The sequence below is a fragment of the Aequorivita sublithincola DSM 14238 genome (assembly GCF_000265385.1).
Lineage (GTDB): Bacteria > Bacteroidota > Bacteroidia > Flavobacteriales > Flavobacteriaceae > Aequorivita > Aequorivita sublithincola.
Genome location: NC_018013.1, coordinates 2,120,490 through 2,351,175 on the forward strand (window position 1 = coordinate 2,120,490; position 230,686 = coordinate 2,351,175).

Here is a 230,686-nt window from a genome sequence, read left to right on the forward strand (position 1 = left end):
GATAAGGCGAATATGATTTTTAATATCGTGTTTTTCATTTCCCTAACCTCTATTTTGATTCAAGGAACTACCCTTTCAGTAGTTGCTAAATGGTTAAAAGTGAGCATTCCCAGCGAAGAAAAAATATTGACTCCTTCAGAAAAATTTCTTGAGGAACATCCCAAAACTGAAATGCGGGAGATAGGTATTGCAAACGGAAATAAAGTTGTAGGTAAAAAAATTGTGGATATTGAATTTCCTAAAACTGCGATTATAGCAATGATTAAAAGAGATGAAAAATACATAACACCAAATGGCAGTACTGCAATTAAGGAGGATGATGTGTTAATCGTGCTTTCAGAATCTAAAAAAGGAATCAAGAAAGTGTATAAGGCTTTAAAAATCAGAGAGTTTTCGTCTGCATAAATTTAAAGTTAAATTATATTCGTGGTAATCATATAATTAGATAGTTATGAAAAATCAAAAATTACTATTGCTTCTGCTATTGTTTTACTCGGCAACTTTTTTTGCCCAAGATATTTCCATCGGAAAACGTGATAAAGTATATTCTGAAATCTTGCAGCAAGACAGGGAATTTTCTGTGTATCTGCCACCGTCCTATAATACTTCGGTAAGCCAAAAGTATCCCATGCTCTATATTTTGGATGGCGATTACAACTTTCAATATGTTGCTGGCTTTTTAGAGTTACAGGGTGCAATTAGTGAAATTATTCCCGAAATGATTCTAGTCGCAATTTCAGGAAAAGGAACAAATGAATACCGTAAAAACTGTAAACCCAATATAGATGGCGTGGAAGATAGCGGCAATGCTAAAGAAGTAGTAAATTTCATTGAAAAGGAATTGATTCCCTATGTAAACAAAAACTACAAAGCCTCTGATTACAAAATCTTGGGCGGCCATTCTGTGGGTGGAATATTTGTTGTAAATACAGCAATTAATCATCCTGACCTCTTCAATAATTATATAGCAATCAGTCCGGCGCTTTGGTGGGGAAAAAATGCAATGGAAGATGTGCTTAAAAACACTTGGGGTAAAACCGAAAGCACCACAGCAAGCTTGTATATTTCGCTGGCCAATGAAAAGGGAATGGGCGTTTCAGAATTTGTGAAGAAAATTCCCAAGAGCATTATGGAGAAAAATGTAAAGTATCAAGAATTTCCCAATGAAACCCATAACTCCGTGGGACTCGTTACTTATAAATGGGCATTGACTGATATTTTTAAAAATTGGTTTGTAGAAAAACTATATTTTTCTTCTGCCCCAGAATTAAAAAACCATTATGCCGAAGTGCAAAAGCAGTACGGGAATATTTTTAATATTACTCCTTCCGTAGTGGGTTACACAAATTATATTCTGAAAAAAAACGATAAAGAGCGAAAGAAGGTTGCTGAAGCTTTTAAGGTTTTGAGTACAGATGCGTATGTTTTGTTCAATAACGCCCAAGCTGGAGACCTTATGGAAGCTGAAAAGTATGAAGAAGCCGAACTGCTTTTAAAAGAAGCACTAACTACAAACCCGAATAGCTTTGATAGTTATAACGTATTAGCGAAAGTTAAAATGGCAAACGGCAACGCAACCGAAGCAAGCAAAACTATTGAAAAAGCAATATATCTTTCAAACCAACAAAATGCTAGACAATGGCAAAAAAACGAATTGCTGGAAACGAAGGATAACATCGATAAAAAGCTGTAGTTTTATAGGAATATAAAATCATGAGAAGTCACTTAAAAATATACAAACTCACAGCATTTCTATTCCTCTTTGGAATGCTTTTGGGATGTGAAGAACCCAAAGAAATAAGTTCATATAGCCCAAATCACTGGGAGAACCATTATGCTGATATCCCACAAATGGATTCGCTGCAATCAGGAATTACCTATTTAAGTATTTACTCGCATATTTACAGTCTCACTTTGGCAACCTCACACAATCTTACCGCCATGGTTAGTCTTCGGAATGTGAGTAAAACAGATACAATCTATATTTCAACAGCAGATTATTATAGTACTGAGGGAGAGTTGATTCGGCATTATTTCAAAAAACCAATCTACCTAAAACCTTTGGAAACTGTAGAAATTGTAATAGACGAAACCGATGAACACGGTGGCAGCGGTGCCAATTTTATTTTTGAATGGACCACAAAACCCACAATCCCAGAACCACTTTTTGAAGCAATTATGACTTCGCTTCGAGGCTCGCAGGGATTGAGTTTTACTACGATTGGGAGAAGGATTGAATAATATTTAAAATTCAATATTCTGCACATTGAAATAGATTTATTTTCAAATCCGATTAACTCTGTGTCCTCTGTGTCTCTGTGTTAAAAATCACCACAAAGGCACAGAGGGCACAAAGTTTTAATAAGTATTTAATACCTAAAACCCAGCTTTGAATATTGAATTTTAAACCTTGAATCTATTTTCTTTTCATTAATTTTGAAGAAAAAGCTTAATAGATGAAAATAGTAGTTTCCCCAGCAAAAACACTCGATTTTGAATCCAAACTTCCTACAACACGAGGCACCCAACCCAAATTTTTAGAGGAAGCCGAAATGATAAACAACAAACTGGAACGCAAAAGCAAAAAAGCCATCGGCGAGTTGATGCACATAAGCGATAAATTGGCAGAGCTCAATTACCAGCGTTACAAAGAATTCAATACACCATTTACCACAGAAAATGCCCGCCCAGCGGTTTACGCCTTTGCTGGCGATGTTTACACTGGCTTGGATGCTTACACAATTCCTTCAGGAAAAATTGATTTGTTGCAAGACTCATTGCGCATACTTTCGGGAATGTATGGAATACTTCGTCCGTTAGATTTAATGCAGCCTTATCGTCTTGAAATGGGAACTAAAATCGCTATAAATCGAAAAAAGGATTTGTATGCTTTTTGGAAAAAAACACTCACCGAAACTTTAAATGATGAATTGAAAAATAATGAGTTATTCTTAAATCTCGCAAGTGTAGAGTACTTCAACGCCATTGATGAAAAGAAGTTGAAAGTACCTGTAATTTCCCCAGTTTTTAAAGATTTCAAAAATGGAAAACTGAAAATAATTTCCTTTTACGCCAAAAAAGCACGCGGTAGTATGACGCGGTTTGCCATTGATAATAATGTAAAAACTTTGGATGACTTGAAGGCGTTTAATTATGATGGCTATGGTTTTAGTGAAGAATATACGGAGAAGGAGCATGAGCCTGTTTTTATAAGATAATTAAAAATGAAATTTAAAAGCAGAAAGGATTTTCTTTTCATTGTAATCATTTTTGGACTTAATACATTTTTGATTGGTATTACGGTTTATGGGCACATAACTGGTGAAATTGAACCAAAAGAATATTGGACATCTGCTGTTATTTTTGCGCTTGTTGGGTTTGTGTTTTGGATATTTTTTACAACCAATTATGAACTGAATCAAACTCATTTCATATATAGAAGTGGTCCTTTTAGAGGAAAAATAAAAATTGAAAGCATTCGGAAAATTGAAGCTGGAAAAACAATGTGGGTTGGTTTTAAGCCTGCTACTGCAAGGAAAGGATTGATTGTACATTATGATAAATTCAATGAAATATACATCAGCCCAAAAACCAATGAAGCTTTTATTCAAAAAATTTTAGAACTGAATAATACAATTGAAATCGAAACTTAAATCGAAAAAGAAATCGAAATCGATCCCGATAACTAAAGGGACGAAACCGAAACTGACCTCGAGGCTTCGCGAAAAATCAAAAATCGTTAATCAGCAATCGTTAATCAAAAACCGTAAATCATTTTGTTCCACCACATTCACCCATATCCACCGTATATTCCCGAAACCGCTACTAAGTTAATTGTAGGTACGCTTCCGCCGCCGCGTTTCACAACTGGCGAATTGAAGGAGGGCGATGTAGATTTCTGCTACGGCAGTCGTGACGGACAATTATGGACCATTCTAGATAAGATTTTCGGTTTAAACTTAAAGTTTGAAACCACAGCCGAAGCAATAGAACAACGCGAATATTTTCTTAAAAAAAGAGGAATTGGTATTTGTGATATAGTAGCTTCTGCGAGACGCGAAAAAGTGGATGCTTCAGATATTGGAATGCAAGAAGCAGAATTACGTGACTTGGTTGTTATTCTTCAGCAAAACCCAAAAATAGACACGCTTCTTTTCACAGGAGGAAACAGTAAAAATGGTCCAGAATATTTCTTCCGAAGAAAATTAAAAGAATACAATATTTCATTAGAATTGGTTTCCAACAAAGTGCCTAGAATTCACAAATTCCAACTTCCTGAAAATGGTAGAATTGTAAAAACAGTTTCCTTAATTGCACCTTCAGGAGCTGCGAATAGGGCAGTGGGAAGTCTTGCTTCCTATAAAAAAATGAAAGCTGAATTTCCTGAAAAAACTACCATCGATTTTCGGGTAGAGCAGTACCGACCTTTCTTTTAAATACTATTAAAACTCTCCGCTAAAGGGGTTGGGTCAAGCCAAATACTTAAATGTAAAGACCTAACAGATTTAAGAGACCTGTTAGGTTTGCCAAATTTAAAACGTAAAATTAAAAATCGGTGGCACTTACGATAAACCACTAGCCTTCGGTATTTTCGAGCCCAATTTTGGTTTCGTTTTTAGTAAACTTTCCATTATTATTTGTGAAAAAGGTGGGAGCCATCCCCTCATCGGTTCTAAAAGATCTAGGTCTTTATCCTTGTTATTATCTGAAAAAACAGCTTCGGAAAACATTCCGATTTCTTTACGCGAAGGATTTTCTTTTGTTCCATTATCTGAATATTCTAATTTATTCCTCTTTTTTGAAGTTTCTGAACAAGAAATTAATAGCATTGAAAATTAGGCTTTATGAATATTTTTTTCCGAAGGAAATGTGTTAGTTGCTTTTAAATAAGACGATTATGACTTACATATTTTATATTTTTTTTGTTCAGTTGAAATATTTCTTAATTCTTTAAAATTATAGTTATCAGGATTAATTTGTAATTAGGGATAATTTAACTATTTTTAACGACATATTAACTAGTAACTATAAATTTAAATTTATGAAATTATGAAGAAAATTACGTTAACACTCTTATTGCTCTTATTTGCAATTGGGAGTTCTTTTAGTCAATGTATTGCTACTTCGGCCTTTGGCACTATTGTGTCTAATAATTCTGGAAATGTTCAGAATATTACGACCTGTAACTTTGGTGGCGAGTACGGTACAGTAAGTGGCCTATTGATTGGTGAAGATTACACTTTTACCTCTACGGCTGCTTCTATTACAATTACCGACACCAGCAATAATGTTATTGCTTTTGGACCGTCTCCCGTTACTGTTATTGGGGTTACGGTAACAACACTTAGATCTCACATACACAGTAGTCTATTTCCTACTTGTGGTACTGCAGCATCTTGTTTTGTGTCATCCATTCAACTTATATCACCACCGCCACCGGCACCAGCAAACGATCTTTGCGCTAATGCAATAACCATAACAGGGGACGGTGTAATTTCAGGTACATCAGTTGGAGCAACAATTGATGCGGCTCCGGCTTGTGGAACCTCAGTTTCTTCACCCGGTGTTTGGTACAAATTTACTGATGTTTCGGGAACAGGAGGTACTGTAGATTTAAGTCTTTGCACTGGTACATCTTATGATACTAAGCTTTCTGTTTATACCGGTAGTTGTGGAACCTTTACCTGTGTTACAGGAAATGATGACTCCTGTGGTGTTCAAAGTGCTGTGAATTTTACCACAGATGGTTCTTCTACATATTATGTATTAGTGCATTCCTTTGGAGGAGCTACTGGTGCATTTGAACTTACCGTAAGTGGTTTCCCTGTGGTTGGCACAGGTAATCCGCCAATCATTGCTTGTCCTGCAGATATTGTTATAAACAATGCTCCAGGAACCTGCGGTGCAGTGGCAAACTTTGCTGGTATCGCTATTGATGATGAAGATGGAAATATTTCTGCATCGATAATAGCTACTCCTGCTAGCGGAAGTACTTTCGCAGTAGGCGTTACTACAGTAGTACTTTCAGTAACTGATAGCGATAACAACACCGTTACCTGTTCTTTTACAGTTACAGTAAATGACAACGAGCTACCAGTAGCCGTTTGTCAAGACATAACAGTAGATATAGACCCAGTAACAGGAATGGCAACAATAGCAGCTGCTGATGTGGACAATGGTTCTACAGACAACTGTGGCATTGCTTCTATGAGCTTGGATATTTCATCTTTTGATTGCACAATGACTGGTGCAAACACCGTAGTTCTTACTATTACAGATAACTCTGGAAATATTGCAACCTGTACTTCTACCGTTACCGTACAAGACGTTACCGCTCCTGTTATCACTTGTATTGGTGGAGTAGCAACTGTTTCCGTATCTGAAGATTTTGAAGGTGCTACTATTCCATCTGGTTGGACTACTGATATACAAGCAGGAACTTACGACTGGACATTTGGTTCAGGCGATATGCCATTAGGTGCAGATTTCCCAACCAATGCAGCCATCTTTGATGATGATGCAGCCGGAAGCGGACAAGTAAACTTAGTTAGTTTACTATCTCCTGTATATGATATTTCTGCCGCAACTTCTGCCACTGTATCTTTTGATTATATTTTGAAAGACTTTATAGGCTTTGGAGTACTGACAGTAGATGTTTATGATGGAGCAACTTGGCAACAGATACTTATTGTTGACGATATTGACGTTGGTCCAGTTAATACAGGTGATCTTGATATGATGGCATATGCCAATGCTAATTTCCAAGTACGTTTTACCTATGACGATGAGGGTTCTTGGGCTTATGGCGCAGGAATAGATAACTTCTTGTTGAACTACGAATCTGCAGCCGGTGGTGGTCTTGATGTATTTCTTGATGCAAACGGAATGGCAAGTGTAGATCCAAACGATCTTTTATTGAGCGTTGATGAAGCGTGTGGATATACTGTTACTGCTGGCGGAGCCGGTGGTGGATATTCAGACTCACTTACAACCTTATTTGCTTCAGGCAATGGAGGATCTGCTAACTGGACTGTAATGTATGACGTTTCCGTAGGTCCAAACGATATTGAGATCACCGATCTTGATGTAAATACAGATGCTACAACAGCCTTTACTTTAGATTTATATACTTTAGTAGGTACTTATGTAGGTAATGAAACCAACGCTGGTGCTTGGGGAGCAGCTGTAACTTCTGGATCAGGTACCGGAGCTGGAATTGACAATCCGAGTAATGCAGTTCTTGCAACACCCGTTACACTTTCTGCGAATACTACTTATGGTATTGCCGTAATTATGAATGTACCAGTAAAATACACCAATGGTACAGGTTGTCCTGGAAACCAATGTTATGACAATGCAGATCTTTCTATTAATCTAGGAACTTCTGTTGCAGGAGTCTTTACTGGTTCCGTATTCCCTAACCGAGTTTGGAATGGAACAATCAACTATACAGTTGGCTCATCAGGTGGCGGTCTCGACTTCACTTGTGCAGACCTTGGTCCAAACCAAGTAGAAGTAACAGTTACGGATGCAAGTGGAAACGAGTCTACCTGTATAGCAACAGTTAATGTTATTGACAACATTGCTCCTGTAATTACTTGTGGAACAAATCCAACAGTTTCAGAAACAGAGGATTTTGAAGGAACTACCGTTCCTGCAGGATGGTCTACTGAGATTCTAGCTGGAGTTGCAGATTGGACCTTTGGTTCTGGCGCAATGCCTACTGGTGATGATTTCACATCCAACGCAGCAATCTTTAATGATGACGCAGCTGGTAGTGGACAAACCAATAAAGTTTCCTTATCTTCTCCAGTATACGACCTTACAGACGCAACCAATGTATTGGTTGGCTATGATGTTGCTTTCCAGGAATCTGGAGACCAAACATTCACTGTTGAGGTTTATGATGGAACAGCTTGGCAACAAATAGCACTTTACGATGCAGATTTGGTTCCAAACATCCAAACGGAGTCAATTGATGCTTCTGCTTTTGCAAATGCAGCGTTCCAAGTTCGTTGGACTTTTGACGATCTTGGCGGTTGGGGCTGGGCAGCTGGCGTAGATAATTTTGATCTCAGCTATGAACTTGCTGGAACAGGCAATGTTGTAGAAGTTGAGCTTGGACCTGATGGAACTACAACCATCGATCCTTATAGCCTTCTTTCTGATATAGTTGAAGCTTGTGGAATTAGCACCATCGCAGTAGATGTAACCACAGTTAGCTGTGCAGATATTGGAACTCCAATAATGATTACCGTGTTTGTAAGTGATGCTAGTGGCAACATTGCCTCTTGTACTGCCGAAGTAAATGTGGTAGACAAACTTGCTCCAGTAATTACCTGCCCAGCAGATCAAACTGTTGATCCAGGAGCTGGTGGCTTGTTCTACATCTTGCCAGACTATTTTGCAACTGGCGAAGCTACAGCTGTTGACAACTGTACCGACCCAGTAACCATCACAAGCCAGTCTCCAGCAGTGGGAACTCCGCTTCCTGATGGAACACACACCATTACACTAACTGCCGAGGATGAATACGGAAACGTTTCTACTTGTAGTTTTGTACTTACTGTGGAAACCACAATTGGTGTTGGTGAAAACTCATTGGACAAAGGTTTGGCATTATATCCAAACCCAGCGAGCAATGTGGTTAACCTTGTGAACAAGACCAACATTTCTTTAGAGAAAATGATGATCTATGACATAAACGGAAAACTAGTAAACACAACAGACCTTCGCACAATGCAAGGTGAAAAAGCAGTAGATGTTTCATCACTTGCTTCTGGCGTTTATGTAGTTCAGATAATTGGTAACAACGCAAGCACTGTGAAACGCTTGATTAAAGAGTAATTACCAAATAATTAACCAACCAAAAAAAGGAAATCCCTTCAGCTTTTGCTGAGGGGGTTTTTTGATTTTAAACAAATTGAAGCATTACAAAACCTTCTAAAATTTTTTTAAAAATCTAAATAAAAGCGGTTTTGCAAGAATGTATAATTTAGAAATCCAAAACTGCACTAGCTCATCATATTCAAACATACTCCCCTAGTTTTTTGGGTATGCTAAATAGCTATTGGAAAATGATTAAACACCTTTTTTCTCTAAATCATATCATATAAAAGCCTTTCCCAAAATACGGAAAGGCTTTTTTAATGCTTTACTGTTAGTTTTCATAGTAAATTAATCATAGATATCTTTTTAACATAGATTTTTAAATTAATGGTTTAAATATGTGAAAATGATTTGTACAAATGCTGTTTTGTCGAATTTTCTTACACTTTGGCTAAAGATTGGCTATGCGCGGGCCTTTATTAGTGTACTATTGTTTAACTATTGCAGTACATATTAGACCAATTTTGACCTATTATAATCCACTGCAAATGAAATGATTATGAACAATTATACAAAAAAATCCATAACAACTTTAATAAACTTGAAGTGCTTTTTCGGAATTATTCTGATGATCGCTTTTATTTTGCCTGCTACGGCTCTGTCACAATCGCCATTGCCAGTGAATCTTGGAACTTCTAGTAATTTCGTGGTTTTAGCAAAATCAGGAATTTCAACTACAGGAACCACTTCTATTGTTGGAAATATTGGGGTTAGTCCTATTGACCATACTGCCATAACTGGATTTAGTTTAATATTAGATCCTTCAGGTCAATTTGCAACTTCATCTTTAGTTGATGGAAAAATATTTGCATCAAACTATACGTCTCCAACTCCAACACTATTGACTACGGCTGTGAGCGATATGGAAACTGCATACACCGATGCTGCCGGAAGAATACCAGATTACACTGAACTTTACGCTGGAGATCTTACGGGACAAACCTTAACTACTGGTGTCTATAAATGGGGAACCAACGTTCTGGTTTCTGCTGGTGGTGTTACAATCTCAGGTAGCCCAACAGATGTTTGGATCTTCGAGATAGCGCAGGATTTAATTATAGCTAACGGAGCCATTATTACTCTTAGTGGAGGGGCAAAGGCATCCAACATCTTCTGGCAGGTGGCTGGTCAAGTTACCCTTGGAACAACATCAGATTTTAGTGGAAATATATTATGTCAAACTCAAATAGCTATGCAGACAGGAGCAACATTTGACGGTAGAGCGCTGTCACAGACCGCTGTTACATTAGATGGCAATAGTGTTGTGCTTGGAATCAATGAAAGTTCATTGGATCAAGATTTGGCGTTATACCCTAACCCAACAACTAATGTGGTGAACCTTGTCAACAAAACCAATATTTCTCTTGAAAAAATGATGATTTATGACATAATCGGAAAACTAGTAAGCCAGACAAACCTTCGCGAAATGCAAGGTGAGAAAGCAGTAGATGTTTCATCTCTTGCCGCTGGAGTTTACGTTGTTCAGATCATTGGTAACAACGCAAGCACTGTGAAGCGCTTGATTAAACAATATTCCCCAAATAATTAATCAACCCAAAAAAAGGAAACCTCTTCAGCTTCTGCTGAGGGGTTTTTTGATTTTATGACATTCAGGATAAAAAGAATACATATTCTGTATCTTTACCATACAATCCAAAAAATTTATAGAAATGAAAAAAGCAATTCCTTTTTTAACGCTTGCCATGCTTGTTGTGGCCTGCAATAATTCCATAGAAAAAGAAAACCAAAGTGATGAACAAATGAACACTACCGAAAATCCGTTACTTTCTGAAAGTACGTTGCCTTATGGCGCCCCAGATTTTTCAAAAATAAAAGATGAAAACTTTCAGCCTGCAATGTTGGAAGGAATTGAACAGCAGAAAAAAGCAGTAGAAGCAATAGCCAACTCTGTAGAAGAGCCCACTTTTGATAATACTGTGCTCGCCCTTGAAAAAAGTGGTGAGTTGTTAAGCAGGTCTTCACAAATATTTTACGCTTTGGCTGGTTCAAACACAAACGAAACCCTACAAGCTGTAGAAGAAGAAATGGCGCCGAAATTCGCTGCTCAAAATGACATGATTTACTTGAACGAAAAACTGTTCAAAAGATTTAAAACATTATACGATAAAAAGGAATCGCTCAATTTGGATGCAGAATCATTAAAACTATTGGAGGAATACTATGAAGATTTTAAAATAGCAGGAGCCAATCTTTCTTCTGAAGATAAAGAAACGCTAAAAGAGTACAATGAAAAAATAGCTACGCTTACCACCAAGTTTGGAAAAACCCTTTTGGATGCCAACAATGCCGGTGCAGTAACTTTTACCAATAAAGAAGACTTGGCGGGAGTTGACGAAGATTTCCTAAAATCTAAAGAAACCAAAGATGGAAAAGGTTGGAGAATTCCGTTGCAGAACACTACTCAGCAACCTTTGTTGCAATCTATGGACAATCGAGCGAGCAGAGAAAAATTGTTTATGGCGGCTTGGCATAGGGCAGATCAAGGGGGAAATGATACTAGAGAAATTATTAAGGAATTGGTAGAAGTGCGTGCCCAAAAAGCGAAACTCTTGGGCTTTAACAACTATGCTGAATGGAGCCTTCAGAAAACAATGGCGAAAACGCCAGAAAATGTAAATACATTTTTTGGTAAGCTAATCCCTGCCGCCACTGCCAAAGCACAAGATGAATCTGATGAAATCCAGAAAATGATAAAATCCAAAGGACAAGATTTTACCTTGGAACCTTGGGATTGGAACTATTATGCTGAAATGGTTCGTAAAGAGAAATATGACTTAGACGAAAACCAAATAAAGCCTTATTTCGAGTTGAACAATGTGCTTGAAAAAGGTGTGTTTTATGCCGCCAATAAACTTTACGGAATTACTTACAAAGAAAGAACAGACATTCCAGTTTATCAAGAAGACGTAAAAGTTTATGAGCTTTTCGAAGAAAACGGAGATCCGCTTGGACTTTTCTATACAGATTATTTTGCGCGACCTAGCAAAAGTGGTGGTGCTTGGATGTCTAATTTTGTTACTCAGTCCAAACTTTATAATAAGAAACCGGTAATATATAATGTTTTGAATATTCCAAAACCTGCTGGCAATGAACCTGCCTTGTTGACTTTTGACGAGGTTACAACAATGTTTCACGAGTTTGGTCATGCACTTCACGGTTTCTTTGCAAGCCAACAATATCCTTCACTCTCAGGGACAGCTGTTGCGCGCGATTTTGTAGAGTTTCCTTCACAGTTCAATGAAAACTGGGCCTTGTATCCAGACGTGCTGAAAAACTACGCAAAACACTATAAAACTGGCGAGCAGATTCCACAAGAACTAATTGATAAAATAAAAAATTCTGGAACTTTTAATCAAGGATATAGTTTAACTGAAAACTTGGCTGGAAGCAATCTGGATATGCAATGGCACACCATTTCCGCAGACAAAAAGATTGAAGACGTAAATGCTTTTGAAAAAGAAGCTTTAAACAAAACCAAACTTGATGTGGTCCACGCTGTTCCGCCAAGATATCGCTCTACTTATTTCTCTCACATTTTTGCAGGAGGATATGCGGCAGGGTATTATTCCTATTCTTGGACGGAAATGCTAGACCACGATGCTTACAATTGGTTTGAGACCCACGGAGGCTTAACCCGTGAAAACGGACAACGTTTTAGAGATATGGTTCTTTCAAAAGGAAACACCATGAATCTTGAAAAAATGTATAAAGATTGGCGCGGTAGCGATCCAAAGATTGAGCCTATGCTGAAAGCGCGTGGCTTGAAATAATTTTATTATAAAACCACAAATCCACGAATAATTTTTATAATTATTCGTGGATTTGTAGTTTTTGATAATGACTTTTCGAAACAAAGTTGATTCGATAGCTATCCGATGAACTTAACCAAACATTGTAATTACTTCTTCTTTTTCTTCTTTTTGGATTTCCCTATTTCTTTTTTGGGATGCACCAACTTCAACTCTTTAATTAAGTTAGTCGCTCCGGCGTATTTATCCATTATGAAAAGCACGTAGCGAATATCAACCATAATGTTGCGCGATAGGGCAGGGTCGTAGTAATAATCGCTCATTGTTCCTTCCCATACACGGTCAAAGTTTAGACCTATTAGATTTCCGTAGGCATCAATTGCAGGGCTTCCAGAATTTCCGCCTGTAGTGTGATTGGTTCCTATAAAGTTAATCGGCATTTTACCATTTTCGCCATATTGCCCATAATCCTTGGCTTTGTATAGATCGATCAGCTTTTGAGGGACATCAAATTCATAATCGCCAGGAATGTATTTTTGCATTACGCCTTCCAAATGAGTTACAGGTTCGTAATAAACAGCATCAGCAGGCGAGTAGCCAGCCACTTTTCCGTAGGTTACACGTAGGGTGCTGTTGGCATTTGGAAAAATACGAGCATCTTTTGGACTAAGCTCTAATAATGCTTTCATATAATCACGTTCCAAACCAGAGATACTTAGCTTTAATTCTTCATATTTTGGAGCTACTTTTTCATTATAAGCATCTGCCATGTCGCTTACAACTTGGAATCCCGGGTCGTTGTTTAACTTTGCCATAACTGTTTCGGCATCACCTTCTAAAAGATTTTTTAAGGAAGCAAAGTCCACAAAAGCTGATTTTTTATATACAGAATTGGTAAGTGATTGCGCATTTAAGTTTTTAAAGAAATCTGGTAAAAACTGCGGTTGAACATTCTTTACATAAAGCGCGATTAAAGCTTCAAAAACCTCTTCATCCACCTGTTTGCTGTAATCTTTATAATGACTTTCCGCTCTTTCTATGAGGTTGTTTCTTCTATCTTCAAAAGATTGAGCGCCACGATTTTCATAAGCTTGTTTCAATTGGTAGGTTTGATAAGCTATACGGAGCAGCTCCACGTTTCGCAAAACGGTTTCAACGTAATATTCACGAGCGAGGGAATAAGGTTCTATTTCGGTATAATGTTTTTCAAATTGTGGTAATATCTGGCCGTATTCCTGTTGTTTACCTTTTTTATTTATCTCAGAAGTAAGCGCGGTTTCCTGTTGTTTTTTAATTCCAACTGCATTCGATTTTGTTAAACCAAGGGTTTCGCCTCGCCACTTTTTCCAGTAATTGGCAATACGAGCAAACTTAGAAGCATATTGAATCTTGATCTGCGGATCTGCACGCATATATTTATCCTGAATAGCTAAAGCAGCATCGCGAATAGCGATTCGGGCTGGATTGATGGTGTTTATAACCTGCTCAATTGCTATAGAAGGTAAATATTCATCAGTAGTTCCTGGAAAGCCGAATACCAAAGTGAAATCATTTTCTGCCACCCCGTCTAATGAAATTGGTAGGAAGTGTTTTGGAGTGAAAGGTACATTGTCTTTAGAATATTCTGCGGGACGATTATTTTTGTCGGCATAGATTCTAAAAAGAGAAAAATCGCCTGTGTGTCTTGGCCAAATCCAGTTATCAGTATCGCTTCCAAACTTCCCGATTGAAGAAGGCGGAGCGCCAACTAGACGAATATCTTTATAGGTTTCCACCACAAAAAGCATATATTGATTGCCTTCATAAAAAGTACGTACGCGGTTTTCCTGATAAGCTTCTTTTGGTGAAGTCTGCGTGACATTCGCAATGTTTTGTTCAATCTTTTTTTGTTTTTCAGCTTCACTCATTGCCGCGGTAATACCATCCATAATTTTGGTGGTTACGTCTTCAATTTTCACAATAAAAGTAGCGGTAACTCCTGGATTGGGAAGTTCTTCCTTTAAGTTCATCGCCCAAAAGCCATCTTCTAAATAATCATTTTCCAAAGAAGAATGACTCTGAATTTGTGAATAACCGCAGTGATGATTAGTTAGTAAAAGCCCTTGGTTACTGATTACTTCGGAAGTACAACCGCCATTAAAATGCGGCACAGCGTCTTTTAGACTTGCATTGTTAACATCATAAATATCCTTGGCAGTCATTTTCATACCGAGGTTGGTCATTTCAGATTCATTCATTCCTTCTAAAAGTGAAGGAATCCACATACCGCCTTGTTGGGCAAAAAGAGGAACTGATAAAAAGATAAAGAGTAGTCGTAACGTTTTCATAATAGAGGATTTTCGAATAATAATCTGCAATATAACAATACGTCTTGAAACCACTATTCTTTTAAATAATAGAATATGACGAATAATATGAAAAGGGAAGGAATTTTAAAAAGGAGAGCAGTTTTATACAAATTGGAAGTAGAAATAGGTCAAAAACAAATCTGTCAGATTGCGAAAAGGTATCGCTCCTGTAATTATAATTAATAAAGTTTAGTTAGATTTTTTTAAAGTCGTTCCTTCAATTCAGAAACGATAAAAAGTGCCACAAATAATATGACTGTTCCAACTGCTAGTGTACCTACTCCCATAGCACAAAATTAATAAAATTTACTTTGTATAAAAGTGAATGGAATAAATATAATGGAATGGGAGCGTTTTTTAACAACTAATCATATTCAATTTCTATAACTTGAAGTTTTCTTTGATCTTCGCCCATAGTGAAATCGACAACATCGCCAACTTTACTTCCTGTAAGCGCAACCGCGATTGGTGCGACAAAAGCTATTTTTCTTTTGGCTACATCGGCTTCATCTGCACCAACAATCTGAAAATTCTGAAGCGTGGGTGAGGGACTTATTTTATAAGAAACTTTTGCTCCAAAACGCACTTCTTCCTTTGGTTGGAATTTAGGATCTAGAATTCTTGCAGATGCAATACGTTCGTTTAGTAAATCCAGCTTGCCATTTAATACTGCCAATTCAATTCGCCGTTGCTGTTCATGAGTTGTGTTGAGATTGGCGCGCTCGTTTTCTAACTGTTCACGTTCTTCAAGCAGCAATTCCATCCCTTTTGGCGTAACATAATTTATTGCTCCAGCAGGCAGCGCAGCCCTTGGTGGAATTATTGGGGTTTCTTCTTGGTCTCCTTCTTTTACAAATCCGCGGCTCATATCAATTTTTTATTTTCAAGATACTAATTTTAGATTACATTTTTGAAATTGAATTTCATTCTTAGGTTTTCCGAGTTATAATATTTGAAATCCTGCTTTTGCCTTAATTCGAAAGTAACTTCATGAGAGTTTGAATTCTTTTCTATTCATCAAGAAATTGTACCTTTGCCGCTTCAAAAATAACTATGGAATACGCAGAAAATATATTAGGAACCATCGGTAACACGCCAATGGTGAAGATCAACAAAATAATTGGAGACATTCCTGCTTTGGTACTTGCCAAATATGAAACCTTCAATCCAGGAAACTCCGTGAAAGACCGAATGGCGGTAAAAATGATTGCCGATGCCGAAGCAGATGGACGTTTAAAACCAGGCGGAACCATTATTGAAGGAACTTCAGGAAATACTGGAATGGGCTTGGCGCTGGCTGCAATCGTAAAAGGCTATAAAATGGTCTGCGTAATTAGTGATAAGCAGAGTAAAGAAAAAGTAGATATTCTGAAAGCTGTGGGAAGTAAAGTTATAGTTTGCCCAACAAACGTAGCTCCCGAAGATCCTCGCAGCTATTATTCTACATCAAAAAGACTTGCTGAAGAAACCCCTAATAGTTGGTACGTTAATCAATACGACAATCCAAGCAATGCGGCAGCACATTACGAAAGCACAGGTCCAGAAATCTGGAAACAAACCGATGGAAAAGTGACGCATTTTGTGGTAGGCGTTGGTACTGGAGGAACGATTAGCGGCGTTGGTAAATATCTAAAAGAACAGAATCCAAACGTAAAAATATGGGGAATTGACACTTACGGAAGTGTTTTCAAAAAGTACCACGAAACAGGAATTTTTGACGAAAACGAAATTTATCCATACATAACCGAAGGAATTGGCGAAGATATCCTTCCGAAAAACGTTGATTTTAGTGTAATTGATGGTTTCGTAAAAGTAACTGATAAAGACGCAGCAATCTACACTCAGAAACTTGCGAAAATAGAAGGTTTCTTTTTAGGAAATTCTGCTGGAGCTGCGATTAAAGGATTACTTCAACTAAAAGATAATTTCACAAAAGATGATGTGGTAGTTGTTCTTTTCCACGATCACGGAAGTAGATATGTAGGTAAAATGTACAATGACGAATGGATGCGCGAGCGTGGTTTTGTGGAAGATGTGGCTAAAAACGCTTCAGATTTAATTAAAGAACATCAAGACTTTCCATTAATAACTGTAAAAACAGAAGAGCTTGTAGGCCACGCCATAGAGCGCATGAAAAAATACAACATCAGCCAAATTCCTGTTGAAGACACCACTGGTTTTGTGGGTGCTTTGGATGAAACCGATTTACTTCGAAAGTATTTAGAAAACAAAAATGTTGCGGACCTTCCAATAAAAGAAGTGATGCGCAAACCTTTCCCAATCGTAAATAAAAACACGCCAATTGAAGAAATTTCAAAATTGATTCAAAAGGAAAACAACGCTGTTTTGGTAGACTTAGGTGATGGGAAATTCAATATAATTACGAAGCACGACGTTATAAGTGCTTTGTAGTTTTTTACCACAAATTCACGAATATTATTATATATTTATTTGTGAATTCGTGGCGAAATTTTCAAATATATTATTCGTATTTTTAACCTAATATGAAAAACGAAGCAAAAAAATTATTCCGCTTTTTACGCACCAAGCCTTTGCCTGCGAACACCAATGAAATTTTAGCATTGGAACGCACAAAATTGGCCAATGAGCGCACTTTGCTTTCCTATATTCGTTCTTCGCTTTACTTGCTTTTGGGCGGTATTGCTATTCTTCAACTTCAGGATTTTAGAGACATTCATTACTTGGGCTACTTAGCACTTGTAGTTTGTGTTATCTTTTTGGTAGTGGGGATTTTCCGCTACGTTATACTTTCACGAAGGCTTTATAAATGGAATCGCATTCTTTTTGTGGACACCATTTCAGAAAAAGTAGAGAAGCAAGCAGATATGCAGGAAAAAATGGTGAAAGACAAAGTTGAATCACAATAATTTCTCCTTATATTTACATTACAACTTTACAGGCTCCCCCTTAAAATAAATTACAATGAAAGAGGATTTTCTACACTATGTGTGGAAATTTCAGAAGTTGGAAGTGGTTGATTTTTATACTTCGGACGATGAAAAACTCCACATCAAGGATCAAGGGAGCCACAATCTAAATTCAGGCCCCGACTTCTTCAATGCCCAAATTGAACTAGACAATCAGCTTTGGGCTGGCAATGTTGAAATACACATTAAATCTTCAGATTGGTATGCACACCGACACGAAACTGATCCTGCGTATGACAATGTAATTCTTCACGTAGTCTGGGAACACGATGCCGAAATTTTCAGAAAAGACGGTTCTACAATCCCAACTTTTGTTATAAAGAAACACATTCCCAAAAATACTTTGGAGCGTTACAAAAAACTATTTTCAAAGGAAAAAAAGTGGATCAATTGTGAAAATGATTTTGAAGCTGTTGATACTTTTGTGATTGAAAATTGGTTGGAACGTCTCTATTTCGAAAGACTTCAAAAGAAAGAAGCCATACTTCTTAAAGAACTGGAAGATTCCCAAAATCATTGGGAAAGCCTGCTTTTCAGAATGCTTTGTAAAAATTTTGGGTTAAAGGTGAATGGTGATTCTTTTTTCAGCATTGCAAAATCTGTAGATTTTTCTGTTGTGAACAAATGCAGTCAAGACCTTCAGGATTTGGAAGCATTATTAATGGGTCAAGCTGGTTTGCTGGACGGAGAGAAGGAAGATGGGTATTTCAAAACGCTGAAAACCAAGTATGATTATTTAAAACATAAGTTCCATCTTAATAATAAAAACGTTATTACTCCTAAATTTTTTAGACTTCGACCGCCAAATTTTCCTACGCTGCGGCTTGCGCAGTTTGCAGTGGTTTATTTTCAGCAGAAAAACCTTTTTTCGAAAATAATAAGTCTTCAAAATGCAAAAGATTTTCAAACGCTTTTCAACGTTTGTGCAAGTGATTATTGGAATACGCATTACAATTTCGGCATTTCGTCAAAAGAACGAAAAAAACAAATTACTAAAAGCTTCATTGACCTTTTGATAATAAATACGGTAATTCCTCTAAAGTTTTGTTACGCACGGCAACAAGGACGAGATGTTTCAGAAGAAATATTGGAACTTGCTGCGGAAATTTCTTCCGAAGAAAATATGATTGTAAGTAAATTCAATTCACTTAAAGAAATTTCAAAAAACGCATATCAAAGTCAGGCGTTGCTTCAGCTTAAAAGTGAATATTGCGATAAAAACAGATGTTTGCAATGCGCCGTGGGAAATTCAATAGTTGGTTCGGAAAGAAAAATTCCGGAGAACTAACTTCTATTTTCTATTTATGAACACACAGTTTTTGCTTGAAAAAGTGTAATTTGCGAGTATGTTGCAAGCAGTATATTCATTGCGGTATTATCTTGAAAAACGTGGTTTTTACGTGTCTTCGCGCTTAGCAGATAGATTAGGAATGCGCGCTAAAAGCGTTCGTCTTTTTTTTATCTATGTTTCCTTCGCCACCTTGGGCGTTGGCTTCGCACTTTATCTTACGATGGCTTTTTTGTTAAAACTTAAAGATCTAGTAAACACCAAACGAACCTCTGTTTTTGATTTATGAAGCAACTCTTCAGCTCTAAAATTACGGTAGCAATCCTGCTCTTGCTTTTAGTGTTTATGACGGGCGTTGTTGGGTTTCATTTTTTTTCACAATACTCTTGGATAGACGCTTTTTATATGACGGTAATCACCGTAACTACTGTAGGTTATGGTGAAGTGATGCCATTGAGTGCGCAGGAAAAAATATTTGTTTCGCTTCTCATCATTTCCAGTATCTTTATCGTTGCTTACGCCATTTCGGTAATTACAGAGTATATTTTAAGTAAAAATTTAGGCGATTTAAGACATAAAAAAGTGCAAAAAAAATTAGATTCCATGCAAGATCACGTCATAATTTGCGGTTATGGCAGAAACGGAAAACAGGCGGCCCAAAAGTTATTAGCTTACAACCGTAACTATGTTATTATTGAAAAAAACCAAGAAGTTATTAATCATTATTCAGATGAAAATAATTTATTTGTTTTAGGAAATGCTATTGAAGACGAAATTTTACTGAAATCTGGAATAGAAAGAGCTTCAACCCTAATTTGTGCCACCCCCAATGATGCGGACAATCTATTCATCGTGCTTTCTGCGCGGCAAATGAATAAAAACCTAAAAATAATAAGTCGTGCCAGTGAAGAGACGAGCTACAAAAAAATGAAACTCGCAGGCGCAGACAACGTGATTATGCCAGATAAAATTGGCGGCGACCATATGGCTTCATTGGTTGTTGTTCCAGACTTGGTTGAGTTTTTAGATAATCTGACTGTTGCTGGACAACAAGACAGCATCAATGTTGAACAAATATCCTTTGAAAAAATGTGTCCGCATGGACGGGAGCAAGCCATAAAAGATCTTGATGTGCGGAATAAAACGGGCTGTTCCATTATTGGGTATCGTTCGCCAACAGGCGAATATATTGTTAATCCGGAACCTTCACTTATACTTCAAAAAAATTCAAAACTAATATTGATTGGGCGTCCAGAACAAATTGAAAGCCTTAAGAAAGAGTACGGAGTTTAAGAAAAAGTTAACAAATTTCTGTTCGATTCTTCGAGATTCTTAACTTTTTTGGACATCTTGCTTTTTTTTTCAATATTAAACTTGATAAATCCGCCATGAAGAAATTTCTTCTTTCACTAATTACATTTCTAATTCCAATCTTCACTTTCGCCCAAGAACAAAAAAGTCTTGGAGATAAAATTGATGGTGCGTTTGCTAAATACACAACCCCAATCGTAGATTTAATTTTTTATCCTGTAACAATAGCGGGAAAGGATATGCCGATTGTAATTATTCTTTTGTTATTGGGAGCACTTTTTTTCACACTGTATTTCAATGGTGTTAACTTTAGATATTTAAAAATTTGTATAAAAACAGCTGCTGGAAAATACGATGAACTCGACCATCATGTTCCTGCGGATCAAGAAATTGAGGTAAAGGATGGTAAAATTCACGATACGGTTCATTTAACTGGAGAAGTTCCTGGTGAGGTTACTCACTTTCAAGCATTAACGGCTTCCTTGTCCGCAACGGTAGGACTGGGAAATATTGCTAGTGTTGCTGTTGCCATTGCCATTGGCGGTCCAGGAGCAACTATATGGATGATTGTAGCTGGACTATTGGGAATGGCTTCAAAATTTGTGGAATGTACACTAGGTGTAAAATATAGAGAAGTAGATGCAGACGGGAAAACCTATGGAGGGCCAATGTATTACCTAGCCAGTGGTCTTAAGGAAATGGGAATGGCCGGCTTTGGTAAATTTTTGGCTGTCTTTTTTGCTGTTATGTGCATTGGAGGATCCTTTGGTGGGGGAAATATGTTTCAATCCAATCAAGCAGCTGCTCAGTTAACACAATTAATGGATTGGGATGGACCAAACGCTGGTCTTTATGTAGGATTGGTTATGGCCGTTGTTGTTGGTTTGGTAATTATAGGTGGAATTAAAAGAATAGGTTCCGTAACCGAAAAAGTGGTTCCTTTTATGGCCATTGTTTATGTGGGAGCTGGTTTAATAATTATAGGAATCAATTACGATATGATTCCTTTTGCGGCCAATCAAATATGGGAAGGCGCTACAAACCCAAATGCTGCTTTTGGTGGTGTTATTGGAGTACTAATTGTTGGCTTTCAACGTGCGGCGTTTTCTAATGAAGCAGGAGTTGGTTCTGCAGCAATTGCGCACTCCGCAGTGAAAACACGTTATCCAGCCAGTGAAGGCTTAACCGCATTGTTGGGACCTTTTGTAGATACTGTTATTATATGTACTATGACAGCTATAGTAATTATTATAACCAATGCGAAGCACAATTTATTTACTTATGGAAATCTAGATGCTGCAAGTAATGTTATGCTCAATGCAACCAATCAACCAATCAACGGAGTAGATTTAACCTCTGTGGCTTTTAATTCTGCCATTCCAAACTTTTCTATAGTACTTACTATAGCGGTTATCTTGTTTGCTATATCTACTATGATTTCTTGGTCCTACTATGGGCTTCAATCTTGGAAGTTTCTTTTTGGAAAAGGAAAGGTTTCAGATATTACATATAAAGTATTGTTTTTAATATTTTTGGTTGTAGGAGCTTCTTCAAGCTTGGGTGCTGTAATCGGTTTTTCCGATGCTATGATTTTTGCGATGGTTTTTCCAAACATTATTGGTTTGGTATTGCTTTCTCCTAAAGTGAAAAAAGAATTGAGAAAATATCTGAACGCAATTAAAATAAATAAAATGGATGCTACCATTCATAAAGAAAGTAAAGAAGTGAAAGAAATTTAAGAACAGTTTACATTAATATAAAATCCCACTTCACGTTCCCTGAACAAGAACGAAGTGGGATTTTTATTTTTATTGCACATTTTTTCTTTGTTGTGTAGATTTTTCTCAGGAATCGGAATGCACTGAACGAATTAAAAGTTATAAAAAGGACAAATGGAGTTTAGGAAAGCATTAACAAATTTTTGAACAATTTTTTGATATTTAGTTTTTTTTAAGCATCTTGCTTCGTTTTTATTTTAAAAACCAATTCATCCTTAAAACTCCACTATGAAGAAATATCTTCTTTCGCTATTCACATTTTTAATTCCATTACTAAATTTTGCACAAGAAGCACCTCCAGAGATGGGGATTGATGAACAAATAAATCAAGCTTTTGCACCGGTTTCCAATTTTTTCTCGAGTGTTGTTTTCTTTCAAATAGGTGGGATTCCCTTTGTTTTGATACTTCTTGTAGTTAGTGCTACATTTTTCACATTATATTTTGGCTTTCCTAATTTCAGATATTTTTGGCGAGCAATACAAACTGTTCGTGGTAAATATGAAGACATAGAAAATCATGGTGCAAAAGTTTTGTACGGTGAAGGTGGTATTGCTCAAGGTGTAGATATGAATAAGGTTGACGACTTTCATGCACACGTGGAAGCACTTGATGATGACCTAGCAATAGATGGCGATATTGTAGATACCATTCGTGATGAAAGTTCAGCTGGAGAAGTTAGTCACTTTCAAGCATTGGCCACAGCTGTTTCTGGAACTGTAGGTAATGGTAATATTGCTGGAGTTGCTTTAGCCATTGCACTTGGTGGTCCTGGAGCAACCTTTTGGATGGTTGTTTGTGGTCTTTTAGGTATGTCCACCAAATTTGTAGAATGTACTCTTGGAGTTCAGTATAGAGATGTGGGCCCAGATGGAACCGTTTATGGAGGACCCATGTATTATCTAAGTAAAGGTTTAAAAGAAAAAGGCTTCGCAACTTTGGGTAAAATTACAGCCGTTTTATTTGCAATTTTTTGTATAGGCGGATCATTTGGTGGTGGTAATGCAGCACAATCTAACCAAGCAACTATTGTATTAAAAGATTTATTTGACCTTCAGAGTACTGCTGCTGGATTTTGGATTGGCGTATTGCTAGCAATTTTGGTTGGTATTATTATTATTGGAGGTATAAAAAGGATAGCACAAGTAACAGAAAAGGTAGTTCCCTTTATGGCAATTATGTATGTAGTAGCTTGTTTGTATATAATTCTCAGTAATTTTAGTTTAATTGATGATGCTTTTAGTTTAATTTTTAGAGAGGCATTTAACCCAAGTGCAATAGGAGTAGGAACTTTAATTGGAGTATTATTAGTAGGTTTTAAAAGAGCTGCATTTTCTAACGAAGCAGGTGCAGGTTCAGCATCCATTGCTCACTCTGCCGTGCGCACAAAGTATTCTGCAAGTGAAGGCTTAGTTGCACTTTTAGAACCTTTTATTGATACCGTAGTGATCTGCACAATGACTGCTCTAGTTATTATTATTTTTAATATGGGAGGGTTCTTTGAGTATGGAGATGTAACCGGCCACGGTGTTGCTATTATTGATGGTGTTTCGTATGAAGGTTCTGGAATTACTGCCCAAGCATTTCACGAGTTCATTCCATATTCAAACATTTTCTTAACCATAGCCGTATTCCTTTTTGCGGTATCTACAATGATTTCTTGGTCTTATTATGGACTTCAATCTTGGAAATATCTCTTCGGAAGAGGAAAAACGATGGACTTAGTTTATAAAGTTCTTTTTTGTATCTTTATTATAATTGGTGCCGCTGCAAATATGAAATCAATCTGGGACTTCTCTGATGCGATGATTTTTGCTATGATTTTCCCAAACATGGTTGGATTATTCTTCCTTTTCCCTGTGGTGAAAAAGCAGTTAAAAAGATATCTTGACGCAATAAAACTGAAAAGGGACGCCATATCGGAATAAACTTTTAAAAGATGAATATAAAATCCCACTTCACGTTCAATAAGCAACAACGGAGTGGGATTTTACTTTTGTTGCTACTCATCATCTCATTGCTGTGCGTGTATTGGTTTGTAAATTTTTCTAAAGAAGATACTTTTGACAACTCTTCTGCGGAAATTGTTTCGATGCAAAAGGAATTGGATTCCCTTCGCCTAATTGAAATAGAAAAACGGAAACCGAAGAAATATCTCTTCAACCCAAACTTCATCACAGATTACAAAGGCTACACTTTAGGAATGTCTAATGAAGAAATTGACCGTTTACTTCAATATAGAAAAGAAGACAAATGGATTAATTCTGCTGCGGATTTTAAGAAGGTTACAGGCGTCTCAGATTTATTATTGAATGAACTGAGTCCATATTTCAAATTTCCAGTTTGGATCACGAATCCAAAACCGAAAACCGATTTTAAAGATTTTAAAAGTGAAAAAGGGTTTACTGAAAAGTCTTTCGTCCAAAAAATTGATTTAAACAAAGCTACCAAAGAAGAACTGCAACAAGTTAGCGGCATCGGCGAAGCATTGAGCAAACGTATTATTTCCGATCGCGACAAGTTAGGAGGATTTTCAAGTGATGTTGAATTGAATAGTATTTACGGTCTAAACCCAGAAGTTGTGCAGCGAACCTTAAATCTTTTCACTGTAAAAACGCCGAAACAAATAGCCAAAATCAATGTGAATAAGGCTTCGGCCTCAGATATTTCAACCATTCCAGGGGTGTCTTTTGAAATGGCAAAGAAAATCTGGGAATACAGAAGACTTCACGAAAAAGTGAGCAACATTCAAGAACTGGACAAAATTGAAGGAATGACGGAAAGAAAGTTACAGCTAATTCAGTTATATTTGTCCGTTGAGTAAGGTGTAAAATCGCCTTCTTGGTGTCAAAACCGTTTCAAATAACGATCCAATAAAAAGAAATACAATGAGTTTATATTTTACAGAAGAACACGATTTTTTCAGAAAAAGTTTTCAGGATTTTCTTCAAAAGGAAGTAGTCCCACATATTGATAAGTGGGAAAAAACTGGAACCATAGACCGTTTTATTTGGGAGAAATTTGGCGAGATGGGCTATTTCGGAATCTATCAACCCGAAGCCTACGGCGGACTAGATTTAGATCTTTTTTACACCGTAATTTTTCTGGAAGAACTTCAAAAAGTGAACAGTGGCGGTTTTGCAGCAGCGATGTGGGCTCACGCTTATCTTGCAATGACGCATCTTAAAAAAGAAGCCAACAACGAACAAAAAGAAAAATATTTAGCACCAAGTATTACAGGCGAAAAAATAGGCTGTCTGTGTATTACCGAACCTTTTGGAGGAAGCGATGTATCTGGAATGCGAACCACCGCAGTAAAAAAGGGAGATAGCTACATTTTGAATGGTTCCAAAACTTTTATTACAAACGGAATTTATAGCGACTATTTAATAGTTGCCGCCAAAACTGCGCCAGAACTAGGTAACAAAGGCATCAGTATATTTGTAATGGATCGCGACACCAAAGGAATTACTTCAAACAAGTTAGACAAACTAGGCTGGAGAGCAAGCGACACAGGAGAAATAGCTTTCGATAACGTCGAAATCCCACTTGGAAATTTATTGGGCGAAGAGAACGCTGGTTTTCCATATATAATGCAGCATTTTGCTTTAGAAAGGCTCATTATGGGAATCAATGCACACGCTCGCAGCGAATTTGCTTTGGAGTATACCATTCAGTATATGAAAGATCGTTTTGCCTTCGGAAAAAGTATTTCAAAATTTCAAGCCTTACGTCATCGAGTTGCCCAACTTGCAAGTGAAATTGAGGTTTGTAAAACATTTAATTATGTAACTGCAAAACGTTTAAACGACGGTGAATATGTGGTAAAAGAAGCTACAATGAGCAAGCTAATTTCTACCAAAGTTTCTGATGAAGTAATGACTGAATGTCTTCAATTTTTAGGAGGTTATGGTTATATGGAAGATTATCCATTGGCACGGTTGATGCGTGATAGCAGACTTGGCCCGATTGGTGGTGGTACTTCAGAAATTCTTCGTGAGATTATTGCCAAAATGGTCATTGAAGGAAAAGAGTATAAACCAGCAACCTAAACTTCTTTTGACCATTTTGGCAAAAATTCAATTTAATTATTGCGAAGATGGTTATTGTAGGAGTTGCTTATAAACTAGCCACATAATAATCTTCATTTTTTAAATTCTTAAATCTTATTGCGAGGAATGAAACATTTCACCATAAAACATTTTTTTACCTTACTAATCCTTTTCATTGGCGCAACCACCTTCGCCCAAACAGAGCTAAAAGGAAAAGTTGCAGATTTCCTAACCTATCAACCCATTGAAAGTGCCAGTGTTTATATTGAAAACACAACGATCGGCTCCATATCCAATGCGGATGGTAATTTTGTATTGAAAGTGCCGGCACAGCATTTAAAAGACACTTTAATTATTTCTTCCATAGGTTACAAAAGCTTTAAAGTCATTATAGGTGAATTTGAAAATGGTACCGATATCTTTTTGGAAGAAGATGTTGCTTCTTTAGATGAAGTGGTAATAGTTGCAGATCCACGTCCCAAAACTGGTAACGGGATCGTGCAAAAAGCCATTGAAAAGCTACCGAGCAATTTGCCTGAAACAGCTTATCTTCAAAAAGGGTTTTTACGTCACAAAGAGCGAAACAAAAAAGAATACAAATGGCTCATTGAAAGTGCCATCACGTTATATGATTCTAGCTACGCTTCGGGCGCAAAAAACAACTTGAAAATAAATGTGGACGAAACCCGAAAAAGCTACGATTTAAGAGATGTAGATAGCCTTTTCACTTATTCAGCATATCTTAAAAGTATAGGCTCCAAAGCAGGAAATTTAAGTAGAAAAAACATTAAAACTTCTGCTTTAGTTGACGCCATAAAATGGAACGACAGCCGCGTAAATGGTTTAGAAAATCTTTTCAAAGGAAAGCTTAATCTGGTTAGAAATTCAAATATTACGGGCGCTTTGTTAGGTAAAAATATGCTCGAAAAACACCAATTTACTTTAGATACCATTTTAGTAGATAACGGAAGAAAACTTTACAAAATTAAAATTTCAAAAGGAGCAGATTTTGTTGGGTTGAGCACGCCAAATATTTACAATGAAGGTTTTGAGCCAAAAGGATGGATTTATATTTATTATGACAACTACGCCATCAAGAAAGTAGAGTATGAATTAGTCGCTGCCTCCGATATTCAGAAAAAGCGTAGTAAAAGCCTTTTTGATACGCAGGTAATTCATAAACTTATAATGACTTATAAGGATTACAATGATAAAATGTACTTAAACTACATCTATTATGAAACACCAAAATTAGTAAACACAGGCGACCGATCTTCAGACAGAACAAAAACCGAATCAGAACCAGGTTTTGATAAAGCTGAACAATATTATTACACGGTTCAGGAAATTTTATTTAGCGATATTATAGAAGATCCAGAATTAATAAGTCAAGAATTGCAGCAAAACGACTGGTCCGCTGATGTTTTTTCAAGCAAACCTTACCATGAATCCTTTTGGAAAACCTACAACGTTTTGTTAGAAAGCAAGGAGGAAGAGAAGCTAATTCAAGACCTAAGCAAGCGTGCAACTTTATATGAAGAATAATTTTTTAAAAAAACTGAACACTGAGTACTGAATACTGAATACTTTTTTTACTTTTGCCGACCTAAAGAGAGGAGGTGATGACACTATGTTAATTATACCAGTTAAAGACGGAGAAAATATCGATAGAGCGCTAAAGCGTTTTAAGCGTAAATTTGATCGTACAGGAACTATGCGCCAATTGCGTTCAAGACAAGCTTTTTCGAAACCTTCAGTTAAGAAAAGAGCGCAAATGCAAAAAGCCCAATATATCCAGAATCTTAGAGATCAGGAAGATATTTAATAAATTCCTGCGAAGGTAGGAATCTTAAACATACAAATCCGTTGGAATTTTTTTTCCAACGGATTTTTTTTATGAGTAAAAGTTATTGGGTTGTTGGGTTATTGAGTTATTTTGTGTTAGAAACAAGAAACAAGAAACAAGAAACAAGAAACAAGAAACAAGAAACAAGAAACAAGAAACAAGAAACAAGAAACAAGAAACAAGAAACAAGAAACAAGAAACAAGAAACAAGAAACAAGAAACAAGAAACAAGAAACAAGAAATGTCCTTCCAAGCCTTCACAAACTATCTCCAACTCGAAAAAAAATTTTCGCCACATACGGTGATCGCTTATTTGAGGGATTTGGAAGATTTTCAAGTATTTGCTTCAACAGAATATCAGTACGACGAAATTTTAGGTGTAAACTATTCCATTGTGAGAAGCTGGATAGTTTCGTTGGTAGATTCAGGCATTTCAAACCGAAGTGTAAATCGGAAAATATCTTCGCTTAAAACCTATTATAAATTTCTTTTGAAAACGAGCCAGATAGAAATAAATCCTTTGGCAAAACACAAAGCGCTTAAAACTTCAAAAAAAATACAAGTTCCTTTTTCCGAAAAAGAAATAGTAAATGTTATGGAGCTGCTTCAAGCCGAAAATAATTTTGAAGGATTGCGAAACCGTTTAATTGTTGAGCTTTTTTATTCTACGGGCATACGAAGGGCAGAACTTATTAATCTGAAAGTTAACGACGTGTCTTTTGCCCAAAAAACCATCAAAGTTTTAGGTAAGAGAAACAAGGAGCGTATCATTCCATTGTTGCCGTCAGTACTGAGAACTATAAATGAATATTTGTCCTATCGAGACGAGTTAGAAAAAATAGTAGACACAGATCAAATGTTTCTAACCAAAAAAGGGATTAAAATCTATGAAACCCTTGTCTATCGGATTATTAATTCATACTTTAGTAAAGCTTCAGAAAAAGTAAAGAAAAGCCCGCATATTTTGCGTCATTCTTTTGCAACACATCTATTAAACGAAGGAGCAGATATAAATGCGGTGAAAGAGTTATTGGGCCATTCAAGTCTTGCCTCGACACAGGTGTACACACAAAATAGTATAGCCAAGTTGAAAGAGGTTTACAAAAATTCACATCCGCGCAATTAGTAAATACTAAAAGTAAAGTATGGTAAAAAATTACATAATATATTAATTTAAAAATTATATAATTATGAAAGTAAACGTACAGACACCCAATTTTGCTGCGAAAGATGAATTATTGGTATTTGTTGAAAAGCGATTATCTAAGCTAGAACAGTTTTATGACAAGATTGTTTTTGCAGATGTATTTTTAAAAGTGAACAAGACAAGCGAAAAGGAAAACAAAAGCGTTGAGGTTTTGTTGAGCATCCCTGGAGATGATATAATGGTAAAGAAAGAAGCGAAAACCTTTGAAGAAGCAATAGACGAAGTAGTGAAAACTTTAGAAAGACAGCTAAAAAAAAGAAAACAGAAACAAAAAGCATATTTGTAATAGATTTTTTTTAGAAAAAGTTTTGTAGAAAAAATAATTTCTCTACATTTGCAGTCCGTTAGAAATAGCGGACTTTTTTATGGCTAAAAAATAGCCGTGAAAAGACGTTCAAAAGCCGATGTAGCTCAGCTGGCTAGAGCAGCTGATTTGTAATCAGCAGGTCGTGGGTTCGAGTCCCTCTATCGGCTCTTAAATATTGAAATTATCATTTGAAATTTCGGTTTCAAATGAATCGGGGAGATACTCAAGCGGCCAACGAGGGCAGACTGTAAATCTGCTGACTACGTCTTCGCAGGTTCGAATCCTGCTCTCCCCACAAACAATTTTTGCTTTGGCAAAAATTGAAAATTTCAAATTACAAAAACCAAATTCCAAAAGAATTGGTTTAAAATTTGAAAGAGTTCATTAAAATCTTGAAAATACTTTTAGATTATTTTCTAAAAATGGTTTCAGCTTCTTTTGGAATTTGGAATTTAATTTTTGGAATTTATTTAAAAAATTGCGGGAGTAGCTCAGTTGGTAGAGCGTCAGCCTTCCAAGCTGAATGTCGCCGGTTCGAACCCGGTCTCCCGCTCTAAAGTTCTTTTAAAGATTGAAAATGTAGTTTTATTGCTGTGTTTTCATTTAAGAATAATGAGCAAGGGTGAGAAGTTTATGCTGAGCGTAGTCGAAGCAAACCTGGTCTCCCGCTCTAAAAAGTTAATTGTTGAAAGTTAATTGTTAGTTTAATAACTCAAAACTTTAAACTTTGAACCTGAAACCCATTAACGCCGGTGTAGCTCAGGGGTAGAGCGTTTCCTTGGTAAGGAAGAGGTCATGGGTTCAATTCCCATCATTGGCTCAAAAATATTTTGAAATTACCAATACGATTTAGATGGTTAAGGTTCTTTCAAATTTGATTTCGATTTCAGTTTCGATTTCATAAAATTTAGAATACAAGTAACACTAATATATTTATAACTAAGATTAAAATTAATACAAAATGGCAAAAGAAAAATTTGATCGTTCGAAACCACACTTAAACATTGGTACTATTGGACACGTAGATCACGGAAAAACAACCACTACTGCAGCTATTACTAAAGTTATGGCTGATGCAGGATATTCTTCAGCGGTATCATTTGATCAAATTGATAATGCGCCAGAAGAAAAAGAAAGAGGTATCACAATTAACTCTTCACACGTAGAATACCAAACGGCTTTGCGTCACTACGCACACGTAGATTGTCCGGGTCACGCGGATTACGTTAAGAACATGGTTACTGGTGCTGCTCAAATGGATGGTGCTATTCTTGTAGTTGCTGCTACAGATGGTCCAATGCCACAAACACGTGAGCACATCCTTTTAGGTCGCCAAGTAGGTATTCCTAGAATTGTAGTATTCATGAATAAAGTTGACTTAGTGGATGACGAAGAATTGTTAGAACTAGTTGAAATGGAAATCCGTGACCTTCTTAGCTTTTACGAGTATGATGGTGACAATGGTCCTGTTGTTCAAGGTTCTGCTTTAGGAGCACTTAACGGTGAGCAAAAATGGGTAGATGCGCTTCTTACATTAATGGAAGAAGTTGATAAATGGATTGAAGAGCCAGTTCGTGATATCGAGAAGCCTTTCTTGATGCCTATTGAAGATGTATTCTCTATTACTGGTCGTGGAACTGTTGCTACAGGTCGTATCGAAACTGGTATTGCTAAAACTGGAGATCCAGTTGAGATCATTGGTATGGGTGCAGAGAAATTAACCTCTACTATTACTGGTATTGAAATGTTCCGTCAAATTCTTGATAGAGGTGAAGCTGGTGATAATGCTGGTATCCTTTTAAGAGGTATTGAGAAATCTCAGATTTCTAGAGGTATGGTTATTGTTAAGCCAGGATCTGTAACACCACACGCTAAATTTAAAGCTGAGGTTTATATCCTTAAAAAAGAAGAAGGTGGACGTCATACTCCATTCCACAACAACTACCGTCCACAGTTTTACGTTCGTACAACTGACGTAACTGGAACAATTATGCTTCCTGATGGTGTTGAAATGGTTATGCCTGGTGATAACTTAACAATTAATGTTGAGTTGCTGCAATCAATTGCAATGAACGTAGGTCTTCGTTTCGCTATCCGTGAAGGTGGACGTACTGTAGGTGCAGGTCAGGTAACTGAAATTTTAGATTAATTATCATATAATTAAAAGTTCTGGGTGTCCCGAATTAACTTCGGGATACCTTGGCTTTTATAACGGGTTTAACTAATCTGTTGATTTTTAAATCTGAATAATATTCATAATTCTGAATTCACAATTCATGATTATTATAAACGGGTTTAGCTTTCCCGATAGCTATCGGGATTGTAGAGCACGAAAAAAGATTGAAATAGAAATATTTCATTTACGGGTTTAGCTCAGTTGGTAGAGCACTGGTCTCCAAAACCAGGTGTCGTGAGTTCGAGTCTCCCAACCCGTGCAAAAAGAACTGTTTTTTGAAATTGTTTTAATAAAACAAAAACTTCAAAATAACCCAAATTTAATACTACGACAAAATGGTAAACTATATTACAGAATCGTACAAAGAACTTAGAAACCACGTTAGCTGGCCTACTTGGGCAGAGGCACAAAAGCTTACCGTGATCGTAGCGGTTTTCTCTGTTTTGTTGGCCTTGGCAGTTTGGGGTATAGATACTGTATTCCACTGGTTAGTAGATCAATATTTCATCTGGATCAAGTCGTAAGCAATGACTGAAACAACAAGTACAAAGAAGTGGTATGTAGTCCGTTCAGTTAGTGGACAGGAAAACAAAATCAAATCGTATATCGAAAGTGATATTAAACGATTAGGTCTTGAGGACTATGTTGATCAAGTTCTCGTGCCCACAGAAAAAGTAATACAGATCCGCAACGGAAAAAAAGTAAACAAAGAACGTGTTTACTTTCCTGGTTATATAATGATACAGGCAAACTTAGGAGGTGAAATTCCACACATTATTAAGTCAATTAATGGTGTTATTGGCTTCTTAGGTGAAGTTAAAGGAGGAGATCCTGTGCCGCTTAGACAATCTGAAGTAAACAGAATGTTAGGAAAGGTAGATGAGCTTTCTGTTAAAGACGACAGTGTAAACATCCCTTTTACCATTGGCGAAACCGTAAAAGTTATAGACGGACCTTTCAATGGATTTAATGGTACTGTTGAAAAAATAAATGGAGAAAAACGCAAGCTTGAAGTAATGGTTAAGATTTTCGGAAGAAAAACTCCATTAGAGCTAAGCTATATGCAAGTAGAAAAAGTTTAATTGTTACGCTTAATAGGTTTTTTCAAAGGCTTCCACTTTTGAATAACCAAACTAAAATTTAGAAATGGCAAAAGAAATTAGTAAAGTAGTTAAGTTGCAAGTTCGTGGAGGTGCTGCTAACCCATCACCGCCAGTTGGACCTGCTCTTGGTGCTGCCGGTGTAAACATCATGGAGTTCTGTAAGCAGTTTAATGCTAGAACACAGGATAAGCAAGGTAAAGTATTGCCAGTAGCGATCACGGTTTTTAAAGATAAGTCTTTTGACTTTGTTATTAAAACACCACCCGCTGCAGTGCAAATACTAGAAGCTGCTAAGGTAAAAAAAGGCTCCGGTGAACCACACGCAAAAAAAGTAGCCACAATCTCTTGGGAACAAGTAAAAGTAATCGCGGAAGACAAAATGCCGGATCTTAATGCATTTACCATCGAGTCTGCTATGAAAATGGTAGCTGGTACTGCACGTTCTATGGGAGTAAAACTAAAAGGTAACGCACCTTTTTAATCTGAAAAAAGAATCTATAAAATGGCACGATTAACTAAAAAGCAAAAGGAAGCCGCTGCAAAAATAGAGCCTAATAAGGCCTATTCAGTAGCTGAAGCTTCTGCTTTAATAAAAGAAATCACCAGCGTAAAGTTTGATGCTTCCGTTGACCTTGCAATTCGTCTTAACGTGGATCCACGTAAAGCGAACCAAATGGTTAGAGGCGTTGTTACCCTTCCACACGGAACAGGTAAAGACGTTAAAGTATTGGCATTGGTAACTCCAGATAAGGAAGCCGAAGCTAAAGAAGCAGGAGCAGATTACGTAGGTCTTGATGAGTACCTCGACAAAATTAAAGGAGGATGGACAGATGTTGACGTAATTGTAACTATGCCAAGTGTAATGGGTAAACTAGGTCCCTTAGGACGTATATTAGGGCCACGTGGCCTTATGCCAAACCCAAAGACAGGTACAGTAACAATGGACGTTGCTAAAGCAGTTTCTGATGTGAAAGCTGGTAAAATTGACTTTAAAGTTGACAAAACTGGTATTGTACATGCCGCAATCGGAAAAGCATCTTTTGATGCCGAAAAAATTGCAGGAAACGCAAGAGAATTATTAACAACCCTCGTTAAATTGAAGCCACAGGCAGCAAAAGGTATTTACATAAAAAGTATTTTTATGTCTAGTACTATGAGTCCTGGTGTTCAAGTTGATACAAAAAGGTTTACTGAGCAGTAAAAACAGGAAATTATGACAAGAGAAGAAAAATCACAAGTAATTGAAACGTTAACTGCACAGTTGTCTGATAATACTAATATTTATTTAGCAGATATTTCAGGCCTTAATGCAGGGGCTACTACTAACCTTCGTCGTGCTTGTTTTAAAGCAGGAATTCAGTTGGCAGTTGTTAAGAACACATTGCTTAAAAAAGCAATGGAGAGTTCAGATAAAGACTTTGGAGATTTAACAGGAATACTTAAAGGAAACACTTCTTTAATGTTCTCTGAAACAGGTAATGCACCTGCTAAAGTAATTAAAGAATTCAGAAAAAAATCCGCTAAGCCTGTTTTAAAAGGAGCCTACATCCAAGAGTCAATTTACGTTGGCGACGATCAATTGGATAGTTTAGTAGAGCTTAAATCTAAAGACGAACTTATTGGAGAAATTATCGGGTTGTTACAATCACCTGCTAAAAACGTTATTTCTGCTCTTAAGAGTGGTGGTAATACAATTGCAGGACTTGTTAAAACCTTATCCGAAAGAGAAGGATAAAACAAACATTGCACTAATAAATTTATATAAACACAATTATTTTTAAAAACGATAGAAATGGCAGATTTGAAAGATTTCGCAGAAAAATTGGTTAACCTAACAGTAAAAGAAGTTAATGAGTTAGCTACAATATTAAAAGACGAGTATGGTATTGAGCCTGCTGCTGCAGCTGTTGCTGTTGCTGCTGGTGGAGGTGCTGGTGCTGAAGATGCTGCTGAGGAGCAATCAGAATTCACAGTAATGTTGAAAGCTGCTGGTGCATCTAAACTTGCCGTAGTAAAACTAGTTAAAGAATTAACTGGTGCTGGTCTTAAAGAAGCAAAAGAATTGGTTGATAGTGCTCCTTCTCCAATAAAAGAAGGTGTATCTAAAGATGAAGCTGAAGCTTTAAAAGCACAACTAGAAGAAGCTGGAGCAGAGGTTGAGCTTAAGTAAGCTCCCAGAGTTCCAAACCTTAAGGTTTAGGTCTTCCCGATAAGTCGGGAAAGACCTAAACCATTTTGCGTATAATATGGTTAACACCTTTTTTATACGATTTTCAATATTATTTTAATTAAAATTCCGTCCATAGATGTCAGCAACGCAAACTGAAAGATTGAATTTTTCCTCTGTAAAAAATAAGCCGGACTATCCCGACTTTTTGGACATTCAGATTAAATCCTTTCAGGATTTTTTCCAGTTGGAAACCAAATCAGAAGAAAGAGGCCAAGAAGGTTTATACAAAACCTTTTTGGAAAATTTCCCGATAACCGATACTCGCAACCAATTCGTTTTAGAGTTTTTAGACTATTTCGTAGATCCCCCAAGATATTCCATTCAGGAATGTATTGAACGCGGTCTAACCTATAGCGTACCTCTAAAAGCACGGTTGAAACTGTACTGTACAGACGCAGAACACGAAGATTTTGAAACCATAGTTCAGGATGTTTACTTAGGTACTATTCCATACATGACCCCGAGCGGAACTTTCTGCATCAATGGGGCCGAGCGTGTTGTTGTTTCTCAACTTCACCGTTCGCCAGGTGTATTCTTTGGCCAGTCTTTCCATGCAAATGGAACAAAGCTATATTCTGCCCGTGTAATTCCTTTTAAAGGTTCATGGATTGAATTCGCCACAGATATCAACAGCGTAATGTACGCCTACATTGACCGTAAGAAAAAGTTACCGGTTACCACACTTTTCCGTGCTATCGGTTTCGAAAGAGATAAAGATATTCTTGAAATATTTGACCTTGCGGAAGAAGTGAAAGCTTCAAAAACAGGACTTAAAAAATACATTGGTCGTAAACTTGCCGCTCGTGTGCTAAAAACTTGGCACGAGGATTTCGTAGATGAAGATACAGGCGAGGTTGTTTCCATTGAACGTAATGAGATTATTTTAGACCGTGATACCGTTCTTGAAAAGGAACACATTGATGAAATACTCGATTCTGGAGCTAAAACAATTTTATTGCACAAAGAGGATAACCTTTTGGCAGATTACGCCATTATCCACAATACCTTACAAAAAGATCCTACCAACTCTGAAAAAGAAGCGGTAGAACATATATATAGACAACTTCGTAACGCTGAACCGCCAGATGAGGAAACTGCTCGTGGAATTATCCACAAACTTTTCTTTAGCGACCAAAGATATAATCTTGGGGAAGTAGGGCGTTACAGAATGAACAAAAAACTGGGTCTTGATATCGCTATGGACAAGCAAGTGCTTACCAAAGAAGATATCATTACTATAGTTAAATACTTAATCGAGCTTATCAACTCTAAAGCTGAAATTGATGATATTGACCACTTATCTAACCGTCGTGTACGTACTGTAGGTGAGCAATTATCACAACAATTTGGTGTTGGTCTTGCACGTATGGCGCGTACCATTCGCGAACGTATGAACGTTCGTGACAACGAGGTGTTTACACCTATTGATTTGATTAATGCGAAGACTTTGTCTTCTGTAATTAACTCATTCTTTGGTACTAACCAACTTTCACAATTTATGGATCAAACTAACCCGTTGGCAGAGATTACGCACAAGCGTCGTCTTTCTGCACTAGGGCCAGGAGGTCTATCTCGTGAAAGAGCAGGTTTCGAAGTTCGTGACGTTCATTATACGCACTACGGTCGTCTTTGCCCGATTGAAACTCCTGAAGGGCCAAACATTGGTTTGATTTCTTCTCTTGCAGTTTTTGCGAAGGTGAACAATCTTGGGTTTATTGAAACGCCATATCGAAAAGTGACAGATGGAAAAGTTGACTTCAAAAATGAACCTATCTATCTTTCTGCAGAAGAGGAAGAAGATATGCACATTGCACAAGCTAACATTCCATTGACGGATAAAGGGGTTATAGATACAGATAAGGTTATTGCTCGTATGGAAGGTGACTTCCCACTAGTAGACCCAACTGTTTTGCATTATGCAGATGTTGCGCCAAACCAGATTGCATCAATTTCTGCATCGTTAATTCCTTTCTTGGAACACGATGATGCAAACCGTGCACTGATGGGATCAAACATGATGCGTCAGGCAGTACCGTTAATGATTTCTGATTCTCCAATCGTTGGAACTGGTCTTGAAAGACAAGTTGCTTCAGATTCACGTGTTTTGATAAATGCCGAAGGAGATGGTGTGGTAGAATATGTTGATGCAAACGAAATCACTATTAAATATGACCGTACCGATGAGCAGCGTATGGTTAGTTTTGATGCTGACGAAAAAACATACCAACTTGTAAAATTCAGAAAAACCAACCAAGGTACTTCCATTAACTTGAAGCCTATTGTTAGCAAAGGCGATAGAGTGAAAAAAGGACAAGTACTTTGTCAAGGTTACGCTACTGAAAAAGGAGAACTTGCACTTGGACGAAACATGAAGGTTGCCTTCATGCCTTGGAAAGGTTACAACTTTGAGGATGCAATCGTTATTTCTGAAAGAGTAGTTCGTGAAGATATTTTCACTTCTATACATATTGATGAGTATTCATTGGAAGTTCGAGATACCAAATTGGGTAACGAAGAATTAACAAATGATATTCCAAACGTTTCAGAAGAAGCTACTAAAGATTTAGATGAAGCGGGTATGATTCGTATAGGAGCAGAGGTAAAACCTGGCGATATCCTTATCGGAAAAATTACTCCAAAAGGAGAAAGCGATCCAACACCTGAAGAAAAACTTCTTCGCGCTATTTTTGGAGACAAAGCTGGTGATGTGAAAGATGCTTCCCTTAAAGCTTCACCATCATTACATGGTGTTGTAATTGAGAAAAAGTTGTTTGCTCGCGCCGTAAAAGACAAACGCAAACGTGCTAAAGACAAAGAAGACATCGCAGAACTTGAAGCAAAATACTATGCTAAGTTTGATGAACTTCAAGATGTTTTGGTTGAAAAACTTTTCACAATTGTTGGAGGTAAAACTGCACAAGGAATCAATAATGATCTTGGTGAAATAGTATTTCCAAAAGGTAAAAAGTTCACATTAAAAATGCTTCACGCTGTTGACGATTACACTCACTTAACTGGGGGTGTTTGGACAACGGATGATGAAACCAACGTGTTGGTTGCAGATTTAATGCACAACTATAAAATTAAGGAAAACGACCTTCAAGGTAACTTGCGTCGTGAGAAGTTTACAATCTCTGTTGGAGATGAACTTCCATCCGGAATTTTGAAACTTGCTAAAGTTTACATCGCTAAAAAGCGTAAACTAAAAGTAGGAGACAAGATGGCGGGACGTCACGGAAACAAAGGTATTGTTGCACGTATTGTACGTGAAGAAGATATGCCTTTCCTTGAAGATGGAACTCCTGTAGATATCGTGCTGAACCCACTTGGGGTACCATCGCGTATGAACATTGGGCAAATTTATGAAACCGTTCTTGGATGGGCTGGACAAAAATTAGGTCGCAAATATGCAACCCCAATTTTTGATGGTGCAACGATAGACCAGATAAATGAATTGACTGATGAAGCTGGAATTCCAAGATTTGGACATACCTATCTATTTGACGGTGGAACTGGTAAGCGTTTTGATCAACCTGCAACCGTAGGTATAATCTATATGCTGAAACTAGGCCACATGGTAGATGATAAAATGCACGCACGTTCCATAGGACCTTACTCACTTATTACACAACAGCCTCTTGGTGGTAAAGCACAATTTGGTGGTCAGCGTTTTGGAGAGATGGAAGTTTGGGCCTTGGAAGCTTATGGTGCATCCAGCACGCTTAGAGAAATATTGACTGTTAAATCTGATGATGTTATTGGAAGGGCGAAAACCTACGAAGCAATCGTAAAAGGTGAAACCATGCCAGAACCAGGATTACCAGAATCTTTCAACGTACTTATGCACGAATTGAAAGGATTGGGTCTTGACATTAGATTAGAGGAATAAATGAATCCCCGCGAAGGCGGGGATCTCATTGAATTTCTTCCGAGGAACTTAAAGCCTCATTTAACAACAAAGTTTATTTTAAATCATGATGAACAGAAATAAAGAAAACACAGTACAGAAATTCGACAAGATTTCTATTGGTTTGGCTTCCCCTGAATCCATTTTGGCGGAATCACGTGGTGAAGTTCTAAAACCCGAAACAATAAACTACCGTACGCACAAACCAGAGCGTGACGGACTTTTCTGTGAGCGCATTTTCGGTCCTGTAAAGGATTACGAATGTGCCTGTGGTAAATATAAAAGAATCCGCTACAAAGGTATTGTTTGTGACCGTTGTGGTGTGGAAGTGACTGAAAAGAAAGTACGTCGTGACCGTGTGGGACATATCAACTTGGTAGTTCCTGTGGCGCACATTTGGTACTTCCGTAGCCTTCCAAACAAAATTGGTTACCTTCTTGGTTTACCTTCCAAGAAATTGGATATGATTATTTACTACGAACGTTATGTAGTAATTCAGCCAGGTATTGCAAAATACGAAGGTGGAGAAGCTGTTAAGAAATTAGACTTCCTTACCGAAGAAGAATATCTTGCAATTCTAGATACAATTCCACAGGAAAACCAGTATTTGGATGATACAGATCCAAATAAATTTATCGCGAAAATGGGCGCAGAGTGCTTGATCGATCTTTTACAAAGAATCGACTTGGACACTTTGTCTTACAACCTTCGTCATAAAGCAAACAACGAAACTTCAAAACAACGTAAAACTGAGGCGTTAAAGCGTCTTCAAGTTGTGGAAGCACTTCGTGATGCAAACAAAAACCGCGAGAACAAAGCTGAGTGGATGATTATGAAAGTAGTTCCGGTAATTCCACCAGAACTTCGTCCATTGGTGCCGCTTGATGGTGGTCGTTTCGCAACTTCAGATTTAAATGATCTTTACCGTCGTGTAATTATACGTAACAACCGTTTGAAGCGATTGATGGAGATTAAAGCTCCAGAAGTTATTCTTCGTAACGAGAAACGTATGCTTCAGGAATCGGTAGATTCATTATTTGACAATACACGTAAATCTTCAGCAGTAAAAACTGATAGCAACCGTCCGTTGAAATCTCTTTCAGATTCATTGAAAGGAAAACAAGGTCGTTTCCGTCAAAACTTACTTGGTAAGCGTGTGGATTATTCTGCTCGTTCGGTAATTGTTGTTGGACCAGAATTAAAATTGTTTGAATGTGGTATCCCAAAAGATATGGCTGCCGAACTTTACAAACCTTTCGTAATCCGTAAATTGATTGAAAGAGGAATTGTAAAAACCGTAAAATCTGCAAAGAAAATTATAGATAAAAAAGAGCCTGTAGTTTGGGATATCTTGGAAAACGTTCTTAAAGGACACCCAGTTATGCTAAACCGTGCGCCTACACTTCACCGTTTAGGTATTCAAGCTTTTCAACCAAAATTAATTGAAGGTAAAGCAATCCAGCTTCACCCATTGGTATGTACCGCATTCAACGCGGATTTCGATGGTGACCAGATGGCGGTTCACCTTCCATTAGGGCCAGAGGCTATTTTGGAATGTCAGCTTTTGATGCTTGCATCACACAACATTTTGAACCCAGCAAACGGTCAGCCGGTTGCGGTTCCTTCTCAGGATATGGTTTTGGGTCTGTATTATATGACCAAACTTAGAAAAACTATGGGAGATGTTGTGGTGAAAGGAGAAGGTCTTACTTTTTATTCAGCTGAAGAAGCTATCATCGCCTACAATGAAGGTATGGTGGATCTTAACGCCGAAATAAGAATTAGAACTCAAGATTTTAACGAGGAAGGTAAGTTGACAATGCAAATTATCACTACCACACTTGGAAGAGTAATCTTTAACGAAAAAGTTCCTGTAGAAGCAGGATTTATAAACGAAGTATTGACTAAAAAGTCGCTTCGTGATATTATCGGGAAAATTTTGAAAGTAACTTCAGTTCCTGTTACTTCAGCTTTTCTTGATGAAATTAAAACTTTAGGGTATAAGTTCGCATTTGAAGGCGGATTGTCTTTCAGCTTAGGTGATATTATTATCCCAGCAGAAAAACAAGGAATGATTGATAGTGCCAACGAACAAGTTGATGGTATTATCAACAGCTATAACATGGGACTTATTACCAACAACGAACGTTACAACCAAGTTATTGATATTTGGACTGCAACCAACGCAGAACTTACTGAGCTTTCTATGAAGCGTATTCGTGAAGATCAGCAAGGTTTCAACTCTGTGTATATGATGCTTGATTCTGGTGCGAGGGGTTCTAAGGAACAAATCCGTCAGCTTACTGGTATGCGTGGTTTGATGGCTAAACCTAAAAAATCAAACTCTGGTGGAGGTGAGATTATTGAAAACCCAATTCTTTCTAACTTTAAGGAAGGTCTTTCAATTCTTGAATACTTTATTTCTACGCACGGTGCGCGTAAAGGTCTTGCAGATACCGCTCTTAAAACGGCAGATGCTGGTTACCTAACACGTCGTTTGGTAGATGTTTCACAAGACGTTATTATCAACATTGAAGACTGTGGTACCCTTCGTGGTATTGAGGTTTCAGCTTTGAAAAAGAACGAGGAAGTTGTAGAAACTTTGGGCGCAAGAATTGTTGGGCGTATTGCGCTTAACGATGTTGTTAACCCACTAACCAAAGAACTTTTAGTAGCTTCTGGTGATCATATTGATGAAGACATTGCAGATGCAATTCAAAAATCACCGTTGGATAGTGTTGAAGTTCGTTCCGCACTTACTTGCGAAGCGAAAAAAGGAATTTGTTCACAATGCTACGGTCGTAACCTTGCCAACAATAAAATGGTTCAAAGAGGTGAAGCCGTTGGGGTAGTGGCAGCACAATCTATTGGTGAGCCAGGAACCCAGCTTACACTTCGTACGTTCCACGTGGGAGGTATTGCAGGTAACATTTCAGAAGAAAACAAATTGGTTGTTCGTTTTGACGGAAAAGCTGAAATTGAAGATCTTAAAATCGTTAAAGGTGAAGACAATCAAGGAAAAGCGGTAGACATCGTTATTTCTCGTACTTCGGAATTGAAATTAGTTGACAAGAAAACAGGAATCACACTTAGTACCAACAACATTCCTTACGGTTCTACACTGTATGTGAAAGATGGCGATAGCCTAACTGCTGGTGATGTAGTTTGTTCTTGGGATCCATATAACGGTGTGATTATTTCAGAATTTGCTGGAAAGATTAAATACGAAAACATCGTTCAAGGTTTAACCTATCAAGTTGAAATTGATGAGCAAACTGGTTTCCAAGAAAAAGTAATTTCTGAATCTAGAGATAAAAAACGTATTCCAACCCTTCAAATTTTAGGGAAGAAAGACGAAGTTATCCGTAGCTATAACCTACCGGTTGGAGCACACATAATGGTGGACGATGGCGACAAAATAAAGATTGGTAAAGTACTTGTTAAGATTCCACGTAAATCTGCGAAAGCGGGTGATATTACAGGAGGTCTTCCTCGTGTTACCGAACTTTTTGAAGCGCGTAACCCTTCAAACCCTGCTGTAGTTAGCGAGATTGATGGTGTTGTTTCCTTCGGAAAAATAAAACGTGGTAACCGCGAAATTATCGTAGAGTCTAAATTAGGCGAATTGAAAAAGTATTTGGTGAAATTGAGTAACCAAATTCTAGTTCAAGAAAACGATTATGTTCGTGCAGGTATGCCACTTTCTGATGGTTCTATTACGCCAGAAGACATCCTTCGTATTAAAGGCCCTTCAGCAGTACAACAATATTTGGTGAACGAAGTTCAAGAGGTATACCGTCTGCAAGGGGTGAAGATTAACGACAAGCATTTTGAAGTTGTTGTTCGTCAAATGATGCGTAAGGTTAGAATTCAAGATCCGGGAGATACTACTTTCCTTGAAGATCAACTAGCTCATAAAGACGATTTTATTGAAGAAAACGATAAAATCTTCGGAATGAAGGTTGTTACCAACGCTGGTGAATCTGAAAACTTGAAAGAAGGTCAGATACTTTCGCCAAGGACCCTTCGTGATGAAAACTCTTTATTGAGAAGAAATGACAAAGAACTTGCAGAAGCACGTGATGTGGTTACAGCAACGGCAACTCCAGTACTTCAGGGTATTACAAGAGCTTCGCTTCAAACTAAATCATTCATCTCTGCGGCTTCCTTCCAGGAAACTACTAAAGTATTGAACGAAGCAGCAGTAGCTGGAAAAGTTGATACCTTAGAAGGCTTGAAAGAAAACGTAATTGTAGGACATAAAATACCAGCCGGAACCGGTATGCGTAGATATGATACTATAATTGTGGGATCAAAACAAGAATTGGAAGAAATGAACCGCGCAAAGCAAGAAGTGAATTATAATTAATTTTATGCGGCCCAACTGTAGAGACGCACGGCCGTGCGTCTCTGCCAGGACGCAATAATAATAATAATCAAACAATGGCAGATCAAAAAAATCAACCACCAAAACAAAGCCAGATAAACATTGAACTGGACGAAGCCGTAGCCCAAGGAATCTACAGCAACTTGGCCATCATCAACCATTCTGTTTCAGAATTTGTGATAGATTTTGTGACCATAATGCCAGGAATTCCAAAGAGCAAAGTGAAGTCGAGAATTATCTTAACGCCACAACACGCAAAAAGATTCCTAAAAGCCTTGAATGACAATGTTAAAAGATTTGAAAATGCCCACGGCGAAATAAAGGATTATGAGCAGCCGCCCATTCCCTTAAACTTTGGCCCAACGGGCGAAGCATAAAAAAAGCCCCAATTTTGGGGCTTTTTTTGTGCTTCAAATTTCAAAATACTAATGCCAAATTTCAAAGGGAAATCTATGCGTATAGATCTTCAAGTGTTTTAATTGGTGGAAGACTAATTTTTCATTTTTTCAAACTCGCTAACAAAATGCAATTTCACATTCGGATATTTAGATTGCGTCATTTGTAGCGTAAAGGCCGAGTCGGCGAAGAATACTAATTGTCCGCGTTTATCCTTTGCTAAGAACTTCGCTTTCACTCTTTTAAAATCTGCAAACTCCTCACTTTTTGGGTCTTTGGCCTCTACCCAGCAAGCTTTGTATACATTGAGATTTTCATAAGAGCAACTTGCGCCATATTCGTGTTCAAGCCTATATTGAATTACTTCAAATTGAAGTGCGCCAACTGTGCCAATTGCTTTTCTACCATTTAGTTCCAATGTGAAAAGTTGCGCCACACCTTCATCCATTAATTGATCGATTCCCTTTTCGAGTTGCTTGCTCTTCATAGGATCAGCATTGTTGATATATTTAAAGAATTCAGGAGAAAAACTTGGAATACCTTTGTATTGCATTTCTTCACCTTCAGTAAGCGTGTCGCCAATTTTAAAATTTCCAGTATCGTGAAGGCCAACAATATCTCCGGGATAGGAAACATCAACAATCTGTTTCTTTTCAGCAAAGAATGCGTTTGGACTACTGAATTTCATTTTTTTGCCATTGCGAACGTGAAGATATGGCGAGTTTCTTTCAAAAATTCCAGAAACAATTTTAACAAAAGCCAAGCGGTCACGATGCTTCGGGTCCATGTTTGCATGAATTTTAAAAACGAAGCCAGAAAATTCCTTTTCATCTGGTTTTACCAGTCTGGTTGAACTTTCTTTGGCGCGTGGAGTAGGGGCTATTTCAACAAAACAATCCAGCAGCTCGCGTACTCCAAAATTATTTAATGCCGAGCCAAAAAATACAGGCTGTAGGTTTCCTTCAAGATATTCTTTACCATCAAAATCTGGGTAGACTTCATGAATAAGTTCTATCTCCTCCCGAAGCGTATCGGCTGCTTTTTTACCAATTAACTTGTCAAGTTCAGGACTGCTTAAATCTTCAATTTCTATGGTTTCTTCAATATTCTTTCTGCTATCGCCACTAAAAAGGTTTACATTTTTTTCCCAAACATTATAGATCCCCTTAAAATCATAACCCATACCAATCGGAAAGCTTAAAGGGGTAACACGTAAGTGCAACTTCTGTTCAATTTCATCTAACAAGTCGAATGCATCACGGCCTTCGCGGTCTAATTTATTTATGAAAATGATAATCGGAATATTGCGCATTCTGCAGACTTCAACAAGTTTTTCAGTTTGTTCCTCAACTCCTTTGGCAACGTCTATTACAACTATTACACTATCAACCGCGGTTAAGGTTCTAAAGGTGTCTTCGGCAAAATCTTTATGCCCGGGAGTGTCTAAAATGTTGATTTTAATGCCTTCATATTCAAAAGCCAGAACAGATGTAGCTACGGAAATACCACGTTGTCGTTCAATTTCCATAAAGTCACTGGTGGCACCTTTTTTTATCTTGTTATTCTTTACGGCCCCTGCTTCATTTATTGCACCACCAAAGAGTAAAAGTTTTTCTGTAAGAGTTGTTTTTCCGGCATCAGGATGGGCGATTATCCCAAAAGTTCTTCTACGTTGTATTTCTTTTTTTAATGACATCTTTTTTTCATAAATAATCTTGACAAAGATAAAGCTTGTTATTGTAGATTGAAAAGACTTATCCAAGTAAAACCAAACAAATTAGTTTTTGAAAATTTGAACGTTTAATTAGTGAATTTTTGCTCAATATATTCTCCGTTTAAATGGTGAAATGTTTTATTAATATAACATTTAAAGAAGTTGTAAAGTCCTATTTTTAAAGGAATATACGTATTAACACGTATATGTTTTACATAGATTAAGGTTCCTATTTTTGGACGATTTATGTTGTTTATCGATTATTTTTAACCATTCAGCTAATAGTTGTTTTCATCCTATAATTTTACAATTCAATCAATATATCTTTGTGCAAGTAAATTTTAAATCTCCATAGGCCGATTAGTTTTCTTCCCCACTTATAGCCTTAAATAGTATAAGATATTAATAGTTGTAAATTTTTAAAAGTTTAAATATGTTGAAAATAATTACTAAATTATTTGCTTCTGATAAGAGGTTTTTAATAAGTCTCATTTTTATCGCCTTTTTTGGTACACAAGGTTTTTCCCAAGCTAAAGGTTATACAGATGAGGGAGAAGTAATACTTCCTTATTCGCAAGAGTATTTGGATCAGTATAATGCTGCTCTAGATAAGAAAGCTGCTGAAAATATTGCAACCTTCCGCTCTAGATCAAAAGCAGAAGCTTTTAATAATGCTAGTAAAGGTAATCTGGCAGGTGCTTGTAATCTAATTACTTGCGGATCTTTTGAAAAAGCAGATGTTAGTGGTGGTACATTCCGAAATGCTGTTGGTGGCACAAATGGCCAATACCAAGCCGATGCAGCTTACACCTGTTGGAATGATGTGGGAACTGTTGATTGGTCTGAAGGACAATATATATCCTATTCACAATCAAATGCCAACGTAGTTTATCCTGGGATTATTCAACCATCAAATTTTGATGGTGGCGGATTTGCTATATTTTCATTTCGAAATGAAGCGATAAATCAAACTTTAACTGTAGTTCCAAATACAGTCTATACAGTATGTTTTGAGATTGCTGTAATTCCTCGTTATAATGAAGTTAATGCTAATAACGGTGGCGGTACCATAATTGAGTATGTACCAAACCTACAATTTGGTGTTCAGAATGGAGCTGTACAAATTTCCGATCCACTTACTTATACTCATGCGAACCTAGTTCAACATACTACTGCAGATTTCCCTTCAAGATTGTCGAGGTCCACAACTGGGGCCAATCAAAATCCTGGTGGATGGACAAATATAAATCCTTATTGGGAAAATAGATGTATTACTTTTAGGTCTGGACCTTCAGCAACATCAGTAAATGTTTTCTATAAAACTGGAAACCCAGGTAGGTCTGTGGTTTTGGTAGATGGTTTAAGATTAGCGATCGAAGGTTACGCAAATGCTCCAGTAGTTTCACCAACAGATAAAACATATTGCGCCCCAACACAGGTGCAACTAGACTCTTTTGTTACTTCAACAACTCCGGGAGGGGCGCAACTAAGATGGACAACTAATCCAGATTTAAGTGTAACGGCAGATTACTTGCCTCAGAATCCAACTAGAACAACTCCCGGCGTATGGTATGCTTTTTATTACAATCCTACGGCTGGCTGTACATCACCATCAAGAAAGCTAACTTTAAGAACAACAGATTTAGATTCAAGTTTTACAAAAACTAATGTTACTTGTTTTGGTCAAGCCAATGGTGCTATTGATTTAACCGTTACAGGAGGAAGTGTACCCTATACTTATCTCTGGTCTACCACAAATGGAAGTGGTCTAAACCTTACAGCTCAAGATCAATTTGGATTAACAGCTGGAACATATAATGTTACGGTTACTGATGATAATGGTTGTAAAACTCTGGAAAGTGTTGTGATATCTGAAACATCTGCAGTTAATCCACCAATCAGCGGCGGAAATAAGACGGAATGTAAGACGATTCCAATTCAAACCTTGACTGCATCAGCCATCGTTCCAACTGGGCAGACAGTCGTTTGGTATTTGATTCCAGTTGGTGGAACGCCTGTTTCACCTCCAACGCTAAACACAGTTGGAGTAAAAGATTATTATGCTGAAGCTGTGGTGACTGCGAGTGGATGTAAATCTTCAACGCGAACCAAGGTAACTTTGAAGATAATTAATACACCAACAGTTGATGATCCTGCGGATGTCACCCGTTGTGATAGTTATACTTTGCCTGCCTTGACCAATGGAAACTACTTCACTGGTAGTGGAGGAACAGGTACTCCATTGTTCGCTGGCAACAACATTACCAGTACTCAGACCATCTATGTTTATGCTGAGACAAGTACTACACCAAACTGTACTGCGGAGAATAGCTTTGTTGTTACAATAAACCCAACACCAACAGTTGATGATCCAGCGGATGTCACCCGTTGTGATAGTTATACTTTGCCTGCCTTGACCAATGGAAACTACTTCACTGGTAGTGGAGGAACAGGTACTCCATTGTTCGCTGGCAACAACATTACCAGTACTCAGACCATCTATGTTTATGCTGAGACAAGTACTACACCAAACTGTACTGCGGAGAATAGCTTTGTTGTTACAATAAACCCAACACCAACAGTTGATGATCCAGCGGATGTCACCCGTTGTGATAGTTATACTTTGCCTGCCTTGACCAATGGAAACTACTTCACTGGTAGTGGAGGAACAGGTACTCCATTGTTCGCTGGCAACAACATTACCAGTACTCAGACCATCTATGTTTATGCTGAGACAAGTACTACACCAAACTGTACTGCGGAGAATAGCTTTGTTGTTACAATAAATCCAACACCAACAGTTGATGATCCAGCGGATGTCACCCGTTGTGATAGTTATACTTTGCCTGCCTTGACCAATGGAAACTACTTCACTGGCAGTGGAGGAACAGGTACTCCATTGTTCGCTGGCAACAACATTACCAGTACTCAGACCATCTATGTTTATGCTGAGACAAGTACTACACCAAACTGTACTGCGGAGAATAGCTTTGTTGTTACAATAAACCCAACACCAACAGTTGATGATCCTGCGGATGTCACCCGTTGTGATAGTTATACCTTGCCTGCCTTGACCAATGGAAACTACTTCACTGGTAGTGGAGGAACAGGTACTCCATTGTTCGCTGGCAACAACATTACCAGTACTCAGACCATCTATGTTTATGCTGAGACAAGTACTACACCAAACTGTACTGCGGAGAATAGCTTTGTTGTTACAATAAATCCAACACCAACAGTTGATGATCCAGCGGATGTCACCCGTTGTGATAGTTATACTTTGCCTGCCTTGACCAATGGAAACTACTTCACTGGCAGTGGAGGAACAGGTACTCCATTGTTCGCTGGCAACAACATTACCAGTACTCAGACCATCTATGTTTATGCTGAGACAAGTACTACACCAAACTGTACTGCGGAGAATAGCTTTGTTGTTACAATAAACCCAACACCAACAGTTGATGATCCAGCGGATGTCACCCGTTGTGATAGTTATACCTTGCCTGCTTTGACCAATGGAAACTACTTCACTGGCAGTGGAGGAACAGGTACTCCATTGTTTGCTGGCAACAACATTACCAGTACTCAGACCATCTATGTTTATGCTGAGACAAGTACTACACCAAACTGTACTGCGGAGAATAGCTTTGTTGTTACAATAAACCCAACACCAACAGTTGATGATCCTGCGGATGTCACCCGTTGTGATAGTTATACCTTGCCTGCTTTGACCAATGGAAACTACTTCACTGGCAGTGGAGGAACAGGTACTCCATTGTTCGCTGGCAACAACATTACCAGTACTCAGACCATCTATGTTTATGCTGAGACAAGTACTACACCAAACTGTACTGCGGAGAATAGCTTTGTTGTTACAATAAACCCAACACCAACAGTTGATGATCCTGCGGATGTCACCCGTTGTGATAGTTATACCTTGCCTGCTTTGACCAATGGAAACTACTTCACTGGCAGTGGAGGAACAGGTACTCCATTGTTCGCTGGCAACAACATTACCAGTACTCAGACCATCTATGTTTATGCTGAGACAAGTACTACACCAAACTGTACTGCGGAGAATAGCTTTGTTGTTACAATAAACCCAACACCAACAGTTGATGATCCTGCGGATGTCACCCGTTGTGATAGTTATACCTTGCCTGCTTTGACCAATGGAAACTACTTCACTGGCAGTGGAGGAACAGGTACTCCATTGTTTGCTGGCAACAACATTACCAGTACTCAGACCATCTATGTTTATGCTGAGACAAGTACTACACCAAACTGTACTGCGGAGAATAGCTTTGTTGTTACAATAAACCCAACACCAACAGTTGATGATCCTGCGGATGTCACCCGTTGTGATAGTTATACCTTGCCTGCTTTGACCAATGGAAACTACTTCACTGGCAGTGGAGGAACAGGTACTCCATTGTTCGCTGGCAACAACATTACCAGTACTCAGACCATCTATGTTTATGCTGAGACAAGTACTACACCAAACTGTACTGCGGAGAATAGTTTTGTGGTTACTATAAATGTTACACCGTTGGCAGATAATCCAAGTGATGTTAGTGCTTGTGGTAATTATACATTACCAGCATTAGTTAATGGCGCATATTATACGAGTCAGAATGGACAGAATCCTATTGCTGTTGGGACTGTTATTATTGCTACACAAACGATTTATGTTTATGCAGAAACGGGTACAGTTCCAAACTGCTTTACGGAAAATAGTTTCATAGTTACTATAAACAATTGTGGAATTATTTTAGAAAAAATAGCTACTCCAAATAATCCACAAGGATGTACTCCAATTGCCCCAGGAGAGTCTATTTCATACACATTTAAAGTGTCAATTCCGACAGGAAGCGCACCTGTAAATAATGTTGTAATAACCGATCCATTATTAGAGGCACCAAACCCTATTGTTCCGATTGTATATGTATCTGGTGATGACGGTGACACTATCTTGGAAGACGGTGAGTTGTGGACATACAGTGCATCTTATGTTGTAACTCAACAAGATATTACAAATGGTCTTGTGCAAAATACGGCAACTGTAAATGGTCAGGTTCAAACCTCAGGAAATCCTTACCCAGTTTCAACTTCTGGTTCAGTAACGGTTAATCTTTGTCAAAATGCTGAAATGTCTATTGTAAAATCGAGCAGTAGCGAAACAGGAAATTGTATTTCTTTTGAAGAAGGTAATACGATAGATTATAAGTTTGTAGTAAGTAACGATGGTGATGTAGATATTACAAATGTTGTTATTACTGATCCATTATTTTTGGCGCCAAACCCAGTAGTTTCTATTGTATATGTTTCGGGAGATGATGGTGATGGAATCTTAAATATTGATGAAGATTGGACATATACTGTAACTTATACAATAACACAAAGCGATGTAGATGCAGGTTCTATTGTAAATACTGCAGAAGTAGATGGAAACTCAGTTTTGGGTGCTGTTGATACGGCTACTAGTAATACAGTTACGGTATTGATCTGCCAAGCAGCAGACATCGCAATTGTAAAAGAGAGCGATCAAGTACCGGGCAACGACGGATGTGTTGCACTTGAGGATGGTGATATCATTACCTATACCTTTAGAGTAACCAACGAAGGCAACGTGTCAATAGACAATGTAGTTATAACTGACCCATTAGTAGGTCTATCAGCGATCACAGGTCCAACAGGCGATACTGGTTCAGACGGTATCCTAGGACTTAATGAAGTTTGGGAATACACTGCAACCTATACAGTAACGCAGGATGATGTTAACGATGGCGAGGTAACCAACCAAGCTACAGTTAACGGATTGGCAATGAACCCATCAAATACACCAGTAATCGATGACTCTCACCCAACCTCTACAACAGCAGATGGCGATACAGTGGTTGTTATCTGCCAGAACCCTGATATCGCAATCGTAAAAGAGAGCGATCAAGTACCGGGCAACGACGGATGTGTTGCACTTGAGGGTGGTGATATCATTACCTATACCTTTAGAGTAACCAACGAAGGCAACGTGTCAATAGACAATGTAGTTGTAACTGACCCATTAGTAGGTCTATCAGCGATCACAGGTCCAACAGGCGATACTGGTTCAGACGGTATCCTAGGACTTAATGAAGTTTGGGAGTACACTGCAACCTATACAGTAACGCAGGATGATATTGACAACGGTGAAGTTACCAATCAAGCTACAGTTAACGGATTGGCAATGAACCCATCAAATACACCAGTAACCGATGACTCTCACCCAACCTCTACAACAGCGGATGGCGATACAGTGGTTGTTATCTGCCAAGCAGCAGACATCGCAATTGTAAAAGAGAGCGATCAAGTACCGGGCAACGACGGATGTGTTGCACTTGAGGATGGTGATATCATTACCTATACCTTTAGAGTAACCAACGAAGGCAACGTGTCAATAGACAATGTAGTTGTAACTGACCCATTAGTAGGTCTATCAGCGATCACAGGTCCAATAGGCGATACTGGTTCAGACGGTATCCTAGGACTTAATGAAGTTTGGGAATACACTGCAACCTATACAGTAACGCAGGATGATGTTAACTATGGCGAGGTAACCAACCAAGCTACAGTTAACGGATTGGCAATAAACCCATCAAATACACCAGTAACCGATGACTCTCACCCAACCTCTACAACAGCGGATGGCGATACAGTGGTTGTTATCTGCCAAGCAGCAGACATCGCAATTGTAAAAGAGAGCGATCAAGTACCGGGCAACGACGGATGTGTTGCACTTGAGGATGGTGATATCATTACCTATACCTTTAGAGTAACCAACGAAGGCAACGTGTCAATAGACAATGTAGTTGTAACTGACCCATTAGTAGGTCTATCAGCGATCACAGGTCCAACAGGCGATACTGGTTCAGACGGTATCCTAGGACTTAATGAAGTTTGGGAGTACACTGCAACCTATACAGTAACGCAGGATGATGTTAACGATGGCGAGGTAACCAACCAAGCTACAGTTAACGGATTGGCAATGAACCCATCAAATACACCAGTAACCGATGACTCTCACCCAACCTCTACAACAGCGGATGGCGATACAGTGGTTGTTATCTGCCAAGCAGCAGACATCGCAATTGTAAAAGAGAGCGATCAAGTACCGGGCAACGACGGATGTGTTGCACTTGAGGATGGTGATATCATTACCTATACCTTTAGAGTAACCAACGAAGGCAACGTGTCAATAGACAATGTAGTTGTAACTGACCCATTAGTAGGTCTATCAGCGATCACAGGTCCAACAGGCGATACTGGTTCAGACGGTATCCTAGGACTTAATGAAGTTTGGGAGTACACTGCAACCTATACAGTAACGCAGGATGATGTTAACGATGGCGAGGTAACCAACCAAGCTACAGTTAACGGATTGGCAATGAACCCATCAAATACACCAGTAACCGATGACTCTCACCCAACCTCTACAACAGCGGATGGCGATACAGTGGTTGTTATCTGCCAAGCAGCAGACATCGCAATTGTAAAAGAGAGCGATCAAGTACCGGGCAACGACGGATGTGTTGCACTTGAGGATGGTGATATCATTACCTATACCTTTAGAGTAACCAACGAAGGCAACGTGTCAATAGACAATGTAGTTGTAACTGACCCATTAGTAGGTCTATCAGCGATCACAGGTCCAATAGGCGATACTGGTTCAGACGGTATCCTAGGACTTAATGAAGTTTGGGAATACACTGCAACCTATACAGTAACGCAGGATGATGTTAACGATGGCGAGGTAACCAACCAAGCTACAGTTAACGGATTGGCAATAAACCCATCAAATACACCAGTAATCGATGACTCTCACCCAACCTCTACAACAGCAGATGGCGATACAGTGGTTGTTATCTGCCAGAACCCTGATATCGCAATCGTAAAAGAGAGCGATCAAGTACCGGGCAACGACGGATGTGTTGCACTTGAGGGTGGTGATATCATTACCTATACCTTTAGAGTAACCAACGAAGGCAACGTGTCAATAGACAATGTAGTTGTAACTGACCCATTAGTAGGTCTATCAGCGATCACAGGTCCAACAGGCGATACTGGTTCAGACGGTATCCTAGGACTTAATGAAGTTTGGGAGTACACTGCAACCTATACAGTAACGCAGGATGATATTGACAACGGTGAAGTTACCAATCAAGCTACAGTTAACGGATTGGCAATGAACCCATCAAATACACCAGTAACCGATGACTCTCACCCAACCTCTACAACAGCGGATGGCGATACAGTGGTTGTTATCTGCCAAGCAGCAGACATCGCAATTGTAAAAGAGAGCGATCAAGTACCGGGCAACGACGGATGTGTTGCACTTGAGGATGGTGATATCATTACCTATACCTTTAGAGTAACCAACGAAGGCAACGTGTCAATAGACAATGTAGTTATAACTGACCCATTAGTAGGTCTATCAGCGATCACAGGTCCAACAGGCGATACTGGTTCAGACGGTATCCTAGGACTTAATGAAGTTTGGGAATACACTGCAACCTATACAGTAACGCAGGATGATGTTAACGATGGCGAGGTAACCAACCAAGCTACAGTTAACGGATTGGCAATGAACCCATCAAATACACCAGTAATCGATGACTCTCACCCAACCTCTACAACAGCAGATGGCGATACAGTGGTTGTTATCTGCCAGAACCCTGATATCGCAATCGTAAAAGAGAGCGATCAAGTACCGGGCAACGACGGATGTGTTGCACTTGAGGGTGGTGATATCATTACCTATACCTTTAGAGTAACCAACGAAGGCAACGTGTCAATAGACAATGTAGTTGTAACTGACCCATTAGTAGGTCTATCAGCGATCACAGGTCCAACAGGCGATACTGGTTCAGACGGTATCCTAGGACTTAATGAAGTTTGGGAGTACACTGCAACCTATACAGTAACGCAGGATGATATTGACAACGGTGAAGTTACCAATCAAGCTACAGTTAACGGATTGGCAATGAACCCATCAAATACACCAGTAACCGATGACTCTCACCCAACCTCTACAACAGCGGATGGCGATACAGTGGTTGTTATCTGCCAAGCAGCAGACATCGCAATTGTAAAAGAGAGCGATCAAGTACCGGGCAACGACGGATGTGTTGCACTTGAGGATGGTGATATCATTACCTATACCTTTAGAGTAACCAACGAAGGCAACGTGTCAATAGACAATGTAGTTATAACTGACCCATTAGTAGGTCTATCAGCGATCACAGGTCCAACAGGCGATACTGGTTCAGACGGTATCCTAGGACTTAATGAAGTTTGGGAGTACACTGCAACCTATACAGTAACGCAGGATGATATTGACAACGGTGAAGTTACCAATCAAGCTACAGTTAACGGATTGGCAATGAACCCATCAAATACACCAGTAACCGATGACTCTCACCCAACTTCTACAACAGAGGACGGCGATACCGTTGTTGTTATTTGCCAAAACCCTGATATTGCAATCGTGAAAACAGGGGTCTTCAATGATGTAGATGGCAACGATTGTGCTGATGCAGGAATTGATACGATTACGTATACGTTCACTGTGACCAATGAAGGAAACGTGAGCCTATCAAATATAACAGTTACCGACCCATTGTTGGAAGCACCGAACCCAGTAGTTGCTATTTTATACCAAAGTGGTGATACTGATGCAGATGGAAAACTTGATGTAACCGAAACTTGGATTTATACAGCTACTTCCTATGTTATCACACAGGATGATATAGATGCAGGTAACGTAACCAACCAAGCTACAGCAGTTGGCACATCACCAGCAGGAGACAATGTAGAGGATCAATCAGGAACTGATATTAATAATGACGATGCAACGGTTATCGAGCTTTGTCAAGACCCAGCTATCGCAATTGTTAAAACTGGTATCTTCAACGATGAGAACCAGAATGGATGTACAGATGTTGATGAGACTATCACTTATACCTTCTCAGTAACCAATGAAGGAAACGTGAGCTTGAGTAATATTGTGGTTGATGACCCACTATTGGGTGGACCAATTGCGGGACCAGATAGTGGTGATACTGATGGCGACGGCAAACTTGATGTAACCGAAACTTGGATTTATACAGGATCTTATGTGATTACACAAGACGATATAGATACTGGTGAGGTAATTAACCAAGCTACTGCAACTGGAACTGCACCAGATCAAAGTACAGTAAGTGATCTTTCAGGATCAACTACTACTACTGATGATTCAACAGTTATCGAACTTTGTCAAGACCCAGCAATAGCAATAGTGAAAACAGGAATCTTTAACGATGAAAACCAGAACGATTGTTCTGATGTAGATGAGACTATCAGCTATACTTTCACCGTAACAAATGAAGGCAATGTGAGCTTGAGCAATGTAACAATAACTGATCCCTTGATTACAACAATCACTGGTCCAACGGGCGATACTGATGCTGATGGTGAACTTGATGTAACTGAAATATGGACATATTCAGGAATCTACGCAATCACACAAGACGATATAGATGCAGGTGAAGTAGAAAACCAAGCCACAGCAGAAGGTACTGCGCCAGATGCAAGTGTTGTAAGCGATCTTTCAGATGAAAGTAGCGTTCTGGAAGACGATCCAACAGTAATCGAGTTGTGTCAGGATCCAGCCATCGCAATCGTTAAAACGGGAATCTTCAACGATGAGAATCAAGACAACTGTTCCGATGTTGATGAAACCATCACTTACACTTTCACTGTAACCAATGAAGGAAACGTGAGTTTGAATTTTGTTGAAGTAACAGATCCACTTATTACTATAATTACTGGACCAACAGGAGATACAGACGGTGATAGTGAACTTGATGTAACTGAAGTTTGGACATTTACTGGAACTTATGCTATCACACAGGATGATATAGATGCAGGTGAAGTAATAAACCAAGCGAAAGTAAAAGGACAAGCTCCTAATGGTGATTTGGCAACTGATCTTTCTGATGAAAGCAGCGTATTGGAAGATGACCCAACGGTAATTGAGCTTTGTCAAGATCCAACTATCGCAATCGTTAAAACAGGAATCTTCAACGATGAGAACCAGGACAACTGTTCCGATGTTGATGAAACTATCACTTACACTTTCACCGTTACCAATGAAGGAAACGTGAGTTTAAGTAACGTAACTGTAACAGATCCATTAATAGCCATAATCACTGGTCCAACTGGTGACACTGATAACGACAGAAAACTTGATGTTACTGAAACTTGGGTTTACACCGGAACCTATGCAATCACACAAGATGATATAGATGCAGGCGAAGTAATAAACCAAGCCACAGCAGAAGGTATTGCACCAAATCAAAGTACCGTAACCGACCTTTCTGATGAAAGCAGCGTATTAGAAGATGACCCAACAGTAACAGAGTTGTGCCAAGATCCAGTTATTGCTATAGTGAAAACAGGAATCTTCAACGATGAAAATCAGAACGATTGTTCTGATGTTGATGAGACCATTAGCTATACTTTCACTGTAACAAACCAAGGCAATGTGAGCTTGAGCAATGTATCTGTAACAGATCCATTGATTGCCACAATCACTGGCCCAACAGGCGACACTAATGGTGACGGTGTATTTGATGTAACTGAAACTTGGATATATACTGGAACTTATGCTATAACGCAAGCAGATATAGACGCTGGTCAAGTAACAAACCAAGCAACAGCAGAAGGTACAGCACCAGATGCAAGTGTTGTAAGTGACCTTTCCGATGAAAGTAGCGTACTAGAGAACGACCCTACAGTAATTGAACTATGCCAAAACCCAAAAATTGCTCTTATTAAAACTGGAGTTGTTGATGACACTAATGGCAACGGTTGTGCTGATGTAGGTGAAACTATTGATTATAGCTTCATTGTTTTCAACCTTGGAAATGTTACGTTATCAAACATAATAATTACAGATCCTTTGGTAACTGTAAATGGCGGTCCAATAACATTGGCTCCAGGTGCTACAGATGAAACATCGTTCACTGCAATTTACACTATCACACAAGGTGATATTGATGCAGGACTTGTTATAAATCAAGCCACAGTTACAGGTACAGATAATTCTGGAACCATAGTAAGCGATCTATCTGATGACAATAGTGAACTTGAAGATGATCCAACCATTACTGAACTTTGTCAAAACCCACTTATTGCTTTAATAAAAGTAGGTGTGCCAGCAGATGAAAATGGTAACGGTTGTGCTGATGTTGGAGAAACAATAATATACAGCTTTAGTGTTAAAAACACTGGTAATGTTGCATTGACTAATGTAATGGTAACCGACCCACTAGTTGATGTTGTTGGCGGCCCTATCAGCCTAGTTGCTGGTCAAGAAGATGTAACAACATTTAAAGCAGTATATACAGTAACCCAAACAGATGTTGATGCAGGATTTATTGAGAATCAAGCTACAGCAGATGGAATTGCTCCAAATGGTGATATGGTTTCAGATCAATCTGATAATAACAGTTATCTTGAGAACGATCCTACAATCACTGTTCTTTGTCAAAACCCATCGATTTCATTAGAGAAAACAGGTGTGTTCAACGATGAGAATGGAGATGGTGCATCAGAAGTAGGCGAAACAATATCCTACGCATTCGCTGTAACTAATACAGGAGATGTGACTCTGTATAACATTATGATTACAGATCCATTGCCAGGTATTCAAATTTTTGGGGGCCCAATTGCAAAACTGGAACCAGGTGAAGTAGATAGTACAACATTTACCACAACCTATGCTATAACTCAAGAAGATATTGAAAATGGGGAAGTAGTAAACCAAGCAACTGTAACAGGTGAGGATATTAGTGGTACTATCGTTACCGATGACTCGGATGATCCAACAGACCTGACGAACAACGATACCAATGGAGATGGAGATCCTGATGATCCTACAGTAGTAATATTACCAAATGTGTTGCCTATTACTTTTGTAATATACAATGGTATCACGCCAAACAATGATGGTATAAATGACTTCTTCTTATTGGAAGGTATAAGCAATTGGCCAAACAATAACGTTAAGATTTTCAATAGATGGGGTGTACTTGTCTTTGAAACTGATGGTTATGGTGGCAGTGACGATAAACAGAATGTGTTCAGTGGAATTTCTGAAGGTCGTGTAACGGTAGAGCAGAGCAAGGAATTACCTACTGGAACTTACTTCTATATTCTTACTTTCCCAGGAGAGAACCCTGGTAAAGGAAGCTACAACGGATACTTATATATTAACAGATAGAAAATCAAAAAATTCCTGGGAGGAAATTCCCTCCCAGGATTAAAATACATAACTATGAAACACAGTTATCTAACATTACTAATTTTGATTTTACTTGGTACGTTTTCAAGTAAAGCACAGCAGGATCCACAGTACACACAATATATGTACAATACGGAGGTAGTAAACCCTGCATATGCGGGAAATCGTGAAGCTCTAAGTTTTGGTTTACTTTACCGAACTCAATGGGTTAATTTTGGTGAAGGAGCTCCGAACACAGGTACTTTTACCGTAAACTCACCAGTTGGTAATAACATGGGTTTAGGTCTCTCCGTAGTTAACGACAGGATTGGTCCCGCAATTGAAACTAACTTTAATATTGACTATTCTTATAGTATCAATACTTCTGAAACTGGGAAATTGTCCTTTGGGCTCAAGGCAGGTTTGGATATTTTAGATGTTGATTTTTCTAAATTAAATATATACGATCCGAGCGATCCTTATTTTCAAGATAGCAATATAGACAACAAACTTCAACCTCAAATTGGAGCTGGTATTTATTACAATACCGAAAAGTTTTATGCAGGTCTTTCAGTTCCCAACTTCTTGACGACTAAACATTTCGATAAAAGCAGTATTGCTAACACTACTGTAGAAACAACAGCTGCAGAACGAATGCATTACTTTTTAATTGCAGGATATGTTTTTGATATTAGTGATAATTTAAAGTTCAAGCCAGCAACTTTATTTAAGTTAGTAAGCGGTTCTCCATTGCAAGCTGATGTTTCTGCCAATTTCTTACTTTATGATAAAGTAACTCTTGGAGCTGCATACAGATGGAGCGCAGCAATGAGTGGCTTGGTTGGCTTTCAGGCTACTGACAATATATTCATAGGTTTCGCTTATGACTATCAAACAACAGATATTCAAGCATACAGCGATGGTTCTTATGAACTAATGCTTCGTTTTGATTTGTTTAATAAACCTGAAAGAGTGCTAACTCCGAGATTCTTCTAAAAAAATAAAGACTATGAATACAATAGTACGAAACATATTTCTTTTCGCCTTTGTGGTTTTAACCGCAGGAAGTTCTTTTGCACAGCAAAAGGATATTAAAAAAGCAAACAAAGAATTTGACAAATTTGCCTATATAGACGCCCGTGAAATCTATTTGAAAGTAGTGGAAGACGGCTATGAATCTGCTGAAATTTTCAAAAAACTTGGTGATACCTATTATTTTAACAGTGATTACACGAATGCTGCAAAATGGTATGAAAAATTGGTAACACAATTTCCAGATCAAACAGAACCTGAATATTATTACAGAGCAGCACAATCTTTAAAGAGCCTTGGGAAATATTCAGAATCTGATGCACTTTTGAAGGATTATGTTGCAAAAGGTGGAAAAGGATTGGTAATCAAAAAATTTGAAGATGATCCTAACTATCTTAAAAGCACCGTTTTCAAGACGAGGGATTTCGCTCTTGAAAAAGTAGGTGTCAATACTTCTAATTCAGATTTTGGTGCTTCCTTTTACGGAGAAGATAAGATTGTATATGCATCAGCATCGAATACTGAAGGAGCAAAAGTAGCAGATTGGACCGATCAACCTTTCCTAGATTTATTTATGGCGGATAGAGATTCTATTGGCCAGCTTAGCAATGCTACGCGATTAAGGGGAGATATAAATACTGCGTATCACGAATCATCCGCTGCATTTACCAAAGATGAATTTACAGTTTATTTTACAAGGAATAACTTTCTGGATGGTAAAAAAGGAAAGGATAAAAACAAAACTATACGCCTAAAATTATATAAAGCTACCAAAGGCAGCGATTCTTCTTGGTCTAATGTAGTTGAACTTCCTTTTAACAGTAAGGAATATTCCGTAGCACATCCAGCTTTAAGTCCAGATGGGAAAAAACTATATTTTTCTTCTGATATGCCCGGGACACTTGGTATGTCTGATCTTTGGTATGTTGACATTCTTCCTAACGATACCTATGGAACACCTATCAATTTAGGATCTGGTATAAATACTGAGGCACGGGAATCATTTCCTTTCATAAGTGATAAAAATAATCTCTATTTCTCAAGTGATGGCCGCTCAGGCCTTGGCGGCTATGATATATTTGTAACTCCTCTTGATAAGGATGGAAAATCTGGAATAATTACAAATTTGGGAGCTCCTTCAAATAGTGCTCAGGACGATTTTGGCTTTATAATTAATGAAGATTCGCGGATAGGATATGTTTCCTCAAATAGAGGTGGAGACAGAGGAAGTATTGATGATGATATATATTTGGTAAAGGAAATATGTTCAATCACCATAAAAGGAAAAGTTTTCGACGAAGATACTAAAGACCCGATTCCAGGAGCAAGCGTTTCTTTACTTGACGAGAATAATCAGCTGGTTAACCAAACCACTGCCAAAAATGATGGAACCTATAGTTTTATTGGTAATTGCGGAACTCAATACACTGTGAGAGGGGTAAAAGAAGGATACAATCCTTATGAGAAAGTAATTGAAACTCCGCTGCTTTCAGGAACCGTCGAAGTACCGCTTCCGTTAAAAAGAATTGGGCCTTGTCCACCAAACGATTTGGGCTGTAAGCTAAATCTACAACCAATCTATTTTGATTTCGACAAATCAAACATTCGTCAGGATGCTGAAATAGAACTTGCTAAAATTCTTGCGGCAATGGGAGAATATCCAGAATTGATTATCCATATAGAATCTCACACAGATTCAAGAGGTAATGATAATTACAACGAGGCTCTTTCTGAACGCCGTGCACAATCTACTCTAAAATGGTTAGTTAGTAAAGGTATTGACAGGAATAGACTAACTGCCAAAGGATATGGAGAGACACAACTAGTTAATCAGTGTTCAAATGGAGTACCTTGTACTGCAGAAGAACATCAGCTTAACAGAAGATCTATGTTCATCATAAAAAACTAAATTAAATATATCAATTCTTTTAAAAGCGTTCAATACTTGCTATTGAGCGCTTTTTACTTTTAAAACACTTTCCCTTTTCGTACTTTTGGGGCAAATCGCGTTTTTAAATAATGGAAGAGCAAGTAATTTTAGTGAATGAGAATGATGAAAAAATTGGTTTAATGCCTAAGCAGGAAGCCCACGAAAAAGGGGTGCTTCATAGAGCATTTTCAGTCTTTATCTTTAACAGCAAAAATGAAGTAATGCTGCAACAAAGAGCATTGCATAAATACCATACGCCTGGACTTTGGGCCAACACTTGCTGTAGCCATCAGCGTGATGGTGAAACTACGTTGGAAGCCGGAAAACGCAGGCTTTTTGAAGAAATGGGTTTTGTTTCAGACTTAACAGAAACCACTTCATTTATCTACAAAGCGCCGTTTGAAAATGGATTGACAGAACACGAACTGGATCATATTTTAGTAGGAAAATTTGAAGGTAATCCTGAAATTAACCCAGAAGAAGTAGCTTCCTGGAAATGGATGGAGCTTGAAGAAGTGAAAAAAGACATTCAAACCAATCCTGATATTTACACAGCTTGGTTTAAAATTATTTTTGATAAATTTTATCAACACCTTCTTGTATGAGTTTGACCGTCTATAGAAAAGCACATTTCAATGCTGCACATCGTCTCTTCAAAAAGGAATGGAGCGATGCCAAAAATCTAGAAATTTTCGGCAAATGCAGCAACCCCAATTATCACGGTCATAATTATGAACTGGAAGTTGGTATTACAGGTGACATTGATCCCGAAACAGGTTTTTTAATGGATTTAAAAATCTTAAGACAAATTATTGAAGAAGAAGTGGAAACTCCTTTCGATCATAAAAATCTAAACATTGAAGTTCCAGAATTTAAAAGCCTAAACCCAACAGTAGAAATTATTGCAGTTGTAATTTGGAATAAAATAAGAACTCGCATAGATTCAAAATATAAAATTTCTGTAAAACTATACGAAACTCCTCGCAACTTTGTTGTCTACAACGGTCATTGATGATTACTATTTCAACTTTATATCCGCTAAAATTTGAGCCTATACTAAAAGAAAAAGTATGGGGCGGCAATAAGTTGAATACCCTTTTTCAAAAAGAAGCAATTGGTGAAATTGGGGAGAGTTGGGAGATTTCAGGCGTTAACGAAAATGTTTCCGTAGTTTCAAATGGATCATTAAAAGGAAAGTCTCTAAACTGGTTGTTGGAAGTTTATAAACACAAATTGGTTGGCAGAAAAGTATATCGACATTTTGGAAATACATTTCCGTTACTTTTCAAACTTATTGATGCTTGCGAAGACCTTTCTGTCCAAGTTCATCCAGATGATTTTTTGGCGAAGAAAAGGCACAATTCCTTCGGAAAAACTGAAATGTGGTACATTCTAGATGTTGAAAAAGAAGGAAGACTCATTCTCGGCTTTAATGAAAAGATGAGCCAAAAAAAATATTTGAAAGCGCTATCTGAAAATAGAATCACCGAAATTCTAAAATCTGAACCTGTAAAAAAAGGAGATGCTTTTATTCTGAAACCAGGAACAGTCCACGCCATTGGTGCAGGAGTTTTGTTGGCAGAAATTCAGCAAACTTCAGATATAACCTATCGAATTTACGATTGGGAGCGTCCAGACACCAACGGGCAAATGCGGCAATTGCACACCGATTTGGCTTTGGATGCAATAGATTTCAATTCTTCAAAAACTAAATTGGAGTTTTCAGAAGAAAAAAATATTCCTTTAACCATTGGAACCACAGATTTCTTTTCAGTAAATAAACTAATTCTTTCTCAAAACTACATTCGTAATTTTGAAGTAAAAACTTCGTTTACAGTTTATATGTGCTTGGAAGGCACCGCTATAATTGAAACCGACAACTATTCCGAAGAAATAATAAAGGGACAAACCATCTTGATTCCGGCCCAATTGACTGAAATAAAATTCAATACGAATTCTGCAAGCTTTTTAGAAGTGTACATTCCGTAAATCTTCGTATCTTTGCCCGATTTAAAAAATTACCTAGATTAATTATAGCAATAAAAAAGAACAACTAAAATGGCAAACGTAAGAGATTTAAAAAAAGATATTAACTATGTTTTGGGAGATATTATTGAAGCAGTTTACATGTGGGAACTGACCAATGCAGACAAAGACAACAAAAAAGCTGAGGGTCTTATAGACGAAGCAATTCTTACTTTTGATGAACTAATTACAAAAGTGAACCAAAAGAATGTTGAAAACAAAAAGAAACATTTCACGGCTATAAATGCTCAACTTGAAGCAGATGGCAGAAAGCTTATCGATAAAATAAACGCACTATAATATAGTATCCGCTTTTTTACGATTTACAATAAAAGACTCCAATTCGGTTCCGTATTTGGAGTTTTTTATTTTTGGTGATAAGGCATTATAAACAGTATCTAGATACTTAATATTAGAATCATAAACCTCGCTCAACATCAAATAGGGCGCTACTTCCTGATCTTTATGATTCATTGCAAAATTGATGGTTGCCAAATATTTACTTGTAAGTAATGCCCGCTGTTTCTGATCGATTTTCATTAATGAAGAATCTACATTTTTAGAGTCCACTTTCAATCTTTCCTCAATCAAGCTTAAGTTTTTAATAATGTAACGATCCTTCAGTTTAAGGTATTCTTTCAAAACACTATCGTTTTTAGAACCAGTTACCTTGGCAGCACTTCCAAAGTTTTTCAAGTTGGTTTTAATGTTTAGCTCAGCATTTTCAGCAAAAAAAGCAATGCGATCATCACGCATAGTACCATCTTTCAACCGAACATAGAGATAATAAATCTCTGGACTTTCAATTTTTTTAGAAAAAGAAAAATTTGAGTTTCCATCCACAATAAGGGAATCTATAGTAACCAAAACCGTGTCTTCAAACTTCTGAAGCAACAACGTTCCCTTTTTCAAACCTTTCACATTTCCAGTAAGGTTCATCATTTCTGTATCTGTAGAGCAACCAATAAGGCTTAGAAATACAATTGTAATTTTAAGAAAATAGCGCATTTTATCTTTTTTTAAAGGAATGCAAATATGAATAATTTTTTTCAAAAATAGTTGATAAACTTGAAGCAGGAATCAGGAAAAAGAGATTAAAGAACAAAGAGCATAGACAAAAGAAGCTTTGAACTTTTAATTTTAATTTTTGAAATAGAAAATAGAAAATAGAAAATAGAAATAGAAACTAGAAACTGGAAAGCCTAACTTGTGGAAGCTAATTGCATCAGCACCGTACATAAAATTGCGCCAACCGTTCCAATTGCGTAGCCAAACACAGCTAATAAAACTCCAACTGTCGCAAGTGATGGATGAAAAGCCGAAGCTACAATAGGCGCCGAAGCAGCACCACCAACGTTTGCCTGACTTCCTACGGCCAAGAAAAAATAGGGCGCACGAATCTTTTTTGCAACCAAAATCATCAAGCCGGCGTGAATTGCCATCCAGACTAAGCCAATAACGATTAGCCATAAGTTGTCAAAAATCAAAGTCAAATCCATTTTCATCCCAATGCTCGCTACCAAGATATAGATAAAAACACTTCCAAATTTACTTGCGCCAGCGCCTTCGTAACTTTTCGCTTTTGTGAAGGAAAGCAGGACTCCAATTATTGTTGTAATGGTTATCATCCAAAAGAAGCTGGAATCAAGGAAAGTAAAAATGTTTCGGGTTATACCTTTCGGAATTCCGTCAACCACTGAAGTAAAGAAACTACTAAGAATATCTGCGCCAAAATGAGCAAAACTAACCGTTCCGAAGGCTATTGCAGCAAGAATCATTAAATCTGTAAGCGTTGGATTTCTTTCTGATTTTTTGGCGTAATCAGAAACCTTCTCCTTCAAGCTTTCAATTGCAGAAGTATCTGCTTTTAACCACTTATCAATTTTTTCGGACTTTCCAATTCCGAAAAGAATTACGGCCATCCAAATATTGGCAACCACGATATCTACAAAAACCATCCCTCCGTAAAGCTTTTGGTTGTAACCGTAAATTTCTAGCATTGCAGTTTGGTTGGCTCCACCGCCAATCCAGCTTCCTGCAAGTGTTGACAGTCCACGCCAAACAGCATCAGCGCCAACGCCGCCGACCGCTTCTGGGTGAATGGTCCCAACTATCAAAACAGCAATGGGACCGCCAATAATAATCCCTACCGTTCCTGCAATAAACATAATAAGTGCTTTCGGTCCTAAGTTGAAAACACCCTTTAAGTCAATACTAAGCGTCATCAGTACCAAAGCAGCTGGCAATAAATATCTGCTGGACATATAATAAAGACTTGTACTTCCAACGGAAACATCGCCTGTATCTGAAATGGAGGTCCATTCTGGTGAAATTACTCCTGTAGTTGTAAACAACGCTGGAAGAAAATAAGCCATGAAAAGTGCGGGCACAACACCGTAGAATTTTTTCCAAAAACCATCTTCGCGTGAAGAGGTATAAAAAATGAAGCCTAAGGCTATCATTAAAATACCAAAAACAATGGTATCATTAGTAAATAGAGGAGTAGTGTCCTTTATGATTTCGATGGTTGTATCTTGCATTTTGGATGGTTTTGACGCAAAATACATATTTATTTCAGAACTATGAATTCCGAATTATGAATTGTCGTTAATTTTTGTCAGCCCTTAGTTTCATATAAACAGTAGATTTATAAACCGTTCCACGACGGACAGGGATCTAAACTCATAAACTTATCAACTCATTTCGCAATAAAATCACTTACAGTATGAATCAATTCAGGCATTACGGGAAGGTTGTAAATATTGTATGATTTGGTATTTTCTAAATCATTTCCTTGAATTTCTTTGAAAATATGATTCATATTAGAAATGATTTTATATTCAGCATCTGGCTTTGCGTTTTTTAGCATTTCAGCTTCAGATACTTGTACTTGAATGTCTTTATCACCATTTATTATTAAGACTGGAATCTTCAATTTTGTGATTTCTACTTTAGGATCATATTGCATCCAAGTGTAAATGAAAGGTTGAATATCTTTTCTGAAAATGGAAGCCAGCCCAGGACTGTAGTTATTTGCAACACCGTTTGCCCGAAGATCCTCAAAAGAAGTTCGTGCATTTTCCACAAGACCCGGTGCTTGTTTAGTGAGTTGATCTACAATTACAGCATCAATTCTCTGTCCAGCTCCAGCTAAAGAAACAAAACCATCCGCACCATTTTGTGCCGCAACTATGCCAACTAACGAACCTTGACTATGCCCAATAATATAAATTTTTGAAAACCTTTTATCGTTTTTGAAATATTCAAGAACGGCGATGGCATCAGTAATAAAATCGTTAAAACGAATCTTTTTTTCATCTACAGAGCGTTGTTTCATTTGCTTTACAATTCTTTTATCGTACCTAAATGTTGCGATATTATTTTCGTAAAGTCCTTCAGCTAGAAATTTTGAGGAATTGTTTTCAAGCATTTGCTGGTTTCCGTTTCTATCCGTTGGTCCGCTTCCGCCAATAATTATTGCCAACGGCAATTTCTCTGATGTTTCAGGAACTATTAAAGTGCCATCAATTAAGGGTGTAATGCTTAAATCTTCAGCATTATAGATTTTCTTTTGGGCTGTGGCAATAATTCCGAAGAAAAGTAGAATGATTATTAAGGGCTGTCTCATATATTTTTTTTAAAGCTACTGATTATAACCTTTGGTTTGGAAAAAAAGTATAATGGTTTTGTTAGAAAATTTCAAAAATATAACAATGAAAAAATCTAAATGCATTAATAGGGATGAGTCTTAGGTACAAAATTGAAAAAGCACACTTTTATAGGTTAGTATAATATACGTATTGATACGTATTGTGAAGTCTTTCAGAATTATAGAAATTTGAAGGAATAAGAAATTTAGCAAGTTAGATAACTTCAAATTTGTTTTTAAACCGATCGACAATTGGATTTCTTGTGCTTTTGAAGTTTAATCAATATTCCTTTTAAATTTGAAAACAACCATTAAAACCAACCACATGAAACTATTTATAACTTTTATCGCAGTATGTTCCATATTCCTTGGATGTGAAAATAGGACTGCCGTCACTTCGCAAGAGCAAACTACTGCTTCCGATGAGAAATCAATTCTTGACGGAAAAATTATAGACCTTACCCATACATTTTCAAAAGAAAGTATTTATTGGGTTACCGCTAAAGAGTTTAAGTTAGACACAGTCGCTTTTGGTGAAACCAAAGGTGGCTATTTTTATTCCGCCAATAATTTTGAAACTGCGGAACACGGCGGCACGCATATAGACGCACCAATCCATTTTGTTGCAAATGCAGAATCTGTAGATCAAATTCCCTTAATCCGATTGATGGGAAACGGTATTAAAATAGACGTTTCAGAAAAGGTGGATAACGATCGCGAATATCAAATTTCAATTTATGATTTTACAAATTGGGAAAAAGAAAACGGGACAATTCCAGACAATGCAATTGTTTTATTGGAAACAGGTTTTTCTATTTTCTATCCAAATAAAAAAGCATACTTAGGCACAGACGAACGTGGTCAAGAAGTTGTACAAAAATTACATTTTCCAGGCCTTTCGCCCGAAGCTGCTAAATGGTTGGTTGCGAATAGAAATATTAGCAGCATTGGGCTAGATACAGCAAGTATAGATTATGGACAATCAACTATGTTTCAAAGCCACGTTATTTTGCTTTCTGCCAATATTCCAGCTTTCGAAAATGTTGCCAATCTTGAAGAATTACCAGCTAAGGGTTTTCAAGTAATAGCGCTTCCTATGAAAATAAAAGGTGGTAGCGGCGGTCCATTGCGCATTATTGCTATTGTTCCAGGGAATTAAAAGTTACAGTAGCTTATCGAATAAACAGTGAAAAATTAAATTTTCAATGAATATAACCAAAGAAGCAAAAGGGTCAATTCTGAGCAATTTATTGAGCCGAACACCGCATGCCATCACGATGCTTTTTGGGATTATAGTACTGGTTTCAGTATTAACGTATATTCTACCGGCGGGAACTTATGATAGAGTGCTTCTAAACGGTAGGAATGTAGTGATTCCTAATTCGTATAAAACAATTGCGGCTTCCCCAATAAGCATTCTCGATTTATTCAAAGCCATTCCATTAGGGCAATTTCTCCATAAAACAACAAAACCACGCCTATCGGCGTGGCTTTCTAAGTAATCAGTGGAGCCGGGGAGATTCGAACTCCCGTCCAAACGCGCAATTATAATGCCTTCTACATGCTTAGTTTTCATTTAGATTTTCGTGAGATTGCCGGTCGAAAACTACCAACGCACCCCTTATCTTTACTTGAGCTTCACGGCAACATCAAAGCACTATTGCCGCTAGGTTTACTTTTACGAAGCCACTAAATCAACCGCCGCAAACCAAGGCCGTTGAGTGACTTCCTGCTTACCCACCTTGTGGGCCGAGGCACATCCTACTATGATTCGGATTATGCAGCTAGGGCGTAGTTATTCTCGCCGTTTAAAAAGTGTGAAATATGATATTTACGAGCTATATCCCAGCGCTCGACATGCTTACAATACAATTAGACCCGCTGTCAAAACCAGTCGGCCCCATTATTAGTATTCAGTGTTCAGTTGCAGTATTCAGTGGTTGCGTTAACTTGAAACTTGAAACTAGAAACCTGAAACGCGCACCAAAGATACATGAAAAACCCTATCTTTGCGACCGCTTTAATTTATTCAAAAAACATACCAGAATGCCAATAACCTTCGCTATCATTAAAGAACGCAAAAACCCGCCAGATCGTCGGGTGGTTTTTTCACCAGAAAAGTGCCAAGAAGTCATAAAACAATTTCCAGATGCTAAGATAATCGTGGAAGCGTCTGACGTTCGCATATTTTCTGATGAAGCATATCGCGATGCAGGTTTTGAAGTGAAGGAAGATGTTTCGGAAGCAGATGTAATGTTAGGAGTGAAAGAAGTTCCTGTTGACGCGCTAATTCCAAATAAAAAATACTTTTTCTTTAGCCATACCATTAAGAAACAGCCTTACAATCGCAAACTTCTAAAAGCGATGCTGAACAAAGATATTCAAATGTTCGATCACGAAACCATTGTGAATGCGGACAAACAAAGGCTGATTGGTTTTGGTTATTACGCAGGTTTGGTAGGTGCTTATAATGGTTTTAGAGGATTGGGATTGCGTGATAATTTATTTGAATTACCAAAAGTGGAAAACCTTCCAGATCTAGATGCTGTGAAAGCGGAATTGGACAAAATATCACTTCCGAATATAAAAATCATCCTTTCTGGAACTGGAAAAGTGGCAAGAGGAGCAAAGGAAATATTAGATCATTTAAAAATATGCGAAGTTACCGATGCGGAATACCTTTCCGAAGAATTCAATGAACCAGTTTATTGTTTGATAGACGTTTCAGAATACAACAAACGCAAAGATGGTGGCGAATTCAATAAAGAAGAATTTTACGAAGATCCATCCGATTACGAAAGCGATTTCATGAAATACGCCAAAGTGAGCGATGTTTTTTTTACAGGTCATTTTTACGGTAATGACGCACCTTATTTTTTCACGAAGAAAGACGCCAAAAACCCAGATTTCAAAATAAATCTGGTTGCAGATATTTCTTGTGACGTGGACGGGCCGATAGCCTGCACGCTTCGCGCTTCCACTATTGCAAACCCTTTTTACGGTTACGATAAAAAAACGGGAAGTGAAACTGCCTATGATTCTCCAAGCGCAATTACAGTAATGGCAGTAGATAATTTGCCTTGCGAATTGCCGAAAGATGCCAGCGAAGGTTTTGGCGAAATGTTTTTAGAAAACGTAATTCCCGCTTTCTTTAATAACGATAAAGACGGAATTCTACAACGCGCCAGAATAACAACTGAAGACGGAAAACTTACTCCGAGATTTGTATATCTACAGGATTATGTGCAATTTGCCGACTAACAATTTCACTTTTCGTTAACAGCTAGCAATTGGAAAACACGAAACAGAAAAATCAAATAGCACTCGTTACTGGCGCCGCTTCAGGACTTGGGTTTGAACTGGCCCTGCTTTTGGCCAAAGATAATTACGACCTGATTTTGGCAGACGTAGATGCTGAAAAACTACAAAAAGCGAAGGAAACCATCACTTCAGAATATGCTTCAGAAGTACAACTAATCATTAAAGATTTAAGCAGGAATAATATAGCCGAGCAAATATTTCAGGATTTAGACGGCAAGCCCATTGACGTACTTATAAACAATGCTGGTTTTGGAATTTTTGGAAGTTTTATTGATACCGATTGGCAACGCGAAATGGATATGCTGAATCTGCACGTAATGACCACAACGCATTTAACCAAACTAGTGCTAAAAGGAATGGTTGAGCGCGGTAGCGGAAAAATATTAAATATGTCTTCGTTAGCGGCTTTTCAACCAGGACCTTTAATGTCGCTGTATTACGCTTCCAAAGCATATATTCTTTCCTTTTCTGAAGCAATTGCGAATGAGTTGAAAGGCTCAGGTGTTACCGTTACTTGCTTATGTCCTGGACAAACCAAAACCTGCTTTCAGGATGTAGTCTCTAATGGTTGTAAGGCTTCAGATAATAAAATAAAATTTAATATTGGTTCTGCAAAAGAAGTTGCTGAATATGGTTACGAAGCCATGCTGAAAGGTAAGGTTGTTGCTATTCCTGGAAATATTAATAAATTTCTTTCTAAACTACCACGTTTCGTTTCGAGAAATACTGCAACAGCTATCATCAGAAGGATTCAGGAGAAGAACAGAGAGGGTTAGTTTTCAGTCTCAGTGTTCAGTCTCAGTGTTCAGTCTCAGTCTCAGTAATCAGTATATTAATAGCTATCAGATTTTTTTTAATTCGATGGGTTCATCAGATTGAATTTTAATCAGTTCACCAAAAAATTCCTGTAAAGATTTATAGGCTTCAGGTTCAAATTTTGGGTTGTTAAGTTTAACGCTGAGCCTAATATTTACCTTACTTCCAGAGACATCATAAATAACCGAAAGTTCACCGTCATTCTCTGGCAATTTCAACAATTTGTTTGCGGGAACTTTTACGATTTGATACTGGTCTTTCACATCTATGGAAACCAAATAATTGTTTTGTATTGGAAAACCGAAATCTATTGGATAAAGCCGTTTTTCAGCAGAAAAAGGATTTTCAGAGAAATAAGTTTGCATCACAAAAGGATAAAGAAAGAACGTACTTCCAACAGCTTGGTCGTGCAATGAAATATCATAACTTTCTTTATAAGGCTGTTCTAAATCTTTTTCGTTTTCAATAGTTAGGTTTGTAACATCTAAAAATTCATTTCGGCTTTGTTTCTTTTTTATGATTTCATCTTTTCTGAAATCATTGTATTCTTTTCGTTTATAAACCGAAATATAACCCGTGGAAACCTCGTTTACTTTTCCAGAAAAAAGACCAGATTCATTGGCAGAAAGCTGCAAATTCACATAATGCATGTTTTTTGCAATTGGTGCAATCGGTTCCCAATAACTTCCTTTTTTGAAATCCAAAACACGTCCTTCTACATTCAAATCTCGAAATGGAAGCACGCCAAAAGGAGTTTCTTTTTCCGTAGCGTCAAGCAAGTATTTTTCATTGTTAATGGTTAGTAGTACGATGGCGTAATTAAAATCGGTAAGTACAGGATATTGCTTTGTTGGCAAAGCTCTATCGCGAGTGGCAATGAGCATTATTTTTGCGTCAAGACCTGCAACTTCCAACGCATTGATTAACCCTAAATTGATTTCGGAACTATTGCCCGTTTTCTTTTCAAAGGCTTCTTTTACGCGAATATCTTGAAGAATCCGCGTTTCGTTATTCCAAGCCATGTTTTTCTGAATAAAATAGTAAACAGCTTTGGCGCGTTCCAATTCATTTGAAATTGTAGTTACGGAAGCAGGAATTTGCTCCTGAAAATAGCTGTTGTACTTTAACTGGCGCCCCAAATCTTTATCATAACGAAATTCACGATCTACATCATCCCAAGATTTTGAAAAGGCTGATCTACTTTCATCTAAACTGATAACATCTCTAAGCTCAAACTTCATCGATGGAATGTAATTACTCTTGGAAAGCATATATTTTTCTTCCTTATAAGCGGGAATCGCTTTCATTGCATAGGTGGCAGATTCACAATCGGCAGGAATTTTAAAACCAGGTAGATGAAAACAATCCTTTTTTATTTCGGCGTGGTTTACATCTAATTTTCGATCGCCATAAAGCGTGCGGTTATAGGTGTAGTTTCCAGGAATTTCTGTGTGAAGTTCAGAATAGATTGTAGGCAGTTCATTCATAAAAACCCAGCCATCCAGTCTACTAAGAAAAGGTGTTTCAAGGCGGTAAGTATATTCCAAAATACTGCCATCCTGCACATTTGCAAAAGTGAATTTTTTGATGGTATAATGCTGCCCTTCCTTAATATCAAAGATTGCATTGTCACTTACGAAGACTTGTGATTTGCCATTGTGGGTAACAGCTCTCAAGCCTTTTATATTTTCGTTAACCTCGTTTTCGCGGTAATATGGAATTTCAAAAGTTGCATAATCAAAGTTCTTGGCGTCAAAAACCTTAATCTTTCTATGCACTTCTTTTATAAGCCTTATGTAGCCATCGGCAGCATCTACGGTGTAATTGCCTCTTTCATATAAAACAACGCCAGTTGCCTCGGGATCTAAAGGATAGCTTGTTAATGCAAATTCTTCTGCCAAAGGCTCGCCGAAGGTTTGAACTCTACTAACTTGTGCAGATAGCGAAGAAAGCACAAGAAAGCAGTTAAGAAGAAGTAGTGTTTTTAAAAGCATATTATATTTTTTTTAATGTAATTGGTTCGTTTTTCAACGTGGTTACGATCGTGCCAAAAAACTCTTTTAAGGATGCATACGCATCGTTAGGAAAACGAAAAGCATTAAGTTTCATATTGAAACGGATGTTTATTTTGCTTCCTTCGGCAACATAAGTAACCGAACATTCACCATCATCATTAGGAAGTTTGATGCTTCTACTTTTTGGTAATTGTTCAACTTCATAAACCTCGCCCAAATCGATGGATATTAAATAGGTGTTTGAAAACGGAAAGCCGAAATCCATCGGATAGCTACGTTCCTTCATTTTGAAAGGGTTTTCAGAAATATATGTTTTGTTGAAAAATGGATAAAGAATCACTTTGTCGCCCACAGTTTCGGGTTCTATGGAAATAGTATAATTTTCTTTTAGCGGGTTTTCAATTACGTAGAGGCCTTCCACTTGGTAGTCTTCAATTTCGATTCCTGCTTTGTCCTTTTGTTGAGTTTTTATATATTCTTGAAGCGATTCTTCGTCAATAGTATTTCTTTTTTTCAGGGCAATGTAGCCATAACCAGCTTGGTTCACTTTTCCGGTAAAATTACCATCAGTTTGAGCAGTTATTTGTGAATTTACATAATCTATGTTTTGCTTAAAAGGTTCAATGGGCATCCAGTAGCTTCCTTTACTGAAATCCATTACACGGCCTTGAACATTTAGGGCGCGAAAGGGTATAAGGCCGAAGGGAGCTTGTTTATCTGTACCGTCAAGTAAAATTTTTTCGTCATTTATCATTAGCACCGCTAAGACATAATTAAAATTGGAAAGAACAGGGTATAATTCTGTAGGTAAACCATTGTTTCGGATGGATAGTAGTACGGGCATAGCATTAAGTCTTGCAGCCTCAAGTGCATTCACTAACGAAAGATTGATTGCAGCTACGCTTCCTAATTTATCTTTGAAGGCATCTTTCACTTTAATTTCATAATTAAAAAAACGCTTATTCCAAGTGTATTCTTCTTGTATAAATTTATAAACAGCTTTGGCACGATCAAGATCATTTTCAATTTTCAAAATATCATTTGGTATTTTTCTTCTGAAGTAATTATTTTGATTCAATTGTTCTCCAAAGTCATCATCATTTTCAAAACGTTTGTCAACATCTTTCCAATTTCGGGTAAATACTTGTTCTCGCCAATCAATTTGAAAACTTCTAAAAGACAAGGGTTCGTAAACAAGTTTAGAAACATAATTCTTTTTGGCCAACATATAATTTTCCTCGGTAAATGATGGAATATTTTCCATAGCGTAAAGGTGAACTTCAGAATCAACCTTACTTTTATCTGGTAACAAACACCCCTTCTCCTTTAACGACAAGTTTTTTATTGCTAATTCCTGATCTCCGTATAGAATACGGTTATATTTCAAATTTACGGGCAGTATAGTTTGGAACAAGCTGTAAATTGTGGGGAGCTCGTGTTGAAATTCCCATCCATTCAAATAATAAAAAAAAGGGCTTAAAATGGTATACTTATATTCTAAAATACTTCCATCTTGAACATTTGGAAAGGTAAATTTTAGAGTTTTTATGGAACCTGTTTCCTGTGTTTTAAAAAATCCACTTTCCGATACGACACTTTGTTCCGTCCCATTGTGGGTTATAGCTTCATATTCTAGAATTTCCTCTTTGCTCCAACTATTTCCTTCATAATAAGAGATTTCTACAGTGGAATAATCAAATTTTTTTGCATCAAATACCTTAATTTTTCTATAGATTTCCTTGACAAGATAAATTCCTAGACCAACCGACTTGACATAATAATTGCCAGATTCATATAAAATTATCCCAGGAGAATCAGGCTCAGGTTCGTACTTTTTGAGCGCAAATTCTTCTTGGGTGGGTTTGCCAAACCTTTCAAAACGCGGTTTTTGAGCATTCAAATAAAAAAAATTTACGAGAAAAATTAAAAGTATGCCTCTTTTTATGTGCATTTAAAAATTTATAATTTGTTTCTACCGCAAAATAGAATAAATAATAGAATAATAAAATTGTCAAGCCATCATATATCGAAAAAGGAATTTTTCAAAAAACCAATAACTCAATTTTAGAAACAAACCAAAAAAAATGGTGAACAACCACGCCTGAAGGTTGTCAATTGGGTTGGTAAGTATTGCGAAAATGTCCATTAAAAGTCCAAAAGGGGTATGAAGCAAATCCCAAGAATTCCATCGTAAAACCCTGCCTAGATACATTCCAAAACTCACCATAAAAGGAAGGATTGCCATAAACATTGAAACCAGTTTAATACTGAAATTTTTTAAAAGTACTTCCTCAATATCTCTAATTGAAAAAATATAGTAGGTGATGCCCGTAATTGCAAAAACGGAAATCATTAAACCGTCAAAGCCAATCCATCCAGAAGGACTTAAGCGAAGGTGAATAAAATCTGTCAGTAAATACGGTGCATTTGGAAGAAAAAGTATCCAAACTATTAATAAAAAATATGGTTTATGTTTTGTCAATTGCTGTTTCGTTTTAATATAAGTGGAAATGAAAAAAGGAATCATCGCCAAAAATAAATTCCACGACAGAAATAGGTAGAAGAAGGAATAGGTAATTTTCATTCGAATAGTAAGAAGGAAAATACTCAAAACTGTCAACAAAAAAAGTGGAAATAATATGTTGAAACGATCAAAGAGAAATGTTTTTATTTTTTGCATTCTTTAGTGATAAGATTTTCGATTAATAAAATAAGGAGAAAGCCAATGAAATATGCTACAAGATCCCAAACGTCAAACACGGAACCGATAATGGTTAAAAGTACTTTTGATTGTACTTTTTGTATTTCCGCTAGCTTGAAATATTGTAAAATTTCCACAAAAAAGGCAAAAGTTAAAACTGAAATAGCAATTTTGAAAACGTTTTTTCTGATGAAAATTTTTAAGAAGCAATACAGAAGCACTATTACCAAAACATCACCCAAAAAACCTCTTATAAAATAGCTAAAGTGAAAATAAGCGATTGCGAATTCAATTAAAAGTACGATTACGAATGTGCTGAAATAATTTCTGTTAAAATAAAGCATACTGAACGTTTTGGATGAAAACCTCACAGGTTTTAAAAATCTGTGAGGTTTTTTACTAGCACTGTTATTAGCTTTCATTATTCCAGTCAATTCGTCTTGAAGCGAACATAACAATCGCCAAAATCAAGAACAGGCCAATGCTGCCAACCAAAAGTGCATAATTTTCCAGCTGAATAATCACGTAAATAAATCCATAAAGTGAAGCCAACGAACCGCAGATAAGCAATGGAAACTTAAACCCTTTCAGAATAGCTCGGGAATAAACTGTTATCAACGCAAGTACCGAAAACGCGGCAATAGCATAGGCCTTAAAGAAATTACTATGTTCCGAAATTGAAATGAGCAGTGTATAAAACATTACCAAAGCCAAACCAATCATCACATATTGAAACGGATGTATGTAAATTTTGCTAACCAATTGTATCAACAAAAACACAAGCAGCGTTAGCCCAATAACCATAAATCCGTATTTGGCGGTGCGTTCGCTCTTTTGATATTCATCCACGGGAATGATAAGTTTCGTCCCAAAAGCCGAAGCCGAAAGGTCTGGAAGATACCCGAAAAACGATTGCTCAAATTGCCGGTTAATTTGTAGCACCCGCCAAGTGGCCGTAAAACCGTCTTTGCTTATTTCCTTGTTGGTGTCTTCTGGCAAAAAGTTTCCATCAAAACTAGGGGAGTGCCAGTTGGATTTCATCGTGGCATCAGTTTCTTTTCCAATAGGTAGAAATTTTAAACTTTCACTACCGTTTATTTTTAAGTCGAAGGAAAAAGGAAGTGGTTTTGTAAAAAATTCTTTAGCGTCGGGAATGTTGTTACTCTGAATAGTATTTAAATATTCTGTGGAATATTGCGGCGTCATGGAAAGTGCTTCAGAATCCAGCTTCACGACTGGCGTGGTTTTAATACCCTTCAAATTTGAAGTTTTCAGAATAACGGTGGCTTTTTCCCAAAGTATATTTTCATCGGCAATATCAGTATTTGAGAAATCAATTTCAGGAAAATTACCTTTCACATTAATTTCTGCGGAATAAACTACAGATTCGTAAATACTTCGGTTTAAAGGTTTAGTGTCCACCTTTGAGGCAATGTTCAGTTTATCTGGGAAGAAGTAAGCATTCTCAACGGTTTCCTTCGTTTTTGTGTAATACGAATTGCTTTTTTCGTTAAAGATCTTTTCTTCGGAAATCACTTTATAAGGAATTTTCACTATAGGGCCTGAAAGCAAAACCTCGTTGCCCCACTTTTCGTTTATTTCTCGGATAACTTCTTCTTGCCGGTACGCTCTCTCATTTATGAGCGATTTCACGAATTCCAACGGAATCAATAATACCAATAATAAAAACCCGACCACCAACATTCTTGCGGTGATGGAATTACGCATCCAATTGCTGAATTTACTTTTTTTCTGTTCCATGATTTTTGTGTTTATAGTTTGTATTTAAAAGTTTATGGTTTCTTGTCGAATCATTTTATAAAGTACTTTGTTTTTCAAAGCAAAAGAATAAAAAAAAGGTTTTATTTAATTTCATCATCCCCTTTAGGGGCAAGTGATTAAGACTTAGGAGGTTTCCCAATCAACCGCTCCAAAGCCTCAATATGTTTTTTAAATTCAGCACGGCCTAGTTTCGTTGCAGTGTAATTGGTATTGGGTTTTCTTCCCACAAAACTTTTTTCAACCAGAATATATTCAGATTGTTCTAGTGCTTTTATATGGCTAGCTAAATTACCATCAGTAACATCCAGCAATTCCTTTAAGCGATTGAAATCGGCATCCTCATTTACAACAAGTATACTCATAATTCCCAAGCGAATACGATGATCGAATAGTTTGTTTATGTTGTCAATTATTCCCACGTTTAGTTTTTTCGCTCTTTTATATACATCATGCTTCCGTAAATAATGTGGAAAACGCCGAAACCTAAAAGCCAAAACCACATACCATAACCAGGCAGGACGGCGCAAATGAGGCCGATAATGATTTCAGCATACCCTAAATATTTTACATTGCCAATGGTATATTTTGAAGCATTCACAAGTGCAAGTCCATAAAATATAAGCATCAATGAAGCGGTTAATCCGTAATGCTGGCTGTTCAGTTTTATGATGATGTAAATCCCACCAGTAACTAAAGGTATTAGAAAATTCAGCAACAAGCGCCGAGTTGTTGTATCCCAGATTTTTTCGTTGTTTCTTTTTGCTCTTCGGGTAGTTAAAAGGTAAGCGGTAACAATACTTAGCAATGCTACTGAAGCCAAAAGCACTACTAATAGCTTGAAGTTTAGACTATGGAGTGTAAGATATTCTCCAGGTTTAGGGAAAAGATAAACATACGCAATTGCTGCACCTACTATTGCGTAAAGTCCAGCAAAAATACCGGAAAGGCCGCTGAGCGAAATAAACCGAGAAGAGCGGTCCATTAAATTCTTTATCTCGCTAATGTCTTTTAAATAATCTTTTTCACTCATAATAAAGTACTTTGTAAAACAAAGTAAATATAATTAATTTTATCCTGCAACTATATTGCTAAAATAATTTCGCGCTGTCAAAGCCCGCCAATGCTCAAAACAGGAAAAACCCTTAAAAAATAAGGGGGATTTCACTCTTGACTGGCCTTGTTATATGCCGCATCTTTGTATCACTAGACATTAATTGGGGAGTTAATAATTAGTGATTTTGAAAAGGTTGTCCGTTTTGGACAGCCTTTTTTTTTTACTAATTTAACAGAAATGTTATTATTGGTTTTATTAATCTAAAAAACGCCATAGGACGTTAAGACCTAGGACTAAACTTAAATAGTTAAAAAACACAGTTTTTTCACGAAAATACGTCTTACGTCCTATGTCTTAACGTCCTAAGTCAAATTCAACATGTTTTTTCGATTAATCTTAAGCTAAAAAAGGGGGAAATCCCCCTATGAAAAACAGGGTTTTCCCTCTTGATTAGTATTGAAGTTCTTCGCATCTTTACATCAGCTAATTAATTGGGGAGTTAATAGGGCAATGATTGAAAAAGCTGTTTCGTTTAGAAGCAGCTTTTTTCTTTTGCAACATATTGAAAAACAGGAAAAACCCTGTAAAAATTTGGGGGATTTCCCTCTTGATTGGTATCTGTTTTTAGTGCGATATTTGAATACTTATTTAATTGGGGAGTTTTGTAAGTGTTAAGATTAATCGCTGCTCCCTAAAAAGAGCAGCTTTTTTTTATTGATAATCAACCAAATTAAGTTTTATAAATAATTTGTTTTTAGCCAAAGTGCCCTGCCATCAATTAATGGCAGGGCACTTTATTTTTTTAGTATCTTCACGGCTATGAATCCAGCGGCCTTATATATCTTGGAAAAGCCAGAACCATTTCGGTCAATACTGCTTCATTTGCAGGCTACTGTGGAAACTGTGATTCCAGAAGCAGAATTGTTATACAAATGGAGACTCCCTTGTTTTTATATTGAAAACAATCCGTTTTGTTTTTTGAATTTTTCAAAAAACTATGTCGATTTGGTTTTTTGGCATGGCGCCCATTTAACGCAACATACTGAATTTTTGATTTCTGAAGGTAGAAAACATATGAAATCCCTTCATTATAAAACACTTGAAGAAATAGATCAACAAATTTTAAAAGAGGTTCTTTTGGAAGCTCATTCCTTACGTGATAGGAAATATTATAAATGATTAATTGTCTTCCTAATTGCTACAAGATCTGTCAACAGTTTTTCCAGCAGACTTAGGTCAAGCATATTTGCACCATCACTTTTAGCATTTGCTGGGTCAAAATGGGTTTCTATAAAAATTCCATCTGCGCCAGTTGCAATTCCAGCTCTCGCGATTGTTGAAATCATTTCTGGCCTTCCGCCAGTAACTCCTGCACTTTGGTTGGGTTGTTGCAGGCTATGGGTTACGTCCAGAACAACTGGAGCATATTGTTTCATTGTGGGAATTCCTCTAAAATCCACAATCATATCTTGATAGCCGAACATTGTTCCGCGGTCAGTAATCAATACTTGCTGGTTGTTGCAATCTGTAACTTTGGTAACGGCGTGTTTCATACTTTCTGGACTCATAAATTGTCCTTTTTTCAAATTTACAACTTTTCCAGTTTCTGCGGCGGCAACTACTAAATCGGTTTGGCGTACTAAGAATGCTGGTATTTGCAATACATCTACATATTCCGCAGCCATTGCGGCATCGCTAACTTCGTGGATATCTGTAACTGTTGGAACATCAAAAGTTTCGGAAACTTTCCGAAGTATTTTTAGCGCCTTTTCATCGCCAATTCCCGTAAAGCTATCAATGCGGCTTCGGTTTGCTTTTTTGAAACTTCCTTTAAAGATGAAAGGGATTTCAAGGGTATCAGTAATTTTCAAAATCTTTTCAGCAATCTGCATTGCCATTTCCTCACTTTCAATGGCGCAGGGACCGGCAAGTAGGAAAAAGTTGTTGGAATTTGTATGTTTTATTTTTGGGATTAGGTTTAGTTGCATTTTGTGTAATGTCTATAGGTTTGTGAGTATTGCTTTCAGGGTTTTTGGATCTTTTTGATTGTTCCAGAATAGGAGGAGTTCAATCATATCCTCGTTTATTACTTTATAGTAGATTGTAGTTTGTTTGGAAATAACATAAAAATAGGTTGAAGTTAAAAAGGTGCTTTTACCTTGAATAATTCCGGTTTTCAATATTTCAATAAATTCAAAAACTAATTTTGAAAACTTTTCGACTTCGTCTATGTTCCATTTCCTTAAAATAAATAAAGATTCATCCTCATAGGACTGAAATGCTAAATCGGTCCAATCTACTTTCATTATAATTGAAAACCATACTTATTGTTAATCAATTTCTTAATCTCATCATTAGATCGCGTTTGGCCGTTTTCTCCTTGTTTAATTGCAATTTTCAATAAATCTTTTATTTCTTGAGGTGGATTTGCTAAATCTATTTTTCTTAATCCATACTTAGCTCTCGTTTCTCTCATAACTTCTTCATTGGGAAAAGTTTTACCTTCATCAATGTGTTTCATTGATTCCTTTAAAAGCTCTTGAATGGGTCTTGGTAAATCATAAAACCAATTTCTAGGTTCTTTATCAAAGGAGTTTATTACTGTTACTAAATGTAGTAACTCCGCTTCATTTGCCGTTTCAATCTTTTTTATCAAGCGTTTTTTTAATTCTTGGGTTTCCATAATTCTTGATTTTCTTGATTTCAAAGATAAGGATTAATGAAATAAGTTAGTAGGTTGGCAATACTCCGTTTATCAATCTATACTTACTAAATTTATTGCCTCAAAACTTTAAATGTCTGAAAATTTCCGCTTTCATCTTCAATCTTCAGAATATAAACGCCCGATTCTGCTTTTGAAATATCTATTTGGTTGTTTTTTGAATTTGTTTCGATTAATTGCCCTAAAAGATTAAAGGTAGAAATCTTAGAAATCGATTCTTTGGATTCTATTGAAAGTAGACCATTCGTCGGGTTTGGATAAATTTTATAGTTGGCAATTTCATTTTCTGAAATGCCCAAGGTGTTGTTTTTGTACCAAGACAATTTGTTATTACCTGCAGATGCCGAAGCAATATCGAGCCAACCATCGCCATCAAAATCTGCCGCTTTAGCATCACTTGCAAAATCAGCTGCGGCATTTATAATATTAGGCGTTCCGAATGTCCCATTTCCGTCTACATTTTTTTTCCAAGAAAGCTGATTTAAATTTCTATTCCATAGTAGCATGTCATTGTCATTATCATTGTCAAGATCATAAAAAAGGTATTCATCATAAAAATCTAATGGTATAGATTGAAGGTCTCCAAAATTTCCTTGATTATCTAAGTTTTCAAGCCAATGGGTGCTTACGACGGAATTATCATCTATAGAGGTAATTATTACATCCTTTTTTCCATCTGTGTTTATATCTGCATATTGAAATTCAATAATATTCGTGCCTCCAGATTGAACATAAAGGAATTGATAAATAATCTGCATTGGGTCAAATGTTGCATTTCCTAAATTTTTATACCAAAAAATCTTACCTTGAACATAAACAAATTCTGTTGCCAAAATATCCAATAAGCCATCGTTATCAATATCTACAAGTGCTATTTTAGCAAATTCATTATCATTTTGAATCAATAAATTTTCTTCACCGAAAGTACCTTGACCATCCTCATTTTCATGCCAAACAATCTTCACGCTAGAACTATTGGCCAATGCAACAATCAAATCTTTATCCCCATCATTGTCCATGTCCAAATATCTAACGGAAGAAATAAAATCCTGTTCGTTTATAATTTGTTCTGGTCCAAAATTTCCAGAACCATCAATGTTTTCCAGCCAAGCAATGTAACTCGCATTATTGCTATGATATAAAATATCCATATCGCCATCATTGTCAATATCAACAAAATCAACTGAAAGATAATAAACAGGAGTTTCATTGATAATAATTTCTGGACCGAAATTTCCGAGACCATCAAGATTTCGGTACCAACTCATGTTATAAGTTTCTCCAGAAGCAGTTAAAACATCAATAAAGCCATCATTGTCTATATCAAAAGGAATGGATAAATAAGGTTTCACTGTAGTCGTAGAAATAATCTGCTGGTCCCCAAATTGCGCAAAGCCTGAAACAGCGTAGCATATTGAAAGCGCGAAAAGTAGAATTGTCTTCATATTAAAAGATTTAGAATAAATATATCCTATTTTTTTGACAAAATAAAATCACAACTTTTATTTCTAATTCACTTAGAAACACTACTTTTGCACCCTCTAAAAAAAGGAGCATTGTTATGAAAGTTAAAAACATCGCCATTATTGCCCACGTTGACCACGGTAAAACCACCTTGGTAGATAAAATTATGCACCACTGTAGTATTTTTCGTGAAAACGAAAATACTGGAGACCTTATCTTAGATAATAATGATTTGGAACGTGAACGCGGTATTACTATTACTTCAAAAAACGTTTCAGTAATATATAAGGATACTAAAATTAATATTATCGATACTCCTGGTCACGCCGATTTTGGTGGAGAAGTAGAGCGTGTATTAAATATGGCAGATGGTGTTTGTTTGCTGGTAGATGCCTTTGAGGGGCCAATGCCACAAACACGTTTTGTGCTTCAAAAAGCGATTTCACTTGGGTTGAAACCTTGCGTGGTTATTAATAAAGTAGATAAAGAAAACTGTACACCAGAAGAGGTACACGAAGCAGTTTTTGATTTAATGTTTGAATTAGGTGCCGAAGAATGGCAACTAGATTTCCCAACCGTATACGGTTCTGCAAAGCATAACTGGATGAGTGACGATTGGAAAAAACCAACAGATAACATTGAGCCTTTACTAGATATGGTTTTGGAACATGTTCCAACCCCAGTTTTTGAAGAAGGAACTGTGCAAATGCTAATTACTTCATTAGACTTTTCATCATTTACAGGACGTATCGCTATTGGTCGTTTGCAACGTGGAACTTTGAAAGAAGGTATGCAGATTGCGCTAGTTAAGCGCGACGGGAAAATAGTAAAATCTAAAATAAAGGAACTTCATACTTTTGAAGGCTTGGGTCGTAAAAAAGTTTCTGAAGTACAAGCAGGAGATATTTGCGCTTTGGTTGGTTTGGAAGGTTTTGAAATTGGTGATACTGTTGCCGATGCTGAAAACCCAGAAGCATTGCAAACCATAGCTATTGATGAGCCTACAATGAGTATGCTTTTCACTATAAACGATTCTCCTTTCTTCGGAAAAGATGGAAAATTTGTTACTTCACGCCATATTAGAGAGCGCCTTGAAAAAGAGTTGGAGAAAAACCTTGCCTTACGCATGGAACCGACAGACAGTGCTGATAAATTTATTGTTTTTGGCCGTGGCGTTTTGCATCTTTCAGTTTTAATTGAAACAATGCGTCGTGAAGGTTATGAATTGCAGATTGGTCAACCACAAGTTATCATCAAGGAGATTGATGGCGTTAAATGTGAGCCAGTTGAAGAAATGACTATCGATTTACCTGAAGAAGTGAGTGGGACAGCCATCAATATGGTTACCATCCGTAAAGGCGAAATGCTAAGTATGGAAGGAAAAGGAGATAGAATGATATGCAAATTCATTATTCCATCTCGTGGGATTATAGGGATGCGTAACCAATTGCTTACTGCAACTGCGGGTGAAGCAATCATGACACACCGTTTTCTTGAATACCAACCTATGAGAGGTGGAATTCCAGAAAGACAAAACGGAAGTTTGGTTTCTATGGAACTAGGTTCTGCAATTCCATATTCAATTGATAAATTGCAAGATAGAGGTCGTTTCTTTGTAAATCCTAACGAAGATATTTATGAAGGACAGGTTATTGGTGAAAATACACGTCAAGATGATATGGCTGTAAACATCACTAAAACCAAAAAAATGTCAAACGTACGTTCTTCGGGTGCTGATGATAAAGCTAAAATTATTCCAGCAGTCAAATTTTCTTTGGAAGAAGCGTTGGAATACATTCAAAAAGATGAATATGTTGAGGTTACACCTCACTTTTTAAGACTTCGTAAGATTCATTTGAAAGAAACAGATCGTAAGCGAAACAAAATATAGATAAAAGAAAAACGCCGAGCCACTCAATAAACTCGGCGTTTTTTAGTTAATTTGTAGTGGCTGAGCGAAGTCAAAGCCTTGTTGCCAAATGGCAAACGTATTATAAAAAAATAGGTATGAATTTTCTTTATTTCGATCCGGGCGTTGGAGCAATGATAGTACAGGCAGTAGTGGCAGCAGCAGCTGGTATTTTGCTTTTTTCAAAAGGGGTAATGTATAAGGTGAAATCTTTTTTCGGAATGACAAAAGAGAAAGAAGATACTTACGATTCAATTGACGTTGAAGAGCAAGACACCGATACAGATGACGAAAAAAACTAACCCACACCAAGCCTCATTTCGCGATCCTTCAGGACACATTTTTTATGACGAAAAAATCTTGCGAAGGGCTATCAATCCTATATATTTTCCACAGTACAAGAAACTAAAAGAGAGTGGTTTTTTCAAAAACCTAATTTCAAACGGTTTGCTGATTCCGCACGAAGAGACTTCAGTTTCTTTAGGGGAAATAATCATCACTCCAGAAGAAATTCCTTTCATTACAAATCCGTATGAATGGAGTTTTGAGCAATACAAACACGCCGCACTTCACACTTTAAAAATTCAAAAATACGCGCTTTCAAAAGGTTTTATTTTGAAAGATGCCTCTGCTTACAACGTTACTTTTCACAAAGGGAAACCTGTTTTTATAGACACTCTTTCTTTCGATTTTTATGAAGAAGGAACGCCGTGGAGAGCTTACAAACAATTTATCACACACTTTTTAGGACCATTGGTTTTGGCGAAATATCACGGCACTGAAATTTTCAAAATGATGCAAACGCACATTGACGGAATTCCTGTAAAATTGATCGCGTCTTTGTTGCCTTCACGTACCAAACTAAGTTCGGTACTTTATCCAAACATTCACTTGCTCGCCAAAATGGAAAGCAAGCATAGCGAAGATTATAAAGCTGAAACCAAAATTACAACCCTTTCAAAAAAAGCGCAAGAAAATATAATTGAAAGCCTTTTTGACTACATTAAAGGTTTAACGTTGAAAGAAGCCAGTGAATGGGGCGATTATTACAATAAAACCAATTATGACGAAGCAGCTTTCGAAGCTAAAAAAACGCTCATAAAAGAGTGGATTAAACCATTGGCTCCAAAACGCCTGATTGATGTTGGTGGAAACGACGGAACTTTCGCAAGAACAGTTATTGACAGTGTTCCACATATTATTGTTACCGATATTGACAGTAATTCTGTAGATTATAATTACAAACAACTTCAGCAGAACAAGGAAACTAATATGCTTCCCTTTGTTTGCGATGTTTTGCAACCTGCGCCAGGTATTGGTTTCAACAATACTGAACGCAATTCGTTGATGGAGCGCTTGGCGGAATATGCGCCAGATGTTACAATGGCTTTGGCTTTGATTCATCACATAACGCTTTCTGGAAATGTTCCTTTTGAAAAATCTGCGGAATTCTTCGCTTCATTTTCAAAAAACCTTATCATTGAATTTCCGAAACGTGAAGATTCTTGGGCAGAATCCTTATTAGTTAGAAAGCGTGAATTTATAAACCATTTCGATTTTTACAACGAAACAGAGTTTGAAAATGGTTATTTGAAATACTTCACACTCGAAAAAAAGGAAACGGTAAATGGGACAAAACGTTTGCTGTATCTTTTGAAAAACAAGAATCATGAAGGCTAAAGAAAAACAGGGATTCTTCTCGTTTTTTTTTAAAAAAGAGAACCTGTTTCCAATAATCACAGCGCTTGCTGCTGGTTTGTATCCGCTGCTTTTTTATTACACAAACAACTTTAAATTAATAAATTCTTGGGGACACTTCGGGTATTTTATCTCGTTGTTTCTTTTAACTCCGATTGTTGTTTTTTTCATTGCCCACAAGATTTCGAAATTTCAAGTTTTTGAAAAACTACAACCTTACGTTCTTCCTTTTTTAAACTTTTTCGCCTTCTTTTTCTTTCTAAACGTCGCGCTCTATGCTAGTTTTAGTTGGTTGCGGACTTTTGTTGTTTTTGCGATAGCGTTTCTTCTTATTTTTTTACTTTGGAAGTATTTCAAAAAAATTATTGCTTTTCAATTCATTCTGGCAATAATTGGTGTTTTCACCTTAACGCCAGTACTTATAAAACAGCTCAACTATTCCAAAGAATGGATGAAACAACCCGACGGAATTGAAACTGCAGTTTTCAAAAAGAAACCAAACATCTATTACATTCAGCCAGATGGTTATGTGAATTTTTCAGAACTAAAAAAGGGTAACTACAAAATTGAAAATAGTGTTTTTGAGAATTTTTTGAAAGAAAACAATTTCAAAACCTATCCCAATTTCCGAAGTAATTACGCAGCCACGCTTCCTTCAAACAGCGCGACTTTTATGATGAAGCACCATTATTACAATAACGGTTCTGACTTCACGGAAACCATTGATGCACGGGGAATTGTTATAACAGAAAATAGTGTTCTTAAGTTTTTAAAGCATAATAATTATCATACATTCTTTCTCGCCGAGCAACCCTATTTTCTAGCAAGCAAGCCAAAATTGGGCTATGATTTTTCAAACTTTTCGTTGAAGGAAATTGAGTTTATTACCAAAGGTATTGGCGAACCTAGAGATGTTATTGAACCGTTCAAAAATTATTTGAAAACCTATAATCAAGGACCCAATTTCTTTTTTATTGAAATTTTCAATCCAGGACATATTATTAATAGAGAATCGAAATCCAAAGGAATTGAAGGAGAACGCGCGCATTATATTGAAAGCTTAACCGAGTCCAACAAAAAACTAACGGAGCTCACAAAAACAATCTTAAAAAACGATCCTGAAGCCTTGATAATTATTATGGCAGATCACGGCGGTTTTGTGGGAATGCGGCATACCAACGAATCTATTACAAAAAACACCGATCCAGATTTTGTGAATTCAATGTTTAGCACCATTATGGCAATTCATTGGCCAAACGGCGAAGCACCAGAAATTGATGCTAAGTTGAAATCTTCCGTAAATTTGTTTAGAATTTTGGTTTCCTATTTAAGTGAAAATGATTCGTATCTTTCAAACTTGCAGCCCGATGAAAGTTATATAATCATCAATTTTGACGCGCCAAAAGGAGTTTATGAATATTTGGACACCGACGGAAATGTAGTCTTTAAAAAGCATTAATGGAATCTAAACCACCAAAAGAAAATTCTAACAAGTTCTTCGGAAGTTTCTCCGAAAACCCTCTATTTATAGCACTTGGCGTAGGGCTTTATCCTTTGGTTTTCTATTATTCTCGAAACTTTGGAATGATAAATTCTTGGGAACAATTCGGGTATTTTTCGTTACTTTTTATTGTGCTTCCCATACTATTTTTTTCATTGTTGAAGTGGATTTCAAACTTACCTTTCGCCTCAAAATGGGGTAAATATTTACTTCCGTTTTTTAGTATTTTTCTGTTTTTATTTTACCTCAAAATCGTTTTATATGTAGATATGGAGCGTAAAATTATCGTAGGAATTTTTATGATTTCTGCGTTGATAGCCTATTTCCTCCTTAAACATTTTAAAAAATGGATTGCGTTGCAGCTCATTTTGGCTTCGATTGGTTTTATCGGTTTGGTGCCAACGTTGATGAAATATTTTAATTATTCTTCAGATTGGATGCAGCAACCAGACGATATTGAAGAGGTAGTTTTTCAGAAAAAACCCAACGTTTACTATATCCAGCCAGACGGTTATCCAAGTTTTTCTGAATTAAAAAGTGATTTTTATAAGGTAGATAACGCCGATTTTGATAGTTTTTTAGCCCAAAAGAATTTCAAAAATTATCCAGATTTCCGAAGTAATTATATTTCAACGTTAACTTCTAATAGTGCTACTTTTATGATGAAGCACCATTATTACAACAATGGAAAGGATTATTCTGAAATGTTGAACGCTCGTAAAAATATAATTTCAAAAAACCCAGTGCTTTCCATTTTCAAAAATAATGGATATAAAACTCATTTTATAACGGAACATCCATATTTAATGGTAAACCGCCCGAAAATTGGGTTTGATTATACCAATTTCACATACAACGAAATCCCTTATTTAACAACGGGCTTCAATGTTATAAAAGATACTTATCCAGATCTAGAGAACGCAATCGATTCAAAAAACGACAGTGGAAATTTCTTCTTCATCGAAATATTTGAACCCAGCCACATTGCCACCACGAAGGAAACTTCAAAGGGAAAAGTGGCAGAGCGGGTGGAATGGCTTAAAAAACTTGAAATAGCAAACACGAAGCTTGAAAAAATGGTCAACCTAATTACTGAAAAAGATCCCGGTGCGCTCATTATGATAATGGCGGATCACGGCGGTTTTGTTGGGCTGGACTATACGCTTCAAGTTTACGCGAAAACCTCAAATCCCGAGATTATTTATACTACTTTTGGAGCAATGCTGTCCATTCGCTGGCCAAATAATGAAGTGCCCGAAATAGACTCAAACTTAAAAAGCGGTGTAAATGTTTTCAGGATTTTGTTTTCGTTTTTAGGCGATGACCCGAAATATTTAAAACATTTACAAGACGACGGCAGCTATGTTATTTTGAAGGAAGAAGCAGAGCCAGGCGTTTATCAATACATTGATGATAACGGAAATATCGTTTTTAAAAAGTTGTGATTTCTGAAGTAATTATTTTAAAGTTAGACTTCAAATGTTTCAATGTTCTGAGTTTTGATAGAAAATTCATCATTTTGAAATATTTGAACAGCAATTCGAGTTATAAGTTTGAAAATAACACTTCTTCACAATCAGTTTGAGTATTGAAGAACGAAAACGTAAAAGTGATTTCATATTAAAGGAAAGCAATACATTGGAAGAAAACTACCAAATAAAAATATACAAACCATCACAAAAAACTGCATGGAATAGCTTTGTAAAAGAAGCAAAGAACGCTACCTTTCTCTTTCAGCGCGATTTTATGGACTATCATTCTGATAGGTTTCAAGACCATTCACTGTTGGTTTATAAAGCTGAAAAGTTGGTTGCTGTACTTCCTGCAAACATTTCCAATTCAGAATTACATTCACATCAAGGCCTTACTTATGGCGGATTGGTTTTAGGTAAGAAAACTACATTTGAAGAAACATTGCAGATTTTTAAAAGTCTGCTTTCATTTTTAAAAGAAGAAGGGGTTGAAGTTTTAAATCTAAAATTACTTCCTAAAATCTATCATCAATTGCCAAGTGATGAAATTGATTATTTATTGTTTCTCGTAAAAGCTTCACTTGTTAGACGAGATATTACAAGTTGTGTTTTCAATGAGAATCCTTTAAAAATAGCATCTTCAAATCGTTTACGCGGAATTAAAAAAGGCGAGAAAAACGAATTGCAGGTTAGGGAAGAGGCCAACTTCAAACCTTTTTGGATCGAAGTTTTGGAACCGAATTTAAAGAAAGTTCACAATCAAAAACCTGTTCATTCTTTGGAAGAAATTGAATTGTTGCAATCCCGATTTCCTAATAACATTAAGCAATTCAACGTTTATAAAAACGACGAAATCGTAGCAGGAGCAACCATTTTTGAAACTGCTACTGTTGCGCACGCCCAATATATTTCAGCAAACGAAATAGGCCGCCAAACTGGCGGATTGGATTTTCTGTTTAAGTACTTGCTACAGCATTTTTCGCATAAAAAGTATTTCGACTTTGGAATTATAAATGAAGAACAAGGAAAAAAAATTAACCAAGGACTACTCAATTGGAAGGAAACCTTTGGCGGGAGAAGTATTGTACACGATTTTTACGAAATCAAAACCGAGAATCACGAACTTTTAAACGACATTTTTATATGATTCCATTTTTGGATTTAAAGGCAATAAACCAACGGTTTGAAGCAGAGTTTCAAAACAGTTTTCAACGTTTTTTAGATTCTGGCTATTATATTTTAGGAAGCCAAGTAAAGTTGTTTGAAGCGAACTTTGCCAACTATTGCGGAACAACTCATTGCATTGGCGTTGGCAATGGTTTGGATGCGCTTCGTTTGATTTTGGAAGGCTATAAAATACTTGGAAAACTTAAAGAAAATGATGAGGTTTTGGTAGCTTCAAATACCTACATCGCCACAATTTTGGCAATAAAACAAGCGGGCTTAAAACCCATTTTGGTAGAAGCCGATTTGGAAACTTACAATTTCGATTTAACTTCACTTCAAAATGCAATTTCAGAAAAAACAAAAGCCATAATGCCCGTACATCTTTACGGACAACTTTCCCCAATGGATGAAATTTTGAAGATTGCAAAGGCAAACAATTTGTTGGTTATTGAAGACGCGGCACAAGCTCACGGAGCAAAAACAAAAATCGGAAAAGTTGCCGGAAATATTGGTGATGCGGCAGGTTTCAGCTTTTACCCAACTAAAAATCTTGGCGCTTTGGGAGATGCTGGAGCGGTTACAACCAACGACGATGCTTTAGCTGAAGTAATCCAAAAACTAAGAAATTACGGCGCTTCAACAAAATATGTAAACAAACTTTTAGGTTTCAATTCTAGACTTGATGAACTTCAAGCTGCATTTTTGAACGTTAAGTTACCGACTTTAGATATTGATAATGAACGTCGAAGAACCATAGCCAAAAGATATATTTCTGAAATCGAAAACGACAAGATAGCGCTTCCGCAATATGACGGCAGCGAAAATCACATTTTTCATCTTTTTGTAGTTCGAGTAGAAAATAGAAATGAATTTATAGATTATTTAGATAGAAATGGTGTTGGCCATTTAATTCATTACCCAATTCCACCTCACAAGCAACAGGCACTTTCGGAGTTTTCTAGTTTAAGTTTTCCTGTCACCGAAAAAATCCATAATGAAATTATTAGCATTCCAATTAGCCCAATTCTTTGTAGTGAAAATGTAGATGCCGTTATTTCAGTTTTAAACAAATATTAATTGAAAATTCCACAATTCATACGCGGCAATTTGCTTTTAAAGATGACTTCTTTGAACGCCGTGGTTATTGGTGTTAGGCTACTTATCTCTGCCGTAGTCCAACGTTTATTAACTGAGTATGTTGGGCCGGTTGGGCAGTATAAAATTGGGCAACTTAGAAGTTTGTCGCTGCTTTTAATGTCCGTTACTTCCTTAGGAACTTTTAATGGAGTCGTAAAATATATAGCCGAATATAAAAAAGATCAAATAAAGCTACAAGGTCTATTTTCCTCAGTTTTTTTGTTTCTAATTATTGGTACTTCAATCACGGCAACTACGCTTTTAACCTTTTCTTCGGAAATCAGTTCGTATCTATTTTCGACTGAGGAATATTCATATTTAATAAAATTAACAGCGGTTATAGTTCCATTTATTGCTGTTCAACGTGTTTTTAACGGCGTCATAAACGGTCTTTCTGAATATAAAAAATTCGCCAAAATTGATCTGATTAGTTACCTGTTTAGCGCTTTTCTAACCGTAGTTTTTCTATTTCAATATAACTTGGACGGTGTTTTAGTAGCAATTGCAATTACTCCGATTCTTCAGGTTTCGGTAATGCTTTTCGTTTTTTATAAGGTGCTTCGAGAGTATATTCAGTTTAAAAGTCTCACACTAAAAGCGCCAATGGCTAAAGCGCTTTTGGCCTTTACTGTTATGTCTTTTGTTTCCTCCATCTTATTGCCAATCGTGGAAATTGACATCCGTAGTATGCTGGATGAAAAATTATCTGGAAGAGATGCTGGAATTTGGACGAATATGACCTTCATTTCGCAGAATTATATGGTATTTTCAAGTTCTATTTTTACACTTTATGTAATTCCGAAATTTGCAGGAATCTATGATTTTAAGCTGTTTAAGAAGGAAGTGATTTCAATTTATAAAACTTTATTACCTCTTTTTGCCGCAGGAATGATTCTAGTGTTTTTATTTAGAAATGTTATTATAGACCTTATATATCCTGGACAAGTAGAAATGGCACCACTCTTTAAATGGCAACTTATGGGCGATTTTGTTCGTTTGGCATCCTTAGTATTGGCGCATCAGTTTTTGGCTAAAAAATTGGTTCTAAATTATATTTTCACTGAAATTTTGTCGCTTTCCATTTTTTATGGATTAGCCTACTTTTTGGTTGGAAAATTTGATGTGGAAGGAGTGGTAATAGCACATTTTATTAGGTGTTTAATTACATTCTCCGTAATATTATATTTGGTAATTCGCTATTTTAAGAAACGAGAGAATAATTTAGAAACTAATTAAGTAAGAAAGTGAAGGATTTTTTCATAAATATATATCGTTCGTTAAGAAGGTCTAAATATGCTTTCCTTTCCAACAATAAAAATATTGAAGGAAATTATAACGCGCACCAACCCATTCTTTTCAATGGACTTGGGAAAATTTCCTTTGGTACGAACGTAAATTTTGGGGTGATAAATTCGCCTTCTTTTTATAATTCCTATTCTTACATTGAAGCGAGAAACAAAGCAGCAATCATCTCTTTCGGAAATAATGTAAATATAAATAATAGTTTTTCTGCAATTTCTGAAAAACGAATTACGATAGGCAATAACGTTTTGATTGGCTATAATTGCCAAATATCGGACAGTGATTTTCACAATTTAAATAAAGACAGTAGACAACAAACTGATCCATATCCAATGGACGTTAATGTGGGAGACAATGTGTTTATCGGCAATAATGTTACGATACTAAAAGGAGTTGTGATTGGTGAAAATTCGGTAGTTGCAAACGGAAGTTTAGTAACAAAAAGTTTTCCGAAAGATGTAATTATTGGTGGCATTCCTGCAAAATTCTTAAAGGAACTTTAGAATTTTCAGAGATTCATATTGTCTTTACTTTTCACGGATTTTCACTCTAGTTTAATGTCTTTTTAAAAACTGATTCTACTTTTGACATAGTTGTCTTTACTTAATTTCTTTAGTAATCTCTTCAAAATTTAGGAGAACAGAACCTGAGATAATAGCTATATTTGCGAAAAATATCCAAGACCTAATTTTTATGTCCCAAGCACTTTTTAATCCCTTCCAAGATTTAATTTTCGACGAACATTTTTGTTTCCTTTCGGGAGTTTTGACCACGGAAAAAATGACCGTTTTCCCACAATGGTTGATGGATCATTTTAAGTTTGGCAACGAACGGATTGAGATGATGGATAAAACTAAATCTTACACATATTCCGACCTTACATTACCGTGTTCGCCAGAAGTAAAGCTTGCTTTTGAAGGATTGGGAACAAAAGTTCAAGCAGCCTACATAAACGGTTTTGAAGGAATGGCGGCACTTGATGAAGAACTTCTTTTCCAGTGGACAGGAAGAATGGTTTACGGCTTGCTTTATTACGAAATGCTTTATGAACGAGACAGATTGCTTAGACTAGGCGAAGATTTTGTCCTTTCCACAGCGCTTAGAGAACGTTTTGGGCACTTTCATCTAATGCTGCAATCTTTGATAGAGCCAGTTTCATTCGTGGGTAAAAAGCCTTGGAGCATCGTTGTTTTTCCGCTAAAATATTCCTCAGATATTTTTAGTTATCGTGATGATGCCATCAATTTAATGTTCTCTTTCGGCGTAAATGGTTTTGGTTTTATTGCCTGTTTGCAGGACAATGGTGTAATCGGGGACAAGGAAAAGGAATTGCTCGAGAAAATGAAAGACCACGTTTTGCATCCCGTTCAATTTGAAGAGTTGTACGCGCGGTTTCATTATTCAGATTATATATTGCAGTACAAGCCTCAATTCAAAATTGAGAGCGAAGACGACGGAATTACGATAGAAGCGCTTCCCATTGAGGCGAAAGGGAACAAGCCAATTTTCGGGTTTTGGGATGAAGATATATTTGCCCAGTTACTCTCCAATTATTGGAACGTCTACGGCATTGAAAGAGAAGATATTCTGAAATTTCAAAAGCCGCCACTTAGCTTTCTTGAAAATCCGTACACCAAGGATTTTATCAACCCAGAATCCATTGATTTGCCGTTCTAATTATTTGCTCCAAACTTCAAGATATTTCTTGGCGATGGCAATATAGTTATGCTTCCGTTCAATGAATTCGTAGGCGTTTTTACCAATTTTTTGAATGTTTTCGGGCTTTTCAATTAACCACTTTAATTTTGAAACCAAACTTTCAACATTGGAAACTGCGTTTATACACACTTCATCTTCCTCTAAATTATAGCGTTCCAAAAACTCAATTTCTGCTCCTGTGAACACCACTTTTCCTTTTGCCATCGCTTCCAAAGCATTATAGCCTTGATCGTAAGCAAAAACTTGGTCCAAAAGAATATGAGCGGAATTATACTTTTCAATATATTCTGAATACGGAACATTTTCAACCGTAATCACTTCAACTTTTGAAGGATATTTCCGCTGAATTTTAGCTAGTGCCGCTTCAAAGTAATCATTTCCTTTTTTGAAATAATTCGCCCGATTGATGCCGTGAAAAATGATGATTTTTCCTTCGGAAGAAAACTTTTGAAACTTTAATTTTTCAGTATTCACCGGGTTTGGAATCAAACCTAAGTATTTTTCTTGTCCTTGAAGTGGAATGTCATAGTCCAAATCGGAGGCAATTACACCATTTACTTTTTCAAAAGTGAAATCGTGTAAATCTTTGTATTCAGGTTTTAAATATTTCAACGCTGGAAAAAAGTCTTTTTCTGTAACTTTTCCTTCAAAAAGTGGATCGAAAATTGAGTAACGAAACTTTTTCTCAAAGGCGTATTTCACACTCGTATAATCAGTTCCGCAGGAAAGTAGAAATAGTTTTTTGTTGTTTTGCTTTAAAAATGAAATGATTTCCTTTTCATATTTTGGCAAAATCCCGAAGGGACTTTCGTTTATAAGTTGAACAATATCAAAGCCTTTAAACTTCTGTTGAAGTTGGAAAAACTGCTTTTTTTGATATTGTGAATTAAGATCCATCCCAAAAAGATTGTACAATCCTACTTTTATATTTTTCGGAATACCAGTCTCGTATTTACGTTTTAGAAGAATATCTGAAGGAAAATCCTTAAATTCATCACCTGTTGAAACCAGCGTAACTTCGTGGCCAAGCGCCTGCAATCCTTCCTTTAAAGAATTGTGCAACCTACTATATTCGCCAACCAAAAGTATCTTCATAATTATTCTTTACCCCAGAGGATAAGGGTTTAGAGCAAAGTTTAAAAAAAATTTTCTGCGTCCTCTGTGCCTCTGTGGTTATTTTAATCAAACACCAGCAAAAGTATTCATAGAAACCTATCTTTGTCTAATACGGTCAAAAATACACAATAAAAATAGATGACTTCTGAAAAGAAATTTAAAGTCTGCTTAGTTTCCATTTCGCTTGCAAAAGGTGGATTGGAGCGGTCTTGCGCCATGCTATCACAAATGTTGGATGCACACGGTCACAATGTGCATTTGGTAATTCTGAATGATGAAATAGATTATCCTTACAGCGGAAAAATGCTGAATTTAGGAAAGCTAAAAGCCAAAAAAGACACGCTGGCGAGAAGATTGCTGCGTTTTCGAAAATTTCGGAATTATTTGAAGAAAGAAAATTTCGATGTAATAATCGATCATCGTCCTAAAAATAATTTTGAGCGAGAACTGTTCTATTCAAAATTTATCTATCGCGAACTGAACAAAATTTACGTAGTTCATAGCTCCAATAAAACTGAATATCTCACTGAAAAACCGACGGCATTTTCAAAAACCTGTCAAGAAAATGTTTTGAATGTCGCCGTTTCGGAATATATTGAAAACGAAATTTTAAGAAAAGAAGGAATCACCAATTCCGTTACAATTCACAACCCTTTTGACCCTTCTTGGGCTGAAATATCTGGCGATTTTCCTGAGATTCTTCAAGACAAGAAATTCATACTTTCCTACGGCAGATTAGATGATTCAATTAAGGATTTTTCATTTTTAATAGAAGCTTTTTCACAATCAAAAGTTTGGGAAAATGATTTTCAACTTGTGATTTTGGGTGATGGAAAGGATAAAGAAATGCTTCAAGAATTGGCTACTTCTAAAGAATGTGTAGATCAGATTTTATTTTTGCCCTTCACAAAAAATCCTTTTGAAATCATTAAAAACGCCCATTGTGTAACGCTAACCAGCAAATACGAAGGCTTCCCAATGGTTTTGGTAGAATCACTTTCGTTAGGAACACCAGTAATTTCATTGGATATAGTTTCTGGTCCTTCGGAAATTGTGCAACATCAAACAAACGGCTTGTTGATTGCCGAAAGAAGTTTACCTTTATTTGCGGAAGCTTTGGAGCGTTTATGTTTTGATGAGAACTTTTATATAACCTTAAAAAGCAACACCAAACCTTCTGTAGAAAAATTTTCAATGGAGAAAATTGCAGCAAAGTGGAACCAAATTTTACAACATGCCTTACAATAAAATAGAAAACATCAATTTATTGGACATTCCAAAAATCACCGATCCTCGTGGCAACCTTTCTGTTGTTGAGGAAGGTTTTTTACCCTATGAAGTAAAACGGGTGTACTATTTGTACGATGTGCCAAGTGGCGCATACCGCGGCGGACATTCCCATAAAGAGCAACAGGAATTTTTAATAGCCTTAAGCGGCAGCTTTGAAGTAATTCTGGATGACGGAAAAAATAAAAAGTCTGTCACTTTAAACAAACCTAATTCGGGCTTATTAATACCAACCGGAATCTGGAGAGAACTGGAAAATTTTTCGTCGGGATCGGTCTGTCTAGTACTTTCTTCAGGACGGTTTTTGGAGAGTGATTACATTCGTGAATACGATGAATTTAAATCATTTAAAGGTGCCTAACCTTAAACCTAGTTTTTCTAAACCGTTTTTAGTTCTAAGCATATATTTTAAAACCGTTTTGTTCTGCTGAAGAAGGAATCGTTGTTTCTTACTTATATTCCTTGGGCTTATTTTCTTATAATTTTTCTGAAAAGCGTCTTTATTTCCTTCCACTTTGGCTAAAATGCAAAGTGAATATCGGTTTAAATCTAAGAATTTTTTAAGAGCAGGATTTTCTTCTTCGTAAACTTCGTATGCTTCGAAATTTGCTTTTTCATCCAGGTTTTTTATACTTTTAAACAGACTATTTTCCCGAACCAGATAAGTCGCGCATACCTTTGGGCTAAAAACTACTTTGTATTTTAAACCGATTCTTACGTATAGATCTGTGTCTTCGCCGCTTTTTATTTTTGGATTGTACCAACCCGCGTTTTCAAAAACTTCTTTTTTTAATACTGTGGAAATACTTAACAATACAGAATCGAGTTGACTTGCTTCAAAATAATCTACGACAACAGCATCGTTTTCAATGGTTTTAATAGAATAACTGTTTTTAAATATTTTTCCATTTCGTTTAATTTCTGTGGCCGTTGCAAAAACTGATTCTTCGGGAAACTCAGTCAATAAACGGTTTTGCTCTTCTAAATAAAAATGATACCAATAATCATCAGCATCCATAAGGGCAATATATTCAGATTTTGCTTCTTGGATTGTGAAATTCCTTGCAGCGGAAGCGCCACTATTTTCTTTTGAAAAATAGCGAATCCGCGGATCCTTGAATTTTAGGATTTCAGCTTCACTTTTGTCTGTGGAACCATCGTTTAAAATTACAACTTCAAAATCTGTAAATGTCTGGGCCAAAACACTTTTTAAAGTGTCCGCAATATATTTTTCTTTATTAAAGACCGCTATGACTACTGAAAACTTAGGCATTTTCTGGTTTTAAGGTGCTTAGATATCCCAACCGATATAAATCAAAATAGAAGAGTGATGGTTTTGAGGAATTTAGATTTTTCAGCATTTTGTTTTTTGAAAGATTAAAAAACCATCGCACGCCGAAAAGAAGATTGCTTCTTTTTAGTTTTAGATATGTCTTTAATATTTTCACAGTTTCGTCATCTATTGCGCCTGTTTCATGAAAATTCAACAAATTTTGGAGAGCAAGTTGAGATTTGTTTATAAAATCAGCATTTGTTTCCAAATTTAAATGAATTACAGGATTGTCAATATGAAACAGAGGAGTTTTGTTTTTTTGAAGTTCATAGGCAAAAACAGAATCCTCATAGCCATAGCCAGAAAGATTTTCATTGAATTTTATTTTCCCAAAAACTTCTTTCTTAATAGCGAAGCCCATTGTTATAAAACTTCGGTATGGAATTTTAAGTCGTTCTGAGAGCGGCAGACTTTCTCGTTCGGTTCCATATTTATAACGCAAACTAAAATTTTTTGAAGTGTTTTCTGGATATCCAATTCCGCCAAAAATAACCGTACTTCCCTTTGAAAGAGCCGTAATGTATTTTGAAATGAATTCTGAATTTGAAGGAAAAGTGTCTGCATCAAGAAATAGTAACCAACCATATTTTGCTTTTTCAGCCAACAGATTTCGGATTTTACTTCGCCCAATATTTTCTTCCAAAACTTGAAAACTGCAATGAATCAATGAGTTGATTTTTGAATTTTCTTCAATTATATTTTTGTGATTGGAAGCATCGTCAACCACCAATATTTCATAGGCAATCTCAGCATTTTCGCACTGTTTATGCAAGTTTTCAACTAACGGAAAGACGTTATAATTATATGTTGGGATGAGTATGGAAATCATTTTTTGGCAATTAAAACAGTTTCTTCCATAAAACCATAACGCTCATTTGCAGGAAAAGTTTTGATTTCAACATTTATAAAGCCGTTTTCATTCAATCTTTTTTGCAATCCTTCCACCGAATAGATGCGCACGTGGTCTTCCTGACCAAAAGCCGCCAATCTTTCTTCTGAAGTCTTTTTTGAAAAATCTTCGTAAATATTTCCTTCTTTAAAAGGAGTTTGAATTATGCAGGTTCCACCAGATTTCAAAACGCGGTGCAATTCTTCCATTGCTTTTTTATCGTTTTCAATATGTTCCAAAATATGGTAGCAAATTATTAAGTCGAAAAAATCGTTTTCTTTTATAATTTGGGTGATGTCGTAACGATAATCCGCAAGAAATTCATCTTCAAAATCGGTGCTAAAATAAGTTATGTTTGCGTTTTTCTTTAGCAATCTATAAACGCTTCGTGAAGGCGAAAAATGCAACACTTTTCCGCAGATTAAATCATTCTCGTTTAGAAACCAATAAAGCCTTCGGGTTCGCGAGCGACTTCCGCAAAAAGGACAGAGCAAATCGCCATCGGGAATTTCTAAGAATTCTTTATTTCCGCGACCACAAACGGTGCATTCGTGATTTTTTCCACGCAAGTGAAAAGCAAAAACAGACCGAAAAAACGCCTCGTTTTCAAAGAGGAATTTTCGCGGAATCACAGAAAGTGCAACTTTTTTAAGCGTTTGATACATTCTGCTAAAATACAGCAATCTTTTTTGGATGCTAAAAAAATGTTCAGAATTGATTCGCAGATTCATAGCGGACACATATTTTATTTAGAATACTATTCGCTACTAATTCACGAATAAAACATAAATCGGGGAGCAAAAGTAACTGTGGCTAACAAACTTTTTAAAAATTAGTGAATTCGTGGCGTTTTTTAAAGATTATACTTGTCATATTCGTAGGCTTTAGTTATTTCTTCAATTTTGAAAAAAGAAGTACCTTGTGTAAAAAACAATTCGTGCGTATTTTATTCCTGCTTTCTATAATTTTTCTTTCCTCATTTTCGGCTATCGCCCAAGAAGATGCTTGGTTTTATCTTAGGGCTCGTGATACTGCTTTTGTTCCCACCTTTGAAAAAAAGGGAGATTATTTAATCTATTCTGGAAACGATGCCAGATTGAAAGCCGCATTAAAGAATTATAAAATCATGGCTTTTAAAAAAACATGGAAACACGCCAAAAAAGAAAACCTGAAAAAAACCTTCTTTGTGATTTCGGATAATGCCGCATTGATGCAGGATTTATTACGAAATGTTTCAAATCACTTTGAGTTTGGAGAATTAATTGCTGAAGAAGACAAAAAAATATTTGAGCCTAACGATTATGGTCTCACCAGCACCATTGGAAAAAATTTAGGAGTTCAGCGGAATTTTGATTATCTCGATTTTTTAGAAGTTCCAAAGGCTTGGTATTATACTACTGGCTCTAGAGATATTATTATTGGTATTTCTGACGGAACCTTGGATCCAGATGATATAGAATTTGCTGGAAAAACTAAAATTATACAAAAATCTGTTAGTGCCAAGGGTCACGGAATGTCAACGGCAGAAATTGCCGCAGGCCAAGGGAACAATGGGTTTGGCGCCCCAGGAATTTGTTATGATTGTAGTATATACGGAACAAATTTTTTACATTATAAAAATTTGGTACAGCTTTTAGAACTTTCCAAATTGGGTGTAAAAGTTATTAATTGTAGCTGGGGTGTTACGAGATACTACGAAACTGCGCAGCAAGCTATTTATGAAATGATGGAAAATGGTACTGTAGTAGTTGCTATTGGCCACAACACGCCGTATTCCTCCTCTAAAGGAAAAGAGTTCTATTATCCCGCTTCCTATGACAAAGTGATTGCGGTTTCTTCGGCTTCTCACAGATATGAGCACTATACTGAAAACATTCAATATTTAAAAGAGCAAGATTTATATTATGTAAAAGACATTCGTTATTATGTGGGACAAACAGGAGGTTTTAAAAATAATGATACCACAAAGACCCCAGACCTTTATCCTATTAGTGTAAGTAACTTAAATTCAAAAATTGATATTTTGGGACCGGGAACAGGCCTTTTTCTTTATGGTGATCTTAAAACGAAAAATAATATTGTAACGACTGAATATAACCAAACATCCATTGTTGCACCGGTAGTTTCGGGCACTGTTGGACTTATGTTTTCACTCTATCCTTGTCTTCCAGCGGAAGAGGTGGAGAGCATTATTAAATTTACTTCTACAAATATCGATGATGTAGAACCCAACAAACCATACGCAGGAATGTATGGCGCTGGAATGTTAAACACAGGACGCGCCGTGGAAATGGTTTTTAGAATGTTTGCCGAAAAAGAATCTGTAAAAATTGAAAATCAGCGTTTCAGCCGTTGGGATTTTAAACTTACTTCAATTACTGAAGTGATTCTTAAAAACCAACAATTTACAGAAAACGCTACTTTAGATCTTACTTCAAAGAAACAAATAGTAATTTCTGAAAACACCGTTTTAAAACCGAACGCTTCTGGAAAAATTCATCTAAAAATAGATCCAACACTTAAAAAGGAATGTGAATTACGTTTACGCGACCCAAGTATATTGAAAGATTAATACGGATTTGTCGTTTTGAAACACGACGTTTAGAACCACGACTTTTTGAAACAAGACAGTTTGAAAAAACATTAAATATTCTTACTTACTGAATACTGCTAATGAATACTGCGACTGAACACTGAATACTTTTTTAAACCGTCTTCTGAACAACTTCAAAAATCTGATTTTCGTCGCATTTCAAAGTTTTTGAAGGATATTTAAGAAGCAACGCATAATCGTGAGTGGCCATTAGGATGGTGTTTCCGTTTTTATTTATTTCTCGGAGAACCTCCATTACTTCAACGCTTGTTTGTGGGTCTAGGTTTCCTGTTGGTTCATCTGCAAGAATCAATTCAGGGTCGTTTAAGAGTGCGCGGGCAATTGCCACACGCTGTTGCTCACCACCAGAGAGTTGGTAAGGATATTTGAAGGCTTTTGTTTTCATGTCTACTTTGGATAGCACTTCATTTATTTTGCTTTCCATTCCTGCTTTGTCTTTCCAGCCAGTTGCGGTTAACACAAAACGAAGGTTGTCGTGAACTGTGCGATCATTCAGCAATTTGAAATCTTGGAAAACTACGCCCAGTTTTCTTCTTAAAAAAGGAATATCATTTTCTTTAAGTGTTGCAAGATTATAACCAACAATATGACCTTCACCTTCTTTTAAAGGAAGATCGCCATAAAGCGTTTTCATAAAACTACTTTTTCCCGTTCCGGTTTTCCCGATTAGGTAAACAAACTCGCCCTTATCAACGGTTACGCTTACGTCGGAAAGCACCAAATTATCGGTTTGGTAGATTGCGGCGTTTTTTAATTCCAATACGGCTTGGGACATATTTTTTATTGTTTAGGTAAAATTGAAATACAACTAAAAGAATCAATGGAAAAAAGGGCATTGAAAAGCGGGCATTGGAGCCAAAGGTAACTAAAGCTTGCCCCAATGATGCGCCCAAAATTAGTAAAACACAGAAGAATTCAAAAGTAAATGACCATTTTCTATTGCGTATGCGTGTATAAAAATGAAACGCACAGATTATTAGAAAAAGTATTTTCAGAATTATAATTATTGGAGTCATTATAAATAGCCAAACGCCAGTCAAAGCCCACTTAATTTCCTTTATTGGGAAAGAGTCGTAATTCCACATCATTCCCGTTCCCCAAAAATCCAACCATGAATGAACCACTTGTTTTAAATAGGCGAGCTTATTATTTTCAAGAAGGTCGTCGTTCATTGGTTTTAGTAATTGTGAAAATTCAGCAACGGTTAGAGGTTCTTTTTTGCCCAATTCAGCGTAAACATGCCAAATAGCCATTGCTTCATCTGCGCCAGAGGCAATCAACGAGTCTCTTTTCCGAATATGAATTTCGCGAATATCTGCGTATTTGTCGTCAGCTTTTTCAACAAAAAACACGGTGGTCTGGGCAACATTTATTCCTGAAAAGGAAGTAATAGCCTTGTAACCCGTATGGTTTTCATTAAACGAAACCCAAAAGGAATAAAAGATGAAGGCTGGAATACAAAAGAGAAAAATTCGGCTTAGATTGTGAAAGATTCCACTTCTAAAGTTTAAAACCAAGTAATAAAAGGCTATAAGTGGTGGAAGTATCAAAAACATAGGTCGCACCATAAGAGTTATTGCCGCAGCTAAACCGATTAGCAAAACTTTCCATAGACTAACTTTTTGCGTAAAAAAATCAAACTTGAACAAAAGCCAAACACAAAAAACCAAACAAAACAGTGTTAGGTTTTCCGTAAGAATTGCACGTTCATAAAAAAGAAGATGTAAAAATATTGAAGGAATTAGCCCAATTAATAACGAAAAATGAAGGTTTTTGCTATTCTTATAAAAAATATAGAAAAGCATCAAAGAAGTAAGTATTCCAAGTATGCTTTGCAAGATTGTGGTAATTTGTAGTGAAAGATTCGCCAAAAATATCAGCAACGGATAACCAGGAGTGCGCGTACCGGCATAATTGCTGAAATCCCAATTTTTAATCATCTCGGCCATGGTTAAGTAGCCTTCGGAGTCATTAAAAATACTTACATGACCATAATAGAGCACGTAAATTATAATCCGAACTAGTACGCCAAAAATTAAGAGGAAAGAGTAAGGATACTCTTTAGCCCAAGACCACGGTTTTTTTAAAATCATTCTTTTACTGTTTCTGAAGAGAGAACCAGTTGTTTTAAAACATCAATTTCTTTTTGCTGTTGAAGGATATAAAGCGTCAACTCTTCTATTTTTTTAAGTAAAATCAAATTCATTTCTTTTAAAAAAATCCCCTCATTCTGCATTGTCTCAGCAGAAGGGACATTTGGCAAATGATTATTTTTCTTTACAAAAGCTTCCAGTTCTTCCAAGGAAATCAATTTGTATTCGGGCATTGCTTCTGAAAAACCGTTGAAATAGCTTTCAAAAACATAATCTGGTGCTATGGCTCCATTTAAATCTACTAATACTTCTTGTGTATGAATCTTTCCTTTAACCGTTAAGAGTTCGTCGGGGAAATCAGTTCCAATCCCTATTTTACCGTTTTTTTCTGACAGGTTTTTAAAAGGGTTTCGCTGTGCGGCGGCGGAAAAACAGAATAGTAGTGTAATTGCAAATACTATTGTAGGGAAGATTTTTTTCATGATCATTAAATTTTTATAAAAATAGGGATATTTTTGGATTCAAACATTTTTGATTTTTTTTGATGATTAATTATGAAATTTATCATCCTTCCAATTTTGTGGGTTTTTGATAATATAATTTTCAATACGATTATATTCATCGTGGTTCCGAATGATGTGGTCGTGAAACCTGTTCTGCCAGCCATTTTCAATTTCCAAACGATTGGCGTGTCGCGTGACCGCAGATTTATAGGAACCCACAATGGACGAAATGGTATTTTTTCCCTGATTTTGAAATCGGGTTTTTCCAATCGTTTTTCCTGTTGTTCCATCCATCGTTTTTTCCGTTTTTTCGCCCGTTGATCCGTCTGTTGATCCGTCTGTTGTTCTGTTTGTTGTTCCGTCCGTTGTTCTGTCCATCGTTCCCCGTAGAGACAAGGCATGCCTTGTCTCTACCACGCCGTCAACCACGCCGTCAACCACGCCGTCAACCACGCCGTCAACCACGCCTTCTAACCCATCGTCATCCAAACCACAATCCATATCATCGCCATTCGGTTTGTCAATTAATAAAATACCATGGATATGGTTAGGCATAACCACGAATTCGCCCAACGAAACGTGTTTTGAATGATTTGGAATTTCGTGCCATAATATATCAACAATAATTCCTAAGGATGAAAAAACCATTTTCCCATTCTTAATTTCCCCGAAAAAATGTTTCCTGTTTTTAGTGCAAATGGTTATAAAATAAGCCCCATTCCAACCATAATCCCACCATTGCGCACGAATGGATTCAATTCTATATTTCCCCTTAAATTTTTTCATTAGGTATTAATTTCAAATCTTTAAACGGAATCCTAACTCTTAAAAATAAGGAATATTCCTGTAAAAATTAGCAATATAATTTATTGTAATTTGCGGCGTTATAATAACAATAAATTCACCAAAAAATCATTCGTTAATTAAACCTTAAAAATTTACAGTATCGCCGAAAGCTACATTTAAAGTTAAATATCTTTACGCCACCAAAACTGTAAATAATGATTAAGAATTTCTGTGTCTTTTCGCTTTTTCTATTCCTCTCATTTTCATCATTTTCCCAGCAAACAGCAACATATACTAACGAACTCGTTGATTTTAACCAAGCCTTAGAATTATATAATAATGGCCAATATCTTGCCGCGCAAAGTCTTTTCGATAAAATAAAGAACAGCAGCGATGATGAAACAGTACAAAGTGACTGTGCCTATTATGTTGCAAATGCAGCCGTTCGTTTAAATCAGCAAAACGCCGACCAGCTGATGGAAAGTTTCGTGGAAAAATATCCCACGAGTTTAAAACGAAATTCTGCTTATATAGATGTAGCAAATTACTATTTCGAAAACGGAAAATATCCTTTCGCACAAAAATGGTACGATAAAGTTGATCAAGGAAGTTTGAGCAGAAGTGAGCAAGAACGTTTCAATTTCAACAATGGCTATGTTTATTTTAAGGCGAAACGTTATGACGATGCAAAACCTTTTTTCAACAAAGTTTCCACGTCACAGAAATATGGTTCTCAGGCTAAATATTATTTAGGTTTTATAGCTTATGAAGGCGATGATTACGAAGTAGCCAACAAGAATTTTGAAGAAGTAAAAGGTGAAGAACGCTATTCCGAAGACCTTTCCTATTACCAAGCCGATATGAATTTCAAACTCGGAAACTTCCAAAAAGCCATAGATATGGGGAAGGAGCAGTTTAGTAAATCCAGTCCCGAAGAAAAGAGTCAGCTTTCAAAAATTATTGGGGAAAGTTATTTTAATCTAGGCAACTATTCTGAAGCCATTCCATATTTAAAAGACTACAAAGGCACGCGTGGCAAATGGAACAACACAGATTATTACCAATTGGGTTACGCTTATTACAAAGAAGGTGATTTCGAAAAAGCAATCGGTGAGTTCAATAAAATTGTTGATGGAAAGAATGCCACGGCCCAAAATGCTTACTATCATTTGGCTGAAAGTTATTTGAAACTAGACAAAAAGCAAGAAGCATTAAATGCTTTTAAAAATGCTTCGGAAATGGATTTCAGTGCTGAAATTCAAGAAGATGCTTATTTGAATTATGCAAAATTGAGTTATGAAATTGGGAACAGTTATAAAAGCACGCCACAGGTTTTGCTTTTGTTTATTGAAAAATATCCAAGCAACGCTAATAACGACGAACTTAAAAAATTATTGATTGACAGTTATATCACTTCAAAAAATTACAAGGAAGCCTTTAATCTGCTTGAAAACAACAAAGATTTCGCAGATAAATCGGCTTACCAAAAAGTAGCCTTTTATAGAGGAATTGAACTTTATAACGAATCAAATTACAACGAAGCGATTTCGTTTTTTGATAAAAGCATGAAAGAGTCGCAGGATGCAAGGTTTGCAGCACGCGCAACTTATTGGAAAGCTGAAAGCGATTATCAACTTTCTAATTTTGAGAAATCGTTGGCTGGTTATAAAAAGTTTGCACAAATGTCAGGTTCTCAAACCACTTCAGAAAACAAAAATTTGAATTATAATATAGCTTACAATCAATTTAAACTGAAGAACTACACTGAAGCCATTTCAAATTTTAAAAGTTATGTTGGCTCTTCTTCCGCTGAAACAGTTCGGAAAAAAGATGCTTATTTGCGATTGGGCGACAGTTATTTTGTGACCAGTCAATATTGGCCAGCGATGGAAAACTACAATGCTGCTGCTGAAATGGGAGGTGATAATGATTATGCACAATTTCAAAAAGCAATCAGCTACGGTTTTGTGGATCGCCCCGATAAAAAGGTTGAGGAATTGATTGCATTTGCAAAAAAATATCCAAAATCCGTTTATCGCGACGATGCTTTGTATGAATTAGGAAATACCTACGTGGCACAAAATAAAACAAACGCAGCTATCTCGGCGTATGACCAATTGGTTCGCGACATTCCAAACAGCAGTTTCGTTTCAAAAGCATTGCTGAAAAAGGCACTGATTTATGACAATACTGGAAAAAGTAACGATGCGTTGGCTATTTTCAAAAGAGTGGCAAAGGATTTCCCATCAACTCCTGAAGCTTTGCAAGCCGTTGCTTCCGCAAAAATCATTTACATAGACCAAGGAAATGTTGACGAATACGCCCGTTGGGTAAAAACTTTGGATTATGTGCAAGTGGGCGATACAGAACTTGACGACGCTGCGTATTTGGCTGCAGAGCAACCTTATTTAGAAAACAATCAAAGTCAGGCAAAGGGCCGTTTTGAGGATTATTTGAAGCAATTTCCAAATGGGCAACACGCACAGAATGCACATTTCTATTTAGGCCAAATTTATTTTACTGACGGGAAAAATGATCAGGCAATCCCACATTTTGAATACGTGGTAAATCGTGAAAGAAGCGAATTTACGGAACAAGCTTTAGCAAGAGTTTCAGAATTGTATTTAGGCAAAAAAGATTATAAGAACGCTTTAAAATATTTAACGCGTTTGGAAGCCGAAGCAGATTTTCCACAGAACTTAATTTTTGCACAGACCAATAGTATGAAGGCTTCGTATGAATTGAAGCAATATGTCGAAGCAGTAAATTATGCTGAGAAAGTACTTCAAAATTCAAAAATCGACAATTCAATAAAAAGTGATGCACAAGTGATTATTGCTCGTTCGGCAATGAAAACAAATAATGAAACCAAAGCCAAAACTGCTTATGCCGAAGTGCAGAAAATTGCAACTGGTCAATTAGCTGCTGAAGCGCTTTATTTCGATGCTTACTTCAAAAATAAGGAAGGAAAATTCGAAGCCTCAAACGCTTCTGTACAGAAATTAGCTAAGGATTATTCTGGCTATAAATTATACGGAGCCAAAGGATTGGTGCTGATGGCGAAGAATTTTTACGAATTAAAAGATGCGTACCAAGCAACCTACATTTTGGAAAGTGTAACTAAAAACTTCACCGATTTTCCAGAAGTGGTTGAAGAGGCAAAAGCAGAATTAGCTGTAATCAAAAACGCAGAAGCAAAAACCAATTCATCTGTAGAAACAGGAAACTAAAAACTCCGTGACCTCTGCGACTTTGCGGTGTAGTTTTTACCGCAGAGGCGCAAAGGATGCAAAGGGCGCAAAGAATATTATAAAAAAATTAATAAAAAATTTGAAAATATGTCCATAAAGCAAATCGTTTTATTTTCAATTCCAGCATTATTTCTATTTCAATTTTCAGCTTTTTCCCAAGAAAAAGAATTGGATCCTGAAGTGGTAAATATTGTAAAACCATACACGCCCACTATTTCTGACGCCTTTAAAGTAAAGGAAACTCCAACGTTGAACGATTCAATTTCAACTACAAAAAAGCCTGTTAAGTATAGCATTTTTTCTGTTCCCGTGGCTTCTACTTTTACACCTTCAAAAGGGAAAGCTACAACTGTTGAAAAAGCAAAACCTGTGAAGTTGTATGACAATTATGCAACTTTGGGTTTCGGAAATTACACTTCTATTTTAGGTGAATTGTATAGCAATTTCGAAATTAGTGGAACGGACAATGCTGGATTTTTCTTTCGTCACAACTCTTCGCAGGGTGAAATAAAAGATGTGAAATTGGACAATAAATACTACGATACTAGCCTTGATGCCAATTATACAAGTCGTCAAAAGGATGTAACTTACAGGCTAGATATAGGGGCGGAGCACCAAATTTACAATTGGTACGGTTTGCCGGAGAATTCTTTTTTATATCCTGAAAATGTAATTGCAGAACTTGATCCGTTGCAAATGTATTTTAGCGGTTATGCCGGCGGAAGCATTGCTTTGGATGATTCCTTTTTTGAAAGAGCTGCCGTGAATATTCGCTATTTGGGTGATGCGTTTTCTTCTTCGGAATTTAATGCGACTTTCAAGCCAGAATTTTCGTTTCCCATTGAAAACGTTACTTTAAAAGTAGATGGCGATGTTGATTATTTAAGTGGAAGTTTCGACAGAAATTACGCAAATACTTCAGATGTAAATTACAGTTATTTAAACGTAGGCTTGGCGCCTTCCATATCATTTGTAAATGACGATCTAAGCGTTTCCTTAGGAATTGCGGGATATTTAAGTATGGATTCTGAAAACAGTGAGACTGATTTTTCATTATATCCTAGATTGAACGCTTCCTACCGTTTGCTAGACGAAATGGTCATTATTTATGGTGGGGCAGAAGGTGGGTTAAAGCAAAATTCCTATTATAACTTTAAGGAAGAAAATCCCTTTGTTTCACCAACTTTGAATATTGCACCAACTAAAAAACTGTATGAAGGTTTTGCGGGAATGAAGGGGAAACTTTCAAACTCGTTCGCCTATAACGTGAGGGCTTCCTACGGAAAGGATGAAAACCGCGCGCTTTTTCAGAGGAATCCTTTAAAGATTTATAACACAAATTTTAAAGGGTACGAATATGGAAATTCCTTCAACGTAGTTTATGACGATGTTAATACCCTTGCTTTTTTCGCAGAATTGAAAGTGGAAGTTTCAAATACATTCTCTTTGGGAATAAACGGAACTTATAATAATTATGGAACAGATTTGCAAAATGAAGCGTGGAACTTGCCTGATTTAAAGGCGTCAATATTTTCAAATTTCAATATTACTGAAAAGCTTTATGGTGGCGCTTCCTTGTTTTATGTTGGCGAACGCACCGATTTGCTGAGACGAGAGGTTATTAACAATATTCCCACTATTGACGAAAAAGTTACCTTAGATGGCTATGTGGACGCCAATCTAAATTTTGGCTACAGGTTTACGGATAGACTTTCAATTTTTGTGAAAGGAAGTAATCTTTTCAGCAATAATTACGAAAAATGGCTGAATTATCCTGTGCAGGGAATTCAAGGATTGGCTGGAGTAACTTATAAGTTTGATTGGTAGTTTTCTAAAAAAAATTATAATTTCTTAAAACATTCGTCTTTGGCGGATGTTTTCTATTTTTACACTTCAACAAAACCAATTATGAAAAAACTATTATTTCTTTTATTAGCAATATCAATTGCATCCTGCGCCCCAGAAAAACTTCCCGCAGATTTATTAATAAAAAACGCAACAATCTATACGGTTGACAAAGATTTCAGTACAGCAAATGCGCTGGTGGTAAAAGACGGAAAAATTCTTGAAATAGGTTTAAAACCTGAACTGGAATTAAAATATACGATCAAAGAAACCTATGATGCCAAAGGCAACACTGTAGTTCCGGGATTGATTGATGCACACGCACATTTATATGGTCTTGGTTTGGGTTTACAGAATGTAGATTTGGTTGGAACGACGAGTTTCGATGAGATTTTGGGGCGTGTTGTAGCTTTTCAGGAAGAAAAAAATATGCCCTATATCATTGGACGTGGTTGGGATCAAAATGATTGGGATGATAAAAATTTTCCAACTAAAAAGGAATTGGATTCTCTATTTCCCGATACAGCTGTTTCTTTGCGCAGAATTGACGGCCACGCGATGTTGGTTAATTCGAAAGCTTTGGAGTTGGCTGGAATTACTTCAAAAACCAAAGTTGCCGGCGGCGAAATAGTTTTGGAAAATGGTGAACCATCTGGAATTATTATCGATGCTCCAATGGATTTAATCGCTAAAACTTTTCCCGAAATTACAAGTGAAGTTTCCACCGAAGCACTTTTGGAAGCTGAAAAGATTGCTCTTAGCTATGGCTTAACAACCGTTGATGACGCAGGTTTAAATAGAAATATTATTGAACTTATTGATGCACTTCAAAAAGAAGGAAAATTCAAACTTAGAATTTATGCAATGGTTAGCAACAGTCCTGAAAATCTTGATTATTATTTGAAGCAGGGAATTCAAAAAACTGATAGATTAAGTGTCCGTTCATTTAAAGTATATGCAGACGGTGCCTTGGGTTCCCGCGGTGCTGCAATGCGCGAATCGTACAGCGACATGCAACTCCATTTTGGAGCAATGATTACAACTGCTGATAGTTTGAATTATTTAGCTGAAAAAATTGCAGCTTCCGAGTTTCAAATGAACACTCACGCCATTGGCGATTCTGCCAATATTGCTGTTTTGCGAGCTTACAAAAAAGCTTTGGAAGGAAAAACCGACAGACGTTGGAGAGTGGAACATGCGCAGATTATTTCTGAACCAGATTTCAATTATTTTGATGATAATAACAATATTCTTCCATCCGTACAACCAACTCACGCAACAAGCGATATGTACTGGGCTGAAGATAGAGTAGGAGCAGAACGGATGAAGGGCGCTTATGCCTATAAGAAATTGCTTGATGAAGCTGGAATGGTGGCTTTAGGAACCGATTTTCCAGTGGAACACGTAAACCCAATGTACACTTTTTATGCAGCCGTTGCGCGAAAAGACTTAAAGAACTATCCCGAAGATGGTTTTCAAATGAAGGATGCGCTAACTCGTGAAGAAGCCTTAAAAGGAATGACAATTTGGGCGGCTTTTGCCAATTTTGAAGAAAATGAAAAAGGAAGCATTGAAGTAGGAAAATTTGCAGATTTCACGATTCTTGATAAAGATATTATGAAAGTTGACGAAAAAGAACTTTCAAACACAAAAGTAATCGCAACTTTCATAAATGGCGAAATGGTTTATAACGCCCAATAAAAACCTTCGTGTCCTCTGTGCCTCTGTGGTGTTATTTTACCACAAAGACATAGAGAGTTCAGAGAAAAATTGAAGATGGAAAACATTCTAAAACACTTTCCACAAAAAGCAAAAGAAGTCGAAGTCGAAAACAAAAAGTTTTTTGCGAAGCTGAAGAAAAAACCGCCCAAACATTTGGACAGTTTGATGCAAGAATTGCACGAGGAAGAATTCAAAAGAACAGATTGTTTAACCTGCGCAAACTGCTGCAAAACCACTGGACCGCTTTTTACCGATAAAGACGTAGAGCGAATTTCAAAGCATTTTAGAATGAAGCCGCAACAATTCATCGAAACCTATTTGCGGATTGATGAAGACAAAGATTACGTGCTACAAAGCGTTCCTTGTACTTTTTTGGGAGCTGATAATTATTGTAGTATTTACAATGTGAGACCTAAAGCTTGCCGCGAATTCCCTCATACAGACCGAAAGAAATTTCAACAGATTTCAAACTTAACAATGAAGAATGTTGAAATTTGTCCTGCGGCTTTCAACATTGTTGAAGAAATGAAACGACTTTTGAATAAGTAAAGAGTTTTCAGTCGCAGTCGCAGTCGCAGTCGCAGTCACAGTCGCAGTTTCGGTTATCAGTTTGATTCCGAAATAATCAAACTAAATATTTTCGAAAATTTTGAGTTCAATTAAGAATTGAAATGGACAACTGAATAAAAATCTACTATAAGTTTATAATAGATTTCCATTTTTCACTGTAAACTGCGACTGCGACTGAAAACTGCGACTGCGACTCTTTTCAAGGATACATCAAATATTTCGCCCGAATCTTCTCAAATTCTGCTAACCCTGGCTTCCAAGAATCCCTAATTTCTTCCGCAGAAAGACCTTGTTCAATTTGTTGTTGAAGTCTATCCGTTCCGGCAAGTTTCACGAAAAATGAATTAAAAAAATCTTTCTTTTTTCCGTTGGCGTTGTATGCTTCGATAAGCCATTCTAAATTTATTTTATTCAAACGAGGTTCTTTCTGAAGATTTTTTCCGTGGCAAAGTTGCCCTTTAAATTTTGGACTTTTTGCGCCTTCATTGGGTTGAGGGGTATATTCAAAATTATATTTTGAAACTGGTAAGCTTGGAGCTCCAAAAACTTGAAATTGCATTTCGGTTCCACGGCCCGCGTTTATGAATGTTCCTTCAAAAAAGCAGAGACTTGGATAAAGATTTATGGCTTGGTCGTTCGGTAAGTTTGGTGAAGGCTTTATGGGAAGTGAATATGGAGTTGCGTGTGTGTAATTTTTCATCTCAATTATGGTAAGATCACAATACATTTTTTTCTTTGACCAATCTTGCTCTAAATTATTCAACCAGCCTTCACCATTAATCATTGAAGCGTATTCGCCAATAGTCATTCCGTGAACAATAGGAATGGGGTGCATTCCCACAAAACTTTGATTTTCTTTTTCTAAAATGGGGCCATCAATGTAATGACCATTTGGGTTTGGACGATCCAGAATGATTACTGGAATTCCCAACTCTGCACAAGCTTCCATAACGTAATGAAGCGTGGAAATGTAGGTGTAAAACCGTGCGCCAACATCTTGAATGTCAAAAACCACAACGTCAATTCCTTTCAATTGTTCCTGCGATGGTTTTTTATTACTTCCGTAAAGCGAAATTAAAGGAACGCCTGTTTTTGAATCAACACCATCTTTCACGTGTTCGCCAGCATCTGCAGTTCCTCGAAAACCGTGTTCTGGTGCAAAAACTTTTTGAACTGAAACCTTTTTCGAAAGTAGAAAATCTACTAAATGCGTTTGTTGATATTCAATTTTTTCCGTTCCATCATTTAAGTAATTCCGCATCATATCTATCTTAATAGACGTTTGATTGGCCACCACGCCCACGTTTTTATTTTTCAACAATTCAGAGTAAAGCCGAAACTGATCTATACCAAGTACGATTGCACCCTCTACATCCGTTATCAAATTTTCGTCATCCGTCACCCGAATTCCGCCATCTGCCTTCTCACCTCTTTCCTCTTTCTTCTCAACAGAACTTCCACAGGAAAAAATGGTCAAAACAACCAATAAAACTGTATTTTTGAAAAAAGTTAACCCCATATAATCGTAGTGAATTTCGAATTTTTCATCGCCCAGCGCATTATTGCTTCTAAGGATTATAAAAGTAGTATTTCGGCACCGATAATAAAAATTGCAATCACTGCAATTGTGCTTAGCATTATTATGATGCTTGTTTCGATTGCTACAACTTTCGGACTTCAAAAAAAGATTCGCGAAAAGGTTTCTGCTTTTAATGGTGATATAATAATTTCGAATTTCGACACCAATTTCTCCAACGATTCCCAAAATCCAATTTCAAAAAATCAAGACTTTTATCCAACGTTTAAAAGTATTGACGGTATAAAACACGTGCAGGTTACTGCTTCTAAAGGCGGTGTAATCCGTACAGAAACCGATTTTGAAGGCGTTGTAGTTAAAGGTGTGGGCGAAGATTATGATTGGGAATATTTTAAAGATTATTTAGTTGAAGGGAAACTTCCTGATTTTACAGGCGATTTAAATGAAGATATATTAATTTCGGAATATCTCGCAAATCGTCTTCATCTAAAATTAGGCGATAAAGTAACCACTTTCTTTTTAAACGACGAAGTGTCCAAAACTCCACGTAGTCGCGGTTTCGATATTGTGGGAATCTATAACAGCGGTTTCCAGCAGTTTGATGAACAGTTTGTTTTAACGGATATTCGGCATATTCAACGATTGAACAAATGGGAAAAAGATCAAGTTGGTGCTTTTGAAGTTTTTGTGAATGATTTTGACCAAATTGTCCCCATCGGTAATGCAGTTTATAACGAAACCGGAAGTACACTAGACACCCAAACCATTCGCCAAAAATACGCCTCCATTTTTGAATGGATTGACCTGTTTGACTTCAACATTGCGTTGATTATTGGTATTATGATCTTGGTTGCAGGCATCAATATGATTACCGCATTGTTGGTCTTAATTTTAGAACGCACCCAAATGATAGGAATCTTGAAAGCCCTTGGCAGCAGTGATTGGAGCGTTCGGAAAATATTTCTTTACAACGCAATGTATTTAATTGGAGTTGGTTTATTTTGGGGAAATGTGATTGGTATTGGTTTACTTTTAATTCAGAAATACGGCAAAGTGTTCAAGTTAAATCCGGATACTTATTATGTAAATGAAGCACCCGTTTATCTACATTGGGACTATATTTTAATACTGAATGCAGGCACATTTCTATTGTGTCTTTTAATGCTTTTGATTCCTTCCTTTATTATTTCGAAAATATCTCCTGTTCGGGCTATTCGGTTTGAGTAATTTCGAGCGGAGTGAAGCAATCTCAAACCTTTTAATCCCTACTTTAAAAAGATCTTATTATTTTTAAAATTTAACATGTAAATATTCTTCAATTCGTTTTTTTTTTTTCATTTGCGGCGTATTTCTAAATGTACAGGTGCGCACCAAACTTTCATGATACAAATTATTTATTTATAACCTATAAAATTTATATAATGAAAATTAAATCTCAAATCGGGAGCTATTTTAGTGTTTTACTTTTATCCTTTGCCTTATTCTCTTGTCAAAAAGAAGAAAGTGCGGATCAACCACCACAAGCGCAGCAACTTGAAAATTTTATTGATAAAGCAAAAGCTTCTGAAATTGCTTCTGAGTTTACTTTTGACGTTAAGGCGAAAAACTCAAATGAAACCACATATTTAAAGAAAGAAGTAGCAGAAGTTTCTTCAATTAATGATGAAGAAGAGAATACTGTTTTCTACATTATTAATTATAAAGATGGTGGTTTTGTTATATTAGCAGCAGACAACAGATCAATACCGGTTTTAGCATATTCAGATTCAGAAACTTTTGATTTAAAAGCTGAATCTTACCCATCTGGATTGGTTAATTGGTTAGCTAGTACTAAGGAGAGTATAAAATATGTAAGGGAAAATAATATAGAGCAAAATATTGAAACTAAACTTAGTTGAGCAAATATAAATGCATTTAACCAAAAGGAGCCGCCATACATTGGATGTGATAACGAATTTGAAAAAGTTGACCGATTGTTGAGCACTAAGTGGAATCAAACTTGTGGTTATAATACATATATGCCAGTTCTAAATTGTGACTTTACTTGTGATATTAATAATGCATATGCAGGATGTGTGCCAGTTGCAATTGCCCAAATCATGAAGTATCATCAGTTTCCTGTTAGCTATAATTGGGCAAATATGCCGTTAGATAATGGAAATAATACTATTGCATTATTAATTAAAGATATTCACGATAAAATTAATTATTATGGTTCTGCAGTTCATTATGAATGTGATGGAACGGGTGTGAATACCGACTATAGTACAGCATTCTTATTTAGAAATTTCTTTGGCTATTCTACCGCAACTTCTGCAGATTATAATTCCAATACTATTGTAAATGAATTAAGAGCAAATAGACCTGTAATTTTACAAGGAGGTAGAAATGCAAATTGGTGGATTTTTAATAATTATGAGGATGGACATATGTGGGTATGTGATGGTTTTCAAAGAAGTGTAGTCTGTATGTATGATGACGATGGAAATCCTATTGGGGCAGTACACTATTTATACTACAGAATGAATTGGGGATGGGGCGGAACTTATAATAATGCTTGGTATGCAAATAATAATTTTAATCCTGGATCCAATACGTTTAATTTTCAAAAAAAAATGATTTATAACATCAAACCCTAATACGATGAAAATAACTGTAATAATTATAGTGCTTACTTTTTTTGTAGGTTGTAGTAAAAAAGATGATGCTCAGGAGCAATTTTTATATGATTTAGACGTGAATATTTCTTTAAATACCACTAGTGGAGAGGATTTACTCGATCAAACTAACCCAAATTCTTTTAAAAAAGCAGAGATAAAAACCTACCATCTAATCAATGGTAAAGAACAGGTTGTAGGTGCAGATGATATTATATTTCAATATAATAACGAAGGTATAAACTATTTTAGAACTTTTGTAAATTATGAAGGAAATGATGAATTTCCCATAACCTATATAGATTGGAGCGAAACTGATAGAGATACAATTAAAGCTGAAATTTATAAAAGTAAATCAAGGATAATTAGAACTAAGATTTGGTATAATGGAGAGTTGAAATGGGATGGTAATGATCCGAAGGGTTGTTATTTTGATATTATAAAATAAAAAATAGTAAAGTTGAAATAGCTTCACAATTTCAAAAATCTTTCCTATAAAAACATATCTTTTACCCTAATGGAAATACATCTAATTTTCAAAAAAAAATGATTTATAACTAAAACCTTAATACATATGAAAGCAATTTTTATAATTTTATCTGTATTCTTTTTGATTAGTTGCAGTAAAAATGATGATTCCCAAGAACAATTTGTTATTGACTTAGGTGCAAGTTTCTCTATACAGAATGCTGCTGGAGACGATTTATTAGATCCCAATAATCCAAATGCATTTAAACAAAGCGATATTAAAACATACCATTTAATTAATGGTGAAGTTAAGCTTGCTGGTGCAGATGATATGCTTTTTCTGGGGAACAATGGTCTATATGTTTTTGGAACTTTTGTAAATTATGAAGGCAATGATGAATTTCCAATAACCTACATTGATTGGAGCGAAACGGATAGAGACACGATTAAATCTGAAATTTACAGAACTGAAAATCAAATTAGAGCAATAAAAGTTTGGTACAATGATACTTTAATGTGGGATGTTGAGAATGGTGATGCGCCTTATTTTACTATCGTAAAATAAATTTTTTTTTTAAAAACAGACTAGGCCTCACAGATTTCAAAAAATCGTGAGGTCTTTTGTTTTGGAAATAAATCATTCCTTTACAGGTTAAAAATTGATATTTTGATATTGAATGCTGGAGTGTTTCTTTGCTTTCTTTTTGTACTTGTGATTTCTACATTTATTATCTCTAAAATTTCTCCCGTTCGGGCTATTCGGTTTGAGTAATTAAAATAGTTAACAGGCTTTTCAGAAAAAAACATCTCATAATTTTGTGAGATTTTTTTCAAGAAAGCAAAAAACTCAAAATACAATTCAATTATTGAAATTCAGGATACTATCTTTGTCAATTCTGAAATAAATTAGTTTTGATAAAATTTTTATGAATATGAAAAGGTTTTTGGTTGTAGTATTGGTTGTCCTATTTTCGAATTGTCTTTCCGCGGCAGAAGATTGGGGGAAAACGGGCCACAGAGTAGTTGGTGAAATAGCTGAAAAATATTTAAGCAGAAGAGCTGAAAAGAAAATCTCAAAATTACTGGACGGGCATTCTTTGGCTTTTGTTGCAAACCATGGTGATGACATAAAAAGTGATCGCAAATATGACTCTTATGGTCCGTGGCATTATGTAAATATGCCTTTTGGCGAAAAATATGAAACCTATCCTAAAAGTGAAAAAGGAGATATTATTCAAGGCATTGAGAAGTGTATTTCAGTTTTAAAAAACGAAAACAGTTCAAGAGATGACAAAGCTTTCTATCTAAAAATGCTAGTTCATTTTATTGGCGATTTGCATCAGCCATTGCACGTTGGTTTAGGTGAAGACAAGGGTGGTAATGATTTTCAGGTTCTTTGGTTTAAGGATGGCACGAACTTACATACCGTTTGGGATTCTAAAATGATAGATTCCTATGATATGTCTTATACCGAAATTGCTAAAAACACTGATGTTCTTTCAAAAGAACAAGTGGAAGCTATAATGAGTGGAACCGTTTTAGATTGGATGTACGACAGCCGTGCATTATGCGAAAATATCTATGCCAATACAGAAATTGGACAAAAATTAAGCTATAATTATATGTATGATTATATGAATCCACTTCGTTCGCAACTTCAAAAGGGCGGTATTAGATTAGCGAAGCTTTTAAATGAAATTTTCGGCTAACCAGAGAAAGCCAATACCTTTTTAATTAGTTCGTCTTGCGTCTTTTAGCGAAGCGGTCTTAAGTCTTACGTCTTTTTAAGTATAAAGATATGCCCAATACATCAATCCAAATTGTAAAGGAAGTCTAAGAATCAACACCCATTTTGGAAGCTTCATTGCTGCTTTTTCATTCTGAAGCATGTAAATATGCACTGTGAAGAAAACTATGAGCATTGCTATAATTCCCCAAGCAGCTTCTGTTTGGGTGTTTTTATTCATTATCATAAATCCCAGAATCATTTCTGCGAAGCCACTCAACATTACCATTGCACTATGAGCGGGAATATATGGAGGAATAATGCGTTCGTATAGTTTTGGTTTTCTAAAATGGTTTATTCCGGCAAGCACATATAGTACGCCCATTAGGTATTGGTGCCAAGGTAACATATCTTTTTTTTAATTTTTTAAAAGTAATCTTTTTGAAGACTTTGCCAAGCTTCAAACTGTAAAAATGTAAAAGCCTCCCTATGTTTCCATAGGAAGGCTTTCTTTTTTAAATTAAAACAATTAACTGAAAGTTTACTCTTTAATCAAGCGTTTCACAGTGCTTGCGTTGTTACCAATTATCTGAACTACATAAACGCCAGAAGCAAGTGATGAAACATCTACTGCTTTTTCACCTTGCATTGTGCGAAGGTCTGTTGTGTTTACTAGTTTTCCGTTTATGTCATAGATCATCATTTTCTCTAAAGAAATGTTGGTCTTGTTCACAAGGTTAACCACATTGCTCGCTGGGTTTGGATATAATGCCAAACCTTTGTCCAATGAGTTTTCACCAACACCAATTGTGGTTTCCACAGTAAGTACAAAACTACAAGTAGAAACGTTTCCGTATTCATCCTCGGCAGTTAGTGTAATGGTGTGTGTTCCATCAGGAAGCGGAGTTCCCACTGCTGGAGACTGGCTTGTGATGGTTACTGGGTCGGTACAGTTGTCAACAGCTGTAGCTTCGCCAGTTGCAAAATAGTCTGGCAAGATGTAGAACAAGCCACCAGCTCCTGGATCAACAGTTTGATCTGCTGGGCAGGTAATTACAGGGGCAAGTTTGTCTACCACATTTACTTCGGCAGTACAAGAGGCTATGTTGCCGCTCGCATCGCTCACAAATACGGTAATCATTATTGGGGTTCCAATATCTGCACAGCTAACTGTGGTTACATCTACTGCGATGGTGCTAATTCCACAAGCTTCAACTATATCAGAAAGAAGGCTATAAGGATCGATGGTTGTAGTTCCATCAGGTCCAAGCTCAACTTCTACAACATTGCCTGTTCCAGCAAGTTCATAGCTGAGATCAAAATTATCTACGCCAGCTGCCCAGCCCCAACCGCCAAGATCGTCAAAAGTCCAACGAACTTGGAACGCTGCATTTGCAAAAGCAGAAGCATCAATTGACTCCGTTTGGATGTTTGGAACCAAATCTGCATCGTAAAGTGCTATTTGTTGCCAAGCTGTTCCATCATAAACCTCAACAGTGAATGTTTGGTCTCCAGATTCCTGGAAAGCAACATCATAGCCAACCAATACATTGGTTGCGTCTGTAAGGTCGTATACTGGAGAAGATAAGGAAACTTTATTGGTTTGTCCACTACCAGCTGCGTCATCATTAAAGATTGCTGCGTTGGATGTGAAATCATCACCAGTAGGCATTGCGCCAGAACCAAAGGTCCAATCTGCAACTCCAGCTAGAATCTCAGTAGACCATCCTGCAGGAACGGTAGTTCCTTCAAAATCCTCTGTTTCTGAAACTGTTGGATTTGTTCCACAAGTAATTACAGGAGCAATGTTGTCAATAACATTAACTGTTGCTATACAGGTAGACTCGTTTCCACTTGCATCCGTAACGGTTACTTCTACTTGGTTTGGACCAAGGTCTGCACAAGTGAAGTCGAGACCGCCACCACCGCCTCCGGTTGTGTAATGGATGTTCCCATTGAAGACACGTGGCTCAAAACCGCCAGTGAATGGATAATCCACTCCACGTCCTTCATAAAACTCAAGGTTTGCATCAGAGGCGAAAAGGTTTCCAGTTACAGTACCATTGGTATATGACAAAGTTCCGTTATCCGTAGTCGTAACATAGAATGCAGCTCTATCACCAGCAGGAACAACAATTCCTAAGTTTAGGTTTAGTGCTGTAGGCAAACCTGCACCAGCAGAAGTAATACCAGTAAGTGTTGCTAACAATGTCCAATCACCAGGATTGGTATTGGAACCGACCCAAGTACCAGTTTTATAGTATATTTCAAAATCATTATCTGCACCAGTTGGAAGATTAACATCAAATGAGTCAATTGTAAGATCATTGATCGCCGTAACATCAAACATAGCACCATCAAGTCCATTACCACCCGCAAAAGTTGTAGTAAGCGAACCCGTAGTTCCACCACCGGCTCCGCCAGCAGTAACAGTATATCCACACGCTTCATCAACGCTCAATAAAAGATCGTTTGGATCTACACTTGCCATTCCGTTTGCATCAAGAAATACATCAAGACCACCACCGGCTGCAGATTCGTAGTTCAACAGGACGTTGTCCACACCTGCGCCCCAGTTAAAGCCTGTTTCATCATCCCAAGTGAATTTTACTTGGAAGGCAGCATTTGCAAATGCCAATACATCTAAAACTCCAGTATTTACAGGGTCGATATCGGCGTTGTCCGCCAAGAAGACTTGTTGCCAAGCGGCTCCATCCCAAACTTCAGCACGTAATAATCCTGAACCTGCAAAATCTTGTAATGCATAATCAAAAGAGAGTTCTGCAGTAGTAGTTCCGCTCAAGTCATAAATTGGAGACAATAATTCTGCTACATTGTCGCCATTTCCAGCTGCGTCATCGTCAAAGATGGCCGCATTTGTTGGGAAATCCCCTCCAACTGGCATATCACCAGATCCAAAGGTCCAGTCGTAAGTACCTACAAGGATATTGGTGGACCAACCTGTTGGAATTGTAGCACCTTCAAATTCTTCCAATACGGAAACAGTTGCTACTCCACCAATACAAGTGATAACAGGAGCGGTAACGTCTTGTACGGTAACGGTAGAAGTACAGGTAGCTATATTTCCAGAGTTATCAGTAACAGTAAGAACTACGGTGTTTGCACCCGTCATTGAGCAATCAAATGTAGTAATGTCCAATGCTAAAGTTACGCTACCACAATTATCCATAGAACCATTATCCACATCAGCAGCTGCTATTGTTGCCATTCCTGTTATTGGGTCTATATCCACTGTAATATCTTGACAAACGGCTATTGGTAGCTCATTGTCGTTTACTGTAACTGTAAAAGAACAGGTAACAGTGTTGTTATCACTATCAGTTACTGAAAGCTCTACTGTAGTAACGCCTACTGCGAAAGTACTTCCGCTAGCTGGAGTAGCTATAATAGATGAAGAAATGTTACCGTCTTCATCATCAATCGCGACACCAGCAAAGTTTGCAACTGCGCCGCAAGTTCCTGGAGCATTGTTTATAACAATATCCGCAGGACAAGCGATAGTTGGTGGATTGCCCACAACAATTGCTACTTCACTGAAGTTAATGCAATAGCTTAATAGAGTTCCACTATCTCCTCCGCTATCATCGCAGATACGAAGTGTCCAGTCACCAGTAATTGATTGACCGGCAAGTAAAGTATTTAACAAACCACCTTCTGCAAGATAATCAGCCATTGGTGCTCCTCCCGTCCATCCGGTTACGGCATTTACAGAACTATCTGTAAAAACTAAAGTAGCAGCAGTGTCCAATCCTGTGCTTCCACCATTGTCGGTTGAAAGTTCAACAGTTATAGTACCATCTGGTGATATTAAGAAAATATCAAGATCGGATGCCCAAGTGTGGGTCAATTCAATTTCGATGCTATCAAGATTATAATCACCTGCTCCAGTACCTACGTTTCCAGTTGCGGAAACAGTTGCTAGAGAAAGTGTTGGGTTGGTACAAGCACTACCACCAGTTCCAACTGCTGGAATAGGGGTTGGAACAACTGTAGCGCATTCAGCAACTGGGCCTCCGCCTCCAGTTGAAACAACAGAACCAATAATTTGAAAAGGTAAACCTTGTTGGGTGCTAGTTCCAGCATCTAGCAATGGGTTGTATGGTCCGCCAGCTAAGGACTGTAAACCATTTCCAGTTGTGGTTTGTCCCAAGATAGCAATAGGGGGAGCCCATGGACCAGAAGATAAAGAACCACTGTAGTTCCAATCCAACCAATAGGTTCCAGCAGTTAACGTAAGACCTGTTGGATTAATAGTACAATCCATTATTGGTCTGTTTGTAGCAGGTGTACTTTCTGAATCTCTATAAATTGTACTCCAAGCAGAGGAAGCAAGAACATTGGTTGTAGCATCGCCCCAAACAATATTACTGCCTGCAAGACCCGGAACACCATCCCAAATTCGTAACGTAATTCCTGTGATGGTGGAAGTAGTTGTAGAACCAGTTTGATAGGTGTAAAAGTGAAGTTCGGTAATGTCGTAATCGTCGGTTAAAGTAACATCATCTGCCATTCGGTTGTTAGCAGTGAATTGTGCACCTGCTCCTAAGGAGGTCATGCCTAGGGTTATATTTTGCAATCTACTTCTATCCGGAGCCACATTTAAAATCGGTCCATTGTCGTAGATTAAAGCCGGAGCCGCTGGGCTCGGTGGGTAATAGGTTCCCGTATTCGGGATTATCCTACTAAGATTAAAAAAAGGCTGCGTCGTATTCGCACCATTAACCGTTTCGGCGGATTGTCCGAAAACCCCAATGGTTAAAATACAGCACAACACGAACGTAATGCAATAAGTAATTTTTTTCATGATAAATATATTTATAGTTAGAGCAATAAATATATGTTAAATCATTCACATTTAGACTAGTATTTCAAAAATTTATGTTAAATATTAATGGTATCTAAATTCAATTAGAATTTTAAAGAAGTATCAATAAAATAAGCCATTCCAAGAATATGGAATGGCTTATTTTAAACTTAAAAATTGTTTACAATTATTTTATCATCTCATAACTGCGTTTTATGAACGCTGTAAGCTCTTCTCCTTTCAATAAATTTTTACTCAATCTTGCCAAATCGAGCGCTTGATTTACCAATCTTTCTTTCTTCTTTTCCGTTTTGGTGTTTAATATTTCGCTAACCAATTCGTGATTAGTGTTAACCACCAAATTATACATTTCAGGGAAACCGCCCATTCCGAACATGCCACCACCGCCGCCAGATTTTTGCATATCTTTCATTCTGCGCATAAATTCTGGTTCGGTGATTATGAAAGGATTTGCATTACTATCCAGTGCTTCAAGTTGAACACTAAATTTTTCCTTAGGAATAACGCCTTCCAAGAAGGTTTTTAAACTTTCTTTTTCTTCATCAGAAAGTTTTGAAATCTGCTCGTCGTCTTTTTTGATGAGGTTTTCAACGTGATCGCTATCTACACGCACAAAAGTTACTTTTTCTTCACTACCTTCTACTTTTTGAAGCAAATGGGTTATGATTGGCGAATCTAAAAGCAAAACTTCATATCCTTTTTCTTTCGCAGTTTCAATGTAACTATGTTGCTCTTCTTTGTTTGAAGCATAGAGAACAACAAGGTTTCCGTCTTTATCAGTTTGAACATCTTTTATTTTTTCTTTCAATTCTGAAAGAGTAAAGTAAGCATTGTCAACGGTTGGATACAAAGCGAAATCTTGTGCTTTTTCGAAGAATTTATCTTCAGTAAGCATTCCGTATTCAATTACGATTTTAATGTCGTTCCATTTCTTTTCAAAACCTTCACGGTCGCTATTGAAAAGACTTTTCAATTTATCTGCAACTTTACGAGTAATGTAGCTTGAAATCTTTTTAACTGCGCCATCTGCTTGTAAATAGCTTCGCGAAACGTTTAGTGGAATGTCTGGACTGTCAATAACGCCGCGTAACATCGTTAAGAATTCTGGTACAATTCCCTCAACATTATCAGTTACAAAAACTTGGTTTTGATACAATTGAATTTTGTCTTTCTGAATGCTCATATCGTTAGACATCTTCGGGAAATAAAGAATTCCTGTAAGATTGAATGGATAATCTACATTTAAATGAATGTGGAAAAGCGGCTCTTCAAATTGCATCGGGTACAACTCTCTATAAAAAGAATTGTAGTCTTTATCTTCAAGTTCTGTAGGCAACTTTGTCCACGCTGGGTTTGGGTTGTTGATTATATTGTCAACTTCCTTAGTTGGCGCCTTGTCTTCTTTCTTTGCATCGTCTGACTTCGGAAGGGTTTCGGTGCGAGTTCCAAATTTAATTGGGATTGGCATAAACTTGTTATACTTCACAAGTAACTCACTGATTCGTGAATCTTCCAAGAATTCAGTCGAATCTTCTGCAATATGAAGAATAATCTCTGTTCCTCTTTCTTTTTTATTGGCTTTTACTAAAGTAAATTCAGGCGAACCGTCGCACGTCCAATGCACTGCTGGTTCGTCTTTGAAGCTTTTAGTGATGATTTCAACCTTTTCCGCAACCATAAACGCAGAGTAAAAACCTAGACCAAAATGCCCAATGATTCCTGCATCTTTCCCGTCTTTGTCTTTATATTTTTCTATGAATTCCTCAGCACCAGAAAATGCGATTTGATTGATATATTTTTCAACTTCATCTTTGGTCATCCCAATTCCTTGGTCTGTAATGCGAAGTTGTTTTTTCTCTTTATCAAGTGTAACTTCAATTTTCGGGTTACCGTATTCTACACCTTCAGCTTCACCAATATTGGCAAGATGCTTCATTTTTAAAGTAGCATCCGTCGCGTTCGAAATTAATTCACGAAGAAAAATCTCGTGGTCGCTGTATAAAAACTTTTTAATCAGTGGAAAAATATTATCTACTGATACATTGATAGTTCCTTTGCTCATTTTATTATGTATTACTATTAATTATTATTTATTCCTGGAGCTCCAATTTTTCTTCGGCTTCGTTCAGGGAACAAAATCATAGTCAAATAAAATACCACAGCGCAAGTTTCTGCCACCTTGTCACAGAAAAAAGATAATAAACTTTAACAGAACATTCTGTTTAAACATTGAGTTAAAACATTCAACAGTAGTTATATTTGTATATTGATGTAAATGTCAAAATTTGTTCAATTTTAAATACTTACGAAACCATGGCAACTGTAATAAAAAAATCTCCAGCACCTAAAAAAAAGGCTCTAAAGAATACTATTAATAAGGATAAAATAATTTCGCTTTATATGGAATCGGTTCTTATGAACGAAAAAACGCCGAAAAGTGTTTTTAAATTCTGCAAAGAACACAATTTTGAAGAAGCCGTTTTTTACGAACACTTTGGTTCTTTTGAAGGCTTGCAAATGGAGATTTGGAATTCCTTTTATAGAAAAACTATTCTGCTGGCGAATAACGACGAAGCTTTTCCGAATTATTCCAACCAAGAGAAAATGCTTACGTTTTTCTATACTTTCTTTGAATTACTCACATTAAACCGAAGCTACGTTCTTTTCACTTTAAAAGAACATCAAAATATGATGAAAAATTTGAGTCAGTTAAAAGGACTTCGAAAAGACATAAAACACTTTGCAGCTGAACTGATTCGTGATAATAACGAAGACAAAAAGCTTAAAGTTTTAACACAATCGGTAACCGTTTTTTCTGAAGGCGCTTGGTTGCAAACACTATTCTTACTAAAATATTGGATGGACGATAATTCTGCTGGTTTTGAAAATACAGATGTGGCCATTGAAAAATCGGTGCGTGCAATTTTTGACGTTTTCGATACCAAACCGCTAGAAAGTGTGTTGGATTTCGGTAAATTTTTATGGAAAGAAAAAATGATGTAATGAAGACGATAGACAAAATCCCCACCAATAAAATTCAGCGTGCTTCAAAGTTGATGACCACCGGCGTAAAAGTTGGCGGGAATTATTTGAAGTATTACGGAAAAAAACTTGTAAACTCAGAGCATACAAAAGACGAGTTAAACGAAAGCAATGCCGAAGATATTTACGATAGCTTAAAAAACTTAAAAGGCAGCGCTCTAAAAGTTGCGCAAATGTTGAGCATGGAAAAGAACATTATGCCAAAGGCGTATGTTGAGAAATTTTCGTTGGCTCAGTTTCAAGTGCCGCCACTTTCGGCACCATTGGTACGTAAAACTTTTAAAAAGTATTTTGGAGATACACCAGAAAGTCTTTATGACACTTTTAATGCCGAATCTGTGGCTGCGGCGAGTATTGGCCAAGTGCATAAAGCCAAGAAAGATGGTAAGGATTTAGCAATAAAAATTCAATACCCAGGAATTGCAGAAAGTATTAGCAGTGATTTGGCGATGGTAAAACCCGTTGCAATGAAAATGTTCAATATAAAAGGAAAGGATAGCGATAAATATTTTCAGGAAGTGGAAGGCAAATTGTTGGAAGAAACCAATTATATTTTGGAATTAAAGCAGAGTGAAGAAATTTCTTTAGCTTGTAAAAACATTCCCAATCTAAGATTTCCAAAATATTATCAAGAACTTTCCAACGAGCGAATCATTACAATGGATTGGATGGAAGGTCAACAACTCTCTGTATTTGTGAAGCAGAACAAGAGCATTGAAAATTCGCAAAAAGTAGGGCAGACGCTTTGGGATTTCTATATGTTCCAAATGCACCAGTTAAAACGCGTGCACGCTGATCCGCACCCAGGGAATTTTTTGGTAGATGAAGATGCAAATTTAATTGCTATCGACTTTGGTTGCGTGAAAACCGTTCCCGACGAATTTTATGTGCCTTACTTTGAATTGGCAAAACCTGAAAACATCAATAATCCCGAAGTTTTTTTAGAGAAAATGTATGCTTTGGAAATTCTAAAAGAAGAAGATTCGCCAGAAGAAACAAAATTCTTTTCAGAGTTGTTTTATGAAATGTTGAGTTTGTTTACAAAACCCTTCCACGGCGAAACTTTTGATTTTGGTGATGAGGAATTCTTCGGAAAAATTGCAGAGCTAAGCAATAAATATTCAAAAGATCCAGAAATTCGGAAAATGAACGGAAATCGAGGCTCCAAACATTTCCTTTATATAAACAGGACATTCTTTGGACTTTACAACTTGATGAACGATTTGGGAGCGAAAGTAGAAATCAATAATTATAAACAATACATTTAAACTTTAACAAAACTTTGTTTAGGCCTTTAACAATTTCAATAAACAAAGCGCTGTATCTTTACATCTAAATAATGAATATTACATTGCTATGAAAAAGTAAAAATATTCCATTATTTAATTGGTTAGGTTGTTTAAGAAGGGCGCATCTTTTGCGCCCTTTTTTGTTGTTTTGAAAAATCGTTTTCCGCACTAACTGTTATGCGTGCATATTATATAAGCTTTATTTACTTCCTTTAAAAGCAGTATATACTTATCTTTCCACTCTATTTTAAATTCAAATAAATGTACACTTCAAAAATTACTGGTTTGGGTTATTACGTACCCGAAAATGTGGTTACTAATGATGATCTTTCAAAACTGATGGACACCAACGACGCTTGGATTCAGGAACGAACAGGTATCAAAGAACGCAGACATATTAAAAAAGGTGATGGCAATTCTACATCCGTTATGGCGGTTAAAGCTTCAACAATCGCCTTAGAACGTGCGAAACTTGAGCCCAATGATATAGATATGATCGTTTTTGCAACACTAAGTCCAGATATGTATTTTCCAGGCGGCGGGGTAGAAGTGCAGGAAATGATGGGAATGCAAACCATTCCAGCTTTGGATGTTCGCAACCAGTGTACTGGTTTTGTGTATGCACTTTCCGTGGCAGACCAGTTTATAAAGACAGGAATGTATAAAAACATTTTAGTGATTGGTAGTGAAAACCACAGTGGAGGTTTGGATTTTTCGGATCGTGGGAGAAGTGTTTCCGTTATTTTTGGTGATGGTGCTGGAGCAGCCGTAGTTTCTAGAAATGAAACAGGAAAAGGAGGAATTCTTTCAACACATCTTCACAGTGAAGGACAACATAAAAACGAACTTTCCCTAAAAGGCCCAAGTACCGAACATTGGGTGCCTCAGATTATTGCTGAAAACCCACAAGAAGATATTCCTTATTATCCTTATATGAACGGCCAATTTGTTTTTAAGCACGCTATTGTTCGTTTCTCTGAAGTTATTCAGGAAGGCTTGGAGGCAAATAATCTTGAAGTAAAAGATATTAGTATGTTAATTCCACATCAGGCCAATCTTCGTATTTCGCAGTTTATTCAGCATAAGTTGAAATTGACAGATGACCAGGTTTTTAATAATATTCAAAAATATGGAAACACAACTGCAGCTTCTATACCAATAGCTTTAACCGAAGCTTGGGAAGAAGGAAAAATTAAAGAAGGAGATTTGGTGGTTTTGGCAGCTTTCGGAAGTGGTTTCACTTGGGGAAGCGCTATAATTAGATGGTAGTTTTCTTCAGTAGAAAAAAATGAAAAAGCCTTTCAGCAAATTTTGAAAGGCTTTTCAGTACCTAAAAAGGTATAATTCGTTAAATGCTAATTCAAACAAACCATAAAATGAAGTCTTAGGTATTTACTATATAGACGTAGAAAAACATCTTATGGTTTCACTACAAGTCATTATTTAACAGAATAATAACAAGAAAAGCCTAAAACAAACAAACCCGAAGCGTTTGCCTCGGGTTTGAATCTTTACTGCAATTATTAACACTAACCATCAACGTAAAAAATAGTGCAGTAAAGAATAAATTCTAACTACTATATAGACGTTCAAAAAGTGGAAATGTTTCACAACCCTTCTCTTTTTAACGAACCTTTATGAAATGCCAGTACCAAAGAACAGAATTCAAAGAAAAAATTTATAATTTAGGCATTCCATCTTCAGCTTTATCAAATATTAAATAAAGTTGAATTCTTGAAGATTGGTGTTGTAATTTCCCTAGAAACTATTAAAATTGAAGAAGACATTAGTACTTGGCGCCAGCCTTAATTCCAGCCGATATTCAAACTTAGCCATTAACCGCTTGGTAAATCACGGACATACTGTCAAAGCTGTTGGTTTGAGAGAAGGAACGGTTGCAGGCCTTACTATTTCAACCGAAAAAGAAGCTTTTGAAAATATCGATACTGTGACGCTTTATTTGAATCCGAAACGTCAGGAAGAATTTTATGATTATATAGTTTCCTTAAAGCCGAAGCGCGTCATTTTCAACCCCGGAACCGAAAACCCTGAATTTTATGAAATACTTCAAAAAAATAATATTGAATCTGAAGTTGCTTGCACTTTAGTTCTTCTGGGAACGAATCAATATTAAGCCTAAGAAAGTGAGCGCTCCGTTCAATATTAATATGAAGAAGCCGAATTCAAAATTCAAATATTTCAGACTTAATGTGCTTATTGAGTAGCCCAAAAAAGGAGTTAGTATTGCGACTATGGGCACAAATTTGTCTTTTACGTTCCATTTCGTGAAAAGACCATAGGCATATAACCCTAACAGCGGACCGTAGGTATAGCCCGCAAATACAAACAGTTTTGCAATTACAGATGCATCGGCAATTACATATTTGAAGAAAATAATCACCAAAATTAGTAGCACAGATACCAAAATGTGAATTAGTTTACGAACGCGGATTTGCTTCTCTTCGTCATACTTTTTTTCAATTTCTAGAATATCAATGCTGAATGAAGTCGTTAAAGCTGTTAAAGCACTATCTGCGCTACTATAAGCTGCGGCGATCAATCCTAAGATGAAGAGCACGGCAACGCCAATCCCAAATTCATTCATCATTGCAAGTGTAGGGTACAATTGATCTTTGTGAGCATCTATTCCGTTCTGTTGCGCATAAACTGTCAATAAAAGTCCTAAAACCAAAAACACAAAATTTACAATGGTTAAAACAATTGTAAACCAAAACATGTTTTTCTGCGCATCCTTTAAATTGCGGCAAGTTAGATTTTTCTGCATCATATCTTGGTCTAAACCAGTCATAACAATCGCTATAAACGCACCACTAATAAACTGTTTCACAAAATGATCGCTAGATTTCCAATCGTCAAAAAAGAAAATTTGACTCATATCACTATCCGCAATAAAGTTGAATAGATTACTTCCTGATAATCCTAAATCTGTGGAAACAAAATACACCGAAACCCCAACAGCTACAAGCATAAATAGAGTTTGAAGCGTATCCGTCCATACAATGGTTTTTATTCCACTTTTGAATGTATAGAGCCAAATCAATAATATGGTAATAGTAACCGTGACCCAAAAAGGGATATTCAGATCATCAAAAATCATACTTTGCATAACAACCGCTACCAGATAAAGCCTAAAACTAGCGCCCACAATTCGTGAAAGTATAAAGAATGAAGCTCCAGTTTTATAGGAAGACGTTCCAAACCTACTCTCTAAATAGGTATAAATAGAAGTAAGATTCATTCTGTAATATAGCGGTAGCAATACAGTGCCAATAACCGCATAACCCACGATATATCCCAAAACCACTTGAAAATAACTAAATTTTGAAGCTTCCACCCAACCAGGAACTGAAATAAATGTCACTCCGCTTAACGAAGCCCCAATCATTCCAAAAGCAACCAAATACCAAGGCGATTGTTTGCCAGCCTTAAAAAAATCTGCGTTGCTTCCGCCTCTATTGGTTAAAAAAGAAACAAGAATCAAAACCAAAAAATAACCAACAATTAAGAGCAGTATGTGTAAGGGTTGCATAAAAATTAAGACTTCATTGGTTAGTGATACTTTTTGGTAAAAATACAAAGTTTGATTTCCCCACCATTTTTATTTTTGATACATTTGAAAACTTTGAATTAAAAAAAATATAACTCCTTAAAAATTAAAAAGATGCGTTTTAAATTACTTCTACTCTTAGCCTTGTTTTTTGGTTCTTTCACCAGTCAGGCGCAGGAATATTTACAAATGATTGATGATGGCACTTATAAAGTGCAGGACGTCATAGACAATGCTGAAGCCTACTTCGCAAACAGAGACAAAGGTCGAGGAACTGGTTACAAACCCTTTAAAAGGTGGGAGTACAACGCCCTTAGAATGGTTAAAGAAAACGGATACCTTCCAACAACTGAAGAGCGTTTAACCGAACTTCAACGTTGGAATGCATATTTAAACAACACTGCCCAAAATCGCTTAGTTCTTCCAGATAACTGGGAAGAACTTGGACCAAAAGCTTGGAACAATACATCCGGTTGGAATCCTGGAGTTGGAAGAATTACAGGTCTTGCAATTGAAGAAGGAAACATCAACCATATGATTATTGGTGCTAATACTGGCGGTGTATGGAGAACTACAGACGGTGCCCAAACTTGGACTCCGCTGTGTGATTATTTCTCAAATCTTTCAGTTTATTCAGTAGCAATAGATCCTGATGATGCGAATACCTATTTTTTCGGTTCTACAAACGGAAAAATATTTAAATCTACAGATGCTGGAGCAACCTGGAATTTACAAGGAACTATAGGAAACAGTATTGTAAATAAGATTCTTATCAATCCAACTGATACTAACATTATGTTCGCAACTGCTGAAAATGTGGGCATCTATAGATCTACTGATAGTGGTGCAAACTGGGTAAAAGTTGTGTCGGGAGATAATAGAGCTTATGATATTGAATTTAAACCTGGAGATCTTTCAGTAGTTTACGCATCAGGAAGTGGTTTTCACAAATCTACCGATGGTGGTGCTACATTTACTACAATTGGAGGTTTCACAAGCGGGCCAAAAATGATTGGAGTTTCTGCGGATGATGCAAACGTTGTTTACGTTTTGGAAGCTTCTGGAAGTAAATTTGGAGCTTTTTATAGTTCAAACGATAGTGGAGATAGCTTCACAAAATTAAATCACGGAGGTCTTAACTTTTTTGGATATGATACCAACGGAAATGATAACAGCGGCCAAGCTCCACGAGATATGGGGATTGCTGTAAACCCAACTGATGCAAACGAAGTTCATATTGCTGGACTTCTTACTTGGAAATCATCAAACGCAGGTGTAAGTTTTACTTGTACCTCAGACTGGACAGTACAAAATGCTGCAGCTAAGAATATAGGATATTGTCATTCAGATATTGATGACCTTCAGTTTTACGGAACTACTTTGTTTTCAATTTCTGATGGAGGTATTTATAAAGCTGAAAATACAGCAGTTGTGAATAGTACCTACTTTGAAGACCTTACGGAAGGTTTAGGAATTCGTCAATTTTATAAAATTGGAGTTTCCCAAACAGCTGATGTTATTGTTTCAGGGGGTTCACAAGACAATGGAACTTCTTTCTACACAGCCGCAACAGGATGGAAAGATTGGTTGGGTGCAGACGGTATGGAATCTTTTATAAGTAACTCTAACAGCAGTATCTTTTTTGGAACAAGTCAAGGTGGGCAATTGTATCGCTCTATGAATGGCGGGAATTCTTATATTAATATAAATGAACCTGGAAGCGGTTCTGGAAACTGGGTAACACCTTTTGAACAAGATCCTACACTAGAAAACACTATATATGTTGGCTATGACCACGTTTATAAATCTTCCAACTTTGGTGGTACTTGGACTACGATTTCACAAGATTTCATAAATAATTTGGACAATTTGAAGATTGCTGCGTCAAACAATCAAGTAATGTTTGCTTCAACAGGCCCGTTCCTATATAGAACTGGAGATGGAGGAGCAACAGACTGGATTAGAACAACATTACCAGGCGGAACTATAAATTCTATAGCTATCCACCCTAATAATTCTGATAAAATAGCCGTAGCAACATCAAGTAACAACCGCGTTTTTGTTTCTAATGACGGAGGAGCTACTTGGGAAAACTATAAAAAGAACCTTCCGAATTTCAGTGCATTAGCTCTTGTGTGGGATAATAATGGTGAAGATGGTTTATATCTAGGAATGGATTACGGAATCTATTATATAGACAACACCTTCACAGATTGGCAGCCATACAGTAACTTATTACCAAACGTAATTGTAAATGAATTGGAGATCAATAACACAACAAATACATTGTATGCTGGGACTTACGGAAGAGGTCTTTGGGCTTCACCATTAGTAGCAAGCACTATTGGTATAGAAGATGTAATTTCTGAAAGCACCATGAGTATTTACCCAAACCCAGCAACTTCAGAATTTACAATTGGATTGCCAAAATCTATGAATGCGGAAGTTAGAGTTTTTGATATCACTGGAAAACTTCTTATTTATGAAGCCAAAGCATTAATATCAAACAATCATACCGTTGATGTTTCATCGCTTTCTTCTGGAACGTATTTTGTTCGTTTGAATACTGAAGATGGAACTGCAACTAAAAAATTGCTTATAAAATAAATATCTTCTTTTAAATATTAGGAATGCTTCAGAAATAATCAACTTTTTCTGAAGCATTTTTTTTAACTTGTCCGCTGGTAAAAAACTATGGAATTTTCTTCAAAACTTCTTGAAAACGCAGTAAACGAAATGTCTCAACTTCCTGGAATCGGGAAGCGTACAGCTTTGCGTTTAGTGCTTCATATGTTGAAACAGCCAAAGGAGCAAACACAAAAATTGGCATCCAGTTTGACCAAAATGCGCGAGGAAATAAACTTCTGCGCAAACTGCCATAATATTAGTGATACAAAGCTTTGCGAAATATGCGCCAACCCACGCCGTGACGAACAGTTGGTTTGTGTAGTTGAAGATATTCGCGATGTTATGGCAATAGAAAATACAAGTCAATATCGCGGTCATTATCACGTTTTGGGTGGCAAAATTTCGCCAATGGACGGAATTGGTCCGGGTGATTTAACCATTCCTTCTTTAGTTGAAAAAGTAAAAACAGGAAACATTCGTGAACTTATTTTTGCGCTCAGCTCAACTATGGAAGGTGATACCACCAATTTCTACATCTACAAACAAATAGAATCTTACAGCATAATTACAACCACAATTGCTCGTGGAATTTCAGTAGGTGACGAACTTGAGTATGCCGATGAGGTTACGCTAGGACGAAGTATTTTGCATCGAATTCCTTTTGAATCTTCACTAAAAAGCCTGTAGTTTGAAGCTATCCGTTGTTATCCTAAATTATAATGTTCGCTATTTTTTAGAGCAGTGCATCCTTTCAGTTCAAAATGCAATCGAAAACTTGGAAGCTGAAATTATTGTAATTGACAATGACTCAAAAGATGATAGTTGTGAAATGTTAAGACGAAATTTCCCCGAAATCATACTTATTCAAAACAAAGAAAACGTTGGTTTCAGCAAAGCAAATAACCAAGCTGTTGCCATAGCAAAAGGGGAATATGTTTGTATTCTAAACCCAGATACTGCCGTTGCTGAAGATACTTTTCAACGAGCAATTAAATATTCTGAAAGCGTTGAAAATATTGGCGCACTTGGCGTTTATTTAATGGATGGCACGGGTAATTTTCTTCCAGAAAGCAAACGAAATTTACCAACCCCAAAAGTATCTTTATTTAAATTTTCTGGCTTTTCGAATAAATATTATGCTAACAATATTTCTGAAACCGCAAAAGGAGAAGTTGACATATTAGTGGGCGCTTTTATGCTATTAAAAAGAAGCATTTACAACGAAGTAGGCGGTTTTGATGAAGACTATTTCATGTATGGAGAAGACATCGATTTCTCCTATAAAATTACAAAAGCTGGTTACAAAAACCATTATTTAGGAAGCACGACCGTACTTCACTATAAAGGCGAAAGCACTAAAAAAGACGATATATATTTTGAACGTTTTTACGGTGCGATGCGAATTTTCTACCGAAAACATTTCAATAAAAACCTGCTATTAGAAAGTTCGGTTTCTGCGGCAGTTGCTTTGGCCAAAAAAGCTCGAAAAATTTCGTCCGACAAAAAAAAGACGCCAACAGCAAAGGTTGAAAAAAGTTATTTCTTCACAGAAAATGTGGAATTGCTCGAAAAACTTTCAACGAGTATAGATATTGTTTTTCAATTGGTTTCAAAAAATATGCACCATTCTATTATTCTAAAAAATAGCTTGTTTGTCTTTGACGCAGCATACATTTCTTATGAAGAAATCTTCACGATAATGAAGCAATTAAAGGGTAACGGCAATCTTTTTAGAATACTTCCAGTGGGTTGTGACTTCATAATAGGAAGCGACCAAAGTGACGAAAAGGGCGGCGTGGTTGTTTTTTAAGAAATTTGAAACCCAAAGCGAACAAATTTTAACTAATTTTGCAAACTTAACTTATGGGCTTGGATTGTTAACTGAGCTAAGCCGAAGTGCAGCCGAAGGGTTGGAATCTTGAACTTTAAACCTTGAATTTTTGAATTGCTATGGCAAAATTTGAATTGAAACTTCCCAAAATGGGCGAAAGTGTTGCAGAAGCAACCTTAACTAATTGGCTAAAAGAAGTGGGCGACACTATTGAAGCCGATGAAGCTGTGCTTGAAATTGCGACCGACAAGGTGGACAGTGAAGTTCCCAGCGAGGTAGATGGCGTTTTGATTGAAAAACTTTTCAATGTAGATGATGTAATTCAAGTAGGTCAAACCATTGCCATTATTGAAATCGCTGGTGGAAGCGATGAAAGCCCAAAAGCAAGCACTGAAAGCACTCCCGCGCCAGAAGTTATCAAGGAAGTTGAAAAACACGTTGAAACTGCCAAACAAGCAACTCACGCACCAATTGAAAATAAAGGCGATCGTTTCTATTCGCCATTAGTAAAAAATATTGCTGCTGCAGAAGGTATTTCCCAAACAGAACTAGACGGAATATCAGGAAGCGGAAAAGATGGACGTGTTACCAAAAATGATATTTTGGGTTATGTAGAAAATCGTTCAACTGCAAAACCGCAACCGCAAGCTGTTGCTGAAACTAAAACTCCAGAAACAGCAAAACCTTCAGAACCTACAAAACCAAAAGCTGCAGTATCAGTTGGCGGCGATGATGAAATTATTGAAATGACTAGAATGGGCAAATTAATCGCCCATCATATGGTTGAAAGCACGCAAAGCGCTGCGCACGTGCAATCGTTTATAGAATGCGATGTTACCAATATTTGGAATTGGAGAAATAAAATGAAAACTGCCTTCGCTAAACGTGAAGGAGAAAATTTAACCTTCACCCCAATATTTATGGAAGCCGTGGCTAAAGCCTTAAAAGACTTCCCAATGATGAATATTGCTGTAGATGGTAATAATATCATCAAACGTAAAAACATAAACTTAGGTATGGCCGCGGCACTTCCAGACGGAAACCTAATCGTTCCCGTAATCAAAAACGCAGACCGATTGAATTTGCTTGGAATGAGCAAAGCAGTAAACGATCTTGCAACCCGAGCGCGCGAAAACAAATTGAAGCCAGACGATATTCAAGGCGGTACTTATACGGTTACGAACGTTGGAACCTTTGGTAGTATTATGGGAACTCCAATCATTAATCAACCACAAGTAGGTATTCTTGCCTTAGGAGCAATAAGGAAGGTGCCTGCAGTTATTGAAACCCCAGAAGGAGATTTTATTGGTATTCGTTTCAAAATGTTCCTTTCTCACAGTTATGATCACAGAGTTGTAAACGGTGCGTTGGGAGGACAATTCGTGAAGCGTGTTGCTGATTATTTGGAAGATTGGGATGTAAATAGAGAAATCTAATTCGAAATAAATTGTTATGAATAGGAGGTTTTGAATTCAAAACCTCCTATTTTTTTTATATATTATTTCAAAATTTTAATAAAAAGTATCTTTGCCTAACAAAACAAAACAATGGAGCTCAAATTAAAAAAACCAATCTGCTTTTTCGATCTTGAAACCACAGGTGTTAATGTAGCAAAAGACAGAATTGTTGAAATTGCTATTCAAAAAGTATTTCCAAACGGAAATGAAGAAAGCCACACTTGGCGCGTAAACCCAGAAATGTCCATTCCCGCAGAATCTTCCGCAATTCACGGAATTACTGATGAAATGGTTGCCGATGAACCTACGTTTAAAGAACTAGCCGCAAAAGTATATGCTTTGATTAAAGATAGCGATCTTGGTGGATTCAACTCCAACCGTTTTGATATTCCGCTGCTAGCCGAAGAACTGCTTCGTGCTGAAATTGATTTCGATTTAAAAAAATCACTTTCGGTAGATGTGCAGACTATATTCCACAAAATGGAAAAACGAACTTTAGAAGCAGCATATAAATTTTACTGTGATAAAGATTTAAAAGACGCACATAGTGCAGCAGCAGATACAAATGCTACTTATGAAGTTTTAAAAGCACAACTAGATAGATATAGTGAACTGGAGAACGACATGAGTTTTTTAGCAGATTTCAGCTCTCATAAAGATCATGCCGACTTTGCTGGATTTGTCAGTTATAACGAAGATGGTGTTGAGGTTTTCTCCTTCGGAAAATATAAGGGACAATTAGTTACAGATATTTTAGACAAAGATTCTGGGTATTTAGGCTGGTTGTTAAATGCAGATTTTCCGCTTTATACCAAAAAAGTCCTAACTCGTATTAGGCTTCAAAAGTTGAACACAAAACAATAAAATACAGATGAAAATAATTTGTATAGGTCGAAATTATACAGACCACATTAGCGAGCTTAAAAGCGCAACCCCAACAGAACCAGTTATCTTCTTAAAACCCGATACGGCAATATTATTAAAGAAACAACCTTTCTTTATACCAGAGTTTTCAAACGACGTGCATCACGAAGTGGAACTTTTGGTTCGCATTACTAAAATTGGAAAACACATAGACCAAAAATTTGCACACAAATATTATGATGAAATTGGTCTAGGAATAGATTTCACAGCAAGAGATCTTCAAACAGAATTGAAAGCAAAAGGCTTGCCTTGGGAAAAAGCAAAGGGCTTTGATGGAGCTGCAGTTGTGGGAAATTTCATCAAAAAAGAAGAAATTGTTGACTTAAATAACATTATTTTTAGCTTAAAACGTAACGGAAAAACAGTGCAAGAGAGCAATTCTATGCTGATGATATGGAAAATCGATGCTTTAGTCGAATATATTTCAAAATATTTCACATTGAAAATTGGCGATATTATCTTTACCGGAACTCCAGCAGGTGTAGGCAAAGTTGAAACCAACGATGTGTTGACTGGATATATTGGTGAAACAGAAATGTTTTCCATAAAAGTGAAATAACATGGCTATTTATTATTCTTTGGAAAATCTAAGAGAAATTGCAGAAGGCGATGAAGATTTTCTTAAGGAATTGGCAAACGCTTTTTTGGAGGAAATCCCTATAGATTTGGGCTCCATAACAGAAGCCATTCATAACGACAATCGTGAACTGGCTTATCAATTTGCGCATAAAATGAAACCCAATATAGAAATGTTTGGTATAGACGGGCTAAAGGAAATTACTATTATTGAGGAGTGGTCTAAAACATCTAAAAATAAAGCCACAGTTCTTCCAAATCTTGAAAATGTTCTCGTAACTTTGAACCACGTGTTTGATGAATTAAGAGAAGACTTCCAATTATAGTGCTCGCAGAAATTATAACCATAGGCGATGAGATTCTCATAGGCCAAATTATTGATACCAATTCAGCCTTTATTTCAAAAGAGCTAAACAAAATAGGGGTAAAGATTTATCAAATTACCTCCATTCAAGATGATAGAGATCATATCCTACAAGCTTTTAAAGATGCCAAAAAACATGCCGATTTAGTTATAGTTACAGGTGGTTTGGGTCCAACCAAAGACGATATTACAAAACAAACTTTCTGCGATTTTTTTGAAGATACTTTAATTGAAGACCAAAGCGTAGTTGAAAACGTAACCCAGCTTTTCAAAAAATATCAATTAAATAAACCCTTGCCTGCCAATTTTCTGCAAGCGATGGTTCCTTCAAAAGCAACTATTTTGACGAATCAGTACGGTACCGCTCCTGGTATGTGGATGGAAAAAGACGAAACCGTTTTTGTTTCCTTACCTGGTGTGCCTTATGAAATGAAGCATTTAGTGCTAGAAGAAGTTTTGCCGAGTGTTATAAAGCGTTTCAACAGACCTTATATATACCACAAAACACTTTTAACCTACGGTTTAGGCGAAAGTGCGGTTGCCGAAAGAATTGCTGATTGGGAAAACAGTTTGCCAAAAACCATTAAACTAGCGTATCTACCCTCGTTGGGGAAAGTTCGTTTACGATTATCTTCTAGCGGAGAGGACGAAGTATTTTTAAAAGAAAGCATTGATTCCCGAATGGAAGTTTTAAGTGAAATGCTTTCAGATATTGCTATAGGTTTCGAAGATGAAACCAGTATAGTCGGCAGAATTGCGCATATTTTAAATGAAAAGAAACAAACTTTAAGTCTTGCCGAAAGTTGTACAGGCGGCGCAATTGCAGAGCGGATTACCGCTGAAGCTGGCGCTTCTTCCTTTTTTATGGGAAGCATTGTTCCATACAAAACTGAACTTAAAACTCAGATTTTAGGTGTGCCTTCATCTTTAATAGAAGAATACTCTGTGGTAAGTATTGAAGTAGCCGAAAGTATGGCGGTAAATTCTTGCAAGCTTTTCAATACAGATTATGCTATTGCAACCACAGGAATTGCGGGCCCAACAAAAGGCGATGGAAAAGATGAGGTCGGTACGGTATGCATCGCTATTGCTTCACCAAGAGGAATTGTTTCGGAAAAATTCAACTTTGGTAATGACCGTTACCGTGTTATAGAAAAGACTATAAATAAGGCTTTTGAAATGATCTTAAAAGAAATTTCAAAAAACTGATTTTCTTTTGTTGTACATACCAAAAGAATTACTTAAATTTGCACCCTGTTTTAAAATAACTAATTAAAGTTAAAGGAAATGTCAAGAGTTTGTGAACTTACAGGAAAGAAAGCGATGGTTGGAAACAACGTCTCGCACGCGATGAACAAAACCAAACGTAAGTTTGATGTAAATTTGCTAAAGAAGCGTTTTTATATTCCAGAAGAAGACAAGTGGGTAACCCTTCGTGTTTCAGCTTCTGCGATAAAAGACATCAATAAAAAAGGTATTTCTGCGGTTATGAAAGAAGCTCGCGAAAAAGGCTTTTTAACTAAATAATTGCAATAATCAATAAAGTCTATTATAATGGCTAAAAAAGGAAATAGAGTACAAGTAATTTTGGAGTGCACTGAGCACAAGGAGTCTGGACAAGCTGGAACTTCTCGTTACATCACTACCAAAAATAAAAAAAACACACCGGACAGAATGGAGTTGAAGAAATTCAACCCAATTCTTAAGAAAATGACGGTTCATAAAGAGATTAAATAATATAGGTCATGGCAAAGAAATCAATCGCATCGTTACAATCAGGTTCAAAGCGTTTAACCAAAGCAATAAAAATGGTTAAATCGCCAAAAACAGGAGCATACACATTCTCTGAGTCTATTATGGCTCCAGAAATGGTAAACGACTGGTTAAACAAAAAATAACCAGCTTAAAATATTAGGAAAAAGCCACTTTTTTACGAAGGTGGCTTTTCGTATTTTTACTCTTTCATTTTATAACTTTGACAAAGTTTCAAACTTTGTCAAAGCTGATAAAAGTTAAATAAACGAGTAAGTAATATAAAAGCTGCTAGACCCCTTCCGTCTTTCAAATTGCTTTTAGGGCAATTTGAAATCCACCTTCCCCTGAAATAGGGGAAGGAGCTGTGAAAAGATGATTAATTTTACTGATTACTGATTACTGATTACTGATTACCGAACACTGAATATTGAAAGATGAGTTTTTTTAAAAATATATTTTCCAAAGAAAAAAAGGAAACCCTCGATAAAGGGCTCGAAAAGACAAAAACAACTTTTTTCGACAAACTGAGTAAAGCAGTTGCCGGAAAAAGCAAAGTTGATGACGATGTATTGGATAATTTGGAAGAAATTCTCGTTTCCAGTGATGTTGGCGTAAATACAACACTCAAAATAATTGATAGAATTGAAGCCAGAGTTTCCAAAGATAAATTTTTGGGAACAGATGAATTAAATAAAATACTTCGTGAAGAAATTGCTGGCCTATTGAGCGAAATTGATTCTGGAAACGCCACTGAGTTTGAAATTCCAGAAAACAAAAAGCCCTATGTAATTATGGTTGTTGGCGTGAATGGCGTTGGTAAAACCACAACAATCGGAAAGCTTGCATATCAATTTAAAAAAGCTGGAAAGAAAGTTGTTTTGGGAGCTGCGGATACTTTTCGCGCTGCGGCAATAGATCAGTTACAAATTTGGGCGGACCGAACTGATGTTATTCTTGTAAAACAAAGTATGGGTAGCGATCCAGCAAGCGTTGCTTTTGACACACTGCAAAGCGCCGTTAACCAAAATGCGGATGTAGTTATTATTGACACCGCTGGACGACTTCACAATAAAGTTAATTTAATGAACGAGCTCACAAAAGTGAAGCGAGTAATGCAAAAAGTAATTCCAGATGCACCGCACGATGTGCTTTTGGTTTTGGACGGCTCTACAGGTCAAAATGCTTTTGAACAAGCAAAACAATTCACAGCTGCAACCGAAGTAACTTCCCTAGCCGTTACAAAACTAGACGGAACAGCGAAAGGTGGCGTTGTTATAGGTATCAGTGACCAATTTAAAATTCCTGTAAAGTATATTGGAGTAGGTGAAGGTATGGAAGATCTTCAAGTGTTCAACAAATTTGAGTTTGTAGATTCCTTCTTCAAATAAAGCCTACTATGAAAATAAGCCACGAATTCAAGAATATTTTAATTAATATTCGTGAATTCGTGGCTAAGATTAGACTGTTACGTCTTTATTTTTTCTCTTTTTTCTCTCTTCTAACTAAAGCGTTTCCTTCAACCAACTAAAGAACTCACGTTGCCAAACAAGTGCGTTTTGAGGTTGCAACACCCAATGGTTTTCTTCGGGAAGATAAAGTAGTTTACTTTTTATTCCCTTTAATTGCGCAGCCTGAAACGCACCTAAACCTTGTTCAATTGGTACGCGGTAATCTTTTCCACCTTGAACAATCATTATTGGAGTATCCCATTTGTCAACATAAGTTATTGGGTTAAATTCGTTAAAAGATTTCTGTGCTTTCGCATTGTCTTTTTCCCAATAAGCACCGCCCATATCATGGTTTACGAAGAATAATTCCTCAGTAGTCCCATACATTGCACGCGTGTCAAAAACGCCATCGTGAGCAATAAATGTTTTGAAACGACCGTCATGATTTCCAGCTAACCAAAACACAGAATAACCACCAAAACTTGCGCCAATAGCGCCAAGACGATTTTTATCTACATATGGTTCTTTGGAAACATCGTCAATAGCATCAAGATAATCTTGCATTGCGCCACCGCCCCAATCGCCGCTTATTTCAGCATTCCATTCCACACCGTGGCCTGGCATTCCTCTTCGGTTTGGTGCAACAATAATGTACCCTTCGGAAGCCATTAATTGGAAATTCCAACGCGTAGAATAAAACTGCGACAAAGCAGATTGTGGTCCGCCCTGAGCATAAAGCAAGGTTGGATATTTTTTATTTTTGTCGAAGTTTGGCGGAAGGATTACCCAAACTAACATTTGCTTGCCATCCTTGGTTGTCACCATTCTTTTTTCAACAGTTGGTAAATCAAGTTTCCCGTAGAATTTAGTATTTACTTGTGTAAGTTGCTTAAAAGTTTTGTTTTTTAAATCGAAAGTAAAAATTTCCGAAGCATGGTTCATATCTGTTCTAGTAACAATCAACTGACCATTATTTTCGGCAACAATTCCGGTTACATCAAATTGTCCTTTTGAAATTTGCTCCACAACCGCCATTTTTCGAGTTTTCCCAGGGTAATCAACTTTAAAAAGCTGCACGGTTCCATCAACCGGAGCCGTGAAATAAATATCCTTATTGTTGCTCGCCCAAAGAAATCCGTTTACAGTTCCGTCCCATTGTGAAGTAAGATTTTGTTTCACACCATCCTGAAGCACGATAATATCGTTTTTATCAGCTTCATAACCTGGAGTTTTCATCTGTAAATATGCCAAAGCTCCAGCTTTTGAAAACGCTGGCTGCGTATCATAACCTTTGTTTTCTTCGGTAATATTTTCAGTTTTTTTGTCTGAAAGATTATATTTATAAATATCTGTATTGGTACTTATAACATAATCCGTTCCAGCAGATTTTTTACTTACGTAATAAATATTTTCACCTTTTGGTCCCCAAACATAATCTTCATCACCGCCAAAAGGAGCTTGCGGTGTATAGTATGGTTGGCCAGGAGTTATATCTGTTTCCGCACCCGTTTTTGTGTCTTTGTAAAAAACGTGGTTGTAGCTTCCGTCGTTATAAGTGTCCCAATGTCTGTAATCTAAAGAGGTAAAAACGTAGGCATCGCTCTTTGGTAAATCCTTGTAAATATCTTTACCTGTTATGTCTTTTACGTGAACAGGTTTATTCATCAACAGAAACTGTCCATTTGGTGAAATATTTTTATCGGCAACTTTGACCTCTTCTTTAGTAACTTCTGCAAAATTGCCGCCAGAAACTTTCATTGCGAAATATTTTGAATCGAAGCTATTCTCTTCCATATTTGGAGTGGAGACCTTATAGAATAGAACTTCGCCGTTATCGGAAATACCCATTGGGCTTACTTTTTTAACCTGCCACAAAAGTTCAGGTGTCATTGTTTTTTGTGCGAACAAAAAGCCAGCGCATAGAAACGCTAGCAGGAATGTTATTTTTTTCATCTTTAAGTAATTATTGAATTTTTAAGAAGTGTAAAGTTAGTTAAAAAAAATTGCAGTAATCAATAGCAGCTGGTAGTTATCAGCTTGGAATACATAAATATTTCTTAATGAAAATATTACCAATTGAAACGAAATCTATATTTGCTCAACTTAAAAACTCCTTGTTATGAAAACTGCTTTTAAACTTTTGGTACTTTCCTTTTTTTTGATGGCTTTTCAATGTGATGATGAAGATGAATTAATTTATAATAATTTTAAAATAAGTGTAACTCCGCAAGCTACGTTTTCCTTACAGGATACAATTTGGATAGAAGGTAAAATATCATCAAAGATTTATAATGCAGATACAAATGATTCAATTCCATATATTAATCCACCAATTCAAGAAGTGTTTTATGTAATGAAATTAATTGATTCAAATCTCAATGCAAATAGTGAAGGAGCATTGGAACAATTTGGAATAATAAATAATCTGGGCGAATCATTCCCATGGCGATGTGATAAGTCTGATTTAAGGATTGAAAGCGTTCTTAATTCTCAAGGTGATTCATATAGTTTTAAAATTGGTTTTGTCCCATTGCAGAAAGCGGATTATGTTTTCAGTTTTACAGAGGGAAAATTGACGAATCCCGAAAGAAATGAAAATATAGCTCAAGATTATCTTTTGAGTTCGAGACCAGATGCAATAGGTTTCGAGAGATGTGGTGAATACAGTTACAGAATATTAAATGAAACAGATAGAGAATTCTATTTCTCTGTACGATGATTTAAAACTAGGTATTTCAATAATTAAATAACGCTGCTAACTTACCCCAAAGTTCATCGTCAAACCCCGAGGGACCAGGAAGTGGGTTTCCCGCATTACCGCCCATACGAATCACAATTAAATCCTGACTAGGGACGATGTATAATTTTTGATCGTCTTTTCCCAAAGCAGCAAAGAGATCATCGGGTGCATTTGGGATTAATTTCCCTTGAAGTTCAAGTGTTGTTTGCGGGAGTCTATAACTTTCCTTGCCATTTAGCCACCACAAGTAACCATAAGCTTTGTTTAGATTTTGTGAAGTACTTGTCATTGATTGAAAATAGTTTTCATCCAACAATTGATAACCATCCCAATTTCCGTGATTTAGGTTTAATATTCCAAAACGAGCCATAGAACGAGCATTGCTAAAAAATACACGGTTGTAATTAAATTGCAACCAAGTGCCCGACATTCCGATAGGATTTTTTAGTTTTTCACTAAAATAATTGTCAAATCCTTCAGGAATTGCAACATCCATAACGGGCTGTAACAGAGTGTAAAAAGCGTTGTGATAAAACCAAAAACTTCCTGGTTCATTTAAATACTGCAAACATTCAGGCTTAATGCAAGATGTGTCTGCAACGTTATAATCTCCACCAGAAGTCATAGTAAGTTGATGGCGGATTGTTATTGCCGCCTCCTGCTCAGATGTCATTACTGTCCAACCTAGTCCCAAATACTCAGTGGTTGAATCATCAAGACTCAGGTAGCCATCTTGTAGTGCCATTCCAGTCGTAAAAGCTGTCAGCGTTTTTCCTGCCGAGTTCCACTCGTGTGGGGTTGCTGAAGTAAAATCGTTATAATAATACTCTACAACAATGCGCCCATTCTTAAGAATTATAAAGGCATCTGTATTTTTTTCGTCTAAAAATGCTTTAAGCTCGGGTAGAAATGCAGTATTCCAGTTTAAAGATTCTGGACTAACCGATTCCCAAACTTCAGAATTGGTCGGTGGAAAATAGGGCTTAATTGAAACGGTTTCTGTATTGTCGTCAGTTTGGGAACAACCTGAGAAGAAAGCGAATAACAAAATAATCATCAAAATGGAAGGTTTCATAACTTGTGGTTTTAGCTTTGACCATTCTTTATTGTTATGGTTTAAAATGGTTGTATCTTTGCACCCCGATAATAAAAATTTATATGCGTACCAAAACTTTAAAGAAGAACAAAATTAACGTAGTAACCCTAGGCTGCTCCAAAAACGTTTATGACAGCGAAATATTGATGGGCCAGCTTCGCGCCAGCAATAAAGAAGTTGTACACGAAGAGGAGGGCAATATCGTAGTGATAAACACTTGCGGTTTTATTGCCAATGCGAAGGAAGAAAGCATCAATACAATTCTTGAGTACGTTCAGAAGAAAGAAGAAGGCTTGGTGGATAAAGTTTTTGTTACGGGTTGTCTTTCCGAAAGATACAAGCCAGACTTGCAAAAGGAAATCCCGAATGTGGATGAATATTTTGGAACGACCGAACTTCCTGGACTTTTGAAAGCTTTGGGAGCAGATTATAAGCACGAATTGATAGGTGAACGCGTAACAACTACCCCTAAAAATTACGCGTACTTTAAAATAGCTGAAGGTTGTGACCGTCCGTGTTCATTCTGCGCAATTCCAATTATGCGTGGAAAACACAAAAGCACTCCAATGGAAGATTTGATTATTGAAGCCGAAAAGCTTGCTGCAAAAGGTGTGAAAGAATTGATTTTAATAGCACAAGATTTAACATATTACGGACTTGATTTATACAAGAAACGAAACCTTGCAGAACTACTTCAAAAATTAGTAAAAGTTGAAGGCATTGAATGGATTCGTTTGCATTACGCTTTCCCAACGGGTTTTCCGATGGATGTATTGGACGTTATGCGCAACGAGCCTAAAATTTGTAATTATATAGATATTCCATTGCAACATATTTCTGACCCAATTTTGAAGTCAATGCGCCGCGGAACTACAAAAGCAAAGACTACCAAATTGCTGGAAGAATTTAGAGCAGCTGTTCCTGACATGACCATCAGGACTACATTAATCGTTGGTTATCCCGGCGAAACTGAAGAAGATTTCCAAACCCTAAAACAATGGGTAAAAGATATGCGTTTTGAGCGCTTAGGTTGTTTTACCTATAGTCATGAAGAAAATACGCACGCTTATAATCTTGAAGACGATGTGCCAGAAAAAATAAAAATGAATCGCGCTAACGAGATTATGGAAATCCAATCTCAAATTTCGTGGGAGCTGAACCAACAGAAAATAGGTAAAGAATTCCGTGTAGTAATTGACAGAAAGGAAGGTAGCTATTTTATTGGAAGAACTGAATTTGATAGCCCTGACGTTGATAACGAAGTGCTTATAAATGCTGAAGATAGTTATATGCGTACTGGCGAATTTTTCAATGTGAAAATCACTGCAGCAGAGGATTTTGATTTATATGCTGAAGTGATTTAATCGTCTTACTGAACCCTTCGGCAAGCTCAGGATGAACTAAAGTTGGAGGATTGGTTTTTATGTAGCAGTAGTAATTTAAAGTTTCACGCAAAGCGGCCAAGTCGCAAATATTGCTATCTTCTTAATTAAATACCTTTAAGCCACTCCTGATATTTTTCTCCCAAAATTGGAACCGGCTTTTCTCCTCCGTTTATTGCACCCATCAATCCAATTACCCATAAAACGATTAAGAAAATACTACCTAATATTGATACTATCCAACCTAAAATTGGGATTACATTTATGATGGATAATGCTAAACCTGTAATGCCCAAACCCAGTGATTGGCGTATGTGATACGCGGCAAAGGAATTCTTTTTCTCGTTGTTCATCACAAAAGCAATTATGAGTCCAACGATTGTTATATAGGCGATAATCCCTATTGTTTTTCCATCTTCAACTGTATTTATAGATGTTCTTGACGTTGTGTTTGGTGGTAATTGAGAGTTAGTTTCGTTTTCCATGATTTTTTGGTATTTATTAAAGTGAATTTTAAACTTCTTATTATTACAATAGTTACTAGGATTTACTAAAGACAGTCTACTTTGATTGAAAATATACTTCTTTCGTTTTACCAGTGTCATTATCTAAATATTTCAGCACTAGATTGCCTTTGGCATCAAAATGAGCCGCGCCATTTATAGTTGAAGAAGTATAGCGGTATAAACCTTCTTTTGGTGTAGGAGTTAATTTGGCATAAACACTGGATGAGCCGCTTTCTGAAAGCTCAAGGCCGTTTTTATTAGATTTTATTTGAAGAGCAGCATTATTAAAATACAAGTGTGCTGGAATTCTTTCAATCTTATTTTTGCTATTAGAGTTATGCCAAAAATCTGGAACAGCGATGCTTTTTTCTGCTACTTTAGCGTGCGTGTGATCTGGCGTTGACACTCCTTTTTCTTCTACTTTGGAAGTTTTTTGTGCATAAGACGGCATCGTAATTAGTATGCAGAATAGCATTCCTGTTAGTAAAATTGCTTTTTTCATGATTATTTATTTTTATGATTAATACTTTTTTATAATTTGTGGTTTATATGCTTTCGCCGTTAGCAAGTTTTTTTCGATGGATTTAAATTGGCATTTCTTTAAATATTACCGGATTCAATCAATACGCATAAAATCAAAAACCAAAGGCTCAAAACCGCGCTTTGCTCTATCACGACCACTTCTATCGCCATTAGGGATTTCCTCCAACTCCAATGTTGTATCATTAATTTGCATAATTCTATATTTTGTAATTGGAGGAAATGGGCTATCTTGGAAGCGTGGACTTTTGGCTAAATCAACATATAACAGATTTCCTTCCACATGATAGCGCCCAATAAGATATTCATTTATAATACAACTTTCATCATACCATCGCAATTTCATTTTACCATCTGATGAAAAATGCAAACGATCTGATTCTCTTGTACATATATTTTGATAATCCACCAGTTCTGGGTTTGAATGTTTGTTTAAAAAGCCTGTTTTTTCAAAAGCCCAACTTCCCCAAAGAATTCCTGGAAGTGGCTGTTGTAGGGTTACGCAACCGAAAGTTATATAACAAACCAACACTAATAAAATTACACTTTTTAGTTTTGAGCGTTTCATACTAAACGATTTTTATTTAAATGCTATCCATCCTGCGTTTGGTGATAATTGTATTTTTCCAATATCCATCCAAAAATCTTCCGCCAATTACTTCTTCTTGATATTAAACTTCCCTTCAATTACTGCTTTTTTATGATTTTTTGAATATAAGGTTCCTGAGAAAGTACCTTCAGAATGTGTATCTCCAATGGATGTGATGGTGATCGTAGTTTTGCCTTCCTTCCCGTCTGCGCTTTTATATTGGGTGCGATACACCTCGGTGAGCGGACCGTCTTTTTTTACATTTTGTAAAGTTATATTAGCATATGGCACATCATAAGATTTCTCTTCTACAGGATTCTCCAAAAAGTTTAATCTCAGCAAAAGAAGTAAACTGTAATCGGTTAAACTGGCGGTTGGGAGATTCGGGGAAAATGCTTTTCCCGATATTGTTTTGGCATCTAGTTCGATGTCCCTTCCATCATCTAAGTGAATAATAGCATAAGATCCATTCCCCGTTTCCGTTTTGGATGTTGACGTATCATCAGTACCATTTTCAGTTTTTGAATTGTTTTTGCACCCTGTTATAATAATTGTGAAGATTCCTAAAAGCAGTATCAACCGTTTTGTTTTAAACATAATATTGTGTTTTAAAATTAGTTTAATTAAATCCTGTGAAATTTTAATTCGATAGCTCCAAAATTTAAAACTTTAAAACTTTAAAAATTCCATTGAATTTACATCCGTTCAATCACGCGTTTTGCCAAGATTTTGGTTTTCTCAATCTTCTCTTGTTTATCCATCATATTCTTATTACCGTACATGATTGATAGCGATACATAAAAAATATACCCATCTTCAGCTACGCGCAATTGCCCGCCACCAAGGTCGCTCCAGCTCGCTTTATCGCCCACGTCAGAAACCTCTTCGGGATTCCATTTTTTATAAATTCCGTTGTTTTGGCCTTCCCAAATCGCATCGATTTGCGAATTAGTGTGTTGACCATCTCTAGCAAAATTGAGACTTGCGGAAAAAAGAGTCATTATCCCTTTGTTTATGCTCCAGTCATATGAGCAAATTGTACCATGACTACTCTTTTGTTCTAGCTCATTTTCTTCAGAAAGTCCAAACACTTCCATAATGTCTTCTTTGTTCATTAGCTCACAGATATCATCTCGTTTGCTGGAACCGGCAAAATTTTCGTCATCTTCCAAATTGTCTATTTGGTCTTTTAGATTTTTTTCACTTTTTTTATCATTACACGAAACCCCTATAATGAATAAGGAAAAAAACATTAAAAGCGCTACTGTTTTTTGAAATTTGAATTTGTTTTTCATTGTTGTTGATTTTTAAAAATTGAAAAAATGGTTTTAATGAACTGAGCTATATTCTTCTTTTTAAATGTTTCACAGAAATTTAAAAGTTTCATCTAATAAACATTTTAATAGCTCAAACTGTTTAATCCTTAAATTTCGAGCAAAACTATCTTTATGGTATATCTATATCAGCCAACTCTTTTCCACCATAATCTGAAAATAGTTTTGGAGTTTTGTCTAATGTTAAATTAGCCTGTTCCAAATGAGATCTTTTTACATTTTGAAGACTCATTCCATATTCAAAACAATTACTAAACACCACATCGTGGATGTTTAGGAATTTTGAATCTCCAAGAAAAATTGCGCCGTTTGGCTTTTCAGTGGTTCTGCCAGCATTTTTAAAAATTACATGGCCAATTTCATTTAAAGGACTACTTGAATCTATATTTAACTGTTGCCAAAAGCCAGCAACATCGTGTTCGCCACGAATGATTATTGGCTCTGCTGCTGTGCCTACCATTACTAAAGAAGCCTTATTGGATAGATGCATCCAGTTTTGGGCTGATATAATAATTTCCACTCCAGGTTCTACGGTAAGTACACCGTCTTGATATCTAAAGTTATTTTGAAGAAAATAGGGCACATCCAATTTTGACCAAGTGGCATCGCCTTTTAGATTCTCGCGATCTATGTAGACATAATCGTTTTTGTTTCCAGAAAAACTGTTGCTGCCGTTAAACATATTTAAGCGCGTAATATTTGTTTTCACGGGTATGTTATTTTTAGTGAAGGTGCTATTCTTCATATTTATGTTATTCACATCTTTCGCTACATCGTCCCTAACGAACATTCCAGTAAATTTGCTATTTGAAACCGTACAGTTTTCCATTTTTATACTGCTGGCTTCACCATAGATTGCTAAAGCTGATTTAGAATTACCACCTCCTGCATAATCTATCGTTACATAATTCATTACATTATTTGAGTTCGGGCTCTCGGTATAAATACCGCGCCAAAACCCTGGCGTTTTTTCTTTCCCGGTTAGAAGAATTGGTTTTGCGGCGGTACCTATCATACTAAAGGAAGATTTATCTTTAAATTCCATACCTGCATTTTGTTCAAAAGCAATCACTACGCCTGGCTCGATGGTCAGTTTGCCATCGATTCTAGTAAAACAAGTAATTATATAATCTATTGGAGCTTCGGGATTATCTTTTAAAACCGTATTTGGATTGTCTTTAAAATAGTTACAGTCCAATGTTAATGGCGCTGTATTTCCTTTCGGTGAATTCGGACTTGTGGCGTCGCCATCTTCTTCTGTGATGGAGGCGCTACTATCTTTTTGTAAATCTGAATTTGCGTCTCCAGCATCATCTGTATTTGAAGCATCTACTTGCTCTAAATTTGAGTCATCATTTGATGCTTCACCATCTTTTCCATTGCGACAGCTGGTAAAGGCAATGCCCACCAAAAGTACCAACAATAACATTTTAAATTTAAATTGAATCGCTTTCATATTTATAATTTTGAGTAATTAAGATTATGATGTAACATATTGTTCTTTTTTAGGTGAGGTTGATAATAAATAGATTAATAGTGAAATTTTTAACCAGCATTACGCATTTAATAGAACTATTTTTTTTTATAAACCCCCATAGCTTTCTCAGGACTTATTACAATAGTACCTGAACCGTGGTAAATGTCTTCTTTGTTACCATTCTTTTGGAATTCACCTTCAAAATTGAGTGTAAAGCACGCAGCTCCGCTCATTGGCATGGGCAAGACATACTTTAGGTCTGAAAAAGTCATGGTTCCAGAAATACCATTATATTCATCACCTTGATCTTTAGGGCGTATGGATAAAGTGGAAGCACTTTTATCTCCACGTTTAACGTTGGTAAAAGGCTTTAAGTTTTCATCTACTCTAATTATGCCAAAAATACCAGCTTTGCCACGGTTGTATTTCTTTCCAATAAACATCATAATAGTACGGTTTCGTCCTCCTTGTTCATCGGTTAAAGATTTTTGGTCGTTATATATGGCACCTCCTTCTTTACTGGGTACAGTCTCCGAAAATTCAATAGTTTCAGATCCCTTTACCAACGTTATATCAAAGCTATGGGTTGCATCTGTTGTTTTCTCTTTTTTATCAGCTACTACCTTTTCTTTTTCAGCATCAGTTGATTCGTTCTTTTTATTATTGCAACTTGTAAAGGCAACATTAATAAGTAGCAGAATCAGCAGTATTTTCCCTGTTTGTTTTATCATTTTCAAGGTTTTGAATATGTGTTGAAATATTTCCATTTTTTATTGGTTTTTACAGTTTGTCATATTTTTAAATCTGAAATAATTATCATTACCAATTACAACCTAAGTCATTCTAACTTATCCTAAAATAAAAACCTCTGTGCAATTGAGTGATAATTTTCACGTCATCACACAGAGGTGCTTTTTGCTATTATTTCAATTTAAAATACCCTATTTTTCTTCAAAAATTATTTGGCAATTGCTGTTATTTGTTGAAATCGTTGCCTAAAAATTTATTCTTTTACGAGCTTTTGATAATAGGTTTCCTTTGAAGAACTTAATTTTAAAATGTATAGTCCCGAATTTGAGTTAGAAATATTGAATTCCTTATTTGATTCTTCAAAAACTTCACTAAAAATTAATTTTCCATCAATATTGTAACATTCTATATGCTGCAACCTAAGTCCTCATTTGTTAATCGTGTAACTTCGCTCTCGCTGAGAATTCTGTTATAAATACGAATATCGTCTAATATTCCATTATAATATTCTGTAACTCCTGGTGTATCATATCCAATCATTAAGGATAATTGATTGGATACTACAGGCTCTATTCCAGCAATATCATTAATCAAAACACCATCTACGTATGTTTTTACAGTTCCTGAATCATAGGTTAGCGTTAGATTGTACCATTGATCTAAATCAAATGAAAAATTTCCAACTACATCATTATTAAAATATATATCGCCATCGTCATTGTAGAACAATGAAAATTGTCTTGAGTCCAAAGAAGTCGAATTTCCAGATTTTGCTAATAAACTTGCCCAACCCTTTCCCGTGTAGTAATATTCAGTTGTATTAAACCAAACAGACATACTCATCTGTGAATTTAAGTTTTCAAGGCTTTGCGAATTCTCGACTTCCATATAATCGTTGATACCATCAAACAAATAGGCTTTGTCGGAATTACCATATCTGTCTTCAGTTAGGGTTGCTCCAAATATTGTTGCATTGTTATTGTTGTTACTTTCATCATTTGCATTTCCGCAGAATGAATAGAATGCAACTAAGCCATCATTTATTTGACTGACGGGACTAGGATTTTGCACCCATTTTTGTATATATCCAGCACCTGGTGCCGCATCTACAGATATTCTGAGTGTATCGTCAACCCCAAATGTTAGAGAGGATGGATAATAACTTCCATTACTCCCCAGTTCTTCATATCTGTAATTTGTTTCATCTTGTGCAACGATGTCTTTCCATTTTACATCACCTATTTGAAGCTCAACGCTATTACCAGGTGCTTTATATGTTATTACGCCTGAGTTTCCTGAAACATTAATTTTCATTCCGTTGTTCGCAGGTTGATTTCCACCAACTCTGGTCCATGATCCTTGAATCTGGTCAAGATTGAGATTCGAATTAATACTTTGCTCATCATCTTTACTACAACTGGTAAATGCGATGCCCACTAAAAGTGCGAATAAAAGGGTTTTGAATTTAATTTGAATTGTTTTCATTTTTTTAAAGTTTTTTGAGTTATACGTTTTTAAAATTTATATATAACTGAGGAGTTAAATATGAGTTTTGAATTAGTATGTTAGTGACCTAATCGTATCAAAAATAAACGGTATATAATGCTGTGGCAAGACGCAATTAGTATTTGGTGGGGATGGTTTAGAATTTGGTATTTTTTTTAAATTCGAATAAAGTTTAGCCCGCACTATATTGTTTAAAGTTTAGAATAACGAATATTTACAATTTTCCCAAAATATCGTTGATTTCGTAATCACTTAGATCGAAGTACTTAGGATCTGATGATTTTTTGAAAGTGGTAATATCCGTTATCATACTAGGTTTATCACTTTTCTTATTGAAGTAAATACTGCGAACCATCATTCCTCTTGGAAAGTTTTCATCCATTTTGGAGGGAGTGTTGGAAGCAGTTTCAGTAGCGAAATCTCTAATCTGTCCGCCAAAAAGATGGTTGCCGCTTAGGTCAATACTAATGTCTTGAGTGACCCACGCATACATTTTCGTGTCTTCTTTTGGGTTGAGATATATATATTTTCTGCAGTTGTAACCATTGATTTCTTTTTGTTCGTTGGTTCGTTCCCATTGTCCGTTATCGTCGTCAATATCACCTTGACTTTCTGCTATTTTTTCAGCCATCTTTTGAAAATTAATCATTGGCATTTTCATGGCGGTTTTTTCGTTTTCATTCACCATATATGTGGCGGCACCTTTATAATCGAAGAGCATTCGGGTTTCGTCTTTATCGCCTTCATTCATAATCATACATTCTCCGGTTTCGCCAAAAACCATCTTTGTAGTGTTAGTGTCATCCAATTTGCCATTTTTTTTGAAAGATTGCATTTGCATCACCAGCGTTGCTTTCACCGGATTTTCTGGAACGGGGTAACGAGTGTCGTTTTCATAAGTAATATCTTCAAGTGCCTTCTTGCCCTTTTCTCTTTCGGGTTCGGCATATTTTTCTTCCATGTCTTTCCTAATTTTATTCTTTATTTTTCGATGAATAAAGCCTCGTTGGGCTTCTACCGGAGGAGCGATAAAAAGGAAAATTAGGGTGAATAACGAAATGATATACGTCTTTTTCATGATTATTAAGATTTAAGGTTTTTACGTGTAATAACAAACCTACACTACATAGGCATACGCGTCAACCACCAATTAGTATTTGGCAGCTATGATTTAGAATTGGGTAGTGAAACTGAAAAGAGGCTATAAGAAAGCTATATCAGAAAATAGCTATGCAAGTGTGAAGCAAGAAACGGTTATGAAACAATAAACCGCTTTTTTATATTGGTTACACTTATAAATATTTATTTAAACCGAAGCATGGTTTCCAAAATTTCATTGATTTGTTTAGATTTCTGCCTGGAAACTGGAACTTCAGTATCATCTTGCATAATTAAACTGCCACCGTGGTGTTTTAAAATTCCTTGTACAAATTGTGGATTTATCAAGTGGGATTGGTGTACTCTTAAAAAACCGTGATCTTGTAATAGTTCTTCAATTTCCTTTAATGTTCTACTGATCAAAATCTTGTTTTTATCTTTACAAAAAATATTGGTGTAATTACTATCAGACTGGCAACGAACAATATTCTCTATTTCCACAATTTTATAACCTACTCCTGTTGGTAATGCTATTTGCGAACATTCCTTGCCTGAATCTTTCAAGTAACCCTGAAATAATTGCCACTGTTTACCACTGGTTTTTTTGCGTCTTTTTTCCCAGTTTGAAAGTGCTTTTACAATTTCCTTTTCATTTATAGGTTTCAGTAAATAGTTGATAGCACTATAGCGAAATGCCTTTATAGCATATTGGTCATAAGCTGTAGTGAATATAACATCAAAATCTATTGGAAGTAGGTTATCCAGCAATGTAAACCCATTCATATTTGGCATTTCAATATCTAGGAATAATAAATCTGGCGGGTTTTTTTTAATAAATTCCAATCCGTGCAATGGGTTGGTGAAAATGCCAGTAATGGTATAGTCCGCATGTGTTTTTTCAATTAAACTTTCTAACACGTTTGTGCAGTGCATTTCGTCGTCAATTATTATCACTTTTGTCATAACTTAATATTGATAGGTTAGTGTGATTCTGGTTCCTAAAGCGTTTTCGTCTTCCTCAAGATCCGTTGTTTTTAGATGTATGGAATGATCGTTTAGATGGTTATAAAGTGTCAATCGGTCTTGAACAATGGTGGAACCCATAGAATTATGTAGTTTTTTCTTTTTGGAACTTTCCTTTCTTCCTATTCCGTTATCTTCAATTATGATCTTTAAATCTTCTGAAGTTTCAAAAATAATGGTCAAGTTCTTTTTAAATTTTAAACTAGGATGCAATCCGTGCCAGATGGCGTTTTCTACTATAGGTTGCAATAGCAATGGTGGAATGTTGAATTGAGAAAGTTCCTCCCTAGAAGAAAAGTATATGTTGTATTCAAATTCCTTTCCCATTCTATTTTTTTCTAATGAGAGATATAATTCTAAAATCTCTAACTCTTCTTCAACCGTAATTTTTTTAAGATTGCTGTTTTGCAAAATTCCTCGAAGCAAACTGGAAAAATCATCCAGATAAGCAATTGCATCATCCTTTCTAAAGGTCATCATTAAGTGTTTTATTGCACTCAGACTGTTAAAAATGAAATGAGGGTTCATCTGGGAGCGCAGAGCGATCATCTCAGTTTCTCTAATTTTTTGGTTGAAATCGTTTTTTATTTTCTGCTCTTTCTCCATTTCTATTTCGGAATAGAGTTGAATAAGTTCATCTGTCTTTTCGTTTATCTTCTCATCAAGTTCACGATTCATTGTTTCCTGTAAGGTTTGGTTCTCTCGTAATTGGACAATTAGTCTGTAAGAAGTGTCTTCTTTTTCTTTTTGGAGTAGAAAAACATTATGACCCAATGCAAGCGAAAAACAATATACCTCTATTAATAAACCAATCTGAAAAATAATGTTTGGGGCTTCCGTAAAAGCTACTATGCTTTCAGAATCATAATGAAAAGCAGAAGAACCAACATAGGATGCCAATGCAGCTGCTATAAAAAAGAATGATTGACCTAATATGAAAAAGATTAACAACGGATGTTTCACTTTAAGAAGTATCCAAACAAATAAAGCCAAATTCAAGGGAAGAATAATTATTCTAACTATTGAAAATAGTAGTCCATTTAAATATTTATCGTGAAAATAATAGGTGGAAAAAATATAGGCGATGGCATATAAAAAACAAACATATCCAAAGTATTTGAGCACTCGTGCTAATGACTTATTATACTTTTTTATTGTGAGCAAATGATTAATGAAAAAGATATAAAACCCTATAAAAGCAAATTGAATCGGCTCATTTAAATTATAAGCGAGTTTTGGAAAATACTGAAAAACATTTCCTATTGGTCCTGCGGTTCTTCCAAGAATTATCAAGCCATATAAAAGTTGAAAAAATAAATATCCTAAATAATACAAGTAAAGTTTAGCAGACATTCGCAACCAGAATACTACGGTAAAAAGTATTATGGTTAATAAGGATATGGTATAAAAATAGATAAATGCAATCGTGTTCGTTTGGTTTTTATTGCCACTTCGTGAATACTTTATATAACCTTTTCCGCTGTATAATGTAGGGTAGCTATTTACTCGAGGTTGGTGATACGTTTTTAATTTTACGTAAATCTGTGATTTTTGAAAAGGTGCTAATGTTAGTTCTGTGAAAAAATCTGTTGCTTTATCAGTGTCTTTGGACAATGGCACGAAAATTCCATCTTTCCATTTTTTGAAAGCATTTCCATTTTGCTGAAAGATTGTAGTAACGTGATTTTTACTATACAGATAGTTGTGAAGTGTATCATCGCTACGGTTTTCAATTTGAAACTTTAACCATATAGCGGTTTTTGAAGTAGCGTTATAATTTAAATTATATTGTTTCCATCCAGTCTTTGTTTGAATCTCTTCAAAAGTTGTTTTTGGGTCGGTTCGGAGTACTTCAACTTCCTCATTATTTAATAAAGACAACTTATATGATATAGAATCAGCAACAATCTGACCGTGTAAATGTGTCAAACTGGCTAAAAAACAAAACGTTATTAAGAAGTAGATTCTCATCAGTTTAGCTAAAATACTATACTATCTGCTTTACACCTGACAATTTTAGCATTTGGTCACTTTTACTTAGTATTCGGTAGTTTTATGGGTCCTTACTGAATTCTAATCCATAGTAGCCAAATTCTAAGTACATATTTCAGGTTATAGATCTTCCCTATAAGTTTGTCTTCGATATTCATATTGTAATTTTTTCAAAGATTTTAAAAATGCAATAATGACTTACCGAGGAATTTTTTTCAATTCACTTTTATAACTCCTCAATTAAATAAGTGAACTAAAAATAATTAAAACACAAAATGATGAAAAATGTAATTACCTTTTTAATGTGCACACTTTGTATCCTTACGGGGATGGCACAAGCAGACCTTAACGGGAACGGGATGATAATTCCCGAAAGAACACCAGAGCTCCAAGCCCTGTACCTACAATCCAAACAACTGGAAATTAAAGGCACTGCGGCAGAAATAAACGCAAACCGCCTTGCCATAAAAGCCGCTTGGGAGCAAGTAGATCCCGCAGTGGCCGCGCTGTACAAACCCATTGAAACAACAGGCGTTGGCCCCACAATGGTGGAACGCGAAATAAACCCCGACCAAGCGCAGCCCATTTCTCGGGCGCCAGAAGATTGGAGCACAGACCTTCTGTTGCGCGAGGGTTATATAGACGGATTGGACATGGACGTTGCCGGCAATGGCGATATCTATATTGCCGCCTATGAAAATTATGTGGGAAGTGGATTTGATGATTCAGTCACCTATATATACCGTTCAACCGATGGTGGTAATTCTTTCGTGTTATGGAAAGAGAATCTGGTAATCTCCTCCGAACTCTCGAAGATTCAACTAATTTCAATGGATGGTAATGGTGTTGATTATCTATTGCTTTATGAGTTATTCGATAACGGACAATTCACTGTTGCTAGATGGAAAATGTCTAGCGGTGATTTTGACTTTGATCCTGTTGCAAGTTCCATAACCGATTTCAGCGTGGATCGCAATTATACATTAGATACCAGCGCACAAAGGGTTTTTGCGACCTATCAAAAATCAGATCAGATAACGTATTCCGCACGTAGTACTGCGGGTAGCTATGGTTTTGATTGGGTAGATGAATTTAGGTTTGGAATTGTTGGAGAGCAAATAGACTTTGCTTATGGCTTAAATGGTGGATGTTACACCACATTTATTGGCTTCAATTCCAAAAATCTTAAAGCTATGGAGAATTCTAGCTTTAATGATCCCGCATCCTGGAGCTCAGCAGTGAATCTAACAGACAGTAGCATAACAGAAGTAATAAACCCCACTATACGAGCGGCTAGATTAGAAATGTCTAACGATAAGGTCATTATTTGGGCTTCACAAAGACCAACTGGATCATCCGAAGGTTACGATGGATTGGGAATGAAGCGCGTCAATGGTGCTAACTATATCAATTTTAGCGGTTTTCCTGCAGGAGGTTCACAATGGAGCATTGCACAAACCGATAGTTGGGTGCGCAAAGTTAATGGTTCAGAGGAGATTCGCTTATCCTATGTTCGCGATAATATACCAAATAATGAGAATGATGTAAATCGATCTCTAACCTTTAATGGGACAGACTTCGATCCCTTCGAACCAGTAGCAGATACCTCCGTCAACGTTTTTGAGGGCTTTTCCTCCGCTATTGCGGAAACCAGTGATGGTTTACCTTGTATGGCTTTTGCAGGTACTTCTGGATCTGATGGCTATAACCTTTACTTTGATGCCAAATCCACTTTGGGTATAGAAGAAAATAGTCTGGATGGATTCACTTTTTATCCTAACCCAGCCCAGGATATTATAAATATTTCAGCAAAAAGTACTGTTGAAAAGATTGGAATTTACTCTTTGTTGGGACAAGAAGTGATGCAACTTTCTCCAGAACAGAAAAGTCCATCCCTCAACGTTTCGTCGCTTGCGTCTGGCGTATATGTGATGAAGGTTGAGGTAGATGGCCAAATTGGAACCTATAAAATTATTAAGAAGTAAAAAAGCGATTGTTTGATTAGTAAAGAAATGGAGCTGCTTAACTGCGGCTCTTTTCTTTTTTACTGAATTCTAATCCATAACCTCCAAATGCTAAGTAGGGGTTTCGGATTAGCTTTCTTCCTTATAAGTTTGCCCTAGAATTTGAAATGCTATCACACTAAAAAAAATAAAGTCCATCCTTCAACTTTTCATCACTAGTATTAGGAGAAAATGTGGTGGAAGTTGAAGCGGATGGCCAAATAGATCCTTTGAAATAAATTCATTTAAAAGACTTCTTATTATTTTGAATCTCCAAACGGACTTGTTATTTAATAAAGTTGATTAGTGAAGGAAAGTATCTCCAAAAGCATAAAAAGATTATTAAAACCGAAAAAATGCATCAATCAAAAAAACTGTTCCTATTTAATTTCTTGTTTATATGTGTTACAATCGCGGCAATTACAGGTTGTAATGAGAATAAGAAAGGCTCAAACAATCTGAACTCTACTGAGTCTATTGTATCATCTGACAATACAGCCTGCTTTGAAAAATACAAAACAGATTTAATGAGCATGCTCACAAAAGAAGAGATTCTATCAGGCTATAAAGGCGATATGGCAGGCGCCGAACTAAAGTCAGATTTAAGGGAAAAATATAGCAGTTTTTCTTCTTATACTTATTCTTGGCTAGGCGATCCAGATCGTGCGGAACGGATTATGGCCAGCGGAAGAGATTTCGGGCCTATGAATTATAGAATTGGCGTAGGATATTTGGATTTTTACAAAGAAGGGACCAAATTCATAATTAAGAACTTTACAAGTACCTATAATCTTACAGATGCGAAAAAAGCCGCAGCTAAGGAAGCAATAAATAAAGAGCTTGAAAAGCAAGGTGTTGATACTAAAACAAAAAAAACATCCAAAGCAATCACAAATTCCATAATTCCAGATCTTAAATTTACACCTGTAGAAGGTATTGGTGACGCTGCTGTTTGGAGTTATATAGACAGTAGCTTGATTGTTCTAAAAGGAAGAACGAAATTCAGAGTAATAGTAGATGTTAGCGATAACCATGAAGAAGATGTGGCCTTGGCCAAAAAATTAGCTCAGATAATTTTGGATAAATGTGAATAAACTATTCATATAAAGAAAAACCCGTGATATCTAAATCACAACATTTAACTATGTCGGAAATCGACATTTTATTTTAAGAGCAATGAGAGAAGTAATAATTCGCTCACTGATTAACTAAGTTTAAGAACCTTTCTGAAGAATTTATTTTTCAAGAAGGTTTTTTTATTGCTAAGAGTAGCTTTCCAATTTTATTGAGAGAAATTTCATATCCACTCATCTTATTTCCCGATTGAGTATCTTTGGAATAAAACTGTATCTATGAAAAATTCGCAGAGATTCAGATTTCCAAAAACCGTTCTGTTCGGTATAACTGCGCTGTACATCGTATTAATGCTCGCTACTTATTTTCTATATTATAAAGAACCTGTAATAATCTGCGCCCAAAGAATGTTGGTAGGCCAGTCTATAGCCTTGGTTTTTCAAGTAGTGTTGAATTACGTTAACTATCATTCCAAACAAAAAATCGTTATTCTTGCCACGCTGTTCGTTAGTACCATGCTTCTTATGGGAGCGCTTTCTGCCTTTTTCAATCTGGGATTAATGTGCGAATTCTATGGATTTTAAAAATGAATGAAAACGCTACTTTTAAAGAACATACCTTCCCGAACTTAGTATAAATATTTAGCCGATGACTTTTTTAAAATTAATCTTTACAATTTTTCTTAGTGTAGTAATACTTGTTTCCTGCAAAACTGAAACAAAAAAGAAAGCTATAACTTCTGAAATTGAAACAACGGCAGAAACTGTCACTTTATTAGAAAATCCAACTTCTGGCAATAGTGCTCTACCAAGACTTTTTGGAACGGAGAATCAACTTTTTATGTCTTGGGTTGAAACGAAAGATTCAATTTCGGTATTGTATTTTTCAACATTTGAAGAAGGCAAATGGACAAAGCCTTACGAAGTAAATTCTGGAAGTGATTGGTTTATCAATTGGGCAGATTTCCCCGCCATTGCAGAAAATAATGGAAATATTATAATCACTTACCTACAAAAATCCGCCAACGGGAAATATACCTATGATGCTAAAATCAATCTTTTTTCTGCTGAAACACAGACTTGGAAAAAGAATATTCTTTTGCACAACGATGGAACAGCTAGTGAACACGGCTTTGTTTCAATCGTGCCGCAAGGAAAATCTTCTTTTTATGCAATCTGGCTCGATGGTAGAAACACAAAAGCTGAAGCAGGCGGCCATGGCAATCACGGGGCAGGAGCAATGTCGCTTCGTGGACGTTTGGTGCATGCAGATGGCACAATGCAGCCTGATCTAGAACTGGATAACCGTGTTTGTGATTGCTGCCAAACAGCGATGACTTCCATAGAAAACGCACCATTGCTTGTGTACAGAAACCGAACAGGTTCCGAGGTAAGGGATATTTCTCGCATCGGACTTTTCGATGATTCATTTTCAGAATCGCAACCAATTTTTAATGATAACTGGGAAATTCCAGGTTGTCCAGTTAATGGTCCTTCCATTGCTTCCTATAAAAATAATGCGGTGGTTGCTTGGTTTACCGCTGTAAACGATAACCCTAAAGTGCAGCTTGCGTTTTCAAAAGATAAAGGCAAAACGTTTGCAGCTCCAATTCAAGTAAATACCTACAAAACTCTCGGCAGAGTAGATGTTGTAATGATTTCCGAAAATACCGCTATTGTAAGTTGGATGGAAAATTTAGGGGAAGATACCCTAATACAGGTAATGCGCATTTCCGCAGATGGCACCGAAGGGTTTCCTGTTACTATTTCAAAAACGAGTTTTGAACGTGCCAGTGGTTTTCCGCAGTTGGAGATTGCGGGTAATACACTTTATGCCGCTTGGACAATGGTTGACGGCAAGAAAAAATCTATTGAAACTGCGTCCATTTCAATTCCAAATTTATGAGGGGAATAGCACTTCTAGCAAATCCGTATCTTTGAAAAAACTAAAATTGAAGAAACTTCTCATTATTGGCCACACTTTTCCTGAACCCAGCACCACTGCTGCGGGAAGCAGAATGATGCAGTTGCTAAAACTGTTTAAGGAAGAAAATTACCAAATCACTTTAGCAAGTACTGCTGCAATTTCTGAACGAACAGTCAATCTGAAAAATCAGAACATTTCAGTAAAAAATATTCTGTTGAATGACGCTTCATTTGATGAATTTGTAAAAGAACTAAATCCTGAAATCGTAATTTTTGACCGTTATATTACGGAAGAACAATTCGGGTGGCGCGTTTCTGAACATTGTCCGGATGCTCTCAAAATTCTCGATACGGAGGATTTGCATTTCTTAAGAAAGGCTAGGGAAGAAGCTATTAAAGATAACAAACCAGTTTCCGAAGCAAACCTTTTTTCAGAAATTACAAAGCGAGAACTTGCTAGTATTTTACGTTGCGACCTTTCGCTTATCATTTCAGAATACGAAATGGAACTACTTCAAAACACGTTCAAGATTTCTTCTGAAATACTTTATTATTTACCGTTTTTGATTGAAACTATTTCCGAAGAAAAAACTATCTCTTCTTTTATAGAACGTCAAAATTTTCTCGCTATCGGTAATCTTTTACACGCCCCCAATGTAGATTCTGTTTTGCAGTTGAAACAACTTTGGCCTAAAATAAAAAAACAATTGCAGAATGCAGAACTTCACATTTACGGTGCTTATGCGCCACAACAAATTCTTCAACTTAATAATAAAAAGGAAGGTTTCATCATAAAAGGTTGGGCGGAGAGTATTGAAAGTTTAATGAAAACTTATCGGCTTCAACTTGCGCCACTTCGCTTTGGCGCAGGATTGAAAGGTAAATTTTTAGATGCGATGCGTTTTGGTTTGCCTTCCGTAACTACTGAAATTGGGGCAGAAGGAATGCATGACGAATTTCGATTTGGAGGTGCGATTACTAATTCAAACGCAGCTTTCATTAATATTTCGGTTAAACTATATTTGGATGAAAATCTTTGGGAAGAAGCGCAGAATAGTGGTTTCGAAATTATTCGAAAACGTTTTCAAAAAGAACTGTTTTCTGAAGATTTCAAAAATCGTATCCGTTTTCTTGAAGCAAATCTTGAAAACCACCGTGAAAATAACTTTTTCGGACAAATTCTTCAGCACCATACGTTGCAAAGCACAAAATATATGAGCAAGTGGATTGAAGTAAAGAGCAAGTGATTATTTTGTTTTTCAAAAAAATAATGAAATAATGTTTTTGTTTCATTAAAAATCTATTTTTGAAACCAAACATTTTCAGATTTATTTTAAACAAATAACATTTTAAATTATGAAATTTTCTTACTTAAGTTTTCTCTTCCTTTTTTGTTTTGCAGTGGGCACAGCACAAGTTAATTATGAAGCGGCGTATTACATCAACAATACTGGTGAAAGAGTCAGTGGATTTATAAAAAATAAAGGCTGGAAAAACAATCCTACCAGTATAGAATTCAAAACAACGACCGATGTTGAAGGGGAAGAACTAATGATGAATTCCGTTTCTGAGTTTGGAATTAAAAATAAGTTCAAATATGTTCGCGCCAAAGTAGCGATTGATAGATCTTCAGACGACAGCAATTTTCTTACCATAACCAAAACCCCAAAATTTGAGGAGGAAGATCTATTTTTAAAAGTCCTTATGGAAGGTGATGCCAACCTGTATGAATATACAGATAACAATCTTCAAAGATTTTTTTACAAAACGGAAACCGTTCCTCTTGAACAACTTATTTATAAGCGTTTTAGAGCATCTGCGGCTGTTATAGCAAAGAACGACCAGTACAAACAACAGTTATTAAATAATCTGAGATGTGAAGATATAAACCTTAGTATGGTTAATAATCTTGAATATGACCAATCTAAATTGGTTCGTATTTTTAAAACCTATAACAAATGCAGAAACGCCATTATAGCAGATTATGAATTAACCGAGGCCAAAGGAGATTTCAATTTTAACATACGTCCCGGTATTCGTAGCGCTTCCTTTTCTTTTAAAAATGCAATTGCCAAGAAAAAAAACGCAACATTTGATAATGAAATTGGTTTCACAATTGGTTTGGAATTAGAATATGTTATGCCTTTTGAGCGCAACAAATGGGCTGTTATTTTAGAACCCACCTATCAATATTATAATCCCGCCCCAGAGATTACTGAAGATAAACAGGGAGTGGAATTAAAGTATTCATCAGTCGAATTCCCCTTCGGTTTAAGATATTATATGTTTCTAAATGACAAATCGAAATTTTTCGTAAACGCCTCCTTCGTTTTGGATTTTGTTTTAGACTCAAAACTAGTTTTTGAAATGGGTGATGATCTAGATATAACATCTGGCAGCAGCATAGCACTGGGTTTTGGCTATAAATACAACAATAAGTACAGCGCAGAAATACGTTACCAAACTGAAAGAACACTTTTGCAGGATTATAACGCCTATACGTCTAAATATAGCTCGTTCGGTTTATTGCTTGGCTATACGTTATTTTAAAAAATGAAATAGCGAAAACATCATAGTTTTTGGCGCCCTTATTTCTTACTACAATTAGGTTTAGTGCAGCTTCATCTACAAAACTTACCGAATATGAGTTTTCATATTTCTGGTTTTCTTTCAGTATATAATTAAATATCTCAGCCGCAGAAGTGGTTTTAAACGCTAATAAAAGAAACGCAAGCAAGAGGTTTTTCTTGAGAATTAATTTTAGGGGAAAATAATAAAACTATTTAAGGAACACCAAATTCAATTTGTGTCTTGGAAGAATAACTTAACACAACCTTCACTACTTTTAAATTTAAGCCAATTATCTTTAAAATAGTAATAATCAAAAAAAGTATAAAATGAAAAAGTTAGGATTATTGGCTACTCTAAAAGCCAAAAGTGGAAAAGAAACTGAGGTTGAAGAATTTATTAAGGGTGCTGTAGAATTGGCCCGTAAAGAAGATAAAACGCTCACCTGGTACAGTTTTAAAATAGATAATAACACCTTTGGAATTTTTGATACCTTTGAAAATGAAGAAGGTCGCGCCGCACACCTTAACGGTGATATTGCCAAAGCATTGATGGAAAATGCAGAAAAATTGCTTTCCGAAGATCCAAAAATTCAAATGATTGATATCCTTTCCTCTAAATAGAAGACACTATATTGTGGTTGCAGTAGCTAAGTTTATAACAATCATAAAGTAACCACTGCATGTTCAGAACCCGTTTAATATTTCTAAATATTACCATTGTAAAAAAGACTCCAAATTGGAGTCTTTTTTTCTGGGCTATTCCAACTGTAAAATACCTAAAATGTTTTTATCTTTAAACTTTCTCCTTTAAAATGAAACAATCTCTTTTAACATTTATAAAAAAGTTTCAAGATTTTCTGCAACAAACTTTCAGAAAGAACAATCCAAAACTTCCTTATGTAATTACGATTTTAGTAGCCCTAATAATTGTAGTAGCTGGACTAAACATCTTTATTGAGCTTACTGAGACTTTAAAAGAAGAAATCCTTGCCAACTACGATCAACAAATTTCAAACTATATTATTTCATTTCGCAACCCGTCACTCACGCGGTATTTTATTTTTATGACTAATGTGGGAGATATTTATGGTTATTTAGTTGTACTAGTTTTGGCCCTGTGTATTTCGTGGTTCTTTTTTAAAAACTGGCGTTATGTAGCCCAAACGGTACTGGTTTTGATGCTGGCGTCAATTTCCAACGTTATGCTTAAACGATTTATTGATCGAGCAAGACCTGGAATTGAACATTTGGTTTCCGTGGAAACACTGAGTTATCCCAGCGGCCACGCAATGAGCGCTATGGCTTTTTACGGTTTTTTGATTTATATTTTTTATAGGTTTAAAATGAACAACTGGCTTAAATATGGTATAATCCTACTTCTGGTTTTTATCATTTTGAGCATTGGCATAAGCCGAATTTATCTAGGGGTACACTTTCCTTCAGACATTGCCGGTGGCTATATTGCAGGACTAATTTGGGTCTTTTTCTGTATTTTGATTTTTAACTTGGTTGAGGTTTTTCGGCGAGATCCAAAAACATAATTAGTTCTGTATTCATAAACATCTAAACTCATAAACTTTTAATCCAATCCGCTCAATTCTAAAAAACACAACAGCTATCTTTGCGCAAAATTTTTTATAGTTGGCTCTTTCAGACTACACCCGCGAATTTAAATACAACACCAAACTGGCAACCCCAGTAATTTTGGGAATGCTCGGGCACCAAGTAGTTGCATTGGTGGATAATATTATGGTGGGCCAATTGGGAAGTGCAGAGCTCGCCGCCGTTTCGCTTGGAAACAGTTTTATGTTCGTGGCAATGAGCATTGGTGTTGGCTTTTCTACAGCTATTACACCTTTGGTTGCAGAAGCCGATGGCGAAGGAAATCGCGCAAAAGGAAAATCATCTTTTAAACACGGTTTGTTTTTGTGTATTATTCTCGGCTTGGCGCTTTTTGGGATTGTAATGGCCGCCAAACCCTTAATGTACGTGATGAGCCAACCACCAGAAGTGGTTGATCTGGCAATGCCTTATCTCACTTTGGTTGCTGCCTCATTAGTGCCGCTAATTATTTTTCAGGGATTTAAGCAATTTAGCGATGGTCTATCTATGACGCGTTTCCCAATGTATGCAACTATTATTGCCAATTTGGTAAATGTGTTACTCAACTATATGTTCATCTTTGGAAAATTTGGCGCACCAGAAATGGGCGTTGTTGGTGCTGCGATTGGGACATTAGTTTCACGGGTTGTTATGGTTGGTTATTTATGGTATTTATTAAGCCGAAAAGAGAAGTCGCGTTTTTTTGTAACGAACATTAAAATATTCACTCTCAGCAAAAAAATGCTAAAAAAACTGTTGAACCTCGGTTTTCCTTCGGCTATGCAGATGTTTTTTGAAGTGGGAATTTTCACTTCCGCAGTTTGGCTTTCTGGAATTCTTGGGAAGAATCCGCAGGCGGCAAACCAAATTGCCTTAAACTTAGCGTCGATGACCTTTATGGTAGCAATGGGTTTTAGCGTGGCAGCAATGATTCGCGTTGGTAACCAAAAAGGCTTGAAGAACTTTCGAGAACTGCGTCGTGTCGCCATTTCTATCTTTTTATTGACCTCTCTATTATCGCTGGTTTTTGCCATTGGTTTTATTCTCTTCAATGGACAATTGCCTAAAATATTCCTCGATTATGACAGTACTAAGGATTTTGCAGATAACTTTGAAGTTGTCACAATCGCCGCCCAACTTTTAATTATCGCTGCTATTTTTCAATTTACTGATGCCCTTCAAGTGGTTGCTTTAGGCGCACTACGCGGAATGCAAGACGTTAAAATACCTACGGTACTTACATTTATAGCCTATTGGATTATTGGTTTCCCAATTTCGTATTATTTGAGTATGCATACCTCGCTGGAAAGTATGGGGATTTGGATAGGTCTTTTGGCAGGACTAACGGCAAGCGGCGTCATGTTATTCATCAGATTTAATTATCTTTCCAAGAAATTAATTAGGTTGGGCTCTTGATGAAAGATGCTTGAAGACAGACTTATAACTTTTAACTCATAACTCAAAAAAAATGGATTTCCCAAAATATTTACTAGGAGACAACAGCGATTATCCCACGGCGATTTTCGTGATACATACTGAATTTCCACGATTCATCATCAATCTTGAAAATGATGAAGTGGAATGGTTAGAAGACTTTGATGCCGAAGACCAAAAGGAATTAGAAGCCGAAGCCGAAAACTTAATCCAACAAGCAACTGACTTTTACGATCGCGAGATTGCAATGTATGATAAGGATTAGAGACTTGTATATTTCTTTATCATTCCAAAATTACTTGTTAAGCTCTATTTCGCAATTTTAAATTTCTTCAAAATGAAGCGTTATTTTTCAATTTTATTTCTAGTTTTTCCTGTTCTTGTTTTTGCTCAATTGAAGGCTCCATCGGAGTTTTTGGGATATGAAATTGGAACTCAGTTTTCCCGCCATGCAGATGTTGTTTCATATTTTGAACACGTTTCAGCCAATAGCAAAATGGTGAAATATTTCGATTATGGAAAAACCAACGAACGTAGAAGATTAACCTACGCAGTAATTTCTTCCGAAGAAAATATTGCAAACCTTGAACAAATACGAACTGATAATTTAAAGAATATCGGCGTTTTAGACGGTTCATCATCTCCCGAAAAAGCAATTGTTTGGCTAAGCTACAACGTTCACGGTAACGAAGCAAGCAGCAGTGAAGCCGCAATGAACACGGTTTATAAATTGATTACAGAACATTCAGACTGGTTAGAAAACACAGTAATAATTATGGATCCGGGCGTTAATCCTGACGGTCGAGATCGTTATGTAAACTGGTACAACCAAGTAAAAGCTTCACCATATAATTCATCTCGTAATGCTACAGAACACAATGAACCGTGGCCAGGCGGAAGACCAAACCATTATCTCTTCGATTTAAACCGCGATTGGGTATGGGCGAGCCAAGTTGAAACCCAACAACGACTGAAAATTTATAATCAGTGGATGCCTCAAATTCATGTAGATTTTCACGAGCAATATATAAACAATCCTTATTATTTTGCGCCAGGAGCGGAACCTTACCACGAAATTATTAGCGATTGGCAACGCGAATTCCAAAACAAAATTGGAAAAAACAATGCTAAATATTTCGACAAAAACGGTTGGCTTTTCTTCACTCGTGAAAGTTTTGATTTGTTGTACCCAAGTTATGGTGATACCTATCCGCTCTTTATGGGCGCAATCGGAATGACTTATGAACAAGCTGGCCACGGAATGGCAGGTTTGGGAATTATAAATGATGAAGAAATTGAACTAACCCTTGTGGATCGCGTGGCGCATCACACCACTGCGGGACTTTCCACAATTGAGGTCGCTTCTCAACAAGCCGCATCTCTTAATTCTGAATTCAAAAAATTCTTTAAAAATGATAATTTAAAGTATAAAAGTTTTGTACTAAAAGGCAATCCTGACAACCTAAATTCCTTGACGGCAATGCTGGACCGCCACGAAATAAAGTACGGTTACGCAACTGGCGGCACTGTAACTGGTTTCAATTATGCTGATAATAAAAAAGGTTCTTTCAACGCAAATGGCGCTTTGGTTGTGAGCACAAATCAGCCAAAAGGTAAAATGGTACAGGTGCTTTTTGAACCGAATGCAGCGCTCTCAACGCCACTAACTTATGATATCACGGCATGGAGCCTTCCGTACGCTTTCGGACTGGAAGGAGTGGCGAGTGCAACTTTGGTTCCTGCGAATAACAGTGCACCGAGCAAAACAATTAATAATATTTCTTCTCCAACTTCGGCGGGATATATTGCGAAATGGAACAGTCTTCAAGATGCGGAATTTCTTTCAGCTTTGTTGAAAACAAATATTAAAGTACGCTTTTCAGAAAACGAACTTGGTTTTGGTGGCAACACTTTTGGACGCGGAAGTTTGATTATTACGCGAAGTGATAATAAAACGAATCCAGAATTTGACAAAACCGTGACAGAATTAGCAAACCAAATGAATCGTCAGTTGTACGCATCACCAACCAGTTTTGCAGATAAACTGACCGATTTTGGATCGCAATACGTTCATCTTATTAAAAATAAGAAAGTAGCTATGCTTCAAGGCGAAGGAACTTCTTCTCTAAGCTACGGCGCGCTTTGGCATTTTTTTGAAACGCAGTTAAAATACCCAATTACATCAATAAATACGGATGATATTGGTAAAATTCAGTGGAGCGACTACGATGTTTTGATTCTTCCTGACGGTTATTACAAATCCATTTTAAAAGAAGATGCTTTTAAAACCCTGGAACCTTGGATAAATAAAGGAGGAAGAGTAATTGCAATAGGCAATGCAGTAAGTGCTTTTGAAGGAAAGGAAGGTTTCGATTTAAAAGAGAATGGCGACGAAAAAGCTGAAAAGGAGAACGATACTTTAGGCAATATGATTCCTTACGCCCAACGCGAACTGGAAAGTACCAAAGATTTTATTACGGGCAGTATTTATAAAGTGAAGTTGGATAATACCCATCCGCTGGCATTTGGATATGGCGATACGTATTACAGTTTAAAACTTGGCAATGATTCCTATAAATTTTTAAGTGATGGCTATAACGTTGGCTATATAGAAGAACCCGAAAGTGTATCAGGATTTTCTGGGGAAAAGGCCAAAGCTTCATTAAAAAACTCCATCGTTTTTGCCGAAGCGAAAAAGGGTAGAGGTAGTGTAATTTATATGGTGGATGATGTTTCCTTTCGCTCCTTTTGGCAGAATGGGAAACTGTTTTTGGCGAATGCTATTTTCTTTGGAGGTACTGGGAATTAGTATTTGCTTAGAAGATTATTTTAACCACAGAGAACACGGAGTTTTTTCACAGAGTTCACAAAGAAAACTTAGTGCACTCTGTGCCTCCTTTGTGGTTAAGAAAAAAATTTTTCAACGAAGCCTTCAATTAACAAAAGTAACCGAAACATCCTCCGTTTTAATCTCTGAAAGCAACTCAAGTTTTCCGGCTTCATATAACTCGTCAACAGTTTGTAGATCTACAGATTCCCAAGGTTCAACTTTGTAATTTTGGTAATCTACAAAGCGAATACCATTAATGTTTCTGGGATTATAAGCTTTTCGAAAACGAATTCCGCCTTTGCCGGTATAAAATTTATAGGCGAAGTAATCTACAGTAAAACTTTCCTGTTCTATCCAATACATATAAATATCTTCGTGATCCAATCCGCCGCCTTCTTGGGCGAAGGTTACTTCTATTTCGTAGTATTTTTTACCATTAATCTCCGCTTCGCCAACCAATTCTTTTTTAACCGCAGCTTCATTTAAACCATAAGGCAACTGCACAAAATAATGCACAGAGTTCAATGAATTGGAATATTTACTGGCCATGGAATCTGGTAGAACAAGTCTTGTTTCGTTTGCAAAACGTTCAAAACCAAGATTCGTGAGTATATCTCGCGTTTCACCTAATGAATCGGTAATGGTGCGAGTTAGTTCAAAATTTCCTTTGTGTCTGTGGCTGCTGAATTTAGTATCACGAAAAGTGAATTTTATAGTTGCAGCATCATACCTTCCACCACCAGCGGTTTCGATAGTTTTATCAACAATTTGCTGGGCGGTGAGCTGTTTTTTTTCTTCTTCACAAGAAAGAAGGACGAATAGAAAACCAATTATAGGAAGTAGGCGCATAGGAGGGTATTTCTTCAAAGATACGAATGATGTTTGTAAATAGATTGTGGATTATTTAAATTTCAACTAATATGGCTCTCCAATCAAACTGACTTTTTTATCAAACTCATAGTTGCAGCATTCACTGAACTTTTTGTCCCTTGCGTTTAATAAGTCTGTCATTCCAGTTTTAAGCTAGATTTTAAAAAGTTAACAATGTTTTATTTCTTTTGAAGCATTTTTTTTAAAGAATAGTTACCTTCGAATGTCTAAAATTTAAACAACTCATTATGAAACTTTCCGGAGGATTGTTCCTGCTGTTCTTTTTCATCTTCCTAACAGCAAAATCTCAGTACGATCCCTCAAAAATCTTTGTCACAGATTTGTACCAATACAAAGGCGATAATATTAGGAGCGCAAGTGGAAAACCCAGTTCCGGCTATTGGCAAAACGAAGCAGATTATACGGTAAAGGCCTCTTTCAACGTTGAAAATATGCTTCTAAAGGGCGACGTCACTATAGATTATTCAAACAACAGTCCCGACCAACTCGATGCGCTTTGGCTACAAATGGATCAAAACACTGAAAAGACTGAATCACGGGGAAATAAACTGCAAAACCCAAATAGTAAGCCCGATTCTTCCAAAGGCTTTGATATTAGCAAAATAAGACTTTTAAAAGATGGTAAATGGAATGAAGTTCCTTTCATTGTAGATGGAACAAGAATGCAGATACGTTTGAAGAACAGTGTACAACCTAAGGAGAAAATACAATTGGCGATTGATTATTCGTACACACTTCAACCCGAAAGTGGCGGATGGCGCTCGGGTTATATGGATTCTGAGGACGGCAAGATATTCGAATTCTCCTATTGGTATCCGCGAATGTGTGTTTATGATGATTATTACGGATGGAACACGCTCCCTTTTATAGGTAGCGGCGAAATGTATCTAGATTATGGCACCATTGATTACCAAATAACCGTTCCTGCAGACCAAGTGGTTGTGGGTGCCGGTGACTTAATAAATGAAAAGAACATTTTAAATAGCAAAACTTTACAGCGACTTGAACAAGCAAGAAATTCTGATAAAACGGTTTTTATAAGAACTAAAGACGAATTAAATAAGCCAGTCACAAAATCCGTAAATGGTACGGTTACGTGGCATTTCAGAATGGAAAATACGCGCGATGTTGCTTGGGCAATGTCCAGCGGTTATGTTTGGGACGCTGCCAAAATCAATCTTCCCGATGGTAAAACAGCTTTGGCACAATCTGTTTATCCAGTAACTTCTACTAAAAATAAAAGAGCTTGGGCCAGATCTACCGAAATGCTAAAGTTCTCTGTAGAGAATTTTTCCACGAAATGGTTTAAATACCCTTATCCGGTTGCTACTTGTGTAGCAGGTTCTGTGGGCGGGATGGAGTTCCCAAGTTTGGCTTTCAATTATTGGGATGTGGAGCCTTACGATATGTTTTTATTGGCTTCCCACGAAATTGGGCACACTTGGTACCCAATGATTGTAGGATCTGATGAACGTCGTCATCCCTTTATGGATGAAGGTTTTAATACGTTTATTGATATATATGCACATGATGATTTTAACGGAGGCGAATTTGCTCCAAAGCGCGATGGCGAATACGCACCAGGCGGAGGAAACCCTGCCCATGAAATCGTGAAAGTTATTGAAGACACCAAAAACGGTCCCACTTTGATGACGCCAACGGACGACCAAGATCATAAATATGTACATCCATTGGCCTATTTTAAATCTGCTTTTGGATTAGTGCTTTTACGCGAAGTAATTTTAGGTCATGATAAATTTGATTATTCTTTTAGACAATACACAAAAGAGTGGGCCTACAAACACCCAAAGCCTGAAGACTTTTTCAGAAGTATAGACAATAGCTCGGGAGAAGATCTTACTTGGTTTTGGAACGGTTGGTTTTATCATAATTGGCAGTTAGACCAAGCCGTTACTAAAATGGAATATACAGAAGGCAAGGAAGCTAATGGCGCCACGATTACCGTAACCAATAATCAGCAAATGGTAATGCCTATTTTAGTTTCTGTTGAAGAAAGCAACGGGAAAAAACATACGTTTACCGTTCCTGTGGAAATCTGGAAGTTTGGGAAAGATGCTTCATTTCATGTGAATACCACTTCAAAAATAACGCACATTGTTTTAGACGCTGAAAATCAATTACCGGATATGGATAGGAGTAATAATGAGTGGAAGGGGTAATTTTAATTCTATAGAATAAAGGTGCTTTCTTTCAATTTATTTGAGAGTGAGTTTTGCGATTATAGTTCTTTTCTCTTTACGGATCTTCCTCTAGGTGCGTCACTCTTATGAAGTACAATTTCAGAATGAAGAAACTGCGCAGCGGCGGCGGAATCTTTCACTTTTGAAGCACTTCGCTTTAACATTTCTACTTCAAATTCAGTTAAAATATTTTTTCTTATTCCAGTTTCTCTCCAGTTGGATAAAGGTCTGCACTCTTTTGAAATTTTACGTGCCAATGCCAAAGCATCTAACAGCGCTTGATTTGCTCCTTGTCCTTTAAATGGACTCATTGGGTGAGCCGCGTCTCCAATTAGAGTTATCGAACCAGCTATCTCCAATATTTTCGGTTCAAGTAATTCGCGATCATAAACTGGATAACCAGAAACCTGAGCTTCTTGTGTTGCAGCTAAAATTTGGGGAATAGGAGTGTGCCACTGTGTTCTTTGGCAGGCTTCTTCTTTTAAAGCTTTAGGACCTTTAGCGCTCAAAGCTTTCGCTTCTTCTTCCGGCATTGGAAAACTAAGTTGCCACATAACTGAGTCTGATGAATAAGGCATTACATAAATCCGTTCATTGCCATTCGCGGTTTGAAATACAGTGGCAGAGTCTAACAACGGACTGTCAAGACCTTCGAGAGACTTCAACGAACAGATACCCAAGATTACAATACAATCTAAGTAACGTAAGGGAGTATTTTCTTCATTAATAATCAAGCTTCGCACAGAACTTCGGATGCCATCGGCTCCAACCACAAGGTCTGCTTTGGCAGTCTTAATCTTTCCGTTTACTTGAAAACTCAGCATAACGCAATTATCTTCACATTCCTTCAAAGCTACTAATTGGTGGCCCCATTGCACTGCATTTTGTCCTCCGAGTTGTTCAAGTAGCGCTAAACGCAGAGCCTGTCGGGCAATATGTACATTTGTGCGTTTTGAAAAGGTTTTTGCATCGTTCTCTATCCACTTTCTCATTCCCCATTCGCCAATAACTTTCCCTTCTGTAGTATGAACCACATGCCTTGTTGAGATAACTCCTTCTTCTAATGAAAAAAGACCCAATCCCTCAATCGCTTTACTAGCTTGTTGCAAAGTAAGGCCATAACCTTGAGATCGTTCATCGAAACTGTTGTCGCGTTCATAAAGAATAAAGGGAATTCCACGGTGCAAACAGGCTACAGCCAGAGCAACGCCGCCAATTCCACCTCCAATAATTGCAATATGCGGGTAGTTTTCTGAATCTGCTATAGGAGAACTGGCAGCCAAAACCAAGCCAGATCCAGAACAGTTTGTGCAGGGGTCTAAATGACCTTTGGGACGAACAGGAGCTTTGCTTTCGCAATTTGTTTTTTCAAATTGTTCAACTTCCTTTTGGTAGCGGAGTTTCACTTTTTTGCGAAGTCTTCGGCGCTTTTTGCCGCTGCCTTGGCATTCCTTACAGATAGTCCAGCTATTGGCTTCATTTTCTGTGTTTTTCACTTCTTTATTTATTACTTATTGAACGATGGATAAGGAATATATTTAGTTTCATTTACTTCAATTTCAATGGCGTCGTTAAGAATATGCAAACCGATTCACAATTAAGCTCATTAATATATAACCGATGCTCGCGGCTATTTTTCCATTACCATTTAGTATTATTCAGCATAATCTTTGAAAATTTAGTTTATGAATTTCCAAATTGCCCCATTTTTAGTGGTATGCTTTTCCAAACATCCTTTTGAAACTAATTCATTTAAGGCATTTTCACTTTCTTTTCTTGGAGTTCCTGATAGTTCGGAATACTCTCTTGCAGTGAGTGTAGGGTATATTGAAAAGAGGTTTTCCCAATTTTTACTGTATTCACTTTTAGTGGCATTTGGATTTGAATTTAGTATAGCCATTTCATAAAAAGCGTAAGGTCTGGTGCCATAAACAATTTCCTTATTCCCGGCATTATTTACAACGAAAATAGTTGGAAATCCTCTTACGCCAAGTTCTTTTCCTAATTTTAAATCTTCTTCAAATAAGGCTTTTGCTTTACCTTCAAATTCGGTTTTCAATTGTTCTACATTAAGTCCAACAGTTTTGGCGGCGGTAGCTAAATGTTCCCATTTGGCGATGTTTTTTTTGTGTAAAAGAACCATTTCTTTTATTTCACGAAGAAATAGCAATGCTTTTTTATTATCTTGCATTTGTGCTGCCTTGAATGCTATAGATGGTGGATAAGAAGAGTCTAAAGGATCTTCCAACCATAGATCTCCGTCAATAGGCATATCGTAATGAACACTAACTTCGTCCCAATGTGAGGCTACATCTGCAGGTTTGCTAATGCCACCGCTGTTGTAACTCCAATTTGGTAATAAGCCACCCATTCTATATTCTATCTCTATGGCATTGCCATATTCCAATTTAAGCTTACGCAATTGTGGCTCAATACCCCAACACGACGAGCAAATAGGGTCTGTATAGTAAATTAGCTTTACAGATTTCTTAGTTGATTGTACAATGTTTATAGATGTAGTTTCCTTATTTCCGTCAGTTGTTTCACACATTCCGGTTTCTATGTCGCATAGAAGAGGATTGGTTTTAGGTGTTTCGTTTTTCATATTTTCGTAATAATAACTTTCAATTAGCGACTTGCAGCTTTCATTTCCGCATTCAAAATCTGCGCCACCGCCTGTTTGTATTTTATAGGATTCGAAGCTTTTTTGATGGCTTTATATGCTTTCTGAGGATTTGATGTTGACTGTGAAAAGAACTCCCAAAAACCAAGCATCTTCATTTTTATGGGCGTTGGTCCCGAAAGATATTCGTCGTATTGCTTATAAATAGTATCGTGAAATTCTGAGAAGATCTCCCATCTGTTTTCGGGATATTCAGTAGTATTATTTTTAATCATACTCGGCAGAAAAGGATCCGCAATTAAACCACGACCAATCATAAAATGATCTATCGTTGGAAAGCGTTCTTCAATAGTTTTAAAAGCAGTTACGCTGGTAATATCGCCATTATAGTACAATTTGTGTTTTGTGCCAATGATACATTTTTCAAAAGCATCTAAATCCACAGGACCTTTGTAGAGTTGCTTGCCTATACGGGCGTGAATAGCGATGTTTTTAAGCGGATAGTTGTCTAAAATAGTAAAGGCTTCCAGAATTTCTTCAGCATGCTCGTAGCCCATTCGCATTTTCATTGAAACCAAAATATCAGTTTCTTTGTGGGCTCTGTGTAAAACGTCGTCAATTTTTGAAGGATTACAAATCAAACCAGAACCCATTCCAGATTTAGCAACCATCGGGTAGGGGCAGCCGAGATTCCAATTCAATTCTTTATAGCCTAAACTCTGAACGTACTTGGCAACGAAGACAAATTCGTCGGCATCGTTGGTAATTATCTGCGGAATGACTTCTAAAGTGGTGTTGTTTTCAGGTAAAATATCTAGCTGATAGGATTGCTTAATGTTCAGTTTTCCGTTAAGCCTAATATAGGGCGAATAGAACGTGTCTATCCCTCCAAAATAATGATTAAAGGCGTTGCGAAACCTGAAATCTGTAAAACCCTGCAAAGGGGATGAAAGTAGGGTGGAAGCCATCTTGTAGTTTAGTGGAGCAAAGATAGAACAATTGAGCTTTGGTTTTTTATAAGTGAAATGTAGCTGACCTGATCTTTTGAGGCCGTCGAGATAAAAGGAAATCTCTATTCATCAAATATCATAAAAGGTTTTAGTAACCGAGATAACTTTTCAGAGATGGAATTAGTCCGGTTGGCGTTTAGGTATTTCCTAATATCATCTAGTTGTATGGAGGTAGTAATAGTTAGAAATTGGGAAAGATAGGTTGAAAATATTGGCGTTTCCATATCTCTATTAAACACTTCATAAATATTGCTATGTCTTGTATCTCTCTTTATTTTATCTTCATACAACTGTTCAAGAACTCTTTTTTCACCTTCCAAAACTTGAAAAAAGTTATCGAAGGAATGCAGTAATATGCCACTTATTCCAGTTGCATTATTAGCTTTTTCAGTAACTTTAAAAATATCTTTTATATCGTCATTTGTAGTATTTTCCGATGCTTTGCTTACATAACATATAGTGTATAAACGTTTCATAAGTTATTTTTTAGGTTGGTTGTATAGCAAAATACAACTTTTTTGGGGACTTGTCTTATATGTTTTGAAACGAAAAGAATATTTAGTTTCTAGTTTCAGGTTTCAGTTTTCTTGGTTCTTGGTTCTTTGTTCTTTGTTCTTGGTTCCATTTCCAAAATTGCATAAGCAATAAACATTCAAATACTTTTAATCAACTCTAACCATTTTTACCCTCCTTTAATGTCTATTTTTGCACCTTCTATTATTTAAAAGAAATATGCAGCATTTTAAAGAAACAACTAAAAATAAAGATACATCACAGCCAAAAGTTACGATGCTTCAGGCGTTCAAAACGATAATTTGGCCTAGGCGAAAGTTGGTTTTTATAGGATTGTTCCTGATTGTTATTAAAAGTTTGTCCGCTTTGGTTTTACCTTGGCAGAGCAAAGTATTGTTGGATGATGTTGTTCCCAATAAAGATATGTCGCAATTATATACTTTAATCGCCATAGTAATTGGTGCCATCACAATTCAGGCAGTAACCTCATTTTTACTTACCCGAATACTAAGTGTACAAGCGCAATATTTAATTAGTGAATTGCGGTCTCAAGTTCAGAAAAAAGTGCTTTCATTACCGATCAGTTTTTTTGATAACACCAAATCCGGCGCTTTGGTTTCAAGAATAATGAACGATGTGGAAGGCGTTCGAAACCTCATCGGTACAGGTTTGGTACAACTGGTTGGTGGAACATTTACGGCTGTAGTTTCATTAATTATTTTAATAAAACTAAATGCTTGGATGACGCTTTTTGTATTTGTGCCGCTCTCCATATTTGGGGTTGTAGCCTTAAAAGCTTTTAAATTTATTCGTCCTATTTTTAGAAACCGTGGTAAAATTAGTGCCGAAGTTACCGGAAGGTTAACTGAAACACTTGCGGGAGTTCGTGTTATAAAAGCATTTAATGCCGAAGAACAAGAAAATGTAGTTTTTGAAAAAGGAGTGGATCAATTATACCAAAACGTAAAAAAGAGTTTAACGGCAACCGCTTTAATGACGAGCTCTTCCACGTTTTTAATTGGAGTAGCCACCACGGGAATTTTAGGGATGGGTGGTTATTATATGATGATTGGTGATATGACCACCGGAGATTTTTTATTCTTCACCCTAATCCTTGGGTTTATGATTGCGCCCATTATTCAGATGAGCAATATAGGAAGTCAGTTAACGGAAGCATTGGCGGGTTTGGATAGAACGGAAGAACTGATGAATATGACTGCCGAAGAGGATAACCAAAACAGAACTATTAAACTAAATACCCTAAAAGGTGATATTGAATTTAATGATGTTTCATTTTCTTATGAAGAAGGAAAACAGATCTTGCATAATATTAGTTTTAAAGCGCCCGCGGGTTCTGTAACTGCTTTGGTGGGAAGTTCAGGTTCTGGAAAATCTACCATTGCTGGACTTTCAGCTACATTTTTAACGCCGCAATATGGAAAAGTTACTGTTGATAATCAAGATTTATCGAAAGTTAAATTAAGTAGCTACCGCCAATATTTAGGCGTGGTTTTGCAGGATGAATTTTTATTTGAAGGCACTATTCGTGAAAACATCATGTTCCCAAGACCAAATGCCACGGAAGCCGAATTACAAAACGCGGTAAAGGCAGCCTATGTAAACGAATTTACAGACCGATTTGATAATGGTTTGGATACCTTAATTGGCGAAAGAGGCGTAAAACTTTCTGGCGGACAAAGGCAGCGATTAGCAATGGCTCGTGCTATTTTAGCAAACCCAAAAATCATTATTTTAGACGAAGCCACTTCAAGTTTAGATACCCAAAGTGAGGCATTGATCCAGAAAAGTTTGGCGGAATTGGTTAAAGACAGAACCACTATCGTTATTGCGCACCGTTTAAGTACCATTAGAAAGGCAGACCAAATTTTAGTTATTGAAGCTGGGCATATAGTTGAACGCGGAACCCACGACCAATTGATTGCTAAGGAAGGTAGGTATTTTGAGTTGTATACTTACCAGGCGAAGATTTAGGTACGAGGACACGGGCGGGACGCCCGCGCCAGTGAAGTAATAAAAAATATCAACAAGATCGCTAGCGCGAGCGTCCCGCTCGTGCCGAAACAACCGCAAACCAAATCAATCTAAACAGAAGAAAAGGAACAGCATTGCAATTCCAAATTTTTAGAGAATAGTATTTAAACCGTAACCATCAGTCCATCAAAGAATTAATTTTCGGTATATTTATTCTTTGTCAGAATTTATGAGCAGGAAATATAAATTTCACAATGGGTCAGCGGCTTATTTTATTTCATTTGCGGTAGTTAATTGGATTGATGTATTTACTCGTCCAGCCTATTTTAAAGTAATTACAGATAGCTTAGACTATTGTCGAAATAATAAAGGAATGGCGCTGTTTGCATATTGCATTATGCCAAGCCATATTCATCTTCTGTTTCGAGATGACAACGAAAATCCTTCAGGATTGTTAAGGGACTTTAAAGGTTTTACTTCCAAAAAAATGATTGCTGCTATTATGGAACATCCTCAAGAGAGCAGAAGGGAATGGATGCTTTGGATGTTTAAAAGAGCAGGAACAAAGAACAGCAATGTAAAGGAATATCAATTTTGGCAGCAAAATAATCATCCTATTGAATTGTGGAGCACACCAGTTATAAAGGAAAAATTTAATTATATCCATAATAATCCGGTAGTTGCTGGCTTAGTAATGGAACCGTGGGACTGGAAGCATAGTAGCGCACGTAATTATGCAGAGCTTGATGCTGTAATACCTATTGATGATATCGGATTTCTTGGATGATTATTGTTTTGGCAGATTAATCGCTTTATTTTTTGAACGCTAGCGCGAGCGTCTCGCTCGTGACGTCACAGTTTAGAAATTAATGGTTTGGAGAATTAGCATTGTGGAGGACACGGGCGGGACGCCCGCGCCAGCGGGGGGTTATGATTTTTTTCAGAACGGTAAACCATTAGCCCCATCAGGAATGGGCTCATTTTTACAGAGGTTAACCTTATATTGATCTTTATCTTGTGCAATTACGTAACGCATCACAAATTCATCAGTACTTTTCGAATAAAAGCTAAAAGCATTGGATTCTGGATAACAGAACATACACACTGATCCTCTGGAACAAAGACCTTTAGGATAATCCTTCCTTAACTTTTCAATTTCCAGTTTTAATTCTTCGATGAATTCATTCTTGTTATTATAGGAATACACTCCCTCAGGATTCAACGGTTCTAAATAACTTGTATCGTAATGTATAAAAGCATTAATCACGGCGTTTTCTAAATCCGCAATTTGCATTACCCGTGGTTGGTCTATTTTTATTTTTGATTTTATCATTTTTTTGGTGGATAGATTTTACAAACTATTTTAATAGGTGTGTTATATCTTCATAAGTTTTTAAAGTTTTACAAATTGCAGATAATCGTCCACAATAAACGAATTAGCAGGATTGTTGCAAGAACCTTTAAATTTAAAACTTTTCATTTATAAAATTTCTTTTAGCTAATCAATAACTCCGCTATTGCGTATAATACTTTTTATTGGTATTAGTTATGATGAGCTTTTAGTTGTTATTATTGACTTTACAATTTTTGATAATATTACCACATCAGAATGAGCATTATGATATTGTTTGATTTTATGGTGGAATATATATTCGTAAAGCTCAGTCATTTTAGGAAATTTAGGATTTGGATTAGAATTAGTTTTTAATTGATTAAATCCCCATTTCATTGTGCAAAATTTCTTTATTCCTTCAAAATTGAAATCTATATTATATTTTGCGAATTCATTTTCAAGAATTTTTAAATCAAAATCAATATTATGAGCAACAATTGTAGAACAATATTTTAAATCATATGCAATAATTTGGAATGCTTCTTCTGGACTAATTCCTAATTCCTGAATAACCTTGGGGCTTAATCTATTTACTTCAAAAGCTTTTGAGGTTATATCAAAATTGCTATTAATTAATTCAGTTTTTTTCCTATGTATTATTCCATCGAAGTCCATAATTGCCCAAGAAATTTGCACTATATTGGGAAAAGAAACTCCTTTAATAAGTCCATCTGTTTCAGTATCAAAAATAAAAAGCAATTCCCGATTTAATTCTGCTAAGTCTACACTAATAAGGTTACTTGGCTGCTCTAGTCCTATAAGTTTTGTGTATTCTGGTGGATCAATATAGGTTTCTGGTTTTTTTACAATCATTTTACTCCTATTCAAGAATAAATCAATAATCTTTTCAAACCTTTGAATATCTATATAATTGGGTTTAGTTTTTGGCAAGTTGGTGTTTAAAAATTTGTATTTCTGTCCTGATTTATGAATTGAGTTAGGCAAGACAACATTGGTATTCCATAATAATTCCATTTTTTCAAATAGCCCAAAATTTTCTTCATTGGCTGGATAGGTAGTACACATTCTATCGATTTCAATCTCTTCTAAGATATCTGAATAAAAATGTATATGAAATCCATCCTGACTGCCTGATTTCACTACCCATTCATAATATTTAGGTAGTCCAAGTAATAACAAAATGTCATTTACAAATTCTTCGTTAGAACATCCATCAATATCTAAAACGTGTAAATTATCAAAACCTGCAATTAATCCAAGACCTGTAGCATAAGTCCAGTTATAATTATCCAACTCTTTTTGACTCTGCCTTTCGGTTAAAAGATGTTCCCAGGGATGGTTGGCGGCCTTTAAAAGATTTGGGCTGTAAAAGTTATTTTCTGTTAATTGGTTAGATATACAAGTAATATTTAAACCGAGATTATAAAAATGTTTGGCAAATAATTGTGTTCTATTCATATTTATAATTTTTGGATAATATGTATTCTACACTTTTTAATGCATCATCTAGGTGATCACTAAGATTAAATACTATTCCATATTCATTATAATTAAAATTTAAGTTCGAATTCTTTAAAATAATCGTAAACTCTTCTTTTTCAATTGTTAATATTTCATAATATTCATCAGCTACACCTATGTTACAATTAGTATCATAAAAATATTCTAAAAAAGATAAAAAAGAATTAGAGCTTTCTGATTTTATATTACCTATCCACGCCAAATAATTTGTAATTGTTAAGGGATAATTTTTTTTATATTTTAAATAATTCATTTTGTTTTATTAACCTTTTATTTACTTCCTATGTTTAGTATAAAAAACGCAACTTTTGACAATCTAAGTACTTTAGGTACATCCAAGAAGTAAACCTATTTTATTTGAACTTCACTTAGTGATTTTTTTTAATTTTTATAATTTGGCTTTTATTTTTGTTGGTAAATTATCTAAAATTTCTTTATCGTATTTAGTATTGATTCCATTTTTATAATTCTCAACAAAATATGTGAAATATTCTTCTCTTGATTCATTCATTGCTTTTGCTATTTCAATTCCATTTGGATATTTTTTAATGTTTGGCGAAACAGGTGTTGCTATAAAATAATCAATATCATCAAGTGATTCATAAATGTCAAAATTTAGCAATCCTGTTTTAGTTATAGAATGTTTTTCATTTTCATCAATTCGATACAATTCAATATTCAATTTTGTAAAGTGATTTTTCCAGAATTCTACTATTTTTTCTGCAGCTTCTTTATTCTTTTCGATAAATTTGGTATTCAGTTTTAATCCAACGCTTCCCCATTTTTTAACTAAAGTATTTTCCCCTGTTTTTGAGATGCCTTCTGCTTGAGCTAATTCCAAAGCTTGACAATATAATTGATTAAAATTTTCTTTAATATTAATTTTCTCTTTATATGGGATAACATATCCTTTTCCTCTTTCGCTTACAGAATTTGAGAATGTCATTGTATATGTACAGAAACGCGAGATTGATTTTCTTCCATAGGTGATGGGTAAATTAATCAGTTTAGCAGATTCCATATCTAATTTGGTTTCTCTCCATAGTTTTCTTTTTTCTGCAATTTCTATGGAAGATTTCAACTGGATACAATTATTTCTATTTTCCCAGAATAATGAGCCAATCATAATTGTTGCTCCTTGTATTTGCATAATTTCTTTATTTTTTGAGATTGCCTATAAAATTGTAAGATAAGCGTAATTTTAAATCTTTATTGTTGTCATACGGCAAATTTGTGCAAATGTATACTCAAATGTAAATCAAACTAAAACTTTCACACTATGGAAAACCGTAATGAAGCAAGCGAAAAAGTTGGAAACCAAATATAGAAATTAATTATCAACCCCAATTCCAAGCACCATATTTCAAAGAATCCTACCTTTACAAAATGCAATCCAAAATCCTATTCATAACGCCACCGTTCACCCAGCTAAACACCGCTTATCCGGCACCGGCTTATTTAAAAGGTTTTTTGGAAGAGCACGACATTGCGGTACATACTTGCGATTTAAGTATAGAACTCTTTACCGAAATTTTTACGGGCGATTTTCTTCGCGCTATGTTCAAGGAAGCACAAGCCTTAAAGCATTTTGATTATCCGGAAGTTCGCAGAATGAAGGCTAAGTACATTCAATGCGTAGATGTTGTTATTTCTTTTCTTCAAAAGCAGGATCTTGCAACGGCGCATAAAATTCTGGCACCTAATTTTTTACCGATGGGCCATCGACTGTCTAAAGTAAATACTACTATTAAATGGGACGCTGGCGAAATTGGCATTATCGATAAAGCAAAACATTATGGAACGCTTTTTATCGAAGAGATAGGCGATTTTATTCAGGCCAATGTAGATGAGTTTTTTGCCTTTACGAAGTATGCCGAGCAGATTGCCACTTCAGCCAGTAGCTTTAATGAGATAGATGAATTTTTAAGTTTTCAGCCAACGCTCATTGAAGAGAAAATGCTGGATATTCTAATGGAAAAAGTTAAAACGGAGCAACCGCTTATAGTTTGCTTTACCATTCCTTTTCCCGGAAATTTGTTTGCAGCCTTGCGTTGTGCGCAATTTACGAAACAGTTTTTTCCAACTATTAAAATTGCTTTTGGCGGCGGCTATTGCAATACCGAACTGCGTTCACTTACAGATCCGCGGATTTTTGAGTTTGTGGATTTTATTTCCTTGGACGATGGGGAAGGGCCTTTGCTAAAAATGGTTCAGTATCTGGAAGGGACCATTTCCATAAATGATTTGGAACGGACGTATGTGCTGGAAAACGATGCCGTTGTTTATAAGAATAAATTTCCGAACACCATTTACCATCATAGAAACTTGCCGGCGCCCGATTATTCTGGGTTGCCTTTTGATAAATATGTGTCTTTTTTGGATGTTGTAAACCCGATGCACCGAATGTGGACGGATGCACGATGGAATAAAATGACAATCTCTCACGGCTGTTATTGGAAACAATGTTCGTTTTGCGATGTGAGCTTGGATTATATAGGGAATTACCAAAACACCACCGCTGAAGATTTAGTCAATAAAATTGAAAAGATAGTTAAAGACACGGGCATTACAGGTTTTCATTTTGTGGATGAAGCAGCACCGCCAAAAATGTTGCGGGCTTTAGCAAATGCATTGATAGAACGGAATGTAAAAATTACGTGGTGGACGAATATTCGTTTCGAAAAAACTTTCAGCTTTGAGCTATGCGAATTAATGGCAAAGTCTGGTTGCATCGCCGTAACGGGCGGCTTGGAAGTTGCTTCCGATAGATTACTTGCCAAAATGAAAAAAGGTGTTGACATTGCGCAAGTAACACGCGTTACCCATAATTTTTTTGAAAACAATATTATGGTTCACGCGTATCTTATGTATGGATTTCCCACCCAAACGGAGCAAGAAACCATTGATTCGCTAGATGTGGTAAGGCAATTGTTTGAACGCAATTGTATTCAGAGCGCTTATTGGCACCAGTTTACCACTACGGTTCATAGTCCCATTGGCAAGAATCCTCAGGATTTTGGAATAACTATTACGGGACCTATTTTTGAAGGTTTTGCCCAAAACGATTTATATCACGAAGATCCCCAAGGCGCCGACCACCCCAAATATACCAAGGGATTAAACTTGGCATTGCACAATTATTTAAACAAAACGGGTTTCGATAAAAAAATGCAGCATTGGTTTGAGTTTCCGGTTCCTGGTACTAGTCAGCCTAATGGGATGATTGAGGGATTTTTAGTGGAGGAAATAGGTATTAGGCAGTAGGCATTAAAATTTATGCTGTGAACTTAATATTAGAAGAATGGCTGTGAAGAACACGAGCGAGACGCTCGCGCCAGCAGGGTAGTTTTAAAATTTAAGTTCGGTTTCGATTTAACTTGTTATTCCAATAAATAATATATAAAACTATATATAAATAATAGCGTCCATAAAACAGTCCGTATCCAATTTTTATTTACTAAGGAAGCCAATAGTTTTTCAGTGACAATACCTTTCGCAATCGAAGTATGTATGGGCACAAATTGTAAGAAAGTTACCAGCCAAACAAATATAATAATTATCAGACTTACCACTGTATAAACACTTGGCGTCAGGATGGTTTGATACAGAACAATACCAATTTGCCCGAGCATTAACGGTATCACGATAACACTAAAACGGGCAGTGTATATTTTATGCCAAGCAATTAGATTTTCGGTAGGATAATATCGAAAACTAGGATACACAATGCATTGGATGATCCAAATTAAAACCACTAATCCAAAATCGAGTAAAAGTCGAATTACTTCAATGGACATTATAAGTGCTTCGTAATTTTTGAACTCATTGGTTTGGTGATCGAAAAGTAATAATCAATGAGATTTCCTTTTTCGTCCACCAAATATTTTTGAAAATTCCATTTTACACTGGAACTCTTCTTCCCGTTAAGTTTTTTTGAGGTAAGCCATTCGTATAACGGATGTTGATTGCTGCCTTTTACCGCTATTTTCTCTGTAAGTAAAAATGTTACCCCAAAATTTAATTCGCAAAATTCTTGAATTTGCGAAGCATTTCCAGGTTCTTGTTTTCCAAATTGATTACACGGAGAACCAATAACAACGAGTTTATCAGCGTATGTATCGCTCAGGGATTGTAGCTCTTTATATTGATTTGTGAAGCCACACTCCGAAGCCACATTTACAAAAAGTATTTTCTTGCCTCTAAAAGTTTTAAGGGAAATAGGTTTGCCATCCAACCCATTTATAGCTATATCATAAATAGAATATTTTTTTTTGTTCGCAGCAACTGTAGTTGGTGTTTTTGCTTTATCGAGTGTATTCATATTTAGATTTTTGCTTGTCCGTTATAAATCCTATTTCAAATGTAGAGTTATTTTAATTATAGTTGCGCCTTTGACGTTTTGAACCAAGATCGACCGCCAAAAGCGGACCCCAAGAACCACGACAAAAAAAAGTCTTGGCTCGTGCAATGAACTATGTGAATGATTCCCGAATAAATTTGGGGTAAGCAGTGGATCAAAAAGTCAAAACACTCATTTTGGAATAATTACGGATATGCAATTATTATTGAAATCTTATGTCAAAACTTAGTTTCATAATTATTTTAAATAATTCTGCAATTCAGCAATTTTATTTGGTGTATTAAATACCCCGCCATAAAAAGAAGTTACCGTGGCAGAAGTATCATCTTTTATTCCACGGGAAGAAACACATAAATGTTTTGCATCTATAATTACCGCAACATCTTTTGTGTCTAATATTTCAGTAAGTTCCGCAGCAATCTGGTTTGTTAAACGCTCCTGTACTTGGGGTCTTTTGGCGAAATATTGAACAATTCTATTCAGCTTAGAAAGCCCAATCACTTTGCCGGAAGATATATAGGCAATATGAGCCTTTCCTATAATTGGAACAAAGTGATGCTCACAATTAGAATAAAATGTGATGTTCTTCTCAACCAGCATTTGGTTGTATTGATATTTATTATCAAACAAGGCAGCCTTAGGTTTGTTAGCTGGATTTAAACCTGAAAAAATTTCATCTATATACATTTTGGCAACTCGATTAGGCGTGCCTTTTAAGGAGTCGTCGGTAAGATCTAAGCCCATAACATCCATTATTTCTGCGAAAAGACCTGCTATTTTATATTTCTTTTCTTCATCAGACACTTTAAATGCATCGGCTCTCATAGGCGTTTCAAGTCCGGAATAAAAATGTTCATCGCCAATTTCTTCGTCTGAAAATCCGTTAAGTCTATTTTCTTTAGTGAGGGTATTCAACATAGTTTCTTGGTGTTTCATAAAGTTTAATCTTTAATTCTAATTTGGCTTCGATCGCTGGTCGTAACAAGTTATAAATAGTTATGGCAATATTCTCGGCAGTGGGGTTTAGGTCTTTAAATTCAAGAGTATCCAGATTAAGGTTTTTGTGGTCGAACCTATCTAAAATTTCTTGCTTTATTAAGTCAGACAAAATCTTTGTGTCTATAACATAACCAGTCTCTGGATCACACGGCCCAATAACTTTCACTTCCAATTCATAATTATGACCGTGATAATTGGGGTTGTTGCATTTTCCAAAAATGGCTTTGTTTTTTTCGTCACTCCAATTTTTATTTTGTAATCTATGTGCTGCGTTAAAGTGTTCACACCTTACAATGGCAATCTTATTCATTTATGCTGTGTATAGATTTTTGTTTATCGTATTTTGTAGTGTAAATGTATTCTATTTTTTGTTTAACCTTTATAATATATTGTTAAACAAAAATTAAAACTACTAACTTTGTACACAGCAGATATATTTATCGACTAGAAATGAAAAATTCGAATTACAAAATACATATCATCGGAGCGGGAGTTAGCGGATTGATTGCGGCTACTGTTCTTGAGCAAAATGGATTTTCTCCAATTATTATTGAGGCTACGGATGGAGTAGGTGGAAGAGTGAAAACAGATATAATAGAAGGGTATCAATTAGACCATGGTTTTCAGGTTTTATTAACTGCTTACCCGTATGCCCAAAAGTATCTTGATTTGGAGTCGTTGGATTTACAGAAATTTGTGCCAGGAGCAGCCATTTACAAAAATGGCAAACAAATCTTGATAGGCGACCCCTTAAGAGACGTATCATTGTTATTTTCTACACTTTTCTCAGGCATTGGAACATTTTCAGACAAACTTAAAATACTTCAGCTGAATCATATGTTGAAGAAAAAAACGTTATCCAAAATCTTTTCTGATAAAGAGCAGTCTACGTTATCTTATTTAACGGATTTTGGTTTTTCAATTGAAATGATAAACGACTTTTTCAAACCTTTTTTCAGCGGTATTTTTCTTGAAAACAAATTGGAAACTTCCAGCAGAATGTTCGAATTTGTGTACAAAATGTTTGGAGAAGGTTATGCCGCATTACCAAAAGACGGTATTGAAGCGATTCCGAAGCAACTGGCTCAGAACCTAAAGCATACTACTTTTAAGTTCAACACTAAGGTGACAGCAGTAAAAGATGGCGAAATAACCCTTGCTGATAATACCAAATTAGAAAGTGACTTTACTATTTTGGCTACAGATGCCAATGATCTCATTGAAAATCTAAAAAACCAAGCATTGAAATGGAAGTCTTGTGATACATTATATTTTGAAACTGAAAACAGAACCATTAGAAAACCGTTAATCGGTCTTATTCCAAAAGAGGGAACTTTAATAAATAATATTTTTTATCATACGAGTTTAGCTACAAGCAAAAAACCGAATAAAGAATTGCTATCGGTAACCGTAATAGAGAATCAAAAGGTAAACAATCAAGAACTTATAGATCGGGTGAGCGAAGAATTAAAAGAGCTTTGTGGGATTAGTACGTGTAGGTTTATTAAACATTATAAGATACCGATGGCATTACCAGAATTGGCGGACTTGCGCTACGAAATGTCACCTTCGGAAACTCGATTAACGGGTGGACTTTTTTTAGCGGGAGACACACAATTAAATGGCTCTTTAAATGCCGCTATGCTTTCGGGAGAACGTGCAGCACTTGGAGTAATAGAAACGATATCAAGTAACATTTCTTAGAAAAACAGTTGAAGTGAATATAGGTAAACCAAGACTTTAAAGCTGTTCTCACAACATTAGCTGCAAGCTTGCCTAAATTCCTGAGCTGGGTCTTCCTTTTAGTCGAACATCAATTCTTTTTTTCTTATCCGTCAAGCGCTTCATTACCTCCATTAGGTTGGCATCTTTTGTTTTTTTATAAATCTCGTTAATAGCGAGTATAAGTCGTTTTGCTTCTCGTGTAGCTTCTACTCTATCACTGGTAGTGAGATTGCTCATGCTAGCCTCTTCAAAAGCTGTTGCTTCTTTTAAAATATCCATAGATAATTTCGTTTAAACGCTGGTAAAACTATTAAAACAAAACAAATTTTACAACTACTAGAACCTAGTTATGAATATTTTAACAAAGCAGATAGCAATAAATAAGCCCACTATAAATTTTGAAAATTAAACCGCATTAAAATGGGTTGATATTTGGCGAGCGTCTCGCGCGTGCCGTTATGTTTAAAGATTAATTTTAAGTATAGCTCTTTTATTGTAATTCTATTTTAGCTATTAAGAGTTTGAATTTCTCATTTTTCTTGTTTGCTATCAAAAAGGTTACAACTTCTATATGGTCATCAGAAAAATTTGGTTGCTCAAGTTGTTTCCCTCTGAAAGAAGGGAACATATCTTTTAGGTTAATCTCTATTTCCTGCCAATCTCTAGAGGTATTAAAGGAAGCTATATATGAATAGTAATCTTCCGAATTAGATTTTAACCTGAATTGATAGGCTTTACCATCGCCTTGGATTTTTAGAAGGATCTTCGTATATCCATCTAATTGAATTCTTGGAAATCCATATTTTACAGAAGAGAACCCTCCATTATTAGCTAATAATATAACACCCTCAAAAACACCAAAACCGTTGGCACTTATTGAAAAGGTTCCTGATGATTGACCGCCCATAACCACATCGTCTACAATTATCCAGTTTTGTAGGTCTGAATTTTTATTAAAATTGTAAATTATTCTTGATTCCATGAAAGAATAAGATAAGGGTAAAGATTATTATAGGACAACACCAGTTTTAGCATATTTTAAGAATGACTTCTTTTTTGAGTGGTTTCTCTAAGAAACCTTTTACGAGCGGATTTGTTCGTGCCCGATTTATGTCGCTAGGATCTACCGAGGACGATAATATATAAATAGTGTAATGTTCTTTTATCGCAGGATTTAAAAGTTCAAAAGCTTCAAGAAAATCCCATCCTGATATTGTTGGCATGTTTATGTCCAAAAATACTATTGTTTTTCCATCTGACTCATTAATGCTTGTTTCGGACTCTATAAACTTCAGGCCATCTTCGGGAATTTTAAAATCATTAACCTTTACTGAGTCAAAGGATTTTTTCAAAATCATTTTTGTGAGGAAATTGTTTATCGCGTCGTCATCAATAATAATAAACCGCTTCATTATTTCCATTTTAGATTTAGTTTTTGAAGACGATTGTAAATTCGGTTCCTTTATTGAGTTCGCTCAATAATGTAATTTTTCCTCCCAGGGATTCTACTTGCGTTTTCACAATAAACAATCCCATTCCTTTTCCTTCCACGTGGGAATGGAAGCGATTGTATAACCCAAAAATTTTATTCTTTTTAAATTTCATGTCAAGCCCTAAACCATTGTCTTTAAAAGTAATGATTATTTTGTTATTCTCTTGCTTACTTTTTATTTCAATCTGGGTTGGCACGTTTGGTTTACCATATTTAATGCTATTGTCTATTAGATTATAAAAGATGCTGTAGACAAAGATTTTTAGCGAATGTATTTCGTTTACTTCTGTAAAATCGGTGCTAATGCTTACGCTGTGTTTTTCTATGAGATTGTTTAAACTAAGCTTGATATCCTTAACAATTCTTGAGAAATCAATCACTTCTTTTTTATCGTCAGATTCATTCTTTACCTGCAAGATGTTGTTAATGTCTTTAATTACAGCATCTAGCGAGGTTACTGAAGCAGAAAGCCCTTGTAACGATTCCTTCCGCTCTTGCTGGGTAAGCGTTTCGTGCTGTAAAATATCTGCGAAACCCATAATGTTGGCAGTTGGGGCTCGAAGATTATGAGATATGATATAAGAAAATTGTTCAAGATCGCTATTGCGCTGAACCACATCTGAGATCATTTTAACACGTTCACTGTCTCCTTTTTTACGCTCCGTAATATCCTGAAAACTGCCATATATTTTAGCGCATTTTCCCTCAACAAATTCTGCTTCCCCAATTGTTCGAACCCATTTCAAGTTGCCCTTAAATGTGGTTATTTCAAGTTCTTCATCCCATGGAATTCCATTTTCAATGCACTGCTTTAAGCGTTCCGTTATAATTTTTTTGTTTACTTCACCATTAAAATGGCCAATACCGATTGAAAGATCTGGGATAAAATCTGGCGCTGCTTCGCGTATTTCTTTTGTTATATCTGACCAATAAACCGTTCCTTTAATAACATCTATCTCCCAACTACCTATTCTGGCAAGCCTGTTTGATTTGTCTAAAAGGTTCTCTAAATGTTTCTTTTCTGTGATATCAAAAAGCATTCCCAGGGATCCCTTAAAATTCCCGAGCTCATCGAAAATAGGATTTGCCGATACTTGTGTTGTAATGCGATTACCCTTTTTAGAGATAAAAGAAAGTTCCATCTTTTCCGCAATCCCCATTTTTCTCCGGTCTAAATAAATCTGGGCATATTCCTGTCCGTCCGCATCCAAAAAATAGGAACTGGTTTTACCCATCATTTCCTCTTCAGAATAGCCAAGCATTTCGCCTATCTTTTTATTTACAAAAGTGGTTTTGCTGTTTTCGTCCAAAAGCCAAATGCCCTCTTCTGCTGTTTCTACAATCTGACGATATTGCTTTTCGCTTTTTTCAACTTTTTTCTTGGATACTACTTGTTCGGTTACGTCGTTTATAAAAAAGAAGACGCCCACTATCTTTCCTTTGTTATTTCTATAGGCCTGATAAACGTAGTTTATATATAACTCGGTTAGTGGAGCGTTGTCCTGAGTTTTTAATTTCACTAATGTTTCCGTGCCGCTATACGATTCACCGGTCTGGTATACACGATCTAGCTGGCTTATAAAGCCTTGTTCTATAACTTCGGGAAGTGCTTCAGCTACAGATTTTCCTATTATATTTTTTTCACCAATTAAATGTAAATAAAGAGGATTCGCCATTTCAAAAACGTGGTCAGGACCTTTCAACATTCCAACTGCAGATGGTGCTTTTAAAAACATATCGTAGAACTGATCCCTTTCATTTTTCACTGCTTTCTCAAGATTTTTTTTCTCCGTTATATCTTTGGCTATACAATACAATAAACCTTGTTTCTCATCCCAATTAACGGACCATAACATCGGGATAATTTTCCCGCTTTTGTGTACATATCTATTCTCAAATGTTGGATCCTTGATTTTTTTATAAATTGTTTCAGCAGCTTTGGAGGTAATTTCAACATCTTCCTCTAATACTAGGTTAATAAATTTGGTCCCGATTAGCTCACTCGGTTTATAACCCCAAATTTTTTCTGATGCGGCGCTAACATTTACAAACTCCCCATTAGTATTAACAGTACAAATTACATCTAAGGAGAAATCTAGAATATTATTAAGTTCAGAAAGTGTTTTTCGCAATTCAGTCGAAGTGTCCTCAAGATTTTTTTCAGCTATTTTTCTATAGTTAATATCGTGATGGGAGATGACGACTTGGTTAGTATTACTTCCCAGATTTACGGCACTAAGCATAAACCATTGTTGGTTTTGTGGGGAATGACAAGAATATTCCATTTCAAAATTCAGTCTATTTTTTTTAAAAATAGATTGAATGCCGGCCAATGCCTTTTCTGCATCGCTATCGCCATCTTCAATTCCTTTTTTGCAGGCATCGAAGTAGTTGCTACCTCTTGGAATACCATCTAAAGTTAGATTGCTATTTTTATTCCCAAAATCATTCCATGCTTTGTTTACCGTTAGAATTTCACCGCTTTCGTCTATAACGGCAATATGTGAATTTACGGAAGAAAGGATACACTTATTGAGGACTTCACTTTTGCGAAGTTGTTGGGCTGCATTGTTTTTTTCCACAGCATTTAATATAGCATACGGTAGACGAAACATGCGGTCTTTGAAGAAATAATCATCTGCTCCGGCTTTTATAATTTCTATGGCATTTTCTTCACATAAAATAGAAGTAATTAAGATGAAAGGAATCTTTTCACCCTGCTGCGAAATAATTTTTAAAGCGTCCGAAGCATTAAAACAGGGGAGTTTGTACTCTGAAAGTATAATGTCTGGATTAAATACTTTGAGTGCTTTCACAAAGGCTATCTTATTGTCAACAACCAATTTCTCAAATTGGATATTTACGTTTTTCAACGCTCTTTCTACTAATTCAGTATCAGCAGTTATCTCTTCGAGATGGAGTATTTTTAGTTTGGTTTGCAATCTATCAGAATTATTGTTTCTCTGTTTACGTAGGCTTTATTCTACCTAGAAAAATAAAACGCGATTTGTATGTGTCTTTATAAAATTATTAAAATCAGCGATCTAGAAACGAATGGCTATTACTTATCTTCAAAAATGGGCTAATGTAAGAAAATAACCGTCTTTCCTACAAGTTAATGTTTTTTTATCACTTAAATTTGTTACGCTTTCCTGGATTGAAGATGATTCATTTAAACTTAAAACAGAAGAATGGGTTTTTCTTTAAAATTGAGAAATTCCAAGTGTCTTTAAAATTTACATTAAACATAATCTTGTTTTTTCAGTACGCTAATAATCTTAGTTGAGCTGCAAAATTTTCAATAAATCCTTTTACTTATAGCAATCAAAGCTATTTCCTAAACGTTCGTTAATCCGCCTAAATCTTAAATAGATAATAAATAGAATAGACTATATAGTCTAATCTATTTATTATTAACCTCACTAATTACTTCAAGTTAAAATGTTTGGTTAATATAAAGCAAACTGCGAAAGATTAAAATGCAGATTTATTGTTTTTGGGCACACGCGGCAGAATGGGTTTAAAACATTTTTTAATGGGAAGCACTGCAGAACGTGTAATGGCTATCTGGATATTAAAGTTTTGATGGTTTCATAAAATATATAATTATACCAAGATTCATTCTTTAACGTGTATGGTTATTTTAGAACGAGTCAGACGGGTAATTATTAAAAAATAATTAGGGGATATCTCATAGATGGTTCATTAGAATCTAAGAAAATAGTTTCTTTCTCCTACAAATTAAATTAGTCTTAAGATAAACTCTACTATCGTTATGAAATTTTATTTATTATGTTAATTTAATCAAGCGCGAAGCAGCTTAAACTCCTTAAACCATCGTCCCACACTTTCATCATAATGATGCGTTGCATAGCCAGAACCATTGTAGTAACTAGCCACTATCTTAAAGTCATCTGCAGTAGGATTCGTTTTGCTCACCACGCTGCGCACACTGGATCTTATCGTTAAAAATCGCGCAATGGATGTAATTTGTTTTTCTAAAGAAGCTGTGTAAAGTTCCTTGGCAGATTGTGCGCCAATGGCGGCATAATTAAAGCCCATAATTTGTCCAAGTCCAAAACTCATGGAGCGGTAGCGCAATTCAGCCAAATCTGTTTGGGGTTCCTGATTTGCGAATTTTGTTAAATAGTGTTGCTCAAATCTGGGACGAACCACTCCTTCAGATTCCTGCCGAATAATCGATAAAATCCATTCTGGTTGTATGATATACCCTTTTAAATTCTTCACATTTTGCGAAGCTTTTTCGGCAGCGGCACCATAACGTTCATTTATTTTTCTACAATCTAGCGAATTTCTAATGTGTAGCGCATTTAGCTGAAAAATGGCTTCATTAAAATCGCCACAACTTACTTCCTTTTTGGCAATGGCGTCTTTGGCGGCTTCTAGCATTTTTTCTAGTGTATGCAAGGTTAAAAGCACATCGGGTATAACATTTATTTCTGAACGTGCGTTGCGCCAAGTACATGGATATGTTAATGTTTTTGTAGGAAAACTTGGTTTTGACAGGCCATTTTCAAATTCAAACTGCGCCAGCGCTCTGTTGGTTCCGCGACCAAAATCGCCATCAATAGAAAACGCACCAGCGGAAGATGTGGAATACCCCAAAAAGATTAGCAATCGTTGAAACGCGCGAATAGTGTTTTCACCAGCCGTGTGCCTATCTAAGGAAACATCGCCATCTTCAAAACGTTTAAGGTCGCTTTCCCAAAATGAGGTAGTGTTTGGTGGGTTAATAATTTGTTGAATTTGTGGGTCATGGATCAATGCTATCATCGCTTTATGATTTAGATGGTTAAACAAAAAGTGTCGTGAGGATAAATTGAGGGAATAATTTACGAAATTATTTCTACAAACGGATACTGTCTAGGAAAATTAGGAAAACGTAATTTATTTATTTTTAAGGGTATAGCGTTCCAAAAACTTAAAAGCCCCTATTTTGCTCTTGGCTCTTGGCTCATCGCCAGTGTCTAATCCCTAATAATAGTTCTAAAAGTCAAATTAATCCTCGAAGCACGTATCTTTTTAGTTGGCGGCAAACGATGTAACCAGTTGGTTTGCGTAGTATCTTTCATAATCAACAGGCTGCCGTGTTCTAAGTTTAGAGAAACCGTTTCCTTGGTTTCTTTATGCTTAAAAGCAAACTTGCGTTCCGACCCAAAACTTAAGGAGGCTATGGCACCATTCTTCTTTAAATCCTTTTCGCCATCGCTATGCCAAGCCATTCCTTCTTCACCAGAGTGGTAGAGATTTAGTAAACAACTATTAAAAGTTTCGCCGCTTTCGGTTTCAATTTGTTTTTTAAGTTGAAGTAATTCCGGAGTCCAAAGAAGTGCATTCTTTGTAACTTTTGAATAGGTATAACTAAACTCACGATCGCCATACCAAGCAACTTTGCGTTTGGTAATTATTTTTTTCCCGAAGATGATGGCTTCGTCATTTTTCCAGTCTATTGTATTGAGAAGGGTTTCGTAATAATGATTGGCTTCTTCCGCAGAAAAAACTTTTCCGAGGTAATTTACTGTCCCGTCTTTTGGAAGAAGATTCTTTTCAGAATTAAATTCAAGATTGAACAAGTCTATCTGCGACATTGGAGTTATAAATTTTAGTACTTCCCTCTGTGAAACTCTTTTTCTCTGCGTAATAACTATAACACAGCGTTACGCAAAGGTATCGAGGAGGAAAGCTTTCAAAAATACTAAAACCCAATATAAAAATCGAGCCGAATGCGGTTACCGTTTTCTTTGGCAATTCCGTAGGACACTAATTGCTCCACTGTATAGAAGCGCAATCTTAAATTCATGTTTTCTGCTAAAGCATAGCCAGCCATTATTTCCAGCCCTTTAAAATTTGTAAGCCTACTGTCTGGCGAGCCTGAACTAGAATAATCCCAACGAGCCCAGTCTGCTTGCGTCAGATAATCCACGGCTGCAAAACGTTCTATATGGCTATAAGTAAGTTGCACTTTCCAGTCGCCTTTTTTCTCCAATTTTCCGATACCTGCGTTGGCCACATAGGCTGTTTTTTGGTTCTGTAACGCCTTTGGAACGGAATCATTGCCATTGTAATCCTGCACGTTTTGATAATAGTCAAAACCGACAGTTACTTTTGTATTCTTAAGAATGTCAACTTTAGTTCCCAGATGAACTATGGAATAGTCAATATTAAAAGTATCGCCGCCATCAGGGATGTTTGGCATATTTTTGAAATAATAAAAAGCAGGAAAAAACTTCACGCGATTTTGCCAATGCGAAGAAACCAGCTGAATGCCTTCAAAATAACTGTCTTTTCCCAAAGAAGTACCGCTGGTATCAAAGATGAAATGTCCGGTATTTACTTTTAGAGATTGTATAAATTCATTTTTAAAAGGAAACTTCCCCGAAAGGGAAACACCTTCAGGATTCACACTACCACTCCAAAAAAGCTCGTTTTGTTTTTCAAATGGAAAGGTGTTTTTTCCCACCCAAGCATTTAGCCAATTATAGTTGAAGCCAATATAAATTTTGTCAAAAGCAATGGGAACACTACTAAACTGATCGCCCAAAGTTAGATTTCCGCTTTGCTGATTATTGGCTTTCCCTGTCCGGACGCCTACCCCGAAAGAAACCCACTCCTTAAAATCATAAGTGGCGCCCAGCCGTGCTCGGTATCGCAAACGGGTTCGGTCATCACGAAACGAGCCGTCAGGCTTTTGGGAGTTCCAGTCCTGCTCCAATCTAAGTCTTACATCAGCAAAGAACTTGAGTTTTTTCGAAATACTGTCGTTTTGAGCCACAAGCAAACAAGGTAACAACAGCAAGAATAGGAGGTAGACGGTTTTTTTCAAAATAATTATAATCGCTTGGTTAGTGTTTTCATTAAGATTTTACGCTTAAATGAAAGGTTTAAATTTATGATTTTGTTTTAAAAATAATCCCATCACAAAGATATTTTATTAAAGGAGGAAGGTGACCGAAAAGAATAAAAATGTATCTTAGTTGTTCATTTCGAAATGATTACTTGTTTGAGGAAAAAGAACAAAGAAAATAGAGAAAAGAAAATAGAAAGAAGGGAAAAGAGATATTGAATACAATAAATTCCTTCGATTTTAATGAATCCCGAATTAACGAATCTCAAATTAACGAATCTCAAATTAACGAATCACGAATCACGAATTAACTATTAATAAAAATCTATGTCAATATTACTTATAATTATAGCCATCGTCGCGTTACTCGCCTTTTTGCTCGTTATTGTCTTCAACCGTTTTGTGAAAAACAAAAATGTGGTAAAAGACGCTTGGAGCAATATAGATGTAGCGCTAAAACGCCGTTATGATTTAATTCCCAACCTTGTGGAAACCGTAAAAGGCTATGCCGCCCACGAAAAAACAACTTTAGAAAGCGTTATTAACGCCCGTAATGCCGCAATGGCAGTCCCTTCTGACGATATAAACGCACAAATAAAAGCTGAAAACCATTTGCAACAAACCTTGCGAAGCATATTCGCGTTGGGTGAAGCTTATCCAGATTTAAAGGCGAATGCTGGCTTTTTAGACCTTCAACAAAAACTAAACGAGATAGAAGAAAACCTTGAAAGAAGCCGACGTTACTACAACGGAACGGTTCGAGAAAACAATACCTATGGCGAAAGCATGCCAGGTGTATTGTTCGCAGGAATGTTCGGCTATCAGCATTTCGACTTTTTTGAAGTTGATGCCGCTACTCGTGAGAATGTGAAGGTTAGTTTTGAATAGTTGCCTGTTATCAGTTATCAGTTGTTGGTTTTCCAATGTTAACCCTCAAACAATTATAACTAGTATTTTAAGACTGACTACGGATAACGCCGAAGACAAAGACAACTGACAACTGTGTTACTTACATTTTATCATGATTACAAAAAACATCATTAATTATAATCATTCTCTTCAGTTCAACAAAAAACTGTTCCTACTTCTTTTTGGGTTTTTGTTTTTTCTTGAGGGTTTTGCGCAGGGGTTTACGGTGAATAATGCCCAAGTAGATATTTATATCAGCAAAGATGGCTATTTTGATGTGGTTGAGGATTATGATCTAAACTTTACGGAATACAAACACGGAATTTATAGAAATATTCAAGTCAATTATGACCTTCTTACCGACGAAGGAACTCAGGAAAAACGAAGAATAAAAATAAGGAAAGTTGATGTTCCCGACCATAAATTTGAGTCTGACCCAGATTTTGTTCAAAAGCTTAGTGATAATCTTCAAATAAAGATTGGCGATAAAGATGTAACGATAATTGGCCCGCAGCATTACCAAATAAAATACAGGGTTTACAACGCTTTTCTTTTTGAAGATTCTTACATTAAGTTTTATTGGAACATTAAACCCCTTGACTGGTACGCGGTATTTCAGCATATTAATTTTTCAGTTCATCTTCCAGAAAATGTTAATACAAATTTGGACGACCTATTTGTATATGCTGGTGTTGCAGGAGATAAAACAGTAAGCAAAGATTTTGACTTAACTTATGACGACGGAACATTTACCGCAAAAAGTCACGATGATTTCTTCTCTATTCCAGGGCAAAGTGTAACGGTTTTAATAAATCTTCCGAAGAATGCTGTAAAAGAAATAAAACCCTTGTGGCCGTTTTGGATTAATTATGGTTGGACGCTCATTCTTGGACTCATGTTATTAATATTCTATTGGGTTTGGAATAAATACGGCAAAGACGATAGGGTAGTGGCAACAACAAGCTATTTTCCACCGAGCGGCATGGATCCAGCAATGGCGGGATTTTTAATAGATGACAGCGCTGATACGCCAGACTTAATCTCCTTAATTCCTTATTGGGGTTCCCGCGGAATACTTAAAATGGAGCAAATACCAAAAGCCAACTGGTTTACTAAAGATGATACCAGACTTACCCGCTTAAAACCCTTGCCTAGCAATGCTTCAGAATATGAAGAAACTATTTTTAACGGACTCTTTGGAATGGATTCAAGCGAAAGCGAAAAATCGGTTTTAATAAGTAGTTTGAAGGATACTTTTTATACTAAAATGAGTACAGCTAAATTACAATTGAAAGAAAAAGCTCAAATATATTATGATGCACAAGCCAATAAAATTCAAACCAGAACGGTGATTGGTGTCTTGATTGCTGGTGTATTGCTATTTACAATCTTTTTGCTCACTTGGGGTCTTTGGGCGGCAATAGCTGTAGTTCCTGTTTCGATTTTTTTGTTGATTATGACGGTTTATATGGTAAGGAAAAATTCTAAAGGCAATGAAGCTTTTTCTGATTTAAAAGGCTTTAAAAACTTCATAAAAATTGCAGAAGAAGGTAAACTTAAAATGCTTTTACAAGACAGTCCCACTTATTTTGAAACCACAATGGGTTATGCTCTCGCATTTGGACTTTTTTCACAATGGTCAAAAAAGTTTGAAGCGTTAAACCTGCAGCCACCAAGTTGGTACACATCTTCCGCAGGGGCATTTACGATGCATAATTTCACTAATTCGTTTTCAGATTCTATAGCCTCGACACAGTCCACGATGGTTAGTTCGCCTTCAAGTAGCAGTTCTGGCGGCGGCTCTTCAGGCGGCGGTTTTGGCGGCGGTGGCGGCGGAAGTTGGTGATGTTTGAATTTTATCGAACTTTCTTTCTTCCTTTTAGGGCAATTGATTGAACATTCGTTCTTCCTTTTTAAATTCACGTTTTACGGCTTCTAAAAAGTCATCAAATTCAACCTTTTTGGTTTTATTTTCCAAACAATGCAAGCAAACAAAACTGACTGCGCTTACAATTTGGGCTCCTGTAAGTTCATAGTCCCTTGCAATTTTTTCAAGAATTTCTTTTTTGGCTTTCAATTGTTTCGGTAAAATATTTTGCCAAAGGGCTTTACGATCTTCAAATTCTGGTTTTGGAAATTCTATAATTTGGTTTAACCTTCGTATAAAAGCTGCGTCAATATTCTCCTTAAAATTACTGGCTAAAATAATCACACCGTTATAGTTTTCAATACGCTGCAATAAATAACTAATTCCTTGATTTGCGTAGCGGTCGTGCGAATCTTTTGTTGCGGTCCTTTTTCCGAAGAGCGCATCGGCTTCATCAAAAAATAGAATCCAATTTTTATTTTCGGCCCTGATAAATATATTTTCAAGGTTTTTTTCCGTTTCGCCAATATATTTTGAAACGATTTGTGAAAGATCTATTCTATAAACAGGCATATTGTATTCTTTACCCAATAGAGAAGCGGTAAGGGTTTTTCCCGTCCCTGAAGTGCCATAAAACAATGCGCGATAGCCAGGAGATATACGTTTATCCAACCCGAAATCTTCACGTAATTTTTTTTCGTGTTTCAACCAAAGCTTAATTTGGTGTATTTGCTCGAATGTGTTTTTTGCAAGCACTAAATCTTCCCATTCCATTTTAGTGGAAACCAATTCTGCCGGAAATTGAGCGCTAAAAACTGGTAGATTTACCTCGCCAAATAATAAAAGGCTGACTGTTTCTGTAGGCATAATGAGTTGTCCGCTCATTTTGGGAAGTTCTTCTCGAACCGTTTCTAAAAGCAGCGTTTGGGTAGAAAAAAACCAATGGTCTTCATTAAAATAATTTTGAATCAGTGCTCTTTTGTTTACATTTTCCCGAGCTAAAATATATTGAATTGTTTCGCCAGTAGGTAACATTCCCCCATAGTTGTCGCGTATTAAGCCGCCCCATAAAGGAAATTCTCCACCTTCGGGGTTTAAGTTTTGGATTATTTCTTCCAAAAATCCAGGTTGAATGTGCGGTGCTAAAACAGTTAATAAAACTATAGCTTCTTCGTGTGTAGTTTTACGGTTTAGTACCTCGGAAAAAGTGTTTGAAAAGTCAAATTCTTTTCCTTGTTTACCATTTGAGAATTGGTGGAGGATATGGTTTTTTAGGTTTTGGAAGGTCATGATAGATTTTTTTAAGTACTTCTTAGTGGTGGTAATTGACGTGTTTCAATTATAACTTGTGTGATATCGGGCGTTGGCAAATTTTCACCATGAACTTCTTGCAATAAATAATTATAAAGTTCTCTTGCGTAAAAATACAGTCTTGCTTGTTGAATCAACCATCTTGTTCCTCCATTAAATACTGCATAGCCTTCTGCATAAAACTCTCTAACGTCGGTTAAGGAATAGCCATTTGGACCTGAAGCGTGGAAAGAAAGTTGTCTTCGTGGAATTCGAAGTCTGTATCTGTGAAACATTTCTTCAAAAGATATTCTCTCTTTAGTATTTTCAACTTGAAAACGGTGCCTTTGGTTCGTTTCGGTAAGGGAATCAGAAAGTTCACTTTGTTTGATTATTTTTTGTAAGTTTCTTTCTGAATAATGATCTAATCTTACTCTCAAATTCCCTCGTAACCTTTGAAGATGATCCCAAGTGTGAGCCATTTCATGGGTAGGTTGACTAATATTTAATCCATTTCCATAGCCACTAGGTAAGCAAAACTCACTAATTATACTATTATAATTCTTTTTATTAAGTTTTATGGTATTATAAAAAGCAATATAGGGTTCTAAAATTATTAGAGATCTATAAGTTTTAAACATCTGTTGAAATGAAGATTAATATTTCTTAAAGTTATAACAGCTAGTAATATAGGATAATTAACTCAAAAATTTTAGACGTAAATGCCCTAAAATGAAGAGGGAATTCCCTAAAATTATATTTTTATTCCTCAATAAATAGTCATTCATTTCATTCAAGTGATTGGAGATAAATTTAAAATTTTGAATTTTATCAGATAGACAAAACGAAACAACATACTGTAGCTAGCTTTTTAGTTTTTTAACTAAAAAAAAGACACTCGAAAGTGTCTTTAAAAAAAGTCGGGATGACGAGATTTAAACTGCTCAGGATTCGCCGTACGACATTGTCCTTATGGCTTTGCCAACAGACAATACCACCCCAAAAAAATGAAGACACCATAATTGATGTCTTCTTTAAAACTAGTCGGGATGACAAGATTTGAACTTGCGACCCCACGCCCCCCAGACGTGTACGCTACCAGGCTGCGCTACATCCCGAAATACAGCTATAGCTGCAAATTCCAAAAAGTGGAAAGCCAAAAATAATCAAATTAAAAAATCTTGCAAGTTGCTTTTCTATTAAATGATGAAATAGACTGTGAGCTTTTCAACGTAAAAAGTATTAATATTTCTTTAAGTGCAATCCTTTGTCCGATTGTTTAATTTTGAAAAAAACTTCCAAAATGACAACCCAAAAAAACATTCAAGAACATTATGACCTACTCTGTGTTGGCGGCGGAATAATGAGTGCCACGCTTGCTTTAATGCTGAAACTTATTGATAAAAATCAAAAAATACTTATCCTTGAAAGATTAGATCGGGTTGCTTTAGAAAGCTCCGCAGCTTGGAATAATGCTGGAACGGGACATTCCGCTTTTTGTGAAATGAATTACACGCCTGAAAATGAAGACGGCTCCGTTGATGTTTCTAAAGCTATAAAAGTCTGTACTCAATTTGAAAAGTCGAAACAGTTTTGGTCTTTTCTGTTGAATAGTAATTTAATCGAAAATCCTAAAGATTTTATTCACGCAGTTCCTCATCACAGTTGGGTTACGGGAGAAGACAATGTTACGTTTCTGAAAAATCGGGTTGCAGAAATGACGAAGCATCCAATGTTCGAAGGAATGAAATTTTCAGATGACTTCAATGAATTGAAAGAGTGGATTCCATTAATGATGAATCGACGAAATCCATCTGAAAAAGTGGCTGCCACCAGAATGGAATTAGGAACTGAAGTAAATTACGGAGTTCTCACCAGAACCTTTTATAAGATATTAGAAGAAAAATTTGACACACCAGTTTTCACAAACCATGAAGTTGAAGATGTAGACCCTACTGATGACGAAGATTGGTTTGTAAAAATCAAAAACCTTGAAACTAAAGAAAAAATTCATTGCGATGCCGAACACGTTTTTATTGGTGCTGGTGGTGGCGCATTGCCTTTGCTTCAAAAAGTAGAAATTGACGAAAAAGATGGCTATGGTGGTTTTCCCGTTAGTGGAGAATGGCTTATTTGCAACAATCCAGATGTGATTAAACTGCATCACGCCAAAGTATATGGCAAAGCAGAAGTTGGCGCTCCACCAATGTCCATGCCGCACTTGGATACACGATATATTGATGGAAAACAAGAACTTCTTTTTGGTCCTTTTGCAGGTTTTAGCACTAAATTTTTAAAGGAAGGTTCGTTTTTCGACCTTTTTAAAAGTATTAAATGGGACAACATCCCTTCAATGTGGGGTGTTTTTTGGCATAATATTCCGCTTACAAAATATTTAATCGACCAAGTAAGAATGGGACACGATGATAGAATGAAGGAACTTCAGAAATTTGTAAAAGGAGCCAAAAGCCACGATTGGGATTTAAAAGTTGCTGGTCAACGTGTTCAGATTATAAAACGCGACAACGATGAGGGGGGAACCCTAGAATTTGGAACCGAGGTCGTTCACAGCAAAGACGGTAAAATTACAGCGCTTTTGGGAGCTTCTCCAGGAGCTTCGGTGGCTGTTGATATTATGGTAAAACTCCTACACTTTGCCTATCCAGAGAAAGCAAATTCGAAGGAATGGAAAGAAAAATTAACCGAAATGATTCCTTTTTGGAACAAGGAAATTGAGGACAATGTGGAAGATTTTAAACACATCAGAAAAGAATGTTCTAAAACACTTCAAATAAACCTTCCGAAGTAGAAAACAGCGTGCCAAATGCAGCTATAATAATTCTTGATAACTTTTAGATGCTCATTCCTTCTAAAGTTGTTATTTTTACCGTTCGAAAAATTTTTGAAGCAATACAACCATGAGCGATACTATTGAAAGAATAAAATGCCTAATAATTGGTTCTGGACCAGCGGGATATACAGCAGCAATTTACGCAGCACGTGCCGATTTAAAACCAATCATGTACACAGGAATGGAACCTGGTGGACAATTAACAACTACCACAGAAGTTGACAATTTCCCTGGCTATCCGCAAGGAATTGACGGTCCAACGATGATGGTGCAATTGCAAGAACAAGCCGAAAGATTTGGAACTGTAGTGCGGATTGGAATGGTAACAAACGTTGAGTTTAGTGATAAAGTTGGCGGAATTCATAAAATAACTGTCGATAATGGTACCCAACTTGAAGCCGAAACTGTAATCATTTCCACAGGAGCAACTGCAAAATATTTAGGATTGCCAAGCGAGCAAAAATTGCGTGGCGGCGGAGTTTCTGCCTGCGCAGTTTGTGATGGTTTTTTCTACAAAAATCAAGATGTAGCTATCGTTGGAGCAGGAGATACTGCTGCGGAAGAAGCCACATACTTATCCAACATCTGTAACAAAGTAACAATGTTGGTGCGTAAAGATGCTATGCGCGCTTCAAAAGCAATGCAGCACAGAGTTAATAACACAAAAAATCTTGAAGTACTTTATAACACTGAGGTTGATGAGGTTTTAGGAGATACCGTAGTTGAAGGTTTACGAATGGTAAACAATGAAACTGGAGAAAAGAAGGAAATAGAAATCACAGGTCTTTTTATAGCTATCGGCCACAAACCGAATACTGATATTTTTAAAGGTCAGTTGGAAATGGACGACACAGGTTACCTAATTACCCAAGGAAAATCAACCAAAACCACTAAACCTGGGGTATTTGCTAGTGGCGATGTGCAGGACAAAGAATACCGTCAAGCCGTGACCGCTGCAGGAACTGGCTGTATGGCAGCTTTGGATGCCGAACGCTATCTCGCAACTATTGAAACCGAGGTGACTGTGTAAAAAAATTCAATTTAAAAAACAAAAAATGCCACTATGATTGTGGCATTTTTTGTTTAAAGTTGTTCATTTTTAGAATTTACAACTTCGTAAACGTCAACAATTCAATATCACCATTGCCGCCGCTAACATCCTTAAGTTCAACTTTTGAATTGGTTACTGAAACAATATCCCAATCATCATTAATTTCATCAAAGGGAGGTGTTTCGCTAAATAATAAATCCAACTCCTCTGCACTATTGGAACTGTTATCATACTTCCATGTTCCTGCTTCGGTAAAAAGGTCAGTCTGGGCAAAGACAGTTCCATCTTGATTAAATGTAAAAATAAAACTTTCAAAAGCGGTAGTATGGTCTGATTCACCATCAATTAATCTAGTAATTTTCCATTCGCCTTCTGGCAGCGTCGTTTTTATGTTTTCAAATTCATTAGTGTTCGCATCGCCTGAGTCGTCGTTGGAACTACAAGATGCAAATACGATTGCTGTAAATAATATCAATAATTTTTTCATAATAAGAGGTTTTTTTTCAAAGGTGAAAGAATAACGTAGAAACCTTCTTAAAATTATTATAAATGATAAAAGACCTAACATAATTTTATGAAACTGTTAGGTCTTTTTAGCAATTCGGGGGATTAAAATAAAAGTTTGTCGATAGCTTTACATTTTGTTCACACTACCCGAATGGCTTTTGTTGCTGTTTACTGAAACTGGATTTCCATAATAATTTATTTCACCACCACTGCCAATTTTAGTTTCAAGTTTTTCCTGAACATTCACAGTAACTTCGGCTCCGCTTGAGGCTTCTGCAATGCAATTTATTACCAAAAGTTTCTTTGCATTAATTTCGCTTCCGCTGGAAGCATCTGCATCTAGTGAAGAAGCTTTTCCAGAAATCTCTAAATCTGAGCCGCTACTGGATTTTGCGGATAGTTGTTGTGTAAAAACTTCTACTTTCAAATCTGCGCCACTGCTGCTTTTCAAAGATAGATTCTGACTTTTTATAACAGAGTTTCCAGTAACATCTGCACCGCTGCTGGCTTCAATATTAGTGAGATTTTTATAAGTTACATACACTTTTTTGGCTTTGGAACGCCCAATATTTTCTGAAGTGGTAACGTGAAGTTTTCCGTTTTCAATGTCTGTTTCAATATATTGAAGTAGATTTTCATCAGCTTCCACAACTATTTTGTTTTCGCTTCCTTGGGTTAAATAAACGTCCAAGCCTGCGCTACCGCGAACTTCTGTAAAATCATCAGTAAGGTTGCGTTCTTCGGTTACAACATTTCCGTTGCCGTTTTCTCCTCCATTGATGCTAATACAAGAGCTTGCTAAAAGTACGGTTCCAATTGCTGTAAAAAAGATTAATGTTTTCATATTTAAAATGGTTTAAGTGTTTTTGAGTTTAAATGTTTAATGGTTTATAAGTTTAAAAGCCTGCTTATTATAAGATGTAATTAACGAATCCCGAATTAACGAATCCCCAGTTTATTATTCATTAAAATCAGCTTTCACTTCTTCTTCCCAACTTTTAGTTTTGTCAGTTTTCTGAACTGGTTGCGAGGTTATTATAGAATCAGTTACGTCACTGAAAATTATAGAATCTGTTTTTTCAATTATTTCTTCTTTCTCACTACAATCAAGACATTCCGCTTTATTTTTCAGTATTCTGAAATAATGCGCTTCGTTGTCCCAGTTGCTCAATTCTTTGAATTCAGGATTGAATAGGGCATAAGATGAAGTGTTTTCTTCAGGATAAACCACCGTTCCTTCTGGAAGGTAAATTGTGATTTCAATTTCTTGATCGCGATATTTGTTTGAAATAGCTGTGATAAAAAACCCATCAAGCGTCAGACTATTATTTTCAAAAGTATATCTGTATTCAATGGCTTCTGCGCGTTTTTTGGCATCAAGATGGTTGTTGCCTTCAGCAGATTTTTCAATGATAATTTTTCCAACGGAATCTTTTGTAGATTTTATGTTCAACAAAATATCATTTGAATAGATAATCTTTTTATCATCACCGTTATATTTAAGCTCTAGACCGTTGTTTCTACTCACTTCATAACTATATTGTTTGTCAGCTCGCATTGATATGTGCAAGGTGTCTCCAGTGTTTATAGGAAGTGCTTGCTCTTCAATGAAATTTCCGTCGTAAGCCTGTTCTGTGCCTTGTTTTATTCCTAAAATAGCCAAGGCAATTATGGATAATGCCCAAACTACAATCAGCACTATTTTAATGGTAGGACTCATTGATTTCAAATTGCTTATCAGTAGTTTTAATCCTAGCGTAAACAAAGCGAAAAAAGGAATTCCGATGGCAAAAAGGCACAATAATGCTAATAACCACATAGGAACATTGGTTACATCTACCATTGCGAAACTCTCCATCATTTCATTATTTCCCCAGAAATCCATGGAGCCAAAGGTGAAAAAGCCAACTACGAGACCAATTATTGTGGACAAGGAAACGATGATAATCAATACACCGATTAATTTTGCAAACACTTTAAATAGTGTTACGATTACGTTTCCCAAAGTGTCGAAAAAACCCGAAGCTCCGGTTTTTATTTGGTTGCCATATTTGTCATAATCTGCGTTTTTTACACGATCTGCAACATTGTCAAAACCTTCTTTAAATTTTCTTTCAATGTTTGAAATGTTGATTGGCTCGCCAGTCATTTTTAATTTGTCCGAAGTTGTTAAAGCTGGTGGAACCAAAATCCACAATAATATATATATAACTACTGGAGAACCGAATCCTGCAACAATTAGAAGCACCCATAATAAACGAATCCAGATTGCATCAATACCAAGATAATGGCCAATTCCTGATGAAACTCCGGAGATATATTTGTTGTCCACATCTCTAAAAAGCTGTTTGTGTGAGGCATTTCCACGAGATTTTGTATAGGTTTTTGAAGAAAGTGGAACGTCTTCAAAAATCTCGTCGTCAACTTCATAATCTTCCGGCTGTCCCATTACTGAGATTACTTCATCAAGCATTTTCAGACTTACAACCTGTGTAGGATTCTCCATTTTTTCAGAAAAAAGCTCACCAATGCGCGACTCAATGTCTTGCATTATTTCTTCACTTCCGTCAGCGCCTTTCAATGATTTGCGGATAGCGTCTAGGTAGCGCGAAAGTTTCCCAAAGGCATCTTCGTCTATGTGAAAAGAGGTGCCTGCCAAATTTATGTTTACTGTCTTGTTCATTGTGTGTTTTTTTCGCTGGTTACTTTGTTTACGGCCTGTTGCAATTCGCTCCAGGTTCCGTTTAATTCGGTTAAAAATAATTTACCGGTTTCGGTAAGGTCATAATACTTGCGTGGTGGTCCGCCGGTAGATTCTTCCCAGCGGTAGGAAAGCAATCCCGCATTTTTAAGCCTTGTGAGCAACGGGTAGATTGTGCCTTCCACGACCAGCATTTTTGCGTCCTTTAGGGTTTCAAGAATGTCTGAAGTGTAAGCCTCGCCGTCTTTTAGTACGGAAAGGATGCAGAACTCCAAAACCCCTTTTCGCATCTGCGCTTTTGTGTTTTCGATTTTCATAAATTTTTGTTTACTTGTTTTTTGAACTCCTGTTCGTTATTGATGATGAATGAATAAGGAAGCGCGCTTGTGGTTTCTTCGCATTGTTGATGAGTCAATACGCTAACAGTTTCCTGTTCCTGCGACACGCTTGTTCCTATAAACTGCAAAACGGCAGCCAATAGGTAACTAACTAATGTGCTCATTTTGAATAGGGTTTAGATTAGTTTTTATAAATGGTATGCTAAGTGGATATTTATACAATAGACCTCTAGAGGCGTGAATGGAAGCGTTGATTACTGCGTAAAGTTCAAAGACGAAAAGTCCTAACAAAACGACCATTGCCAAACCAAACAAGAGAATATAGCCAGATAGATTTTGAATGTTGTTTGTTGAAAAATCCCAAGAATTGTGGTCCAAGCTATCTAGCAACGAAATAAAATCTGTGGCAAAAATTAGAACGAAGGGAAGGCATATTAAACCTATTAATAAGGTATAAATCAAAACACTCAACTGAAAATTGATTGCCTGCTTTCCGTGCTCGTCCACAAAAGATTTTTCTTTGTTGAAAGTCCAAATCAATAATGGCGCAATAAAATTTGCAAACGGAAAAAAGTATTTTAAAAAGGTTGACAGGTGAATGAAAGCACTTGTGTTTTTTTGGTTTTCGGTTATTGTAGTTTCCATAGCTTGATAATTTCTTATGCAAATATATATCTAAAAGATAGTAGTGTGTTACGCATAGTACTATAATTAACATAATTTTAACAAATAGGAAGTCAAGAATATATTGAATATCTTCGTCAAATATTATACAGAAAATGAAACTCAGCCCAAGTAAAATCAACACTTTTCTATTGTTCAAATTGCCCTCCGCATACTTTACAGGAGTGCGAGTAAAATCTATTTCGGAAACCGAATGCACAACCACCGTTAAGCATCGATGGATAAATCAAAATCCTTTTAAATCTATGTTTTGGGCCGTACAAGGAATGGCTGCGGAATTGAGTACTGGAGCAATGGTAATGGTTGCTATTAAAGAGAGTAACAAAAATATATCTATGCTTGTAGCAAACAATAAAGCTACATTTTCTAAAAAAGCTAAGGGAAGAATAACCTTTACCTGCAATGATGGCCAATTAATAAAAAGTGCAATTGATAATACAATAGCTTCTGGAGAAGGTCAAACCTGCTGGATGAAATCTCAAGGAAAAGACGCTTCGGGAAACTTGGTTTCTACTTTTGAATTTGAATGGACCGTAAAAGTTAAATAATTTTAAAGTCCGATAATTCAATTCATTGCTATGTTTTATATTTGATTAACAAATCTTTAACACGACTAATTTTCATTGAAAGAGAATTTAATTGGTAAATAATGGTTATATTTAAATCAAATTAAAACTAAAAATCTACGCCTATAGTAAAAAGCTACTTCACTTTAATCTAATTAAATCTAAAAATAGCTATGGCAAGAGCAATGTTTGATTATACCAAAGCTGTACTTGCAAAAGTAAGTTTTGATGTCAATTTGTTCTGCAAAGAGTTGAAAAAAGCGTTAACCAGATTACTTCCTTATGAAGTAGAGGAACTAAAAGTCTGGATAGATTCGCTTCTCAAGCAGAACCCCCAATTAAATCAATGTCTAATCTACCTAAACCCATAAAAAAATCCCTCTGAGAAATCAGAGGGATTTTTTAGTTATTAGATAAATAGTTAAGCGTTTATGAGTTAAAATGTTTAAAATATTTATTTCAACCATCAACCAGTGGCTACTTTTTAGTAGGACTAATAATTTTCACATCCTGAAATGCAATCGCGCCCCGAATAACCCCAGATATTATATCGTGTAACGAATTTATGATCTGCATTTTCAATTCACTCTTACTGTAAATAAGGCTTACTTCACGAGCTGGAGAAGGTTCCTTAAAATATTTTAGGTTTTTAGTTTGGGTTGAAGAAATATCCAAGGTATGTAAATAGGGTAGAAGCGTCATTCCAAGCCCTTCGTCTGCAAGTTTTATAAGGGTTTCAAAGCTGCCGCTTTCAAGTTGAAATTTTTCACTGCTACTGGTTTTGGAAACTTTACATAGATTAATAATCCCGTCGCGGAAACAATGGCCGTCTTCTAACAAAAGAATATCATCAATATCCAAATCTTTCACTTCCAGTTTTTCAGATGAAAAAAGACGATGACTTTCAGGAATATAGCCCACAAACGGTTCATAATACAGCGGCCTTTCCTTTATCTTTTTGTTTTGCAATGGAGTGGCGGCAATTGCTGCATCTAGATAACCGTCGTTTATTTTAGCGATAATTTCGTCTGTGTTTAATTCTTCAATCTTCAATTGCACTTTTGGGTAACGATTTGAGAACGTTTTTAGAAACATTGGCAACAAAGTGGGCATAACTGTAGGTATTATTCCCAGTTTAAAAGTGCCGCCGATAAAACCTTTTTCCTGATCTACTACATCTTGCATTCTTTCAGATTCGTTGACAATATTTCTGGCCTGCTCTACTATTTTTTTTCCTACGGCAGTTAGTTCTATCGGTTTTTTGCTTCGGTCGAAGATTAATATTTCCAGTTCGTCTTCCAATTTTTGTATTTGCATACTAAGCGTAGGCTGCGTTACAAAGGTCTTTTCTGCAGCTTTTGTGAAATTTTGGTTTTCGGCTACTGCCAAAACGTATTTTAACTGAGTGATTGTCATAGTAAATTATATTTATACAAATATACTTTTTATATCAGAAAAACTTATTTTAATTATTCGGTTTAAAACAAAAAAGCCCGACGTTTTACGTCGGGCTTTTACTATATAATTTCAAAATTCTTACATTCGTATTTCCATTTCAACTGGCTCATTTCCAACTTCAAATTTTGCATCGCTCCATTGTGGTGGGCCATAACTCATTATATTATTTGAAACTCCATAAGGTTCCAAAGGCATTCCGTTTGCGTCAAAATCCATTTGTTTGTTACTGTTTTTATCTTGAAAAAGTGAAATTCCATAAGTTCCAGCGGCAACATTTTTAAAAGTTGCAGTTGCTTTACCGTCAACTATTTCAGCACTTGCTCTCATAAAAGGGGCGGTTTTTAAAAAGGTGTCTTCGGTATAAAGACCTATTAATATGTTCCCTTCGCTACTGCTTACTGGTACTGTTACGGTTATTGTAGTTCCTTCGGCAACCGAAATTGCGTCGTCTTGGGCGTTCATAAAGTGTGTGAAAAATACGAGACCGATTACTGCGATGATTGTTTTCATACTATTTTGTTTTAGTGATTTTTAATTATGAAGTAAATGTCCTAAAATTTGTCTTCAGAAATAAAAAACAATTCCCGAACTGTTGAATTTTTACGCTGAAATGTTACAAAATCCCTCTCGCCTTAATTTCCAAGTACTTATTGATAGTATTTACCGTAAGATCTTCTGGTGCAGTTAGGATTGTTTGAATTCCACGTTGTTGAAGTTCGCGCACCATTAGTTTTTTATCGAGCTCAAATTGTTGGGCGATAGTTTGATCTACAATTTCTGAAAGATTTTTAGCTTCGGAATTACTTAATGTTTTTAGCTCCGTATTTTCAAAAAAGATAACTACCAAAACATGTTTCTTTGCGATTGCCTGCAAATAGGGTAATTGCCGATGAAGAGCAGAAATATGTTCAAAATTTGTATAAAGCATCAACAGGCTTCGATGGGTAATTTTTCGTTTCACCAAGGCTTGAAGTACGCCATAATCAGCATCCAAAAATTTGGTGTCAATATTATAAAGTGATTCCAGAATATTGTTTAAATAGGTTTTCTTGGCTTGAGCGGGAAGAAAGTTCCCAGCTTTATTAGAAAAATCTACTAATCCTACTTTATCATTTTTCTTTAAAGCTATGTTTGAAAAAGCAAGCGCACTGTTCAACGCATAATCCAGTAATTTCAATCCGTTGAAAGGCATTTTCATTACGCGGCTTGAATCAATTATGGAATAAACCGGTTGCATTTTTTCATCCTGATATTGGTTTACCATCAAACGTGCGTGTTTTCCAGTGGCTTTCCAGTTCACCGTTCGTAAGTCGTCGCCAACAACATATTCCTTTATTTGTTCAAACTCCATGGTATGGCCAATGCGTCTAATTTTTTTCAAGCCGTAATGAGAAAGTCTATTATCAATTGCCAAGAAATCGTACTTTTTCATTTGAATAAATGACGGATATACTTTTACTAATTGTTCCTTGTTGAAAGTGTATCTCTTTCTAACAAGCCCAATGACAGAGGAAACGTAACAATTTAAGTTTCCGAAAATATATTCGCCACGTTCTACGGGCCTCACTTCATATTGAAACGTATTTTTATTTTTTCCAGCAATTGAAATACTTCTGAAAAAATCTCGCTTCTGAAACTGAATAGGTAATTCATCAATAATTCCCACCTCAATATTGAAGGGATATTTATTTATAAGAAGTAAAGAAACTGGGTTATTATCACTATTTGAAAATTTTTCTGGCAAAATGCGTTCGCCTTCCAAACCGTTTTTACTAAAAACCATTATAATTTCCAATATTATGAAAACAGCAAAAACCAAAACCATAATCCAAACAATTCCAAAGAGCCATTCCCACCAATACGAAAACAGAAATAATACGGACAGCGCAGCCATCACGTAAAAAAATCGTGGCGTTAAGTAGAGGTATTTTAGGAGTTTAAGCATTTGTTTTATTGAAAGAACAAAGAATAAAGAACCGAGACTTTATGGTTTTGATAATATTGATTTTCAATGATATTTTTTTACGATTTTGAAACTAGAAACTAGAAATTTTTATCTTGGAATTTCAATGGATTGACTAATCAAATCAATAACCGTTTCAGGTGTCATTCCTTCCATTTCGCGCTCTGGCGAAAGGATTATGCGGTGTCTTAAAACTGGCTCTAATGTCTTTTTTACATCGTCTGGCGTTACAAAATCTCTTCCGTTTATAGCGGCGTATGCTTTTGAAGCATTCATAATTGCAAGCGATGCTCGTGGAGAACCACCCAAAAATAAATGTGGATGGTTTCGGGTTTTGTCCACTAACTGTGCGATGTAGGTAAAAATTTTATCTTCAATAAGAACTTCCTGTACTTGAGCGCGAAAAGTTTTTAAAGCTTCTGGCGTAAGCACACCTTCAATTGTGTTTTCTGGGTCTTGTTGCTTGCGATCGTGATGGGTTTTTAGAATGGTTATTTCCTGTTCCAAATTTGGGTAGCCAACTTTTATTTTGAAAAGAAAACGGTCCAATTGCGCTTCTGGCAACGCGTAAGTTCCTTCCTGTTCCACTGGGTTTTGCGTGGCGAGAACGATAAAAGGATATTCCATAATGTGACATTTGCCGTCCATGGTTATTTGTCGTTCTTCCATCACCTCAAAAAGTGCAGCTTGGGTTTTGGCGGGAGCACGGTTTATTTCGTCTATCAAAATTACATTGGAAAAAATAGGACCTTTTTTAAACTCGAATTCTGAGGTTTTCATATTCAAAATTGAAGTTCCCAAAACGTCACTCGGCATTAAATCTGGTGTAAACTGGATGCGGCTGAAATCTGTTTTCAATGTCTTCGCGAATAACTTGGCGGTTATGGTTTTGGCTATTCCGGGAACGCCTTCAATTAGCACGTGACCGTTTGCTAGTAGCCCTACGATGAGCAATTCAATAAAATCTTCTTGCCCAATTATTATTTTGGAAAGTTGCGTTTTTATACTGTTTACCGCTGTTTTCAGCTCATCTAGCGGAATGCGATTGTTAAAATGTAAGTCGTTGTTGTATTCTTCAGGCGTTTCCATCGGTGTTCTTTTTAAATTCTTTTATTTCTTGATATAATTTCAGCAATTCTTCTTCGGAAGTATTGTTTTGATTGTTTATTTTTTCAATAAATGTAAACAGGTTTAGCGTGTCTTCTTGTGTATTTCCGCTGCGTTCAGCTACGGTTTTGTAGAAACGCTCATTCATATTTTCAGTAGGAACGCGTAAACGCGTTCTAATAAATTCCAAAAATAACGCAATCTGTTTTTTCGCAATTAAATGGTTTTCTTTTTTGTCCAGATACATTCCGGCAATAGTCCGAGTGTATTCATAGGTTTTGTTGGTAAGCGGTTTTACTATTGGAATGCTTCGTTGTTTTCTTCGACCTTCAAAAATGATGAAAAGTAGCGCGCCAATCAAGACAAAATAATAAGCCCACTTAAAATATTTATTGTTCAGTAAAACGCGAAGAGGCGAAATGTCTATATGTTTACCAGATTTGTAATAATTATCCCAGTAAACAGTTTCGTCATTATTTATATAGGAAAGAACTTGTGCTGTGTGAGTCGCATTATTTTCTGAAAGTAAAGAGAAGTTTGAAAAAACTTCAGGCTGTAAATGCAGTAAAATCTGCCCTTTTCCTATGGGTGCTTTTATGAAATTGATGCGCGGTTCCTTAATTTTCAATGAATCTATAAATCCGCCCGAAACGCCTAGAACGGTTTGCGAAGTTGTATTAATTTTCGAAAAATAGCGAACTGGTAAATCTTTTTTAATGTGAAATGGTGGCTGTGTAGCATACTTTCCATTAACCAATTTAAGTAGTGGTTCGGTACCAATTGTTTCTACGTTTACTTCAGTACTCATTTCCAACTTTAAAGTATCAAGAAGTTTTTTCCCTACATAATTGGCTGAAACGAATAGGGTATTGCCCTTTTCAACCCAATTGAGCAAAGAGTCTAATTCGGTTTTATCAAAATTAATTTCGTCATTTACGAAAAAATAGGTTCCGTTAAAAGCGCTATTTTGCAAAGCTTCAAACGGTGGTTCGTCTTTTTCTTCAAAATTTTCATTGAAGGATTCCTTCATTAAATCGTGCAAAATATACGTTCCTAACGGAATTTTATCGAGTTTGCTGTAGCTTGGAAACCAGTTTATGGGCTGCGGTTTGTTGGCTTCCATATACACCAAACCCGCCAGCACGAGCAGGAAACTGAAGATGAATATTTTTTGGAGCTTAGTCAACAGATTTTGGTATTTGGGTTTCTAAAGCAGTAAAGGCGTGCTGCGCTTTTAAATAGTCGGCTTCAGTAACAGTGAAGTTGCCGTACCAAATATAATCGTAGAGCGTGGTTACTTTTTGGAAGCCTAAATTGATTTTTTCCGAAGTTATTTCAGCAAAATATTCGCTGTTGGTTTTGTCGAATTCGTAGTTTATTAATTCTGCATCGGTTAGATTTTTCAGAATTAATAAGTAATAATAACGAACAGCGAGCCTGTAGTCCTTATTTGCTAAGGCTTTTTCAATCAGGCCTTTTATGTTTTTACTTTTAATAATTTCTTCTTCTTCAGAAAAAAACACGCTTGGTTTTTCTTTCGATTTAAAAAATGAAGCACCGGGATTTAGTTTGTAAAACAACCAAATAACAAAAGCTATAATTGCAAAAAGAATAAGATAGGGAATCAAGTGGATCAAAAATGAAATGAAATCGCCGGCTTCATAATCGCCAACTAACCAGTGCCAAAACTTCAGCCAAAGATTCCAAGCCCAGTTTTTAAACTGTGACCACCAGTTTTCTTCGGCGAGTTTTTCGGAATAGTCGAAGGCTTTTTCCTTTTTAAATTCCTCTATTTTTTCTTTGTTGAAAATTGTCGGATTCAAATTTTCAGTTTGGTCATACTTAATTTCTTTTTCGGGTTTAGCCGCGATTGTATCTTGGGCAAATGCCATAGAATAGGTAGAGCAAACCGTTATCAAAAAGAAAAAAAGTAAAACCGATTTGCGCATATTATTCGTGCTGTTTCCCTATGGAATCTATGGTTTCCAATGTTCCGGTGAAGTTTTTCTTTTCATTTAAATTGAAATACACAAAAGCAGTAGCAATAACAATGATTGAATAGAAAATGTATTGAAAGACCATTCCAATCGTGGTTAATGTTATGTAAACCCAATCAAACATTGAAGCCGGATCTGCTGAAATTTCTTGACCTGCGGTGAATGCCTTGATAAAGAAATAGATGTATTGCGGCATTTGAAAAATGATCATTATAAAATAGTAAAGCACAAAAACCACTAAAAATGTGGCGAAGGTTATCCACCATTCATCTTTTACAAGATTGAAGCAATAACTGATGGTGTCCGACACTTCTTTTTCTTCAAAAATTATGACTGCATAAGCAACGGAAAGGACCACGCCGAAATATATCCCTGGAATAACGCAGAACATTGTGCCAACGCCAACTATTAGACCTACCAAAAAACTGGTCCCAATGAGTTTCCAAAAATCTTTCTTCACACCTGCGGAAACTTCGTCTTTATTGACCACGCCATAATTTTTGATGTATGATTTTATATAGTGTAATACAACACCATTTAGTAGCGCATAATAAACTGTTCCGGCCAAAATCATCACTAAAAACGGCAAAATCATTTGAGATGAAAAGCCATCCAAAGTACCGATAGATTCCAAAATTCCAAAACCGCTCATCATAGACTGCATATAGAAAACGTAGGCGCCAAGCATAATCAATAACGCAGGACCAGTAATTTTAATGATAAGTCCTAAAAGTGGTTTCCAGTTTAAACGGATAAATTTGAAGATATCACTAAGAATACTTCCAATCTCGCGTTGTTTTTTAAAATTTACTGTTTCTTCCATGGTTTTTTATTGACTGACCCTAACCCCTAAAGGGAAAATGGATATTATTTATTTTTCATCTAAACATCTAAACATCTAAACATCTAAACATCTAAACATCTAAACATCTAAACTTCTTCTTCAATTTCAAAGGATACAAAACGTAATAATATAAAATTAAAAAGAGTGAGCTTCCTATAATTAGGATTGCTAACCAATCTGGCATTTCAGTATGTCTTGTTACAAAACCTTCCAAAAACCCAGCAACTATAAAGAAGGGTACGGTGCTTAGCATAATTTTCAAACCATCTTTTGCGCCGCGAACGAAGGATTGCAACCTTGTATAGGTTCCTGGAAACAAAATACTATTGCCCAAAACTAAACCTGCACAAGCAGCTATAATTATTACTGAAATTTCAATAGTACCGTGAATCCAAATGGTTCTGGCGGATTCCCAAAGCATTCCTTTTTCAAAAAAGAAATATTGAAAAGATCCTAACATTATAGCGTTTCGCATAATGATGAAAAGTGTTCCAAGACTTAAAAACAAGCCATAAACAAAGGCATAAAGCGCCACAGTTATATTGTTAATCGTTATGCCGAGAAACATATTGAGTGCGCCCATTTCTTTATAAACCGCCATTGGGTCTCCTTTTTCGATGTTTGCTAAAGTCATATTTACGTAACCGTCTCCTAAAATAAGTCGAACAAAATTTCCATCTGTTGCAGCAGAATAGGCGCCAACTATTGTAAAAAGCACAAATACTAAAAACGCAATGAGCAGTTGTTTGTGATATTGCGAAAAAAATAAAGGAAATTCCTGCGTATAGAAAGTAATAAAACGAGTTCGCGATTCACGCTTTGTCTTATAGATTTTTTGATGCGCAAGGATTGAAAGCCCATTTAAGTAATTGAGAGTATTGCTTTTAGGGTAAAAAGTTCGGGCGTAACTTAAATGGTCGGTAACTTCAACATAAAGCGCGCTCAAGGCATCGGGATTCATTTGAACATTATTCCGAAGAACGCTTTCAAATTTTAACCATTTATCTTTATTTTGCTTCGCAAAGGCGGCTTCGCGCATGTTATGCAGTAGTTTTGCCCAAAGAAACATATTTAATGGATAATTTTCAAATAGAAACGGCCCAAAATGTTAACATTCTTCAAAATGTGGCAGGAGTAGGTGAGCGTATTTTGGCTTACTTGATTGATCTATTCATCATGGTTATTTACGTTTTATTAATAACCCTGCTATTTGTAAGCATTGAGCTCTCGGATTCCGTTTATATGTTGGTCGGGATGACCGTTGGACTTCCACTTTTTCTATACCATCTTTTATGGGAAATGTTATGGAATGGCCGCAGTCCAGGCAAAGCAGTAATGAAATTGAGGGTTGTGAAAACCGATGGATCAAAACCGGCGTTTTCAAATTATATATTGCGTTGGCTCTTTCGAATAATAGATATCACTGCAACCAGCGGCGCATTGGCTCTAGTAACCATTTTGTTTAACGGAAAAGGTCAGCGCATTGGTGATCTTGCCGCTTCAACTACGGTTATTACGGAGAAACAGACCGTTAGTTTTTCGCAAACTATTTTGATGGATATTCCAGATAATTACGTTTCACAATTTCCGCAAGTCACTGTTTTTAGCGATTCTGAAATGCAGACCATAAAAAATGTTTTCAGGGAAGCACGTTACAATGGAAACCATAACGTAATTTTAAAACTTGCCAAACGAGTTGCAAATGTGATGGAAGTGAAACTGGAAGAAACCCCAATACAATTCATTGATAAAGTGATAAAAGATTATAACTACTATACCCAGAACATGTGAAGCTACTATTACTAATAGACATTTTAGGAACCATTGCGTTCGCCATTTCAGGAGTTCTTACAGCGATGAATAAGCGCTTAGATCCTTTTGGTATCTTGATTATCGCCTTTGTAACAGCAGTTGGCGGTGGAACGTTGCGCGATATTCTGATTGAAGCGAATATTGCTTGGATGCGCAACCTAACGTATGTTTACGTCATTTTCGGATCGACGATATTCGCGGTTGTTTTTAGAAAAAGACTTAATTACATTCGTCGATCACTATTTTTGTTTGATACCATTGGAATTGCACTTTATACCATCGTTGGGGTTGAGAAGGGCATTGCTGCAGGATTTCATCCCATAATCTGTGTAGCTTTGGGAACAATGACTGCCTGTTTTGGTGGTGTAATTCGTGATATTCTTTGTAATGAGATCCCTATTATTTTTAGAAAAGAAATTTATGCAACGGCTTGTATTTTGGGAGCTACGGCCTATTTTCTTCTCTTGAACACGTCTATTTCAGCAGATTTTATTGTGATTATTTCTGGTTCAATTGTAATAATCGTTCGTTTATTGGCGGTTTATTTTGATCTTTCGTTGCCTAGTATTTATAGGAAGGATGAGATGGGGAGTTGATGGGTTTATTTTTGGAATTTGGAGCTTGTAATTTGGTCCCGATAGCTATCGGGATTTCTACTCAATCACCTTCGCAGATATATAAATATTATTCAACGGCCAATCTCCATCATCGGCTTTCACTTTTGAAATTTCTTCCACCACATCCATTCCTTTAATCACTTTTCCAAAAATTGTATATTTTCCGTTTAAATGCGTTGTTGAAGATTTTGGACCAAGAAAGATAAAAAACTCATAAGGAGCGGTTCTATTGTCTGGGTTTTCGCGGTATTCTTTGGCTCCGGAAACAGTTCCATATTCGTGAACACGACCTGGAATAATTTCCGCAGGAAGTAAATATTCCTTTCCAAGTTCTGCACGTTTTTTCTGGGTTGAAACTAAATCACTGTTTCCTGCCTGAATTATAAAGTCTGGAACTACGCGATGAAAAAAGGTTTCATCAAAATAATGTTGTTTTACTAAATAGATAAAATTGGCGCGATGCAGCGGTGTATCTTTATATAGTTCAATTTCAATATCACCAAATCGGGTTGTTATCAAAACCTTGGTTTCTGGATTTTTCTTTCCGTATTCGGTTAAAAATGAAACCACATTTTCATTGGTAATTACAGGATATTCCTTTTCTTCCTTTTTTTCAGCTTCAACTTCGATTTTGGTTTTGATTTCGTTTTCGATTTCAGTTTCGTCCCGATAGCTATCGGGATCGGACGTCTTTTTCTTATCTTCACAGCTTCCGAAGAACAGAACAATTCCGCAGTAATATATAATCAATCTTCTCATAAATGAATTTTCACGATTTTGAAAAACGAATTGTAAAAGTAACAAAAATGGAACTTCCCGGCGAAGCGGTGCAATTTAAAATGGCACCTATTGAACGTTTGCAAGAACTAAAAAGTGCCGCTCAGGAAAGAAACACCGCAAAGTACGCAGGTGTAATGTCACTTTTTTATCCTTCGGAAGATTTTGAAACTCGAATGATTTTAATTCTTCGGAAAACGTACAAAGGTGTACACTCAGCTCAAGTAAGTTTTCCTGGCGGAAAGATGGAAGCAAAAGACAACAGTATTCAAGATGCTGCTCTTCGGGAAACTGAGGAAGAGGTTGGAGTTTCTCGTGATACCATTTCTGTGTTAAAAAAACTTACAGAAATATACATCCCGCCAAGCAACTTTTTTGTGCAACCTTTCTTAGGAATAACCACACAAGCACCCGTATTTGTTGCCGAAGAAGCAGAAGTGGAGGCTCTTATAGAAGTTACCTTACAAGATTTTATGAATGACAAAAACATTATCACTCAAACGCTGTCCACATCATACGCTACAAACATTGAAGTGCCAGCTTTCAATTTAAATGGACACATAGTGTGGGGCGCTACTGCGATGATGCTCAATGAAGTGCGTGAATTGCTGAAAATGGCTCTGTAATAGCTTATTTTAGTATATTTGTCGTGGTGAAAATTCCAAATAGCAAATCCTGATTGCTATCGGAACCAAATAACAAACATATTCTGAAAATTAAAACTCAAATTCCAAAACAAATCAAAAATATTATTGGAAATTTGAATTATTGAAGCGCGATACCTGCAAACTGCTACTGAATACTGAACACTGACCAATGACTCTCTTCAAAAAAAACCCATTTGGGCATACAATTTTTTTAAAACTCTGGTTGATTCGGATTGCTGGACTTTTAACCCATAGACGCTTTAAAGGATTTAACGATTTACAAATTCACGGAAGTGAAATCTTAAAAGAACTTCCTGAAACCAACGTACTCTTTGTTAGCAATCATCAAACCTATTTTGCTGATGTAGCAGCGATGCTTCACGTGTTTAACGCCAGTTTAAGCGGAAGAGACGACAGTATCAAAAACGTAGGTTATTTATGGCGGCCTAAACTCAACATCTATTTTGTCGCTGCGAAGGAAACTATGAAATCAGGTTTATTACCAAAAATTTTGGCTTATGCAGGTTCTATAAGTATAGAACGTACTTGGCGTGAAAAAGGGCAAGAAGTAAACAAACAGGTAAAAATGAGCGACGTTAGTAACATCACCAAAGCGTTAGATGATGGTTGGGTAATCACTTTTCCACAAGGAACTACAAAGCCTTGGAAACCAATCAGACGAGGAACCGCGCATATCATTAAAAAAAATAGACCTATTGTAGTACCTATAGTTATAGACGGTTTTAGAAGATCTTTTGACAAAAAAGGTATCAGAATAAAGAAACGTGGAATCCTTCAAACATTTGATATAAAGCCCCCTTTAGAGATTGATTACGAAAATGATTCAGTAAATGATATTGTTGAAAAACTGGAATATGCCATTGAGCAGCATCCATCTTTTTTAAAAGTAATTCCTTCTAAAGAATTATTAAGCGAAGAGGAGCTTAATAAACAAAGAGAGTGGCGATACTAAGTATTCAGTAATCAGTGTTCAGTAAGCAGTGTAAAGTATTTATAAAACACTAGATTGTCAACCAACTCAAACTTTTAGCAATAGTTTTTTTATTAGTGAAAATAAATATAATCTTTCACTGACCACTGAATCAAACTTCAATCTTCTCCAATTCCTTATAATTTCTATGAAGTCTTTTCATTAGTATTCCATAAACAAGTCTGTAGAAAACTAGGACAAACGCTATCATTAACAACCCGAATAAAACTTGAATAAGGAAAAACATATTCATAAATTGCTCTTGTGATATATTTGTAATTCCATAATCTTCAGACATATATTTAAACACAATATTTTGGTTTAAATAGTAATAAATATTCACACCGATTATAATTAAAATTGAAGCGGTAACATTATAAATCACAAAATACTTCACAGTTTTTCTGGCTTGCAGAATATTCTTCATCAGCTCTTTAATAGAATCTGTAGTAGAAATTTTTCTATAGTTTCTGTAAAAAAGAAATATAAATACTGCAAAAATTGTATAGTTCAAAATGTTGATTCCAATTAACACATTATGTAGCCCAATGTCATCCGTAAATTTTGTACTCGATTCTGGTACAAGAAACGCTAATAAGGTCCAAAATAGAATTTCGGCAATGCTAATGTAGAAAATCCACTTTACGATAGAAGAAGATTTTTTCAGCAGCATTTTATAGATGTCGTTAAATGACAAATGTGGCAATTCCTGTTCTTGGTTTTGCCATTGTTTTTTTAATAATTCCAATTCATCCATCATATATTACGGATTTAAAATTGTTTTTAATTTTCCTTTTATCCTGTTCATTTTCACTCTTGCATTTACTTCCGAAATACCCAATGTATCCGAGATTTCTCTGTAATTTTTATCTTCTAAATAGAGAAACACGAGTGCCTTGTCAATATCATTCAGGTCTTTAACAGCACTGTACATCAACTTTAACTGTTTTTCCGTAGTATCGTCATAAGGTTCTGAAGAAATTTTAAAACTCACCCCTTCAAAATCCTGCGTTTTTATGGAACGTTTGGATTTTCTATAAAGCGTTATCGCCGTATTCAAAGCCACTCGGTACATCCAGGTGCTAAACTTAGAATCGCCCCGAAATTTAGGATATGCACGCCAAAGCTGAATGGTTATTTCCTGAAACAGATCGTTGTGAGCGTCACTGTCGTTGGTGTATAACCTACATATTTTATGTACAATGTTTTGGTTTTCCTCCAATTCGGTCACAAAACGATGTTCCAGTTCTTTGTTCAATGGTTTCTTGTTGGCTTTTTTATTAGTGTTCCTAGAGATTGCTTTGTTACAAAAATCCTAAAAAATAAGGTAACTAAATTAACAAATCGTACTTTTATATCTTAAACAAAAACGATGAATATTCCTGAAACAGGCGTACCGCGAATAGTAGTTATAGGGGGCGGATTTGCTGGTATTTCCTTTATAAAACAGCTTCGAAATGAAAAGGTACAAATTGTACTTTTTGATAGACATAATTATCACACTTTTCAGCCTTTATTATATCAAGTTTCCACCGCTGGGCTGGAACCGGATTCCATAGCATATCCACTTCGGAAAGTTTTCAGAAAAAACAAAGATTTTCACTTTAGAATGGCTGAAGTTGAAAATATAAATACTGAAAACAATTCAATTGCAACTTCCATAGGAAATCTACGATATGATTATTTAGTGCTCGCTACAGGAACGCGCACCAATTTCTTCGGAAATGAAAGTATTGCTAAAAACAGTATGCCAATGAAAACCGTGCCTCAAGCCTTAAACATCAGAAGTTTAATGCTTCAGAATATTGAAATGGCAGATATTACTACAGATGAAGTAGAACGAAAACGCCTTCTCAATTTCGTAATCGCAGGCGCAGGACCAACAGGAGTAGAGCTTGCTGGAGCGTTAGCTGAATTTAGAAAAGGAATTCTCGAAAATGATTACCCAGAATTAGACGAAGACGAAATGAACGTTCATCTAATAGAAGGCCAGAATAGAGTTTTGCCACCAATGAGTGAAGCAGTTTCAAAAAAAGCCCAAAAGTATCTTGAAAAACTGGGTGTTCAGCTTCATTTGGAAACTCTTATCAGCGATTTTGACGGAAAAACGGTAACCACAAAAGATGGTAAAAAGTTTGAAACAGCCACATTTATTTGGGCCGCTGGAGTTACAGGCGCACTAGTTAAAGGAATAGATGGCGAAGCGCTTGTTGAAAAAGCAAACAGATATAAAGTTGATGAATTCAACAAAATAGTAAGTTTTAATAATATCTATGCATTGGGCGATATTGCTTTGATGGAAACCAAAGAATATCCCAAAGGACATCCACAAGTAGCGCAACCAGCAATTCAACAAGGAAAAAACTTAGGAAAAAACTTTAAAAAAATGCTGAAAGGCGAAAAGTTAGAACCCTTTAAATATTTTGACAAAGGCACAATGGCAACCGTAGGAAGAAACAAAGCCGTGGTTGATATTGGCAAAATGCACTTTGGCGGTGCCATCGCTTGGTTTTTATGGATGTTTGTTCACCTATGGTTTTTGGTGGGTTTTAGAAATAGAGTAGTTACGTTTTTTAATTGGACCTATAGTTATATCAACTATGATCGCGCTGCACGGTTGATTATTAGGCCGTTTAAAAAATAATTATTGCACTTTTACAGGAATAGGACCTCCGTTTGAAACCCAACCGCCACCAATTTCTTCAAGATTCACGTCTAATTTGTCTGAAGTTTCAATTTTTTTGAGATTTACTTTTACTTCATCATAAGTATCAACACTTTTCAAGTTTACGTTTAGTTCGTCGGAAGTATTGATATCCACCAAACGGACGTCCATTACTTCGTTTATTGGTTTTGTTTCAACTTTCTCTGAGGCATAAGCTGAAGGGAAAACATCAAAATCCTTCACCACGTTAATGGTTAAGCAAATAGCGATAATTGTTAAGATTGTTTTTGTGTAGTTGTCAGTTTTCATAATAATTAATTTTTAAGTTTATTAGTTATAGTGGCTAGAATATTTTTTACTGATTGCAGCCTCCAGATAATTAAATTCCGGTATATCAGGAGTTTTCTCCCGAAGATACAATTTTTTCATTTTTTGTTTTAGAAAAAAAGTAGGATAGAATTTTCGCAAAAGGTTTTAATAATAAGGTTTCATAGGTTTTTACTTTTCAAAAACGTCTAGTGAAATGATATTATTTATTGAAAAATAAAATATATTTGTTGTTTATCAATGAATATTTATCTACATTCGTGATGTAATTATAAATCTATAAAAATGAAAACAAATGTTATAATGAAAATAATGAATATTGTATTCTGGATAGTATTTATTGGATTGTGTATAAAAACTGGAACGTTGATAGTTTCCTTTTTTATGAGTGTATTTGCTGGCCCAGAGGCTTCTGAACCGCTTTATTTGGGAGTTGATTTTTTTGATTATGAAAATATTGATTTAAATCATTACATAAATCTTCTTAGCTTTTTAACAGTGTTGACGGGAATGAAAGCCTATATCGCCTATCTCGTAGTTAAGCTTTTTATGAAATTCGATCTTAATTATCCCTTCAATGAAAACGCTGCAAAGCTGATTTCTAAAATCGCTTATTTCGCATTAAGCATTGGTATTGTTGCCTTAATCGCCAATCAATACACCGAAAGAATGCTAAAAAGAGGCGCTGAAATTTCCCAGATTGATTGGGGCGCAGAGGAATTTCTGTTTTTTGCGGGTATTATTTATATTCTAGCTTTAGTTTTTAAAAGAGGTGTAGAAATTCAATCCGAAAATGACTTAACAATATAATTATGCCAATAATTGTAAACTTAGACGTAGTGATGGCGCAGAGAAAGATGTCATTAAACGAACTTTCTGAAAAAGTGGGCTTAACACTCTCTAATCTATCTATTTTGAAAACAGGAAAAGCGAAAGCGATGCGTTTTAGCACTCTTGAAGCGATCTGTAAGGCATTGGAATGTCAACCAGGAGATATTTTAGAATTTGTTGAATAATATTACAATTCGGAACTGAATTATAACATCTCAGCTTATTTTTTTCTGAAAAGATAAGCTGATATTTCATCTTTGACCTGAAAATTAAAATCAGCCAACTCATGAAAATTTCAGTCATTACTTTTTTAATCGCTCTTTTTCCTTCTTTCATTTTTGCTCAAACTATTGTTTCAGGGACAGTTACTGACAATAAAGGAATGCCCATACCTGGCGCAAACGTATATATTGAGGGCGCTTATGATGGAGCATCAACAGACGACAACGGAAAATTTTCATTCGAAACTTCGGAGACAGGCACCCAAACCTTGACTATTTCGTATGTTTCCTTTGAACCTTTCAAAATGATTGATGAGGTTTCAAAAATGAAAGACTTGAAAATCGTACTTCGCGACGACGTTAATTCATTGGATACCGTAACTATTTCCGCAGGTTCGTTTTCCGCGGGAGACAATAGTAAAATCTCAGTTTTAAAGCCTTTAGACATTGTTACAACTGCCAGTGCCTTGGGTGATTTTGTTGGCGCGCTGCAAACACTCCCAGGAACAACAACCGTTGATGAAGATGGTCGTCTCTTTGTTCGTGGTGGCGATGCAAGCGAAACCCAAATTTTTATCGATGGTATTCGTGTTTTTACGCCTTATAGCCCAACAACAGATAATATTCCAACACGTGGAAGGTACAGCCCGTTTCTTTTTGACGGTATCACGTTTTCCACCGGCGGTTATTCTGCGGAATATGGACAAGCGCTTTCTTCAGTTTTACTTCTGAATACAATAGACGAACCAGACCAAGAAAAAACAGACATTTCAATTATGACCGTTGGTGCCGGCTTAGGTCATACCGAAAAGTGGGAAAAAAGCTCGTTGAGTTTGAATGCTTCCTACATAAATCTGGCGCCATACATCGCAATTCTCCCAGATAGAAACGATTGGCATAAGCCTTTTGAAACGGCTTCTGGCGAAGCTGTTTTTCGTCAAAGAATAGGGGATGGACTATTGAAAATTTACGGAGCTTTTGATACTTCAAGCTTTTCACTTACGCAGGAAGACATCAATCAACCGGAAGGTGTACGTTTTAAACTGAACAATCAAAATTTTTATACAAACGCGAGTTACAGTGAAATGCTTAATGACGATTGGACCATTTTCGCTGGTGGAAGTTATACCTATGGAAACACAAAGGTTGGCA

The 230,686-nt window shown here is 36.4% G+C and carries 200 protein-coding genes, 6 tRNA genes and 1 other RNA gene (2 of these 207 only partly in view); 121 read left to right on the forward strand and 86 right to left on the reverse strand.

Annotated elements, in window-relative coordinates:
• From AEQSU_RS09770 to AEQSU_RS09795, 6 genes are all read left to right on the forward strand, one after another.
• Nucleotides 1-405: the 3' end of a potassium/proton antiporter gene (locus AEQSU_RS09770; RefSeq protein ID WP_014782700.1), read on the forward strand. The gene continues 1,074 nt to the left of window position 1, outside the view; 405 of the gene's 1,479 nt are visible here — the last part of the coding sequence; its start codon lies beyond the left edge, outside the window; its stop codon occupies nucleotides 403-405.
• A 46-nt stretch (nucleotides 406-451) separates the two neighbouring features.
• Entirely contained in the window at nucleotides 452-1,693 is a 1,242-nt protein-coding gene (locus AEQSU_RS09775; protein WP_014782701.1) for an alpha/beta hydrolase-fold protein, read from the forward strand.
• Nucleotides 1,694-1,713: 20 nt separating this feature from the next.
• Nucleotides 1,714-2,241 (forward strand): DUF3124 domain-containing protein, encoded by a 528-nt coding sequence (locus AEQSU_RS09780; RefSeq protein WP_014782702.1) that lies wholly within the window; start codon nucleotides 1,714-1,716, stop codon nucleotides 2,239-2,241.
• 215 nt (nucleotides 2,242-2,456) lie between these two features.
• On the forward strand, nucleotides 2,457-3,218 hold the full coding sequence (gene yaaA, locus AEQSU_RS09785) for a peroxide stress protein YaaA (RefSeq protein ID WP_014782703.1): 762 nt from the start codon (nucleotides 2,457-2,459) through the stop codon (nucleotides 3,216-3,218).
• Between the two features lie 6 nt (nucleotides 3,219-3,224).
• On the forward strand, nucleotides 3,225-3,653 hold the full coding sequence (locus tag AEQSU_RS09790; RefSeq protein WP_014782704.1) for a PH domain-containing protein: 429 nt from the start codon (nucleotides 3,225-3,227) through the stop codon (nucleotides 3,651-3,653).
• A gap of 123 nt (nucleotides 3,654-3,776) precedes the next feature.
• Nucleotides 3,777-4,436, forward strand: coding sequence for a uracil-DNA glycosylase family protein (locus tag AEQSU_RS09795; protein ID WP_014782705.1), 660 nt, complete (start codon nucleotides 3,777-3,779; stop codon nucleotides 4,434-4,436).
• 126 nt (nucleotides 4,437-4,562) lie between these two features.
• Here AEQSU_RS09795 and AEQSU_RS09800 read toward each other — a convergent pair whose 3' ends face one another.
• A complete protein-coding gene (locus AEQSU_RS09800; protein ID WP_042491874.1) occupies nucleotides 4,563-4,829 on the reverse strand; it encodes a hypothetical protein in 267 nt (88 codons plus the stop codon).
• A gap of 220 nt (nucleotides 4,830-5,049) precedes the next feature.
• Here AEQSU_RS09800 and AEQSU_RS09805 point away from each other — a divergent pair, with 220 nt between their 5' ends.
• The 3 genes from AEQSU_RS09805 (at nucleotide 5,050) to AEQSU_RS09815 (ending at nucleotide 12,680) form a co-directional block, all read left to right on the forward strand.
• A complete protein-coding gene (locus tag AEQSU_RS09805; protein WP_014782706.1) occupies nucleotides 5,050-8,847 on the forward strand; it encodes an HYR domain-containing protein in 3,798 nt (1,265 codons plus the stop codon).
• Between the two features lie 541 nt (nucleotides 8,848-9,388).
• Complete coding sequence (locus tag AEQSU_RS09810) at nucleotides 9,389-10,438, forward strand: ice-binding family protein (protein WP_052309036.1); 1,050 nt, start codon at nucleotides 9,389-9,391, stop codon at nucleotides 10,436-10,438.
• Nucleotides 10,439-10,559: 121 nt separating this feature from the next.
• Nucleotides 10,560-12,680, forward strand: coding sequence for a M3 family metallopeptidase (locus tag AEQSU_RS09815; RefSeq protein ID WP_014782708.1), 2,121 nt, complete (start codon nucleotides 10,560-10,562; stop codon nucleotides 12,678-12,680).
• A 128-nt stretch (nucleotides 12,681-12,808) separates the two neighbouring features.
• On the opposite strand, the gene AEQSU_RS09820 is transcribed toward AEQSU_RS09815, so the two are convergent.
• Together AEQSU_RS09820 and AEQSU_RS09825 are read right to left on the reverse strand one after the other, a co-directional pair.
• The gene (locus AEQSU_RS09820) at nucleotides 12,809-14,986 is read right to left on the reverse strand and encodes a S46 family peptidase (RefSeq protein WP_042491877.1); all 2,178 of its coding nucleotides are present in this window, start codon (nucleotides 14,984-14,986) and stop codon (nucleotides 12,809-12,811) included.
• Nucleotides 14,987-15,371: 385 nt separating this feature from the next.
• Nucleotides 15,372-15,875 carry a GreA/GreB family elongation factor gene (locus AEQSU_RS09825; protein WP_014782710.1) on the reverse strand — a complete coding sequence of 168 codons (504 nt, stop codon included), beginning with the start codon at nucleotides 15,873-15,875 and terminating at the stop codon, nucleotides 15,372-15,374.
• A 185-nt stretch (nucleotides 15,876-16,060) separates the two neighbouring features.
• On the opposite strand from AEQSU_RS09825, the gene AEQSU_RS09830 reads away from it, so the two are divergent.
• The 28 genes from AEQSU_RS09830 to AEQSU_RS09965 all read left to right on the forward strand — a co-directional run bounded on the left by AEQSU_RS09830 (nucleotide 16,061) and on the right by AEQSU_RS09965 (nucleotide 43,922).
• On the forward strand, nucleotides 16,061-17,419 hold the full coding sequence (locus AEQSU_RS09830; RefSeq protein WP_014782711.1) for a pyridoxal-phosphate dependent enzyme: 1,359 nt from the start codon (nucleotides 16,061-16,063) through the stop codon (nucleotides 17,417-17,419).
• A gap of 92 nt (nucleotides 17,420-17,511) precedes the next feature.
• Nucleotides 17,512-17,895 carry a DUF202 domain-containing protein gene (locus AEQSU_RS09835; RefSeq protein WP_014782712.1) on the forward strand — a complete coding sequence of 128 codons (384 nt, stop codon included), beginning with the start codon at nucleotides 17,512-17,514 and terminating at the stop codon, nucleotides 17,893-17,895.
• A 55-nt stretch (nucleotides 17,896-17,950) separates the two neighbouring features.
• On the forward strand, nucleotides 17,951-19,243 hold the full coding sequence (locus AEQSU_RS09840; RefSeq protein WP_014782713.1) for a DUF2851 family protein: 1,293 nt from the start codon (nucleotides 17,951-17,953) through the stop codon (nucleotides 19,241-19,243).
• Nucleotides 19,244-19,301: 58 nt separating this feature from the next.
• Nucleotides 19,302-19,532, forward strand: a complete 231-nt coding sequence (locus AEQSU_RS09845) for a PspC family transcriptional regulator (protein WP_014782714.1) — start codon at nucleotides 19,302-19,304, stop codon at nucleotides 19,530-19,532.
• Nucleotides 19,529-20,536 carry a potassium channel family protein gene (locus AEQSU_RS09850; RefSeq protein WP_014782715.1) on the forward strand — a complete coding sequence of 336 codons (1,008 nt, stop codon included), beginning with the start codon at nucleotides 19,529-19,531 and terminating at the stop codon, nucleotides 20,534-20,536. The genes AEQSU_RS09845 and AEQSU_RS09850 overlap by 4 nt, the downstream gene beginning before the upstream one ends.
• Before the next feature lie 95 nt (nucleotides 20,537-20,631).
• Entirely contained in the window at nucleotides 20,632-22,293 is a 1,662-nt protein-coding gene (locus tag AEQSU_RS09855; RefSeq protein ID WP_014782716.1) for an alanine/glycine:cation symporter family protein, read from the forward strand.
• A gap of 267 nt (nucleotides 22,294-22,560) precedes the next feature.
• Nucleotides 22,561-24,258 (forward strand): alanine/glycine:cation symporter family protein, encoded by a 1,698-nt coding sequence (locus AEQSU_RS09860; protein WP_014782717.1) that lies wholly within the window; start codon nucleotides 22,561-22,563, stop codon nucleotides 24,256-24,258.
• A gap of 11 nt (nucleotides 24,259-24,269) precedes the next feature.
• Nucleotides 24,270-25,154, forward strand: coding sequence for a ComEA family DNA-binding protein (locus AEQSU_RS09865; protein WP_014782718.1), 885 nt, complete (start codon nucleotides 24,270-24,272; stop codon nucleotides 25,152-25,154).
• A gap of 64 nt (nucleotides 25,155-25,218) precedes the next feature.
• Nucleotides 25,219-26,382, forward strand: coding sequence for an acyl-CoA dehydrogenase family protein (locus AEQSU_RS09870; RefSeq protein WP_014782719.1), 1,164 nt, complete (start codon nucleotides 25,219-25,221; stop codon nucleotides 26,380-26,382).
• Between the two features lie 126 nt (nucleotides 26,383-26,508).
• Nucleotides 26,509-27,927, forward strand: coding sequence for a carboxypeptidase-like regulatory domain-containing protein (locus AEQSU_RS09875; RefSeq protein ID WP_014782720.1), 1,419 nt, complete (start codon nucleotides 26,509-26,511; stop codon nucleotides 27,925-27,927).
• Nucleotides 27,928-28,012: 85 nt separating this feature from the next.
• The gene (gene rpsU / locus AEQSU_RS09880; RefSeq protein WP_014782721.1) at nucleotides 28,013-28,207 is read left to right on the forward strand and encodes a 30S ribosomal protein S21; all 195 of its coding nucleotides are present in this window, start codon (nucleotides 28,013-28,015) and stop codon (nucleotides 28,205-28,207) included.
• A gap of 262 nt (nucleotides 28,208-28,469) precedes the next feature.
• Nucleotides 28,470-29,354, forward strand: a complete 885-nt coding sequence (locus AEQSU_RS09885; protein WP_042492429.1) for a tyrosine-type recombinase/integrase — start codon at nucleotides 28,470-28,472, stop codon at nucleotides 29,352-29,354.
• A 64-nt stretch (nucleotides 29,355-29,418) separates the two neighbouring features.
• Nucleotides 29,419-29,721, forward strand: a complete 303-nt coding sequence (hpf, locus tag AEQSU_RS09890) for a ribosome hibernation-promoting factor, HPF/YfiA family (protein ID WP_014782723.1) — start codon at nucleotides 29,419-29,421, stop codon at nucleotides 29,719-29,721.
• 114 nt (nucleotides 29,722-29,835) lie between these two features.
• Nucleotides 29,836-29,909: transfer RNA gene (locus tag AEQSU_RS09895), tRNA-Thr, on the forward strand.
• A 46-nt stretch (nucleotides 29,910-29,955) separates the two neighbouring features.
• A tRNA-Tyr gene (locus tag AEQSU_RS09900) sits at nucleotides 29,956-30,037 on the forward strand.
• 185 nt (nucleotides 30,038-30,222) lie between these two features.
• Nucleotides 30,223-30,295: transfer RNA gene (locus AEQSU_RS09905), tRNA-Gly, on the forward strand.
• 195 nt (nucleotides 30,296-30,490) lie between these two features.
• Nucleotides 30,491-30,562, forward strand: a tRNA-Thr gene (locus AEQSU_RS09910).
• A gap of 141 nt (nucleotides 30,563-30,703) precedes the next feature.
• Nucleotides 30,704-31,891 (forward strand): elongation factor Tu, encoded by a 1,188-nt coding sequence (gene tuf, locus AEQSU_RS09915; RefSeq protein ID WP_014782724.1) that lies wholly within the window; start codon nucleotides 30,704-30,706, stop codon nucleotides 31,889-31,891.
• Between the two features lie 213 nt (nucleotides 31,892-32,104).
• A tRNA-Trp gene (locus tag AEQSU_RS09920) sits at nucleotides 32,105-32,177 on the forward strand.
• Between the two features lie 76 nt (nucleotides 32,178-32,253).
• Nucleotides 32,254-32,442 (forward strand): preprotein translocase subunit SecE, encoded by a 189-nt coding sequence (gene secE / locus AEQSU_RS09925; RefSeq protein ID WP_014782725.1) that lies wholly within the window; start codon nucleotides 32,254-32,256, stop codon nucleotides 32,440-32,442.
• 3 nt (nucleotides 32,443-32,445) lie between these two features.
• On the forward strand, nucleotides 32,446-33,000 hold the full coding sequence (gene nusG, locus AEQSU_RS09930; protein WP_014782726.1) for a transcription termination/antitermination protein NusG: 555 nt from the start codon (nucleotides 32,446-32,448) through the stop codon (nucleotides 32,998-33,000).
• A gap of 64 nt (nucleotides 33,001-33,064) precedes the next feature.
• Nucleotides 33,065-33,502 carry a 50S ribosomal protein L11 gene (gene rplK / locus AEQSU_RS09935; protein ID WP_014782727.1) on the forward strand — a complete coding sequence of 146 codons (438 nt, stop codon included), beginning with the start codon at nucleotides 33,065-33,067 and terminating at the stop codon, nucleotides 33,500-33,502.
• 21 nt (nucleotides 33,503-33,523) lie between these two features.
• The gene (rplA, locus tag AEQSU_RS09940; RefSeq protein ID WP_014782728.1) at nucleotides 33,524-34,222 is read left to right on the forward strand and encodes a 50S ribosomal protein L1; all 699 of its coding nucleotides are present in this window, start codon (nucleotides 33,524-33,526) and stop codon (nucleotides 34,220-34,222) included.
• A 12-nt stretch (nucleotides 34,223-34,234) separates the two neighbouring features.
• Nucleotides 34,235-34,756, forward strand: a complete 522-nt coding sequence (rplJ, locus tag AEQSU_RS09945) for a 50S ribosomal protein L10 (RefSeq protein WP_014782729.1) — start codon at nucleotides 34,235-34,237, stop codon at nucleotides 34,754-34,756.
• A gap of 57 nt (nucleotides 34,757-34,813) precedes the next feature.
• A complete protein-coding gene (gene rplL, locus AEQSU_RS09950) occupies nucleotides 34,814-35,191 on the forward strand; it encodes a 50S ribosomal protein L7/L12 (protein WP_014782730.1) in 378 nt (125 codons plus the stop codon).
• 136 nt (nucleotides 35,192-35,327) lie between these two features.
• A complete protein-coding gene (gene rpoB / locus AEQSU_RS09955) occupies nucleotides 35,328-39,140 on the forward strand; it encodes a DNA-directed RNA polymerase subunit beta (RefSeq protein WP_014782731.1) in 3,813 nt (1,270 codons plus the stop codon).
• A gap of 88 nt (nucleotides 39,141-39,228) precedes the next feature.
• Nucleotides 39,229-43,527, forward strand: a complete 4,299-nt coding sequence (rpoC, locus tag AEQSU_RS09960; RefSeq protein WP_014782732.1) for a DNA-directed RNA polymerase subunit beta' — start codon at nucleotides 39,229-39,231, stop codon at nucleotides 43,525-43,527.
• A gap of 74 nt (nucleotides 43,528-43,601) precedes the next feature.
• On the forward strand, nucleotides 43,602-43,922 hold the full coding sequence (locus tag AEQSU_RS09965) for a DUF3467 domain-containing protein (RefSeq protein ID WP_014782733.1): 321 nt from the start codon (nucleotides 43,602-43,604) through the stop codon (nucleotides 43,920-43,922).
• Nucleotides 43,923-44,035: 113 nt separating this feature from the next.
• On the opposite strand, the gene AEQSU_RS09970 is transcribed toward AEQSU_RS09965, so the two are convergent.
• Nucleotides 44,036-45,637 carry a peptide chain release factor 3 gene (locus tag AEQSU_RS09970; protein WP_014782734.1) on the reverse strand — a complete coding sequence of 534 codons (1,602 nt, stop codon included), beginning with the start codon at nucleotides 45,635-45,637 and terminating at the stop codon, nucleotides 44,036-44,038.
• A 451-nt stretch (nucleotides 45,638-46,088) separates the two neighbouring features.
• Here AEQSU_RS09970 and AEQSU_RS16625 point away from each other — a divergent pair, with 451 nt between their 5' ends.
• The 7 genes from AEQSU_RS16625 to AEQSU_RS10005 all read left to right on the forward strand — a co-directional run bounded on the left by AEQSU_RS16625 (nucleotide 46,089) and on the right by AEQSU_RS10005 (nucleotide 64,242).
• Entirely contained in the window at nucleotides 46,089-58,955 is a 12,867-nt protein-coding gene (locus tag AEQSU_RS16625; protein WP_014782735.1) for a DUF7507 domain-containing protein, read from the forward strand.
• Between the two features lie 54 nt (nucleotides 58,956-59,009).
• Complete coding sequence (locus AEQSU_RS09980) at nucleotides 59,010-59,951, forward strand: PorP/SprF family type IX secretion system membrane protein (RefSeq protein WP_014782736.1); 942 nt, start codon at nucleotides 59,010-59,012, stop codon at nucleotides 59,949-59,951.
• 13 nt (nucleotides 59,952-59,964) lie between these two features.
• The gene (locus tag AEQSU_RS09985; RefSeq protein ID WP_014782737.1) at nucleotides 59,965-61,896 is read left to right on the forward strand and encodes an OmpA family protein; all 1,932 of its coding nucleotides are present in this window, start codon (nucleotides 59,965-59,967) and stop codon (nucleotides 61,894-61,896) included.
• A gap of 107 nt (nucleotides 61,897-62,003) precedes the next feature.
• The gene (gene idi, locus AEQSU_RS09990; protein WP_042491884.1) at nucleotides 62,004-62,522 is read left to right on the forward strand and encodes an isopentenyl-diphosphate Delta-isomerase; all 519 of its coding nucleotides are present in this window, start codon (nucleotides 62,004-62,006) and stop codon (nucleotides 62,520-62,522) included.
• Nucleotides 62,519-62,929 (forward strand): 6-pyruvoyl trahydropterin synthase family protein, encoded by a 411-nt coding sequence (locus AEQSU_RS09995; RefSeq protein ID WP_014782739.1) that lies wholly within the window; start codon nucleotides 62,519-62,521, stop codon nucleotides 62,927-62,929. Before idi ends, AEQSU_RS09995 begins: the two co-directional genes overlap by 4 nt.
• A complete protein-coding gene (locus AEQSU_RS10000; RefSeq protein ID WP_014782740.1) occupies nucleotides 62,929-63,906 on the forward strand; it encodes a type I phosphomannose isomerase catalytic subunit in 978 nt (325 codons plus the stop codon). Before AEQSU_RS09995 ends, AEQSU_RS10000 begins: the two co-directional genes overlap by 1 nt.
• Nucleotides 63,907-63,975: 69 nt before the next feature.
• Nucleotides 63,976-64,242 (forward strand): hypothetical protein, encoded by a 267-nt coding sequence (locus AEQSU_RS10005; protein WP_014782741.1) that lies wholly within the window; start codon nucleotides 63,976-63,978, stop codon nucleotides 64,240-64,242.
• Here AEQSU_RS10005 and AEQSU_RS10010 read toward each other — a convergent pair.
• The 3 genes from AEQSU_RS10010 to AEQSU_RS10020 form a co-directional block, all read right to left on the reverse strand.
• Nucleotides 64,237-64,950, reverse strand: a complete 714-nt coding sequence (locus AEQSU_RS10010; protein ID WP_014782742.1) for a DUF4369 domain-containing protein — start codon at nucleotides 64,948-64,950, stop codon at nucleotides 64,237-64,239. The two genes, AEQSU_RS10005 and AEQSU_RS10010, sit on opposite strands and share 6 nt — an antisense overlap.
• A 194-nt stretch (nucleotides 64,951-65,144) precedes the next feature.
• Entirely contained in the window at nucleotides 65,145-66,482 is a 1,338-nt protein-coding gene (locus tag AEQSU_RS10015; RefSeq protein WP_014782743.1) for a DUF819 family protein, read from the reverse strand.
• A 158-nt stretch (nucleotides 66,483-66,640) separates the two neighbouring features.
• On the reverse strand, nucleotides 66,641-67,570 hold the full coding sequence (locus AEQSU_RS10020) for an alpha/beta hydrolase family protein (RefSeq protein WP_014782744.1): 930 nt from the start codon (nucleotides 67,568-67,570) through the stop codon (nucleotides 66,641-66,643).
• A gap of 346 nt (nucleotides 67,571-67,916) precedes the next feature.
• On the opposite strand from AEQSU_RS10020, the gene AEQSU_RS10025 reads away from it, so the two are divergent.
• On the forward strand, nucleotides 67,917-68,750 hold the full coding sequence (locus tag AEQSU_RS10025; RefSeq protein ID WP_014782745.1) for a cyclase family protein: 834 nt from the start codon (nucleotides 67,917-67,919) through the stop codon (nucleotides 68,748-68,750).
• Between the two features lie 46 nt (nucleotides 68,751-68,796).
• On the forward strand, nucleotides 68,797-69,093 hold the full coding sequence (locus AEQSU_RS16440; protein ID WP_014782746.1) for a hypothetical protein: 297 nt from the start codon (nucleotides 68,797-68,799) through the stop codon (nucleotides 69,091-69,093).
• 1 nt (nucleotide 69,094) lies between these two features.
• Here the strand turns inward: AEQSU_RS16440 and ssrA are convergent.
• Nucleotides 69,095-69,493: a transfer-messenger RNA gene (gene ssrA, locus AEQSU_RS16445) on the reverse strand.
• Nucleotides 69,494-69,643: 150 nt separating this feature from the next.
• On the opposite strand from ssrA, the gene AEQSU_RS10035 reads away from it, so the two are divergent.
• Nucleotides 69,644-70,852, forward strand: coding sequence for an NAD(P)-dependent oxidoreductase (locus tag AEQSU_RS10035; protein ID WP_042492430.1), 1,209 nt, complete (start codon nucleotides 69,644-69,646; stop codon nucleotides 70,850-70,852).
• Between the two features lie 29 nt (nucleotides 70,853-70,881).
• Complete coding sequence (locus tag AEQSU_RS10040; protein WP_014782748.1) at nucleotides 70,882-71,688, forward strand: SDR family NAD(P)-dependent oxidoreductase; 807 nt, start codon at nucleotides 70,882-70,884, stop codon at nucleotides 71,686-71,688.
• Between the two features lie 66 nt (nucleotides 71,689-71,754).
• Here the strand turns inward: AEQSU_RS10040 and AEQSU_RS10045 are convergent, their stop codons facing one another.
• The 7 genes from AEQSU_RS10045 to AEQSU_RS10075 form a co-directional block, all read right to left on the reverse strand.
• Complete coding sequence (locus AEQSU_RS10045) at nucleotides 71,755-73,722, reverse strand: transglutaminase family protein (RefSeq protein WP_014782749.1); 1,968 nt, start codon at nucleotides 73,720-73,722, stop codon at nucleotides 71,755-71,757.
• Between the two features lies 1 nt (nucleotide 73,723).
• A complete protein-coding gene (locus tag AEQSU_RS10050) occupies nucleotides 73,724-75,643 on the reverse strand; it encodes a DUF3857 domain-containing protein (protein ID WP_169313457.1) in 1,920 nt (639 codons plus the stop codon).
• A 111-nt stretch (nucleotides 75,644-75,754) separates the two neighbouring features.
• A complete protein-coding gene (locus AEQSU_RS10055) occupies nucleotides 75,755-76,423 on the reverse strand; it encodes a DUF1361 domain-containing protein (RefSeq protein ID WP_014782751.1) in 669 nt (222 codons plus the stop codon).
• On the reverse strand, nucleotides 76,411-76,788 hold the full coding sequence (locus tag AEQSU_RS10060) for a ribosomal maturation YjgA family protein (protein WP_014782752.1): 378 nt from the start codon (nucleotides 76,786-76,788) through the stop codon (nucleotides 76,411-76,413). Before AEQSU_RS10060 ends, AEQSU_RS10055 begins: the two co-directional genes overlap by 13 nt.
• Nucleotides 76,789-76,855: 67 nt before the next feature.
• Nucleotides 76,856-78,205 (reverse strand): cell envelope integrity protein CreD, encoded by a 1,350-nt coding sequence (gene creD / locus AEQSU_RS10065; protein WP_014782753.1) that lies wholly within the window; start codon nucleotides 78,203-78,205, stop codon nucleotides 76,856-76,858.
• A 137-nt stretch (nucleotides 78,206-78,342) separates the two neighbouring features.
• Nucleotides 78,343-78,645 carry a winged helix-turn-helix domain-containing protein gene (locus tag AEQSU_RS10070; protein ID WP_014782754.1) on the reverse strand — a complete coding sequence of 101 codons (303 nt, stop codon included), beginning with the start codon at nucleotides 78,643-78,645 and terminating at the stop codon, nucleotides 78,343-78,345.
• Between the two features lie 2 nt (nucleotides 78,646-78,647).
• The gene (locus AEQSU_RS10075; RefSeq protein ID WP_014782755.1) at nucleotides 78,648-79,256 is read right to left on the reverse strand and encodes a hypothetical protein; all 609 of its coding nucleotides are present in this window, start codon (nucleotides 79,254-79,256) and stop codon (nucleotides 78,648-78,650) included.
• Between the two features lie 843 nt (nucleotides 79,257-80,099).
• Between AEQSU_RS10075 and AEQSU_RS10080 the strand changes: the two genes are divergently transcribed.
• Entirely contained in the window at nucleotides 80,100-80,459 is a 360-nt protein-coding gene (locus AEQSU_RS10080) for a DUF1801 domain-containing protein (RefSeq protein ID WP_014782756.1), read from the forward strand.
• On the opposite strand, the gene kdsA is transcribed toward AEQSU_RS10080, so the two are convergent.
• From kdsA to AEQSU_RS10100, 4 genes are all read right to left on the reverse strand, one after another.
• Nucleotides 80,450-81,268 carry a 3-deoxy-8-phosphooctulonate synthase gene (gene kdsA, locus AEQSU_RS10085; protein ID WP_014782757.1) on the reverse strand — a complete coding sequence of 273 codons (819 nt, stop codon included), beginning with the start codon at nucleotides 81,266-81,268 and terminating at the stop codon, nucleotides 80,450-80,452. The two genes, AEQSU_RS10080 and kdsA, sit on opposite strands and share 10 nt — an antisense overlap.
• A 12-nt stretch (nucleotides 81,269-81,280) precedes the next feature.
• Nucleotides 81,281-81,586, reverse strand: a complete 306-nt coding sequence (locus tag AEQSU_RS10090) for a type II toxin-antitoxin system RelE/ParE family toxin (protein WP_014782758.1) — start codon at nucleotides 81,584-81,586, stop codon at nucleotides 81,281-81,283.
• Complete coding sequence (locus AEQSU_RS10095; RefSeq protein WP_014782759.1) at nucleotides 81,586-81,963, reverse strand: hypothetical protein; 378 nt, start codon at nucleotides 81,961-81,963, stop codon at nucleotides 81,586-81,588. Before AEQSU_RS10095 ends, AEQSU_RS10090 begins: the two co-directional genes overlap by 1 nt.
• Nucleotides 81,964-82,055: 92 nt before the next feature.
• A complete protein-coding gene (locus AEQSU_RS10100) occupies nucleotides 82,056-83,447 on the reverse strand; it encodes a T9SS type A sorting domain-containing protein (RefSeq protein WP_014782760.1) in 1,392 nt (463 codons plus the stop codon).
• Between the two features lie 116 nt (nucleotides 83,448-83,563).
• Here AEQSU_RS10100 and typA point away from each other — a divergent pair, with 116 nt between their 5' ends.
• The 10 genes from typA (at nucleotide 83,564) to AEQSU_RS10150 (ending at nucleotide 95,329) form a co-directional block, all read left to right on the forward strand.
• Nucleotides 83,564-85,357: a translational GTPase TypA gene (gene typA / locus AEQSU_RS10105; RefSeq protein ID WP_014782761.1), complete on the forward strand. Its 1,794-nt coding sequence runs from the start codon at nucleotides 83,564-83,566 to the stop codon at nucleotides 85,355-85,357.
• A 116-nt stretch (nucleotides 85,358-85,473) separates the two neighbouring features.
• Nucleotides 85,474-85,677: a hypothetical protein gene (locus AEQSU_RS10110; protein ID WP_014782762.1), complete on the forward strand. Its 204-nt coding sequence runs from the start codon at nucleotides 85,474-85,476 to the stop codon at nucleotides 85,675-85,677.
• Nucleotides 85,661-87,055, forward strand: a complete 1,395-nt coding sequence (locus AEQSU_RS10115) for a hypothetical protein (protein WP_014782763.1) — start codon at nucleotides 85,661-85,663, stop codon at nucleotides 87,053-87,055. Before AEQSU_RS10110 ends, AEQSU_RS10115 begins: the two co-directional genes overlap by 17 nt.
• Nucleotides 87,045-88,532 carry a sulfatase-like hydrolase/transferase gene (locus AEQSU_RS10120; protein ID WP_014782764.1) on the forward strand — a complete coding sequence of 496 codons (1,488 nt, stop codon included), beginning with the start codon at nucleotides 87,045-87,047 and terminating at the stop codon, nucleotides 88,530-88,532. Before AEQSU_RS10115 ends, AEQSU_RS10120 begins: the two co-directional genes overlap by 11 nt.
• Nucleotides 88,532-90,019 (forward strand): hypothetical protein, encoded by a 1,488-nt coding sequence (locus tag AEQSU_RS10125; protein ID WP_014782765.1) that lies wholly within the window; start codon nucleotides 88,532-88,534, stop codon nucleotides 90,017-90,019. The genes AEQSU_RS10120 and AEQSU_RS10125 overlap by 1 nt, the downstream gene beginning before the upstream one ends.
• Nucleotides 90,020-90,155: 136 nt before the next feature.
• The gene (locus AEQSU_RS10130; protein WP_014782766.1) at nucleotides 90,156-91,193 is read left to right on the forward strand and encodes a hypothetical protein; all 1,038 of its coding nucleotides are present in this window, start codon (nucleotides 90,156-90,158) and stop codon (nucleotides 91,191-91,193) included.
• The gene (locus AEQSU_RS10135) at nucleotides 91,190-92,290 is read left to right on the forward strand and encodes a DegT/DnrJ/EryC1/StrS family aminotransferase (protein WP_014782767.1); all 1,101 of its coding nucleotides are present in this window, start codon (nucleotides 91,190-91,192) and stop codon (nucleotides 92,288-92,290) included. The genes AEQSU_RS10130 and AEQSU_RS10135 overlap by 4 nt, the downstream gene beginning before the upstream one ends.
• Nucleotides 92,291-93,586, forward strand: a complete 1,296-nt coding sequence (locus AEQSU_RS10140) for an O-antigen translocase (RefSeq protein WP_014782768.1) — start codon at nucleotides 92,291-92,293, stop codon at nucleotides 93,584-93,586.
• Between the two features lie 8 nt (nucleotides 93,587-93,594).
• A complete protein-coding gene (locus tag AEQSU_RS10145; RefSeq protein WP_014782769.1) occupies nucleotides 93,595-94,155 on the forward strand; it encodes an acyltransferase in 561 nt (186 codons plus the stop codon).
• A gap of 190 nt (nucleotides 94,156-94,345) precedes the next feature.
• Nucleotides 94,346-95,329, forward strand: coding sequence for a hypothetical protein (locus tag AEQSU_RS10150; protein ID WP_014782770.1), 984 nt, complete (start codon nucleotides 94,346-94,348; stop codon nucleotides 95,327-95,329).
• On the opposite strand, the gene AEQSU_RS10155 is transcribed toward AEQSU_RS10150, so the two are convergent.
• Nucleotides 95,330-96,466, reverse strand: coding sequence for a glycosyltransferase (locus tag AEQSU_RS10155; protein WP_014782771.1), 1,137 nt, complete (start codon nucleotides 96,464-96,466; stop codon nucleotides 95,330-95,332). It lies immediately after the preceding gene.
• A gap of 159 nt (nucleotides 96,467-96,625) precedes the next feature.
• Between AEQSU_RS10155 and AEQSU_RS10160 the strand changes: the two genes are divergently transcribed.
• Nucleotides 96,626-97,735: a glycosyltransferase gene (locus AEQSU_RS10160; protein WP_014782772.1), complete on the forward strand. Its 1,110-nt coding sequence runs from the start codon at nucleotides 96,626-96,628 to the stop codon at nucleotides 97,733-97,735.
• The gene (locus tag AEQSU_RS10165) at nucleotides 97,722-98,135 is read left to right on the forward strand and encodes a sugar 3,4-ketoisomerase (protein ID WP_014782773.1); all 414 of its coding nucleotides are present in this window, start codon (nucleotides 97,722-97,724) and stop codon (nucleotides 98,133-98,135) included. The genes AEQSU_RS10160 and AEQSU_RS10165 overlap by 14 nt, the downstream gene beginning before the upstream one ends.
• Here the strand turns inward: AEQSU_RS10165 and AEQSU_RS10170 are convergent.
• The 3 genes from AEQSU_RS10170 to AEQSU_RS10180 are packed head-to-tail and all read right to left on the reverse strand — an operon-like array spanning nucleotide 98,118 to nucleotide 100,727.
• Nucleotides 98,118-99,047: a glycosyltransferase family 2 protein gene (locus AEQSU_RS10170; protein WP_014782774.1), complete on the reverse strand. Its 930-nt coding sequence runs from the start codon at nucleotides 99,045-99,047 to the stop codon at nucleotides 98,118-98,120. The genes AEQSU_RS10165 and AEQSU_RS10170 overlap by 18 nt on opposite strands.
• Nucleotides 99,040-99,936: a glycosyltransferase family 2 protein gene (locus tag AEQSU_RS10175; protein ID WP_014782775.1), complete on the reverse strand. Its 897-nt coding sequence runs from the start codon at nucleotides 99,934-99,936 to the stop codon at nucleotides 99,040-99,042. The genes AEQSU_RS10170 and AEQSU_RS10175 overlap by 8 nt, the downstream gene beginning before the upstream one ends.
• The gene (locus AEQSU_RS10180; protein ID WP_014782776.1) at nucleotides 99,933-100,727 is read right to left on the reverse strand and encodes a class I SAM-dependent methyltransferase; all 795 of its coding nucleotides are present in this window, start codon (nucleotides 100,725-100,727) and stop codon (nucleotides 99,933-99,935) included. The genes AEQSU_RS10175 and AEQSU_RS10180 overlap by 4 nt, the downstream gene beginning before the upstream one ends.
• A 206-nt stretch (nucleotides 100,728-100,933) precedes the next feature.
• Between AEQSU_RS10180 and AEQSU_RS10185 the strand changes: the two genes are divergently transcribed.
• Nucleotides 100,934-102,568 carry a S8 family peptidase gene (locus AEQSU_RS10185; protein ID WP_014782777.1) on the forward strand — a complete coding sequence of 545 codons (1,635 nt, stop codon included), beginning with the start codon at nucleotides 100,934-100,936 and terminating at the stop codon, nucleotides 102,566-102,568.
• 133 nt (nucleotides 102,569-102,701) lie between these two features.
• Here AEQSU_RS10185 and AEQSU_RS10190 read toward each other — a convergent pair whose 3' ends face one another.
• From AEQSU_RS10190 to AEQSU_RS16845, 4 genes are all read right to left on the reverse strand, one after another.
• Nucleotides 102,702-103,385 (reverse strand): cell division ATP-binding protein FtsE, encoded by a 684-nt coding sequence (locus tag AEQSU_RS10190; protein ID WP_014782778.1) that lies wholly within the window; start codon nucleotides 103,383-103,385, stop codon nucleotides 102,702-102,704.
• Nucleotides 103,333-104,703 carry a hypothetical protein gene (locus tag AEQSU_RS10195; RefSeq protein WP_014782779.1) on the reverse strand — a complete coding sequence of 457 codons (1,371 nt, stop codon included), beginning with the start codon at nucleotides 104,701-104,703 and terminating at the stop codon, nucleotides 103,333-103,335. Before AEQSU_RS10195 ends, AEQSU_RS10190 begins: the two co-directional genes overlap by 53 nt.
• Nucleotides 104,700-105,185, reverse strand: coding sequence for a tail fiber protein (locus AEQSU_RS10200; RefSeq protein WP_014782780.1), 486 nt, complete (start codon nucleotides 105,183-105,185; stop codon nucleotides 104,700-104,702). The genes AEQSU_RS10195 and AEQSU_RS10200 overlap by 4 nt, the downstream gene beginning before the upstream one ends.
• A gap of 66 nt (nucleotides 105,186-105,251) precedes the next feature.
• Nucleotides 105,252-105,992 carry a transposase gene (locus AEQSU_RS16845; protein ID WP_014782781.1) on the reverse strand — a complete coding sequence of 247 codons (741 nt, stop codon included), beginning with the start codon at nucleotides 105,990-105,992 and terminating at the stop codon, nucleotides 105,252-105,254.
• A gap of 215 nt (nucleotides 105,993-106,207) precedes the next feature.
• On the opposite strand from AEQSU_RS16845, the gene AEQSU_RS10210 reads away from it, so the two are divergent.
• The 4 genes from AEQSU_RS10210 to AEQSU_RS10225 all read left to right on the forward strand — a co-directional run bounded on the left by AEQSU_RS10210 (nucleotide 106,208) and on the right by AEQSU_RS10225 (nucleotide 113,359).
• Entirely contained in the window at nucleotides 106,208-109,222 is a 3,015-nt protein-coding gene (locus AEQSU_RS10210; protein ID WP_014782782.1) for a tetratricopeptide repeat protein, read from the forward strand.
• Between the two features lie 108 nt (nucleotides 109,223-109,330).
• Nucleotides 109,331-111,070, forward strand: a complete 1,740-nt coding sequence (locus AEQSU_RS10215; RefSeq protein WP_014782783.1) for a porin family protein — start codon at nucleotides 109,331-109,333, stop codon at nucleotides 111,068-111,070.
• Between the two features lie 81 nt (nucleotides 111,071-111,151).
• The gene (locus AEQSU_RS10220; protein ID WP_042492433.1) at nucleotides 111,152-112,789 is read left to right on the forward strand and encodes an amidohydrolase; all 1,638 of its coding nucleotides are present in this window, start codon (nucleotides 111,152-111,154) and stop codon (nucleotides 112,787-112,789) included.
• A 75-nt stretch (nucleotides 112,790-112,864) separates the two neighbouring features.
• The gene (locus AEQSU_RS10225) at nucleotides 112,865-113,359 is read left to right on the forward strand and encodes a YkgJ family cysteine cluster protein (RefSeq protein WP_014782785.1); all 495 of its coding nucleotides are present in this window, start codon (nucleotides 112,865-112,867) and stop codon (nucleotides 113,357-113,359) included.
• Between the two features lie 220 nt (nucleotides 113,360-113,579).
• Here AEQSU_RS10225 and AEQSU_RS10230 read toward each other — a convergent pair whose 3' ends face one another.
• Nucleotides 113,580-114,899: an exo-beta-N-acetylmuramidase NamZ family protein gene (locus AEQSU_RS10230; protein ID WP_014782786.1), complete on the reverse strand. Its 1,320-nt coding sequence runs from the start codon at nucleotides 114,897-114,899 to the stop codon at nucleotides 113,580-113,582.
• A 9-nt stretch (nucleotides 114,900-114,908) separates the two neighbouring features.
• On the opposite strand from AEQSU_RS10230, the gene AEQSU_RS10235 reads away from it, so the two are divergent.
• From AEQSU_RS10235 to AEQSU_RS10260, 6 genes are all read left to right on the forward strand, one after another.
• Entirely contained in the window at nucleotides 114,909-116,144 is a 1,236-nt protein-coding gene (locus AEQSU_RS10235; protein ID WP_014782787.1) for an ABC transporter permease, read from the forward strand.
• Between the two features lie 194 nt (nucleotides 116,145-116,338).
• On the forward strand, nucleotides 116,339-116,815 hold the full coding sequence (locus tag AEQSU_RS10240) for a Spi family protease inhibitor (RefSeq protein ID WP_169313458.1): 477 nt from the start codon (nucleotides 116,339-116,341) through the stop codon (nucleotides 116,813-116,815).
• Between the two features lie 78 nt (nucleotides 116,816-116,893).
• The gene (locus AEQSU_RS10245; protein ID WP_280956312.1) at nucleotides 116,894-117,556 is read left to right on the forward strand and encodes a C10 family peptidase; all 663 of its coding nucleotides are present in this window, start codon (nucleotides 116,894-116,896) and stop codon (nucleotides 117,554-117,556) included.
• Between the two features lie 4 nt (nucleotides 117,557-117,560).
• On the forward strand, nucleotides 117,561-118,022 hold the full coding sequence (locus tag AEQSU_RS10250; RefSeq protein WP_014782788.1) for a hypothetical protein: 462 nt from the start codon (nucleotides 117,561-117,563) through the stop codon (nucleotides 118,020-118,022).
• A 126-nt stretch (nucleotides 118,023-118,148) separates the two neighbouring features.
• Nucleotides 118,149-118,607, forward strand: coding sequence for a hypothetical protein (locus AEQSU_RS10255; protein WP_014782789.1), 459 nt, complete (start codon nucleotides 118,149-118,151; stop codon nucleotides 118,605-118,607).
• Nucleotides 118,608-118,974: 367 nt separating this feature from the next.
• Nucleotides 118,975-119,751, forward strand: a complete 777-nt coding sequence (locus AEQSU_RS10260; RefSeq protein ID WP_014782790.1) for a S1/P1 nuclease — start codon at nucleotides 118,975-118,977, stop codon at nucleotides 119,749-119,751.
• A 75-nt stretch (nucleotides 119,752-119,826) separates the two neighbouring features.
• Here AEQSU_RS10260 and AEQSU_RS10265 read toward each other — a convergent pair whose 3' ends face one another.
• The 3 genes from AEQSU_RS10265 to htpG form a co-directional block, all read right to left on the reverse strand.
• Entirely contained in the window at nucleotides 119,827-120,177 is a 351-nt protein-coding gene (locus AEQSU_RS10265) for a DoxX family protein (protein ID WP_014782791.1), read from the reverse strand.
• 132 nt (nucleotides 120,178-120,309) lie between these two features.
• Nucleotides 120,310-124,593 carry an HYR domain-containing protein gene (locus AEQSU_RS10270; RefSeq protein WP_014782792.1) on the reverse strand — a complete coding sequence of 1,428 codons (4,284 nt, stop codon included), beginning with the start codon at nucleotides 124,591-124,593 and terminating at the stop codon, nucleotides 120,310-120,312.
• Nucleotides 124,594-124,780: 187 nt separating this feature from the next.
• Nucleotides 124,781-126,676 (reverse strand): molecular chaperone HtpG, encoded by a 1,896-nt coding sequence (htpG, locus tag AEQSU_RS10275; RefSeq protein ID WP_014782793.1) that lies wholly within the window; start codon nucleotides 126,674-126,676, stop codon nucleotides 124,781-124,783.
• Nucleotides 126,677-126,927: 251 nt separating this feature from the next.
• On the opposite strand from htpG, the gene AEQSU_RS10280 reads away from it, so the two are divergent.
• The 4 genes from AEQSU_RS10280 to AEQSU_RS10295 all read left to right on the forward strand — a co-directional run bounded on the left by AEQSU_RS10280 (nucleotide 126,928) and on the right by AEQSU_RS10295 (nucleotide 131,079).
• The gene (locus AEQSU_RS10280) at nucleotides 126,928-127,617 is read left to right on the forward strand and encodes a TetR family transcriptional regulator C-terminal domain-containing protein (RefSeq protein ID WP_014782794.1); all 690 of its coding nucleotides are present in this window, start codon (nucleotides 126,928-126,930) and stop codon (nucleotides 127,615-127,617) included.
• Nucleotides 127,617-128,924, forward strand: a complete 1,308-nt coding sequence (locus AEQSU_RS10285) for an ABC1 kinase family protein (protein ID WP_042492434.1) — start codon at nucleotides 127,617-127,619, stop codon at nucleotides 128,922-128,924. Before AEQSU_RS10280 ends, AEQSU_RS10285 begins: the two co-directional genes overlap by 1 nt.
• Nucleotides 128,925-129,206: 282 nt before the next feature.
• Nucleotides 129,207-130,214 carry a 3-oxoacyl-ACP synthase III family protein gene (locus AEQSU_RS10290; RefSeq protein ID WP_014782796.1) on the forward strand — a complete coding sequence of 336 codons (1,008 nt, stop codon included), beginning with the start codon at nucleotides 129,207-129,209 and terminating at the stop codon, nucleotides 130,212-130,214.
• 505 nt (nucleotides 130,215-130,719) lie between these two features.
• Nucleotides 130,720-131,079, forward strand: a complete 360-nt coding sequence (locus AEQSU_RS10295; protein ID WP_014782797.1) for a CoA-binding protein — start codon at nucleotides 130,720-130,722, stop codon at nucleotides 131,077-131,079.
• Here the strand turns inward: AEQSU_RS10295 and AEQSU_RS10300 are convergent.
• Nucleotides 131,050-132,495 (reverse strand): sodium:solute symporter, encoded by a 1,446-nt coding sequence (locus AEQSU_RS10300; protein WP_014782798.1) that lies wholly within the window; start codon nucleotides 132,493-132,495, stop codon nucleotides 131,050-131,052. The genes AEQSU_RS10295 and AEQSU_RS10300 overlap by 30 nt on opposite strands.
• Nucleotides 132,496-132,627: 132 nt before the next feature.
• Between AEQSU_RS10300 and AEQSU_RS10305 the strand changes: the two genes are divergently transcribed.
• From AEQSU_RS10305 to ftsY, 12 genes are all read left to right on the forward strand, one after another.
• Complete coding sequence (locus tag AEQSU_RS10305) at nucleotides 132,628-135,120, forward strand: T9SS type A sorting domain-containing protein (protein WP_014782799.1); 2,493 nt, start codon at nucleotides 132,628-132,630, stop codon at nucleotides 135,118-135,120.
• Between the two features lie 87 nt (nucleotides 135,121-135,207).
• Entirely contained in the window at nucleotides 135,208-135,828 is a 621-nt protein-coding gene (gene recR, locus AEQSU_RS10310; protein WP_014782800.1) for a recombination mediator RecR, read from the forward strand.
• Between the two features lies 1 nt (nucleotide 135,829).
• Nucleotides 135,830-136,951, forward strand: coding sequence for a glycosyltransferase family 2 protein (locus tag AEQSU_RS10315; protein WP_014782801.1), 1,122 nt, complete (start codon nucleotides 135,830-135,832; stop codon nucleotides 136,949-136,951).
• Nucleotides 136,952-137,091: 140 nt separating this feature from the next.
• Nucleotides 137,092-138,408, forward strand: coding sequence for a dihydrolipoamide acetyltransferase family protein (locus AEQSU_RS10320; RefSeq protein ID WP_014782802.1), 1,317 nt, complete (start codon nucleotides 137,092-137,094; stop codon nucleotides 138,406-138,408).
• A gap of 111 nt (nucleotides 138,409-138,519) precedes the next feature.
• A complete protein-coding gene (locus AEQSU_RS10325) occupies nucleotides 138,520-139,293 on the forward strand; it encodes a 3'-5' exonuclease (RefSeq protein WP_014782803.1) in 774 nt (257 codons plus the stop codon).
• A 7-nt stretch (nucleotides 139,294-139,300) separates the two neighbouring features.
• Nucleotides 139,301-139,912 (forward strand): fumarylacetoacetate hydrolase family protein, encoded by a 612-nt coding sequence (locus tag AEQSU_RS10330; RefSeq protein ID WP_014782804.1) that lies wholly within the window; start codon nucleotides 139,301-139,303, stop codon nucleotides 139,910-139,912.
• Nucleotide 139,913: 1 nt separating this feature from the next.
• Entirely contained in the window at nucleotides 139,914-140,255 is a 342-nt protein-coding gene (locus AEQSU_RS10335; protein ID WP_014782805.1) for an Hpt domain-containing protein, read from the forward strand.
• Entirely contained in the window at nucleotides 140,255-141,502 is a 1,248-nt protein-coding gene (locus tag AEQSU_RS10340; protein ID WP_014782806.1) for a competence/damage-inducible protein A, read from the forward strand. The genes AEQSU_RS10335 and AEQSU_RS10340 overlap by 1 nt, the downstream gene beginning before the upstream one ends.
• Before the next feature lie 78 nt (nucleotides 141,503-141,580).
• A complete protein-coding gene (gene rpmB, locus AEQSU_RS10345) occupies nucleotides 141,581-141,820 on the forward strand; it encodes a 50S ribosomal protein L28 (RefSeq protein WP_014782807.1) in 240 nt (79 codons plus the stop codon).
• A gap of 27 nt (nucleotides 141,821-141,847) precedes the next feature.
• Nucleotides 141,848-142,030: a 50S ribosomal protein L33 gene (gene rpmG, locus AEQSU_RS10350; protein WP_014782808.1), complete on the forward strand. Its 183-nt coding sequence runs from the start codon at nucleotides 141,848-141,850 to the stop codon at nucleotides 142,028-142,030.
• 8 nt (nucleotides 142,031-142,038) lie between these two features.
• Entirely contained in the window at nucleotides 142,039-142,191 is a 153-nt protein-coding gene (locus AEQSU_RS16450) for a DUF4295 domain-containing protein (RefSeq protein WP_014782809.1), read from the forward strand.
• A 291-nt stretch (nucleotides 142,192-142,482) separates the two neighbouring features.
• Nucleotides 142,483-143,436 carry a signal recognition particle-docking protein FtsY gene (gene ftsY / locus AEQSU_RS10355; RefSeq protein ID WP_014782810.1) on the forward strand — a complete coding sequence of 318 codons (954 nt, stop codon included), beginning with the start codon at nucleotides 142,483-142,485 and terminating at the stop codon, nucleotides 143,434-143,436.
• A 114-nt stretch (nucleotides 143,437-143,550) separates the two neighbouring features.
• On the opposite strand, the gene AEQSU_RS10360 is transcribed toward ftsY, so the two are convergent.
• Nucleotides 143,551-145,449, reverse strand: a complete 1,899-nt coding sequence (locus tag AEQSU_RS10360; protein ID WP_014782811.1) for a S9 family peptidase — start codon at nucleotides 145,447-145,449, stop codon at nucleotides 143,551-143,553.
• A gap of 166 nt (nucleotides 145,450-145,615) precedes the next feature.
• Here AEQSU_RS10360 and AEQSU_RS10365 point away from each other — a divergent pair, with 166 nt between their 5' ends.
• Nucleotides 145,616-146,215 carry a hypothetical protein gene (locus AEQSU_RS10365; RefSeq protein ID WP_014782812.1) on the forward strand — a complete coding sequence of 200 codons (600 nt, stop codon included), beginning with the start codon at nucleotides 145,616-145,618 and terminating at the stop codon, nucleotides 146,213-146,215.
• A 16-nt stretch (nucleotides 146,216-146,231) separates the two neighbouring features.
• Here the strand turns inward: AEQSU_RS10365 and AEQSU_RS10370 are convergent, their stop codons facing one another.
• A complete protein-coding gene (locus tag AEQSU_RS10370) occupies nucleotides 146,232-147,311 on the reverse strand; it encodes a serine hydrolase domain-containing protein (protein WP_014782813.1) in 1,080 nt (359 codons plus the stop codon).
• An 83-nt stretch (nucleotides 147,312-147,394) separates the two neighbouring features.
• Here AEQSU_RS10370 and rimO point away from each other — a divergent pair, with 83 nt between their 5' ends.
• Nucleotides 147,395-148,696, forward strand: coding sequence for a 30S ribosomal protein S12 methylthiotransferase RimO (gene rimO, locus AEQSU_RS10375; protein ID WP_014782814.1), 1,302 nt, complete (start codon nucleotides 147,395-147,397; stop codon nucleotides 148,694-148,696).
• A 125-nt stretch (nucleotides 148,697-148,821) separates the two neighbouring features.
• On the opposite strand, the gene AEQSU_RS10380 is transcribed toward rimO, so the two are convergent.
• From AEQSU_RS10380 to AEQSU_RS10430, 12 genes are all read right to left on the reverse strand, one after another.
• Nucleotides 148,822-149,199: a DUF4870 domain-containing protein gene (locus AEQSU_RS10380; protein WP_014782815.1), complete on the reverse strand. Its 378-nt coding sequence runs from the start codon at nucleotides 149,197-149,199 to the stop codon at nucleotides 148,822-148,824.
• 76 nt (nucleotides 149,200-149,275) lie between these two features.
• Entirely contained in the window at nucleotides 149,276-149,722 is a 447-nt protein-coding gene (locus AEQSU_RS10385; protein ID WP_014782816.1) for a hypothetical protein, read from the reverse strand.
• Nucleotides 149,723-149,836: 114 nt separating this feature from the next.
• Nucleotides 149,837-150,328: a hypothetical protein gene (locus AEQSU_RS10390; RefSeq protein ID WP_014782817.1), complete on the reverse strand. Its 492-nt coding sequence runs from the start codon at nucleotides 150,326-150,328 to the stop codon at nucleotides 149,837-149,839.
• 87 nt (nucleotides 150,329-150,415) lie between these two features.
• Nucleotides 150,416-150,946 (reverse strand): hypothetical protein, encoded by a 531-nt coding sequence (locus tag AEQSU_RS10395; protein ID WP_014782818.1) that lies wholly within the window; start codon nucleotides 150,944-150,946, stop codon nucleotides 150,416-150,418.
• A gap of 98 nt (nucleotides 150,947-151,044) precedes the next feature.
• Nucleotides 151,045-151,644, reverse strand: coding sequence for a hypothetical protein (locus AEQSU_RS10400; protein WP_014782819.1), 600 nt, complete (start codon nucleotides 151,642-151,644; stop codon nucleotides 151,045-151,047).
• 151 nt (nucleotides 151,645-151,795) lie between these two features.
• Complete coding sequence (locus AEQSU_RS10405; protein ID WP_014782820.1) at nucleotides 151,796-153,139, reverse strand: hypothetical protein; 1,344 nt, start codon at nucleotides 153,137-153,139, stop codon at nucleotides 151,796-151,798.
• Nucleotides 153,140-153,255: 116 nt separating this feature from the next.
• Entirely contained in the window at nucleotides 153,256-153,927 is a 672-nt protein-coding gene (locus AEQSU_RS10410; protein WP_014782821.1) for a hypothetical protein, read from the reverse strand.
• A 236-nt stretch (nucleotides 153,928-154,163) separates the two neighbouring features.
• A complete protein-coding gene (locus AEQSU_RS17075; protein ID WP_083834441.1) occupies nucleotides 154,164-154,328 on the reverse strand; it encodes a T9SS type A sorting domain-containing protein in 165 nt (54 codons plus the stop codon).
• Complete coding sequence (locus AEQSU_RS10415) at nucleotides 154,316-155,395, reverse strand: LamG domain-containing protein (protein ID WP_014782822.1); 1,080 nt, start codon at nucleotides 155,393-155,395, stop codon at nucleotides 154,316-154,318. Before AEQSU_RS10415 ends, AEQSU_RS17075 begins: the two co-directional genes overlap by 13 nt.
• A 235-nt stretch (nucleotides 155,396-155,630) precedes the next feature.
• Complete coding sequence (locus AEQSU_RS10420; protein WP_014782823.1) at nucleotides 155,631-156,494, reverse strand: hypothetical protein; 864 nt, start codon at nucleotides 156,492-156,494, stop codon at nucleotides 155,631-155,633.
• Between the two features lie 224 nt (nucleotides 156,495-156,718).
• Nucleotides 156,719-157,477: a LytR/AlgR family response regulator transcription factor gene (locus AEQSU_RS10425; protein WP_014782824.1), complete on the reverse strand. Its 759-nt coding sequence runs from the start codon at nucleotides 157,475-157,477 to the stop codon at nucleotides 156,719-156,721.
• 3 nt (nucleotides 157,478-157,480) lie between these two features.
• Nucleotides 157,481-159,418 carry a histidine kinase gene (locus tag AEQSU_RS10430; protein ID WP_245529071.1) on the reverse strand — a complete coding sequence of 646 codons (1,938 nt, stop codon included), beginning with the start codon at nucleotides 159,416-159,418 and terminating at the stop codon, nucleotides 157,481-157,483.
• A gap of 386 nt (nucleotides 159,419-159,804) precedes the next feature.
• On the opposite strand from AEQSU_RS10430, the gene AEQSU_RS10435 reads away from it, so the two are divergent.
• From AEQSU_RS10435 to AEQSU_RS10490, 11 genes are all read left to right on the forward strand, one after another.
• Entirely contained in the window at nucleotides 159,805-161,514 is a 1,710-nt protein-coding gene (locus AEQSU_RS10435; protein ID WP_014782826.1) for a T9SS type A sorting domain-containing protein, read from the forward strand.
• A 374-nt stretch (nucleotides 161,515-161,888) separates the two neighbouring features.
• Nucleotides 161,889-162,626 (forward strand): hypothetical protein, encoded by a 738-nt coding sequence (locus tag AEQSU_RS10440; RefSeq protein WP_014782827.1) that lies wholly within the window; start codon nucleotides 161,889-161,891, stop codon nucleotides 162,624-162,626.
• Between the two features lie 258 nt (nucleotides 162,627-162,884).
• Nucleotides 162,885-163,190, forward strand: coding sequence for a hypothetical protein (locus tag AEQSU_RS10445; RefSeq protein ID WP_042491907.1), 306 nt, complete (start codon nucleotides 162,885-162,887; stop codon nucleotides 163,188-163,190).
• Nucleotides 163,191-163,254: 64 nt separating this feature from the next.
• Nucleotides 163,255-164,511, forward strand: coding sequence for a hypothetical protein (locus AEQSU_RS10450; protein ID WP_014782828.1), 1,257 nt, complete (start codon nucleotides 163,255-163,257; stop codon nucleotides 164,509-164,511).
• A gap of 46 nt (nucleotides 164,512-164,557) precedes the next feature.
• Nucleotides 164,558-165,778 (forward strand): glycosyltransferase, encoded by a 1,221-nt coding sequence (locus AEQSU_RS10455; protein WP_014782829.1) that lies wholly within the window; start codon nucleotides 164,558-164,560, stop codon nucleotides 165,776-165,778.
• Nucleotides 165,779-165,887: 109 nt separating this feature from the next.
• Complete coding sequence (locus AEQSU_RS10460; RefSeq protein WP_014782830.1) at nucleotides 165,888-167,081, forward strand: porin family protein; 1,194 nt, start codon at nucleotides 165,888-165,890, stop codon at nucleotides 167,079-167,081.
• A 347-nt stretch (nucleotides 167,082-167,428) separates the two neighbouring features.
• Nucleotides 167,429-167,722: a putative quinol monooxygenase gene (locus tag AEQSU_RS10470; protein WP_014782832.1), complete on the forward strand. Its 294-nt coding sequence runs from the start codon at nucleotides 167,429-167,431 to the stop codon at nucleotides 167,720-167,722.
• Nucleotides 167,723-167,913: 191 nt separating this feature from the next.
• The gene (locus tag AEQSU_RS10475; RefSeq protein ID WP_014782833.1) at nucleotides 167,914-168,642 is read left to right on the forward strand and encodes a phosphatase PAP2 family protein; all 729 of its coding nucleotides are present in this window, start codon (nucleotides 167,914-167,916) and stop codon (nucleotides 168,640-168,642) included.
• Nucleotides 168,643-168,742: 100 nt separating this feature from the next.
• The gene (locus tag AEQSU_RS10480; protein ID WP_014782834.1) at nucleotides 168,743-170,119 is read left to right on the forward strand and encodes an MATE family efflux transporter; all 1,377 of its coding nucleotides are present in this window, start codon (nucleotides 168,743-168,745) and stop codon (nucleotides 170,117-170,119) included.
• Nucleotides 170,120-170,171: 52 nt separating this feature from the next.
• A complete protein-coding gene (locus AEQSU_RS10485; protein ID WP_014782835.1) occupies nucleotides 170,172-170,402 on the forward strand; it encodes a hypothetical protein in 231 nt (76 codons plus the stop codon).
• Between the two features lie 72 nt (nucleotides 170,403-170,474).
• The gene (locus AEQSU_RS10490) at nucleotides 170,475-172,946 is read left to right on the forward strand and encodes a M14 family metallopeptidase (protein ID WP_014782836.1); all 2,472 of its coding nucleotides are present in this window, start codon (nucleotides 170,475-170,477) and stop codon (nucleotides 172,944-172,946) included.
• Between the two features lie 123 nt (nucleotides 172,947-173,069).
• On the opposite strand, the gene AEQSU_RS10495 is transcribed toward AEQSU_RS10490, so the two are convergent.
• On the reverse strand, nucleotides 173,070-173,816 hold the full coding sequence (locus tag AEQSU_RS10495; RefSeq protein WP_014782837.1) for a DUF6503 family protein: 747 nt from the start codon (nucleotides 173,814-173,816) through the stop codon (nucleotides 173,070-173,072).
• A gap of 269 nt (nucleotides 173,817-174,085) precedes the next feature.
• Here AEQSU_RS10495 and AEQSU_RS10500 point away from each other — a divergent pair, with 269 nt between their 5' ends.
• A complete protein-coding gene (locus tag AEQSU_RS10500; protein WP_014782838.1) occupies nucleotides 174,086-176,038 on the forward strand; it encodes a M1 family metallopeptidase in 1,953 nt (650 codons plus the stop codon).
• 59 nt (nucleotides 176,039-176,097) lie between these two features.
• Here AEQSU_RS10500 and AEQSU_RS10505 read toward each other — a convergent pair whose 3' ends face one another.
• From AEQSU_RS10505 to AEQSU_RS10520, 4 genes are all read right to left on the reverse strand, one after another.
• Nucleotides 176,098-177,555, reverse strand: a complete 1,458-nt coding sequence (locus tag AEQSU_RS10505; RefSeq protein WP_014782839.1) for an FAD-dependent oxidoreductase — start codon at nucleotides 177,553-177,555, stop codon at nucleotides 176,098-176,100.
• A gap of 182 nt (nucleotides 177,556-177,737) precedes the next feature.
• A complete protein-coding gene (locus tag AEQSU_RS10510) occupies nucleotides 177,738-178,664 on the reverse strand; it encodes a ClpXP adapter SpxH family protein (protein WP_014782840.1) in 927 nt (308 codons plus the stop codon).
• Between the two features lie 23 nt (nucleotides 178,665-178,687).
• On the reverse strand, nucleotides 178,688-179,650 hold the full coding sequence (locus AEQSU_RS10515) for a tRNA dihydrouridine synthase (protein ID WP_014782841.1): 963 nt from the start codon (nucleotides 179,648-179,650) through the stop codon (nucleotides 178,688-178,690).
• Between the two features lie 104 nt (nucleotides 179,651-179,754).
• Nucleotides 179,755-180,168 carry a BLUF domain-containing protein gene (locus tag AEQSU_RS10520; protein WP_014782842.1) on the reverse strand — a complete coding sequence of 138 codons (414 nt, stop codon included), beginning with the start codon at nucleotides 180,166-180,168 and terminating at the stop codon, nucleotides 179,755-179,757.
• 256 nt (nucleotides 180,169-180,424) lie between these two features.
• On the opposite strand from AEQSU_RS10520, the gene AEQSU_RS10525 reads away from it, so the two are divergent.
• Together AEQSU_RS10525 and AEQSU_RS10530 are read left to right on the forward strand one after the other, a co-directional pair.
• Complete coding sequence (locus tag AEQSU_RS10525) at nucleotides 180,425-182,197, forward strand: ABC transporter ATP-binding protein (RefSeq protein WP_014782843.1); 1,773 nt, start codon at nucleotides 180,425-180,427, stop codon at nucleotides 182,195-182,197.
• Nucleotides 182,198-182,426: 229 nt separating this feature from the next.
• Complete coding sequence (locus AEQSU_RS10530; protein ID WP_014782844.1) at nucleotides 182,427-182,984, forward strand: REP-associated tyrosine transposase; 558 nt, start codon at nucleotides 182,427-182,429, stop codon at nucleotides 182,982-182,984.
• A 153-nt stretch (nucleotides 182,985-183,137) separates the two neighbouring features.
• Here the strand turns inward: AEQSU_RS10530 and AEQSU_RS10535 are convergent, their stop codons facing one another.
• From AEQSU_RS10535 to AEQSU_RS10550, 4 genes are all read right to left on the reverse strand, one after another.
• A complete protein-coding gene (locus tag AEQSU_RS10535; RefSeq protein ID WP_014782845.1) occupies nucleotides 183,138-183,530 on the reverse strand; it encodes a hypothetical protein in 393 nt (130 codons plus the stop codon).
• 213 nt (nucleotides 183,531-183,743) lie between these two features.
• Nucleotides 183,744-185,009, reverse strand: a complete 1,266-nt coding sequence (locus AEQSU_RS10540; RefSeq protein ID WP_014782846.1) for an exonuclease domain-containing protein — start codon at nucleotides 185,007-185,009, stop codon at nucleotides 183,744-183,746.
• Nucleotides 185,002-185,325, reverse strand: a complete 324-nt coding sequence (locus AEQSU_RS10545; RefSeq protein ID WP_014782847.1) for a hypothetical protein — start codon at nucleotides 185,323-185,325, stop codon at nucleotides 185,002-185,004. Before AEQSU_RS10545 ends, AEQSU_RS10540 begins: the two co-directional genes overlap by 8 nt.
• Before the next feature lie 135 nt (nucleotides 185,326-185,460).
• Nucleotides 185,461-186,222: a hypothetical protein gene (locus tag AEQSU_RS10550; protein WP_014782848.1), complete on the reverse strand. Its 762-nt coding sequence runs from the start codon at nucleotides 186,220-186,222 to the stop codon at nucleotides 185,461-185,463.
• 236 nt (nucleotides 186,223-186,458) lie between these two features.
• Here AEQSU_RS10550 and AEQSU_RS10555 point away from each other — a divergent pair, with 236 nt between their 5' ends.
• Complete coding sequence (locus AEQSU_RS10555; RefSeq protein WP_014782849.1) at nucleotides 186,459-188,336, forward strand: B12-binding domain-containing radical SAM protein; 1,878 nt, start codon at nucleotides 186,459-186,461, stop codon at nucleotides 188,334-188,336.
• A 532-nt stretch (nucleotides 188,337-188,868) separates the two neighbouring features.
• Here AEQSU_RS10555 and AEQSU_RS10565 read toward each other — a convergent pair.
• From AEQSU_RS10565 to AEQSU_RS10575, 3 genes are all read right to left on the reverse strand, one after another.
• Entirely contained in the window at nucleotides 188,869-189,393 is a 525-nt protein-coding gene (locus tag AEQSU_RS10565) for a glutathione peroxidase (RefSeq protein WP_014782851.1), read from the reverse strand.
• 276 nt (nucleotides 189,394-189,669) lie between these two features.
• The gene (gene folE, locus AEQSU_RS10570) at nucleotides 189,670-190,368 is read right to left on the reverse strand and encodes a GTP cyclohydrolase I FolE (protein WP_014782852.1); all 699 of its coding nucleotides are present in this window, start codon (nucleotides 190,366-190,368) and stop codon (nucleotides 189,670-189,672) included.
• The gene (locus AEQSU_RS10575; RefSeq protein ID WP_014782853.1) at nucleotides 190,331-190,741 is read right to left on the reverse strand and encodes a 6-pyruvoyl trahydropterin synthase family protein; all 411 of its coding nucleotides are present in this window, start codon (nucleotides 190,739-190,741) and stop codon (nucleotides 190,331-190,333) included. The genes folE and AEQSU_RS10575 overlap by 38 nt, the downstream gene beginning before the upstream one ends.
• Nucleotides 190,742-190,881: 140 nt before the next feature.
• Here AEQSU_RS10575 and AEQSU_RS10580 point away from each other — a divergent pair, with 140 nt between their 5' ends.
• On the forward strand, nucleotides 190,882-192,135 hold the full coding sequence (locus tag AEQSU_RS10580; protein ID WP_014782854.1) for an NAD(P)/FAD-dependent oxidoreductase: 1,254 nt from the start codon (nucleotides 190,882-190,884) through the stop codon (nucleotides 192,133-192,135).
• A 72-nt stretch (nucleotides 192,136-192,207) separates the two neighbouring features.
• Here the strand turns inward: AEQSU_RS10580 and AEQSU_RS10585 are convergent, their stop codons facing one another.
• The 4 genes from AEQSU_RS10585 to AEQSU_RS10600 form a co-directional block, all read right to left on the reverse strand.
• Nucleotides 192,208-192,435: a hypothetical protein gene (locus AEQSU_RS10585; RefSeq protein WP_014782855.1), complete on the reverse strand. Its 228-nt coding sequence runs from the start codon at nucleotides 192,433-192,435 to the stop codon at nucleotides 192,208-192,210.
• A gap of 211 nt (nucleotides 192,436-192,646) precedes the next feature.
• Complete coding sequence (locus AEQSU_RS10590) at nucleotides 192,647-193,138, reverse strand: CIA30 family protein (protein ID WP_014782856.1); 492 nt, start codon at nucleotides 193,136-193,138, stop codon at nucleotides 192,647-192,649.
• A gap of 46 nt (nucleotides 193,139-193,184) precedes the next feature.
• Complete coding sequence (locus AEQSU_RS10595; RefSeq protein WP_014782857.1) at nucleotides 193,185-193,568, reverse strand: response regulator; 384 nt, start codon at nucleotides 193,566-193,568, stop codon at nucleotides 193,185-193,187.
• A gap of 16 nt (nucleotides 193,569-193,584) precedes the next feature.
• Nucleotides 193,585-196,590: a PAS domain S-box protein gene (locus AEQSU_RS10600; RefSeq protein WP_014782858.1), complete on the reverse strand. Its 3,006-nt coding sequence runs from the start codon at nucleotides 196,588-196,590 to the stop codon at nucleotides 193,585-193,587.
• A gap of 548 nt (nucleotides 196,591-197,138) precedes the next feature.
• On the opposite strand from AEQSU_RS10600, the gene AEQSU_RS17080 reads away from it, so the two are divergent.
• Entirely contained in the window at nucleotides 197,139-197,234 is a 96-nt protein-coding gene (locus tag AEQSU_RS17080; protein ID WP_083834442.1) for a universal stress protein, read from the forward strand.
• Between the two features lie 218 nt (nucleotides 197,235-197,452).
• Here the strand turns inward: AEQSU_RS17080 and AEQSU_RS10605 are convergent, their stop codons facing one another.
• From AEQSU_RS10605 to AEQSU_RS10615, 3 genes are all read right to left on the reverse strand, one after another.
• Entirely contained in the window at nucleotides 197,453-198,442 is a 990-nt protein-coding gene (locus tag AEQSU_RS10605) for an N-acetylmuramidase domain-containing protein (RefSeq protein WP_014782859.1), read from the reverse strand.
• 194 nt (nucleotides 198,443-198,636) lie between these two features.
• Nucleotides 198,637-199,248: an alpha-ketoglutarate-dependent dioxygenase AlkB family protein gene (locus AEQSU_RS10610; RefSeq protein ID WP_042492436.1), complete on the reverse strand. Its 612-nt coding sequence runs from the start codon at nucleotides 199,246-199,248 to the stop codon at nucleotides 198,637-198,639.
• Nucleotides 199,249-199,364: 116 nt separating this feature from the next.
• Nucleotides 199,365-200,441 (reverse strand): putative porin, encoded by a 1,077-nt coding sequence (locus tag AEQSU_RS10615; protein ID WP_211206517.1) that lies wholly within the window; start codon nucleotides 200,439-200,441, stop codon nucleotides 199,365-199,367.
• 399 nt (nucleotides 200,442-200,840) lie between these two features.
• Between AEQSU_RS10615 and AEQSU_RS10620 the strand changes: the two genes are divergently transcribed.
• Entirely contained in the window at nucleotides 200,841-201,401 is a 561-nt protein-coding gene (locus AEQSU_RS10620; protein WP_014782862.1) for a LemA family protein, read from the forward strand.
• Between the two features lie 133 nt (nucleotides 201,402-201,534).
• A complete protein-coding gene (locus tag AEQSU_RS10625) occupies nucleotides 201,535-203,268 on the forward strand; it encodes a DUF2207 domain-containing protein (protein WP_014782863.1) in 1,734 nt (577 codons plus the stop codon).
• A 33-nt stretch (nucleotides 203,269-203,301) separates the two neighbouring features.
• Here the strand turns inward: AEQSU_RS10625 and AEQSU_RS10630 are convergent, their stop codons facing one another.
• The 3 genes from AEQSU_RS10630 to AEQSU_RS10640 form a co-directional block, all read right to left on the reverse strand.
• A complete protein-coding gene (locus AEQSU_RS10630; protein ID WP_014782864.1) occupies nucleotides 203,302-204,579 on the reverse strand; it encodes an ATP-binding protein in 1,278 nt (425 codons plus the stop codon).
• Between the two features lie 11 nt (nucleotides 204,580-204,590).
• A complete protein-coding gene (locus AEQSU_RS10635; RefSeq protein WP_014782865.1) occupies nucleotides 204,591-205,220 on the reverse strand; it encodes a hypothetical protein in 630 nt (209 codons plus the stop codon).
• A gap of 403 nt (nucleotides 205,221-205,623) precedes the next feature.
• Nucleotides 205,624-205,697: transfer RNA gene (locus tag AEQSU_RS10640), tRNA-Pro, on the reverse strand.
• A gap of 185 nt (nucleotides 205,698-205,882) precedes the next feature.
• On the opposite strand from AEQSU_RS10640, the gene mqo reads away from it, so the two are divergent.
• Both mqo and trxB read left to right on the forward strand, forming a co-directional pair.
• Nucleotides 205,883-207,388 carry a malate dehydrogenase (quinone) gene (mqo, locus tag AEQSU_RS10645; RefSeq protein ID WP_014782866.1) on the forward strand — a complete coding sequence of 502 codons (1,506 nt, stop codon included), beginning with the start codon at nucleotides 205,883-205,885 and terminating at the stop codon, nucleotides 207,386-207,388.
• Nucleotides 207,389-207,497: 109 nt separating this feature from the next.
• Nucleotides 207,498-208,460, forward strand: coding sequence for a thioredoxin-disulfide reductase (trxB, locus tag AEQSU_RS10650; protein ID WP_014782867.1), 963 nt, complete (start codon nucleotides 207,498-207,500; stop codon nucleotides 208,458-208,460).
• A 76-nt stretch (nucleotides 208,461-208,536) separates the two neighbouring features.
• On the opposite strand, the gene AEQSU_RS10655 is transcribed toward trxB, so the two are convergent.
• The 6 genes from AEQSU_RS10655 to AEQSU_RS10680 form a co-directional block, all read right to left on the reverse strand.
• The gene (locus AEQSU_RS10655; RefSeq protein WP_014782868.1) at nucleotides 208,537-208,968 is read right to left on the reverse strand and encodes a hypothetical protein; all 432 of its coding nucleotides are present in this window, start codon (nucleotides 208,966-208,968) and stop codon (nucleotides 208,537-208,539) included.
• A 147-nt stretch (nucleotides 208,969-209,115) separates the two neighbouring features.
• A complete protein-coding gene (locus AEQSU_RS10660) occupies nucleotides 209,116-209,832 on the reverse strand; it encodes a head GIN domain-containing protein (RefSeq protein ID WP_014782869.1) in 717 nt (238 codons plus the stop codon).
• A gap of 114 nt (nucleotides 209,833-209,946) precedes the next feature.
• Complete coding sequence (locus AEQSU_RS10665) at nucleotides 209,947-211,671, reverse strand: PspC domain-containing protein (RefSeq protein ID WP_014782870.1); 1,725 nt, start codon at nucleotides 211,669-211,671, stop codon at nucleotides 209,947-209,949.
• Nucleotides 211,668-212,006 carry a PadR family transcriptional regulator gene (locus tag AEQSU_RS10670; RefSeq protein ID WP_014782871.1) on the reverse strand — a complete coding sequence of 113 codons (339 nt, stop codon included), beginning with the start codon at nucleotides 212,004-212,006 and terminating at the stop codon, nucleotides 211,668-211,670. Before AEQSU_RS10670 ends, AEQSU_RS10665 begins: the two co-directional genes overlap by 4 nt.
• Nucleotides 212,003-212,191 carry a hypothetical protein gene (locus AEQSU_RS10675; protein ID WP_014782872.1) on the reverse strand — a complete coding sequence of 63 codons (189 nt, stop codon included), beginning with the start codon at nucleotides 212,189-212,191 and terminating at the stop codon, nucleotides 212,003-212,005. The genes AEQSU_RS10670 and AEQSU_RS10675 overlap by 4 nt, the downstream gene beginning before the upstream one ends.
• Entirely contained in the window at nucleotides 212,175-212,672 is a 498-nt protein-coding gene (locus AEQSU_RS10680) for a DUF4870 domain-containing protein (protein ID WP_014782873.1), read from the reverse strand. Before AEQSU_RS10680 ends, AEQSU_RS10675 begins: the two co-directional genes overlap by 17 nt.
• A gap of 134 nt (nucleotides 212,673-212,806) precedes the next feature.
• Here AEQSU_RS10680 and AEQSU_RS10685 point away from each other — a divergent pair, with 134 nt between their 5' ends.
• Both AEQSU_RS10685 and AEQSU_RS10690 read left to right on the forward strand, forming a co-directional pair.
• Nucleotides 212,807-213,259, forward strand: coding sequence for a DUF4442 domain-containing protein (locus AEQSU_RS10685; RefSeq protein ID WP_014782874.1), 453 nt, complete (start codon nucleotides 212,807-212,809; stop codon nucleotides 213,257-213,259).
• Between the two features lie 191 nt (nucleotides 213,260-213,450).
• Nucleotides 213,451-213,648, forward strand: coding sequence for a hypothetical protein (locus AEQSU_RS10690; RefSeq protein WP_014782875.1), 198 nt, complete (start codon nucleotides 213,451-213,453; stop codon nucleotides 213,646-213,648).
• 106 nt (nucleotides 213,649-213,754) lie between these two features.
• On the opposite strand, the gene AEQSU_RS10695 is transcribed toward AEQSU_RS10690, so the two are convergent.
• From AEQSU_RS10695 to AEQSU_RS10730, 8 genes are all read right to left on the reverse strand, one after another.
• Nucleotides 213,755-214,693: a LysR family transcriptional regulator gene (locus tag AEQSU_RS10695; protein ID WP_014782876.1), complete on the reverse strand. Its 939-nt coding sequence runs from the start codon at nucleotides 214,691-214,693 to the stop codon at nucleotides 213,755-213,757.
• Between the two features lie 120 nt (nucleotides 214,694-214,813).
• Nucleotides 214,814-215,245, reverse strand: coding sequence for a DUF2141 domain-containing protein (locus AEQSU_RS10700; protein ID WP_014782877.1), 432 nt, complete (start codon nucleotides 215,243-215,245; stop codon nucleotides 214,814-214,816).
• Nucleotides 215,246-215,348: 103 nt separating this feature from the next.
• Nucleotides 215,349-216,680: a DUF58 domain-containing protein gene (locus AEQSU_RS10705; protein WP_014782878.1), complete on the reverse strand. Its 1,332-nt coding sequence runs from the start codon at nucleotides 216,678-216,680 to the stop codon at nucleotides 215,349-215,351.
• Between the two features lie 108 nt (nucleotides 216,681-216,788).
• A complete protein-coding gene (locus AEQSU_RS10710; protein ID WP_014782879.1) occupies nucleotides 216,789-217,787 on the reverse strand; it encodes an AAA family ATPase in 999 nt (332 codons plus the stop codon).
• Complete coding sequence (locus tag AEQSU_RS10715) at nucleotides 217,774-218,991, reverse strand: DUF4350 domain-containing protein (protein WP_014782880.1); 1,218 nt, start codon at nucleotides 218,989-218,991, stop codon at nucleotides 217,774-217,776. Before AEQSU_RS10715 ends, AEQSU_RS10710 begins: the two co-directional genes overlap by 14 nt.
• Complete coding sequence (locus tag AEQSU_RS10720; RefSeq protein ID WP_042491916.1) at nucleotides 218,984-219,754, reverse strand: DUF4129 domain-containing protein; 771 nt, start codon at nucleotides 219,752-219,754, stop codon at nucleotides 218,984-218,986. Before AEQSU_RS10720 ends, AEQSU_RS10715 begins: the two co-directional genes overlap by 8 nt.
• A 1-nt stretch (nucleotide 219,755) precedes the next feature.
• Complete coding sequence (locus AEQSU_RS10725) at nucleotides 219,756-220,625, reverse strand: hypothetical protein (protein ID WP_014782882.1); 870 nt, start codon at nucleotides 220,623-220,625, stop codon at nucleotides 219,756-219,758.
• A gap of 91 nt (nucleotides 220,626-220,716) precedes the next feature.
• Complete coding sequence (locus AEQSU_RS10730; RefSeq protein WP_014782883.1) at nucleotides 220,717-221,685, reverse strand: stage II sporulation protein M; 969 nt, start codon at nucleotides 221,683-221,685, stop codon at nucleotides 220,717-220,719.
• Nucleotides 221,686-221,720: 35 nt separating this feature from the next.
• On the opposite strand from AEQSU_RS10730, the gene AEQSU_RS10735 reads away from it, so the two are divergent.
• Complete coding sequence (locus AEQSU_RS10735; protein ID WP_014782884.1) at nucleotides 221,721-222,437, forward strand: RDD family protein; 717 nt, start codon at nucleotides 221,721-221,723, stop codon at nucleotides 222,435-222,437.
• A complete protein-coding gene (locus AEQSU_RS10740) occupies nucleotides 222,434-223,054 on the forward strand; it encodes a trimeric intracellular cation channel family protein (RefSeq protein ID WP_014782885.1) in 621 nt (206 codons plus the stop codon). The genes AEQSU_RS10735 and AEQSU_RS10740 overlap by 4 nt, the downstream gene beginning before the upstream one ends.
• 57 nt (nucleotides 223,055-223,111) lie before the next feature.
• Here the strand turns inward: AEQSU_RS10740 and AEQSU_RS10745 are convergent, their stop codons facing one another.
• Nucleotides 223,112-223,834, reverse strand: coding sequence for a peptidylprolyl isomerase (locus AEQSU_RS10745; RefSeq protein ID WP_014782886.1), 723 nt, complete (start codon nucleotides 223,832-223,834; stop codon nucleotides 223,112-223,114).
• Nucleotides 223,835-223,836: 2 nt separating this feature from the next.
• On the opposite strand from AEQSU_RS10745, the gene AEQSU_RS10750 reads away from it, so the two are divergent.
• Together AEQSU_RS10750 and AEQSU_RS10755 are read left to right on the forward strand one after the other, a co-directional pair.
• Nucleotides 223,837-224,478, forward strand: a complete 642-nt coding sequence (locus AEQSU_RS10750) for an NUDIX hydrolase (protein WP_014782887.1) — start codon at nucleotides 223,837-223,839, stop codon at nucleotides 224,476-224,478.
• A 190-nt stretch (nucleotides 224,479-224,668) separates the two neighbouring features.
• The gene (locus AEQSU_RS10755; protein WP_014782888.1) at nucleotides 224,669-225,472 is read left to right on the forward strand and encodes a lysophospholipid acyltransferase family protein; all 804 of its coding nucleotides are present in this window, start codon (nucleotides 224,669-224,671) and stop codon (nucleotides 225,470-225,472) included.
• A 130-nt stretch (nucleotides 225,473-225,602) separates the two neighbouring features.
• On the opposite strand, the gene AEQSU_RS10760 is transcribed toward AEQSU_RS10755, so the two are convergent.
• Together AEQSU_RS10760 and AEQSU_RS10765 are read right to left on the reverse strand one after the other, a co-directional pair.
• Nucleotides 225,603-226,250, reverse strand: a complete 648-nt coding sequence (locus tag AEQSU_RS10760; protein WP_014782889.1) for an ABC transporter permease — start codon at nucleotides 226,248-226,250, stop codon at nucleotides 225,603-225,605.
• Nucleotides 226,251-226,253: 3 nt separating this feature from the next.
• Nucleotides 226,254-226,748 carry an RNA polymerase sigma factor gene (locus AEQSU_RS10765; RefSeq protein ID WP_014782890.1) on the reverse strand — a complete coding sequence of 165 codons (495 nt, stop codon included), beginning with the start codon at nucleotides 226,746-226,748 and terminating at the stop codon, nucleotides 226,254-226,256.
• A gap of 114 nt (nucleotides 226,749-226,862) precedes the next feature.
• On the opposite strand from AEQSU_RS10765, the gene AEQSU_RS10770 reads away from it, so the two are divergent.
• Complete coding sequence (locus tag AEQSU_RS10770; RefSeq protein WP_014782891.1) at nucleotides 226,863-228,134, forward strand: NAD(P)/FAD-dependent oxidoreductase; 1,272 nt, start codon at nucleotides 226,863-226,865, stop codon at nucleotides 228,132-228,134.
• On the opposite strand, the gene AEQSU_RS10775 is transcribed toward AEQSU_RS10770, so the two are convergent.
• Nucleotides 228,135-228,464, reverse strand: coding sequence for a hypothetical protein (locus AEQSU_RS10775; protein ID WP_014782892.1), 330 nt, complete (start codon nucleotides 228,462-228,464; stop codon nucleotides 228,135-228,137). It abuts the gene before it with no gap.
• A 303-nt stretch (nucleotides 228,465-228,767) separates the two neighbouring features.
• On the opposite strand from AEQSU_RS10775, the gene AEQSU_RS10780 reads away from it, so the two are divergent.
• From AEQSU_RS10780 to AEQSU_RS10790, 3 genes are all read left to right on the forward strand, one after another.
• On the forward strand, nucleotides 228,768-229,292 hold the full coding sequence (locus tag AEQSU_RS10780; RefSeq protein WP_014782893.1) for a DUF2975 domain-containing protein: 525 nt from the start codon (nucleotides 228,768-228,770) through the stop codon (nucleotides 229,290-229,292).
• A 2-nt stretch (nucleotides 229,293-229,294) separates the two neighbouring features.
• Nucleotides 229,295-229,498: a helix-turn-helix domain-containing protein gene (locus AEQSU_RS10785; protein WP_014782894.1), complete on the forward strand. Its 204-nt coding sequence runs from the start codon at nucleotides 229,295-229,297 to the stop codon at nucleotides 229,496-229,498.
• A gap of 101 nt (nucleotides 229,499-229,599) precedes the next feature.
• A protein-coding gene (locus AEQSU_RS10790) for a TonB-dependent receptor (RefSeq protein WP_014782895.1) crosses the window boundary here: on the forward strand, nucleotides 229,600-230,686 show its 5' portion. The gene runs 1,067 nt beyond the window's last position; 1,087 of the gene's 2,154 nt are visible here — the first part of the coding sequence; it begins with the start codon at nucleotides 229,600-229,602; the stop codon falls past the right edge of the window.

What these genes read in the sequence shown, in the direction of transcription:
- AEQSU_RS09775 (WP_014782701.1), top strand. Translation starts at nt 452, where the DNA reads ATGAAAAATCAAAAATTACTATTGCTTCTGCTATTGTTTTACTCGGCA.
- AEQSU_RS09780 (WP_014782702.1), top strand. Translation starts at nt 1,714, where the DNA reads ATGAGAAGTCACTTAAAAATATACAAACTCACAGCATTTCTATTCCTC.
- yaaA (WP_014782703.1), top strand. Translation starts at nt 2,457, where the DNA reads ATGAAAATAGTAGTTTCCCCAGCAAAAACACTCGATTTTGAATCCAAA.
- AEQSU_RS09790 (WP_014782704.1), top strand. Translation starts at nt 3,225, where the DNA reads ATGAAATTTAAAAGCAGAAAGGATTTTCTTTTCATTGTAATCATTTTT.
- AEQSU_RS09800 (WP_042491874.1), bottom strand. Translation starts at nt 4,829, where the DNA reads ATGCTATTAATTTCTTGTTCAGAAACTTCAAAAAAGAGGAATAAATTA.
- AEQSU_RS09805 (WP_014782706.1), top strand. Translation starts at nt 5,050, where the DNA reads ATGAAGAAAATTACGTTAACACTCTTATTGCTCTTATTTGCAATTGGG.
- AEQSU_RS09810 (WP_052309036.1), top strand. Translation starts at nt 9,389, where the DNA reads ATGAACAATTATACAAAAAAATCCATAACAACTTTAATAAACTTGAAG.
- AEQSU_RS09815 (WP_014782708.1), top strand. Translation starts at nt 10,560, where the DNA reads ATGAAAAAAGCAATTCCTTTTTTAACGCTTGCCATGCTTGTTGTGGCC.
- AEQSU_RS09820 (WP_042491877.1), bottom strand. Translation starts at nt 14,986, where the DNA reads ATGAAAACGTTACGACTACTCTTTATCTTTTTATCAGTTCCTCTTTTT.
- AEQSU_RS09825 (WP_014782710.1), bottom strand. Translation starts at nt 15,875, where the DNA reads ATGAGCCGCGGATTTGTAAAAGAAGGAGACCAAGAAGAAACCCCAATA.
- AEQSU_RS09830 (WP_014782711.1), top strand. Translation starts at nt 16,061, where the DNA reads ATGGAATACGCAGAAAATATATTAGGAACCATCGGTAACACGCCAATG.
- AEQSU_RS09835 (WP_014782712.1), top strand. Translation starts at nt 17,512, where the DNA reads ATGAAAAACGAAGCAAAAAAATTATTCCGCTTTTTACGCACCAAGCCT.
- AEQSU_RS09840 (WP_014782713.1), top strand. Translation starts at nt 17,951, where the DNA reads ATGAAAGAGGATTTTCTACACTATGTGTGGAAATTTCAGAAGTTGGAA.
- AEQSU_RS09845 (WP_014782714.1), top strand. Translation starts at nt 19,302, where the DNA reads ATGTTGCAAGCAGTATATTCATTGCGGTATTATCTTGAAAAACGTGGT.
- AEQSU_RS09850 (WP_014782715.1), top strand. Translation starts at nt 19,529, where the DNA reads ATGAAGCAACTCTTCAGCTCTAAAATTACGGTAGCAATCCTGCTCTTG.
- AEQSU_RS09855 (WP_014782716.1), top strand. Translation starts at nt 20,632, where the DNA reads ATGAAGAAATTTCTTCTTTCACTAATTACATTTCTAATTCCAATCTTC.
- AEQSU_RS09860 (WP_014782717.1), top strand. Translation starts at nt 22,561, where the DNA reads ATGAAGAAATATCTTCTTTCGCTATTCACATTTTTAATTCCATTACTA.
- AEQSU_RS09865 (WP_014782718.1), top strand. Translation starts at nt 24,270, where the DNA reads ATGAATATAAAATCCCACTTCACGTTCAATAAGCAACAACGGAGTGGG.
- AEQSU_RS09870 (WP_014782719.1), top strand. Translation starts at nt 25,219, where the DNA reads ATGAGTTTATATTTTACAGAAGAACACGATTTTTTCAGAAAAAGTTTT.
- AEQSU_RS09875 (WP_014782720.1), top strand. Translation starts at nt 26,509, where the DNA reads ATGAAACATTTCACCATAAAACATTTTTTTACCTTACTAATCCTTTTC.
- rpsU (WP_014782721.1), top strand. Translation starts at nt 28,013, where the DNA reads ATGTTAATTATACCAGTTAAAGACGGAGAAAATATCGATAGAGCGCTA.
- AEQSU_RS09885 (WP_042492429.1), top strand. Translation starts at nt 28,470, where the DNA reads ATGTCCTTCCAAGCCTTCACAAACTATCTCCAACTCGAAAAAAAATTT.
- hpf (WP_014782723.1), top strand. Translation starts at nt 29,419, where the DNA reads ATGAAAGTAAACGTACAGACACCCAATTTTGCTGCGAAAGATGAATTA.
- tuf (WP_014782724.1), top strand. Translation starts at nt 30,704, where the DNA reads ATGGCAAAAGAAAAATTTGATCGTTCGAAACCACACTTAAACATTGGT.
- secE (WP_014782725.1), top strand. Translation starts at nt 32,254, where the DNA reads ATGGTAAACTATATTACAGAATCGTACAAAGAACTTAGAAACCACGTT.
- nusG (WP_014782726.1), top strand. Translation starts at nt 32,446, where the DNA reads ATGACTGAAACAACAAGTACAAAGAAGTGGTATGTAGTCCGTTCAGTT.
- rplK (WP_014782727.1), top strand. Translation starts at nt 33,065, where the DNA reads ATGGCAAAAGAAATTAGTAAAGTAGTTAAGTTGCAAGTTCGTGGAGGT.
- rplA (WP_014782728.1), top strand. Translation starts at nt 33,524, where the DNA reads ATGGCACGATTAACTAAAAAGCAAAAGGAAGCCGCTGCAAAAATAGAG.
- rplJ (WP_014782729.1), top strand. Translation starts at nt 34,235, where the DNA reads ATGACAAGAGAAGAAAAATCACAAGTAATTGAAACGTTAACTGCACAG.
- rplL (WP_014782730.1), top strand. Translation starts at nt 34,814, where the DNA reads ATGGCAGATTTGAAAGATTTCGCAGAAAAATTGGTTAACCTAACAGTA.
- rpoB (WP_014782731.1), top strand. Translation starts at nt 35,328, where the DNA reads ATGTCAGCAACGCAAACTGAAAGATTGAATTTTTCCTCTGTAAAAAAT.
- rpoC (WP_014782732.1), top strand. Translation starts at nt 39,229, where the DNA reads ATGAACAGAAATAAAGAAAACACAGTACAGAAATTCGACAAGATTTCT.
- AEQSU_RS09965 (WP_014782733.1), top strand. Translation starts at nt 43,602, where the DNA reads ATGGCAGATCAAAAAAATCAACCACCAAAACAAAGCCAGATAAACATT.
- AEQSU_RS09970 (WP_014782734.1), bottom strand. Translation starts at nt 45,637, where the DNA reads ATGTCATTAAAAAAAGAAATACAACGTAGAAGAACTTTTGGGATAATC.
- AEQSU_RS16625 (WP_014782735.1), top strand. Translation starts at nt 46,089, where the DNA reads ATGTTGAAAATAATTACTAAATTATTTGCTTCTGATAAGAGGTTTTTA.
- AEQSU_RS09980 (WP_014782736.1), top strand. Translation starts at nt 59,010, where the DNA reads ATGAAACACAGTTATCTAACATTACTAATTTTGATTTTACTTGGTACG.
- AEQSU_RS09985 (WP_014782737.1), top strand. Translation starts at nt 59,965, where the DNA reads ATGAATACAATAGTACGAAACATATTTCTTTTCGCCTTTGTGGTTTTA.
- AEQSU_RS09995 (WP_014782739.1), top strand. Translation starts at nt 62,519, where the DNA reads ATGAGTTTGACCGTCTATAGAAAAGCACATTTCAATGCTGCACATCGT.
- AEQSU_RS10000 (WP_014782740.1), top strand. Translation starts at nt 62,929, where the DNA reads ATGATTACTATTTCAACTTTATATCCGCTAAAATTTGAGCCTATACTA.
- AEQSU_RS10005 (WP_014782741.1), top strand. Translation starts at nt 63,976, where the DNA reads ATGGCAAACGTAAGAGATTTAAAAAAAGATATTAACTATGTTTTGGGA.
- AEQSU_RS10010 (WP_014782742.1), bottom strand. Translation starts at nt 64,950, where the DNA reads ATGCGCTATTTTCTTAAAATTACAATTGTATTTCTAAGCCTTATTGGT.
- AEQSU_RS10015 (WP_014782743.1), bottom strand. Translation starts at nt 66,482, where the DNA reads ATGCAAGATACAACCATCGAAATCATAAAGGACACTACTCCTCTATTT.
- AEQSU_RS10020 (WP_014782744.1), bottom strand. Translation starts at nt 67,570, where the DNA reads ATGAGACAGCCCTTAATAATCATTCTACTTTTCTTCGGAATTATTGCC.
- AEQSU_RS10025 (WP_014782745.1), top strand. Translation starts at nt 67,917, where the DNA reads ATGAAACTATTTATAACTTTTATCGCAGTATGTTCCATATTCCTTGGA.
- AEQSU_RS16440 (WP_014782746.1), top strand. Translation starts at nt 68,797, where the DNA reads ATGAATATAACCAAAGAAGCAAAAGGGTCAATTCTGAGCAATTTATTG.
- AEQSU_RS10045 (WP_014782749.1), bottom strand. Translation starts at nt 73,722, where the DNA reads ATGCTTTTAAAAACACTACTTCTTCTTAACTGCTTTCTTGTGCTTTCT.
- AEQSU_RS10055 (WP_014782751.1), bottom strand. Translation starts at nt 76,423, where the DNA reads ATGCAAAAAATAAAAACATTTCTCTTTGATCGTTTCAACATATTATTT.
- AEQSU_RS10060 (WP_014782752.1), bottom strand. Translation starts at nt 76,788, where the DNA reads ATGCTTTATTTTAACAGAAATTATTTCAGCACATTCGTAATCGTACTT.
- creD (WP_014782753.1), bottom strand. Translation starts at nt 78,205, where the DNA reads ATGGAACAGAAAAAAAGTAAATTCAGCAATTGGATGCGTAATTCCATC.
- AEQSU_RS10075 (WP_014782755.1), bottom strand. Translation starts at nt 79,256, where the DNA reads ATGAGTGAAAAAGATTATTTAAAAGACATTAGCGAGATAAAGAATTTA.
- AEQSU_RS10080 (WP_014782756.1), top strand. Translation starts at nt 80,100, where the DNA reads ATGAATCCAGCGGCCTTATATATCTTGGAAAAGCCAGAACCATTTCGG.
- kdsA (WP_014782757.1), bottom strand. Translation starts at nt 81,268, where the DNA reads ATGCAACTAAACCTAATCCCAAAAATAAAACATACAAATTCCAACAAC.
- AEQSU_RS10090 (WP_014782758.1), bottom strand. Translation starts at nt 81,586, where the DNA reads ATGAAAGTAGATTGGACCGATTTAGCATTTCAGTCCTATGAGGATGAA.
- AEQSU_RS10095 (WP_014782759.1), bottom strand. Translation starts at nt 81,963, where the DNA reads ATGGAAACCCAAGAATTAAAAAAACGCTTGATAAAAAAGATTGAAACG.
- AEQSU_RS10100 (WP_014782760.1), bottom strand. Translation starts at nt 83,447, where the DNA reads ATGAAGACAATTCTACTTTTCGCGCTTTCAATATGCTACGCTGTTTCA.
- typA (WP_014782761.1), top strand. Translation starts at nt 83,564, where the DNA reads ATGAAAGTTAAAAACATCGCCATTATTGCCCACGTTGACCACGGTAAA.
- AEQSU_RS10110 (WP_014782762.1), top strand. Translation starts at nt 85,474, where the DNA reads ATGAATTTTCTTTATTTCGATCCGGGCGTTGGAGCAATGATAGTACAG.
- AEQSU_RS10115 (WP_014782763.1), top strand. Translation starts at nt 85,661, where the DNA reads ATGACGAAAAAAACTAACCCACACCAAGCCTCATTTCGCGATCCTTCA.
- AEQSU_RS10120 (WP_014782764.1), top strand. Translation starts at nt 87,045, where the DNA reads ATGAAGGCTAAAGAAAAACAGGGATTCTTCTCGTTTTTTTTTAAAAAA.
- AEQSU_RS10125 (WP_014782765.1), top strand. Translation starts at nt 88,532, where the DNA reads ATGGAATCTAAACCACCAAAAGAAAATTCTAACAAGTTCTTCGGAAGT.
- AEQSU_RS10135 (WP_014782767.1), top strand. Translation starts at nt 91,190, where the DNA reads ATGATTCCATTTTTGGATTTAAAGGCAATAAACCAACGGTTTGAAGCA.
- AEQSU_RS10150 (WP_014782770.1), top strand. Translation starts at nt 94,346, where the DNA reads ATGTCCCAAGCACTTTTTAATCCCTTCCAAGATTTAATTTTCGACGAA.
- AEQSU_RS10155 (WP_014782771.1), bottom strand. Translation starts at nt 96,466, where the DNA reads ATGAAGATACTTTTGGTTGGCGAATATAGTAGGTTGCACAATTCTTTA.
- AEQSU_RS10160 (WP_014782772.1), top strand. Translation starts at nt 96,626, where the DNA reads ATGACTTCTGAAAAGAAATTTAAAGTCTGCTTAGTTTCCATTTCGCTT.
- AEQSU_RS10165 (WP_014782773.1), top strand. Translation starts at nt 97,722, where the DNA reads ATGCCTTACAATAAAATAGAAAACATCAATTTATTGGACATTCCAAAA.
- AEQSU_RS10170 (WP_014782774.1), bottom strand. Translation starts at nt 99,047, where the DNA reads ATGCCTAAGTTTTCAGTAGTCATAGCGGTCTTTAATAAAGAAAAATAT.
- AEQSU_RS10175 (WP_014782775.1), bottom strand. Translation starts at nt 99,936, where the DNA reads ATGATTTCCATACTCATCCCAACATATAATTATAACGTCTTTCCGTTA.
- AEQSU_RS10180 (WP_014782776.1), bottom strand. Translation starts at nt 100,727, where the DNA reads ATGAATCTGCGAATCAATTCTGAACATTTTTTTAGCATCCAAAAAAGA.
- AEQSU_RS10190 (WP_014782778.1), bottom strand. Translation starts at nt 103,385, where the DNA reads ATGTCCCAAGCCGTATTGGAATTAAAAAACGCCGCAATCTACCAAACC.
- AEQSU_RS10195 (WP_014782779.1), bottom strand. Translation starts at nt 104,703, where the DNA reads ATGATTTTAAAAAAACCGTGGTCTTGGGCTAAAGAGTATCCTTACTCT.
- AEQSU_RS10200 (WP_014782780.1), bottom strand. Translation starts at nt 105,185, where the DNA reads ATGAAAAAAATCTTCCCTACAATAGTATTTGCAATTACACTACTATTC.
- AEQSU_RS16845 (WP_014782781.1), bottom strand. Translation starts at nt 105,992, where the DNA reads ATGAAAAAATTTAAGGGGAAATATAGAATTGAATCCATTCGTGCGCAA.
- AEQSU_RS10210 (WP_014782782.1), top strand. Translation starts at nt 106,208, where the DNA reads ATGATTAAGAATTTCTGTGTCTTTTCGCTTTTTCTATTCCTCTCATTT.
- AEQSU_RS10215 (WP_014782783.1), top strand. Translation starts at nt 109,331, where the DNA reads ATGTCCATAAAGCAAATCGTTTTATTTTCAATTCCAGCATTATTTCTA.
- AEQSU_RS10220 (WP_042492433.1), top strand. Translation starts at nt 111,152, where the DNA reads ATGAAAAAACTATTATTTCTTTTATTAGCAATATCAATTGCATCCTGC.
- AEQSU_RS10225 (WP_014782785.1), top strand. Translation starts at nt 112,865, where the DNA reads ATGGAAAACATTCTAAAACACTTTCCACAAAAAGCAAAAGAAGTCGAA.
- AEQSU_RS10230 (WP_014782786.1), bottom strand. Translation starts at nt 114,899, where the DNA reads ATGGGGTTAACTTTTTTCAAAAATACAGTTTTATTGGTTGTTTTGACC.
- AEQSU_RS10240 (WP_169313458.1), top strand. Translation starts at nt 116,339, where the DNA reads ATGAAAATTAAATCTCAAATCGGGAGCTATTTTAGTGTTTTACTTTTA.
- AEQSU_RS10250 (WP_014782788.1), top strand. Translation starts at nt 117,561, where the DNA reads ATGAAAATAACTGTAATAATTATAGTGCTTACTTTTTTTGTAGGTTGT.
- AEQSU_RS10255 (WP_014782789.1), top strand. Translation starts at nt 118,149, where the DNA reads ATGAAAGCAATTTTTATAATTTTATCTGTATTCTTTTTGATTAGTTGC.
- AEQSU_RS10260 (WP_014782790.1), top strand. Translation starts at nt 118,975, where the DNA reads ATGAAAAGGTTTTTGGTTGTAGTATTGGTTGTCCTATTTTCGAATTGT.
- AEQSU_RS10265 (WP_014782791.1), bottom strand. Translation starts at nt 120,177, where the DNA reads ATGTTACCTTGGCACCAATACCTAATGGGCGTACTATATGTGCTTGCC.
- AEQSU_RS10270 (WP_014782792.1), bottom strand. Translation starts at nt 124,593, where the DNA reads ATGAAAAAAATTACTTATTGCATTACGTTCGTGTTGTGCTGTATTTTA.
- htpG (WP_014782793.1), bottom strand. Translation starts at nt 126,676, where the DNA reads ATGAGCAAAGGAACTATCAATGTATCAGTAGATAATATTTTTCCACTG.
- AEQSU_RS10280 (WP_014782794.1), top strand. Translation starts at nt 126,928, where the DNA reads ATGGCAACTGTAATAAAAAAATCTCCAGCACCTAAAAAAAAGGCTCTA.
- AEQSU_RS10285 (WP_042492434.1), top strand. Translation starts at nt 127,617, where the DNA reads ATGAAGACGATAGACAAAATCCCCACCAATAAAATTCAGCGTGCTTCA.
- AEQSU_RS10290 (WP_014782796.1), top strand. Translation starts at nt 129,207, where the DNA reads ATGTACACTTCAAAAATTACTGGTTTGGGTTATTACGTACCCGAAAAT.
- AEQSU_RS10300 (WP_014782798.1), bottom strand. Translation starts at nt 132,495, where the DNA reads ATGCAACCCTTACACATACTGCTCTTAATTGTTGGTTATTTTTTGGTT.
- AEQSU_RS10305 (WP_014782799.1), top strand. Translation starts at nt 132,628, where the DNA reads ATGCGTTTTAAATTACTTCTACTCTTAGCCTTGTTTTTTGGTTCTTTC.
- recR (WP_014782800.1), top strand. Translation starts at nt 135,208, where the DNA reads ATGGAATTTTCTTCAAAACTTCTTGAAAACGCAGTAAACGAAATGTCT.
- AEQSU_RS10320 (WP_014782802.1), top strand. Translation starts at nt 137,092, where the DNA reads ATGGCAAAATTTGAATTGAAACTTCCCAAAATGGGCGAAAGTGTTGCA.
- AEQSU_RS10325 (WP_014782803.1), top strand. Translation starts at nt 138,520, where the DNA reads ATGGAGCTCAAATTAAAAAAACCAATCTGCTTTTTCGATCTTGAAACC.
- AEQSU_RS10330 (WP_014782804.1), top strand. Translation starts at nt 139,301, where the DNA reads ATGAAAATAATTTGTATAGGTCGAAATTATACAGACCACATTAGCGAG.
- AEQSU_RS10335 (WP_014782805.1), top strand. Translation starts at nt 139,914, where the DNA reads ATGGCTATTTATTATTCTTTGGAAAATCTAAGAGAAATTGCAGAAGGC.
- rpmB (WP_014782807.1), top strand. Translation starts at nt 141,581, where the DNA reads ATGTCAAGAGTTTGTGAACTTACAGGAAAGAAAGCGATGGTTGGAAAC.
- rpmG (WP_014782808.1), top strand. Translation starts at nt 141,848, where the DNA reads ATGGCTAAAAAAGGAAATAGAGTACAAGTAATTTTGGAGTGCACTGAG.
- AEQSU_RS16450 (WP_014782809.1), top strand. Translation starts at nt 142,039, where the DNA reads ATGGCAAAGAAATCAATCGCATCGTTACAATCAGGTTCAAAGCGTTTA.
- ftsY (WP_014782810.1), top strand. Translation starts at nt 142,483, where the DNA reads ATGAGTTTTTTTAAAAATATATTTTCCAAAGAAAAAAAGGAAACCCTC.
- AEQSU_RS10360 (WP_014782811.1), bottom strand. Translation starts at nt 145,449, where the DNA reads ATGAAAAAAATAACATTCCTGCTAGCGTTTCTATGCGCTGGCTTTTTG.
- AEQSU_RS10365 (WP_014782812.1), top strand. Translation starts at nt 145,616, where the DNA reads ATGAAAACTGCTTTTAAACTTTTGGTACTTTCCTTTTTTTTGATGGCT.
- AEQSU_RS10370 (WP_014782813.1), bottom strand. Translation starts at nt 147,311, where the DNA reads ATGAAACCTTCCATTTTGATGATTATTTTGTTATTCGCTTTCTTCTCA.
- rimO (WP_014782814.1), top strand. Translation starts at nt 147,395, where the DNA reads ATGCGTACCAAAACTTTAAAGAAGAACAAAATTAACGTAGTAACCCTA.
- AEQSU_RS10380 (WP_014782815.1), bottom strand. Translation starts at nt 149,199, where the DNA reads ATGGAAAACGAAACTAACTCTCAATTACCACCAAACACAACGTCAAGA.
- AEQSU_RS10385 (WP_014782816.1), bottom strand. Translation starts at nt 149,722, where the DNA reads ATGAAAAAAGCAATTTTACTAACAGGAATGCTATTCTGCATACTAATT.
- AEQSU_RS10390 (WP_014782817.1), bottom strand. Translation starts at nt 150,328, where the DNA reads ATGAAACGCTCAAAACTAAAAAGTGTAATTTTATTAGTGTTGGTTTGT.
- AEQSU_RS10395 (WP_014782818.1), bottom strand. Translation starts at nt 150,946, where the DNA reads ATGTTTAAAACAAAACGGTTGATACTGCTTTTAGGAATCTTCACAATT.
- AEQSU_RS10400 (WP_014782819.1), bottom strand. Translation starts at nt 151,644, where the DNA reads ATGAAAAACAAATTCAAATTTCAAAAAACAGTAGCGCTTTTAATGTTT.
- AEQSU_RS10405 (WP_014782820.1), bottom strand. Translation starts at nt 153,139, where the DNA reads ATGAAAGCGATTCAATTTAAATTTAAAATGTTATTGTTGGTACTTTTG.
- AEQSU_RS10410 (WP_014782821.1), bottom strand. Translation starts at nt 153,927, where the DNA reads ATGGAAATATTTCAACACATATTCAAAACCTTGAAAATGATAAAACAA.
- AEQSU_RS10415 (WP_014782822.1), bottom strand. Translation starts at nt 155,395, where the DNA reads ATGAAAACAATTCAAATTAAATTCAAAACCCTTTTATTCGCACTTTTA.
- AEQSU_RS10420 (WP_014782823.1), bottom strand. Translation starts at nt 156,494, where the DNA reads ATGAAAAAGACGTATATCATTTCGTTATTCACCCTAATTTTCCTTTTT.
- AEQSU_RS10425 (WP_014782824.1), bottom strand. Translation starts at nt 157,477, where the DNA reads ATGACAAAAGTGATAATAATTGACGACGAAATGCACTGCACAAACGTG.
- AEQSU_RS10435 (WP_014782826.1), top strand. Translation starts at nt 159,805, where the DNA reads ATGATGAAAAATGTAATTACCTTTTTAATGTGCACACTTTGTATCCTT.
- AEQSU_RS10440 (WP_014782827.1), top strand. Translation starts at nt 161,889, where the DNA reads ATGCATCAATCAAAAAAACTGTTCCTATTTAATTTCTTGTTTATATGT.
- AEQSU_RS10445 (WP_042491907.1), top strand. Translation starts at nt 162,885, where the DNA reads ATGAAAAATTCGCAGAGATTCAGATTTCCAAAAACCGTTCTGTTCGGT.
- AEQSU_RS10450 (WP_014782828.1), top strand. Translation starts at nt 163,255, where the DNA reads ATGACTTTTTTAAAATTAATCTTTACAATTTTTCTTAGTGTAGTAATA.
- AEQSU_RS10460 (WP_014782830.1), top strand. Translation starts at nt 165,888, where the DNA reads ATGAAATTTTCTTACTTAAGTTTTCTCTTCCTTTTTTGTTTTGCAGTG.
- AEQSU_RS10470 (WP_014782832.1), top strand. Translation starts at nt 167,429, where the DNA reads ATGAAAAAGTTAGGATTATTGGCTACTCTAAAAGCCAAAAGTGGAAAA.
- AEQSU_RS10475 (WP_014782833.1), top strand. Translation starts at nt 167,914, where the DNA reads ATGAAACAATCTCTTTTAACATTTATAAAAAAGTTTCAAGATTTTCTG.
- AEQSU_RS10485 (WP_014782835.1), top strand. Translation starts at nt 170,172, where the DNA reads ATGGATTTCCCAAAATATTTACTAGGAGACAACAGCGATTATCCCACG.
- AEQSU_RS10490 (WP_014782836.1), top strand. Translation starts at nt 170,475, where the DNA reads ATGAAGCGTTATTTTTCAATTTTATTTCTAGTTTTTCCTGTTCTTGTT.
- AEQSU_RS10495 (WP_014782837.1), bottom strand. Translation starts at nt 173,816, where the DNA reads ATGCGCCTACTTCCTATAATTGGTTTTCTATTCGTCCTTCTTTCTTGT.
- AEQSU_RS10500 (WP_014782838.1), top strand. Translation starts at nt 174,086, where the DNA reads ATGAAACTTTCCGGAGGATTGTTCCTGCTGTTCTTTTTCATCTTCCTA.
- AEQSU_RS10510 (WP_014782840.1), bottom strand. Translation starts at nt 178,664, where the DNA reads ATGAAAAACGAAACACCTAAAACCAATCCTCTTCTATGCGACATAGAA.
- AEQSU_RS10515 (WP_014782841.1), bottom strand. Translation starts at nt 179,650, where the DNA reads ATGGCTTCCACCCTACTTTCATCCCCTTTGCAGGGTTTTACAGATTTC.
- AEQSU_RS10520 (WP_014782842.1), bottom strand. Translation starts at nt 180,168, where the DNA reads ATGAAACGTTTATACACTATATGTTATGTAAGCAAAGCATCGGAAAAT.
- AEQSU_RS10525 (WP_014782843.1), top strand. Translation starts at nt 180,425, where the DNA reads ATGCAGCATTTTAAAGAAACAACTAAAAATAAAGATACATCACAGCCA.
- AEQSU_RS10530 (WP_014782844.1), top strand. Translation starts at nt 182,427, where the DNA reads ATGAGCAGGAAATATAAATTTCACAATGGGTCAGCGGCTTATTTTATT.
- AEQSU_RS10535 (WP_014782845.1), bottom strand. Translation starts at nt 183,530, where the DNA reads ATGATAAAATCAAAAATAAAAATAGACCAACCACGGGTAATGCAAATT.
- AEQSU_RS10540 (WP_014782846.1), bottom strand. Translation starts at nt 185,009, where the DNA reads ATGAATAGAACACAATTATTTGCCAAACATTTTTATAATCTCGGTTTA.
- AEQSU_RS10545 (WP_014782847.1), bottom strand. Translation starts at nt 185,325, where the DNA reads ATGAATTATTTAAAATATAAAAAAAATTATCCCTTAACAATTACAAAT.
- AEQSU_RS10550 (WP_014782848.1), bottom strand. Translation starts at nt 186,222, where the DNA reads ATGCAAATACAAGGAGCAACAATTATGATTGGCTCATTATTCTGGGAA.
- AEQSU_RS10555 (WP_014782849.1), top strand. Translation starts at nt 186,459, where the DNA reads ATGCAATCCAAAATCCTATTCATAACGCCACCGTTCACCCAGCTAAAC.
- AEQSU_RS10565 (WP_014782851.1), bottom strand. Translation starts at nt 189,393, where the DNA reads ATGAATACACTCGATAAAGCAAAAACACCAACTACAGTTGCTGCGAAC.
- folE (WP_014782852.1), bottom strand. Translation starts at nt 190,368, where the DNA reads ATGAAACACCAAGAAACTATGTTGAATACCCTCACTAAAGAAAATAGA.
- AEQSU_RS10575 (WP_014782853.1), bottom strand. Translation starts at nt 190,741, where the DNA reads ATGAATAAGATTGCCATTGTAAGGTGTGAACACTTTAACGCAGCACAT.
- AEQSU_RS10580 (WP_014782854.1), top strand. Translation starts at nt 190,882, where the DNA reads ATGAAAAATTCGAATTACAAAATACATATCATCGGAGCGGGAGTTAGC.
- AEQSU_RS10585 (WP_014782855.1), bottom strand. Translation starts at nt 192,435, where the DNA reads ATGGATATTTTAAAAGAAGCAACAGCTTTTGAAGAGGCTAGCATGAGC.
- AEQSU_RS10590 (WP_014782856.1), bottom strand. Translation starts at nt 193,138, where the DNA reads ATGGAATCAAGAATAATTTACAATTTTAATAAAAATTCAGACCTACAA.
- AEQSU_RS10595 (WP_014782857.1), bottom strand. Translation starts at nt 193,568, where the DNA reads ATGAAGCGGTTTATTATTATTGATGACGACGCGATAAACAATTTCCTC.
- AEQSU_RS10605 (WP_014782859.1), bottom strand. Translation starts at nt 198,442, where the DNA reads ATGATAGCATTGATCCATGACCCACAAATTCAACAAATTATTAACCCA.
- AEQSU_RS10620 (WP_014782862.1), top strand. Translation starts at nt 200,841, where the DNA reads ATGTCAATATTACTTATAATTATAGCCATCGTCGCGTTACTCGCCTTT.
- AEQSU_RS10625 (WP_014782863.1), top strand. Translation starts at nt 201,535, where the DNA reads ATGATTACAAAAAACATCATTAATTATAATCATTCTCTTCAGTTCAAC.
- AEQSU_RS10630 (WP_014782864.1), bottom strand. Translation starts at nt 204,579, where the DNA reads ATGACCTTCCAAAACCTAAAAAACCATATCCTCCACCAATTCTCAAAT.
- AEQSU_RS10635 (WP_014782865.1), bottom strand. Translation starts at nt 205,220, where the DNA reads ATGTTTAAAACTTATAGATCTCTAATAATTTTAGAACCCTATATTGCT.
- mqo (WP_014782866.1), top strand. Translation starts at nt 205,883, where the DNA reads ATGACAACCCAAAAAAACATTCAAGAACATTATGACCTACTCTGTGTT.
- trxB (WP_014782867.1), top strand. Translation starts at nt 207,498, where the DNA reads ATGAGCGATACTATTGAAAGAATAAAATGCCTAATAATTGGTTCTGGA.
- AEQSU_RS10655 (WP_014782868.1), bottom strand. Translation starts at nt 208,968, where the DNA reads ATGAAAAAATTATTGATATTATTTACAGCAATCGTATTTGCATCTTGT.
- AEQSU_RS10660 (WP_014782869.1), bottom strand. Translation starts at nt 209,832, where the DNA reads ATGAAAACATTAATCTTTTTTACAGCAATTGGAACCGTACTTTTAGCA.
- AEQSU_RS10665 (WP_014782870.1), bottom strand. Translation starts at nt 211,671, where the DNA reads ATGAACAAGACAGTAAACATAAATTTGGCAGGCACCTCTTTTCACATA.
- AEQSU_RS10670 (WP_014782871.1), bottom strand. Translation starts at nt 212,006, where the DNA reads ATGAAAATCGAAAACACAAAAGCGCAGATGCGAAAAGGGGTTTTGGAG.
- AEQSU_RS10675 (WP_014782872.1), bottom strand. Translation starts at nt 212,191, where the DNA reads ATGAGCACATTAGTTAGTTACCTATTGGCTGCCGTTTTGCAGTTTATA.
- AEQSU_RS10680 (WP_014782873.1), bottom strand. Translation starts at nt 212,672, where the DNA reads ATGGAAACTACAATAACCGAAAACCAAAAAAACACAAGTGCTTTCATT.
- AEQSU_RS10685 (WP_014782874.1), top strand. Translation starts at nt 212,807, where the DNA reads ATGAAACTCAGCCCAAGTAAAATCAACACTTTTCTATTGTTCAAATTG.
- AEQSU_RS10690 (WP_014782875.1), top strand. Translation starts at nt 213,451, where the DNA reads ATGGCAAGAGCAATGTTTGATTATACCAAAGCTGTACTTGCAAAAGTA.
- AEQSU_RS10695 (WP_014782876.1), bottom strand. Translation starts at nt 214,693, where the DNA reads ATGACAATCACTCAGTTAAAATACGTTTTGGCAGTAGCCGAAAACCAA.
- AEQSU_RS10700 (WP_014782877.1), bottom strand. Translation starts at nt 215,245, where the DNA reads ATGAAAACAATCATCGCAGTAATCGGTCTCGTATTTTTCACACACTTT.
- AEQSU_RS10705 (WP_014782878.1), bottom strand. Translation starts at nt 216,680, where the DNA reads ATGCTTAAACTCCTAAAATACCTCTACTTAACGCCACGATTTTTTTAC.
- AEQSU_RS10710 (WP_014782879.1), bottom strand. Translation starts at nt 217,787, where the DNA reads ATGGAAACGCCTGAAGAATACAACAACGACTTACATTTTAACAATCGC.
- AEQSU_RS10720 (WP_042491916.1), bottom strand. Translation starts at nt 219,754, where the DNA reads ATGCGCAAATCGGTTTTACTTTTTTTCTTTTTGATAACGGTTTGCTCT.
- AEQSU_RS10725 (WP_014782882.1), bottom strand. Translation starts at nt 220,625, where the DNA reads ATGGAAGAAACAGTAAATTTTAAAAAACAACGCGAGATTGGAAGTATT.
- AEQSU_RS10730 (WP_014782883.1), bottom strand. Translation starts at nt 221,685, where the DNA reads ATGCGCGAAGCCGCCTTTGCGAAGCAAAATAAAGATAAATGGTTAAAA.
- AEQSU_RS10735 (WP_014782884.1), top strand. Translation starts at nt 221,721, where the DNA reads ATGGATAATTTTCAAATAGAAACGGCCCAAAATGTTAACATTCTTCAA.
- AEQSU_RS10745 (WP_014782886.1), bottom strand. Translation starts at nt 223,834, where the DNA reads ATGAGAAGATTGATTATATATTACTGCGGAATTGTTCTGTTCTTCGGA.
- AEQSU_RS10750 (WP_014782887.1), top strand. Translation starts at nt 223,837, where the DNA reads ATGAATTTTCACGATTTTGAAAAACGAATTGTAAAAGTAACAAAAATG.
- AEQSU_RS10755 (WP_014782888.1), top strand. Translation starts at nt 224,669, where the DNA reads ATGACTCTCTTCAAAAAAAACCCATTTGGGCATACAATTTTTTTAAAA.
- AEQSU_RS10760 (WP_014782889.1), bottom strand. Translation starts at nt 226,250, where the DNA reads ATGATGGATGAATTGGAATTATTAAAAAAACAATGGCAAAACCAAGAA.
- AEQSU_RS10770 (WP_014782891.1), top strand. Translation starts at nt 226,863, where the DNA reads ATGAATATTCCTGAAACAGGCGTACCGCGAATAGTAGTTATAGGGGGC.
- AEQSU_RS10775 (WP_014782892.1), bottom strand. Translation starts at nt 228,464, where the DNA reads ATGAAAACTGACAACTACACAAAAACAATCTTAACAATTATCGCTATT.
- AEQSU_RS10780 (WP_014782893.1), top strand. Translation starts at nt 228,768, where the DNA reads ATGAAAACAAATGTTATAATGAAAATAATGAATATTGTATTCTGGATA.
- AEQSU_RS10785 (WP_014782894.1), top strand. Translation starts at nt 229,295, where the DNA reads ATGCCAATAATTGTAAACTTAGACGTAGTGATGGCGCAGAGAAAGATG.